Genomic DNA, 227,599 nt, shown 5'->3' with positions numbered 1-227,599 from the left:
TCGCCGCCCGACCAGGGCCAGACGACCCGGCCGGATCCGGCCGTGGGCGGGAACGGCTCCTGAGCCCGCGCGCCTACTGATCGTGTGAGGTGTCCCGGGCAGGGAGCCGGCGCGTCTCACCGGTGAGGTGGAGCCGGTGCCCGCCCCGCAGTTCGAACCGCCCGCCGGCGGCGGCGTACGTCGCGGAACCCGGGAGCAGGACCGGAGTCCTGAACTCGGCGCGCACCTGCACCGCGGCGTGGGCCGGCTGTTCGGCGAGGCACCGGGCGACCGTCCACATGCCGTGTGCGATGGCACGCGGAAAGCCGAAGAGGCGGGCGGTGAGGGCGTGCAGATGAATGGGGTTCCGGTCTCCCGAGGCGGCCGCGTACCGCCGGCCGAGGTCTGCGGCGAGCCGCCACTCGGCCAGCGCGGGAAGGGGTTCGCTCTCGGGCGCCGGAGCCGCGGCCGGGGCCGGGGTGCCGTGCCGGGCGAGATAGGCGCTGGTCGATTCCCACAGGAACCGGTCACCGGCGCGGACCTCCGTGACGACCACTGCCTGGGTGCCGCGCCGATGGGGCGCCAACTCCCTGATACGCACGCTGACGTCGTACTCCCCGTCCGGGACGAGCGGCTCCCGCTGGGTGATCTCGATGCCCGTGTGCACCAGCCCGAGGAGGGGGAGGGGGAACTCCCGGCTCGCCATGATCCGCATGGCCAGGGGAAAGCCGAGGAGGTGGGGGTAGGTCACGGGCACCGTGACGACGCCCGTGGGAAACCCGCAGACGCGTTCGTAGGCGGCGAGATGTGCCGGATCGATCCGGACGCCGGGCAGAGCGAGCGGCGCCCGGGGGAAGCCGGCTCCGGGGTGCGGGCGCTTGAGCGGGGAGAGGAGAGCGCCGCGGGCGAGAACGGGAAGCAGCGAAGACATGAGGGAGGCTCCAGGACGGGGACGCAGCGAGGGGGAGCAGCCCTTGAAGGGCGCAAGGGGGAAAACCTGTTGAGGGCCGCGAGGGGCTGCGAGCGGCCACGGACGGTCCGCGGTCGGGGCACGGGGATCCGCGCGGAGCGCTACGCACCGAGCAGGCTCTGTCCGCACACGCGCACCACCTGCCCGTTCACCGCCCCCGATCCCGGACCGGCCAGCCAGGCGATCGTCTCCGCCACATCCACCGGAAGCCCGCCCTGCCCCAGCGAGTTCATCCGCCGTCCCGCCTCCCGGACGACCAGGGGAATCGCCGCCGTCATCCGGGTCTCGACGAACCCCGGCGCGACCGCGTTCACCGTCACCCCGTGCTCCGCCAGGGCCCGGGGCGCCAGCGCCCGCACGAGGCCGATCACGCCCGCCTTGCTCGCGGCGTAGTTCGTCTGTCCCACGTTCCCGGCGATCCCGGCGATCGACGCGGTCGCCACGATCCGCCCCCCGTCCCGCAGCAGACCGCGCGACAGCAGAACGTCCGTCGTGCGCAGCACACTCGCCAGGTTCACCTCGAGCACCGGGCTCCACCGCTCGGCCGCCATGTTCGCGAGCCGCCGGTCCCGGGTGATCCCCGCGTTGTGGACGAGGACGTCCAGGCCGCCCGGCAGCGCCTCGGCGATCCGCGTACCCGCGTCGCCGGCGGTGATGTCGAGCGTCAGCGCGGTCCCGCCGATCCGCTCGGCGACCCGCCGTACGTCCGCCTCCGCGGCCGGCACGTCGAGGCACAGCACGTGCGCCCCGTCCCGGGCCAGCGTCCCGGCGACCGCCTCGCCGATGCCGCGGGCGGCCCCGGTCACCAGCGCGGTCCGCCCGGCGAGCGGCCGCGACCAGTCCTCCGGAGCGGCCGTCTTCCCGTCCCCGACCTCGATGACCTGCCCGCTGACGTACGCGGACCTCGGCGAGAGCAGGAACCGCAGCGTCGACTCGGCGGCCTCGGCGTCCGTCAGCCGCACGAGCGTGACGGTCCGGCCCCGCCCGATCTCCTTGCCGAGCGATCGCACGAACCCCTCCAGGCCCTGCTGCGCCGCCGCCTGGTGGTGGTCGTCCGGGTCGAGCGGGGAGCCCAGCACCACCACGCGTCCGCTCTCGGCGACCGACCGCACGACGGGGTGCAGCGCGGCGTGGACCTCGGCGAGCGCGGCGACGTCCCGTACACCGGTGGCGTCCAGGACGACGGCGGCGGGCCGCTCGGTGCCGGGCACAAGACCGGTACGGCTCAGCACCGGGGCGAGGTCCAGCTCCGACCTGCCCGCCGTCAGGTGCAGCAACGGCCCGTCCAGCACGGGTCGTTCGGCCGACCAGCGGTGCAGTGCCACGGGCTGCGGCAGCCCGAGCCGCCTGGTGAGGAAGCGGCCCGGTGCGGTCCCCGTGAAGCGCAGATAACGGTCGGCCATGGTCCGGCTCCCAGCTCGCTCGACTGTCCACATCTCTTTACTCTGGAGTAAGGTTACCCGGGGTAAGGCTAGCCGGGCGCGCGAGGAGCGGGTCGAGATGAGCAGTTCCCTCCACATCGGTGAGGTGCGGCGGATCGCCGTGGTCGGCGGCAGGCGCATCCCCTTCGCCCGCTCCGACGGTCCGTACGCCACCGCTTCCAACCAGGAGATGCTGACCGCGGTGGTGGACGCGCTGGTCGAGCGGTACGGGCTCGACGGCCCGGGCGCCGTGGGCGAGTTGGTCGCCGGAGCAGTGCTCAAGCACAGCCGCGACTTCAACCTCGCCCGCGAGACCGTGCTGGGCTCGCGTCTGGACGCCCGCACGCCCGCGTACGACATTCAGCAGGCCTGCGGCACCGGCCTCCAGGCAGTGATCGCCGCCGCCAACAAGATCGCCCTGGGGCAGACCGAGTCCGCGATCGCCGGCGGGGCGGACACGACCAGCGACGCGCCCCTCGGGGTGAACGACGCGCTGCGCCGCATCCTGCTGGAGGTCCGCCGGGCCCCGTCGCCCGGTGCCCGGCTGAAGGCGCTGGCCAGGATCCGCCCCGGTCATCTGGTTCCGGACATCCCCCGCAACGCCGAGCCGCGCACCGGCCTGTCTATGGGGGAGCACGCGGCCGTCACCGCCCGCGCGTGGGGCATCACCCGCGAGACCCAGGACGCGTTGGCGGCCACGAGCCACCGGCGGCTTGCGGCGGCGTACGAGCGGGGCTTCCTGGCCGACCTGGTGGTTCCCTTCCGCGGCCTGGAGCGGGACCAGAACCTCCGCCCCGACTCAACACCGGAGAAACTCGCCCGTCTGGCACCGGTGTTCGGCACCGGCGGCCCGAACCCGACGATGACGGCGGGCAATTCGACACCGCTCACGGACGGCGCCGCCGTCGTACTGCTCGCGAGCGAGGAGTGGGCGCGGGAGCGGGGCCTTGAGCCGCGGGCGTATCTGACCGCGTACGAGACCGCTGCCGTCGACTTCGTCGGCGGGGACGTGGCGGGCGGCCCGGACGGGCTGCTGATGGCACCGGCCCACGCCGTGCCCCGCATGCTCGACAAGGCCGGCTACGGCATCGAGGACTTCGACTTCGTCGAGATCCACGAGGCGTTCGCCTCCCAGGTGCTGGCGACGCTGGCCGCCTGGGAGAAGCGGGGTCTCGCCCCGGTGGACCGCGCCCGGCTGAACGTCACAGGGTCATCCCTGGCCACCGGGCACCCCTTCGCCGCGACCGGCGCCCGGATCGTGGCGACGCTCGCCGAACTCCTCGCCGAGCGCGACGCCCCGGGCCGCGGTCTGATCTCGATCTGCGCGGCCGGCGGACAGGGGGTCACGGCGATCCTCGAACGCCCCTGACGGCCAAGGGGGAGGAGGCTGCACAGCCCCGGCCCCAGACCATCCCGGAACCCGCACAAAGTCCCCACGTGCGGGCCGTACGATCGCGGTTCTGACCGGCGGTAACAGCGACTCGCTCCGCCGATGAACGGATCGGTGCGCGCTGTGCGTACCCGATACGGCAGAGCAGTGCACAGCCGCAGTCCCCAGGAGCTGCCCCATGCCCATCTCGTACTCGTCCGCACCCGTCGCCGTCGCTCCCCTCGATCTCGACCACGACGGCGGCCCGGTGCTCGTCGAGCCGCAGACACGGCGGCTGAACGGCGAGGTGCGGGAGGTGTACGTACCTCCGCTGGTGCCGCCGGTGAGCCATGGCTCGCTCGCCGACCTGCCGTTCGAGAACGCGACCGAGATGCCCGGCCACCATGTCCTCAGCCGCCGGGACCCGGACGGCGGCTGGACGGAGGTGACGGCGGTTCAGTTCGCCGACCAGGTACTGGCCGTGGCGAAGGGGCTGATCGCCGAGGGCCTGATGCCGGGCGACCGGATCGCGATCATGGCCCGCACCACCTACGAGTGGACGCTGCTCGACTTCGCGGCCTGGGCGGCGGGCCTGGTCACGGTTCCCGTCTACCCCACCTCGTCGGTCTTCCAGACCCGCTGGATCCTCCAGGACTCCGGCGCGGTGGCCCTGGTGACGGAGACGGTCGGCCAGGCGGCGGCCCTCGGCCCGGAACTCAGCCGGCTGCCCGATCTGCACCATGTGTGGGTGATGGAGAAGGGGCACGTCGAGCGCCTCGCGGAGCAGGGCGCGCCGGTGCCGGACCAGGAGGTGGTCGTACGCCGGGGCGTCCTCGGCCCGGACACCCTGGCCACGATCATCTACACCTCGGGCACGACGGGCCGCCCGAAGGGCTGTGCGCTGTCGCACGGCAACTTCCTGGCGGAGGTGGACAACGCGATCGAACTGCTCCACCCGGTCTTCAAGGCGACGACGACCGGTGACGAGCCCTCCACCCTGCTGTTCCTGCCGCTGTCGCATGTCTTCGGCCGGATGGTGGCGGTCGCCTGCATCCGCGCACGGGTGCGCCTCGGGCACGCGCCGAGCCTGCAGGCGGAAGACCTGCTGGCGGACCTGGCGAGCTTCCGCCCGACCTTCCTGCTGGTCATCCCGTACATGCTGGAGAAGGTCTTCAACAATGCGCGGGCCACGGCCGAACGCAGCGGCCGCCCGGCCCTGTTCGACCGGGCGGCGAGCGTGGCCCGCCGCTACGGCGAGGCGCTGGAGGCCCGTCAGCACGGCACGGGCTCCGGACCCAGCCGCTCCCTGAAGGCGGCCCGCGTTCTGTACGACCCCCTGGTCTACCGCCGTATCCGGAACGCCCTGGGCGGCCGCGTACGCCATGTCATCTGCGGTGGCTCCCCTCTGGGACAGCGGCTGGCGGCGTTCTACACGGGCACGGGCATCGAGATCTTCGAGGGCTACGGCCTGACCGAGACGACCGGCGCGGCGACGGTGACGCCCCCGCTCAGGCCCCGCCTCGGAACGGTGGGCTGGCCGCTGCCCGGCACCAGGGTCCGGATCGCCGCGGACGGCGAGATCCTGCTCGCCGGCGGACAGGTGTTCCGGGGCTACTGGGACCCCCATGGCGGCGGGGTGGTCCCTGCCAGCCCGGACGGCTGGCTCCCCACGGGAGACATCGGCCGTCTGGACGACGAGGGCTATCTGACGATCACCGGCCGGAAGAAGGAGATCCTGATCACCGCCGGGGGCAAGAACGTGGCCCCCGCCCCGCTGGAGAACTGGCTGCGCTCCCACCCCCTGATCTCCCAGTGCATGGTCCTCGGCGACGGCCGCCCGTATGTGAGCGCGCTGATCACGCTGGACCCGGAGGGCATCGTGCACTGGCGCCAGATGCGCGGCAAGCATCCGGTGCCGCCGGAACTCCTCCTGGACGACGAGGAGTTGCACGCGGTCCTGCAGCGCGCTGTGGACGAGACCAACAAGCTGGTCTCGCGCCCCGAGTCGATCCGCCGCTTTGCCGTCCTGCCGGTGGACTTCACGCAGGAGGCCGGCCATCTGACTCCGTCGATGAAGCTGCGCCGGATGGCGGTCATGCGGGACTTCGCCGCAGAGGTGGAGCAGTTGTACGCGCGGTAGGTCCGTCGCTGCCCGCTGACCGGGTGCCGGAGGTGTCACCCGATCGCCGACGAGCGGTTCACCCGCCCGGCCGCAGGGATGGCGGCGCTGGCGGCCGTCCGCAGCCCCCCGTGGTTCCATCCGGTCAGGGAGGATCACATGATGGCTGAGGACCGACGGCAGGACACCCGAACGTCGCGGCGGCGGATGCTCGCCGCGGCTGCCCTGGCGCCCTTGCTGGGCGGGGCGACCCCCGCGTGCGCCCTGTCCGCCGGAACGACTGAGGGCAGACACGAGGGGCCGGTCGCACCGGCGCGCACCGCCCTGTCGGACTGGCGGGACGTGGCCCACGTGCTGGGCCGGCAGGGCGACATGAAGCGCGACCTGATGTACCACACGGGCCTGCCGCGCCGGGACCTCTCGGTGGTCTCGCACGGCGTCGTCGTCAAGCCGGCACTCGCCCTCGGGTCGCACGTGTCCTTCGTCCGGTACACCGACGGGGGAACGCTGCTGATGGGCGACGTGGTGGTCACCGAGGACGAGCTGCGGCCCTACAGCGACGTCCTGTACGAGCACGGGATCGAACAGACCGCCATCCACAAGCACCTGCTCTCCCAGTCCCCGGACATCTGGTGGATCCACGTCCATGCGCACGGCCGGGACCCGGTGTCCATCGCCCGGGGCCTGCGCGCGGCGTTCGACCGCACCGGCACTCCGCCCCCGGCGCGGCCGCAGGCCGTCCCGCCGCGGCCCGTCGACCTGGACACCGCGGGCATCGATGCCGCACTGGGCGTCAAGGGCGCACACGACGACGGGATCTACAAGAACACGTTCATCCGCCGAGAGGTCATCACCGACGGCCATATGATCCTGCCGCCGGGTCTCGGGTCGACCACGGCGCTCAACTTCCAGCCGCTGGGTGGCGGCCGGGCGGCGATTAGCGGCGACTGCGCCATGATCGCCGGGGAGGTGCAGGACGTTCTCGTGGCCCTAAGGCGGGCCGGCGCCGAGCTCGTCGAACTGCACAACCACGGCCTGACCGACGAGCCCCGGCTGTTCTTCGTCCACTTCTGGGCGGTGGGCGACGCGGTCCGCCTCGCCCGGGGGCTGCGCACCGCCGTGAACGCCACCAACGTCCTGCCGGTGCCCGTCTCGGTCGACTGACGACCCGAACGGGGGAACGGTCCGCCATCCGCTTCCGGCCTTCGTCGTCCTTGGCATCCCTGCGCTCCGACTGGCACATCCGGAGGAATCCGGACAGCCGTACGGGGTGAAAAGGGCTTATGCATGAAGAAGCGACGAAGGCGGAGGGAAACGGAGAACAGCGCGATGACCGCAAGCGGCGAAGCAATCACCTGTCCGTTCGACTTCAGCGAGGGTCTGGAATTCGACCCCGCGCTCGCGGCTCTCATGGCCCGCGACTCCATCACCCGCATCAGGCTTCCGTACGGTGACGCCGAGGCCTGGCTGGTCACCGGGTTCGAGGGCGTACGGCAGGTGACCACGGACCACCGGTTCAGCCGGGCGGGGATCATGGGATCCGACTATCCGAGGCTGACACCGGAGCCCATCGTCTCCCCCGAGTCGATCAACGTGATCGATCCGCCGCACAGCACCCGGCTGCGCCGGCTGGCATCGCAGGGCTTCGCCAAGCGGCATGTGGAGCTGATGCGGCAGAGGATCGTCCGGCTCGCGGACACCCTGCTCGACGAGATGGCCGAGCAGGGGCCGCCGGCGGACCTGGTCCACCATCTGTCGAACCAGCTTCCTCAGCAGACCATCTACGACGTCCTCGGGATCGCCCGCGAGGACTGGCCCCGGATGCAGAAGTACGCGCACCAGCTGCTCGCCACCGGCCCGGACGGCCGTGAGACCGCGGCGAGAGCCAAGGCCGCGCTGCGGGAGTACTTCGGCGAACTGGTCGAACAGCGGCGGCGCACCCCGGGCCCCGACCTGATCAGCGCGCTCGCCGCCGCCAAGGACGGCGACGACGTGCTCGACGACCAGGAACTGGCGGTCATGGCGCTGACCCTTGTGCTCAGCGGTCAGGACACGGCCACCTGCCAGATCAGCAACATCTCCTATCTCCTGCTGACCCGCCCCGAACTGTTGCAGCACCTCAGCGACCGGCCGGAGACCCTGACGGATGTCCTGAACGAGCTGCTGCGGGTCATCCCCTTCCGCAAGGGGGTCGGCATTCCCCGGGTGGCACTGGAGGACGTGGAGATCGAGGGGGTGCGGATCCGGGCGGGTGAGTTCGTGCATGTGTCGTACCTGACGGCGAACCGCGACCCCAAGCGCTACACGGACCCGGACGTCATCGACCCGGAGCGTCCCCTGGCGCCGCACATGACCTTCGGCTGGGGCGGGCACCGGTGCATCGCCGTCCCGCTGGCTATGGCGGAGCTGGAGGTGGCCATCGGGCGGCTGGTGGAGCGGTTCCCGGGTCTGCGGCTCGCGGTGGCCCCGGAGGACGTGCGCTGGGACACGGAGACGATCCGGCGCTTCCCGCTCGAGCTGCCCGTGGCCTGGTAGGGCGGCGGCCGGGCTCACGGTCCGGCGCTCGTCCTGTGTCCGCCGCCGCGCTCGGCGGCTCCGGAAGGGCACCGGTTCCGTATGGGTGTCCGCGCAACGCCGCAGTGTGGCCGGCCGGGCAGCGTCACCGCTCCTGGCGGAAGTGACCCACCGGCGGTGGTCTGTCCGGGTGAACCACGCCGTCCGGCGTACCAAGAAAGTGGACCGGCGCAAAAAAGCAGGAGCCCCCTGCGCCGGATGGCGCGCGGGGCTCCTTGGGTACTGCTGTCCGTTCCGGATCAAAGCACTCGGGCTCAGTGAGCCGAAGGCCTGGAACCGAAGACCGAAACTCCGAGACCGGAGACTCAGATGGCCGTGACGTTCTCCGCCTGCGGGCCCTTCGGGCCCTGGGTCACGTCAAAGCTGACCTGCTGGTTCTCCTCGAGCGAACGGAAGCCGTTCGCGTTGATCGCGGAGTAGTGGACGAAGACGTCGGGGCCGCCGCCTTCCTGGGCGATGAAGCCAAAGCCCTTTTCGGCGTTGAACCACTTCACGGTTCCGGTAGCCATAAGCCCTCCTTGGGCCCAAAGGGTTGCCCTGCTCCAGAACCTGCAAGTGTGAAAACTGAAGCGCCGCACAACTGCATATGTCTGAAAACGACGAGAGCCCGCGGTTACATGCTCCGCAGGCTCTGTACTGCAAGGAAACCAAACTGCAACTTGCGGCGAGCCTAGCACGCAGGCAGCCGAGAGCAATAGAGGTCAAGATCACTTCACCCGAAGGTTTCAGCGGGTGGTGAGCGGGGTTGACGTCGCCGTGGCTCATCGTAGTCGCTGAGGTGGACACCAGGAGACCGGGGCGTTTCCGAAGCCACTCGCGGACCCTGGGCCCAGCACGCTACCGCACGGGGTCTAGTCTCGCGATGTGGACAATTCTCGCACCCGGCCGCGCGTCGGCCACATCCAGTTCCTGAACTGCCTGCCCCTGTACTGGGGGCTCGCGAGAACCGGCACCCTGCTGGACTTCGAGCTGACCAAGGACACCCCGGAGAAGCTCAGCGAGCGGCTGGTGCGGGGCGACCTCGACATCGGCCCCATCACCCTCGTCGAGTTCCTCAAGAACGCCGACGACCTGATCGCCTTCCCGGATATCGCGGTCGGCTGCGACGGCCCCGTGATGTCCTGCGTGATCGTCTCCCAGGTCCCGCTGGACCAGCTCGACGGCGCCCGCGTCGCCCTCGGCTCCACCTCGCGCACCTCCGTACGCCTCGCCCAGCTGCTGCTCGCCGAGCGGTACGGGGTGACGCCGGACTACTACACCTGCCCGCCCGACCTCAGCCTGATGATGCAGGAGGCCGACGCCGCGGTGCTGATCGGCGACGCCGCCCTGCGCGCCAACCTCCACGACGGGCCGCGCTTCGGCCTCGCCGTGCACGACCTCGGCACCCTGTGGAAGGAGTGGACGGGCCTGCCGTTCGTCTTCGCGGTGTGGGCGGCGCGGCGCGACTACCTGGAGCGTGAGCCGGTCATCACCCGTCAGGTGCACGAGGCCTTCCTGTCCTCGCGCAACCTGTCGCTCGAGGAGGTCGGCAAGGTCGCGGAGCAGGCGGCCCGTTGGGAGGCCTTCGACGAGAAGGTGCTGGAGAAGTACTTCACGACGCTGGACTTCCGCTTCGGCGACCCTCAGCTGGCGGCGGTCGCCGAGTTCGCGCGCCGGGTCGGGCCGACGACGGGCTTCCCGGCCGATGTTCAGGTCAAGCTCCTCCAGTCGTAGGGAAGTTGTCACCGGGCCCGGTGCCGCCGGACCCGGTCTGCGGACCCGGCGAGAGCTACCCTGCTGGGAGTCATAGGGGGAGGGGGGCCGCCATGCAGTCGCTGGAGGCCGGTGAACCCGCCGTCGTGGGGCCGTACCGGCTGCTCGGCAGGCTGGGCTCCGGCGGGATGGGTCGCGTCTACCTGGGACGCAGTACGGGCGGGCGCACCGTCGCGGTCAAGGTGGTGCATCCGCACTTCGCCCTGGACGAGGAGTTCCGCGCCCGTTTCCGCCGGGAGGTGGACGCCGCGCGACGGGTCGGGGGCGCCTGGACCGCACCGGTTCTGGACGCGGACCCGGAGGCCCCGGTGCCCTGGGTCGCGACCGGGTACGCGGCGGGTCCGTCCCTGACCGCGACGGTGACGGACGGCGGACCGCTTCCCCTCGCCTCGGTACGGGCCCTGGGCGCGGGGCTCGCGGAGGCCCTGACGGCGGTCCACGGCCTGGGCCTGGTCCACCGGGACGTGAAACCGTCGAACGTCCTGCTGACCCTGGACGGCCCGGTCCTCATCGACTTCGGTATCGCGCGCGCCATCGACGGCACGGCATCGCTCACCTCCACGGGGGTCTCCATCGGCTCGCCCGGCTACATGTCGCCCGAGCAGATCCTCGGCAAGGGCGTCACGGGCGCGGCGGACGTCTTCTCGTTGGGCGCGGTCCTGGCATACGCGGCCACCGGGCAGTCCCCCTTCTCCGGCGACTCCTCCGCGGCGCTGCTGTACAAGGTCGTGCACGAGGAGCCGGAACTGGACGGCCTCGAAGGCGCATTGCGGGAACTGGTGGCCGCGTGCCTCGCCAAGGACCCGGCGGCGCGCCCCGCACCGGAACAGGTGGCCGGGCGGCTCGCCCCCGAGGGCGCGGCACGTCTGGTGGCGGCCGGCTGGCTGCCGGGCCCGCTGGTGGAGCAGGTCAGCCGCAAGGCCGTACAGCTGCTGAACCTGGAGGCGGGGGAGGCGGCACCCTCGGGGCCGGTGGGGTTCAGCAAGGCCGCGGTGGCCGAGTCGTCGGTGGCCGCGGCGGTGGCGGACAGTGCTCCGGCCGGGCCCCGGGCGCCTCTGACGGACGGGTCGTCCGGGCCGCGGCCCGCCGGGATCTTCGGCCCGCCGCCCGAGATGACCGCTCCTCCGATACCTCACCCCCGCGAGGCACAGCCGCAGCCGCAGGACGCCGTGCCCCCCACGGACGCTGGCGGGAAGGTCTCCATGAGCGTCGCCGCGACCTCGGTGCCGGGAACCGCCGGCCGCGGCCGGCGCGTGAGCTGCACGGTCGCGCTGGCGGTGGCGGGAGCACTGGCCGTGGTCACGGTCGGATCGGTCCTGCTGCCCGGGCTGCTCCACAAGGCCGATTCGGGCAAGGACGGGGCGGTCGGCAAGGGCGCCCCCACGGCCGGTCAGGGGACGGGACCCGGGGCCGTGCCCGCCGCGTATCTGGGCACCTGGGAGGGCGATGCCCTCGCGCTCGGCGGCGCGCTGCCGGCGGGCACCTTCCGCGTCACCCTCCGGCAGGCGGGTGTCGGCGAGGAGATCGGCACGTTCCGCTCCACCGACCAGCTCGGCGGCATCTGCGACGACGTACTGCTGCTGAAGCGGGCCTCGGCCCGGCAGCTCGTCGCCACGAGCGTGGCCCAGAAGTCCAACCCGTCGACGTGCACGACCGGACGGCACGAGGTGCGGCTCACCCTGGTCGGCACCGGCCTCGACTTCGAGACGGACAACTCGGACGCCGGCAACCCGACATCGCGCATGGCGAAGGTCAAGTAGTCCGCCGCTTCCCCGAGTCGGGCCCGGGCGGCGGCGCTTACCCTGTCGGCGTGGATCTGGACCTCTGGCTGGCCCCCGGTGCCGCGCTGTGGGGCGCGGCGGCCGGCGCGCTGCTGCCCCGGGCCGCCTACCGGCTCTCCGTCGAGCCGGAGCAGCCGTGGCGGGACCGGTGCCCGGACGGGCATCCCATCGGCGGATGGGTCGGCCGGGCGCGCTGTGCGGACGGGCGGTCCTACGGCCCCGCGACCGTACTCGTCTGTGCGGTCACCGCGCTGGTCTGCGCCGGGCTCGCGCTCGCCACGGGCACCCGCCCCGAACTGTTCGTCTGGCTGCTGCTCGCTCCCCTCGGCGTGCTGCTGACGATCGTGGACTTCCGGGTGCAGCGGCTGCCGGATGTGCTCACCCTGCCGCTGGCGGTCCTCGCCCTGTGCCTGCTCGCCGCCGCGGCGGCCCTGCCCGAGCACGCGGGGCGCTGGCTCACCGCGCTCCTCGGCGCGTTGGTGCTCGGCGGCGCCTACTTCCTGCTGTTCCTCGTCAACCCGAACGGCATGGGTTTCGGCGACGTCAAGCTCGCGCTCGGGCTCGGTGCGGTGCTCGGCTGGTACGGCTGGCCCACCGTGGTGCTCGGGACCTTCGCCGGGTTCTTCTTCGGAGGGCTGTACGGACTCGGGCTGGTCGTGGTGCGGGGCGCGGGGCGGCGCACGGCGATCCCGTTCGGGCCGTTCCTCATCGCGGGCGCCCTGGTCGGGCTGCTGACCGGCGCGTACTCGGCCTGACGCAGGTCCCGGAAAACCTCTGGCGTAGGCTGGTTCGGTCCGTCCACGACCCTTGGGTCCGTCCACAACCCTTACGAAAGGGACGCCCGGTGACCGAGAAGGCCGACCTCACGCCCATTGATGTCACAGCCGTCCTCGACCGCGCCGCCGCCGGTGGTCGGATCACTCCCGAAGAAGCGCTCGTCCTCTACCGGGACGCCCCGTTGCACGCGCTGGGCGCCGCGGCCGACGCCGTACGCCGCCGCAACTACGCCGGTGTCGAGCACATCGCGACGTACATCATCGAGCGCAACATCAACTACACGAACGTCTGCGTGACGGCGTGCAAGTTCTGCGCCTTCTACGCGGCTCCGAAGGACACCGCCAAGGGCTGGACCCGCGACCTCGACGACATCCTGCGCCGGTGCGCGGAGACGGTCGAACTCGGCGGCACACAGATCATGTTCCAGGGCGGCCACCACCCGGACTACGGCGTCGAGTACTACGAGAAGCACTTCCGGGCCATCAAGGACGCCTTCCCGCAGCTGGTCATCCACAGCCTGGGGGCCTCCGAGGTCGAGCACATGGCGCGGATCTCCGGCGTGACGGTGGAAGAGGCCATCACCCGCATCCACACCGCGGGCCTGGACTCCTTCGCCGGCGCCGGTGCCGAACTCCTCCCGGCGCGGCCGCGCAAGGCCATCGCCCCGCTGAAGGAGAGCGGCGAGCGCTGGCTGGAGATCATGGAGACCGCGCACAACCTGGGCGTCGAGTCGACCTCCACCATGCTCATGGGCACGGGCGAGACCAACGCCGAACGCATCGAGCACCTGCGGATGATCCGCGACGTGCAGGACCGCACGGGCGGCTTCCGGGCCTTCATCCCGTACACCTACCAGCCCGAGAACAACCACCTGAAGGGCCGCACCCAGGCGACCCTCTTCGAGTACCTGCGGATGATCGCGATCGCCCGCCTCTTCCTCGACAACGTCCGGCACATCCAGGGCTCGTGGCTGACCACCGGCAAGGAGGTCGGCCAGCTGTCCCTGCACTACGGCGCGGACGACCTCGGCTCGATCATGCTCGAGGAGAACGTGGTCTCGTCCGCCGGTGCCAAGCACCGCTCCAACCGGCTGGAGATCATCGATCTGATCCGCAAGGCGGGCCGGGTCCCGGCACAGCGCTCCACGACCTATGAGCACCTTGTCGTGCACGACGACCCGGCGCACGACCCGGTCGACGAGCGAGTCATGTCCCACATCTCGTCGACGGCGATCGAGGGCGGTACGGCCCACCCGGAGCTGAAGCTGCTCGCGTCCAACTAGGGTGCGCGTGCTGACGATCCACACCGCCGGCCTTCTGGTCACGAGGGACCGGCGGCCCGCCCTGGCGGGCGGCGCGATCCTCGTCGACGGCAGGACGTGCGCGGCCGTCGGCCCGTACGAGGAACTGGCGGCGGCGCATCCGGCGGCCCGGGTGCGGCGCTGGCCGGGGCTCATCGCCCCGGGCCTGGTGAATCCGTACGGCCCCGAACTGCTGGAGCACGCCTACCATCCCGATCCCCGCGAGGCCGGCGAACTGGGCACCGAACCGATCGCCGGCGAGGCCCTCGTGGCACTGGCGTTGAGCGACGCCCGGTGGGGTGCGAGCGCGCGGCGCGGTGTGCAGCGGATGCTCGCCCACGGGACGGTCGCCGTGGCCGGGCAGCTGTCCTGGCCCGCAGTGGTGGACGCCGTGCAGCGAGCGGGGCTGGCGCAGGAGGGGCGCTTCGAGCGTCCCGCCGGGCCGCCGTCCCTCGACCCGCTGGCCGGGCGGAGCCTGGCACAGGCGATGGTGCGTCCGCTTCCGTCCGACGCCCCGCACGGCCAGGACGCCACGTTCGCCGTCTTCGACGTCCCGGACGAGGCCGCGCTCACCGCACGGGGAGCCGGCACCTGCGTGGCGACGGTCGTCGCCGGGCGGCTCGTGCACCGGCGCCGCTGACGTCGAGCCCGGCCGCCGGCGTCGGAAAACCCCTCATCGCGCATGGCACGCTGATCGACCGGCTCTGGAACGTGCCCGCCTTCGAGAAGTGGCCGCCACTGGACAGCCGATGGCTCCTGTACGGCGTCGGCTGGGTGCTGATCCGGAGGGCGATCCCGCTCGTGGGCCGGGCCGAGGACGTGGCCGCGAGGGGGAGACCGGGGCTGCTCCCGTAGGTCCCTCCGAGGGCCGCGAGACCCGCTTACGGGCCGGGCGCCTGAGTCGCGCCCGGCCCCTACTGCCACAATGGGCCCGTGACCCGCGCATCCCTGGACAAGCAGCCGCACGAAGTCGCCTCGATGTTCGACGACGTGGCGGAACGGTACGACCTGACCAACGACCTGCTGTCGCTCGGCCAGGACCGGGTGTGGCGCAAGGAGGTCGCGAAGGCCGTCGACGCCCGCCCCGCGCAGCGGGTCCTCGACCTCGCGGCGGGTACGGCGACCTCGTCGCTCCCCTTCACGCGCACCGGCGCATACGTGGTCCCCTGCGACTTCTCGCTGGGGATGCTCCAGGTCGGCAAGAAGCGGCACCCCTGGCTGCCGTTCACGGCGGGTGACGCGACCCGGCTGCCGTTCCAGGACGACGTGTTCGACGCGGTGACGATCTCCTTCGGGCTGCGCAACGTGCAGGACACCGACGGCGCGCTGCGCGAGCTGTACCGGGTGACCAAGCCCGGCGGGCGGGTCGTCATCTGCGAGTTCTCGCACCCGACCTGGGCGCCCTTCCGCACGGTCTACACCGAGTACCTGATGCGCGCGCTGCCGCCGGTGGCCCGCGCGGTGTCGTCCAACCCCGACGCGTACGTCTACCTCGCCGAGTCCATCCGCGCCTGGCCCGACCAGCCGGCCCTCGCGGAGCGACTGCGCACGGCGGGCTGGTCGAAGGTGGCCTGGCGGAACCTCTCGGGCGGGATCGTCGCCCTGCACCGCGGCTTCAAGGCGGACTGACGGGACCAGGCGGCGCGGACCCGGCGGGCACCGCGCCACCGGGTCCATCAGTTCACCGGAGCACCTCGAACGCGTCGCCCGGTTCACTGAGTTCGCGGCGCACCCCGCCCGGTGGCGGGATGGGCAGCCGTGGCTCGCGGACCCCGGCGCCTCCCCCGCCCTCGCCCTCACTGAGGTCGAACCACACGGTGACCACCGCACCGCGCGGCACCTCGACGCCGGGCAGGGGATATTGGCGTACGACGTAGTCGAGGACGGTTCGGTGGAAGTCCGGCCGGTCGGGCGCGGCAAGCATGACGCCCTGCTTGGCGGCGGCCTCGCGCGCGTCCATCGCCATCAGGCCGACCAGCCGCGGTACGCGCACTTCGGGTGTTTTGGGTGTTATAGGCACAGATGTCACCCCCAGCGGTACTGGAAGGGTAACCGGCCGAGGGTGCTACCCGGAAGCGCCACGTGTCTTTCTGTAACAGTCGGCTACCGGGCGTCACAGGGTAAGTCGGTAGCAGTGCGCGGGATCGCCGAGCCGCGGGTGCGGGAAGACCTCGGCCAGTTCCATGCCGAGGCGCTGGGTGACGGCGATCGACCGCTGGTTGGCGGCCATGACCATCGCCACGACCCCGGGAACGCCCGCCGCGCGCACCCGCTCCAGCGTGGCGAGCGCGGCCGCGGTGACGTACCCCTTGCCCCAGTGCTCCCGCCCGAGCCGCCAGCCGATCTCGATCTCGCCCTTCGGCCCCCACTCGCCCGGCCAGGGCTGTGCGCCCGTGAAGCCGACGACGTCGCCCGTGCCGTCGAGCACGGTCCACAGGCAGAAGCCGTGCTCGGCGTCGTGTCTGCGCTGCCGGGCGGTGAGCTCCTCGTAGACGGACAGCTCGGCGGCCCGGCCGCCGTGGAACTCCATGACCTCGGGGTGGGCGAAGACCCGGTGCCAGGCGAAGGCGTCCTCGTCGGTGGGAACGCGCAGCCGTACGTCGGGGAGAGCTCGGTTCACGGGGGGCAGCCCTTCAGCCGGGGGATCGGTACCGCTGAATAGACTGCCCATGTCCAGTGCCCGTCAGCACGCCGTTTTCACCATGGATTTCGGCGCTGTCGGTGCCGGCGTCGTCCGTGCCGTCGTCAAGTCTTGGGGAGAACCCGCCGTGACCGAGCCCCAGCCCCTTACCGAACACACTGCCGATGTGATCGTCGTCGGGGCCGGGCCAGCCGGTTCCACCACCGCGTACTACCTGGCGAAGGCCGGGCTCGATGTCCTGCTGCTGGAGAAGACCGCCTTCCCGCGCGAGAAGGTGTGCGGCGACGGCCTCACGCCCCGCGCCACCAAGCAGCTCGTCGCGATGGGCATCGACATCTCCGAGGAGGCCGGCTGGCTGCGCAACAAGGGTCTGCGCATCGTCGGCGGCGGAGTGCGGCTCGAGCTGGACTGGCCGGATCTCGCCTCGTACCCGGACTACGGCCTCGTCCGCAAGCGCGACGACTTCGACGAGCAGCTGGCCCGCCAGGCGCAGAAGGCCGGCGCGCGCCTGTACGAGCTGTGCAACGTGGGCGCGCCGATCGTCGACAAGCGCACCGGACGCATCACCGGCGTGCACGCCAAGCTGGGCGACGAGAAGCGCGAGGTCACCTTCCACGCGCCGCTCGTGGTGGCCGCGGACGGCAACTCCTCGCGCCTGTCGCTGGCCATGGGCCTGCACCGCCGCGAGGACCGCCCGATGGGCGTCGCGGTCCGTACGTACTTCACCTCCCCGCGCCACGACGACGACTACCTGGAGTCCTGGCTGGAGCTCTGGGACCGGCGCGGCGGCCAGGAGCGGCTGCTGCCGGGCTACGGCTGGATCTTCGGCATGGGGGACGGCACCTCCAACGTCGGCCTCGGCGTCCTGAACACCTCGGCCTCCTTCAAGGAGCTGGACTGGCGCGAGGTGCTCAAGACCTGGTGCGCCTCGATGCCCGAGGACTGGGGCTACACCCCCGAGAACATGACCGGACCGATCCGCGGCGCCGCCCTCCCCATGGCCTTCAACCGCCAGCCGCACTACACGAAGGGCCTGCTCCTCGTCGGCGACGCGGGCGGGCTGGTGAACCCCTTCAACGGCGAAGGCATCGCCTACGCCATGGAGTCGGGACAGATCGTGGCGGACGTCATCGTCCAGGCGCTGGCCCGGACGACCCCCGGCCAGCGCGAACTGGTCCTGCACAACTACCCGAAGGTCCTCAAGGAGACCTACGGCGGCTACTACACTCTCGGCCGCGGCTTCGTGAAGCTGATCGGCAACCCGAAGGTGATGAAGGTCGCGGCGCAGCGGGGCCTGACCCATCCGCTGCTGATGAAGTTCACGCTGAAGCTCCTCGCCAACCTGACGGATCCGACGGGTGGCGACGCGATGGACCGGATCATCAACGGTCTGAGCAAGGTGGCGCCGAAGGCGTGAAGGTTCGGCGAGTGTCGGGCCGCTTAAAGGACCGGCTCCCTACGGTGACGTGCACATGATGCATTCGTGGCCGAAGGGGGCCGAGCCATGCGTACGGGACACAGTCGAAGAACCCTTCTGAAAGGTGCGGCGGCCGGTGCGGCAGGGGGCGCGGTCGGGGTCACGCTGCCCGCGGGCCCGGCGGCGGCCGCCCCCAGCGGCCAGGGCCACGTCGCCGTCCTGGGCGGCGGCGTGTCGGGTCTGACCGCCGCCCACGAGCTCGCCGAACGCGGCTACCGCGTCACCGTCTACGAGTACTACGACGTCCTCGGCGGCAAGGCCCGCTCCATCCCCGTCCCGGGATCGGCGGCCGCCGGCCGCAAACCGCTGCCCGGTGAACACGGCTTCCGCTTCATCCCCGGCTTCTACCGCAACCTCCCCGACACCCTGCGCCGCATTCCGTACCCGGGCAACGCGGACGGCGTCCACGACAACCTGCGCTCCGGCACCGAGACCCTGTTCGCCCGCGCCGGCGGCCGGGCCGATCTGCACTTCCCGCTGCGCCGGGTCACCACACCCCCGCACCTGGGCGACCTAACTCCGGCCTGGATCCGCGATCAGCTGCTGTCCGTACTCGGTCTCGCGACCCGGATGCCCGCGTACGAACTGAGCTATTTCGTCAACCGGCTGCTCGTCTTCCTCACCAGCTGCGAGGTCCGCCGCGACCAGCAGTGGGAGCGGGTGCCCTGGTGGGACTTCATCAGGGCCGAGGACTTCAGCGAGGAGTACCGCCGGTTGTTCGCCATCGGCCAGAGCCGCAACCTCACGGCCACCAAGGCCGAGGAGTCCTCCACTCGCACGGTCGCCGGCGTCTACATGGAGAACTTCCTCGTCTTCGGCCTGCTCGGGCTCGGCCAGGACGGCGACATCGACCGCGTCCTCAACGGCCCCACGACCGAGGCGTGGCTCGACCCGTGGGTCGACCATCTGCGCTCGCTCGGCGTGGAGTTCGTGCTCTCCACGTCCATACGGGACGTTGTGTATAAAAACGGGCGGATCGCCGGAGTCCGCGTCACCGCCCCGGACGGCACCGGCGCACGCACGGTCACCGCCGACCACTACGTCTCCGCCCTCCCCGTCGAACACGCTCGTCCGACGTGGGGCCCCGCGCTGCGTGCCGCCGATCCGCAGCTCGGCCGGTGCGACGCGCTGCGCACCGACTGGATGGTGGGCGTCCAGTACTACATGCGCACGCAGACCCCGATGGTGAACGGGCACGTCAACTGCCTCGACTCGCCCTGGTCGGTGACGGCGGTCGGGCAGGCGCAGTTCTGGGACGCGCACGACTTCCCCGCCGAGTACGGGGACGGGCGCGCCGTGGACTGCGTCTCCGCCATCGCCTCCGAGTGGGACAAGCCCGGCATTCTGTACGGGAAGACGGCACGCCAGTGCACCCGTGAGGAGTTCGTGGCCGAGGTCTGGGCCCAGCTCCAGGACGCGGTCGGCGTCGCGGGGGATCCCGTGCTGAAGGACGAGGACCGGCTGGCGTGGTTCCTGGACCCCGCCGTGACGGGCATGGGTGGGCCGGATCCGGCCAACCGGGAGCAACTGCTCATCCATCCCGTCGGCTCGCTCTACAACCGCCCCTCGGCGAAGACCGCCGTGCCGAACTTCTTCCTCGCCGGCGACTACGTCCGCACGGGTATGAACCTGGCCTCCATGGAGGGCGCCAACGAGGCCGCCCGGCACGCCGTCAACGCCCTGCTCGACGCCGACGGGTCGGCCGCGGCGCGCTGCGTCACCTGGGGCCACTACCAGCCGCCGGAGCTGGAGCCCCTCAAGCGGGTCGACGAACTGCGCTATCGGCTCGGCCTGCCGAACACCTTCGACCTCGGGTGAGCACGGGCGGGTGAAGGCGCGGCGTCGGGCGGCGCGTCCTCACTTCGGGGGAGTCCGTGGGACGGCATGCGGGTGTGCCGGAAGGGCCGCTGCCCCCGAGCGGCTGCGGCCCTTCACCCGTGCGGCTGCTGGATGCGGTCAGAGCACCCGGACCGCACCGCTCGGCGGGTCGTACGACAGCGGCTTCTCGACGACGCCGGTCGAGGGGTTCTGCGCACCGACGAACATGCCGTCGCCGACGTACACCGCCACGTGGTACGCGCTGCCCGCGCCGCCCCAGTAGAGGATGTCGCCCGGCTGCAGATTGCTCAGCGAGACCTGCGTGCCGGCGGTCGACTGGCCCTGCGAGACGCGCGGCAGGCTCACGCCGACCTGCTTGAACGCGGCCTGCACAAGACCGGAGCAGTCCCACGAGTTGGGGCCGGTACCGCCCATGACGTACGAGTCACCGATCTGCGCCTTGACGAAGGCGACGATCGCCGCGGCCGAACCGGTGGCCGTGGACGTCGAGGCGGTGCTCGTCGCCGCGGAGAGGACGGTCCGCGCGGTGCTGCGCGAGGCGGCCTCGGCCTGGCGGGCGGCCTCGGCCTTGCGCTTGGCCTCCGCCGCCTTCTTCTTGGCCGCTGCGAGGTCCGCATTGGCCTGCTTTGCGGCATGTGCGGCGGCCGCGTCACGCTCGGCCTGCAACTGGTAGTTGGCCGCGGCCAGCTGGGTGGCCTCGGCGGACTGCGCGACCTGAGTGGCCAGGTCGGCCGTCAGGGTGGGCAGTTCGAGGGTCTGTGTCACCGGCTCGGCCGCGTTGGCCGAGGCCGAGGCGCCGGCGGCGGCCAGGCTGAGGACGCCACCCGCGACTCCGGCCCGCATCGCGATCGTCGACGCGTTGCGGTTCCGGGGTTTCCGGTGGCTGCGTATGTGAGCGGTGTGGGACATGGGTACAAGCGGTACCAGGGGCTCCTCCATACCTTCAAGAAACGTGTGGTGCGCCACAGTTGTTCAATCGAGACCCTGAATTGCCGGGGCGTCACTCTTTATTGACGCCGTAACGGGCATTACGGACAGCGGTGATCAAGGCTGTGAACACGGCCTTTCGCCGTTACGCCCGGATTGCTCCGCACCTACCACTGGATATGCCGGGTGGCCAAGCCTGGTTCATCGGAACCTCACGTGGATGTGGCACAGGTCACGGAACGGTCACCACCGCGGTGGCGTCTCGCGCGCGGTGGCGTCCTCTGGCTCGTGAACGCGTGCACTCCCGTCCTCGGGGTGCGGGCCACTCGTGAACGGGTGCGCGTTTGATCGTGAAGGCCCGTGGAGGCGCGGCCCTGCTCGTGAACGCGCGCACACGTCCACATCTGTCACCGCTCCTACCCCTGAAGTGTGAACGGACTCCTCTATCAAGCGATCCGGTCCAGGGCGAATTTGCTTTCAACGCCATCACTTTGATATTGCAAGGCCGCTCCGACCTGCGAGGACGAGCGAAAATGTCACCTCTTGGTGATCACTCGACTGCTTCGCGTATGAAGATCACCGCTCATCCGACTTCATGATCATTCGCCGGGTGGTGGAGATCACAAAGTAGGTCCTGACCCCCGTGTCGCAGATCACATAGCGGCGGGCATAAGATGCGGGGCAGTTGGGCTTGTGACCTGCTTCACATGTACGCGATCTTCGCCGGGACGAGCGGGGGTCGTGGGACAGGTGGGGCAGCTGTGAGCCCGGCAACCGCCAGCAGTCAGTGCCGACTGAGAGGAGCGAGGAGCGGTGAACGCGTATGCGCCCATCCTCGTACTGGGAGCCCTCGGGGCAGGCTTTGCGATCTTCTCCGTGGTCATGGCCACGCTGATCGGTCCGAAGCGGTACAACCGCGCCAAGCTCGAAGCGTATGAGTGCGGTATCGAGCCGACCCCCACGCCGGCCGGTGGCGGGCGTTTCCCGATCAAGTACTACCTGACGGCGATGCTCTTCATCGTCTTCGACATCGAGATCGTCTTCCTCTACCCCTGGGCCGTCACCTTCGACTCCCTGGGGATCTTCGGGCTCGTGGAGATGCTGCTCTTCGTGCTCACCGTCTTCGTCGCCTACGCGTATGTATGGCGACGCGGCGGCTTGGAATGGGACTGAGGGGCCTTTGGACATGGGACTCGAAGAAAAGCTGCCGAGCGGTTTCCTTCTGACCACCGTCGAGCAGGCCGCGGGCTGGGTGCGCAAGGCGTCGGTCTTCCCCGCCACCTTCGGCCTCGCCTGCTGTGCCATCGAGATGATGACCACCGGCGCCGGCCGTTACGACCTGGCGCGCTTCGGCATGGAGGTCTTCCGCGGTTCGCCCCGCCAGGCGGACCTGATGATCGTCGCGGGCCGGGTCAGTCAGAAGATGGCGCCGGTGCTCAGGCAGGTCTACGACCAGATGCCGAACCCCAAGTGGGTGATCTCCATGGGGGTCTGCGCCTCCTCGGGCGGCATGTTCAACAACTACGCGATCGTCCAGGGCGTCGACCACATCGTCCCCGTCGACATCTATCTGCCCGGCTGCCCGCCGCGGCCCGAGATGCTGATGGACGCGATCCTCAAGCTGCACCACAAGATCCAGACCTCCAAGCTCGGCGTCAACGCCGAGGAGGCGGCCCGCGAGGCGGAGGAAGCGGCCCTCAAGGCCCTTCCGACGATCGAGATGAAGGGGCTGCTGCGATGAGCGACGCGAAGAGCAACGGCGCGAACACTCCGGGCAACGGCGCGAACGGAGCCGCGGAGAACGGCAACGGCGTCAACCCGGAGAAGGACCTCGGCGCAGCGAACCTCCCGGGCATGCGCGGCGACCACGGCGAGGAGATCCGGGTCCAGCGCGGCATGTTCGGCGCCAACAACGGCGGCGACACCTCCGGTTACGGCGGCCTCGTCCGCTCCATCCGGCTCCCCGGTGCCTCGACTCGCCCCTACGGCGGCTGGTTCGACGAGGTCGCCGACGAGTTGGAGGGCGCCCTGGAGGAACAGGGACTCGTCCCTGAGAACGCCATCGAGAAGACGGTCGTCGACCGCGGCGAGCTGACCTTCCACATCGAACGCGAGTACCTCCTGGCCGTCGCCCAGACCCTCCGCGACGACCCGGCGCTCCGCTTCGAGCTGTGCACGGGTGTGAGCGGAGTGCACTACCCCGGCGACAAGGGCCGCGAGCTGCACGCCGTCTACCACCTGCGCTCGATCACCCACAACAGGCTGCTTCGCGTGGAGGTCAGCGCCCCCGACGCCGACCCGCACATCCCGTCGCTCGTCTCCGTCTATCCCACGAACGACTGGCACGAGCGCGAGACGTACGACTTCTTCGGCCTGATCTTCGACGGCCACCCGGCGCTGACCCGGATCATGATGCCCGACGACTGGCAGGGCTTCCCGCAGCGCAAGGACTATCCCCTCGGCGGTATCCCCGTCGAGTACAAGGGCGCCCAGATCCCGGCTCCGGACCAGCGGAGGTCGTACTCATGAGCACGCATACTCCCTCCTCCGCCTCCGCGCGCGAGACGACCGAAGGCACCGTCTACACGGTCACCGGCGGCGACTGGGACGAGGTCGTCCAGTCCACGGCCCGCGCCGACGACGAGCGCCTCATCGTCAACATGGGTCCGCAGCACCCGTCCACGCACGGCGTGCTCCGGCTCATCCTGGAGATCGAGGGCGAGACCGTCACCGAGGCCCGCTGCGGAATCGGCTACCTCCACACCGGCATCGAGAAGAACCTCGAGTACCGCACGTGGACGCAGGGCACCACGTTCGTGACGCGCATGGACTACCTGACACCGTTCTTCAACGAGACGGCGTACTGCCTCGCGGTCGAGAAGCTCCTCGGCATCGAGGACGAGATCCCGGACCGCGCCACGCTCATCCGCGTGCTCCTGATGGAGCTGAACCGGTTGTCCTCCCACCTGGTGTGCATCGCCACCGGAGGCATGGAGCTCGGCGCCACCACCATCATGATCTACGGCTTCCGCGACCGGGAGCTGATCCTCGACATCTACGAGCTGATCACCGGTCTGCGGATGAACCACGCCTACATCCGCCCCGGCGGACTCGCCCAGGACCTGCCGCCGGGTGCGGTGGACCAGATCCGCGAGTTCGTCAAGAAGATGAGGAAGAACCTCCCGGAGTACGACAAGCTCGCCACCGGGAACCCCATCTTCAAGGCCCGTATGCAGGACATCGGCTACCTCGATCTGGCCGGCTGCATGGCCCTCGGTGCCACCGGCCCGATCCTGCGCTCCGCGGGCCTGCCGCACGACCTGCGCAAGGCACAGCCCTACTGCGGCTACGAGACCTACGACTTCGACGTCCCGACCGCCGACAGCTGCGACGCCTACGGCCGCTTCCTCATCCGCCTGGAGGAGATGCGCCAGTCGCTGAGGATCATCGAGCAGTGCCTGGACCGGCTGCAGCCCGGCCCGGTCATGGTCGCCGACAAGAAGATCGCCTGGCCCGCCCAACTCGCCCTGGGACCGGACGGGCTCGGCAACTCCCTCGACCACATCAAGAAGATCATGGGCACCTCCATGGAGGCCCTGATCCACCACTTCAAGCTGGTGACCGAGGGCTTCCGCGTCCCGCCGGGACAGGCGTACGCGGCGGTCGAGTCGCCCAAGGGCGAACTGGGCGTGCACGTCGTGTCCGACGGCGGCACCCGCCCCTACCGGGTTCACTTCCGCGACCCGTCCTTCACCAATCTGCAAGCCATGGCGGCGATGTGCGAGGGCGGCCAGGTCGCCGACGTGATCGTCGCCGTCGCGTCCATCGACCCCGTGATGGGAGGCGTCGACCGGTGACCACCAGTTCCTCGGAGCGGGGCGTCAGCCTGGGCATGCCCGAGCTGCCCGCGCCCGACTACCCGGACGACGTTCGAGCCCGGCTCGAGCGGGACGCGCACGAGATCATCGACCGCTACCCGGACTCGCGGTCCGCCCTGCTTCCGCTGCTGCACCTGGTCCAGTCGGAGGAGGGGCACGTCACGCGGACCGGAATGCAGTTCTGCGCGGACATGCTGGACCTGACCACGGCCGAGGTCACCGCGGTCGCCACCTTCTACACCATGTACCGGCGCAAGCCCTCCGGTGACTACCAGGTGGGCGTCTGCACCAACACCCTGTGTGCCGTGATGGGCGGCGACGCGATCTTCTCCGCCCTCCAGGAGCACCTGGGCGTCGGCAACGGCGAGACCACCGCGGACGGCAAGGTCACCCTGGAGCACATCGAGTGCAACGCGGCCTGTGACTACGCGCCGGTCGTGATGGTGAACTGGGAGTTCTTCGACAACCAGACCCCGCAGAGCGCCAAGAGCCTGGTGGACGACCTGCGCGCGGGACGGCAGGTCGAACCCACCCGCGGCGCCCCCCTGTGCACCTTCAAGGAGACCGCCCGGATGCTGGCGGGCTTCCCCGACGAACGGGACGGTGCCGTCGAGGCGACGGGCAGCGCGGGCCCCGCCTCGCTGATCGGGCTCCGGCTCTCCAAGGGCGAGACCCCTACGGCGCGCGTGGTGCATCCGCGGGACGGCGGACCGCACGACGAGCCGCGACCGGGATCGGTGCACGATCCGTCACCGGCCGAGCACCTCGGGTCGCACGACGCGCCACAGGACACATCGGCCTCTGACCCGGCCCACCCGGCGGGTCCCGTCACGGAGGAGGGGGAGTGATGACAGTGACCACCGAGGACGGGGGGACCTCCCGCCCGGGCAAGTTCGAGGGTGGGGGAGAGAGCAGCCCCGAGAAGCTGCTGGCACCCGTCCTGTCCGCCTTCTGGGACGAGGAGAAGGCCTGGACGCTGGACGTCTACCGACGGCACGAGGGGTACGAGGGGCTCCGCAAGGCGCTCGCCATGTCGCCGGACGACGTGATCGCGTACGTCAAGGACTCCGGACTGCGCGGGCGCGGCGGCGCGGGATTCCCGACCGGAATGAAGTGGCAGTTCATTCCGCAGGGCGACGGCAAGCCTCACTATCTTGTTGTCAACGCCGACGAGTCGGAGCCCGGGACCTGCAAGGACATCCCGCTCCTCTTCGCGAACCCGCACAGCCTCATCGAGGGCATCGTCATCGCGTGCTACGCCATCAGGTCGTCGCATGCCTTCATCTATCTGCGGGGTGAGGTCGTCCCCGTACTTCGCCGGCTGCACTCGGCCGTGGACGAGGCCTACGCGGCGGGCTACCTCGGCGAGAACATCCTGGGCAGCGGACTCGACCTCCAACTCACCGTGCACGCGGGCGCGGGCGCGTACATCTGCGGTGAGGAGACCGCACTGCTCGACTCGCTCGAAGGCCGCCGTGGCCAGCCGCGGCTGCGTCCCCCCTTCCCTGCGGTCGCGGGCCTCTACGCGTGCCCGACTGTGGTGAACAACGTCGAGTCCATCGCGTCCGTTCCCGCGATCCTGACCCGGGGCAAGGAATGGTTCCGGTCGATGGGCAGCGAGAAGTCACCCGGCTTCACGCTCTACTCGCTCAGCGGCCATGTCGCGAGCCCCGGTCAGTACGAGGCCCCGCTCGGCATCACGCTCCGCCAGCTGCTCGAGATGAGCGGCGGCATGCGGCCCGGCCACCGCCTCAAGTTCTGGACGCCGGGCGGCTCCTCGACGCCGATGTTCACCGACGAGCACCTCGACGTCCCGCTCGACTACGAGGGCGTGGGCGCCGCCGGTTCCATGCTCGGCACCAAGGCCCTGCAGTGCTTCGACGAGACGACCTGTGTGGTCCGTGCCGTCACCCGCTGGACCGAGTTCTACGCCCACGAGTCCTGCGGCAAGTGCACACCCTGCCGCGAAGGGACGTACTGGCTCGTCCAGTTGCTGCGGGACATCGAGGCGGGCAAGGGCGTGATGTCCGACCTCGACAAGCTCGCCGACATCGCCGACAACATCAACGGCAAGTCGTTCTGCGCCCTCGGTGACGGCGCCGCCTCGCCGATCTTCTCCTCCCTCAAGTACTTCCGCGAGGAGTACGAGGAGCACATCACGGGCCGGGGTTGCCCCTTCGACCCGGCCAAGTCCACGGCCTGGGCGGACAAGCCCGCGGAGGTGACCGCATGACTGTGACCACCAGCGCTCCCTCGGGAGGGGGAGGGGCGGCGGTCCCGCCGGAGGACCTCGTCACGCTGACGATCGACGGCATCGAGATCAGCGTGCCCAAGGGCACCCTGGTCATCCGTGCCGCCGAACAGCTCGGCATCGAGATCCCCCGCTTCTGCGACCACCCTCTGCTCGACCCGGCCGGCGCCTGCCGCCAGTGCATCGTCGAGGTCGAGGGCCAGCGCAAGCCCATGGCCTCCTGCACGATCACGTGCACGGACGGGATGGTGGTGAAGACGCACCTCACCTCGCCCGTCGCCGAAAAGGCCCAGAAGGGTGTGATGGAGCTGCTGCTCATCAACCACCCGCTGGACTGCCCGGTCTGCGACAAGGGCGGCGAGTGCCCGCTGCAGAACCAGGCCATGTCGCACGGCCACGCCGAGTCCCGCTTCGAGGGCGGCAAGCGCACCTACGAGAAGCCCGTCCCGATCTCCACCCAGGTGCTGCTGGACCGGGAACGGTGCGTGCTGTGCGCCCGCTGCACCCGGTTCTCCAACCAGATCGCGGGCGATCCGATGATCGAGCTGCTGGAGCGCGGCGCACTCCAGCAGGTCGGCACCGGCGAGGGCGACCCCTTCGAGTCGTACTTCTCCGGCAACACCATCCAGATCTGCCCGGTGGGTGCGCTCACCTCGGCGGCGTACCGCTTCCGCTCGCGGCCCTTCGACCTCGTCTCGTCGCCGTCGGTGTGCGAGCACTGCTCCGGCGGCTGCGCGACCCGCACGGACCACCGGCGCGGCAAGGTCATGCGCCGCCTCGCGGCGAACGACCCCGAGGTCAACGAGGAGTGGATCTGCGACAAGGGGCGCTTCGCGTTCCGGTACGCGCAGATGAGGGACCGCCTCGACACCCCGCTGGTACGCGGCGAATCCGGTGAACTGGAGCCCGCGTCCTGGCCCGAGGCGCTGGAGATCGCCGCACGGGGCCTGCTCGCCGCGCGGGGCCGGGCCGGTGTGCTGACCGGTGGCCGGCTCACCGTCGAGGACGCCTACGCGTACAGCAAGTTCGCACGCGTGGCCCTCGAAACGAACGACATCGACTTCCGCGCGCGCGTGCACAGCGGTGAGGAGGCCGACTTCCTGGCCGCCAGGATCGTGGGTCGCGGACGCGACCTCGACGGTACGGGTGTCACGTACACCTCCCTGGAGAAGGCACCCGCCGTCCTGCTCGTCGGGTTCGAGTCCGAGGAGGAGGCGCCCGGCGTCTTCCTGCGGCTGCGCAAGGCCTGGCGCGGACACGGACAGCAGGTGTTCTCGCTCGCCACACACGCCACCCGGGGCCTTGCGAAGGCCGGCGGCACCCTGCTGCCCGCCGCGCCCGACACCGAGACCGAGTGGCTGGACGCGCTGGCCGGCAAGGTCGGCCTGCAGGAGGACGGCGTACGGGCCGCCGAGGCCCTGCGCACCGAGGGCGCGGTGATCGTCGTCGGCGAACGCCTCGCCGCCGTGGCGGGCGGACTCACCGCCGCCGTCCGGACCGCGGCCGCGACCGGCGCCCACCTGGTGTGGATCCCGCGCCGGGCCGGGGAGCGCGGGGCGGTCGAGGTGGGCGCCCTGCCCTCGCTGCTGCCGGGCGGCCGTCCGGCGAGCGACCCGCGCGCGCGGGAGGAGGTCGCCGCCGCGTGGGGCGTCGCCGAACTCCCGCACCGCTACGGCCGGGACACGGGTCAGATCGTGGAGGCCGCGGCCACGGGCGAACTGCGGGCCCTGATGGTCGCCGGCGTCGACGTCGCCGACCTGCCCGATCCGGCACGCGCGCGTGAAGCACTCTCCGCGGTGGACTTCGTGGTCTCGCTCGAGCTGCGCCCCGGCGAGGTCACCGACCGCGCGGACGTGGTGCTGCCGGTCGCGGCGGTCGCCGAGAAGGCCGGCACCTTCCTCAACTGGGAGGGCCGGGCCCGCTTCTTCGAGGCCGCGCTCAAGCCCGACCAGATGACCCGCTCCGTGGCACCCACCGACGCGCGTGTGCTCCAGATGCTCGCCGACGCCATGGACGTCCATCTGGGCCTGCCCGATCTGCGCACCGTGCGCTTGGAGCTGGACCGGCTCGGCGCATGGGGCGGACCACGGGCGAACAACCCTCTGGAGATCGGCGGGCAGCTGCCGCGCCCGGCAGCCGGGGAGGCCGTGCTCGCGGGCCACCGGCTGCTGCTCGACCTGGGCCGTCTCCAGGAGGGCGACGACGCGCTCGCCGGCACCCGGCACGCGGCACGCGCGCGCGTGTCCGCCGCCACCGCTGCCGAGGCGGGCGTCAAGGACGGCGACACCTTCGCCGTGACCGGCCCCGCCGGAACCGTCGAACTCCCGCTGCAGATCACCGAGATGCCCGACCGCGTCGTCTGGCTCCCGCTGAACTCCACGGGTGGCGGCGTCGCCTCCGACACCGGCGCGCTGCCCGGCACCCTCGTCCGCATCGGCCCGGCGACGTCCACCGTCGACGCCCCCAAGGAGGTGGAGGCATGAGCCCGTACCTCGCCGCTGAAGACCTCTCCATGTTCGGCCACGACCCGTGGTGGCTGGTCGTCATCAAGGCGGTCTTCTGCTTCGCCTTCCTGATGGTGACCGTGCTGTTCTCCATCGTGTGGGAGCGCAAGGTCGTCGCCTGGATGCAGCTGCGCATCGGCCCCAACCGGCACGGCCCCTGGGGCATGCTCCAGTCGCTCGCCGACGGCGTGAAGCTGATGCTGAAGGAAGACGTCATCGTCAAGCGCGCGGACAAGGTGGTCTACGTCCTCGCGCCGATCGTCGCGGCCATCCCGGCCTTCATGGCGATCGCGGTGATCCCCTTCGGGCCCTCCGGCAACGAGATCTCGATCTTCGGCCACCGCACCGCGATGCAGCTGACCGACCTGCCGATCGCGATGCTCTACATCCTCGCGATCGCCTCGGTCGGCATCTACGGCATCGTGCTGGCGGGCTGGAGCTCCGGATCCACCTATCCGCTGCTGGGCGGTCTGCGCTCCTGCGCGCAGATGATCTCGTACGAGATCGCCATGGGCGCCGCCTTCGCCTCCGTGTTCCTCTACTCGGGGTCGATGTCGACATCGCGGATCGTCGAGCAGCAGCACGACCGCTGGTTCATCCTGCTGCTCCCGGTCTCGTTCATCATCTACATCGTCACGATGGTCGGCGAGACCAACCGTGCCCCCTTCGACATGCCCGAGTCGGAGGGCGACCTGGTCGGCGGGTTCAACACCGAGTACTCGTCGATCAAGTTCGCGATGTTCATGCTCGCCGAGTACGTGAACATGGTGACCGTCTCGGCCGTGTCGACCACGCTCTTCCTGGGCGGCTGGCGGGCCCCGTGGCCGATCAGCACCTTCTGGGCGGGAGCCAACCACGGCTGGTGGCCACTGCTCTGGTTCGTCGTCAAGGTCCAGTTGCTGCTGTTCTTCTTCATCTGGCTGCGCGGAACGCTGCCGCGCGTCCGCTACGACCAGCTGATGAAGCTCGGCTGGAAGGTGCTCATCCCGGTCTCCGTGGTCTGGCTGATGCTCGTGGCGACCGTGCGGGTGCTGCGCAACGAGAACTACGGCTTCGCCGACATCGCCTTGTATGTCGCGGGCGGCATCCTTGCGCTGCTGCTGGTGTCGTTCGTCATCGACATGTTCCGCGCGAAGGCCACGGAGGGCGAACGGCCCGCCGAGGGGCCGGCCGCATTCGACGCGATGGCGGGCGGATTCCCCGTCCCGCCGCTGCCCGGTCAGACGCTGCCGCCGGTACCGCGGCGCCGTTCGCGCGGCCAGGGGGAGCTGATTGTCAGTGGTGGACCGGACACTGCCAGTGACGGATCTTCGGATGGAAAGGAGGCGTCCGATGGCTGAGGAGCCCAAGGAGACCAAGCCCGGTTTCCAGAACCCCGTGGCCGGCTTCGGCGTGACCTTCAAGGCCATGTTCAAGAAGCGGCTGACCGAGCAGTACCCGGAGCAGAAGAAGACCACGGCCCCGCGGTTCCACGGACGGCACCAGCTCAACCGCCATCCGGACGGCCTGGAGAAGTGCGTCGGCTGCGAGCTCTGCGCCTGGGCCTGCCCCGCCGACGCGATCTACGTCGAGGGCGCGGACAACACGGACGAGGAGCGCTACTCGCCGGGCGAGCGGTACGGGCGGGTGTACCAGATCAACTACGCCCGCTGCATCCTGTGCGGGCTGTGCATCGAGGCGTGCCCCACCCGCGCGCTCACGATGACGAACGAGTTCGAGCTCGCCGACTCCAGCCGCGCCAACCTCATCTACACCAAGGAGCAGCTGCTCGCAGGCCTCGAAGAGGGCATGGTCGACACGCCCCACGCCATCTACCCGGGGACGGACGAGCAGGACTACTACCGGGGTCTGGTGACGGAGGCCGCGCCCGGCACGGTGCGTCAGGTGGCCGTCTCCAAGGGAGAGAAGCCCGAGGAACAGGGGGCCGACGCATGAGCCCGCAACTTGCCGCCTACACCACCTCCACGGGAGAGGCCTTCCAGTTCTGGGTCCTCGGCACCGTCGCGGTGATCGGCGCCCTGTGCACCGTCTTCATGAAGAAGGCCGTGCACAGCGCGCTCTGCCTGGCCGGCACCATGATCGTGCTGGCGGTGTTCTACCTCGCCAACGGCGCCTACTTCCTCGGGGTCGTGCAGATCGTCGTCTACACCGGCGCGATCATGATGCTGTTCCTGTTCGTGGTGATGCTCGTCGGTGTCACCGCGGCGGACTCCCTGAAGGAAACCATCAAGGGCCAGCGCTGGCTGGCCCTTGTGTGCGGGGTCGGCTTCGGCGTCCTGCTCCTCGCGGGCATCGCCCACGCGTCCCTGAAGGACTTCGACGGCCTGGGCAAGGCCAACGCGAACGGGAATGTGGAGGGCCTGGCGGCCCTCATCTTCACCAAGTACGTGTACGCCTTCGAAATCACCGGTGCCCTGCTCATCACGGCCGCGGTCGGCGCCATGGTGCTCACCCACCGCGAGCGCACCGAGCGCGCCCGGACCCAGCGCGAGCTGTCCGAGCAGCGGGTGCGCGAGGGCAAGCACCTTCCGCCGCTTCCGGCCCCCGGCGTCTACGCCCGGCACAACGCGGTGGACATCGCCGGTCTTCTCCCGGACGGCACCCCGTCCGAGCTGACCGTCAACAAGACCCTGCGCGAGCGCGGTCAGATCCGTGATGTGTCCGAGGAGGCGATCGGCGATCTGAAGGCCCTCGAACAGCGGGCCGCGGAGCGCCTGGAGCGGTCCGAGGAGGAGCGTCCGGCGCTCAAGAGGACCGAGGAGGCGTCGAAGTGAACCCGGTCAACTACCTCTACCTAGCCGCCCTGTTGTTCACGATCGGCGCGACCGGTGTGCTCATCCGGCGGAACGCGATCGTGGTGTTCATGTGCATCGAGCTGATGCTCAATGCCTGCAACCTCGCGTTCGTCACCTTCTCCCGGATGCACGGCAATCTCGACGGCCAGATCATCGCGTTCTTCACGATGGTCGTCGCCGCCGCGGAGGTCGTGGTCGGGCTCGCGATCATCGTGTCGCTGTTCCGTACCCGCCACTCGGCCTCGGTCGACGACGCCAGCCTGATGAAGCTGTAAGGGGTCGGAAGAATCGTGGAGAACCTGATTGCGCTGCTCATCGCGGCGCCTCTGCTCGGAGCGGCCGTCCTGCTGTGCGGCGGCAGAAGGCTCGATGCGGTCGGCCACTGGATCGGCACGGTGCTCGCCACCGCCTCCTTCGTGGTCGGCGCCGTCCTCTTCACCGACATGCTGGGCAAGGCCACCGCCCACCGGACCCTGACGCAGCACCTGTTCAGCTGGGTCCCGGTGGGCGGCTTCCAGGCCGACGTGGCCTTCCGGCTCGACCAGCTGTCGATGACGTTCGTCCTGCTGATCACCGGTGTCGGCTCGCTCATCCATCTGTACTCGGTCGGGTACATGGAGCACGACGAGCGCAGGCGCCGCTTCTTCGGCTATCTGAATCTGTTCCTCGCGGCGATGCTGCTGCTCGTCCTCGCCGACAACTACCTCCTGCTGTATGTCGGCTGGGAGGGCGTCGGTCTCGCCTCGTACCTGCTGATCGGCTTCTGGCAGCACAAGCCGAGCGCGGCGACGGCGGCGAAGAAGGCGTTCCTCGTCAACCGCGTCGGCGACATGGGCCTGTCGATCGCCATCATGCTGATGTTCACGACCTTCGGGACCTTCGCCTTCGGGCCGGTCTTCGCGGACGTGGGCAAGGCCGGGGAGGGCAAGCTCACCGCCATCGGCCTGATGCTGCTGCTCGCCGCGTGCGGCAAGTCCGCACAGGTGCCGCTGCAGTCCTGGCTCGGGGACGCGATGGAGGGCCCGACCCCGGTCTCGGCCCTCATCCACGCCGCGACCATGGTGACCGCGGGCGTCTATCTGATCGTCCGCTCCGGTGTGATCTTCAACGCGGCACCGGACGCCCAGCTGGTGGTCACCGTGGTGGGTGCCGTCACGCTCCTGTTCGGTGCGATCGTCGGTTGCGCCAAGGACGACATCAAGAAGGCGCTGGCCGGCTCCACCATGTCGCAGATCGGGTACATGGTGCTCGCCGCGGGTCTCGGCCCCATCGGCTATGTCTTCGCGATCATGCACCTGGTGACGCACGGCTTCTTCAAGGCGGGGCTCTTCCTCGGTGCCGGCTCGGTGATGCACGGCATGAACGACGAGGTCGACATGCGCAAGTACGGCGGCCTGCGGAAGTACATGCCGGTCACGTTCGTCACCTTCGGCCTCGGCTACCTCGCCATCATCGGCTTCCCGGGCCTGTCCGGCTTCTTCTCCAAAGACAAGATCATCGAGGCGGCCTTCGCCAAGGGCGGCACCGAGGGCTGGATCCTGGGCGGCGCGGCCCTTCTGGGCGCGGCCATCACCGCGTACTACATGACGCGCGTGATGATCATGACCTTCTTCGGCGAGAAGCGCTGGCAGCCGGACGAGCACGGCCATGAACCGCACCCGCACGAGTCGCCGGGGGTCATGACGATCCCGATGATCGTGCTGGCCTTCGGTTCGGTGTTCGCGGGCGGGTTCTTCTCGGTCGGCGACCGCTTCCTGCACTGGCTGGAGCCGGTCACCGGGCACTCGGAGGGCAACTCCCCGGTCAGTGCCCTGACGGTCACGATCGCCACCATGGTGCTGCTCGTCGTGGGCGCCGGCATCGCCTACGCCCAGTACGGCCGCCGCCCGGTGCCGGTCGTCGCCCCGCGCGGATCGCTGCTCACCCGGGCGGCCCGGCGCGACCTGCTCCAGGACGACTTCAACCACGTCGTCCTCGTCCGCGGCGGAGAACACCTCACACGCTCCCTGGTGTACGTGGACCACACCCTGGTCGACGGTGTCGTCAACGGCACCGCGGCCTCGATCGGTGGCCTCTCCGGTCGGCTCCGCCGGCTGCAGAACGGCTACGCACGGTCGTACGCGGTCTCGATGTTCGGCGGTGCGGCGCTGCTCGTCGCCCTGACCCTGCTGATGAGGGCGGTCTGATACCGATGTCCTTTCCTCTGCTGACTTCGGCGGCGGCACTCCCGGCCCTGGGAGCGATCGCCACGGCCGCGGTCCCGGCCGCACAGCGGACCGCCGCCAAATGGCTGGCACTGGTCGTCTCGCTCGCCACGCTCGCGCTCGCCGCGCTGGTCGTGGTCCGCTTCGATCCGGGCGGCTCCCGCTACCAGCTCACCGAGTCCCACGCCTGGATCAGGGACTTCGGGGTGCGGTACGAACTCGGGGTGGACGGCATCGCCGTGGCGCTCATCGCGCTGACCGCCCTGCTGATGCCGTTCGTGATCCTGGCGGGCTGGCACGACGCCGACCCGCTGGAGACCGGAAGCCGCCGCTGGCGGCCGACGCAGGGCTTCTTCGCCCTGATCCTGGCCGTCGAGGCGATGGTGATCCTCTCCTTCGAGGCCACCGACGTCTTCCTCTTCTACATCTTCTTCGAAGCCATGCTCATCCCGATGTACTTCCTCATCGGCGGCTTCGGGGACCGTGCCCACGAGCACGGCGAGAAGGTGGCGTCCACGCAGCGGTCGTACGCCGCCGTCAAGTTCCTCCTCTACAACCTGGTCGGCGGCCTGATCATGCTGGCCGCGGTGATCGGCCTCTACGTGCAGGCGGGGAACTTCTCGCTCCCGGAGATCGTGCAGGCGCGGGCGAACGGCTCGCTCCACATGGCGACCAGCACCGAACGCTGGCTGTTCCTCGGCTTCTTCTTCGCCTTCGCGGTGAAGGCGCCGCTGTGGCCGGTGCACACCTGGCTGCCCAACGCCATGGGAGAGGCCACCGCCCCGGTCGCCGTCCTGATCACGGCGGTCGTCGACAAGGTCGGCACGTTCGCCATGCTCCGCTTCTGCCTCCAGCTGTTCCCGGAGGCCAGCAAGTGGGCGACGCCCGCCATCCTCATCCTGGCACTGATTAGCATCATCTACGGTGCACTGCTCGCCGTGGGCCAGCGGGACATCAAGCGCCTGGTGGCCTACGCGTCGATCTCGCACTTCGGCTTCATCATCATGGGCATCTTCGCGATGACCAGCCAGGGTCAGTCCGGTGCGACCCTCTACATGGTCAACCACGGCATCTCGACCGCTGCCCTGATGCTGGTGGCCGGCTTCCTGATCTCGCGCCGCGGCTCGCGTCTGATCGCGGACTACGGAGGCGTGCAGAAGGTGGCGCCGGTACTCGCTGGCACCTTCCTGATCGGCGGCCTGGCGACGCTCTCGCTGCCGGGGCTCGCGCCGTTCGTCAGTGAGTTCCTGGTCCTGGTCGGCACGTTCGCACGCCATCCGGCCATCGGCATCATCGCCACCTTCGGCATCGTCCTCGCCGCGCTCTACACCCTCGTCCTCTACCAGCGGACGATGACGGGCCCGGTGAAACCGGAGGTCGCCCAGATGCCGGACCTGCGCGTGCGTGAACTTCTGGTGGTCGCCCCGCTGATCGCGTTGCTGATCTTCCTGGGCGTCTACCCGAAGCCGGTCACCGACATCGTGAACCCGGCGGTCCAGCAGACCATGTCCGACGTACATCAGACCGACCCCAAGCCCGAGGTGGAGGCGGCCAAGTGAGCACAGCAGTCGTCCACAGCCTGTGGACAACCGCGGCCGATCCGATCTCGAAGATCGGCGCGCCGAAGATCGAATACGGTCAGTTGTCACCCACCTTGATCGTCCTGGGTGGGGCACTGATCGGAGTGCTGATCGAGGCCTTTGTGCCGCGCAAGTCCCGTTACTACGCCCAGGCGTTCGTATCGACGGTCGCGCTCGCCGCCGCGTTCGCCGCGGTCGTGGCGCTCGCGGCCGGCGGGTACGGCACCACCAAGGCGCACATCGCGGCCATGGGCGCCATCGCGGTCGACGGGCCGTCCCTGTTCCTTCAGGGGACGATCCTGCTGGCCGGTCTGCTCGGCGTGTTCACCTTCGCCGAGCGGCGCCTGGACCCGGCGGCGCACGGCAACCGGGTCGACTCCTTCGCCGCGCAGGCGGCGGCCGTACCGGGCAGCGAGAGCGAGAAGGCCGCCGTGAAGGCGGGCTTCACGACGACCGAGGCGTTCCCGCTGCTGCTGTTCGCGGTGGGCGGCATGCTCGTCTTCCCCTCGGCGAACGACCTGCTGACCCTGTTCGTCGCCCTGGAAGTCTTCTCGCTGCCGCTGTACCTGCTGTGCGCCCTGGCCCGCCGCAAGCGGCTCATGTCGCAGGAGGCCGCGGTCAAGTACTTCCTGCTCGGCGCCTTCGCCTCCGCGTTCACGCTGTTCGGCATCGCGCTGCTGTACGGCTACGCGGGCTCGGTGTCCTACGGCACGATCGCCCGGGTCGTGGACGGCACGGTCACGAACGTCGACCCGGCGCTCGCGGGCACCATGGGCAATGACGCGCTGCTGCTGATCGGCGCCGCGATGGTCGTGATGGGCCTGCTGTTCAAGGTGGCCGCGGTGCCCTTCCACATGTGGACACCGGACGTGTACCAGGGAGCACCGACCCCGGTGACCGGTTTCATGGCGGCGGCGACCAAGGTGGCGGCGTTCGGCGCCCTGCTGCGGCTGCTGTACGTCGTGCTGCCGGGCATGCGCTGGGACTGGCGTCCGGTGATGTGGGCGGTCGCGATCGTCACCATGCTGGGCGGCGCGATCGTCGCGATCACCCAGACCGACATCAAGCGCCTGCTCGCCTACTCGTCGATCGCGCACGCGGGCTTCATCCTCGCGGGTGTCATCGCGACGACACGGGACGGCGTGTCCTCGGTCCTCTTCTATCTGGCCGCGTACTCGTTCGTGACGATCGGCGCCTTCGCCGTTGTGACGCTCGTCCGGGACGCGGGCGGCGAGGCCACGCACCTGTCCAAGTGGGCCGGGCTCGGACGCAGGTCACCCCTGGTGGCGGCCGTGTTCGCGGTGTTTCTGCTGGCCTTCGCGGGCATCCCGCTGACCTCCGGGTTCGCCGGGAAGTTCGCCGTGTTCAAGGCGGCGGCGGAGGGCGGGGCGGTCCCGCTGGTGGTGATCGGTGTGATCTCGTCGGCGATCGCCGCGTTCTTCTACATCCGGGTGATCGTGCTGATGTTCTTCAGCGAGCCGCACCCCGAGGGCCCGACGGTGGCGGTGCCCTCACCGCTGACGATGACGGCGATCGGGGCAGGCGTGGCGGTCACGCTGGTACTGGGTGTGGCGCCGCAGTACTTCCTGGATCTGGCGAGCCAAGCGGGTGTGTTCGTGCGCTGACGCACAGCGCCCGCAGGGCGACGGCCCGGTGCCCGCTCGGGGGGGTGCCGGGCCGTCGTGCGTGCGGCTCACCGGTTCGGCGCGCGACGCGTCACGACCGCCGGTCCTTGACCTGGGGTGGGCAGGGGAGCCTGTGGAAAACTCCGGACCTGTCGGCGCGGCCCCCTATCGTGGACGTCGTGGTCGAAGGACGACGCACGGGGGACGGGCGATGGACGGGACGGGTGTGATGACCGAGGCAGGCGTGCGGCCGGCGCCGGGCGGCGACAGCGAGGCGCTGGCCGCGTTGAACCGGGTCTTCGGCTACGAGACCTTCCGCGGCGAGCAGGAAGCGATCATCGAGCATGTGGTGGCCGGCGACGACGCCGTGGTGCTCATGCCCACCGGCGCCGGCAAGTCGCTCTGCTACCAGATCCCGGCCCTGGTCAGACCCGGCACGGGCGTGGTCGTCTCGCCCCTGATCGCGCTGATGCAGGACCAGGTGGACGCGCTGCGGGCGCTCGGCGTGCGCGCAGGGTTCGTCAACTCCACGCAGGACTTCGAAGAGCGGCGCATGGTGGAGGCGGAGTTCCTGGCCGGCGAGCTGGACCTGCTCTATCTGGCCCCCGAGCGGCTGCGCCTGGACGCCACCCTCGACCTGCTCTCACGCGGCAAGATCTCGGTGTTCGCCATCGACGAGGCGCACTGCGTGTCCCAGTGGGGCCATGACTTCCGGCCCGACTATCTGGCCCTGTCCCTGCTCGGCGAGCGCTGGCCGGAGGTCCCCCGAATCGCGCTGACGGCGACGGCGACGCAGGCCACGCACCAGGAGATCACCCAGCGGCTCGGCATGCCGAGCGCCCGTCACTTCGTGTCGAGCTTCGACCGTCCCAACATCCAGTACCGGATCGTCCCGAAGGCCGACCCCAAGAAGCAGCTGCTCACATTCCTGCGCGAGGAGCACGCAGGCGACGCGGGCATCGTCTACTGCCTCTCGCGGAACTCGGTGGAGAAGACGGCCGAGTTCCTGACCCGCAACGGCATCGAGGCGGTGCCGTACCACGCGGGCCTGGACGCGGGCACACGCGCTGCGCACCAGTCCCGGTTCCTGCGCGAGGACGGACTGGTCGTCGTCGCCACCATCGCGTTCGGGATGGGTATCGACAAGCCGGACGTACGGTTCGTCGCGCATCTGGACCTGCCGAAGTCGGTCGAGGGCTACTACCAGGAGACCGGCCGCGCGGGCCGCGACGGGTCGCCCTCCACGGCCTGGATGGCGTACGGGCTGAACGACGTCATACAGCAGCGCAAGCTCATCCAGTCCGGGGAGTCCGACGAGGAGTTCCGCCGCCGGGCCCAGGCGCACCTGGACGCGATGCTGGCTCTGTGCGAGACCGCCCGGTGCCGTCGCGGTCAGCTGCTGGCCTACTTCGGCCAGGACCCCGGGACCGGCGGCTGCGGCAACTGCGACACTTGCCTGGTGCCGCCGGACACCTGGGACGGCACCATCGCGGCCCAGAAGGTGCTGTCCACGGTGTGGAGGCTGGACCGGGAGCGGCGGCAGAAGTTCGGCGCGGTGCAGATCGTCGACATTCTGCTGGGGCGGCGCACGGCCAAGGTGATCCAGTTCGACCACGACCAGCTGTCCGTGTTCGGCATCGGCGAGGAGCTGTCCGAGGGCGAATGGCGCGGCGTCATACGGCAGTTGCTGGCGCAGAGCCTGCTGGCGGTCGAGGGCGAGTACGGGACGCTGGTGCTGACCGAGGCCAGCGGTGCGGTGCTGCGGCGGGAGCGCGAGGTGCCCCTGCGCAAGGAGCCGCCCAAACCCACGGTCACCCGGTCCGCGGCCCCGAAGGGTGAGCGTGCGCCGAAGGTGGCGGCGGAGCTTCCGGCCGAGCTGCTGCCGGTCTTCGAGGCCCTGCGCTCCTGGCGTGCGTCCCGAGCGAGGGAACAGGGCGTCCCGGCCTATGTGATCTTCCACGACGCGACGCTCCGCGAGATCGCGACGGCCCGCCCGAAGACGGTGGCGGAGCTCGGCGCGATCGGCGGAGTGGGCGAGAAGAAACTCGCGACGTACGGGGAGGGGGTGCTCGGGGTCCTGGCCGCCCTCGACGGGCCGACGGAGGAGGATTCCGCGGACGGTGGGCCGGTGTCCGGTCAGGGCCCCGACCCGGCGTGGCCGGAGCCCGAGGACGAGCCCGAACCGGAGGACTGGGCGTAGGTGCTGCCGGGGGGCGTCCTTCGGCGACGGGCGGCCACAGCGCCCGCACCGCGGCCTCCCCCCAGCAGCGTCTCCTGCCCGCTCTCCGGGATGCCGCCGGCTCAGCTGTTCGGTACCACCCGGCCTGACACCTCTCCGAGGCCCACCCGCGTCCCGTCCGGCCCCGGTGCCCACGCCGTCATCGTCACCACGTCCCCGTCCTCCAGGAACGTCCGCTTGCCGTCCGGGAGTTCGAGCGGGTCCCGCCCGTTCCAGGTCAGTTCCAGGAGTGAGCCGCGCTCGCCCTCGGCCGTGCCGCTCACGGTGCCCGACCCGTACAGGTCGCCCGTCCGCAGCGACGCGCCGTTCACCGTCATGTGCGCCAACTGCTGCGCCGCCGTCCAGTACATGGTCGAGAACGGCGGTTCGGAGATCACATGGCCGTTGACCGCCACGGAGATGTGCAGGTCGTAGCCCGCCGGTTCGTCCTGCGAGTCGTCGAGGTACGGCAACAGGGTGTGCGTGCGCTCCGGCGGCGCCACCTGTGCCTGCTCCAGCGCGTCCAGCGGGGTGATCCACGCCGAGACGGAGGTGGCGAACGACTTGCCGAGGAACGGTCCGAGCGGCACGTACTCCCAGGACTGGATGTCCCGTGCCGACCAGTCGTTGAGGAGGCAGAGACCGAACACATGGTCGCGGAAGCCGGACAGCGGGACCGGCCGGCCCATCTGCGACGGCACGCCCACCACGAATCCCACCTCGGCCTCGATGTCCAGGCGGACGGAGGGCCCGAAGACCGGCACCGGGTCCGTGGGCGCCTTGCGCTGGCCCTGCGGACGGACGACATCGGTGCCCGACACCACCACCGTGCCCGACCGGCCGTGGTAACCGATGGGCAGGTGCTTCCAGTTGGGAGGCAGCGAGTCGGGCGCGTCGGGGCGGAAGATCCGGCCGACATTGCGGGCGTGGTTCTCGGAGGCGTAGAAGTCGACGTAGTCCGCCACCTCGAAGGGCAGGTGCAGCGTGACCTGGGAGAGCGGGCGCAGAAGGGGTTCGACGGTCTCCCGGTGCGCGGGCACCGTCACCCACGCCGTCAGCGCCCGGCGCACGTCCGACCAGGCGGTGCGCCCCGCCGCCAGCAGCGGGCCGAGCGACGGCCGTGCTAGCAGGGCGGCGTAAGGGGAGCCGAGCGCCAGCGCCGCGGCGCCCGCGTCCAGTACGTGGTCGCCCAGGCGGACGCCGACGCTCCGATCGTCCGAGCCGATGGGCGAGAACACGCCGTAGGGCAGATTGTGCGGGCCGAAGGGGTCGCCCTCGGGGAGGTCGAAGGGGGGCATCTGATGCTGCCTCGCTTTCGTGCACTTCTGGTGTGCCGGGCATGGGAAATGTGTTCCATGTGGTCGCCGCACACGTTACGGGGGAGTCGCCTGTCTGGGCAGTGTCGAAGTGTTCGCTATGTCCGAATAGGTCTTGTCGGAGCAATCAATTCCGGCTTGGCGTCTTTCAGGGATACGGGCGGGGTGGGGCCGGTCCATAGGGGGACACGTGGGGGCCCCGTGGCCGACAGCGCCGGCAGTGTGCCGTTCGACGCGGACCGCGACGTACCGGGGCTCATACGGAAAGGCTCAACGGCGCGTGGGGCAGGGGGAGTCGAGCCGCCGGCCGCCGTTCCCGGGGGCCGTGACGCGAAGGAGGATACCCGTGCGTGCCGGGCTGCGCGGGATATCGGATGCCGTCCGGTAACCGCCCGAACGCTGAGGTGTTTCCATCCGTATTCTCTGATCATGGCCGCACCCCTCGCTTACTCACTCATCGCCACTGACCTGGACGGAACGCTGCTGCGTGGTGACGACACGCTCTCCGACTGGTCACGGGCCGCGCTGGAACGAGCCACCGCGGCCGGTGCACAGCACCTGGTGGTGACGGGGCGCCCGGCGCCGAGGGTGCGACCGCTGCTCGACGACCTCGGCGGCAGGGGGCTTGCGGTGTGCGGACAGGGCGCGCAGGTGTACGACGCCGGCGCTCAGCGGCTGCTTTTCTCCGTCACCCTGGACCGGGAGTTGGCCGAAACCGCGCTCGGCAAGATCGAGGCCGAGGTGGGGCAGGTGTACGCGGCCGTGGACCAGGACGGAGTGCACGGGCTCACGCTCATCGAGCCCGGCTACCAAATGCCGCATCCCACGCTGCCCGCGGTGCGGGTGGAGCGGCGCGACGACCTGTGGTGCGAGCCCATCAGCAAGGTGCTGCTGCGCCACCACACCCTGTCCGACGACGAGTTGGCGACGGTGGCCCGTGACGTGGTCGGTTCCCTGGCGACGGTCACCATGTCGGGACCCGGCACCGTCGAGCTGCAGCCGTGCGGTGTCACCAAGGCGACAGGGCTCGCGCTGGCCGCCGGTTTCCTGGGCCTGAGCCCGTCAGGGGCCATCGCTTTCGGGGACATGCCCAACGACATCCCCATGTTCGACTGGGCGGCGCACGGCGTCGCCATGGCCAACGCCCACCCGGAACTCAAGGCGGTCGCCGACGAGATCACCACGTCGAACGAGGACGACGGCATCGCCGTCGTCCTCGAGCGACTGTTCCCGGCCGCCATCCCCCGGCCGGCGGCTGCCGGTCAGGGGCTGGCGGCCCGCGGACCTCAGTAGGCGCTGTTGACGTTGTCGATCGAGCCGTACCGGTGGGCGGCGTAGTTGCACGCGGCCGTGATGTTCGCGACCGGGTCGTAGGGGTCGAAGGGCGTGCCCGACACGTGGTACGTCCGGAAGGTCGGGTCGATGATCTGGAGGAGCCCCTTGGACGGGATGCCCTTGCGGGCGTTGGAGTCCCAGAGGTTGATGGCCTTCGGGTTGCCCGAGGACTCGCGCATCACGTTGCGGTAGATGCCGTAGTACGAGCCGGGGATTCCCTTTTGGGTCATGATCGCGAGCGACTGGCGGATCCAGCCGTCGAGGCTACCGGCGCGGGACGTCACGCTGGCGGCCTTCGTCGGAGCGGCCGGCGTGGCGGCCGAAGCGCAGGTCGCACCCATGATCGGCAGGGCGAGAACCACGGCTCCGGTCCCCGCGGCGGTGAGTGCGCGGCGGATGCGGGTGGCCTTGGAGTTGCGGTCCTGGCGACGTGCGGGCAGGGCGAAAGCGGACATGTGGCATTCCTCTCCGGCGCCTGCGAGGTGAGCTGTCGGGTTCGGGCGGGGAGGTGCCCGGCCGTGTCCTCGGTGTCGAGGCACGGCTTCACCCCAAGCCGTGCCGGCACGCTGTCCGGCTCGGCGACTTACCTGGGTCCCCCGCTCCTGCCGTGGTGGGTCGATGGCTTCTCGAGCGGCGGCAGGATTCGGCGGCCCGCTCGGGTCGAAGGGAAGGTATGCGAGAGCACATGTCGGGAACAAGCCTGGAAGTCATGCTCCGACCCGATTGACCCTGACATTGGGGAATAAGGGGTGTGATCCTCTTTGTCGAGAGATGCTCAACTTGGCATATGCAAAGGGTGATTGGGTGGCCCGCCCGAAAGCTCGCCTCCGGCGGGTGCGTGACCCAATTCACTTCGCCCTTGCGTGAGACCTGATCGGCAACTAAGGGGCTAATACGGCAATTCGGACAGGCGGATGCGCACACCTCTCCCGTCCGGCATTCCGATCAATCGGGCATATTGCCCTATAAGGGCTTGGGGTGGCGATCGGATGCCTCGCCTCTATCCCGTTCCGCGGGGGATCCGTTTCTCCCATGTGCGGTGGAACACCACCTCATAGCCGTCCTTGCAGACGACCTCGTGAGAGGTGACGAAGTCCGTCTCGGTGCAGGTGAGCTCCGCGTGCGTCTCCACCCTCGCGTCCCAGCCCGACTCCGGGCGGTGCAGCCGGACCGACCAGTCGCAGCGGATGCGGGCGGTCAACGGACCCGAGTCCTCGATGGTGTAGGCCTCCAGCGCGTCCTCGCTCACTTCGAGGCCGTCGGGATACACGCGGGTGCCGTCCCGGCGCGGGTCGACGACCAGGAGCCACTCGCCCTTCGCCACGTCCCGCACCACCAGGCGCTCCGGGCGGGGTTCGTCGAGCGTGGCCGGATCGCTGACGCCGAGCGGCTCGGACTGCTCCGGTTCCTCGAAGGCGATGCGCGGCCCCTGCTCCCGGGTCCGCACCGGGAGTTCCAGCGAGCTTCCGGCCGGGTCCAGCGTGAAGCCCGCCTCCGAACCGGGCCGGGGCCACGCCCACGGCCAGTACGCGGAGGAGACGGCCAGGCGGATGCGATGGCCGGGCGGGAAGGCATGGCCCACACCGCTCAGTTCGAAGACCACGTCCTCCGTCGTGCCCGGAATCCAGGGGGCGGGCCGATCGGGACCGCGGCGCGCCCACAGGTTCAGGACTCCACGGGTGACCAGCGTCGAAGACCCGTCGGGCGCCACGTCGCAGAGACGGGCGACCACTTGGCCGCCCGGCACCGGACAGGTCAGCCGCAGCCGCACCCGGGGACGCCCCAGCACCCAGGTCTCCTCAGCGGGTTCGAACTCGAAGCACACCGACCTCGCGTCCTCCTCGCGCTGGTCCGGCGGCAGATCGGCGTGGTCGCCACGGGGGGCGAAGCCGCCCGAGTCGAGGCCGGTGTGCATCGGGGACCGGACAGGCACGGGCGCGCCCTGGAGCGCGTACGGGACCCGGGTGACGTTCGGCGAAGGCCAGGACGGCTCGCCGACCCAGCGGCCCGGGAGGGCGTCGTAGTGCGTCGCCGGAGGGTGCGGGTCGCTGATGTACACCCGCAGCGGCGGCTCGGCCATGACCCCCGTGTCCTCGCCCTTGAGCCAGTGGTCCCACCAGCGCAGCGTCTCCTGGAGGAAACCGATCGCCGGACCCGGCAGCCCGTGGTCCGGGTACTGGTGCGACCAGGGCCCGATCAGACCGCGTACGCGATCGGCCGGAAGGTGCTCCACGAGCCCGAGGACGGCGTCCCGGTACGGGTCGTGCCCGCCGCCCACCGCGAGCACGGCCGCCCGGAGCGCACCGAGGTCCTCCCGGATGCCGCCGTGGCCCCAGGGGCCGTCCCACACCGGGTGGGCCGGCCAGGTGTCGACGAGCGGGTCGAGCGCCTCCAGGCGGTCGGCCCAGACGTCCCGCCACACCGTGCCCACATGTGCCGGGTCCGGCGGACGGGCCGCGAGGGCGACCAGGGCCGACGCACGGGCGGGCAGGTCCCCGGCGAGGACGGAACCCCCCAGGTGGTGCAGGTCGTTGTCCAGGCGCTCGTCCCCGGCGCACACCGCGACGACCGCCCCCAGCGGCTCGGGCGCGAGGGCCGCGACCCTGAGCGAGGCGGTGCCGCCCAGGCCGATGCCGAACATGCCCACACGGCCGTCGCACCAGGGTTGAGCACCCAGCCACTCGACGACCTCGGCACCGTCGGACAGCCCGGTGGCCGTGTACGCGTCGGCGGGCCGGCCGTCCGAGTTGCCGTGCCCGCGCGCGTCCACCCGTACGGAGACATAGCCGTGCCCCGCGTACCAGGGGTGCCGCTGCCAGTCGCGGGGCGTGGTGGAGTCGGTCAGGCGGCCGGGGAGGTACTCGAGGAGGGCCGGGACCGGCTCGGCGGTCAGCGGGCGCCACGCGCGCGCATACAGACGAGTGCCGTCCTGGAGCGGGATCCAGAAATCACCGTGAGCCGTCGCGTGGGGGAAGGACGTACGGATGTGCATGTGCGTACCTCGGCTCCTCGGCGATGTCCGCAGCCGACCGGGGCGGCGGCGCGGCCGCGGGGCGGTGACCTCCCGTTCACGCGCGGCCGGGTGACGGCGACCGGTGTGTGCGGTTCGGCGCCCGCGACCCGGTGGGGTGCGTCCGGCGGGGTACACGGGGGACGTGAGGGGGCCGGCACCGGCTGCGAGAGGTTATTTCCAGGTATGTCGATGAAGATGTGTTCATATCACCTGATCAAGAACATACCGTTCGTGATTCGATACCGCCCGGCCTAGAACAGTGGGCGCTCGCGGCGATCGAAACGTGACCGGATACGCTGACTTGAGTGATGGCAACGACAGATCGACAAACTCGGTGAGCCACGTCGACAGACAGCGTCATCGACCGAGTGACCGTGCTTGAGACCGACCGTGTGATCGTCAGCAGACGTCAGCAGACAGGAGACCCCACGTGACCGTCGTCGGGCCGTTCGGGCTGAGCGTGCGGGACCAGGCTCTGGAGGCCGATGTCCAGGCCGGACTGGCCGCTGTCGAGGAGGGGTTGCTGGACGCCACCAAGAGCGAGGTGCCCTTCATCACGGAGGCCGCGCAGCACCTCGTGCACGCGGGCGGCAAGCGTTTCCGGCCGCTGCTCGTGATGCTCGCCGCGCAGTTCGGCGATCCGTACGCGCCCGGCATCGTGCCCTCGGCCGTGGTCGTGGAGCTGACCCATCTCGCCACGCTGTACCACGACGACGTGATGGACGAGGCCGAGGTGCGGCGCGGGGTCGACAGCGCGAACACCCGCTGGGGCAACGCGGTCGCGGTCCTCACCGGTGACTTCCTGTTCGCGAGGGCGTCGCACATCCTGGCCGACCTCGGCCCCGAGGCGGTGCGCATCCAGGCCGAGGCGTTCGAACGGCTGGTCACCGGCCAGATCCTGGAGACGGCCGGCCCCCGGGACGGCCGCGACCCGGTGGACCACTACCTCGACGTGCTCGGCGGCAAGACGAGCTCCCTGGTGGCGGTGGCCTGCCGCTTCGGGGCGATGATGTCGGGTGCCGACGAGACGGTCGTGGACGTGCTGACGCAGTACGGCGAGCGGCTGGGCGTGGCGTTCCAGCTGGCCGACGACGTGCTGGACATCGCCTCGGACTCGCACGAGTCCGGGAAGACGCCCGGGACGGACCTGCGCGAGGGCATCGCCACGCTGCCGGTCCTGCGTCTGCGTGAGCGCGCGGAGCGTCTGGGGCTGGCCGAGGACATCGCCCTGTGCGAGCTCCTGGACTCGGACCTCACCGACGACGCCCGCCATGCGGAGGCGCTCGCCCGCCTCAGGGTGCATCCCGCGCTGGAGCAGGCCCGCCGCGACACGATCCGCTATGCGGAGGACGCCCGCTCGGCTCTGGTCCCGCTGCCGGAGTGCGGTGCGAAGGCGGCTCTGATGGAGATGTGCGACGCGGTGGTGCACCGAGCGGGCTGACCCGTCGGCGCCGCGCGGCGGTACCGGCCGGTCGGTACCGCCCGCCACATCGGGTTCTTGTGACACGCCCGGCACATCCGTGACCGTTCCGCCATACCTGCCCGCAGAATGTGAGACAGGTCACATCATTGGATTGAGTCCAGTCTCGGATCGGGTCCGTATCCATGCCCAGAAGCTGACGCAGGGGGCGTCAGCTCGGATACGGGGAGATTTCCAAACATGCGTACAGACGCTCCGTTCACCGAGCGCCGCAAGAGCCTGATCATCACCGGCATCGCCGTGGGCGCCGCGGCCTCGGTCGCCGCCGCGGTCATCCCGGCCTTCGCCGCCGGGCACGCCAACGCGCAGCACGGCACCGACCATGCCGGGCACGCCGACCAGGCCGTCGTCACCCAGAGCGGCACCCTCACCGGCACCAGCTCCGGCGGAACGATCCTTGTCGCGAGCCTGCGCGGCGCCGACGAGGTGCCCGTCGCCGGCGGCCCCGCGGTGGGTGACAAGGACGGCGCCGCCCTGGAGTTCGTCAGGGTCAAGGGCGACAAGGTCTCCGTCGCCGTCACCTGGCGCGGCACGGGCAGGCCCACCCTGCTCCACATCCACCAGGGCCCCAAGGGCGCCAACGGAGGGGTCAAGATCGACTTCAGCAAGCTGCTGGAGAAGGGCGTCAAGGGCCACACCGTCGTCGGAACCGTGAAGGTCGCGGACGCCGCCCTGCTGTCGCGGCTCAAGAGCGACCCCGGCGCCTTCTACGCCAATCTGCACACCGCCGAATTCCCGGGTGGAGCCGTCCGAGGCCAGCTCCACAACGTCACCACCGCCTTCGACTTCCGCCATGCCCTGGACAACTTCCAGGCCTCGGTGGTCAAGGGCAAGCAGATCTACGAGTGCAAGCCGGCCGCCGGCGGCGGCTACGCCTTCGCCCAGCGCGATGTCGCCGCCCTGCTCGGCGGCGGGATCCTGCATTCCTTCGTGAAACCCGACTCCGGTACGCCCCAGTGGGTCGCCCCCGACCGCAGCGCCGTCACCGGCACGGTTCTGACCAAGACCCCCAACGGGGACAGGAACATCCCCGAGCTCGACCTGAAGGCCAACCGGTCAGGCAGGCACCACGGTCTGCTCGCGGACACCGCGGAGATCCTGCGCCTGAACACGGTGGGCGGCGTGGCGCCGACCGGCTCCTGCACCCCCGGAACCGTCGTGGGCGTCCCCTACCGGGCCGACTACGTCTTCGTGCAGCGCTGACCGCGAACCCGGCGGCTCACGCGTTCCTGAGGGCGGCGCCGGCCCACGACCCCTACGGGTCGCGGCCGGCGCCGCTCCGCCGTGTCATACCCGAGGATTACGCGGACTTGAGTCCGCGGGCTGACGCTTCTTCCCGGCCGATTTGGTCAGATGGAAGACACCACCTCACAGGAGTTCGGGTGAGAATGGGCGGCACAGGGGTGGGCGCACCCTCCGGCGCGAGCGAGACCAGAGCCGGGGAGAGTGCACGGACGGCACGCCGCCGCCGACGACGGAGGTAAGGCACACATGGCACCGTACGAATCCGACGACAGCACACCCGCCGAGGAGGTCGAGGACGTACGCGACGGGCGGCGCACGGCCGCGCGGTACGTCGTCCCGGTGACGGTGGTGGGACTGGCCGCGGCGACCATCGGGCTCGTCCCGGCGTTCGCAGGATCCGGCGACCCCGACCTGCCGAAGATCAGCGCGCAGCAACTCATCGAGAAGATCGCCAAGTCGGACGTCCAGCAGATGTCCGGCACGGTGAAGATCAGCACGGACCTGGGCCTGCCGAACCTCGGCGGTCTGGAGAGCGGCCTGACCTCGGGTGCGCTCTCCGGCGATGCGGCGGGCAAGGACGGATCGGCCGCCGACCCGTCCGCCAAGCTGCTGGAACTGGCTTCCGGCACGCACACCGTGCGGGTCGCCGCCGACGGCCAGGACAAGCAGAAGCTCTCCCTGATCGAGAAGGCCGCCGAGTACAGCGTCATCCGCAACGGCGACAACGTCTGGGCCTACGACAGCGCCTCGAACGAGGCGTACCACTCGACCGGTGCGGGCGGCCACGAGAGCGGCAAGGCGACGCCCGAGGACGTGCCGGCCACGCCGAAGGACCTCACAGAGGAGGCCCTGAAGGCTGCCGACAAGACGACCTCGGTGACGGTCGACGGCACCGCGCAGGTCGCGGGCCGGGACGCGTACAAGCTGCTCGTCAAGCCGAAGCAGTCGGGCACCACGGTCGGCGCGATCAGCATCGCGGTGGACGCGAAGACCGGGCTGCCGCTGAAGTTCACACTGACCCCGGCGTCGGGCGGCGCGGCCGTGGTGGACGTGGGCTTCGCCCAGATCTCGTTCGCCAGGCCGGCCGCGTCGACGTTCGACTTCACGCCGCCCAAGGGCACGAAGGTCACTCAGGGTGACGACCTGAAGGCGGAGCAGGGGAACGAGCACAAGGCGGAGCCGCAGGGCACCGACGAGCGGCTCGGGCGCGGTGCGGAGCCGAAGACCATCGGCGAGGGCTGGAACGCGATCGTCGTGCTGGACACCGGAAGCAAGGGCGGGGTGCCCTCGGGCCCGTCGTCCGACTCCGGCGCGGTCTCCGGCTTCATGAACTCGCTCGGCGACCACGTCAAGGGCAAGTTCGGCTCGGGCACGGTCTTCTCGACCCGCCTGGTCAACGCCCTGATCACGGACGACGGCAAGGTCTACGCGGGCGCGGTCACCAAGGACGCGCTGGTGAAGGCCGCCGACGCGGGCAAGTAGCACCTACGCACGGCACGAGCTGGAGAGCCCATGGAGGAACTGTCCGCCGCGGATGCGGGGCCGGGCACGGCGAGCGACCCGGACACCCCGGTCATCGCCACCCGCGCCCTGAGCAAGCGCTTCCGCGGCGGGCAGCTCGCCGTGGACGGACTCGACCTGACCGTCCCGGCGGGCAGCGTCTTCGGCTTCCTCGGGCCGAACGGCTCAGGCAAGACCACCACCATCCGCATGCTGATGGGCCTGATCGAGCCCACCTCGGGCACGGCGCGCGTACTGGGGCGGCCCATGCCCCGCGCCTCGCGCGCCGTGCTCCCGCACATCGGCGCCCTCATCGAGGGCCCGGCTCTCTACGGCTTCCTCTCCGGCCGTGACAACCTCCTGCGGTACGACGCCGCCGACCCCACCGCCGACCCGCGCACCCGGCGCACACGCGTCGCGGCCGCGCTGGACCGGGTCGGGCTCACCGCCGCGGCGGGCAAGAAGGCGAAGGCGTACTCCCTGGGCATGAAACAGCGCCTCGGGCTCGCGGCCGCGCTGCTGCAGCCCCGCAGGCTCCTGGTCCTGGACGAGCCGACCAACGGCCTCGACCCGCAGGGCATGCGCGAGATCCGTCTGCTGATACGGGAGCTGGCCTCGGACGGCACGACCGTCTTCCTCTCCTCCCATCTGCTCGACGAGATCGAGCAGGTCTGCACGCACGCCGCCGTCATGGCACAAGGCCGGCTGATCACGCAGGGTCCGGTGGCGGAGCTGGCCTCCGGGTCGCGCGGGCGCCTCGTCGTGACCACCCCGGACGTGGCCGACGCGGCCCGCGTCCTGAAGGAACAGGGCGTGACCGGCATGGTGGTGGGGGAGGACCGGATCACGGGCGAACCGCCGGACCGCGAACTGGCCGACCTCAACGCCGCGTTGGTCACCGCCGGGATACGCGTCCGCGGCTTCGGCGTGGAACGTGCCTCCCTGGAGGACGCGTTCGTGGCACTGACCGGGGAGGGCTTCGATGTCGCAGGCTGAGACGACCGGGGTCGACCCGCTTGCGCTCGCCCGGAGAACCAGCCGGCTGTGGACGTTCGGTCTGCTGCGCAGCGAGCTGGTGACCACCTTCCGGCGCTGGCGCACGCTCGCCCTGCTCGCCGTGCTGGCCGGTGTGCCGATCCTGGTCGGGATCGCCGTCAAGCTCGAGACCGGCGACGGTTCGGGCGCCGGCGGACGCGGCGGTGGGGGCGGCCCGGCGTTCATCTCGCAGATCACCAACAACGGCCTGTTCCTGGTGTTCACCGCGCTCGCCGCCACGCTCCCCTTCTTTCTGCCGATGGCGATCGGCGTGATCGCGGGCGACGCGATCGCGGGTGAGGCGGGCTCCGGAACACTGCGCTACCTCTTGGTCGCGCCCGCCGGCCGTACCCGGCTGCTGCTGGTCAAGTACGCGACCACGATCGCCTTCTGCCTGGTCGCCACACTCGTTGTCGCGGTCTTCGCGTTCGCGGTGGGCGCCCTGCTCTTCCCGCTCGGCGATCTGACGACCATCTCGGGGACCCGTATCAGCTTCGCCGAGGGGCTGGGCCGCGCCCTGCTGATCGCCCTGGTCGTCGCCGCCTCCCTGATCGGGGTCGCGGCCCTGGGCCTGTTCATCTCGACCTTGACCAACAGCGGCATCGCGGCGATGGCGACCACCGTCGGACTGTTGATCACGGTCCAGATCCTCGACCAGATACCGCAGTTGCACGCGCTGCAGCCGTACTTCTTCTCGCACTACTGGCTGTCCTTCGCGGACCTCATGCGGGATCCGGTCTACTGGGACGACCTCATCCGCAACCTCGGCGTCCAGGCTCTGTACGCGGCCGTGTTCGGCTCGGCGGCATGGGCGCGCTTCACGACGAAGGACATCACCGCGTAGGGCTCATACGGCCGCGGTCTCGTGCGGGAAGCGGGCGAGCGGCGCCGCCTGGGCGAAGAACGTCCCGGCCTGTTCCAGGGCCTGCGTGTCCCGCAGCACGTCACCGGGCCTGCTGCCGTTGCCGAGCAGGACCCCGCCGAAGTGCATCTTCATGTACGCGGCGGTGTTGTTGAGCGTGCCGACGAGTGGATCGGCGACTTCCCGCTCCTCGTCGGCGAGCGCGGTGATGCCCCACAGCGTGCGGCCCGCCATCTGCTTCCTGAACTCGAGGCCGGGGATGCGCAGCCAGGCCGACCAGTGGTCCAGGTAGCGCTTGGTCTGGCCGGACACCGAGTACCAGTACAGCGGTGACGCGATCACGATGTCGGTCGCCGCCAGGGTGGCGTCGAGCATCCGTGCGACGTTCCGGCCGGCCGGGCGCAGGGGGTCGCTGTCGTGCCGTACGTCCTCGAAGTCGGGCAGCGGGTGCTCGGCGAGGCTGATCCACTGCTGGCCGACATCGGCGGGCAGCTGGGCGGCGGCCCTGCGTGCGAGCTGTTCGGTGTTTCCACCGGGGCGGCTGCTGCCGAGGACGAACAGGAAGTGGCCGGTCATGCGGGGCTCCCGAGCTCGGCGGCAGATGCGGGCGGCAATATGCATGCGCAGTATATGCATGTGAATATACACCTGAGGTGGCCTCTGGTCCACCAGGCGGTCGCCATACGGCCCGGGTGGGTGTCCGGTGTCGTCGTACGGCGCTCGCCGTGCTCACCGAGGGCCTCTGTTCGTGCCGGTGAACGCCCCGGTCAGCCGGGCCGGTTGCCCGCACTCGCGCGGCGCTGGGCCGCTCAGGCCGCCGGTGCGCCAGGCGGGCACCCACGACAGCCGGTAGACGTCGATCAGCGTCTCCTCGGGCGGTGGTCGGCCCCCGATCTTCACGGGTGGCGAACTTCTCTGCAGCGGGGGCCCGATTTCCGGGACGAGTCTGTGACGCGGTGGTGACGGGGGACAGGGGGTGGGGACTGGACACTGAACTGCAAAAGACATCGCTGGAGTTCGGCCGGCGCGTGCGGGCTGCCGTGATGATCACGGGGTTGTGACGACGGTACGGCGCGGCGATGGACGGCGACCGCGTCCGGACGGACTACAACCACATGTGCGCATTCGGCGTCGCTGGAGGAGGAGGGGAGCGATGACAACTACGGTGCTCGCGGCGGATGCTGCGCGTTCGACAGGTGCCACGCGCCCCGTCTCCGCGACGCGCGCGGCGCGAGCGGGCGGCGCCGAGGGGGATTCCGCCGCCCACCCGCGTACGCTGGCCTACCGTGCGCTCCTCGTCGAGGGCACGACCCACGGCCGTGACGGCTGGACGAGGACGGGGCCGCGGGCCGGCGCCCTGCCGAGGCCGGTGCGTTCGCGGGCGGGCAAGCTCTGGCGTTTCCCGGAAGTGCCGGCGGCGGACACGGCGGCACTTCCTTCCCCCACCGACGCCCTCTCCTCCACCGACCGATCCGAGTGAGGGAACGATGTCTCGACTCAGCCGCGAGCCCGAGCGCGGGCGTACCGCCGAGGGCGCCGCTTCCGCCGGGGGCGCGGAGGCCGGGGTGACGCCGATCGAGGTCCATGTGAGGGGCGACGGTGCACCGGGTGCGGGCACGACCGTAGACGGAGTGCCGGTGGTCGCCGCGCCGGGGCAGTCGCCGCAGGAGGCGGTCCTGGACCACCTCCACCGGCTCGCGCTGGCCGTGGGCCATCCGGTCCTCGCGGCGGTCCGGGACGAACGGATCGGGTTCGTGGTGCCGATCAGGGTGTCGGCGGACGGGGCGAGCGAGTACGCGGGGGAGCCGGTACCGGTGGCCGCGACCGAGACACCGCCCCCGGGGCCCGAACGGGCGCCTGACCAGCCGAGGGTGCAGGCGGCACCCTCCGCGACGGCACCTGAACCTGTCCGGCCACGGCTGGACAAGCCGACGCACCTGCTGCGCGCCATCGAGGAGCAGCAGCCGACGGGCGGAGCGGCGACGTTCCCTCTGCATGCGGTACCGGAGCCGACGGCGGGACAGCCCGCGCCGGAACCGCAGTCCGTCACGCCCGGACAGCCGACGGCCCGGGAGCACCTTGTCGCCGGGTCGTTCGCGGTCGCAGCGGGTCCTGTGCCGGCACCGCACTCCGCTGCCCACGGTGAAGCTGCGGCGTATCAGCAGGCCACGCCAGGTCAGGAGGTCCCGGCGGCCGTGCGGCCCCCGGTGCCGCATCGTCCGGCTCCGGTGCAGCACCAGGCCGCTGCCTCCCGGGGTTCCGCCCCTGCTCAGTCCGCCGAGGAACCTCCTGCCGCCGGGGCGTTCGCGGCCGCCGGGCATCCCGTGCCGACAGCGCACTCCGCCGACCGCCGTGAAGCCGCGGCGTATCAGCAGGCGACGCCAGGTCAGGAGGTCCCGGCGGCCGTGCGGCCTCCGGTGCCGCATCGTCCCGCGTCGGTGCAGTACCAAGCCGCTGCCTCGCAGGGCGCCGCCCCTGCTCGGCCCGTCGAGGAACCCCCTGCCGAGGAACCCCCCGTCGGTGATCGCCCCTCCCACCTCGGTGCCGCCGTCGCCACCTTCATGCTGCGGGCCCTGCCCGAGGCTCCGTTGATCAGCGCCACCTCGGGGCCCGCCCAGGTGCTGCCGGGGGGCGGCGCCGTCGCCCCGGGGACGGTCTCCGCCCCGACCGGGACCTTCGGTCCGCCGCCGGTGATGCCCCTCCCGCCCGTGCCGCCGGCACCGGCACCCACCTGGAGGGCGCCGGAGACCGGGCCGGACGAGCCGGAGACGCTCAGGCCCGACTTCGGGCCCGACCCCGACTCGTACTCCACCCCCGCGTGGAAACCCACCCCGGCCCCCCGCACCACTCGGGTCGCCGAGGTGGAGGAGGTCAAGGAACCGCCTGTCCGGGAGTTCGACTCCGTGGCCGAAGCCGTGCTCGCGCCCGAGTCCGGGGCCGTGCCGCCCGGTGGCGCGGGCGGGCCGGTCGCGGAACCCATGGCCCGGATCAACGCGGCCGTGAAGCAGGGCCGTATCGAGGAAGCCGCCGACCTGGCCGAGCGGACGGTCGCCGAGGCCTCGGCCGCCCTCGGCGCCGAGCACCCCGATGTGCTGCGCCTGCGCGAACTCACCGCGTACATCGCCTACCTGGCCGCGGACGCGCTGCGCTCCTTCCACCTCTCCCTCGACCTGGCCCGGCTCCGCCACCGCCTCGGCGACCCGCGGGGCGCCTACGGGAACGTGCAGAGCGCGGCCGCCGCCTGGCGTGCGGTCCGCGACCCGATCCAGGGGCTGCACCTCGGCCGCGACCTCATCGCCGTGTGGACCGAACTCGCGGCCGGTGAGGGCCCCGCAGTCGACGACCTCGACCAGCTCGAACGCGCCCGCAGCCGGATGGTCCGGCTCGCCGAACGCGCCCGCAACGCCGTCGGCGGTGAGCACTCCCGGGGACACTGACCGGAAAGGGGCCAGAGCCGCGCACGGCCCTGGCCCCTCGTATGTTGTTCCGGTCGCCCCATGGGCGGCCGCGACTCAAGACGTGGCGTCCACCGGCTGATCGGCTCCCGCCACCACACCGTCCACGGGCCGCTGCGCGCTCACCGTCCCGGTGGCGACGATCCCGCCTGGCGCCGCTGTCCTGGCCCTGAGCGTGCGCGCCGCCCGGTGGGCCGTGCGCAGCGCGTCCCCGGTCAGCAGCACCAGTGCGATCCACACCAGGGCGAAGCCCGCCCAGCGCTCCGGCGGCATCGCCTCGTGGAAGTAGAGGATGCCCAGCAGGAACTGGAAGACCGGTGCCAGGTACTGGAGCAGACCCAGTGTCGACAGCGGGACCCGGATCGCGGCGGCGCCGAAGCAGACCAGGGGGAGCGCGGTGACGACACCGGTCGCGGCGAGCAGCGCCGCGTGCCCCGGCCCACGGGTGGTGAAGGTCGAGTCGCCGTGCGCCGTCAGCCACAGCAGATACGCCAGCGCGGGCACGAACTGCACGGCGGTCTCCGCCGCCAGCGACTCGATGCCGCCGAGGCTGACCTTCTTCTTCACCAGTCCGTAGGTGGCGAAGGAGAAGGCGAGGCACAGCGAGATCCACGGCGGCTGGCCGTAGCCGATCGTCAGGACGAGTACCGCGGCGAAGCCGACCCCGACCGCCGCCCACTGGACGGGCCGCAGCCGCTCCTTAAGGATCAGGACACCCATCGCTATGGTGACCAGCGGGTTGATGAAGTAGCCGAGCGAGGCCTCGACCACGTGACCGCTGTTGACGGACCAGATGTAGACGCCCCAGTTGACGGTGATGACCGCCGCGGCGATGGTCACCAGAACCAGCTTGCGGGGCTGCCGCAGCAGCTCCCCGATCCAGGCCCAGCGCCGCATCACCAGCAGTGCGACGCCGACCAGGACCAGGGACCAGACCATCCGGTGGGCCAGGATCTCGATCGCTCCGGCCGGTTTCAGCAGGGGCCAGAAGAGGGGGACGAGCCCCCACATCCCATAGGCCGCGAAGCCGTTCAGCAGACCTGTCCGCCGCTCACTCTTCGACTTCTCAGCCACGGGCCCCTCCTTCTCGCGCGACTGCTCCCGTGCAGCATCCATGAAGGTAGCGCGAGCGCCCCCGCCTGTCATACCCGTATCGCCATACGGTCATGACAGGCGGAGGTCGGCCGGGACGTCCAGGGGCCCGCCGAAGGTAATCAGGCCTTCAGCGCGGCCGTGATCGACTCGCTGATCGGCGTGGTCGGGCGGCCGGTGAGACGGGAGAGGTCTCCCGTGGTGACGGCCAGCTCGCCCTTCTCGATGGAGGCGTCCACGCCGGCCAGGATCGCGGCGAGGGGCTCGGGCAGTCCCGCGCCGGTCAGGATCCCCTTCAGTGCTTCGACGGAGACGCTGTTGTACGCGATCTCCTTGCCGGACTGCTCGCTCAGCTCGGCGGTGTACTCGGCGAAGCCCCAGGCGGTGTCGCCGCTCAGTTCGTACGTCTTGTCCTCGTGGCCCTCGCCGGTCAGCACCGCGACGGCGGCAGCCGCGTAGTCGGCGCGCGAGGCCGAGGCGACCCGGCCCTCCCCGGCGGCCTGGACGACGGCGCCGTGCTCCAGGACGGGGGCGAGGTGCTCGGTGTAGTTCTCGTGGTACCAGCCGTTGCGCAGCAGCACATACGGCACGCCCGAGGCCAGGATGGCCTCCTCGGTGGTCCGGTGGTCGTCGGCGAGGGCGGCCGTCAGGCTGCCGGGGGCGCTGGTGTAGGCGAAGAGGGCGACTCCGGCCGTCCTGGCGGCGTCGAGGACGACCTTGTGCTGGCCGGCCCGGCCCTTGTCGAACTCGTTGCCGGAGATGAGCAGCACCTTGTCGCCCGTGGCGAAGAGGCCGTCGAAGGTCGCGGGGTCGTTGTAGTCGGCGACCGCGATCCGTACGCCGCGCTCCGCGAGGTCGGCGGCCTTCTCCGGGGTGCGGACCACCGCGGTGATCTCCTCGGCCGGAACCTTCTCCAGTAGCTGCTCCACCACGTGGCGGCCGAGGTGTCCGGTGGCTCCGGTGACGACGATGCTCATGACTTGGATCTCCTTGTGGGGTGCGTCTGACACTCACCCTAGGAGGGGCACTAACCTGTGGAAAGTACCCACTTTGAAGTAAGGTACTGGCATGACAGTAAGTAGCGCGGTCCCCCGCGGAGGCGACACCGACGCGGCGATGTGCCCCTACCGTCTGGTACTCGAGCACGTCACAAGCCGCTGGGGCGTCCTCGTCCTGATCGAGCTCCTCGACCGGCCCCACCGCTTCAGCGAACTGCGCCGCGCGGTCGGGAAGATCGCCCGGGTCAGCGAGAAGATGCTCACCCAGACCCTGCAGACGCTGGAGCGCGACGGCATGGTCCACCGCGACGCCAAGCCGGTGATCCCGCCGAGGGTCGACTACTCCCTGACCGACCTGGGGCGCGAGGCCGCCGAGCAGGTGCGCGCGCTGTCACTGTGGACCGAGCAGCGCATGGACGATGTCGAAAGGGCCCGCCAGGCATACGACGAGGCCCGGGCATCGAAGGCCCGGGCCTCGTGAGTAGCGTCGTGTCCTAGCCGACGACGGTCCAGGTGTCCCCGCCGGCGAGCAGGGCCGCGAGGTCGCCCTTGCCGTTGTGCTCGATGGCGGCGTCGAGCTGGTCGGCCATCTGCGTGTCGTAGACGGGCCGGTCGACCGAGCGGAACACGCCGATCGGCGTGTTGTGGAGCGTGTCCGGATCGGCAAGCCGGGACAACGCGAACGCCGTGGTGGGGGAGGCCGCGTGGGCGTCGTGGACGAGGATCTCCGCCTCGTTCTCCGGTGTCACGGGCACGACCTTCAGGTCACCGGTGCTGAGGTCGCGCACGACGCCGCGGTTGCCTTCGGGGCCGAAGCGGATCGGCTGTCCGTGCTCCAGGCGGATCACGGCTTCCTCGGCGCTCTGCTTGTCCTTGAGGGCGTCGAACGCCCCGTCGTTGAAGATGTTGCAGTTCTGGTAGATCTCCACCAGGGCGGTGCCGGGGTGGGCCGCGGCCTGGCGCAGCACTCCGGTCAAGTGCTTGCGGTCGGAGTCGACGGTACGGGCCACGAAGGACGCCTCGGCCCCGATGGCGAGCGAGACCGGGTTGAAGGGCGCGTCGAGCGACCCCATCGGCGTCGACTTGGTGATCTTGCCGACTTCGGAGGTGGGTGAGTACTGGCCCTTGGTGAGCCCGTAGATCCGGTTGTTGAACAGCAGGATCTTCAGGTTGACGTTGCGGCGCAGCGCGTGGATGAGGTGGTTGCCTCCGATGGACAGCGCGTCGCCGTCACCGGTGACCACCCACACCGACAGATCGCGCCGGGAGGAGGCGAGGCCGGTCGCGATCGCCGGGGCACGTCCGTGGATGGAGTGCATGCCGTACGTGTTCATGTAGTACGGGAAACGGGACGAGCAGCCGATGCCCGAGACGAAGACGATGTTCTCCCTGGCCAGACCCAGTTCCGGCATGAAGCCCTGGACGGCGGCGAGGATCGCATAGTCACCGCAGCCGGGGCACCAGCGCACTTCCTGGTCCGACTTGAAGTCCTTCATGGACTGCCGGGCCACGGCCTTGGGAACGAGGGAAAGCGCCTCGATCGTGTCCCTGCCTTCCGTGGACGTCTCAGCCATCGATGGCCTCCTTGAGAGCCGCGGCGAGCTGTTCGGCCTTGAACGGCATACCGTTCACCTGGTTGTACGAGTGGGCGTCGACCAGGTACTTCGCCCGGATGAGCGTGGCGAGCTGACCGAGGTTCATCTCGGGGATCACCACCTTGTCATAACGTCTGAGGACCGCTCCCAGATTCCGCGGGAAGGGGTTGAGATGGCGCAGATGGGCCTGCGCGATCGACTCCCCGGCCGTGCGCAGCCGCCGCACCGCCGCGGTGATCGGGCCGTAGGTCGACCCCCACCCCAGCACCAGCGTCTTCGCCTCCTGCGGATCGTCCACCTCGACATCGGGGACCTCGATGCCGTCGATCTTCGCCTGGCGGGTACGCACCATGAAGTCGTGGTTGGCCGGGTCGTAGGAGATGTTGCCCGTGCCGTTCTGCTTCTCGATGCCGCCGATCCGGTGCTCCAGGCCCGGCGTGCCCGGAAGCGCCCACGGCCGCGCCAGAGTGTGCGGATCCCGCTTGTAGGGCCAGAACACCTCGGTGCCGTCGTCCAGGGTGTGGTTGGGTCCCTCGGCGAACCGCACCCGCAGGTCGGGCAGCTCGTCCAGGTCCGGGATCCGCCAGGGCTCGGAGCCGTTGGCCAGATAGCCGTCGGAGAGCAGGAAGACGGGCGTGCGGTAGGTGAGCGCGATCCGCGCCGCCTCGAGGGCCGCGTCGAAGCAGTCCGCGGGCGTCTTCGGGGCGATGACCGGGACCGGTGCCTCGCCGTTGCGACCGAACATCGCCTGCAGCAGGTCCGCCTGCTCCGTCTTGGTCGGCAGACCGGTGGACGGCCCGCCGCGCTGGATGTCGACGACCAGCAGCGGCAGCTCCAGCGAGACGGCGAGGCCGATGGTCTCGCTCTTGAGGGCCACGCCGGGGCCGGAGGTCGTCGTCACCGCGAGCGAGCCGCCGAACGCCGCGCCCAGCGCGGCTCCGATACCGGCGATCTCGTCCTCGGCCTGGAAGGTGCGCACACCGAAGTTCTTATGCTTGGACAGTTCGTGCAGGATGTCCGAGGCCGGAGTGATCGGGTAGGAGCCCAGGAACAGCGGCAGGTCCGCCTGGTGGGACGCGGCGACCAGCCCGTAGGACAGGGCGAGGTTCCCTGAGATGTTCCGGTAGGTGCCCACCGGGAACGCCTTGACGGCCGGTGCGACCTCGTAGGAGACCGCGAAGTCCTCGGTCGTCTCGCCGAAGTTCCAGCCGGCGCGGAAGGCGGCGATATTGGCGGCCGCGATGTCCGGCTTCTTCGCGAACTTCGACTTCAGGAACTTCTCGGTGCCCTCGGTCGGCCGGTGGTACATCCACGACAGCAGGCCCAGCGCGAACATGTTCTTGCTGCGCTCGGCCTCCTTGCGGGAGAGGTCGAACTCCTTGAGCGCCTCGACGGTGAGCGTGGTCAGCGGCACCGGGTGGACGCTGTAGCCGTCCAGCGAGCCGTCCTCCAGAGGACTGGCCTCGTAGCCGACCTTCTGCATGGCCCGCTTGGTGAACTCGTCCGTGTTGACGATGATCTCCGCGCCGCGCGGCAGGTCGCCGACGTTCGCCTTCAAGGCGGCCGGGTTCATCGCCACCAGCACGTTCGGCGCGTCCCCGGGGGTCAGGATGTCGTGGTCGGCGAAGTGCAGCTGGAAGGAGGAGACGCCCGGCAGCGTGCCTGCGGGGGCGCGGATCTCGGCGGGGAAGTTCGGCAGCGTCGACAAGTCGTTGCCGAAGGACGCCGTCTCCGAGGTGAAACGGTCACCGGTGAGCTGCATGCCGTCACCGGAGTCTCCCGCGAACCGGATGATCACCCGGTCGAGCTTGCGTACGTCCTTCCCGCCCGCCGGTTTGCGCTGTTCTCCTACGACGGCTTCGTCTGCCTGCTCCGCTGGACTGCTGACCTGGCTGGTCACTGAACTGGACCTCCCTCGAGGCGGCTGACCGGGATGGGCCGTCCCGCCGGCCTTCCCACGATCAACCCTACGTCCGTAAGGGTCGCCTTCCCCCGGCCGTTCGCATGATGGACATCATGGCGAGACGATCCGGCGCCCTGAATTGTCATGATTTACCCACCCCCCGACCGTGCTTTTGAAGACGTTCCGTGCTCATCCTTTGATTTCCGGTGCTTCTGGCGTACTCGGCGCGCCGACTCGCGGGGCGGCCGGCGCGGACCGGCGGGACGCCGGACCCGAGCGTGCCGCCGGAGCCCCGCTGTCTGAAACAGTGTCAGTCGATCAGGAATTGAGGTAGGTGAGGACGGCCAGAACACGCCGGTGATCCCCGTCACTCTGCGACAGGCCGAGCTTCAGGAAGATGTTGCTCACGTGCTTCTCGACCGCTCCGTCGCTCACGACGAGCTGCCGGGCTATCGCGGAGTTCGTCCGCCCCTCGGCCATCAACCCCAGTACCTCGCGCTCGCGAGGGGTGAGCGCGGCGAGCACGTCCTGCTTCCGGCTGCGTCCGAGCAGCTGTGCGACGACCTCCGGATCCAGTGCGGTGCCCCCCTCGGCCACCCGCACCACGGCGTCCACGAACTCGCGCACCTCGGCGACCCGGTCCTTGAGCAGGTAGCCGACTCCACGGCTGGAACCGGCCAGCAGCTCGGTCGCATACCGCTCCTCGACGTACTGGGACAGAACCAGTACGCCCAGCCCGGGATGCACCTTGCGCAGCTGGACCGCCGCCCGGACCCCCTCGTCCGTATGGGTGGGCGGCATCCGCACGTCGGCGACGACGACATCGGGCAGCTCGCCGCGGTCCGCCAACTCGGTGATGGTCTTGATCAGTGCGTCCCCGTCCCCGACACCGGCGACGACCTCATGCCCGCGGTCGGTCAGCAGCCGGGTCAGGCCCTCTCTGAGCAGCACTGAATCCTCGGCGATGACCACCCGCACCCTGTCCTCCACGATCTTCGGCCCCCGCGCCTTCAGTCTTCGGCCGCGCGTGCTGTGCGTCCGGTGGTGTCCCGGGCGACCCCTGGTCCCGCCGCCCCTCGGCACCCTCAGTATCTCGCCGTCCGCGCTTTCTCACCGGGCCTGTGGACAGACTGGACGGGCGTGTTCTTTCCGCCGGCCGGGGGCGTGGCGGCAAGCAGGCGGAAGGAGGGCGTGCGCGAGGGCGGCGCGGCGCCCTCGCACGTCCTGTCCTCCCACGGCCGAAGCCCCCCGTTCGGACGAACGAACAGGGGGCGGTGTGCCGCGGCGGTGCCTGGACGGTCAGGCCGACCGCCAGGGCAGTTCGGCGGTGATCCGGGTCGGCCCCCCGGGTGGGGAATCCACCACGAGAATCCCGTCCACCGCGTCGAGGCGACCGGCCAGCCCGGCCAGCCCCGAACCGGCGGAGGCGTCCGCACCCCCCAGCCCGTCGTCCGTCACCTGCAGCAGCAGCCGGTCCTCCACCCGCCAGACGTCCACCGTGGCCCGTGACGCCTGGGCGTGCTTGCTGATGTTCTGCAACAGCTCCGACACCGTGAAGTACGCGATCCCCTCGATCGCCGGCGCCGGCCGCGACGGCAGGTCGACCTCCACCCGCACCGGAACCGTGCACCGCGAGGCCACGGCCGACAGTGCCGCGTCCAGACCCCGGTCCGTCAGCACCGCCGGGTGGATCCCACGGGCGAGGTCCCGCAGTTCCTGGAGCGCCGTCTTCACCTCTCCGTGCGCCTCGTCCACCATCCGCGCCGCCGCATGCGGATCCTCCGTCAGCTTCTCCTTCGCCAGCCCCAGATCCATGGCCAGCGCCACCAGCCGCGCCTGCGCCCCGTCGTGCAGATCCCGCTCGATGCGCCGCAGATCAGCCGCCGCCGTGTCGACCACCACCCCGCGGTCCGACTCCAGCTCCACCACGCGCGTCGCCAGTCGCGACGGCCCGAGCAGACCGTGCACCAGCAGCCGGTCCACGGTCGTCAGACCCCGCACGATCCACGGCGTGGCCAGCGTGAACAGCAGCCCGACCAGTGCGGTCACCGTGATCTCGAACGGGTTGTCGAGGTAGACGTGGTGCGCCTCGTCGCCGTACAGCTGAATCCCGCCCTGGCCGACGTACGCCGGGAACACCCAGAACCACAGCGGATAGGTCAGCATGCCCCAGCCGTTCACCCACAGGGTCACCCCCACGGTGAACGAGAACACCGCCCACGGGAACTGCAGCACCGTGTACAGCATGTGCCGCCACGACGTCCCGCTCTTGAGCATCGCCCCCATCCAGGCCATCGCCCCGCGCCCCTTGGGCGACAGCGGCTCCGGTTCGGCCACCTCCAGCCCCAGCAGGCCCCGTGCCCGCGCCCGCTCGAGCATCCCGAAGCCCCGGCACCCCGCGAGAGCCGCCGCGAGTACCGGGATCCCGAGGAAGGTCACCAGCAGTCCCGCCCCGAGCGAGAACATCGTGACGCTGTACGTGAACATCGCGATCCCGAGCGGCAGGCTCAGCAGCAGGTAGCACAGCTCACCCCACGCGCGCCGCTCGATCGGCGCCCGCAGCGCGACCGGAAGCCGGTGCCGCCGCCCCCCGGCACCCTGGGACCCAGGGCCGTCCCAGTCTGCGTACCCCTGCCCGTACTGCGTGGCCATCGGCTCGTCCGTTCTCCTCGTCGTGCACCCCGACGCGGCCGCACTTTCGGCCCGCGCTGTTTCGTACATCCACCCTGCTGTTTCCGCGCCGGCCAGGCCATGGAGCGGGTCGGCGTCTTCAAGCGGGGGTTTTCCCCACCCAGCACTTCACGCGGGTACGGGTGGTCGGAAGACCTCGTAGAAGGAGCAAGCAGAGATGGAAGGAAGAAGGCCGGACGCGCGCCCATGCCCCCGACCGCTCCCTAGTACGGGAGCGGTCTTCTTGCGGGAGCGGTCGTCATGCGGGAGCGGGTAGTACGCCCCCGCGTACTACCCGCTCCCGAAACCCCTCCGCGTGCCCGCTACCGCTGACGTGTCTCGTCGCCCCGGTCCCGCCACGGAAGCTCCGCCGTGACGACCGTAGGACCACCCAGCGGCGAGTCGACGACGAACAGGCCGTCGACCGCGCCCAGCCGCTCCGCGAGCCCCGCCATTCCACTGCCGCCGTCGAGGCGGGCGCCGCCGCGGCCGTCGTCCCTCACCTGCATCATCAGCCGCTGGTCAGCCCGCCAGACCTCGACGGAGGCGGTTCTCGCCCCACTGTGCTTGCTGATGTTCTGCAGCAGTTCGGAGACCGTGAAGTAGGCGATGCCCTCGATCGCCGCGGCCGGCCTCGTCTCCAGGTCGACGGTCACCTTCACGGGGACGGTGCACCGTGTGGCGACCGCCGAGAGCGCCGCGTCCAGACCCCGGTCGGTGAGCACTGCGGGATGGATGCCGCGGGCGAGGTCCCGCAGTTCCTGCAGCGCGAGCTTCACCTCGCCGTGCGCCTCCGCGACCATCGCCGCCGCCGCGTCCGGGTCCTCGAGCAACTTCTCCTTGGCCAGACCGAGTCCCATCGCCAGGTTCACCAGCCGGGCCTGCGCCCCGTCGTGCAGGTCGCGTTCGATACGGCGCAGATCCGCCGCCGCGGTGTCCACGACCACCCCGCGGTCGGACTCCAGTTCCGCGATGCGCCGCTCCAGTTCGTCCGAGGGCGACAGAAGCCCCCGCACCATCGCCCGGTCCACGTTCGTCAGCCCCCGCGCGATGAACGGCAGGACCGGCCAGAGGAGGAACAGCGACACGAGCGTCACCGTGAAGGTCGCGATCCCCCAGGGCAGCCGGATGAAGTCGTACAGCATCGTCCGCCAGCCCACTGGGTCCTTCAGGGCCATCCACAGCCGCTGCATCACCCCGCCGCCCCGGCGCAACGGCAGCGGACTCGGCTCTTCCACCCGCACCCCGAGCAGCGCCCTGGCCCGGGCCCGCTCCGCCTTGCCCAGCTGCCGCGCGCCCATGAGCCCGGCCGCCAGCAGCGGCAGGCCGATCACGGTCGCCGTCAGCCCCGCCCCTGTGGACAGCACCGTCACCACGTAGATGAAGCCGACGAGCGCCATCGGCAGGTTCGCGAGCAGATGCGCGATCTCCCGCCAGGTGTATCCGTCGAGGGCGAAGCGCGGTGGTGGGCGCTCGTCGTCCCCGGCGCCGCGGCTCGTGAGGGGTTCGGTCATATCTCCCGGCATTTCCGGCGCATCTTCCGGCCTTTTTCGGTCATGAACACCAGCCTGCCAACCCGGAGCGCCATGGCGCCATGAGGCGGACCGCCGCCGTGGGGTGGGGCAAACCCCACCCCGGCGGGACCGCCGCAGAGTGAGCGCAGGCCGCACCAGGGGTACGTGAGCGAAGCCGCACGAGGAGTACCGGCGTATCCAGAGCACGACGGGCTGCTTACCCTCTCTTTAGCAGGGCCTAGACTCCCGTGCGTACAGAACGTCGAACACAAGGTTCATCAGGGTCACGAGGTCAGGGAGTGAGGGGCTGACGTGTCGGATCCGACCGCCGTCGCCGTCATGGCGGAGACCGTGAGCACCGGAATCGCGGGGAACGTTTCCACGGCGGGAACCGGAAGCGCCGGAAACGTCGTCGCGGCGGGCTACTTCCAGTCCTATTCCGTCGTCGGGCTGCTCGCCGTCGTGGGCGTGCTCTTCGTGGCCGTCGCCTTCGGCGCGGGCCGTCTGCTGCGCCCGGTCGTGCCCACGCCCGAGAAGCTGCTGACCTACGAGTGCGGCGTCGACCCCGTCGGCGAGGGCTGGGCCCACACACAGGTCCGCTACTACGTCTACGCGTTTCTGTACGTGATCTTCGCCGTCGACTCGATCTTCCTGTTCCCCTGGGCAACGGTCTTCGCCGCCCCCGGCTACGGCGCGACGACGCTCGTGGAGATGTTCATCTTCCTCGGCTTCCTGACCGTGGGCCTGCTGTACGCATACAAGAAGGGGGTCCTGGCATGGACGTGAACCCCTCCACCCCGTCGGCTCCCGAGCCGGTGCTGCTGCCGGAGCCCGGGGCCCTCCCCGCCGACGGCAACGCGAGGCTCGGCGTGCTGTCCCGTCTCGCCCCCGAGCCCATGAAGGTGGTCCTGAACTGGGGCCGCCGGTACTCCCTGTGGGTCTTCAACTTCGGCCTCGCCTGCTGCGCGATCGAGTTCATCGCCGCATCGATGGCCCGCCACGACTTCATCCGGCTCGGTGTGATCCCGTTCGCCCCCGGTCCTCGCCAGGCCGACCTGATGGTGGTGTCCGGAACGGTCACGGACAAGATGGCCCCGGCCGTCAAACGCCTGTACGAGCAGATGCCCGAGCCGAAGTACGTGATCTCCTTCGGCGCGTGCTCGAACTGCGGAGGCCCCTACTGGGACTCGTACTCCGTCACGAAGGGCGTCGACCAGATCATCCCGGTCGACGTGTACGTCCCTGGCTGCCCGCCGCGCCCCGAGGCGCTTCTCCAGGGCATCCTCAAACTCCAGGAGAAGATCGCGCGCGAGTCGCTGGGGGAGCGGTACGGCGCCGCGGCTCCGCGGGCGTCCGTGGCCGCGCTGCAGAGCGGGCTCGTACGTCCGCCGCTCAGCGGTGCCACCGATGCCACCAGTGAGGGGGGCGCGTGATGACCGCGGCCGGCTGGCTGCCAGCGCCCGCCGAGGAACTGTTCGGCACCGAGGCCACGGCGGAGCAGTCGTACGAGGTCCTGACGGTGGACGTACCCCCGTCGGCCTGGATCTCCGCGCTGCGCACCGCCCGTGACGAGCTTGGCTGTACCTACTTCGACTGGCTGAGCGCGGTCGACGAACCGGGCACGGGCTTCCGCGTCTCGGCGCACGTCGTCGCCCTGTCCCCGGTACGGCGGCTGCTGCTGCGGACGACCGTCCCGCACGAGGCACCGGTCCTGCCCTCCGCCGTGGACGTGTACGCGGGCGCGGCCTGGCACGAGCGCGAGACGCACGAGATGTTCGGCGTCCTCTTCGAGGGCCACCCGGCCCTGGATCACCTGCTTCTGCCGGAGACCTTCGAGGGCCACCCCTTGCGCAAGGACTTCGTCCTGGCCGCCCGGGTCGCGAAGGCCTGGCCGGGAGCCAAGGAACCGGGCGAGTCGGAGCACGGCGGCCCGAAGCGGCGCCAGATGCTGCCCCCGGGCGTCCCCGATCCGAACGAGTGGGGCCCGCTCAAGGGCCAGCTTCCTCCGGCTCCCGCCCGCCCGGCCCGGGCCGCGGGGCGCGTGGCCGGCGAACGCCCGGTCCGCCGCGCCCGCACGGCAGCGGAGGGCTCGGCGAGCCAGGCTCCGGCCGCCACTCCGGCCACGAGCGAGCCCGCGGAGACGCCCGGCGCGCCCCGCCGCGCGCGGAGTGCGTCGCAGGGCTCGGCCTCGCAACGCGGCGCGGAGCCGGCCACCGGGTCTGCGGCTCCGCCGGCGGGTGTCCGGCGTGCGCGGAGTGCGTCGGAGGGTTCGGCTTCGCAGCGTGCGGACGGTGCGGGGGGCGGGGAGGCTGCTGCGGCTCCGACTGCCGGTGCCCGGCGTGCGCGCAGTGCGTCCGAGGGTTCCGCCTCGCAACGTGCCGTTGCCCCGGAATCGGAGGACACGGCCGCGGGGCGCCCCGCGGCGTCGCGCAGCTCCGACGCCCCTTGGCACCACGCCCGCCCGGCTTTCGACGCGCCCGAGTCCGAGTCCGCCGCCGAACCTCCGGCCAAGCCCGAGCCCGCCCCCGAACCTCCGGCCAAGGCGGAGGCCGGACCGCCGGCCGAAACGGAGGGCGAACCGCAAGCCGAACCGGAAGCAGCCGAGGCGGCCGGGAGCGAGGAACGTCCCGAGGACGCCCGACGTCCTGAGCCCCCGACCCGCGACGAACCCCCCACCCCCGACGATCCCTCAGGAGGCACGCAGTGAACGTCGCTCTGCGACTCCTCGTCGTGTTCGTCGTCTTCCTCACCTTCCCGCTGATCATCGGTCAGACGGAACACAAGGTCATGGCCCATATGCAGGGACGCCTCGGCCCGATGTACGCGGGCGGCTTCCACGGCTGGGCCCAGCTCGTCGCCGACGGTGTGAAGTTCGCGCAGAAGGAGGACGTCGTCCCGGCTGGCGCGGACCGACGCATCTTTCAGCTCGCCCCCGCAGTCGCCCTGCTCCCGTACCTCCTGATCCTCCTCGTGATTCCGATAGGCCCCGGCCAGGGCGCCGTCGGACAGGTCGTCGACGCGGGCATCTTCTTCGTGCTGGCCGTCATGGGCGTCGGCGTCCTCGGCTCGCTCATGGCCGGCTGGGCCTCCGCCAACAAGTACTCCCTTCTCGGCGGCCTCCGCACCGCAGCCCAGCTCCTCGCCTATGAACTCCCGATGCTGCTCGCCGCCGCCTCGGTGGCGATGGCGGCGGGCACCGTCTCGCTCTCCGGCATCGTCGACGCCTTCGAGTGGTGGTGGGTGCCCTGGCAGATCGTCGGCGCGCTCGTCTTCTTCGTGGCCGGCCTCGCCGAACTGCAACGCCCGCCCTTCGACATGCCCGTCGCCGACTCCGAGATCATCTTCGGCGCCTACACCGAGTACACCGGCCTGCGATTCGCCCTGTTCCTCCTCGCCGAGTACGCCGGAATCATCGTCCTGTGCGGTCTGACCACCGTCCTCTTCCTGGGCGGATGGCACGGTCCCTGGGGCGCGGGCGGCCTCGGCTGGCTGTGGACGCTCCTGAAGACCGCGATCCTCGCCTTCGTCGTCATCTGGCTGCGCGTCACCTATCCCCGTCTGCGCGAGGACCAGCTCCAGAAGTTCTCCTGGACGCTCCTCGTCCCCCTCTCCCTCGCCCAGATCGCCCTCACCGGCATCGTCAAGGTGGTGATCTCCTGATGTCCCGTCCGTCGCCCGGCCAGGGTTCCTCGACGACGCCGTCCGGGCGGTCCCGGCTGTCGATTCCCGGCTCCGGTCTCGCCAAGGGCCTGGCCGTCACCCTGCGCACGATGACGAAGAAGACGGTCACCCAGCAGTACCCGGACGCCCGACCTGCCCTCCCGCCCCGCAGCCGCGGTGTCATCGGGCTGTTCGAGGAGAACTGCACGGTCTGCATGCTCTGCGCCCGGGAATGCCCGGACTGGTGCATCTACATCGACTCCCACAAGGAGACGATCCCGGCCGCGGCCCCCGGCGGCCGTGAGCGCAGCCGCAACGTGCTCGACCGCTTCGCCATCGACTTCTCCCTCTGCATGTACTGCGGTATCTGCATCGAGGTCTGCCCCTTCGACGCCCTGTTCTGGTCCCCGGAGTTCGAATACGCCGAGACCGACATCCGCGACCTCACCCACGAGCGCGACAAGCTCCGCGAGTGGATGTGGACCGTGCCCGCCCCGCCCGCCCTCGATCCCGGCGCCGAGGAACCCAAGGAGATCGCCGCCGCCCGCAAGACCGCCGAGAAGCTCGCCGCCGCACAGGCCGAGCAGGCCGAGCCGACTGAGCCTGCCGGTCCGCAGGGAGGAGAGTCGTGAGCCTTGCCATCGCGGCGGTGACCACGGCCGCCACCCAGACGCACGGCTTCCTCTCCCCGACCGGCGTCGAGATCGCTTTCCTGCTCGTCGGCCTGGTCACCTTCGGCGCCGCGCTCGTCACGGTCACCACCAGGCAACTGGTGCACGCCGCCCTGTGGCTGGTGGTGACCCTCGGCGGTCTCGCCGTCGAATACCTCCTGCTCACCGCCGAGTTCATCGCGTGGATGCAGGTGCTCATCTACGTCGGCTCCGTCGTCGTCCTCCTTCTGTTCGGTCTGATGCTCACCAAGGCCCCCATCGGCCGCTCCCCGGACGCCGACTCCGGCAACCGCTGGGCCGCCCTCACCGTGGCGGTCGCCGCCGCGGCAGCCCTGGTGTGGGTGGTCGTCGACGCCTTCCGTACGACCTGGATCGACCTCGGCGGCGCCGCCTCCGGCTCCACCAAGGTCACGGGCGCCAGCCTGTTCCAGAACTGGGTCCTCCCCTTCGAGGCCCTCTCCGTCCTCCTCCTCGCCGCCCTGGTGGGCGCGATCGTCCTGTCCCGCAAGTCGAAGGCGGACAAGGCAGCGGCGGCCACCGGGAGCACCGCGACCGTCCCCGGCAGCCGGAGCGAGAAGGAGGGCGTCCGCTGATGCACCTCGTCTATCCCGCCGTTCTCTCCGCCCTCCTCTTCTCGACGGGCCTGTACGGCGTCCTCGCCCGACGCAACGCGATCCTGGTCCTGATGTCGGTCGAGCTGATGCTCAACGCCGTCAACCTCAACCTGGTCGCCTTCGACGTCTGGCTGAGCAGGACCGCCCGCGAAACGCTGCACTCCGGCCAAGCCCTGACCCTGTTCACCATCGCCATCGCCGCCGCCGAGATCGGCATCGGCCTGGCGATCGTTCTCGCCGTCTACCGCAACCGCGGCACCTCGGACATCGACAGACTCCGCGACACCGCCGAGGGCCCCGAAGGCGAACCGCCCGCGGCTGAGAAGGCTGAGGCCACCGCGTGACCACGACCACCTTCGCCGTCCTCGTCCCCCTTCTTCCGTTCCTGGGCGCCGCGGCAGGCCTGCTGCTCGGCCGCACGGCCCCGGGCTTCGTCCGCCCGATCGCCGTCCTGCCCAGCCTCGCGTCCCTGGCGCTGGCTGCGCTGGTCGCCGTGCACCAGGGCGGCGGCGCGACCATCGAGTCCGCCACCGAGCTCACGCCCACCGGCTCGCTCCCGATCGAGCTGGCCCTGAACATCGACGGATTCGCCGCCCTCGTCGCCGTCCTGGTCGGCGTCGTCGCCTCGTGCGTGCAGATCTACTCGACGGGCTACCTGCGGGACGACCCGCGCTACCCCTCCTACGCCGCTCTCGTCTCCCTGTTCACCTCCGCGATGCTCCTGGTCGTCTACTCGGGCGATCTGATCGTGCTGCTGGTGGGCTGGGAAATCATGGGCATCTGCTCCTACTTCCTGGTCGGCCACTACTGGGAGACCCCGGAGGCCCGAGCCGCCTCCATCAAGGCCTTTCTAGTCACCAAGCTCGGCGACATCCCCTTCCTGATCGGTCTGTTCGCGCTGGGCACCGACGCCGGCTCCTTCCGCATCACACGCGTACTCGGCACCGTCGCGGGCGGTGGACTGCATCACCCGACCCTGGTCGCGCTGCTGCTGCTGGCCGGCGTGGCCGGCAAGTCGGCGCAGTTCCCGCTGCACACCTGGCTCCCCGACGCGATGGCGGGCCCGACCCCCGTCTCCGCGCTGATCCACGCCGCGACCATGGTCGCCGCCGGTGTCTACTTCATCGCCCGTCTCCTCCCGGTCTTCGAGGCCTCCTCGGCCGCGATGCTGGTCCTCGCCGTCATGGCCGCGGTCACCATGGCCGGCTCGGCGCTCGCCGCCCTCGCCCAGGACGACATCAAACGCGTCCTCGCGTACTCCACGATCGGCCAGCTGGGCTACATGACCGGCGCCCTAGCCGTCGGCGACCGCGGTGCCGCCGTCTTCCACCTCCTCGCCCACGGCGCCTTCAAGGCGCTGCTGTTCCTCGCCGCCGGCGTGATCATCCACGCAGCCGGCACCAACTCGCTCGCGGCCATGTCCCGTATGAAGGACCTGCGCCTGCGCGTCCCCGACGCCTACTGGACGATGACCGTGGCGCTCCTCGCGCTCGCCGCGATCCCGCCGTTCGCCGGCTTCTTCTCCAAGGAGTCCGTCCTCGGCGCGGCCGAGCACGTCGCCACCGGCCACACCGAGCACGCACCCATCGCGGCCGGCTGGATCGTCCTCGTCACCGGCCTAGTCACCGCCCTGCTGACCGCCGCGTACGCGACCCGCCTGTGGCTGCTCGCCTTCCGCGGCCACGGCGCCGAGGCTCCTGACCACGGCAGGCAGCCCCTCGTCATGAACGCCGTGCTGTGGGTGCTCGCGGTGCCCTCGCTGGCGTTCGGGCTCGTGTACAGGCTGTTGCCCGACTGGTTCGACGGCCGCTCCCTGACGCCGACACTCACCACCTCCGTCCTCGGCACGGGACTCGCTCTGGTGGGCGGACTCATGACGTACAGCGCCTGGCGGCACACCACCGCGCTCGCAGGGCGGGTCCCGCTTGGCGCCGTGGCGGCCCACCCCGAGGCGGACGCCGGTCTGGTGGAGGCCGAAGCCATCGCCAGCCATGCCCCCGCCTACGGAGATGTGGCCTACGCACCGGACCCGGCCGACCCCGGCCGTCTACTGCTCGGCCCGCTGCACCGCCACGCGGCCGTCGGCTTCCACCTGGACGCCGTGTACGACCTGCTCTTCGTCCGTCCGGTCCAGGCCGGAGCGGCCCTCGTCCGGTTCCTCGACCGCGAGGTCGTCGAGACCTACGTACGCGGCGCCGGCGCACTGCCCCGGCTGCTCGGGGCCGCCGTACGACGCGCCCAGACGGGCAATGTGCAGACCTATGTGAGCGCGCTGCTCGCCGGCACCGTCGTCCTGGTGGTGGCCGCCCTCCTAGTCGCCACGGGAGCGTGAGCCGGCGTGATCGATATCAGCGAGTCCGTGATGCAGTTCCTTCTGGCATTCATCGTCGTCGTGCCGCTCATCGGCGCGCTCGCCGCCCTTCTGCCGGCCCCGCCCGGGCTGAAGGGCAAGTCGCCCGAACAGGCTGTGCTGAGGCACGGCGTGACGGTCACCGGCGCCATCCTCATCGCGGTGATCGTCCTGGCGCTCGGCTTCGACCGCGACCACCCGTCGAAGATGCAGGCCACGACCGACATCAGCTGGATCCCCGCACTCGACGTACGGATCCACCTCGGCATCGACGGCATCTCGCTCCCCCTTCTGGTCCTGACCGCGCTGCTGACCTTCCTCTGCGCGCTGTACTCCTACTTCAAGAGGCCTTCGGGCCCGTCCCCGAAGGCCTTCGTCGCCCTGCTGCTCGTCCTCGAGTCCGGCACCCTCGCGACCTTCGCCGTCCTCGACCTGCTGCTGTTCTTCCTCGCGTTCGAGATGGTCCTCATCCCGATGTACTTCCTCATCGCCCGCTGGGGCGGCGAGGGACGGACCCGGGCCGCCTGGAGGTTCATCCTCTTCACGCTGCTCGGCTCCGTCGTGATGCTGCTCGGCCTGCTCCTGATCGGACTCAAGGCGGGCACGTTCGACATGGTGGCACTCGCCACTGACAACGGGCGGTCACTCACCGCATCCGTGCAGGTCATCGCCGTTTTGGCGATCGGGATCGGACTCGCCGTGAAGGCGCCGATGTGGCCGCTGCACAGCTGGCTGCCCGACGCCCACACCTCCGCCCCGACCGTCGGCTCGGTCCTGCTGGCCGGTGTCCTGCTGAAGATGGGCACGTACGGGTTCGTGCGCATCCTGCTGCCGATCGCACCCCAGGGGTTCCACACCTTCGCGCCCTACCTCGCCGCCTTCGCCGTCGTCGGGATCATCTACGGATCCCTGGCCTGCCTCGCTCTCGCCAAGCGGGGCGCGAAGGGCGACCTCAAGCGGCTCATCGCCTACTCCTCCGTCGGGCACATGGGGTTCGTGCTGCTCGGCATCGCCACGACCACCCCGACCGGGGTGAACGGCGCGCTGTTCGCCAACATCGCCCACGGCCTCATCACCGGCCTCCTCTTCTTCCTGGTCGGCGCGCTGAAAGACCGCACCGGCAGCATCGACCTCGACACCCTCGCCCAGGAGACCGGCGCCGCCCTCTACGGCAAGGCACCCCGCCTCGGCGGGCTGCTGGCCTTCGGCGCCGTCGCCTCGCTCGGCCTGCCCGGCCTGGCCGGGTTCTGGGGCGAGATGCTGGCGATGTTCGGTGCTTTCAAGCCCGCCGCCGACCTCAGCCGCCCTGCCTTCCTCACCTTCATGGCGATCGCCGCGTTCGGCACGCTGCTCACTGCCGCGTACATGCTCATCGTGGTACGCCGTGTGTGCATGGGCGCGGCACCGGAGGGGGCCCCCAGGCTCGCCGACGTCCACGCCTACGAATTCGCGGCGTGGACACCGCTCGTCGCCCTCACCGTCGTGGCGGGCCTGTGGCCCAGGGCCCTTCTCGGCCTGACGGACCCGGCCGTGCAGCAGCTCCTCGCAGGAGGCACCCGATGAGCTCCCTCGTCCAGTCCGTCGACTGGCTGGCGATCGCCCCGCCGACCATCGCGGCCGTCGTCGCGCTCGTCGTCCTCGTCGCCGACCTGTTCCTGGGCGAGCAGCGGAAGGCACTCCTCGGCTGGGTCTCCGTCGCCGGACTCGCCGCCGCCGCGCTCATGCTGCTGCCTCTGCTGGACGGTGACCGCGCCACCTTCTGCCTGACGGGCGACCCTCATGTGTGCAGCTACACGGCGGACCGTTTCACCCTCGTCATCCAGTTCCTTGTGCTCGGCGGCGCCCTGCTCGCGGCTCTCCTGACCGTCACCGCCCTGAAGGACGCCAAGAGGCAGCTGCCCGAAGGGGAATTCTGGTTCCTGCTGCTGTCCTCGGCGGCCGGCGCCGCCCTGCTGCCCGCCTCACGGGACCTCGCGACCCTCATCGTCGCCCTGGAGGTCGCCTCACTGCCGGCGTTCGCCCTGGTCGGCATCCGGTACGGCGACAAGAGGTCCTCAGAAGCGGCCCTGAAGTTCTTCCTGTCCTCCGTCACCGCGACCGCGGTGAGCCTCATGGGCATCAGCTTCGTGTACGCAGCAACGGGCACCCTCTACCTCACCCAGGTGGCCGAGCGCATCCAGCACGTCGACGGTCAACTGCACACGCTCGCCCAGACGGGCGTGGTCCTGACCCTGGTCGGCTTCGCCTTCAAGACGGCCGCCGTGCCGTTCCACTTCTGGGTGCCCGACACCTACGTGGGTGCGCCCCTGCCGGTCGCCGCCTACCTGTCGGTCGTCGGCAAGGCGGTCGGCTTCTCCGGCATCATCCTCATCACTGTCGTGGCCCTCCCCTCGTACTCCGACGTCTGGGGCCCGGTACTCGCCGTCCTGGCGGCCCTCACCATGACCGTCGGCAACGTCGGCGCCCTCCGGCAGCAGGCCACGCGCGCGTACAGCGCCGTACGCCTGCTCGCCTGGTCCTCCGTCGGCCAGGCTGGCTACATCCTGGTGCCGATCGCAGCGGCCGCCTACGCCAAGGACGCCCAGAAGCCGATCGGCTCCACCGTGGCCTACGCCCTGATGTACGCGGTGGTGAACCTGGGTGCGTTCGCCGTCGCCGCCCTCGTGGGCCGTACAAGGACGCTCAATCGCCTCACCGACTACCGCGGCCTGTACGCGTCGAACCCCCTGACCGCGCTGCTTCTGGCCTTCTTCCTGCTCTGCCTGGCCGGGCTCCCACCAGGCATCATCGGCCTGTTCGCGAAGGTCACCGTCTTCTCCGCGGCTGTCGACGCGGGGCTGGGCTGGCTCGCCGTGGTCATGGCCGTGAACGTGGTGATCGCGCTCTTCTACTACCTCCAGTGGACGGCCCTGCTCTTCCGCGCCCCCGAGGGGGAGCCCGAGAAGCACCGGGTCCCGGCCCCGCTCTCGGCCGCCATCGGCCTGACCGCCGTCGCGGGCGTCGTCCTTTCGGGAGCCCCTGAGCTGGTGCTGCGTTTCTCGGCCACGGTCCTCTTCTGACGAGGGACGCAAACCACGCATGTGCCGCACGTCGTCACGTACGCGCGCGTGCAGGAGCCGTAATCGTCACCCGGACGGCCTACCTGTGCCGCTGCACGCACAAGGGAACTTGAGCTGTCCGCCTGGCGTTGACCAGTGCAGGAGGGTCCACTGAGAAGTGGAGTCAACAGCATCCGCAGACAAAAGGGTTCCCCTGCCGCACCACTTGGAGGGCGTACCGTGCACCGCCGGCACAACGGGCTCAGGACGGCAGTACTCCTCGGGGGACTGTCCGCAATCATCATCGTCATCGGCAGCTTCTTCGGCCGTACGGGCCTGATCGTCGCGCTCCTCATCGCCATCGGCACGAACGCCTACGCGTACTGGAACAGCGACAAGCTGGCTCTACGCGCGATGCGCGCGCGCCCGGTGAGCGAGTTCGAGGCCCCCGCGCTGTACCGCATGGTCCGCGAGCTCTCCAACCAGGCCCGCCAGCCCATGCCCCGCCTCTACATCTCGCCGACGGAAGCCCCCAACGCCTTCGCGACCGGCCGTAACCCGCGCAACGCAGCCGTGTGCTGCACCGACGGCATCCTCCGTCTCCTCGACGAGCGCGAACTGCGCGGCGTCATCGGGCACGAGCTGAGCCATGTCTACAACCGCGACATCCTGATCTCGTCGGTCGCCGGCGCCCTCGCCTCGGTGATCATGTTTTTGGTGAACTTCGCCTGGCTGATCCCGGTCGGCCGTTCGGACGACGACGACGGCCCGGGCATTCTCGGACTGCTGCTGATCATGATTCTGGGTCCACTCGCCGCGACCCTCATCCAGTTGGCCATCAGCCGCTCCAGGGAGTACGAGGCGGACGCCTCCGGCGCCCAGCTGACTGGCGACCCCCTCGCCCTGGCCAGCGCCCTGCGCAAGCTGGAGGTGGGCACCAAGCAGCTTCCGCTGCCGCCCGAGCCGCGCATCGAGACAGCGAGCCACATGATGATCGCGAATCCCTTCCGTCCGGGCCAGGGACTCGCAAAGATGTTCTCCACACACCCGCCGATGGCGGAGCGCATCGCCCGGCTCGAGCAGATGGCAGGGCGTCGCCGATGAGGACAATCCTGAACGTCATCTGGCTCGTACTGAGCGGCTTCTGGCTGTTCCTCGGATACCTGCTGGCGGGCGTGCTGCTCTGCATCACCATCATCGGCATCCCGTTCGGCATCGCGGCCTTCCGTATCGGCGTGTACGCGCTGTGGCCCTTCGGCTATACGACGGTTGAGCGCCGCGACGCGGGAGCCCCCTCCTGCATCGGCAACGTGCTGTGGTTGATCCTGGCGGGCTGGTGGCTTGCCCTCGCCCACATCGCCACAGGCATCGCTCTGTGCCTCACGATCATCGGCATCCCGTTCGGCATCGCCAACTTCAAGCTCATCCCGGTCTCGCTGCTGCCCCTGGGCCGGGAGATCGTGCGCACGGACGAGCCCTTCGCGCCGCGCTGACCGGCGGGCCGATGGCCCGCCCGGTCCAGGGCGGAACTGCCTCGGCAGGGGCACTGAGGCATCGTTGGGCGGGTGGCCGAGGGCTGTCCGGTCGGCGAGGCAAGGCCACTTCCCCCGGACGGCTGAGACCGGGGTTATCCACAGGCCGCCCCACCGTCACGCCGCGCCCTGCATCATGAACCCATGACCGAGACCGAGCAGTTGCCGGACAGGGGGGCGAAACGGGCCCGCGACTCCCGCACGCAGGACTGGCTTTTGCTCCCCGCGCCCATCGAGAAGTCCACAGACGGCACGGACCAGCCGCGGAGGCCCGACTTGACGATACGTACGGCCATAGCGTCGCGGGCTTCACAGCCGACCGTCGGCGCGACAGCGGCAGTGCACTGAAACCCCGGCTGGTGGCTAGCGCGCGGCCACCCAGCGTCGTACGCCGTACACCAGCGCCCCCAGGCACACCACGCCCGCGCCCACGACCACCGATACGCCGGGCAGTGCGAACGCCAGTGTGAGGCACCCCAGCAGCCCGACGGCGGGTGCGATACGCGAAGCCGGCGACGAATCGATCGTCCAGGCAGAGGCGTTGGCGATGGCGTAGTACACCAGCACCCCGAAGGAGGAGAAACCGATCGCGCCCCGCACGTCCACCGTCGCGGCGAGCGCGGCCACCACGGCACCGATGGCCAACTCCGCCCAGTGCGGCACTTGGAAGCGTGGATGCACGGCCGCCAGCGCGCCAGGCAGGTGCCGGTCGCGCGCCATGGCCAGTGTCGTCCGCGAGACACCCAGGATGAGCGCCAGCAGCGAGCCCAGCGCGGCCACCGCGGCGCCCACCTGCACCACGGGCGCGAGAGCGGGTACACCAGCTGCCCGCACAGCGTCCGCCAGCGGTGCCGCCGCATGCCCGAGTCGATCCGCGCCGAGCACGGAAAGGACGGAGACAGCCACCGCCGCGTACACCACGAGGGTGATGCCCAGGGCGAGCGGGATCGCTCGCGGGATGGTGCGCGCAGGGTCCCGCACCTCCTCGCCGAGGGTGGCGATTCGCGCGTATCCGGCGAACGCGAAGAACAGCAGCCCGGCGGCCTGCAGCAAGCCACCGGCGCCACCGGAGCGGCCGACATCCAGCCGTGCGGCATCGGCAGCCCCGGAACCGAGACACACGACGACCACGCAGGCGAGGACCGGCAGGACCACCGCAACGATCACACGCGTCAGCAGGGCCGACTTCTGCATGCCGCCGTAGTTCACGGCGGTCAGCGCGACGACGGCCGCCACGGCCACAGCGTGCGCCTGTCCAGGCCAGACGTACGCACCCACGGTGAGTGCCATCGCCGCGCAGGAAGCGGTTTTCCCGACGACGAACGACCAGCCGGCCAGATACCCCCAGAACGCACCGAGCCGCTCGCGCCCGTATACGTAGGTGCCGCCCGAGGCGGGATAGAGGGCGGCCAGCCGGGCGGAGGAGGTCGCGTTGCAATAGGCGACCACAGCGGCCACGGCCAGCCCGATCAGTAGTGCGGACCCGGCCGCGTCCGCTGCCGGAGCCAGGGCTGCGAAGATCCCGGCGCCGATCATCGAACCGAGCCCGATGACCACGGCGTCCCCGACCCCGAGGGTCCGGCGCAACCCCACGCCACCGGGCTGCTGTGCCCTGGACTGTGTCATGGGGCGAACCATACTGATGCCTGCAACCGGCGGACTCGGCGAGGCGTCCTCCCCGACGACGGGCCCGCGCGAACGCAAGATCGAGCGAGACCGGCAACAGGACGAGCAGCGCAACGCATGAACACAGCCTGGCCGGAGCAGGAGCACAGCACAGGCGCAGCGCGGGAAGGCAGGGTTCAGGGCATGGGCATTGTCAGCTGGATCATTCTGGGGCTGTTGGCAGGGGCCATCGCCAAGTTCCTGCTGCCGGGCAAGGACCCCGGCGGCTTCATCGGCACCACTCTCATCGGCGTCGCGGGTGCCTTCATCGGCGGCTGGATCTCCGCGCGCTGGCTGCACCACCCGATCACCAAGCAGTTCTACGACGGCGCCACCTGGGCGGCCGCGATCGGCGGCTCGCTGGTGCTGCTGATCATCTACCGTCTTCTGTTCGGTGACTCACGCCGCTGAGCACCGCCCCACGCCGCAGTCGGCAGCAGAGAAGGGTGGGCGCCCGTCCGGGCGCCCACCCTTCTCATATCTCGTACCGTCCGTACTGGCCGACGGACGACCTACCTGTAGTTCACGAACTGCAGAGCGAAGTCGAAGTCCTTGCCCTTCAGGAGGGCGATCACAGCCTGGAGGTCATCGCGGCTCTTCGAGCTGACGCGCAGCTCCTCGCCCTGCACCTGCGCCTTGATGCCCTTCGGGCCCTCGTCGCGGATGATCTTCGCCACCTTCTTCGCGTTGTCCTGGGAGATGCCCTCCTCGATCGACGCGAAGATCTTGTATTCCTTGCCCGAAAGCTGCGGTTCGCCGGCGTCCAGGGACTTCAGGGAGACCCCGCGCTTGACCAGCTTCGACTGGAAGACGTCGAGGATGGCGTTCACCCGGTCCTCGGAGTTGGCCTGCATCAGGATCTTGTCGCCGGACCAGGAGATAGAGGCGCCGACGTTCTTGAAGTCGTAGCGCTGCGAGATCTCCTTGGCGGCCTGGTTGAGGGCGTTGTCGACCTCCTGCCGCTCGACCTTCGAGACGATGTCGAAACTGGAGTCGGCCATGTCCTGTGGCTCCTTGTATCGGGATGGATCGGGTACGTGCAGGCGTGCGGGAGCGCGGCCGCCTGGCCCGGCATCGATCCGGGCCGCATCCGGCTAAGCCTAGCCACCCACCCGCCTCAGAGCGCCGATCTATCGGGTGGCGAAGCACCCCTGTGCATCAGGTATCGTTTACGTCGTTGCCAGGGGCCACCGCGAAAAACGGCTCTGAAGCAGCAATCCTTGGCGGTGTGCCCGAGCGGCCAAAGGGAGCAGACTGTAAATCTGCCGGCTCAGCCTTCCCAGGTTCGAATCCTGGCGCCGCCACGCTAATGAGAATCGGCCCCTGACCAGCAAGTTTGGTCAGGGGCCGATCTCTTGTGCGATCGCTTCCTCTCCCCGTTGTTCCCCGCTGGTTCCCCCTCGTTCTGGCACGCGTGTGGCGCGGCCCAGCGTGGCTGTGAGTCCGGTGCTACGTTCCGGCACTCTTGCGGCCCGCCTCGGCGACCTTGATCACATCGTCCGGGCGCGATCAGTAGCCGAAGAAGTGAAGGGCCAGGTCTCTGACCTGCGGGCCAACCACTACTCACTCCCCTGAGCTGCGGGGGAGCGGTCAGCTGTTGTCATCGTTGTGCACCCCTGGCCACCCTCGCACGGCCCAGGAACGGCCCCACCGGTGACTGACGCTTGGTGCTGGCAAGATCTGCAGGGGAGGGGTGGGCATGGACATCGTGGAACTCATGGAATGGCTGATCGAGCAGGGGTGCTGCGCAGTCTTCAAAGCTGACGGCGAGCGCACCCCGGGCACACGATGGATGGTGATCGTCTCTGGCGGAGCCTTGGGCGAGGATTCGTTCTTTCGTACTGACCAGCCCTCGCCGGACGCATGTCTTCAAGACCTGCTTGACCACCTTGAGACTGCTGGACTCTCTCCCTTCGCCTGAGGGCCGACGGCTGCACTGATCTTGAAAACCGTCGTGGCGCGAGTCACCGTGGGTTCAAATCCCACACCCACCGCAGGTGAAAGGCCCCTGACCAGCAAGATCGGTCGGGGGCCTTCGCCATGCCTGATGCCCGCTCCGCACCGCTGTTGCCCGTGGTTCCCCGTCCGATCGGGCACGCGAGGGACACGACTTACTCCGGGGGCGACAACTCGTGCGGGAGATCGCAAGCGTCCCGCTCCAGGTGCAGGCGACGGAGCTCTCGTAGCTCGGCGACGGGAAAGGGATGCTGCACCCACTTCTTCAGGTACCCGTCCTCGCCGTGCAGCCGAAGGACGTCTTGCGCGGCTTCCATGACCACGTGACCGATAGTGCTGCGCGACTGGACTGAGCTCCACAAGAGCTCGCCTTCGTCGTCCGGCAGATTGAAGCTCTTGAACATGTCAGGGAACAGGTAGATACCCATCTCGACGGCTGTCCCGCGGCTGTTGAGGACCCACCTCACTTCTGGGGGCTCCAAGTCGAACGAGAACCGCCGAGTAGCGTCAGGTCCGTACAGTCCTGCAACGCCAACGAGTAGATCAGCAAGAGCATTCGTGCAGTAGCTCGGACTGCACTTCTGCTCCGACTCACCATCCGCGATTCGATACGTTGCCCAACCAGATCCGGTCAGACTCCAACTGAACTGGAGATCACTCGACACTTGATCCCTCCCCTGTGATCGTCTGCGGAGACGGTACATACCTCCCTGACCCACCACTCACCCCAGCTCCCATCCCGTCTGCCGTCGACCCACACACCGTGGAGCGGGCGTGGTTCAGGGCGTCAAGGTGGAGCGCGCCACTGTACGAACGACCTTGACGCCCTGGGCCGCGACTGCTCGGCTCTGCCTGGGTCGACGGCAGACGGGATGGGAGCACCCCGCGCACGCCACACCCGGCTGGCACTCGCGAACGGCGCCCCCGCCATCTCGGAGCCTGAGCGCCCCCGCCGGAGGCATGCTCTGGCCGGGCCACTCCGTGTCCAGGTCTCTACTCATGGGCCGTAGCTCGCTGCGGCCCCAGGGGCCGACCCCGGCGCCGAAGGCGCAGAGGGGTCGGGCCCCAGGGGCCAGCCCGCGCTCGCGCGGGCACTTGATGAGGTAGAGAAACCTGTAACTGAACAGGGCTCGGGTTCGGGCCCCGCGGGACTCGTGCAGGTCAGTCGGCTTCAAGGGCCTTCAGAACGGGTTCAGGGTCGCCGTTGTAGATCATGTGCGGCTCACCGGACTCAGGAGGCGCGAACCGGGCGCGGTAGCGCAGCAAGTCGCTTTCGGCGAAGTAGATCGAGTTCGGGTCGGCTTCATGTCGGGCATTCCGCTTGCTCACGCGCGACCACAGCTCATCGTGGCTGGCCTCCAGGTACACCAGTACTACGCTGGCGCCTGCCTCGGTCGCGAGTGATCGCCATCGAGCGCGGTCGTTCGGCGTCCAGAAGCCATGATCGACCACCACGTCTTGCCCGGCCCTGAGCTGCTGCTGAAGTTCCACCGAGATCTCTTCGAGTACAGGTCGTTCGAGGGTCGGGAACGTTCCTCGTGGGAAGTCGACCCCGTAGACACCGTGTCGTCGGTACATCTCCTCGTCCGGGCAAAGCCGTATGAAGCCTCGGGCGGTGAGCGCACGCGAAAGCGTGGTCTTGCCCGAGCCGGGGAGCCCTGCCATCAAGACACAGAACGGTCGGCGGCTGTTGTCGGTGGCCGTCACTGGGCGACTTCCGATTCCGTCCGCCACGTGCGGCCTGGGCTTCCAAGGTCGACCCCGTACTCAACGGCTTCGCCCTCGCTGTCGACGAACTTCGCAGTCATCACGACCACGGGGTCGGTCAGCGGTCTCGCCGGGTCAAGCTCCAGGAGCTTGGCGTCCTCCGGCGTCAGCAGGCGAGCCGATGCGGTGTCGACTCGGCGAGCGATCGGTCGGCCGGTGGCCTGAGCGATGAGCTGAAGCGACGTTCCCCCAGTCAGGCGCTCGCTCTTGGCGAGTTGCGGAATCAGCTGCCCGTATCGCGCGGGAATCCACGAGGTGGAGTGCGCGACGATGCCGTGCCGGTCGCGGTACACACGACGTCGCCGGATCACCTTGGAAGCTGGCGCGATGTCCAAGGCTTCTGCCACGTCCGCGGGCGCCGGCACTACTGCGGCGTGGTGTGAGTCAGACCTCTCACCTGATCCCCAGCTCGACCCTGTCCGGCGTCCTCGGTCCAAGCGCTGAGACCCGGAGGACATAGGGGATGGCCGGTCGAGAACCTCCGTGCCGATGCCGTGGATACCCCTGACAAGCCCCTCGCCGCGCAGCTTCCGAATCGCCTTCTCAGCGGTCGCGGCGCTGACCTTCCAGTCCTTCGCCAGGCTCTTGATGCTCGGCAAGAGCGTGCCCGGTCCCAGCTCGCCGGAAGCGATCAGGTCCGCGTAGTGGGCGGCAATCTGCTCGTACGGTGCTCGATTGTCGGCCTGATCCGACATTACGTCAGCTCCCTTGTCTCCGTTGGTACTTGCCTACTGTACCCCTTGACACCCTAAGGTGCCCTAGGGCACCTTAGGCATATACCCGCCGATCGCATACGTCGACTGGTGAACGGCGCCTCAGACAGGGCGCTGATCGGCGAAAGTCCTGGTCAAACACAGCAAGGAGCGGCTTCCACCGCCAAGCAGACAGCCGCTCCCTGACCCTCGAAGGGCACACCCATCATGCCTGCTTCTCCTCTCGTCGTGACGGTTACCCGCTTACGGGCTTGCCCGGCCTGCATGGACGCTCGGTGCGCCGACCCGGCCGAGTGCTTGTACCTCCTCACCTCGCGCCCCTGGGCCGACTGCGTCAAGTGCGACGGCTCCGGCTGGGCGGGCGAAGACGTTGACCCGATGCAGATCTTCTGCGGCTACTGCGAGGGCTCGGGTCTGAACGAATACGGGGTCGGTCAGATCACTCCCAACCAGATCAGCGACCGCGCCAAGGAACGGCTTGCCGCGTACGTCGCCGCGCTGCGCGCCCGCGTCGTCTCCGCCCCGAAGCGGGGCCTGGCTCGTCCGGCCTGCCCCGGCTGTGGCTCGGACCGCTTCCCGTTGTGGACCCGTGTCCTGGTCGACGGGCTGATGGTCCTCACCCACGACGGTGACCTGATCTGCCCCGGCGACCCCACGTTCGGCGGCCTGACCGGTCCCGAGTCGCGGCCTAGGGTCGAGTCCGCGGGGGTGGCTGCGTGACGGTGTTCCCCGTCGCCCCTGAGGCCGTGGCCGGTGCTGCGGCCTCTTTGGGCACCGACCCTCTGACCCTTGCGGACCTGCTTCGGGTGGCGAATGCGCCGGGCTTCGACCGCTGGCAGGACCAGGTTCGCCGTACCGGTGGGTGCTCCCACCCGATCCGCCTCGCGGGCCAGACCGTGACCCGCGACCGTGCGACCGGTGACGTCCTCTACTCCTACAGCACCGAGACCGAGCCGGGCGGCATGCTGCGGGTGGCGTGCGGCAACCGGCGGGCCTCCCGCTGCCCGTCCTGCGCCTGGACCTACGCGGGGGACACGTACCACCTGATCCGGGCCGGGATCACGGGTGACCTGAACAAGGGCGTCTCGACCGTGGTCGGGGATCACCCGCGGGTCTTCGCCACCCTGACGGCCCCGTCGTTCGGGCCCGTGCACAACCGGCCGGACTCCGGGCGCTGCCGCTGCGGCACCTCCCACACCGACGACGACCCCGCCTTGGGGACGGCGCTCTATCCGGGCCGGTACGACTACGCGGGCGCGGTGCTGTTCAACAACTTTGCCGGGGACCTGTGGCGCCGGTTCACCATCTACCTGCGCCGGGAGATCGCCGCTCGTGCGGGCCTGACCCAGTCGGCGCTGAAGGAGGTGTGCCGGGTCTCCTTCGGCAAGGTCGCCGAGTTCCAGAAGCGGGGCGCCGTGCACTTCCACGCGGTGGTGCGCCTGGACGGCCCGGACGGGCCCGACTCGGCTTCGCCGGCGTGGGCCACCGTTGCTCTCCTGGACGACGCGATCCGGGCGGCTGCTGGGCGGGTCTCCGTGCAGGTACCGGCTGCCGGGGAGTTCCCCGCCCGCGTGCTGCGCTGGGGTGACCAGGTCGACGTGCAGCCGATCGGCGCCCTGGGCGAGGAGGAGCTGACCGAACAGGCGGTCGCCTCCTACGTCGCCAAGTACGCGACGAAAGCGGCCGAGACGACCGGGACCGTGGACCACCGGATCGGGGAGCTGTCCGAGCTGGACAGGTTGGCGTTGCCCGCCCACACGCGGCGGCTGATCGAAGCGTGCTGGGACCTGGACGACGCCTACCCGGAGCGAATGCTCGCGCGCTGGGCCCACATGCTCGGCTTCCGCGGGCACTTCTCCACCAAGTCCCGCCGTTACTCGACCACCCTGAGCGCGCTGCGCCAGGTGCGGGCCGACTACCGGGCCCGGCAGGAACGCCGCGAGCGCGGGCTCTCCGAGGACCTCGACGACTCGGAGGGCTCCACGCTCGTGCTCGCCCACTGGACCTACGCCGGACAGGGCCACACCCCCGGCGAGTCCTGGCTCGCCGCAACCATCGCGAAGGAGATCCGACTGAACCGAGAGACCGCACGCGAAGCGCTCGCAGACCTGGCCGACCGTGAGACCGAGGGGGAGTGGTGACCATGGATCGACTGCTCACCGTGCAAGAGGTCGCCGAAGCCCTTGGCACGGGCGTCCGCTTCCCCAGGCGCCTGATCGAGGAACGCCGGATCACCTTCGTGAAGGTCGGTCGACACGTCCGCATCCCAGAGAGCGCGGTAGCCGAGTACATCACCGCCAACACGGTGCATCGCGTGGTCCGTCGGCTCAGGGCGGTGATCTGATGCCCAGCAACCGGGGGCGGCGCCGGCGCTTTGGCGCAGTCCGGCAACTCACGTCCGGGCGTTGGCAGGCTCGGTACCGTGATCCGGCGACTGGCCTACTGCGGCCCGCGCCATACACCTTCACGACCAAGACTGACGCTGACCTGTGGCTCACCACCACTGAGGCGGAGATCATCAAGGGCACGTTCCTCGACCCGAGCGCGGGGAAGATCACCGTTGCCGAGTGGGGCAAGCGGTGGTTCGACTCGGCTTCTCCGCACCTGAAGCGACGGACGGCGACGCTCTACGCCGGACTGATCCGGCTGTGGATCAATCCGCGGGTCGGTGGCTACGAACTGTCGGCGGTGCGCCCGATCCACGTCAAAGAGTGGCTGGCCGGACTCCAGAAGGTGGGCCTGAGCGCCTCGCGCACTCGTACCGCCTACCGGGTGCTGTCTCAGATCTTCGCGTCCGCGGTCGACAACGACCTGATCGCGGTCACGCCATGCCGGGGGATCAAGCTTCCGCGGCTGCCCGAGACCGAACCGCACATCCTGAGCACACGTGAGGTCGAACGCCTGATCTCGAACTTGAACCGGCCGCATGACCTCCTGGTCAAGCTCCTCGCGTACGCCGGGCTGCGGATCGGTGAGGCGTTCGCCCTGCGGCGGAAGGATGTGGACCTGGTGAACGGCCTGATCTGGGTGGATGAGGCATTGGCAGAGGACGCCGGGCAACTGTTCTTCGACACCCCCAAGTCGCACCAGAAGCGGCCGTTGACGCTGCCCGCGTACCTGGTTCGGGAACTTCAGGACCACCTGACGGCACGGGTGCCCGATGCCCCGGAGTCGCTGCTGTTCCTCGGTCGCACGGGGCGACCGCTCCGGTACAACTCATGGCGTCGGACGCACTTCGACAAGGCCGTGAACCGCGCCGGCCTGAAGGACGTCACCCCGCAGGATCTCCGAGCGACGCACGCCTCCCAGGTAGCGGATCGGCACGGCGTGATGGCGGCGGCCAAGCGGCTCGGCCACTCGAACGCGAGCGTCACGACTCGGCACTACGCGCGGTCTCGGGATGGCCAGGATGCGGAGATCGCGAAGGAACTCAACGCCGATCACGAGAGGGCCAAGCGGGCTCGTGCCAGGAAGGCCAAGGAGGCGGGCGACGTGGCACGAACGTTGCACGAAGAGAAGGGCGATGCTCCCGAGTTCGGTGACCAGGGCGGTTGACCTGCGCAGACGCTCCGGTGTGCCTGATCGTTCACCGGAGTCTGTAAATCTGCCGGCTCAGCCTTCCCAGGTTCGAATCCTGGCGCCGCCACTCTAGAGAAAACCCCCTCTGATCTGCGGAGACGCAGGCCGGAGGGGGTCTTTTCATTCCCCGTCGATGACGTTCGAGTAGATCCGAAAAACACCGACTTGTCTCACCTGGTCACGCTGGAATCTCGGCGCTGATCAGCGTGTGTCCCCCAGCCGTCCCCCGGGGGACGGGCCGATCTCGCCCCACTCCTCCAGCGCAGCCTCGATCCGCTCGTTCGCGCGGTGCTGGGTCTGGGCCAGCACCTTGGCGTAGACACGGAAGAGCACCGCGATGCTGTGGCCAGCTCGCCGCGCGCACTCCAGGGGATCCACTCCAGAACTGAGCCAGAGAGACACTCCTGCGTGACGAAGATCATAAGGGCGACGGGCCAGGAGGGAGACCGCTTCGACTGGGCTGAGCACTTCCTGCCGGGCCCTTGCCCACACTTCGCCGTAGCCGGTCTCCTGAAGCACGCCGTTGCGGTTGGTGCGGAAGAGTCGGCCGCCCGGGGCGGTTCCGTACCGTTCGACGTGCGCCCGCAAGATGTGCACGAAGTGCGGAGGGATAGGCACAGGGCGTGAGTCCTTCTTCGCGCGGGCCTTCAGGTGACGGTCCTCGTGGGCCCGGCCGTCGTCAGTCCAGCCCGTACCGGCGCGCACCACTCCCTGCCGCAAAGTCAGCGTTCCCCAACCAGTCTCAGGCAAGTGACACTGAGGCAGAGTCAGCGCTGCTGCCTCGGCCGGCCGCATTGCGGCGTAGTACAGGCACCCGAAGAAGGCTTCCAAATGCGCACCGCGCGCTCCCTGCCCGCGTACTCCTTTGAGCAGAGCGCGGACTTGACGCGGATTGGCGACGCTCTCGGGGTCGACTTCCTCCACCGACTTCGGGGCCGTCCACTTAACCGTTGTGAGTGGATTGACCGGGACGGCGAAGTACTGGGCTTCTACCGCCATGCCGAGCACGTCGCTTAAACAGGCCCGCTTGCGTCGAGCAGTGCGCGGAGCCGCAGGAGTGCCGTCCAGCTTGAGTGAGAGGGCGTCCAGAGCCTTACGAACGGTGGCCGGATTTTCCAGGGCGGAGATCGGCAACGAATTCTTCGCGATCCATCGCAGGGCCGCCGCAACCTCGTTGGGCTGCTCCTCACCCCAACGGTTCTTGTTGTAGGCCCAGCCGTACAGCGCGGTGCGCAAGACTCGCGCGTCCGGACAACCCACGGCCGACTTCACCAGGGCGGGAGTAATGGAGGCCAGGGCGTCCGCGTAGTTTTTACGAGACTTCGCGGGCGCCGCAGCCCACTTGCGGTCGATGTAGGCGCGGCTGTGCTCATACCAGGAGACCGCGCCTTGTGCGGAGCGCACCTCCGAGACTGGAAGGCCCGTGTCCTCGTCGAACTGCTCACCGCGTCGGACTGCTGCCATCAGCTCGGATCGTCGTCCGTCGGCTTGGGCCTTGAGTTGGTAGCTCTTGGAGTGCTTCCGCTGGCCGACCAGCCACCGCACCCGATAGGGCTTGGGGCGCTCGCGGCGTACTTCGATCGCGTACAGGCGAACGTCGTAGGTGAGGGACATGTTCCTCCACGAACAGGGGCCCGCCGGATTCCCGGCGGGCCCAGAGGCAATGACAAGTTAGGCAGCGCCCAGCTCGCAGTTCTCCCACCAGGCGTCGAGGTCGCTGCGGCGGCAGCGGATCTGACCATTGGGGAGCTTGATGAGCTTGGGAGCCTTACCGCGAGCGCGCATGCGGTAGAAAGCGGCGCGGCTCATGCCGATCTCTGCGAGGACTTCGGGGAGCTTGAGCATCTGGGGGCGTGCCACAGCGGACTCCTTCGAGGCTTCGGTCATGACGGGCTGTTGACCCGATGGGGCTTGTAGCTGTCCGAGGTTCGGATTTCTGCGTCATTGCGTCATCGGCGTCACTTGCGCTTCTGACCTGCGGTTTTCCGTGACGCGGTGATTAGGGGGGTGCGTCATCGGCCCGTCACTGGGTGCGTCATCAGGTGACGCAGGTGACGCAGGTGACGCAGGTGACGCAGGATGACGCAGAGACTGGAGTCTGCGTCATGACTGTCGTCGCAGGTCAGGGGCTGCTTTTCGGCCTGCGTGACGCAGATGACGCAGCGTCTTCCCTCTTAGGACAAAAGAGGGGTGGGTGTCTGTTGTGGTGCGCGCCTTACAGCGTGAAGAAGGAGCCGCTGCGCGGCGCGTCCTTGGGGCGGCGCGTTGCGCCGAACAGCAAGAGGAGCACGCCGGGCCGGTGGTGCTCTTCTTGCTTGTCCGGGCGGGTGTGGTCGCGGGTCAGAACACCCGCTTCTGCTCGTGTGGGGGCGGGGTGGTCAGGCGGGTCATTTCGAGGTAGCGGCCCGCGCTGGTGCGCCCCGAGTCGATGAGGACGCCACGGGCGGCCAGGGTCGGTTGGAGGCGCTTGAGTCGGTCGGAGAGGACTTTGCCCGTGGTCGGCCACCCCTTCGGCAGGGGCCGCACCTCATCACTGCTGTAGAGGCCGCTGAGGAGGTGCAGCCACTCGGTGGACGTCATCCGCTGGTCCGCGCCCGGGGCGATCGTGTCGGCGTGCGTGAGGACCGTCTGCGCGAGCAGATCGCCCTCGATCACGTCGTCGTTCAGGTCGTCCAGACTGGCCCGGTACGCGGTGAGCGCCCCGAGCCCGGTCGCGACATCGAGCTGTGCGCAGAGGTGGGCGAAGTCCGCCATCCGCAGATCAGTAGGCGTCTCGGCCTCCGCCCCGCGGACCTTCACCGTGAGGTCCAGGAGCGAGCCGAGAACGACGGGCAGAACTTCCGCGTACTCCGCCCACAGTTCCGCCTCGGTGCGGCGGACTTTCGGGCGTTCCAGACGCAGCGGTAGGAGCCGTTCTGCCAGGTCAGGCCGGATGACGCCAACGTCGATCCCAGTCAGAAGCAGGGGGCGGCGGTAACCGACGCGGAACACGTCCCCATCGGTCCACAGGGCGCGCTTGACGTTCTCGGCGCCGGTCACGATGCAGCACATCGCGTCGGACAGGTCCGGGGTCATATGGGACAGGTTGTCCAGCGCCGTGACCCACCCGGCCGCGACCGCCGCAATCAGGTTCTCCTCATCTTTCGGAGCTCGGCGCAGATCACCGCTCATGCCCTCCACGATCCGCACCAGCATGCGCCCGCCGGTGGACTTGCCCGCCCCCTGTGGGCCGGTAAGGAACGGGGCAGGCACGGGCACGGACGGACCGAGGCAGCCGATCAGCCAGGCGATGGCCAGGCACTCGGTCTCCGCGTTGGCGAAGTTGCAGAGCCTCAGCAACAGGTCGATGCCCTTGCCGTTGGTGTCCTTGGCCGGCAGGGGCAGTTCCCCGGTGAGCTGCGTACGTCGCCAGCACACCTCGCGCGGGTCGGGAACGGCGATCTCCCAGCCGGAGGGGTGGATGCGGACGGACTGCCCGTCGTCGCGGCCCAGGTCCAGCCACGTCGCGCCGTCAAAGCCCGGGGCAACGCGGATGTGAACGGACTGCACGTCCTCGCTCAGCGCCAGCGCTTCGATCAAGTCCAACGCCTCCTTGAGGGCGGTTCCGTTGAAGACGCCGTGCCCGTCCTTGAACAGGCCGACCATGAGTTCCTGGCGGTGGCTTCCCGTCGTGCCCTGGGAGCGCATCGGGCGGGCCACGGGGTGGCCGTTCCTCTGCGCGTACACGGTGCCGTCGGCGGTGCGGAAGTACCGGAAGTGGGCCCGGGCGTAGTCGGTGATGACTTCGCGGGCCGGGTTCTTCTCGTCGTCAGCCATGGTCACAGTCCCAACCAAGTCCGGGCGTTGGCCCACGCATCCGTGCAGTGCCGCGCGGTCTCGCCCTTGGTCTGTGCGGCGGTGAACAGGCGCGCAACGTGGGCGTCGGTGAGGCAGCCGCACCGGCCGTGCGTGGACAGCACCGCGAGGAACGTTCGATAGACCGTGGCATGCACCGCACTGGCAGCCTCGGTGATCTGCTGTTCTGCCATGGCGATGCCACCCTCCAGGTAGGCGGGTGTCCGATGGCGGCACTCTCCGCGCCCGGCCGGTGCGGTCGCGGTGACGGCCGCTGGCCGGACTGCGGTGGGCTCCTTCACGGCCAGTAACCGGACGACGTCCGGTAGCGCCGTCATCGTGCCGGTGCCGGTGCCGGGGCCAAGCCACCGTGCGTAGGCCATCGTGGACTTGATGTCCACGCCGGGCCGGACCGCGTTCGCGGACTGCATGGCCCCGAGGTAGAGCCAGTGCTCACCCCGCGTGGTGGGCACAGTCTGCGTGGCGGGCAGAGTCTCCCGAGCCCACGCGATGGCGTCGGCGTTGTCGAGGTCGACGACCGTGAGCCCGGCCCCGCCCGGGTGGTAGGCGACCGCGCTCGCGAGCAGCCAGGCGCGGCGCCACGGGCCGGAGCTGATGACGTCCGGGTCGGTGGTCGCAGCAGCCCAGGCATGGCAGGGTCCGGGGCAGGCGCACGGCCCCGGTGTCTTCATGTTCGGCCGCCCACCACAGGCATTGTCGGCGCAGATCGAACAGTTGCCGAAGGGGACCTTCCCCGCTCGTAACGGCAACGTGGGCATGCCGGAGGCTGCCAGGGCCAATGCGGTACGCAGGTGCTCTCCCCGAGAGGGGGGCTGTTGGGTCATGCTGGAGTCCTCCACAGCTCTGTTGTGGGCAGGTGGACAAGGGCGGCCCCGCGGCTTTGGCGAGACGGTGGGGGCCGCCCTTGGCGTAGCTAAGCGGCTTGCCTGAAGTTCTGCGCGTAACTCTTCGGCAGCCAGGGCGAGGCCCAGGGTGCGGCGGTGGTCAGCATCTGGGTGGGTGAGCGCTGCCGGAAGAAGGCGTGGACCTGGCGCAGGCGGCCCGGCCAGGTGACGGCGGTGTTGGCAATGTGGGCCTTCAGCGCGGCCCAGATGCGCTCGACCGGGTTGTCGTGCGGGCTGTAGCGGGCGCCGAACAGCAGGCGCAGGCGGGGCTGGTCGGCCAGGTAGGCGGTCACCGCCTTCGCGTGATGAATGCTGTCGTTGTCGCAGACCACCGCGACGACCGGGGCGGCGGGGTAGGCGGCCAGCAGTAGCTGGAGGAAGGCGACGAAGGCGGCGGCATTGCGGCGGCCCAGGGTGTAGACCCAGGCGCCGGTGGCCACTTCCAGGGCCCCGAAGACGGTGGCCTGCCGGTTCTTGCCTGGGGTGGCCACCTGCTGCCGCGTCCCGCGCAGGATCCAGCTCGCCCGCACGTGCGGCAGTAGGTGCAGGTGGGTCTCGTCCTCGGCCCAGACCACCGACCCGTGGGGCAGGGCGGCGAGTTGGCGGCGCAGGGCGGCGAGGGTGCGCCTGCGCTCGGGGTCACCCCTGGCCACCAGGCGGGGCCGCCGCCAGGCCGCCTGTTCGCGAGTGTGCCGGTACACGGTGCGCAGGCTCATCTTCGGCCGGCCCAGGCGGCGCCAGATCCGGCGGATGGTCCACGGCCCGGGGCGGGTCAGCAGGCGGCGGATGCGCTCGCCCAGCCTCGGCCCGCCGAGCCGGGGCCGCCCCGCGCGGGGGCGATCGGCCAGGCCCGCCAGGCCGGCGGTGTTGTAGCGATGGATCCAGCGGCGCACCGTGGCCGGGTGGTAGCCGAGCAGCTCGCCGATCTCTCCTGCGGTCATGCCAGCCGCGGACAGCAGCACGATCACCGCGCGGGAGGCCTCTCGCCACCGGTGATGCAGCAGGTGATACAGGTGCTGGTACGCCGGACCGGGGCGGTTGGCGAACCCGGATGCCGGACGCATACTGGCCTTGACCTCGCCGGTTTTGTCGTAGTTTGGTCAACCTCGATACAACACCCGGCGAGGTCTTCTCGTCATCGAGGCCATCGCGCCAGGCCGCCGCTGCCGCTCCAGATTCCGCGCAGAACTTCAGGTCATCCGCTTAGGCGTGGACAGGTGATGGCTCACAAAGCATGTGGGGCGGGTTGACCTGCGTAAATGCACAATGCGGAAGCGCCCTCCGGAGCCGTGTGTTGCGACGCCAATGGGGCAGTCCTGATGACAACGAAGGCGCCTGCTCGTGGAGGACGCCACGTTCCAACGCCTTCCACCGCATCCGTGGCAGCTCACCGCGGATCTATAGGCCCGTCTGCCTCTCGTCTCTGTGGGGCCTGGGGCACGCACTGCCCCCAGGTGTCCCCCAATGAGAGTGGGTGAGTGGGAAGTTCCTGGTCAGAACATATGGAGCTAGCCCGCTGGAAGTCTGTCGGCTATGCCTACTCAGGTTCGAATCCTGGCGCCGCCACACGACCGAAAGGGTCCGTGACCAGCGAGAATGCTGGAGAACGGACCCTTTCGGCCCGGGGCGTCCGCTGAGTACAACCGCGGCTATGTCGCCGGCATCATCGCGGCCTACCGCTACGTCCACCGAACCTACTGCGGATTCGGGCCCCGCTGATCGGCAGGCGCCCCTGCTGCCGGGCCTCCAGAGAGGGTCCCGGTAGTTCTCGCCGAGAAACCAACGGAGTAGCCCCTGAGCGGCGGCGATGCTGGGTTACGCGGGTCCTGTGGTCTGGCTGGGGACTTTGCTGAGGTGCGGTAGATGGTGGGGCGGGTGACGCCGAACTCGTCGGCGATCTGGTGGACGGTGTAGTCGCCGGAGTCGTACATCTCCCGGGCGAGCTTGACCTGGCGGGGGCCGAGCTTGGGTTTCTGGCCGCCGGTGCGGCCTCGGGCGCGGGCGGCTTCCAAGCCGTCCCTTGTTCTCTCCGACATCAAAGCGTGCTTGAACTCTGCGATCGCGCCGAGGATCTGGAAGAACATCCTGCCGACGGCGGTGGAGGTGTCGATGCCCTGGTCGAGCACGACCAGGTCGACGCCGCGGGCTGGAGGTCCTTGGACAGCTCGATGAGGTTCTCCAGGGAGCGGCCGAGCCGGTCGAGTTTGGTGCCGACGAGCTGGTCGCCCTCGCGGAGGATGAGGAGGGCCTTGTCGAGTTCGGGGCGGCGGGCGAGCTTGCCGGGCGCCTTGTCGGTGAAGACCTTCTTGCAGCCGGCCGCGCGGAGAGTGTCGATCTGGGCTTCGGGATGCTGATCGCGGGTGGAGACCCGCGCGACGCCGATTTTCACGCCCGGACTGTATCGCGAACAGGGTAGTTCGTGACGTAGCCGCGTACACGGGAAGCGTTACGGTCGGCGGCCTGCGGGAACGTCAGGTTGATCTTCGTGTATCACGAATGATCGTTACCGACCCAGTGGGCCAGGGATACTCCGAGGGGAAGGCCGCGTGGGATGACCGCGTTCCGCGCGGCCGACAAGGAGATGCCGGGGGCGTTGTCACTGGTGTGTGGGAGGCTTCCTGCATGCGAAATGAGCTTCCGCTGACGGTGATCGGGAACCTTGTAGACGATCCGGAGTTGCGGTTCACGCCTGCAGGGGTCCCTGTCGCTCGCTTCACGGTGGCCTCGACCCCGCGTACGTTCGACCGTGATACGAACACCTGGCGCGATGGGGAGTCGACGTTCCTGGACTGCAGCGCCTGGCGGCAGCTGGCGGAGAACCTAGCCGGGTCGCTGTCGAAGGGGGCCAGGGTGGTGGTGGCGGGCCGTCTGCGGACCGACCGGTGGGAGACCCCGGAGGGGGAGAAGCGCTCCCGCATGGTGCTGGATGTCGACGATGTGGGCGCCTCGATGACGTTCGCGACCGTCACGATCACCCGTACCACTCGCCCGGTCCCGCCGCGCGAGACCGCGCCCGACGACCCGTGGGCTACAGCCAGCCCTGTGCGGCCGGCAGCGCCCGTCGACGGTGCAGGCGACCCCGCTGCGGAGCCCCCGTTTTGATGCCGTCTCCTTCCGCTCGAAGCTCTCGACCGGAACCTCTGCGGCACCTCTTTGACATATTCCGGTTGGCCTTCTGGCTTGGGATGCTACGGATAGACGTTGCCGACCTCGACCAGCCACCACCGGTTTCGGGCGAAGGCCAGCACCACCGTGATCCGCCAGCCGGTCTGAGCCAGTTCGCTGGCCTTGCGGGGAACGGCGAGTGGTCCGATGTCGCCCTGGAACCACAGCTTCCCGGGTTCGACCTTGGTGATCTGCATCGGGATGCCGTCGTCGATCCACCGTTGCGCGGTTTCCGGGCTGCGGACTGGACAGTCCAGGGTGAGCTGGTAGAGAGCGTCGGCGAGACGTTCGGCCTTGGGTAGATCGCGGGCGGCGTCGGAGGCGCGCTCGGTACCCATTGCTGTGGCCGCTTGGTCGATCACGCCGTGTTCGGCGAGCCAGCCGACCAGCTTCTTGGTCACCGTGCCCGACGCTCGCAGCAGTTCCTGCCCGGCCATGACCTTGCGGATCATGAAGTAGCCGAGGAACTCCTCCAGCATGCTGTCGATGTAGGAGGCGTCCATCTGCGTGCAGAATGCGTCCTGGTCACCGTCGTCATAGGCGCGCCTCCAGCGGTCGCGGTCTGCTCCCGATAGCAGGTTGGGGCCGTATCCGTTCATACAGTCCCGCAGCAGGCCAATCACATCGCCATAGTTACGGAAGGTGCGTGGGGCCAGCCGCTCCCGCTGTTCGTCCAGGAACCGGCTCAGCGCCTCATCGATCGTGATCGTGGCCATGCCCGGCAGTGTGCCACCAGCGACGCCGCAAGACGACCTGAGTCGGCGGCACCGGGCTTGGCAGGGAGCCGGTCGGAATACGGCCAGAACAGGCAAAGCCGCAGTAGATGCGGGCGTCCTGGAGCCGCGTTCCCGTAGTCGCCGGTTTTGACCCCTCCTGCGGCAGCCATGCTCCGCGGTCAGGTGTTACACAGTGTGTTCAAGTAGCCACTTTCGCGTGCATCTCCTCCGACGCCTCGTGGACCGCCAGCTGTGCCGCCATGGGTGTGTCCGGTGAAGCCGATGGGGCTGCCCTGCGGATGCACCAGAATGATGGGGTGAGTCCAGTGAGCAAGCCGCGTAAGAAGTCCGGCAGTAGCGCCCGGCGGCCGTCCCGACGCTCTGGTAGCACCGCTCGGTTGCGGCTGCCGGGGCTGAAGCCGGTGTACCGCGCGTTCTGTGAGGCGGGCCCGGGCTTCGCCGCCCTGTCCGATGCTCTCGAAGCGGAACTGTGGATCAGCAGCCATCTCGGGCTGCTGCAGGAATCAAGCCCCGACGGGACAGGCCTGGAACTGGCGCTGCTGGATCTGGTCGATGAGCTGGAGCGGACCGGGCAGCCCGAGGCGTGCGCGATGCTCCACGGCTTGGCGGCTATCGGGCCGGCAGCGCTTCACGAGAGCGCTGCCTCGGCCGCCGACCGGATGTCCGCTGCTGCCGCGCGTCAGGGCCGGTCCTGGTCGCAGCCACGCTGGCTCGACCTGCTCGGGAAGGCCATGCCCGGCGACTGCTGGCACACCATGGACCGCTACGGCGAACGTGAGCAGATCCTGTGCACCTTCGTTCACCGCGACGGCGACCGCCCGCACGGCATCCTCATCGAGCGGGATCACTCCTGGCACGGGGCCGCCACCGACATCACCGCCATCGACGACACCGAGGGATGCCGCACACACCTGGCCAAGGCCGCCCGCAAGGACGGAACCGAGCTGCTGGCGCTGACGCACACGGCGGCCCACCACGCCCTCAAGGACGCTTTCACCGCCTTCCTGGCCCACGGGCTGGCAAGCCCCGCCCGGCCCGATATCCGACCAGACGCAAAGTTCTTCGAGCCCCTTGCTTTCGCCGTCGCCCGCAGCCGGCAACTCGATCCCGGCACCTGCGAACCTGACCAGCCGCCACTGGCCGAAATCTGGGACGAGGCAGCCCGCGATGCGCTGGCCAGCGAGTACCTCGCCTCGCCGGCCGGGGCGGCCCAGACCACCGCGGCCGCACGGGTGGCACCCCGGCTGCTCATCCGGCTGTCCGTGGATGTTCTGGGCCGGGACCCACGCCGGATCGGACCGGGCACCCTCACCCGGATCTTCACCGATGCCCTGCCCGGCTCTCTCCTCCTCCCTGATGCCCTGCTGGACGAACTGCCCGCCGCGATCATCGGCTACTACACCTGGGTAGCCGAGCAGTACCTGCCCAAGCAGGACCGCAAGGAGGTGCTGCGGATACTGCGCCGACGCACAGCCGCCCTATCGCAGACCCTTAAAGTGTTCCCGGCGCAGCCGCTGAGGGCGTACATCGCCGACATCGACCAGAACGGGCACGACGGCGATGTCCTGCAGGCCGTCATCGACCGGCGCGGCTTCGCCGTCCCCGAACCCGGGCACCGCTGGGTCCCGGGCGACATCGACTCCGACGAGGTGGACGACCTCGACGCCGCCGACGAGGAGGAACGCGCGCTGATCGTCCAGGAGGAGATGCGGGCCCGGAAGGTACCCCGACGTTTTCACGCGGTGCACGAGGTGCTCGCCAACCAGCTCTGGCTGAACAACCCGGTCCAACTGTGGCCGGCCGCCCAGCGACTGCGCGACGCCGGCCTGTCCCGCGAACAAGTCCTGGACCGATTGGCGGATGTCCTGTCCGGACATCTGAACCAAGTCCTGCGGGCCGCTCCAGGCCAGGCGCCTGGCCTGGAGCAGTACGCCCAGGCGCTGGAAACCCTGGGGCGCCGCACCTGACGTCCCGGTCAAACACCTCATATCCAACCACCGGCGAGTGCCGACCCCGCTGACCGACGTCGATGGGTGGGGGAAGACACCGGCGAGGCCCGACCGGCCTGTGCGGCGGGGTGCCAGTGGCCGGGCTGTCAGATGTCAGCCATCATCGGGTCGTCGGTGCCGCGGTTCCGCAGTGGCCGGTGCCCTCACTCGTCGAGCTGGGCGAGCTCGCGTTCGTAGTCGACGGTGATCTCCCCGTAGTAGTTGACCGCCGAGCTGCGGGCCGGGGAGATGTGCGCAAGCACCTCGGCATCGACTTCGCGGCCGGCTTTGCACAGCTCGTCGACGGCCAGGCCCATGTACTCGGTGTGCCACACCACGGCGCAGACCGAGCTGAACGAGCACCTGCATCAGGCGGCCACTCTGGCCGGCGTGGTCGGCGCGAACGCGGCCAACCTGCGCCAGGCCATCAACGGCGAGACGTACGAGCACCAGGTCATGTACCGCGGCTTCGCCGACCAGGCCTGCAAGGACGGAGACCTCGAGGCCGCCAAACTGTTCACCGAGATCGCCGCGGACGAGGGCCGCCACCGCGACGCCTACCGCACCGCGCTCACAGTCGTGACCACCGGCCGTGGCACGATTCCGGCGCCTCCCAAGGCCGACATGGTGTCGGTGCCCGCCGGCTTGCCGAAGGTGAAGGCCGCTCGCACAAAGGCCAACCTCGACACAGCCATGCACGGCGAGGCGCTCGCCCACGCCAAGTACATGCTCTTCGCCGCCCGTGCGCAGCAGAGCGGCGACCCCGCGCTGACCCGCCTGTTCGAGGGCACTGCCGGGGTCGAGTTGCACGAGCACTTCGCCGGCGAAGCGGTCCTGGCCGGCCTGGTCCGCACGACCAAGGAGAACCTGCGCAGAGCCATCACCGGGGAGCACACCGAGGCGACCACCCTGTACCCGGGGTTCGCCAAGCGGGCCTCCGCCGTTGGTGACACCGCCGCCAACCGCTACTTCCGCGACACGGCCGCCGATGAGGCCAAGCACGCAGCCGCCTTCCAGCAGGCACTCGACCAGTTGGGCTGACGCCCTGGCCAAGCCGTGAGACCGGCCCAGCACAAAGGGAAGAGCGTTCGGCCGGTCGACGCACATCCCGGCCTACTGAGCCGACATCAGCACCAGCGAAAGCCAGCCGAACCCGCTCCGGCGGGCCTTTCCCGCGTCCCCTAGTGCGTCCGACTCCTGGAGAGCCACGGGTCTCAGTAGTCGCTCTGAGAGTGAGGAGTAGAGGTTGATTCCCCCAGACGTCCCCCGACAGTGCCCGGCTTTTGGAAAACCGCAAGTCACAACGGGCAAACGGAGCCCGCTGTAAATCTGCCGGCTCAGCCTTCCCAGGTTCGAATCCTGGCGCCGCCACACGTAGAAAAAGGGCCCGTGACCTGCGGAAAACGCAGGTCACGGGCCCTTTGTCGTGCGTCCACGCGATCAGCTCACTGTCTCACTCTGTCTCGCGTTCGAACGCTGTCTCTCGGACTGTGTGGACGGACCGTGGACGGCGTCCACAGTGCTCAGCCGTGCTGCCCCAGACGCGCGGAGATCTTGGCGTTCGCGGCGTCGTCTCCGTCGCTCAGGAACTTCGCGTAGACCCGGAACAGGACGGCGACGCTGTGTCCGGCGCGCTTGGCCACGAGCTGAGGCTCCACACCAGAGCTGAGCCAGGTCGAGACGGCTGCATGACGAAGATCATAAGGACGCTTCGCGAGCAAGGATTCCTGCTGCGCGGGGGTCAGGGCCCGCGCACGCGCTTCGGCCCAGACCTCGCCATAACCCGTGTCCTGGATCAGCCCACCGCGCGCCGTCCGGAACAGGCGACCGTCGGGGGCCGTGCCGTACGCGGTGACGTGCCACCGGAGCAGGGCGACCAGTTCCGGCGGGATGGGGACTGGTCGGATCGCTTTCCGGGGGCGGTGCTTCAGTCCTCGTCGGTCGTGGGCTTCGCCGCTGTCCGTCCACGCCGTGCCCGACCGTGGCCGGGTCTCCCGGAAGCGCAGCATGCCCCACCCGCGGCGGGGCAGGTCGCAGTCCTGGAGCCGTAGGCCGATGACTTCCGCCGGCCGTGCCGCGGCGTAGTACATGCAGCCGAAGAACGCGACCAGACGACGGCCGCGCGGGCTCTGGTCCCGCACGGCCGTCAGCAGCTTCGCAGCCTGCGCGGGGTCCGGCACGCAGGCCGGGTCCACCTCCTCTTCCACCTGTTCGGGCGCCTTCCACTGGACGTGTGGAAGGGGGTTGTCCGTCAGGAGTCCGGCGTCAACCGCGTAGGCGAGAGAGTTGTGGAAGATTGCTCGCTTCCTGCGGATGGTTCCTGCTGCTGCGGTCTTGCCGTCTAGTTTCTTGGTCAGCGCATCGAGAGCGGCCCGAACCCGCATGCGGTCGGCCAGTGCGGACGTGGGGACCGACTTCCGCTCGAACCAGGCAAGAATCTTGGCCACGTCGGCCGGGGGCTCTTCCTCCCAGCGGTTCTTGTTGAAGGCCCAGCTATAGAGGGCGGTGCGTACGACCCTCGGGTCCGCCATGCCCTTGGTGTCCTTCACCAGTACGGGCATCACCGTCGCCATGGCTTCGGCCAGGGTCCGGCGCGTGCCGGCGGGGGAGTGGTCCCATTTCATCTCGATGTACCGGCGGGCGTGCTCGTACCACGAGATGTCCTGTTCCTTGGTGACCAGAGATTTCGGCAGTCCACTGTCCACGTCGAACGGCTCACCCTCGCGGGCGGCCGTAATGAGTTGGGCCCGGCGGCTCTCCGCCAGGCCCAGAGTCAGGAAGGATTCCGAGTGGGGGCGGGTGCCCACCTTCCACCGGAGTTGGTAGGGCTTCCGGTACTCGCGCTTTCGGATGGCCCAGATTCGTACGGTGTAGCTCCACTCAGTCACGCGGCTTCCAATTCGTCTTTGAAGGCGTCCAGGACACTTCGGCGCACACAGACCCTTCAGTTGTAGATCATGGTCCTTGTGGTACTTCTGACGTCGCGTGAGATGCGGACCGGTCCATGTGTCGTCGTGCGCGGGTGCGGCGGTGGCAGGCGCGGGCGATGGTCTGGTGCAGGCGGCGGTAGGCGGACCAGGCCAGGCCGTGCCGGATACGCTCGGCCCGGTCGGGTTGCGGGGCGAGCAGGATGATCAGGCGTTGGATCTCGAAGGCGGTGAAGCGGACGGGGGCCGGGGTGTGGGTGGGGTCATCGTGGTCCCCCTCTCTGGTCGCCGGTCAGTGTGGGCTGGTCTTGGCCGAAGCGGGTGGAGGCCAGTGGGCCCTGTTCCCGGGCGGCTTGGGCGTCGCAGCCGGCCAGGAAGGCGGCGGCGAGCTGGGCGAGGGTGATGTGCCGGTACCAGCCGTGGTAGGAGCGGACCTCGTAGTCGGCCAGTCCGCAGGCGGATTTCGCCAGCTTGATCGCTTCTTCCACCCGCCAGCGTGCTCCCGGGACCAGCACCAGGTCTTCCATCGCTGTCCCGGGTGGTCCCCAGCCCAGGTAGTAGTCGCGCTTGGCTGGTTCCTCGGGGCGGCGGCGCGCGATGATCCATCGTGCCCAGGCCTCGTCCCCGACCGGTTCGCCCAGGTCGATGATCCGGCGTGCCCACCACTGCCAGACGCGGGTGTCCAGCTGGGAGGGCCCGGCTGGTAGCTGAACCCAGTCCTCCTCCTGGGCGACGCGCTCCACCAGCCGTCCCGCATGCCTCCATCCCGGGCGTGCCAGTACCGGCGTGTTCGCCTGGACCGCTACCACGTAGGGCAAGTGATGTTCCTCGAGGAAGGAGCGGAAGGCCTTTTCTCGCCCGTAGACCTCGTCCGCCGCTACCCACACTGCTCCTTCGCCCTGGGGCAGGTCGGGCAGCGCCCGCTCGATCATCGCCTCGGCCAGCCGCGGCTTGGTCATGAAAGCGCGGTCCTCGGGCACGTGCGCGGCCCGGCAGCGCGCCGGGTCGCCTGTCCACTCCTTCGGCAGGTACAACTCTCGGTCGATCAACGCCTGACCGGCTCCGGTCGCCCACGCGGCCATCACCCCGACCTGGCAGGGGAAGACACCCCCGAGCGCCCCGGAATACTGCCTGGCCACCCCGGCCGAGGCCGTGCCGCGCTTGGCGAACCCGGTCTCGTCCACCACCAGCACTCCCGCCCCGCCCGGCCCCGCGCCCTCCCCATCATCCGCCAGCGCCGCGACCACGTGACGCCGCGTGAAGTCCCGCATCCCCTCCACGTCCCAACGCGCACGGTCCAGCAGATGCTGCTGGTTCCACGGCGCACCGTCGCCGGCGTACTCCGCCAACTGCCAGCCGTTCTTCCGCGAGACCGGCCCCAACAAGCCCCGCACACACGCCGCAACCCGACGCCGCACGTCCACCCGGGGGAAGAACCGGCCGACCTCCAGCAGCAGGTCGTCCAACTGCCCGGCCCACTCCTCCGCCCACTCCCGGTCCGACACCGCGCCCACAACGTCCAGCAACTCGACCTGCATACACGCCAGTTACCCGCCCTACGAGATCGACGAACTACGACCCCGACCATGATCTACAGCTGAAGGGACAGACACGGCCGGACGGCGTGCGCTTTGCCTCCGGCCCGTAGCCGCGGTCCCGCCACCGGTACCAGGTGGCGCGGCTGATGCCGATCTCTTCCAGGGCGTCGCTCAGCGGCAGCAACTCGTCTTTGGGCACGCGGCGCCGACGGGAAGCGGTGGTCATGCCGGTCTCCTTGGGAAGGCAAGTACTCCAGCTGTAGATCGTGATCTTGCTGGTGGGGCCGGTGCGGAGACGGGTGCGGCCACCGTTGATCATCGTGAGTTGTGTGGACTTACGAAGAGACGGTGGCCGCAGGTCACAGCATAGATCCCGCGCGTTGGCGGGAGGCGTTCGAGGGTCTGTTGGGGCGGATCGCGGGCCGGTTCAAGCGGGTTGAGCCCCGGCGCCGGGCCGAGCGGCTCGTGCTCGGGCTGCTGTCGGACCTGCCGAGAAAGAACTGCTGGACGATCGCGGAGTGGGCCGGGGAGGCCGGCCCGCACGGCATGCAGCATCTGCTGTGCCGGGCCGTTTGGGATGCCGATGCCGTCCGTGACGACGTGCGCGAATACGTGGTCGAGCACCTCGGCGACGAGGCCGCGGTGCTGGTCGTGGACGAGACCGGGGACGTGAAGAAGGGCACCCACACCGTCGGTGTCCAGCGCCAGTACACCGGAACGGCCGGGCGGATCGAGAACTCCCAGGTCGCGGTCTACCTCATCTACGCGGGCGAACGGGGGCATGCGGCGGTGGACCGGGAGCTGTACATCCCGCGCTCTTGGACGTGCGACCCGGATCGTTGCCGGGCAGCGGGGCTCGACGAGGACACCGTTTTCGCGACCAAGCCGGAACTGGCCCGCACGATGATCGAACGGTTCCTGGACGCCGGACACCGCGTCGGCTGGATCACGGGGGACGAGGTCTACGGCGGCAATCCGAAGCTGCGGGCGGCTTTGGAGGAGCGCGGTATCGGCTATGTCCTCGCGGTGGCCTGCTCGGCCGAAGTGACCACCGGCGCGGGCACGTTCCGCGCTGACGCCCTGGCGCGGAAGGTGCCGAAGCGGGCCTGGCAGAAGCTGTCGGCCGGGCCCGGTGCGAAGGGGCAGCGGTTCTACGACTGGGCCGTCATCGACCTCGTCGAGGCGGCACCAGGCAGCCGCCAGCTGTTGATCCGCCGCAACCGCACCACCGGTGAACTCGCCTACTACCGCTGCTATTGCACCGAGCCGGCGCCACTGGCCGCCCTGGTCAGGGTCGCCGGCTCCAGGTGGCGTGTGGAAGAGACCTTCCAGACCGAGAAGGGGCTGGCGGGACTCGATGAGCACCAGGTCCGCCGCTACCCCTCCTGGGCCCGCTGGGTCACCCTGGCCATGCTCGCCCATGCCTTCCTTGCTGTCGTCCGCGCCGACGAACACGCCCGCCGTTCCGGGCCCGCCGACCTGGTCCCGCTGTCCTGCAACGAGATCCAGCGCCTATTCATCGTCGCCGTCCAGCCCCTGCACGACATGGCCCACCGACTCGGCTGGTCCGACTGGCGACGCCGCCATCAGCAGCGATCACGCACCAGCGATTACCGGCGACAAGCCGCGTCCCAGACATGAAGATCACGATGTACAGCTGGAGTACTAGCAGGAGCAGTCCAGGATGCATTCCGTTCATTGCACCGCTCGTTTGTACGAGACTGAGCAAGTAGGACCAGCGCATCTTGAGGCCGTCACTAGCGGAGCCTTGGAAGCCTAGTACTCCAGCTGTAGATCGTGATCTTGCTGGTGGGGCCGGTGCGGAGACGGGTGCGGCCACCGTTGATCATCGTGAGTTGTGTGGACTTACGAAGAGACGGTGGCCGCAGGTCACAGCATAGATCCCGCGCGTTGGCGGGAGGCGTTCGAGGGTCTGTTGGGGCGGATCGCGGGCCGGTTCAAGCGGGTTGAGCCCCGGCGCCGGGCCGAGCGGCTCGTGCTCGGGCTGCTGTCGGACCTGCCGAGAAAGAACTGCTGGACGATCGCGGAGTGGGCCGGGGAGGCCGGCCCGCACGGCATGCAGCATCTGCTGTGCCGGGCCGTTTGGGATGCCGATGCCGTCCGTGACGACGTGCGCGAATACGTGGTCGAGCACCTCGGCGACGAGGCCGCGGTGCTGGTCGTGGACGAGACCGGGGACGTGAAGAAGGGCACCCACACCGTCGGTGTCCAGCGCCAGTACACCGGAACGGCCGGGCGGATCGAGAACTCCCAGGTCGCGGTCTACCTCATCTACGCGGGCGAACGGGGGCATGCGGCGGTGGACCGGGAGCTGTACATCCCGCGCTCTTGGACGTGCGACCCGGATCGTTGCCGGGCAGCGGGGCTCGGCGAGGACACCGTTTTCGCGACCAAGCCGGAACTGGCCCGGGTGATGATCGAACGGTTCCTGGACGCCGGACACCGCGTCGGCTGGATCACGGGGGACGAGGTCTACGGCGGCAATCCGAAGCTGCGAGCGGCTTTGGAGGAGCGCGGTATCGGCTATGTCCTCGCGGTGGCCTGCTCGGCCGAAGTGACCACCGGCGCGGGCACGTTCCGCGCTGACGCCCTGGCGCGGAAGGTGCCGAAGCGGGCCTGGCAGAAGCTGTCGGCCGGGCCCGGTGCGAAGGGGCAGCGGTTCTACGACTGGGCCGTCATCGACCTCGTCGAGGCGGCACCAGGCAGCCGCCAGCTGTTGATCCGCCGCAACCGCACCACCGGTGAACTCGCCTACTACCGCTGCTATTGCGGGTCTTCGATCTTGAGCGGTGCGCCTTGCCTGACACCCTGACTTTTCGTCACAGTCGGTGACCTACATGGGGTGTTGGTGCCCACTGATGCAAGGAGCCCGTGGTCCTGAGTGATCATTTCTGTTCTCTAGGCAGAACGATCATGTGGGAGCCACGGGCGTGGTCAACGATACGACGTTGCTGCTCGACCTCGACGGGGTGTCCGTCATACGGGTCGAGCGGCTTGAGGACGGCACCCGCCGGGTGCATCTGGCCACGGCGGAGGAAGCGGCTCGCGCCTGCCCGGAGTGCGGGGCCTTCGCCTGGAAGGTGAAGGGCACAGCCCGGACCCGTCCTCGGGATCTTCCCTACGGGGAGCGCGGGCTGGTGCTGTTGTGGCACAAGCGCCGCTGGTGGTGCCGCGAGCCGAAGTGTCCGCGGAAGTCGTTTACCGAGAGCGTCGCCCAGATACCGCCCGGGGCGCGGATCACTGCCCGGCTGCGCCAGGCGGCCGGGCGCCGGGTACGCGATGCTGGCTCCACGGTCATCCAGGCCGCCCGCGACCTGCATCTGTCCTGGCCGACGGTGATGGGCGCCTTCCGTATATCGGCGCGCGAGGTCGTCCACGCCCCGCTGCCCGAGGTGAAGGTGCTGGGAGTCGACGAGACCCGGCGGGGCAAGACGAAGTGGGAGCAGGACCCCGAGTCCGGCAAGTGGCGCCTGATGCGGGATCGGTGGCACACCGGGTTCGTCGACGCGCTGGGCCACGGTGGGCTGCTTGGCCAGGTCGAGGGCCGCGCCGTCGCCGACGTCCTGGCCTGGCTGTCCACCACCCCGCTGACCTGGCGCAAGAACATCACTCACGTCGCCATCGACATGTCGGCCACTTACCGCGCCGCGATCCGCACCGGCCTGCCCGACGCCATCGTCGTGGTCGACCACTTCCACGTCGTCCAGCTCGCCAACAAGATGCTCTCCACACTCCGGCGCCGCACCACCGCCGAGGCCCGCGGACGGCGCGGACGCGCCAGTGACCCGGAGTGGAAGGCCAGACGACGTCTCCTGCGCAATCGCGAGGACCTCACCGACGAGCAGTTCGCGAAGATGTGGAACCCGCTGCTGGAGGAGGGGCAGATCGGGCGGACGCTGCTGACCGCGTGGATCGCGAAGGAGAGCCTGCGCAATCTCCTCGCCCTGGCCAGCACCGGCGCCGACCGGCACCATGTCGGCCAAGCCCGATGGAAGTTCCTAACCTGGTGCGCGGACTCGGACATCCCCGAGGTCGTCCGGCTGGCCGTGACCGTGGACCGGTGGTGGGCGGAGATCGCCGCGTTCCTCGACACCGGTCACAGCAACGCCAAGAGCGAGGGCATCAACCGTGTGATCAAGCTCGTCGCACGCAACGCCTTCGGCTTCCGCAACGCAGAGGACCAACGCCTACGCACACGCTGCGTCACCACCCGCCGAGCCCGCGGACACCTCCGCACCGCTCAACTTTGAAGACCCGCTATTGCACCGAGCCGGCGCCACTGGCCGCCCTGGTCAGGGTCGCCGGCTCCAGGTGGCGTGTGGAAGAGACCTTCCAGACCGAGAAGGGGCTGGCGGGACTCGATGAGCACCAGGTCCGCCGCTACCCCTCCTGGGCCCGCTGGGTCACCCTGGCCATGCTCGCCCATGCCTTCCTTGCTGTCGTCCGCGCCGACGAACACGCCCGCCGTTCCGGGCCCGCCGACCTGGTCCCGCTGTCCTGCAACGAGATCCAGCGCCTATTCATCGTCGCCGTCCAGCCCCTGCACGACATGGCCCACCGACTCGGCTGGTCCGACTGGCGACGCCGCCATCAGCAGCGATCACGCACCAGCCATTACCGGCGACAAGCCGCGTCCCAGACATGAAGATCACGATGTACAGCTGGAGTACTAGATCGCTCTGCCCGTGCACAGGACGCATAGTTTGGGAATCAATGCCTACCTCTGTGGGTGCGAACACAGTGAACTGATACGAAGCTAGAAGTCGCCTCAGGTGTTGCTGCCACGTATTGAATTTACGCGTGTCTTTCGCTGTGAATTCGCCGTCACCCAGATCATCCAGCTGGGCCTTGACCTGAATGGCTCGCTTGTGAGTGTCGATTAGTTCGTTAATCGTGCCTTGGGCATTGTCACGAAGGCGCAGGAGTTCTTGAAGCCGGGCCTCTTCGAGAATCCGTTTCTGCAATTGAGCGACCGAGACGCCGGGAGCTTCTCCTTCCAGGTCTGCTTGGATTGCACGGATGCGAGAGCGGATTTCCCCCGCCTCCCTTTCGAGAGATCCACAGGCCGCCTCATTGGTGCGAGTGCTGCGTTCGGCATCATCAATGACTGTTGTGATGGTTTGGACCTGTTGGTCTACGAGTGCTGAACTCTCTGTTGTAGACAGGATAGGAGCGCCCGACATAATCTCGGTTCCATCGAGGGACTGCTGGCAGGTAGGGCAATCGTGATGCGCAATCGCATGCTGCGAAAACTCGGCCCCAAGACTTTCTAGTGAGCGGATGTCTTTATACCTGCGCTGTTCCTGCTTCAGTAGGCGGAGGCGTCTTTCAAGAGTTCCACGTTGCATGTCCAGCATGTTGGCCGCATCGTCAAGTGCCTGTAGTTCGGTGGTGATTTCGCGAAGCCTGCCGCGATCTTGACGAAGCTCACCATTAAGAACCTCACCATCTGGCCCGATGATTGGAGCACGTTGTGCTTCCGCGAGCGATCGGATACTTAGCTGGAGGCGCTGGACCCCTTCATTCAGCGTCTCCCAGTCGGTCTGCTGGTAGAGAGTGAGGACTTCGCCAGCGTCAATTGAATCTGGATCGATTCCGAACAGTGGATTTCGGTAGAACGCGGACGTACCAAACTCGTTGGTCGCTGTGACGCGAGCATTAGCTAGGTGCGCAGCTGAATCGAGGGCACCTCGCAGCTCTGCATACTCGGTGCGAAGCACAGACAGTCCTTGCTGCAATTCCGCCCGCTTGCGTGCCCGTTCCATCACGTCGAGCTTCAGGTAGAACTCTATAGCTCGACGTAGGGGTTCGCGGATCTGGTATTGCGTAGGCATCCTGGGGACAATGCCTGACCAACCTTGCTTTTGCTCTACAAAGAACAGGGCTGCGAGAACTTGAAGATAGAGGGGGACTTCCTTTCCGCCGTAGGTTGGCACGAGAGGCAATGAACCCTTCTCGGTAACGTCTTGTGACGGTTGGTGATCTTCGTTCAGGTGGTGCGGCCGTGTTCGAGCTGGAGCAGGACGAGGGCGGCCCGGGCGATGCGGGTGGTGGCCGCGGGGTCGAGGCTGACCCGGCGCAGGACCTTGAAGGTGACCTTCAGCAGGGCGTTGGCGCGTTCGGCGACGGCGTGGACCCTTCGGATCATGGCGTTGAATGTCTGGGCTCGTTCGGTGAGTTCGCCGCCCGGGCTTCTTGACCGGGTGGCGGAAGCCGTCACCCGCGTTCTCGTAGCCGAGGTCGATCAGGGTGGGGATGCCCAGGGCGGCAGCGAGCCGGTTGAGGGCGTCGATGAGGCCGTGGACGCGGGCGCAGGTGACATCGTGCTCGCGGCCGGGCGGACCGGGGAGATCCACAGCGGCCAGCCGTCCGGGGCGGAGATGACCTGTACGTTCCCGCCGTGGTGGCGGTGCTTTCCGGACCACCACAGGTCGGCTCCGTTGGGGGCGGGGGGCGGCGACGCGGTCGGTACGTACGGCGGTGCCGTCCAGGTTGAGGTGCGTGTAGCCGGCCGCCACGGCGCGTTCCAGTACAGTGGACAGGTCCGGGGCGTCGTTGGCGAGCACGGTCAGGCCCTCATGCAGCTAACGGTAGGCGGTCGGGACCGAGATGCCGTTGTCGCGGGCGAGTTGGGCGATGCGTGTGCCGTCGACGAACCGGCGCAGGACCAGTACCGCCTGCTTGATCCGACAGAAACTCGACTGCCACCAGGTCCTCCGAAGATCGACAACATCGATCTGCGAAGGCTGCGCCGTACGATCAGCCCTGGTCAAAGCGCCAATCAAGGCTGCGAGAGCTTAGCGCACGATCCGACATGGATGTTCCTCAACCCCCGAAGGGGCCCAAAGTTCCCCTTATGATTCGGGAGTGTTCGACTCAAGACACATCAAGACGTTCCACACCGTGGTCCAGGCCGGCTCCTACTCAGCCGCGGCCTCGGTGCTCGGCTACACGCAACCGGCCGTCACCCAGCAGATGAAGGCGCTGGAGCGCTCGGTCGGCACCGCGCTGTTCGTCCGCATCGGCCGGCGCATGCGACTGACGGAGGCGGGAGAGGCGCTGGCCCGGCACGCCGACACGATTCTCGACAGCATGTCCGTGGCCTGGGAGCAGATAGCGGCGGTGACCCGGCTGGAGACCGGGCGGGTTCGGCTGTGCGCCTTCCCCAGCGCCAACGCCACCTTGATCCCCGAGGCACTGGCGCTGCTCGCGGCCGATCACCCCGGAATACGGGTGGAGTTGCTGGGGGACGAGCCGCCCGAGTCGCTGGAGCGGGTCACCCGCGGCGAGTGCGACATCACCCTCGCCTTCACGTATCCGGGGCTGGAGGAAGCGGTGCCGGACGAGCTGGTCGAGATCCCGCTGCTGGAGGACCAGCTCATGGTGCTCATGCCGGCCGGGCACCGGCTGGCCCGGTCCCGCTCGGTCAGGCTCGGCGATCTGGCGGGCGAACGCTGGATCGCCGGCTGCCTGCGCTGCCGGGTCAACTTCCTCCACGAGTGCGCCGAACTGGGATTCGCTCCCGACATCGCCTTCGCCACCGACGACAACCTGGTGGTGCAGTCGCTGGTCGCCGAGGGTCTGGGCGTTGCGACGATGCCCGGCCTGGTGCTCTCCTTCATGCGGCTGGAGCGGATCACCGGTCGCCCGCTGGACCCCGTCTCCCGCCGCCGGGTCGCGGCGTACGTGCCGCGCGAGCATCTGCGTATCCCGGCCGCGGCCCTGGTGCTCGACGCGCTCAAGACGGTCGCCGCACGGCGCAGCGGCCGCTGACCGGGCCACTCCACGCATAAGCGTTTGCAGGGGTCGGGTGAAGGAACTGTCAGTGGACGTCCGGGCCGGTGCGACCGGACGCTGGCGATATGACCTCCGTGACCGCTCCGGCGTACTCCGCGCCCACCGTCCGCCTGGCCCGCCTCGTACACGAAGTGCGGGAGACGGTCGGCCGCGGTCTGCCCCCCGGTCCCACCGCCCGACTCGTCGGTGAGCGGCTGGCGCCGCACCTCGGGGCCCCCGACCTGCTGCTCGACCGGCACACCGAGGGCGCCCCGGACCACTACCGCCAGCACGTCCTGCACGCCGAGGACGACGGCAGCTTCTCGATCGTCGCCCTGGTCTGGTTGCCGGGCCAGCGTACGTCCATCCACGACCACGTGTCGTGGTGCGTCACGGGCGTGCACCAGGGCGAGGAGCACGAACGCCGGTTCCGGCTGGTCCCCGACGGCGCCGCCTCCCGCCTCGTCCCGACCCAGGAGGTCGTCAACGCCCAGGGCGAGGTCTGCGGCTTCGCGCCGCCCGGCGACATCCACGAGGTGTGGAACGGCGGTGCTGGCATGGCCGTATCGCTGCACATCTACGGGGCCGACATCTCCCGCCTGGGCACCAGTGTGAGGCGGATCTACCGGCTGCCGGTCGGCGAACGGTGAACGGCCGTACTGCGACCGGGACCCCCGTCGGCGTCTCCCATCCGGCGACGCTCCTTGCCCCTGCCGATGCCGCCCCCGCCCCCCGGAACCGGCGGCGGGCGCCGCCGCCGGTCCGCCGCGGCCGTTCTCTGCGGTCTGCTGGTGGCCGCCCTCGGCGCCGGCCTGGCATGGACCATGCACCTGCTGCTACCCGCTGTGCCGGTGCCCACCGCCGCCGTCGTGCTCGGCATGGCTGCCGCCCACCTGCCGGGTCTGCGCGCGACCGTGCGCGGCCGGGCCCGGCCCGGACTGACTCTCGCCGGGAAACGGCTGATGCGCATCGGCATCGTGATCCTGGGGCTGCAGCTGAGCCTCAAGGACGTGCTCGGCCTCGGCTGGGCCACGGCGGGGATGGTGCTCTGCGTCGTGGCCGCCACGTTCTGGGGCACCACCTGGCTCGGCCGCCGCATGGGCCTGCGCGGCGACCAGCCCCTGCTCATCGCGACCGGCTACTCCATCTGCGGCGCCTCCGCCATCGGTGCGGTGAGCCAGGTCACCGGCAGCGACGAGGAGGACATCGCCGCGTCCGTCGCCCTGGTCACGCTCTGCGGCACCCTCGCCATCGGGGTGCTGCCCCTCCTGCACCACCCCCTCGGACTGGATGACGTCCAGTTCGGCCGCTGGACGGGGGCCAGCGTGCACGACGTCGGTCAGGTCGTCGCGACAGCCCAGACCGCGGGTCCCGCGGCACTCGGCGAGGCCGTGCTCGTCAAGCTGATGCGTGTCGCGCTCCTCGCGCCCCTGGTGGCCACGGTGGCGTACACCCTCCGCAGACAGCGGACGGCGGCGGGGACCGCGGGGTCGCGCGCCGCGGCGTCCGGCCGGCGGACCCCGCTGCTGCCCCTGTTCGTTCTCGGTTTCCTCGCCATGATCGCGGTACGCAGCACCGGAGTTCTTCCGGCTCCCGTACTCGACGCCGCGCAACAGGCCCAGCAACTGCTCCTGGCCATGGCCATGGTGGGGCTGGGCAGCATGGTCAACCTGCCCACCCTGGCGCGGACCGGACCACGGGTGGCGGCAGTCGGCCTGATCTCCTGGATCCTCATTGCCGCCGCTTCCTACGCTGGCGTGCTTTTGACCGTGTAGTGCTGATCCCGGTTCGTGGTGCCGTTCGTGTTCCGGTCCGGTGACCCTCCGGACCACCGGCACGACCACTGGGGCTCGGTCACCGCGTGTTGCGGTGACCGAGCCCCGGTCGGCAGTCAGGCACCCGGACGCAGACCTACTCCCGTGAGAATCGAGCTGCCCGGTGGGCCGGCCCTCGCACATCGCTCAGAGTGCGGTGGCCGGCATGCCTGGTGACGGCGTTACAGGCGGTGCTACCCGCGGATGGCCACGGCCTGCTCCACTGCGGTGGCCATGGCCTGCTCGCCCTCGGCGTTGGGGTGCATCGGAGCGGCCGGGGTGGCCGGGGCCAGGGTCTCGATCCAGCGCTCACCGGTGGGCCGGCACACGTCGTGTCCGATGGTCGGCGTGTAGGTGTCGACGTACTGGGCGTCGGCAAGAGCTGCCTGCCCTGCCAGCATCGCGTTGAGCTCCTTCTCGGTGTCCCGCAGGTAGGCAAAGTCACCTGCCGCGAACGGGACCGAGGCGCTGGTGCAGCCGACACCGTCCTCCGGGAACAGGTCGGGATACCCGACCACCATGACCCGTGCGTGCGGGGACCGCTGGTGGATGCCCGCGATCACGTCCGAGATCTTCGGCGCGATCTGGCCGATCTTCTCCTTCAGCTGGTCCGTGCCGCTGCTGGTGAAGAAGGACTGGCACGGGGCGCCGGCGGGGTCGGAGGCGGTCAGATTCGCGCAGGTACCGATGATCGTGCTGAACCCGAGGTCATTGAGGTCTTCTCGGCAACGCCAGGGCGGCCATCGTCTGGAAGGTCATTCTGGTCCCCAATTCGAAGTCGACCTTTAGCCTCAATACCAGTAACTTAGGGGCAATCTGGTCGTTGTTGTTGATGTGCCAAGAGCGGGTCAACTGAAGTCATCTGGTGAGCGACTGTCGGATCGCGTCGCGGTCGGGGTGCTGACACAGGCGTTTCCTCAGTCGCTGGTGGACGAGGTGCTGGCGGAGACGGGCCGGGTGCAGCAGCGGAACCGGCTGCTGCCGGCCCGGCTGGTGGTCTACTTCGTGTTGGCGTGCGCCACGAGGCGCGGTGTTTTCGAGTAGTGGTGAAGGACCGCTACCGTCGGGTCGTCGCAGCGGCCCGATTGAAGCTGGGGACAGCCTGGTCCGGGGAACGTCGGGGAGGGTGGGAGCAGTCTCGACAACGACGGGACGGGCCGGTACTGCCAGACGGCCCGGGTCCGGCTAGCAAGGCCAGTGGGCGTAACGAGAGTGAATCGGTGGTTGAAGCCCCGTAATCGAAGTGCCGGCTCCAACCTGGTGGATTCGGGCCGGTCTGCAGTGCGTGACCTGACTCTATGAGGGCCGGGCCCCCTTCCCTGCACAGCCCGGTGGATTCTGGATCCGGGTCCCATACGTGCTCGGAAAGGAGGCCCTCAATGTCGGTCTACGTCGGCATCGACGTGCACCGCAAGCGCTCACAGATCGCGGTCGTTGATCACGATGGCGCGGTGCAGGTGAATCGGAACGTGCCCAACGGGGTCGAGACGGTGCTCTCGGTGATCGGGGATCTTCCGATCGGAGCCCCGGTGGCCTTCGAGGCCGCTTACGGCTGGGGCTGGCTGGTGGAACTGCTGGAGGACTACGGCTTCGAGCCGCACCTGGTGCACCCGCTGCGGTGCAAGGCCATCGCCTCCGCGCGGCTGAAGAACGACAAGGTCGACGCGGCGACCCTTGCCCAACTGCTCCGTGCGGATCTGCTGCCGGAGGCGTGGATCGCCCCGCTGGATGTGCGCCAGCAACGGGCTCTGCTGCGTCACCGCTGCCAGCTGGTGCGTCTGCGCACGCTGCTACGCAACCGTGTCCATGCCGTCCTGGCGGACTACGGCTGCGACCGCTCTGGCAGCTACTTCACCGCTCCGGGACGGGTCTGGCTCGACGGCTTGGACCTGCCGGACGCCTCGCACCGCGTGGTCGACGATCTTCTGGTCCTGATGGACGCGCTCAAAGAGCCGATCGACGCCCTGGACCAGCAGCTGGTCGCGCACGCCCGTGGTGATCCGCGGGTCAAATCCCTCACCCAGCTGCCGGGGGTGGGTACGCTCACCGCCCTGATCATCGTTGCCGAGATCGGTGACATCAGCCGTTTCCCCTCCGCCCGCAAGCTCACCGCGTGGGCGGGGCTCACCCCCACGGTCCGCGGCTCGGACATGACTGTCCGGCACGGCCACATCTCCAAACAGGGTTCGGACTGGCTGCGGTGGATCTTGTGTGAAGCCGCCCAGACCGCCAAGCGGTCGCCGGAGTTCGCCGCCTCCTACCAGCGCCTCGCCCGGCGCCGGGGCAAGAAGATCGCCACTACCGCGATCGCCCGCCGCCTGTTGGCCCGCGCCTACCATCTGCTGCGCGCAGTCCAGGCCCCACCCGACCGGCAGAGGACTCGATGACACCAGCCGACGACAACCGCCAGGGGCGGTCGCAGACCCCGGGTGAGCTCGCATTTGCCCATGAGACGGGCTGTCGCCCGTGCTCGATGACCTGACTGAGCAGCCCGGATCCCCCGAACCACGGTCATGGCGCCGGCCCGCCCGGCCAGACGCCGAATGGGTGGATGTGAGCTCACTCCGCCAGACCATCAGCACATCGGGGACGTCAACGACCAAACCCCTGAACATTGGTGACGCTTCCTCGCTCCCGGTCCAGGGCCCTGCACGGCAGCCCTGCCAGACGAGCACGAGGAAGACCCGCAAAGGAAAGCACCTCGGCGAACAACAAAAAGCCGCAGGTCGGGGGCACTTCTACGCTTGACAAGCCCGGCCCTCATGGGTGGGCATATCAGTGCCCTGGGTCAACTCCGAAGCCGTGTGCCAGAGACGGTGGGGAGGCCAGGCTGAATGCCTGCGGCGTAGGCGTGGCGATGCTGCCGGGGTATAGCCGAGCGCCGACCTGGCCGATCGAAACATCGTGAACTTGGGGACCATCCTCGTCTGTCCTGCGCCTGGTACTCCAGTCGCATTTCGTGATGTGACGGGTGGTCGCGTCGGACGGTTCAGGTGAGGGCGGTAAGGCGTCGCTTGTAGTGGTGCCAGCGGGAGCGGGCCTGGTGGCGGCGTCGCCAGGTGGACCAGTGCAGGTGGAAGGCCATGCGGCGGGCCGCGAGGTGTGCGGGCATGTCCTGCGGTAGCGCGGTGAACAGCTGGAACAGGCGGCGGGCCTCGGTGACGGTCAGCGCGATCTGGCCGAAGTCCTCGGGAGGCTCGGCGGCTGCGTCGGCGGGCAGGACCGGTGCCGGATGGTCGCGCCGGTCCACGGCGGCGATCACCGCGAGTAGGGCGAGCGCGGCCATGGCCAGCACGATGTGCCGATGCCAGGAGCGGTAGCGGCGGGCCTGGGTGTGGTCCAAGCTGGTCGTGGTCCATGCGGACCTTGGCCGCGTCGAGTGGGGCGGCACCAAGGAACTCGCGGCCGAGCAGGCCCGCCTCCTGGGCGTGCGGTTCGAGGTCGTGCGGGCGAAGGGCGCGGATCTCCTTGAGCGGGTCGTCCTTCGCTACGCGCAGCTCAAAGCGAAGGCCGAAGAGGAAGCAATCAAGGCGGGCAAAGACCCGACCACGGTGAAGGTGCCGCCGGCGTGGCCATCATCCAGTGCACGCTGGTGCACTTCAGACGTCAAGCGGACCCCAATTCGGACCCTCTACACCAGGCTCACCGGGGAGCTGTCGCACCTGGGCCGGCCAGTGCGGATCCTGGCGTGCATCGGTCAGCGCGCCGCGGAGAGCGACAGCCGTGCGAAGCTGGCGCCCGTCGAGATCGACCGGGCGGCGAGCAACGGAAAGCGACACATCACCACCTGGAGGCCGATTCACGGGCGGAGTGACACCGCTGTTTGGCGGGAGATCGCCAGGTCGGGTCTGCCGTACCACGAGGCGTACGACTGGGGGAACTTGCGGCTGAGCTGTATGTTCTGTGTCCTTGGGTGTGTCGGCGATCTCGTCAACGCTGCACGGCGCGTGCCAGAGATGGCCGCCGACTACGCGCGGACCGAAGTGATCGCCAAGGCCGACTTTAAACTGGGCTTGTCGATGGGGGAGATCATCCGGCGCGCCGCCGAGCTGGAGAAGGAGCATGGTCCTGCGGCGGGACCCCCGGCCGGTTCGGCCCTGTCCGGGTACGTCGGCATGGCCGCGACAGCTGAGTATCTGGCCCTGCGAGAGCGTCTACGCTCCAGCTTCGGCCTCACAGCCTGACCTCGAGCCGGGGCGCGCACACCGCGCCCCGGCTCCCTGCCCATCGGCACACGGGCGTTGATGCCTGCCTCCGTGCATCCGTTGCCACCTACCGTGCCCAGGCGCTGGTCATGCTGATCCCACGAGACGGGAGAGCCCTGCAGAAGGCCGACCCGGCGTTTGGGATGAGCACGATCGCCAGGCGATGGTGCCCGGACTCCGCTGCTTGTGTCGAGGCATGAAGCCCACCCGCCCTGGTGGCGCCCCCACACTCCTGGCAGAACCTCACCTGCCGGCCGTACCGCGGCCCCATCGCATGCTCGTGCGTCCGCAGCGTCCCCGCCACCTGCCCGGCTGCCAGCCGTCACACGCCACCAGGGCAAGAGCCACCGCGCCACTCGGCCGCTTTCGCATCGTGCGCCTCGCATTGGAGCCTTCGTGTCCCCACTTCTGACCGCAACGGATCACACCACTACCGTCCTGGACGACGGGTCGGTCACCCACAGCCGGCCCGCCACCGTCGGCGACTACCCCCTCGTCGAAGCCCTCCATGCCATGTGCAGCCTCGCCAGCCGAGCCCGGCGGTACGGCGCAGGCAAGCCGGGCCTGTCCCTGGCCGAGTGGACGGCCATGGTGGAACGGCCGAAGGCCCTCGCGCTCCTGACCACCACAGAAGTGGAGCCCAGGCGCGCGGTAGCGATGACCTACCTCGCTGAAGTGACCGACGAGTCAGGAGTGGCCGATATTGCGATCCTGATCGCAGATCAGGCGCCGCGGAGCTACCAGTCCCTGGGATTGGGCACGGCACTGGCCGATCACGCCGCAGACCTGGCCCGAGAGTCCGGGTTCCACAGCCTCTCGGTGACCGTCGCCGAGACCAATATGCGCGCCCTGGCCATCGTCGAGCACCTCGGTGGTCCGGCGCTGCCCCAGACGGCTTACCTGCGGGGTATGGCCCTCCTCGGCGCGAATCCCGACGCACTCTACGCAGGTGAAGACCTCGAGCTTCGGATCCAGCTGTGAGGCGCGCCGCGATGCACGTACCGGACCGCTCCACCGTCGTCACCGACGACGGCGCCCAGCTGGCCGTCTACACCAATGGGAACGACGTCGCCTCCACCACAGCGATCCTCGCCCACGGGTACATGATGTCCGCCGACGTCTGGCGCATGCAGGTCCGCGACCTCACCGCCCGCGGCTTCAGGGTCATCCGCTACGACCAGCGGTTCCACGGCAACTCCACCGGCGGGACGGAGCGAGCTCGCGTTGGAGTGGTGCCAGACGGCCCTGGACCGCGTCGGTGGACTTCCCGAGGGGCCGGAGCTGACCGAGTTCCGGCGCCGGGCGCTCATCGACCGCGGCATCCTGCGCCGTGAACTCGGCATCGACCTGGATGAGGAGGACCTGGCGGCCGAGGCCGCGGCCGACGCCTCGATCAGAGAGGTCAGCGAACTTGTCCGGGGGCGGCTCGACGCGCTCTCCGGCAGGTCGGGGCTGGGTCTGCCGGATGCCGGGGAGGCATTCGACTCCGTGGTGCTGCGCTGGGCAAGGGAGGACTTCGGGCAGGTGCGGGAGCGCTGGCCGGAGTCGACCGCGCACTACGGTGACGACTACGACGCATATGCTGCCCGGATCCAGCGGGAGGCTCGCAGCTACGGCGAGGCCGGCGCCGCCCGTGTGCATTTGGTCACCGGCACCCTGGCCGATTTCGAGGCGTACGCCCTCCGTGAGGGGCGCGACCCGGCCGGGCAGGAGACGCGCCAGGAGTACGGCGAGTGGCGTTTCGTGGCCCACCCGGAGCAGACACTTTTCTGGCCGCCGGCCCGCAACGGATCGTGCTGGTGCGACTCCGGCCGAAAATACAAGAAATGCTGCGGCAGCCCGGCGAAGAACTGATCGGCTCGACCGGGAGGGACGGCGATCCGCCTGCACTCCGCCACATCGCGGGGTGCCCGGAGCAGCGGTTTCACCAACGATGGTCGGCACCGTTCCCGGCCTGGGCCAGCCCGGCTGAAACAGCGAGGCGTGGCCAAGGTGTGGTCAAGTGCGGCCGGACGCCTCATCGACGGTGGAACTTCACATCGGCTCAACTCTGGGGCTCCGACATCGCCCCATCTCCTTGACTACACGGGATGCCAGTCGGTGTTGGCACCACACAGGACGAGGCAGGGGTGACGACCCGGAACCCGGCCGGCGAGCCACGCGGCGAACGGCACCGCCGCGGCCGGCTCGACAGCCAGCCGGAGCTCCTCCCACAGCAGGTTCCGGGCGTGGGCGATCTCCTGCTCGGTGACCATCGCCAGCCGGACCCTCCCGGACGACAGCAGCGCGAAGGTGTTCCTGCCCACGCGGGACACGCCGAGCGCCGACGCCGCGACCGAGTCCACCGGAGCGTCGACCGGGAAGCCCGCCGAGAACGCCGCGTGCAGGCCGTTGCAGTGCTCAGGTTCCACGGCCACCACCGTGCGATCCGGTCCCAGGCCGACGCTGAGCCCCGCCGTCAGGCCACCGCCGCCGACGGCGGCGGCAACCGAGTCGCACCAGGGAGCATGCTCGGCGATCTCCAGCCCGACGGTGCCCTGACCCGCGATGACAGCCGGATCGTCGTAGGGGTGCAGGAAACTGCCGCCCGACTGGTCCGCCCACGCGAGGGCGGCGGCCTCGGCATCGGCGTAGCGCTCGCCGTGCCGCACCACGCGCGCACCTTGGGCGGTGATCCGCCGCACCTTGGCCTCCGGTGTCGGCCACGGCACGTACACCGTGGCGGCAAGGCCCATGATCTTGGCCGCCGTGGCGACGCCGAGTCCGTGGTTGCCGCCCGACGCCGCGACGACCTCGCCTTCGGTGTTGCCGGCGATGACCGCGTTGAGCGCACCACGGAACTTGAACGAACCGGTCGCCTGCAGGTTCTCAAGTTTCAGCGTGACCTGGCGACTGTCTATTTCCGCGGTGAGCACGGGCGTCGTGCGGATGTAGGGGCCGATCCGGTCTGCCGCCTCCCGCACTTCGTCGATGGTCATGGAGAGAAGAGTTTCTTGTTTCATAGTCCCGGGAAATCAGTCGAGAGTCGCGACGGCGTCGATGCAGAACAGAAGTCCCTCGGGCAGGGCAGAGCACGGAACGACGGACCGTGCCGGTGGGTCGGCCGGCATGTGGCGCGCGTACACCTCGTTTATCGCCGCGAAATCCTCTGTGCTGACGAAGTAGATCGTGACCTTCACCAGTCGCTGCATCGAGGATCCCGATTCCGACAGGAGGTCGGTCAGATTGATGAGCGCCTGTTCGGCCTGGGCCGCAACGGAATCGGGTGCTATTCCGGTCGCCGGATCGATACCCAGCACCCCCGAGGAGAAAACTTGTCCGGCGGAGACGACAGCCCGGCAGTACGGTTCGTCCGATGCCGGGGAATCAGCGCTGGACGCCTTCCTCTTCATAGCTTCTGGACCTCGTCTCGGATGGAGGATGAAGGAAGGTCAGCGCTTGACGACAACGTTCCGCGGCCGGCCGCTCGCAAATGCCTCGACGTTTTCCACCACCATGTCGAGACTCTGCTTTCCCGCTTGCGTCGTGGCGAACGCCACGTGCGGCGTCGCCAGTACCTTCTCGTGCCCGGCGAGCATCTTGTAGTACGCGTTCGTGGTGTCGTACGGCGCCTGCGGGTCACAGTCGATCGCCGCGCCGGCTAGAATCCCGTCGTCCAGCGCCTCCAACAGGGCCTTGACGTCGAAGGTGTGCGGCCGGACGTAGGTGAGGAAGTACGATCCCGGCTCCAGAGCGCGGAAGAAATCGCGATCCAGCAGGTTCGCCGTGCTCGGGACGGAGCTCAGGGAGTTGACGATCACCTGGCAGCCCTTGACCGACTTCATCAGGTCGTCGCCGCGCGTGACGTACCGCACGTTCGCGTGCAGGGCCTCCAGCACTTTGCCGAGGTGCGATCCGATGTCACCGGCGCCGATGATGCAGACGTTCTTCCCTGACAGGCTCTCGTGCCGCACGAACCGGAGTTCGCGGTCGGCGTTCACGTAATCCTGAAAACGGCGCAGCAGACCCAGTGCCATGAACACGGCCCATTCCACGACCGAATCACGATTGCTTCCGCGCGCGTTGGACAGGATGACGTTTCTGCGTGCCAGCGCCTCGGTATCGAACGAGCCGATCTCGACGAAGGGGAACGTGATGAAGACGTCGCGAAGCCGTTCGAGGTTGTCGAGGACGAACGCGCCGTCACTGCACACCACGTCCGCGCCCTCGATCTGCTTCAGCCATTCGGCACCCGAGCTCGCACCACCTGCCGAGGTCACGTCCCCGGCCTTTCGCAGCCTGCGGGTCTGCTCCTCACTGAACGGCATCGATCCGGTCACGACGATTTTCATGCTTGCGCAGCCTCTCTGGCATATCTCTGGCATATCCGAGCAATGGTTTTCGGGCTGCTCATGAGGCCGGGGCGTCAAGCGCCGTCGCCACAGCCGACAGGCCCACCATGCTGGAGGCCTTGACCAGGACAACATCGGCCGGGCGCAGCGATTCCCGCAGAAGACCGATCGCGGCAGCGCCGTCCGGCACGGCGTGCACGGACACGCCGGCCCCGCGCGCGGCGGCGACCATGGCGTCCGGTCCCTCGCCCTCGCCCACCGCCACGAGGACGTCGATGCCGAGCGCGCCTGCCAGTTCGCCGATGGCCTCGTGATGGTGGACCGTCCCTTCGGCCTGGTGCATCATCTCGCCGAGAACGGCGACCGTGCGGCGGTCACCAGCCATCGTGGCGAGCGTGCGGATCGCCGCCCGTGTCGAGGCCGGGTTGGCGTTGTAGGCGTCGTCGATGACGGTGACGCCGTCGGGACGTTCCTTGATCTCGAACCGCCCCGGCGAGCGGGGCACTGCGCTGCTCAGAGCTGCCGCGATCCGGTCGGCCGGGACACCGACGGCACTCGCGGCACATGCGGCGGCCAGCGCGTTCGCGACCTGGTGCGCGCCGGGCAGCCGCAGCCGCACCGGGACCTGCTCCGTCTGGACGTGCAGCGTGAAGGACGCGCGGCCCGTCGCGTCGAGCGTCACGTCCCGCGCCCGCACGGCTACGTCCTGGCCGACGCCGTAGAACATCACCGCTGCGGGCGTCAGGTGCGCCATGGCGGCGACGCGCTCGTCGTCGGCGTTGAGGAGCGCGAGCCCGCCCTCCGCCGCCGCGGGCAGGTCCAGCACCATCTCGCTCTTCGCCTTCACGACACCGTCGATCCCGCCCATCGTGAGTACGTGGGCCGGTTCGACGTTGAGCACCATGCCGATCTGCGGCCGCCCCACCCGCACCAGATGGGTGATGTCACCCGGCTGTGCGGCGCCCATCTCCAGGACGAGGTAACGGGTCTGCGGGTCGGCGCGCAGTATGGTGAGCGGGAGGCCTATCTCGTTGTTGTAGGAACGCGCGGTGGCGACCGTCGGCGCTTCGTGCTCCAGGATCTGGGCGAGCAGGTCCTTGGTCGTGGTCTTGCCCACCGACCCGGTGAGCCCGATGACGACGGGGCTCAGCCGGTCGCGGACGAACGCGGCCAGTCTGGTCAGCGCGGTGACCACGTCATCCACCACCACGCACGGTCCGTCGACCGGGCGGGAACCCAGCACCGCGACGGCGCCGGCGGAGTACACCACGGGCGCGAAGTCGTGGCCGTCGCTGCGCTCGCCCACGATGGCCCCGAACAGAGCTCCGGCCGTCACCTCGCGGGTGTCGGTGACCACCGGCCCGGTGACGGTGAGCCCGGGATCGGCACTCCCGTGCACCGTCCCGTCCACGATCCGGGCGATCTCCTCCAGCATCAGGGGGATCATCGTGACTCTCCCGCGGCAAACTCGGGGTGTCGGGCACGGTCACGTCCGAGCGCGTGCCGGGCGAAGGCGAGGTCGAGGAGGCGTTCGAGGAGCTGTGTGTACGGCAGCCCGCTCTCGGCCCAGCCCCGGGCGAACACCGAACGCGCGGTGAATCCGGGCATCGTGTTGATCTCCCCGATGTACAGCCTGCCGGCCGCCTCGTCGTACAGGAAGTCGACCCGTGCCAGGCCGTAGCCGCCGATGGCGTGGAACGCCCGTAGTGACAACGTGCGCACTTCCGCGGCGACGTCGGCCGGCACGTCCGCCGGCGAGTTTACCGTGGCCCCCGTGAGGTACTTCTGCGCATAGTCGGAGAACCCTCCGGCGACCTTGAGTTCGGAGGGCACCGAGGCCTCAGCCTCGTCGGCGTCGCCGATGACCCCGCAGAGCAGTTCCCTGGCAGTGATCCCCTCCTCCACCAGGACCACGTCGTCGTACCGGAACGCCTCGGCGACGGCGCGTGCCAACTCGGCCGGCCCGGTGACCCGCGAGACGCCGATGGACGACCCCATCCTGGCCGGCTTGGTGAACCGGGGCCAGGACAGTCCGCCGGCCGCCGTCAGCGGGTCCTCGCGCAGCCACTGTCTCCGGGTGTACCAGGTACCCGGGACTACCGGCAGACCTTCGGCGGCGAACGCACGCCTCATGGCCACCTTGTCCATGCCGACCGCGGAGGCGCCCACGCCGGAGCCCACGTACGGCATGTCAAGGGCCTCCAGGTAACCCTGGATCACCCCGTCCTCACCGTACGGTCCGTGCATCACGGGAAACACGACGTCGAGCCGTTCGATGACCTCTGCCGGGGACTCGGAGGAGACGAGGCATCCGTTGTGCCGGAGCTCGACCTGGATCCCCTCCACGGTCAGCCCGTCTCGGACGGCCGGCCCGTCCGGCCTCGCCGCCACGGCCTTCTCGACCGCGTGGGCCGGGAGCAGTCTCCAGCGTCCGTCCCTGTCTATGCCGATGGCGACGGGACGGAACCGGGTGGTACGGAGCGCGCGGATGACGGCCAGCGCCGAGGCGGCCGACACCGCGTGTTCAGCGGACGGCCCGCCGAACACCACGCCGACGCACGTCCCCTCCTCCGGCGTTATCGGTATATCAGCCCGACTCTCCACACGGTTCCCTTCGTCGTGCAACACGCCCGCCACTGCCCGCGGCCATGCGAATTACTCCTCATTGAGCGGCGACACTTCTTGCCTGTTATGCACTCGACCCTGCCACGGCAGGCTCTACAGCAGCTCTACAAGGCCTCTACGGCGCCAATCGGGGTCTTCGAAGTTAGGCGGGGTAGTCCCTTCAGTTGGAGATCAGCGGCCCCGCTGTAGTTTGAGGACCGGTGGGTGGCGGCCGTGCCGTGGGGTGTTCGGCTTCGCGGGCACGGTTGCGCCGCCTGTGACAGGCGCGGGCGACGGCCTGGTGGCAGCGTCGCCACCAGGACCAGTGCAGGCCGTGGCGGATCCGCTCGGCCGGGGTGGGCTGGGGTGCCATCACCCACAGCAGTCGGGCGATTTCATACGCCGTGAACGCGATAGCGGCGGTGCCGGTAGGGCTGGTGGGATCGGCGAGGTCCCCCTGTGTGGCCGGGAGGCGTGTCCAAGCTGGCGTGCAGGATCTCCGCGACGCGGTCGGGGCCGGGGGCGGGCTCCTCGTCGCGGGTGGCGGCCGCGGCCTGGACAGCCAGGAAGGCCGCGGCCAGCTGGGCCAGGGTGATGTGCCGGTACCAGCCGTGGAAGGAACGCACCTCGTAATCGGCCATCCCGGCGGCCGACTTCGCGAGCTTGATCGCTTCCTCCACTCGCCAGCGGGCCCCGGGTACACAGACCAGCTCTTCCACGGTGGTCTCGGGCGGGCCCCAGGCCAGGTAGTAGTCGCGCCCGGTGGGGGTCTGCGGCCGTCGCCGGGCGATGAACCACCGCGCCCACGCCCCGTCGCCGGTCTCCGCCTCAGGGTCGGGGATAGGGCGTACCCACCACTGCCAGACGCGGGAGTCGAGCTGGCAGGGGCCGGCCGGCAGGGTGACCCAGTCGTCCTCGGCGGCGTGCCGCTCCACCAGCCTCGCGGCGTGCCGCCAGCCGGGACGGGGCAGCACCGTGTGGTTGGCCTGCACGTTCACCGCGTAGGGCAGATGGTGCTCCTCCAGGAAGACGCGGAAGGCGCCGTCGCGTCCATAGACCTCATCGGCGGCCACCCACACCCGGTCCTCGGGAAGGTTGGGCAGCGTACGGGCGATCATCTGCTCGGCCAGGCGGGGCTTGGTGGCGAAACCGACGGTGTCGGGGACGTGTGCGGCGCGGCAGCGGGCCCGGTCCTCGGTCCATTCCCGGGGCTGGTAGATCTCCCGGTCGATCAGTGCCTGCCCGCGTCCGGTGGCCCAGGCGGCCATCACCCCGATCTGGCACGGGAAGACCCCGCCGAGCGTGCCGGAGTACTGCCTGGCCACCCCGACCGAGGCCCGGCCCTTCTTGGCGAAGCCGGTCTCGTCGACCACCAAAACCCCCGCTCCGCCGGGCCCAGCTCCCCTCCCGCCGTCGTCCAGGCCATCGATGACGTAGCGTCGGGTGAAGTCCCGCAGCGCATCGACGTCCCAGACCGAGCGGTCCAGCAGATGCTGCTGCCCCACGGCTCGGCGTCGCCGCCGTACTCGGCAAGCTGCCAGCCATTCTTGCGTGACACCGGGGAGAGCAGGCCGCGGATGCACCGCGCGGCCCGCATCCGCAGATCCGCCCGCGGGAAGATCCCGTCAACCTCCACCAGCAGGTTCTCCAACTGATCGGAGAACTCCTCGGCCCGCTCCCGATCGGTGATCTCCGGCATAATGTCCAGTAACTCCGCCTTCATACAAGGCAGTTACCCCCACACGATGACCGAGGAACTACAGCGGGGCCGCTGATCTCCAACTGAAGGGTCACCCACGGCAGCTGTAGATAGCTGCTGCTGAGCTTTCTGATCATGGTGTGGTGTCGGCGTACGCGTGCCAACGGCGGTGGCAGAGGCGGGCGCGGTGTTGATGGCGGCGGCGCCAGGTGGACCACCACGGCAGGTGTTCGGGGTCTCGTCGGGATGGCGGAAGGATCAAGGCCCGTAGCAGGCGGAGAAGTTCGTGGCTGCTGAGGGGGACGAGGTCGGCCTCGGCAGGATCGTTCCGGCCGGTCTGGGCGGCACGTTCGAGGGCAGCGGCGACGGCCAGGAAGGCGTAGGCGACCAGGGCGATCACGCTCCAGCGGTGCCAGGAGTTCCAGCAGGTGACCTGGCCTTTGTCGAGGTGGCAGACCTCCTTCGCATCCTGGAAGTCGTCCTCTACCCGCCACCTGCGGCACACCAGTGACACCAGTCTTGCCAGCGTCACCGGCCCGGGGGCGAAGCAGCGGTAGTAGGACACGGTGCGGGTATAGCGGTGTCGGCGGACCAGCAATACGGACGTCCCCGCGTCGCGGTCGTGTCCGTCGGGGGTGTCGTCGGCAGTGACCTCGATCATCGCCCAGTCGTAGTCGCGTATGCCCTTCTGCCCCGCGCCGGTCCGCATCCGCTGCCAGGCCCGCTTCGGCAGCCGGCTAGCGGCCTGGGTCACGCTCAGCTTCGCGGCCGGGGTGGTGACCTGGTGGTTGGAGCGCACTGCCACGACGTAGCCCAGGCCCAGCTCGCGGCAGGTGGTACGCAGCTCCCGCCCTCCGTAGACCTCGTCACCCAGGAAGAAGGATGCAGATATGCCCTGCTGACCGGCGGCGCGGAGCATGTGGGCCGCGAGTTGCGGCTTGCTTGCAAAGCACAGCTCGTCGGGAACACCGGTCTGAAGTTCCCCCCTGATCTTGGACAGCGGATGCTTACGCTGCGGGGGTGAAGTCGTGCTGCAGCCTGGCTCGGGTTTCGAGTGGGGTGAGGTACCCGAACTCGGGGTGTTTGCGGAGCCTGGTGCGGTTGTATTCGACTTCGATGAAGCGGAAGACGTCGGCGCGAGCCGCCTCGCGGCTCTCCCAGACGGTCGTGCCGATCTCCGCTTTGAGCAAACCGAAAAAGCTCTCGGCTGCGGCGTTATCGTAGCATATGCCGGTTCTCCCCATACTCTGCCTCAGGTTCAACTTCCTTATTTTCCGGCAGAATTCGCTACTCGTGTACTCGCTGCCGCGGTCGGTGTGCATGATGCAGCCGGGCTGCAACTGGCCGCGCCCGGCGGCCATCTCCAGCGCGTCGGTAACCAGTTCGGCGCGGTGGTGATCGGCCATCGCGTACCCGATCACCTCGCGTGTCGCCAGGTCGATGACCGTCGCCAGGTACCACCAGCCCTCGATCGTCGCCAGATACGTAATGTCCCCGACGAGCTTCGTGCCGGGTTCGGCGGCGGTGACGTCGCGGCCGACCAGGTCCGGGGCCGGGGCGGCCTTGGTGTCCTGCTTCGTCAGGTACCGGCGCTTGCGGCGGGTCACGCCTCGGATATCGCGCTCCCGCATGATCCGTTCAACCTTCTTCCGGTTGATCGCATGGCCCTTGCGCCGCAGCGCGGCGTGCACGCGCGGGGCGCCATAGGCACCACGCGACTTCCCGTGGATCTCCCGTATCTCCTCAGCGAGTTCGTCCTCGGCGCGCTGCCGCTCGGCGACGGCCGGCCGACTTGCCAGCCAGAAGTAGTACGTGGCGCGCGAGACCTTCAGTACACGGCACAGCAGCGCAACGCTGTAGCCATCGGGGTTGCCCTCGGTGGCCTTCTCCGCATCGATGAAGAGGCACACCTCGCCTACTTCACGATCTCCTTCGCGAAGAAGGCCGCTGCTGAGATATGAATCCACGTCACGCCGACGTGCCCGGAACCACGGTCACCCTCATGCCCAGGTCCTCCAGCTGGGAGATCAGCCGTTGGGCTCGGCGCTCGGGCGAGTACCGGCGGGCGATCCAGTCCGATCCCAGCTCCCGGTAGGGCACCCGGTCGTGGACGATGTGCCAGTAGGCGACGATGATGTCGTGCCGGGTCGCGCCGATGGCCTTGAACCGTCCCGCACGGCCCTTGATCTGGGCATGGTGGGCGGCCAGGTAGGTACCGCGGGTGCGGGCGGCTCCCCAGGCGGCCTCGGTCAGTGCCTGTTTGAGCCAGCGCGAGCCGGGACGGGTATGCCCTGGGCGGCGCTTGCCGCCGGAGGCGTTGTTGCCGGGGCAGATACCTGCCCAGGAGGCGAGGTGGGCCGACGTGGGGAAGACCTCCATGTCCAGTCCGATCTCGGCGATCAGGACCTGGACGTTCTTCGGCCCAACGCCGGGGATGGAGCGGATCAGTTCCACCAGATCGGCGTGCGGAGCAAGGCGCCGTCCGATCTCGGCATCCAGCGTCGCCGATGCTTCCTCCAGCGAGTCGATGTGGTCCAGCAGCCGCGCTGCCAGCACACCGTGGTGCTCGGGGCGGAAACGGTTGCCCAGGGCCTCGACCAGACGGTCTTGCTTGGAGCGCAGTCGCCCCTTGGCCAGCGCCGCCAGCGCCTTCGGGTCACCCTCACCACGGATCAGCGCGTCCACGATGGCCCGGACAGACTTCGAATACGCCTGCGAGGCCACCGAGGTCAGCTTGATCCCAGCGTCCTGCATCACCTTCTCCAGGCGCTGGATCATCCGGGTCCGCTCCTGGGTGACCGCGCTGCGCGAGCGGGTCAGATCCCGCAGATCCCGCATCTCCGGCGGCGGCACGAACGAAGGCCGTACCAGTCCGTGCTCCAACAATTGGGCGATCCACGCGGAGTCGGCCACGTCGGTCTTACGGCCCGGCACGTTGTGCATGTGATGGGCATTCAACAACCAGCACGCAAGCCGATCCTCCAGCGCGGCGAACACAGGCTTCCAATAGATCCCGGTGGCCTCCATGCCCGCCAGCTCGATATGTTCGGCGACCAGCCAGTTGCCGAGCTCACCCAGACCGCGCACGGTGGTCTGGTAAGTCCGCGTCTCATGATGCCGACTGCCCCGGCGCCTGCCGGGAACCCGGATCGTGGCGACCGCGGTATCGCGGTGCACGTCCAAGCCGGCGACCCGGTCCACGATAACGTCCATCCTCGCCTCCCCGATGATCGGCCGCGGACGGTGCCGCCCGAAGGGGCCTACCAGTCGAAGAGTCTGAGATTCGCGCTCGTGGCAGCAGTCAACGATCCCTCAGGCCCCAGCGTCATACTTTTTACGCGGACTCGAAGTACCACACGGCACCGACGTCAACCGGGCGTCACCATCCGCAGGATGACCCTGGCGAGCCGATGGCGAACAGTAGCGTTGGGCTGGCGTCCTGCAGGCGCGGTCCAGCCGGATTCTCATCCCGCCACGGTGGCGCCGCACAGCGGCGGCATGACTACTTTTACCAGGATCTCGTTCGCCTTCTTCAGCTCGGCGGCCTCACGACGCAACCGCCGCAGCTCGTCCCGCTCATCACTGGTCAGCGCGCCAGCGGGCCCCTCGCCGCGGTCGACCTTCGCCTGCTTGACCCAGCCGCGCAGCCCCTCGGCACTCACGCCGAGCTCCCGGGCAACCTCGGTCACGTTCCGACCGGAGGAGCGAACCAGCTCCACCGCGTCCTGCTTGAACTCGGGCGTGTACCGCTTGCTCATGTTGCTCTTGCCACTCAACCTGGACTGCTTCCTCTGGGACCCAACCGTCCCAGTATCAGGCTGTCCAGCTCAGCGGGGGAACTTCAGGTCAGCGTCCTGTGTGGGGTGGCGAAACCTAGCGAATGTGCCGGTCGCCAGCACGCGGGTCGGGCACGGCCCCGGCGTAGTTGATCTTTGATGGGTTTTGGGTCGTTTGTCCGTGGGGTGAGGTGGCAAGTTGCAAGGCGAGCACGGCCTCTGATGATCTTTCAGGTTCCTACGCCAGAAGATCGTCTCAGGAGCCGCGCTCGTGTCCGCATCCTCTCTGATCAGCCCTGTCCTTGGCCAGCTCACCGACCTCGCGCTGTGGGAGGCCGAGCTCGCCGCCGACCCTGCGGCAGCGGAGTCTGCGCTGGTCGTGTGTCACGAACGTTGAAGGAGGCGTCGGTGTAGGAGCTTCTGGAAGCGGTGCTGTGCAGGAGATGGAGGTAGGTCCTCCGGGGTCGCCCTGCAGGGGGAGGCTCCAAACCACGTGTGTCACGAACGCAGAGGGGAGTTCAGGTAGGAGAGCTTCGCGATGCGGTGCTGTGCGAGAGATGAGGGACTTGGCCCCTCGGTTCCGTCCTGCGGGGGATGGTGCCAAACCGCCACATGCTGCGTTGGTTGACGACCGTCGTGGTGAGCGATGTGGAAAAGGCGGCGGTAGAGCCGTCAGGTGGGGATCAGGAAGACGAACGCAAGTGAATCGCTGCTGAAGTGTCGTTAGAAAACAGGTGACATCAGAACCGGAGATTTGTGGTTGCTCCGGGATAAGTCTGGCGGGAGTCCCGTCTACTGGCCAGGCGGTGTCCGGCACGGAGGCGACGTGAGCCTGATCTGCGGCTCTCGCATGGAACGTGAGAAGGCATGCCCTGATAGTGCCGCTTGAGTCATGCGGGTGGCGAGAGGGAGCGGCCCAAGCGGAAGAACCGTGAGGGTTTGAGTACCGACGCGGGGTGTGCTGGCGGACCGGCTCGTAGTAGTGAGGAACCCTTTGTAATGAAGGGGGAGCGAAGGGGCCGGGTCATCCGTGACTGATTGTTCGTTCGGTCAACCGGAAGTTCTCCGGGAGGAGCTGGGTGGACCAGTTGAAATCATCGGACAAGCCGTTTGAGATCTCGAAGTGGGAGGTTCAGGAGGCGTACGAGAAGGTCAAGGCGAACAAGGGTGCGGCAGGGGTGGACGGGCGCTCCATCGAGGACTTCGAGAAGGATCTGAAGGGTAATCTCTATCGAATCTGGAATCGTCTGTCTTCGGGGAGTTACTTTCCGCCTCCGGTGAAGGGTGTGGAGATCCCGAAGTCGCATGGTGGTGGGGTTCGTTTGCTCGGTGTGCCCACCGTGGCTGACCGAATCGCTCAAACGGTAGTAGCCCGGCGTCTTGAAGAGAAGGTCGAACCGATCTTCCATCAGGACTCCTACGGCTACCGTCCTGGGCGGTCCGCGTTGGATGCGGTCGCGGCGTGCCGGAAACGCTGTTGGAAGTATGACTGGGTGATCGATCTGGACATCCAGAAATTCTTTGACAGCGTGCCCTGGGACCTTGTCGTCAAAGCGGTTCGGGCCCACACGGATCTCCCCTGGGTAGTTCTGTATGTGCGGCGGTGGCTTGAGGCGCCGTTGCAACTGCCTGACGGGACCTTGCAGCAGCGCGATCGCGGAACCCCGCAGGGTTCTGCGATTTCGCCTGTTTTGGCTAACCTGTTCATGCATTATGCGTTCGACATGTGGATGGCCCGGGAGTATCCGGGCGTACCGTTCGAACGGTACGCAGACGACGGTGTTGTGTACTGTGTCAGCGAGGGTCAGGCCCGGAAACTACGGGAGGCAATCGCGAACAGGATGAGGGAAGTTGGGTTGCGGCTGCATCCCGACAAGACCAAGATCGTGTACTGCCGGGATGGTAATAAGCGCCGACGTCCGTACGGGCAGACGGAGTTCACCTTCCTGGGGTTCACTTTCCGGGCTCGCAAGGCCATCGACAGGAATGGGGAGAGGTTCACCTCGTTCCTGCCGGCGATCAGCAAGGAATCCTCGAAGAAGATCAGTGGTGAAGTGCGGCAATGGCGGCTTCACCGACAGATCGGCCGGACCTTCGCCGAGCTCGCACGGGCGATCAATCCGATCGTTCGGGGCTGGATGCAGTACTTCGGTGCGTTCTACCGGACGGCGCTGCTTCCCCTCCTGGAGCGCATCAACGCCTACTTGATGCGCTGGATCCGCAAGAAGTTCAAGCGGCTGCGGACCTTCAAGAAGGCCCATGCGTGCTGGCGGCGTATCACCCGTCAGTACCCCAGGCTCTTCGCCCATTGGGCATGGGTTCCCACGTTCTGGTGATCAGGATGACAAGAGCCCGGTGACGGGAGACTGTCACGCCGGGATCTGTGAGGGCCGGGGGGTGAAATTCCCCCCGGCTACTCGACCTCATGCTGCGTTGGGTTGAAGACCGTCGTGGTGAGCGATGAGGAAAAGGCGTCGTCAGAGGCGTCAGGTAGGGGTCAGGAAGACGAGCGCAAGCGAATCGTTGCTGACGTGTCGTAACACGAACAACTGACATCAAAACCGGGATGTTGCAGTTATCCCGGGACGAGTCTGGCGGGTACCCGCTCATTGGCCAGGCGATGTCCGGCATGTAGACGACGTGATCCTGATCTGCCGCTTCCGTACGGAACGGGAGAAGGCGTGCCCCGATGCCGTCAAGCCTCGGGTGGACGAAAGGGAGCGCCCCAAGTGGCAGAAACCACAAGGGGTTGAGTACCGAGTCGGGGTCCGCTGGCGGACCGGTTCGTAGTAGTGACGAAGCTCCTGTAATGGGAGTGGAGCGAAGGGGCCGGGCTGTCCGTGACTGGTGTTCGTTCGATCAACCGGGCTGAGTTCCCGGGAGGAGTCGCGTGGACGAGTTGAAATCGCCGGGCAAGCCGTTCGAAATATCAAAGCGGGCTGTCTGGGAGGCATACAAGAAGGTCAAGGCAAACAAGGGGGCATCGGGGGTCGACGGGGTATCGATCGAGGAGTTCGAGAAGGATCTCAAGGGAAACCTTTACAAGATCTGGAACAGGATGTCCTCCGGCTCGTATTTCCCGCCTCCGGTGCAGGCGGTGGAGATCGCCAAGACGCATGGCGGAGGCACCAGGATTCTCGGAGTGCCGACTGTAGGCGACCGGATCGCACAAACGGTGGTGGCTCAGGAGTTGGAGCGGAAGGTCGAGCCGATCTTCCATCCCGACTCCTACGGTTACCGCCCGGGGCGTTCCGCGTTGGATGCCGTCGAGGTCTGCCGGCGACGCTGTTGGAAAGCGGACTGGGTGATCGATCTCGACATCCGGAAGTTCTTTGACAGCGTTCCGTGGGACCTGATCGTCAAAGCGGTGGAGGCGAACACCGACCTCCCGTGGGTGGTGCTGTACGTGCGGCGGTGGCTCAATGCCCCGCTGCAACTACCCGACGGGACCTTGCAGCAGCGCGACTGCGGGACTCCTCAGGGGTCAGCGGTTTCACCCGTACTCGCCAACCTGTTCCTCCACTATGCACTCGATACATGGATGGCCAGGAAGTTCCCCGCCATCAGGTTCGAACGCTATGTGGATGATGCGGTGTTGCACTGCTTCAGTGAACGTCAGGCACGTTTCGTGCTGAAGGCGCTCACGGAGCGGATGGACGAGGTCGGGCTGGCGCTGCATCCGGAGAAGACCAGGATCGTCTATTGCCGGGACGGAAATCGACGCGGCTCACATGAGCACACGTCGTTCACCTTCCTGGGGTATACGTTCCGGGCTCGCGGAGCGCGGCAAAAGGACGGGAAGATGTTCACCGCTTTCCTGCCCGCGATCAGCAAGGACGCCTTGAACAAGATCAGCGCAGAGGTGCGGTCCTGGAGACTGCACGTGCGTACTGGTCATACCTTCATGGACCTCGCACGGATGATCAATCCAGTAGTGCGGGGTTGGACCAACTATTACGGCGCCTTCTACAGATCGGCGCTATATCCCCTCCTGGCACGCATCAATGCCTACTTGGTGCGGTGGATTCGCCAGAAATACAAACGGCTGCGGTCGAGGAAGAAGGCCCAGGAGAGCTGGCAGGGGATTGTCAAGCGTTACCCTCGCCTGCTCGCGCACTGGCAATGGGTTCCCTCGGTTCCGCGTGTTTGGTGACCAGGACAGTAAGAGCCCGGTGAACTGAGAAGTTCACGCCGGGATCTGTGGGAGCCCGGGGGTGAGATTCCCCCGGGCCACCCGACAGGACGGCAAGAGGCGTGGTTCGTACGAGCACGTCTTGTTCACCTTCCTCGGATACACGTTCCGCTCGCGGAAAGTCCGGGCGAAGACGGGGAGCTACTTCTTCGGCTTCAACCCGGCGATCAGCGACGAGGCGGCCAAGCGCATCCGGGCGCAGATCCGCCGATGGCGGCTGCACCAGCGCAGTGGATCGTCCCTGGCAGACCTCGCACGGGAGATCAATCCCATCGTGCGGGGGTGGATCAACTACTACGGTCGGTTCTATCCGTCCGCGTTGGTCCCGAGCCTGAAGGGCATCGATCAGTACCTGATGCGATGGGCCACGCAGAAGTACAAGCGGCTCCGACGTCGCCGGAGCCGGGCGTGGCAGGGCTTGGAGAGGACCGCCAAGCTCTACCCGGGGCTCTTCGCCCACTGGAGAATCCTCCGGCCTCGAACGACTGGGTGATGGGAGCCGTGTGAATCGAGAGGTTCACGCACGGTTCTGAGAGAGCCGGGAGGTGAGATCCCTCCCGGCTACTCGCTAGCAGGCTGCGCCAGGTCCCTGACCGGCGAGCGGAGCGAGGGCGGCGGCATCCTCTGGTGGTGATCCTGGTGCTGGCTGCGTGCGCGACGCTGGTGGTCGGCGGCGACTCCGTGACCGCGATCTGGCAGTGGGCCACCCGCGCCCCGCAGATCAAACTGGCACGCATCGGCGCCCGGTACGACCCGCTGGCCGGCCAGTACCTCGTACCCAGCGAACGCACCTTCCGCCGCGTGCTCGCCGACCTGGACGCCGACGCCCTGGACGCGGCGACCTGTGCTTACGTCACCGAAGTCGCGGCCGGAACCGCAACGGCGCCCGAGATCCCGTGCACCCCGGGGCCCATCGAGCGCGAACAGCGCCGCGCCGCCCAGCGGGCCGTGGAACACCCGGCGCCGGCCGGGCTCCTGCCCGCCGCGGCTTTCGACGGCAAGGCCCTGACCGGCGCCCGCACCGAATCGGGGCGGGTCTTCCTGGTCGGGGCGGTCGCCCACGCCAGCGGCGCGGTCCTCGGCCAGACCCAGGTTCCGGACAAGCGCGGCGAGGGCGAGGCGGCCCGCACCCTGCTGGCCCAACTCGCCTTGCCTGGATGGGTGTTCACCCTGGATGCCCTGCACACCACAAAGAAGACCGCCCGCCTGATCACGGACCGGCTCGACGCCCACTACGTCCTGATCCTGAAGGGGAACCAGCCGCTGGCCCGCGCCGCCGCCCAGGCGCTGCTGGCCGGCACCGACGCCGAGTGGACCGAGACCACCGAGGCCGAGGACGACCGTGGGCACGGGCGCACCGAGCGCCGCACGATCCGCACCGCCCAAGCCGACGACGCCCTCTTCCCCGGCGCGGGACAGGTCTTCCGCCTGCGCCGTGACACCGGCGGCCTCGACGGCACCTGGACCGGGAAGGAGATCGTCTTCGGCGTCACCAGTATGCCCGCCCACCTCGCCGGCCCCGCTCACCTCAACCACTACGAGAGGGCCCACTGGTCCATCGAAAACAAGATCCACTGGGTGCGGGACGTCACTTTCCACGAGGACAACTCCCAGGTCCGGACCGGCACCCCCCGAACCCTGGCCAGCTTCCGCAACCTGGGCAGCACGTTCCGCCTCGCCGGACGAGCCAACATCGCCCACGCCCGCCGCGATCTCCTCAACCACAACGACGCCTTCGCCGTCTACGGCATCTGATCAACTACTACGAAGTCGGGCGTAACGGAACAACGCCGGGGCCGTGGCCGTGTGCGGGTTCACTGAGCCTCGATCCACCGACCGATGCCTGTGGATGACGCTTGGGAAAATGAAGAAGTGCCTTGTGACCTGCGATGATGGGAGTTCTTCACGCTTCCAGCACGCACAATCAGCAAGGCACTTCCGAGATGCAAGTTTCCCATACGCCAGCGGCGGTCTCCGCTGCGTTCGATGACCCGAATCTGATCGCGTATGCCGGGCTGGTCCCGGTGATGCGGCTGGCCGAGCGGTGTGGTCTGCCGCGACTGGTGACGGAGAAGGTCAAGTTGACCGGGGTGACGAACGGCGCGGGTGCGGCGGCGGACGCGAAGGTCACCAGCATTGTGGCCGGCATGGTCGTGGGTGCGGACAGCATCGACGACCTCGACGTCCTGCGGCACGGTGCGATGCCGGCCATGTTCGGCGGTATCCGTGCCCCCTCCACGCTCGGCACTTTCCTGCGCGCGTTCACCCACGGCCATGCACTCCAACTCCACGCCGTGCACAGGAGGTTCCTGGGTGCGCTGGCCGCGCATACCCCACTGCTGCCCGGGGCCGACCAGATGGCGTTCATCGATGTCGACTCCACCCACAAACGCGTATACGGCCGCACCAAGCAGGGCGCCGAGTACGGCCGGTTCAAGGGCATCCGCACCCTGCACCCACTGCTGGCCACGATCTGCACTCCACAGTCCCGGCCGGTGATCGCCGGGGTGCGGATGCGCCGCGGCAAGGCAGCCGACTCCCGCGGCGCCCCGAAGTTCGTCAGTGAGGCCCTGGCTACCGCCGCGGAGGCCGGCTGCACCGGCACCCGCATCCTGCGGGCGGACTCCCAGTTCTACAACGCCGGGGTGATCGCCGCCTGCCGCCGGGCCGGCGCCCACTTCTCGATCACCGCCGGCATGAACCCCTCCATCAAGCGGGCCATCCTCGCCATCCCCGACCAGGCATGGCGGCAGATCACCTACCCGACCGCGGTGCCCGACCCCGAGACGGGGAACTCATCTCGGACGCCGAAGTCGCCGAGATACCCGCCTACACCGCGTTCGCCAGCCGCAAGAAGGCGGAGCGGGTCACCGCCCGGCTGATCGTGCGCCGGGTCCGCGACCTGGCCAAACCCGCGGTCGTGGGAGAGCAGGGGGAGCTCTTCCCCGCCTGGCGCTACCACCCGTTCTTCACCGACAACCCCGCTCCGACGCTCCAGGCGGAACGGGAACACCGCCACCACGCCGTCATCGAGCAGGTCATCGCCGACAGCAAAGCCTCTGCCATGGCCCACCTGCCGTCCGCGCACTTCCACGCCAACGCCGCCTGGCTGACCCTGTGGGCCATGGCCTACAACCTCCTGCGGGCCACCGGCGCACTGACCTCCGCCTTCCACGCCAAGGCCACCACCGCCACCCTCCGCGCCCACCTGATCCACGTCCCGGCCCGCCTCGCCCGCTCCGCCCGGCGCATCACCCTGCACCTCCCGCACAACTGGCGCTGGCAGCACGCCTGGACACACCTCTTCGACACCGTCCACGCCCCGCCCGAACCCGGCTGACAGTCCCTGCCCACCCCGCCCGCCAGGGCCCGACCGGAACCGAACCGTGGAAAAGCTGAGCAGACCAGCGGATACCACCTGCCCAGACACAGACACCGACCCGAAACCCGCTCAAAAACCGGTCAGAAGATCCATTCCAGGCCACGTCGGTGGATCAAGGCTGAGGCTGGCCCCTGCGATTCCGGCGCGGGGGCCGCTCCTTTTGTCTGCCCACATAGGAAAGGACGTCGCATGCAGACCCGCGAGGACACCTGGATCAGGAGCCCCAAGTCGCCGGAAGACCTGGTGACGTACCTCGGCAAGCACATGGTGGCCTACCCGTTCGGACGGGCGGAGGACAAGTCCGGCGGTCAGTTCATCGGCATGGACACCGGCACCCAGACCGCGTCGCTGCGCCGCTACGACACCGGCCAGGTGACCGAGTTCCCGCTGTTCACCACGGACTTCCGCTACACCCGGTTCGTCGAGACCCCGTTCACCGGCCTGACCGTGGGGGAGATGCGCCGCTTCGACTGGTTCTACGACGACGCCGGCCGCCCCACCGACACGCCCATCACCCTCATCGGCACGGTCGACTTCATGGAGCCCGACCGCATCGTGCTGTGGGTGCGTGACCTGTCCTACGGGGCCGGGGGCTGGTGGGCCACGATCCGCGCCGCCGACGCCCCGCGCCACTCGCTACGGCGTCTGTGTGTACTCAACGAAGACGCCGAATAGACACCTCGGGCACTCAAATGGGTGACCTGACCATTTAAGGCTGGGCTCGCTAGGCCAGGAGCCGGAGCCTCACCCACCGAAACGAAAGAGGAAACCCATGCAGTGCACCAACTGGGATCACTCCGGCGACCACAGCGGCGAGTGCGGCAACGAGGACTTCGACCTCAGCGTCAGCGCGATGCTCACCCTCGACCTGTCCGGCGGAGCCGAAGAGCCCACCATCGACCTGGACGGCTTCGGCCAGGAAAGCGTCACGCTGACCTGCAAGGCGTGCGGCAACGACGTGGAGCTGACCACCGAGCACCTCAAGGCGATCTGCTGGGCGCTCCTGGGCCTGGAGAAGCGGTTCGACGCCCACAGTCCCGCGTTCTCCTCCTACTCCTTCGACGACGGCGCGGTCATCACTGCGGCCAACATCAAGGTGGAGCCGCACATGGGCGGCGCGACCGTGACCGAGGACGCTCGATGACCCAGCACGTCATCCAGCTCAGCGGCGGCCTCGGCTCCTTCGGTGCCGCCCTGCGTGTTGCCGAGAAGCACGGCACCAGCGGCATGACGCTGCTGATAGCGGACACCAAGGCCGAGGACCCGGACCTATGGCGGTTCGTCGACGACGTCAGCAACCTGCTCGGGGTGCCGCTGACGAAGGTGGCCGACGGCCGTAACCCGTGGGAGCTGTTCCGCGACAAGCGGTTCCTCGGCAACGACCGCATCACCCCCTGCACGAAGTACCTCAAGACGAAGTACCTCAAGCAGATCCCGTGCCGGAAGTGGATGAAGGAGCACGCCCCCGTTGGTGACTCCGTCGTCTACATCGGCATCGAGAAGACCAAGCTCGACCGGCGGCGTATCCCGGCCATCGCTCGGAACTGGAAGCCGTGGCGGGTGCAGTTCCCGCTGTGCAATCGGTGGGAGCCGGAGCTGAGCAAGGAGGCGTCCAAGTCCCAGCTCATGGACCTGTCGCGGTGGTACGGCATCGAGCCACCGCGGCTGTACGGGCTCGGCTATGAGCACAACAACTGTGCCGGCCTGTGCGTCCGAGCCGGACAGAGGCAGTGGAGGCTCACGCTGGAAAAGCAGCCCGAGCTGTTCGCATACGCCGAGGCCCAGGAGCAGGGCATGCGGGACCTGCTAGGCAAGCCGGTCTCGATGCTGCGCCAGCGCCGCGACGGCGTCACCTACCCGCTGCCGCTTTCCGAACTCCGGCGCCAGCACGAGGGGGCTGCCGCCGGCACCGCACCTGTTGCCGCGTAAGGACACCTGATGCCTGTAAAGGACACCCACAGCTACTCCAGGTCCGCGGGTGGCCAGATAGACCACTCCTGGACCGAGGAAACCGAGCACGTCTACACCCAGCTCCGCATCGACGACGAGGCGGACTCTGTCACCTTCGTCACAAATTCGAGGTCGAAGGGCATCTGGGCGCCTTCCGTCGAGGTTGAGATCGGTGTGCGGATGACCTACTCCGACCTGGCCAAGCTAATCGCCCTCGCGCAGGAGATCTTGAACGAAAGGACACCTGATGACCATGACCGATGACCGGCCCCGCCTGAAGACCCCGACCGGCGGTGCGGAATCCCAGCCGGAAAGGCCGCAGGACTGGCACGGCCACCCCTTCGTATGGGCGTGGAACGCGTGCCTGGGTGCGACAAGCCGCACGTTCATCGAGGGCGAGTGCCTGGCCGCCGACCTGGGCCAGGCCCCGCAGGACGCGGTCTACAAGGACGGCGACGAGTGGATCAGCGTCGGCATGATCGCCCGAGCCGAGTGGCGGCAGCGGGTGCGCGAGTACGGCCAAGCTCTGATCAAGTGGGAGAAGACCCTGACGGCGCACCGGCAGCGGCCGATGGTCGTGCCGCACCAGCAGGTGCAGCCGGCGCCGGTCGTCCCTGCCGAGGGACGGGGCGCGACCCTCCTCAAACGCCAGCCTCCCAAGTAGTCGCACAGCCCCCTGTACGGCCCGCCCCTCAGGACAGGGGGACGGGCCTTTTCCATGTCCTCTGTGCTGCGCACCACGAGATGGCGCACGGGCTGGGCCCGGCGTTGTTCTAGGCGTCTGATCAGGTACATGTCACAGCTGTGGCACTCTGGCGTGTGCGGCCCCGGCGCCTGTCTTCATGTGTGGCATCGGGGTGCGAGCGGTTCCCTGCGCTGATCGGGACAGCGTAGGTTCGTCGGTGCAGGGACGCCGCAGCAACGCAATTAGCGGGTAACTTTAGGCGCGCGGTCGAAATACCGGACGGTACCCGTCCCGGCTGCCGGCTTCGCGAGCCCACCCGAATGGGCCGCCGGCCGGGTTGGTGCCGACGCACGGCCCCGGCGTTGTTCCGTTACGCCCGACTTCGTAGTAGTTGATCAGATGCCGTAGACGGCGAAGGCGTCGTTGTGGTTGAGGAGATCGCGGCGGGCGTGGGCGATGTTGGCTCGTCCGGCGAGGCGGAACGTGCTGCCCAGGTTGCGGAAGCTGGCCAGGGTTCGGGGGGCGGTGCCGGTCCGGACCTGACGATCTCGGTTCCCGAAGCAGGCGCAGAGCGAGACCCTGCGCCTGCTTCGGGAGGAGCGTTGCCATGTCAAAGCCTGTTCGAGCGCGTCGGCTCACCGATGAGGAAGGCCGGATCCTGCTAAGAATCGTGCGGCGGGGCCGGCACCAGACGGTCAAGGTCCGCCGGGCGATGATGGTCCTGGCGTCGGTCTCGGGGAACACCAACGAGGTCATCGCGCGGCTGGTGGCCGCGGATCCGGACACGGTCCGTGATGTTATCCACGCCTTCAACGACCGCGGGCTGGAGTGCCTGGACTGCGCTGGGCGGGCGGGGCACCGCGGCGGATCACCGAGCAGGACGAGGCGTACATCGTCCAGGTGGCCACCGCCCGGCCCAGGTCGCTGGGCCGGCCGTTCACCCACTGGAGCCTGCGCAAGCTGGCCGACTACCTCTCCCACCCACCCGCCGGGGCCAGCCGGGTGGTCATCGGCCGCACCAGGCTGGGCGAGACCCTACGCCGGCACCAGATCTCCTTCCAGCGCACCCGCACCTGGAAGGAGACCACCGACCCGGACGCCGACGCCAAACTCGACCGCATCGAGGAGGTCACCCGCCGCTTTCCCGACCGGTGCTTTCGCCTTCGACCAGTTCGGGCCGCTGCCCATCCGCCCCTGCCCCGGCACCTGCTGGGCCAGACGCAAGCACCCCGACCGGCTGCGCGCGACCTACCACCGCCACCACGGCATCGGCTACTTCCACGGCTGCTACAGCCTGGGCGACGACACCCTGTGGGGCACCACCCGCCGGCGCAAGGGCGCCGACCACACGCTGACCGCGCTGAAGAGCATCCGAGCCGCCCGGCCGGACGGCGCCCCGATCTACGTGATCGCCGACAACTGGTCCGGGAACAAGACCCCCGCCATCCGGGCCTGGACCACAGCCCACAAGGTGCACCTGTGCTTCACCCCGACCGACGCCTCCTGGGCCAACCCCATCGAGCCGCACTTTGGACCACTGCGCAGCTTCGTGATCGGCAACAACGACCCGCCCAACCACCCAGCACTCGCCCGGCAGATGCAGGACTACCTGACGCTATGAGGGCCGGGCCCCCTTCCGCGCCAGCCCGGTGGATGCTGTTTCCGGGTGTCCATACGAGCTCGGGAAGGAGGCCCGGGATGTCTGTCTACGTCGGAATCGACGTGCATCGCAAGAGGTCGCAGATCGCCATCGCCGACCAAGGCGGTGGGATCAACGTGAACAGGAACGTGCCCAACGGGCGGGTGCCGGTGCTGGGGGTGATCGGGGATCTCCCCACGGGCACACCGGTGGCGTTCGAGGCCGCCTTCGGCTGGGGCTGGCTGGTCGAGCTGCTCCAGGAGCACGGCTTCGAGCCGCACCTGGTGCATCCGCTGCAGTGCAAAGCCATCGCCTCGGCCCGGTTGAAGAACGACAAGGTCGATGCGGCCACCCTGGCCCAGCTGCTGCGCGCCGATCTGTTGCCAGAGGCCTGGATCGGCCCGCCGTCGGTCCGGCAGCAGCGGGCCGTGCTCCGACATCGGGCCCAACTGGTCCGGTTGCGGACCCTGTTGCGTAACCGGATCCATGCCGTGTTGGCCGATCACGGCTGTGACCGGGGAACCAGCCGCAGCTGCTGGAGCGGTCCCGGCCGCCGCTGGCTGGAGCAGCTCCCGCTGCCCGCGTCCTCCCGCACAGTGATCACCGACCTGCTGGAGCTGATCGATGCCGTCCAGGTTCCCATCGACCGGCTTGACGCTCGGCTGACGGCCGAAGCCAAGAATGACCCGCGGGTGAAGGTCCTGACCACTCTGCCGGGAGTAGGACCACTCACCGCTCTGGTCCTGCTGGCTGAGATCGGCGACATCCGCCGCTTCCCCTCGGCCCGCAAGCTCGCTTCCTGGGCTGGGCTCACTCCCACCGTCCGCGGCTCGGACCGCACCGTCCGCTACGGCCACATCTCCAAACAGGGCGACCCCTGGGTGCGCTGGATCCTGAGCGAAGCGGCCCAGACCGCCAAACGATCCCCGCAGTTCGCCGCCTGCTACGAGCAGATCGCCCATCGCCGCGGCAAGAAGATCGCCACGATCGCGATCGCCCGCAAACTCCTCACCCGCACCTGGCACTTGCTTGTCGAGTACGAAGCCGACCAGCACGCCACCCGTCCCGTCGGGGAGGCAGCGCTGAGCCAATGACAGTCACACTTCCCCTTCCGAGAGGTTGCCGACCCCGGGTGCGCTCGCGTCAGCGCATGAGCCGGCCCCGCCGTGCTCGACTACCTGAATGAGCAGCCCGGCCCCCGGACTAGGGTCATGGCGCCGGCCCGGCGACGGTGCACGGAGCCGAATGGGTGCGTGTGAGACTCCTCCGCCCGACCTACCCCCGGGGATCATCGACAGCCCTCGACCGAGGAGACACGGGCTCCTCCACCCACCTCCGGCACCAGCCCCGAGCATGCCGGGCCAGGTTCCAGTCTGCTCTTGACAAGCCCGGCCCTCATGGGTGCGCTGGCGCAACGACCATCGCCGCCACCCGACCGTCCTGCAAGCCCAGCGCCGCGAACGCGCCCGCATCCGCAGCGAGAAAGGCATCCGCTGGGGCCGCCCCCATCCGAAAGCCGCATGAACAACCAAACTGGCGCCCCATCACGGACAACGCACAAGCTGCAAGGGGCTGCCCGCTCCCATCGCGATACGGTGCTGCCATGTCACGATCAGTCGAAACCGGCTCAGTGTTGTCTCCCGTCACCGCGGACGACGTCGACCTTGCTGTGCGACTCGCCGTGGGCGTCCTTCGTGAGGCACCCGCGGCGGGGTGGGACGGCAAGGCCGGTTCGCTGGAGTGGGACTGCTGGGAGACCGTCGAGCACCTCGCCCACGACCTGTTCCACTACGCCGTCCAACTGGGGCCGCAGAGCCCGCCGCTGGACACCCATGTCCCCTTCGCCTTGAGACAGAAGAGGCCGGGCGGACCTGCGACCTTCGTTTTCGCGGACCATGATGCCGGTCCGGCCGGCCTGCTACAGGTGCTGGAGGCGAGCGGTGCCCTGCTGGTCGCTATGGTGCGAACGACGCCGCAGCGGGTCCGCGCCTACCACGTTTACGGGGTGTCGGACCCCGAGGGCTTCGCGGCAATGGGGGTGGTGGAGACGCTGGTGCACACGCACGATGTGGCGGAAGGCTTCGGGCTTGCCTGGACCCCGCCGCCCGCTCTCTGCTCGCGAGTGCTCACCCGTCTGTTCCCAGAAGCCCCGGCCAGCGCGGATCCCTGGCTCACCCTGTTGTGGGCCACCGGGCGCGCCGAACTGCCCGGGCACCCTCGTCTCACCACATGGCACTGGGACAGCACGCTGCGGTCATAGGCGCGGATCGACTTGAGCCGAGGTCAGTCTGAATACCGTGCCCGTACCGCGGTGAGAGCGCACCGAGCCAACCGTCCCGCCGGCAACCCGGCGAACCTATGCGGTCACAGCACTAGTAGGGCTTGGTTATCTTGGGGGAAGGAGGGCGTGTTGGCCTCGCGGAGGTGAGGGCCATGACTCCGCAGGAGCTCGTGGAGGCCCAGGACCGGTTGGCGGCGTTCGCGGCCGAGGTGTTCGCCCCGTTGGGACGGTCCGACCAGCGGCGGTGGGGCGAGCGGTATGTGCGCGGGCTGCTCGGTGCGGGCCGCCGCAAGTCGATGGAGCCGATGGCGGCCCGGCTGGGGGTGGACCGGCAGGGCCTGCAGCAGTTCCTGGCCGACGCCCCGTGGTCCCATCAGATGGTGCTGGCCGAGCTGGCCTGGCGCATGGAGCCGGTCATCCGCCCGGCCGCCTGGGTGATCGACGATGTGTCCTTTCCCAAGGACGGCCACGCCTCGCCCGGCGTGGCCGCGCAGTACTGCGGGGCGCTGGGCAAGACCGCCAACTGCCAGGTCGCCCCGAGCGTGCACCTGGTCACCGACGCGGCCTCCTGTCCGGTGAACTGGCGGCTGTTCCTGCCCGAGCAGTGGGACGTGACCGCCGCGCCCGCCGAGGACGCCGACCAGGTGGCCAAGCGCCGCCGCCGGGCCCACATCCCCGACGAGGTCTGGCATGTCGCCAAGTGGCAGCTGGCCGTCGACATGGTCGACGAGCTGCGGTGCTGGGGGCTGGACCCGCCGCTGATCGTGGCCGACGAGGGCTACGGTCAAGACGGTGCCTTCCGGCTGGCGTTGGAAGAGCGCGGCATCGACTACGTGGTCGGGGTGCGTTCGGACACCGCGGTGCTGCCCGAGACCGCCACGCGTACCGCTCCGGCCTGGTCGGGCACCGGCCGGCCCCCGGTGCCCCGCTACCGGCAGGCACCCACCTCGGTGCGCACGCTGGTGCAGGACGCCGGGCACGGCGCCCTGCACCGGGTGACCTGGCGGCAGGGCTCCAAGGGCCCGTTGCGCTCGCGGTTCGCCGCACTGCGGGTGCGCCCCGCCGGAGTGCGGCTGCGCCGGGCGCACCCCGGCGAGGACCTGCCGGTGTGCTGGCTGCTGGCCGAGTGGCCCGCCGGCGAGAAGGAGCCGACCAAGTACTGGCTCTCCACGCTGCCCGCGGACACCCCCCTGCGGCACCTGGTGCGCTCGGCGAAGCTCCGCTGGCGGGTCGAGCACGACTACCGCGAGCTGAAGACCGCCTTGGGGCTGGGTCACTTCGAGGGCCGCACCTGGAACGGCTTCCACCGGCACCTCACCCTGGCCTCGGTCGCCCAGGCGTTTTGCACCCTGGAGCGGCTGTCCCCGAAAGCGGCGGCCACGGCCTGACGACCTACCAGGTCGTGGCCGGACTGCAGGTCCTGCTGGCCTGCTGGGCCGGGCGCTGCCCGCTGTGCCGGACGCCGCTGCCCCCACCCAGACACGCCAAGCCCATCCCAACCTAACCAAGCCCTACTAGCTGCCGTTCTTCAGCGCCCGCTCGATTCGGGCGTTCGCTGTGGCGGCGCCGCCGTCCAAGCACTTTGCGTACACCCGGAACAGCACGGCCACGCTGTGGCCGGCGCGCGCAGCCACCTCCTGCGGTTCCACCCCAGAGCTGAGCCACGTGGACACGGCGGCGTGGCGAAGATCATATGGACGCTTCGCCAGCAGCGACGCGCACTGAGCAGGCGTGAGAGCACGCGTGCGGGCTTCTGCCCACACCTCGCCGTATCCGGTGTCCTGGATGAGCCCGCCGCGCTGCGTCCGGAACAGCCGTCCGCGAGGCACGTTCCCCACCCTTGAGCGGCCGGTGCTCGAAGACGTGGCTGTTGAACTCAGGGAACAGCTCAAGGCCGGACATGACGCGGTCGTTGACCACGGCTTTTGGACCCCCGAAGATCGGGCTAGATGGCGAGCCATCGCCACTGACGCCGGCGCCACCCCCGTACTGGTCTATCTTGCAGCCAGCCATGACGAACTCTGGGCGCGAATCAGCAAGCGCAACGAGTTCCACGCAGACGATCCGAACTCGATCTACTTCTCAGAGAGCGACCTTCAGCGTTACCGAAGCCGGTTCATCCCCCCTCAGGCAGACGAACCGCACCTCCTCTACGAGGGCGACACTGCGGACGTGATCGCGGCCATGGAAGCCTCTCGCCCTTGACGTACTACGGACTTGAGCGCAGGTCAGCCTCGCGGTGCTCCGTCTCAGTTTCCGTCTCATTCACCCCCGTCCGGAGCCGTTCACAGCGGTTCACGCCAGGGCGGGGGCACGCAAGTGAACGGGGTTGAGCAGCGCCGAATACCCATCTGACCAGCACGAACAGACCTCGAAAGCGAGTGTGGCGTAACCCGTCACCGAGGGTGCAAATACCTCCGCTACCGCTTGAGAAGGGATCCGCCGAGAGGCGGGTGCCCCTTTAAGCATCAAGCCAGCCGCTGTGTCCACGATCTTCCCTCGGGTTCGTTCACCCTTCACCGTCAGCGAGCGGGCAGGAACAGGCGGCGTCGGGAGACGTCGCGAAGGTCTGCACGTGATCGATGGCTGCCTGCAACGCGTCCTTTAGCGGGGTGATGTCCCGAGCGACCTGGGCGAGGAGCATGCCGCCCTGGAATGCGGAGAGAAGCAGATTGGCCAGCTGCGTGGGATCCGCGTCAGTGCTGATGCTGCCGAGTCGCTGCATGTGCTGGAGCCCGTCGCGGAAGATGTCCCTCCACTGGTCGAACGCGCTCGCGAGCTCGTCGTGAACGTCGAGGTCGGTCTTGATGATCTCGCTCGCGAGGGAGCCGAGGGTGCAGCCTTCCTGGTAGGCGCGCTCGTAGCCGACGTAGAAATCCGCCCACTTCCGAAACGTGTCGAGGTCGTCGAAGGAGGCGAATCGCTCACTGCGATGGAATGTGAGGACGCGATCGGCCTGCCAGGCGATGACTGCCAGGACGAGACGCTCTTTGGTCGGGAAATAGTGTTTGAGCTGGGACCCGCTGACGCCGGCCGCGTGACGGAGCTGCTCGTTGTTCGTCGCGTGGACACTCTTGGTGTAGATGAGTTCCGCGGCATGTTCGAGGATCCGGGCACGCGTCGCGTGGCCTTTGGCCGTGAGCTTGTGCGGCACCTGGGCTCGTGTCGTGGCTTCCATACGTCACACGATACCGCGGAGTGGGCCTGGCGGCCCAGTCTCGGTCGGTATTAACTCCGAAAAATGGGCCGCCAAGCCCAAAAAATGCTCGGCCTGACCTGGGCTCGGCGACTACTCGCACACCTACCGGAGGTTGATTCGCCATGTCACGACTGAACGCTCCCTCTCCTGACGACGTCCGCGACAGGGCGAAGGGCATCCTCGACAACGTCGGTGCACAGTTCGGCTTCGTCCCGAACATGTTCGCGACTCTCGCGTCGACCTGCACGTCTCCTGGCCAACGGTGATGCCCGCATTCCGCACGGCCTCCCGTGAGGTGACCGAGGCCGAGCTGCCCGGAGTGGAGGCGCTGGGCGTGGACGAGACGAGGCGCGGGCGACCCCGCTGGGAGCAGGACCCCGACACCGGGAAGTGGCAGCTGACCCGGGACCGATGGCACACCGGCTTCATGGCTTCGCCGCGTGTTGAACGGTGCGTCAGGCCGCGGGCACCGCTTCGATGACGGCGAAGGCGCCGGCGGTGCTCACCTTGACGCGGCGCAGACCGGCTGCGGCAAACAGCGCGTCGAACTCGCTCATTTCTCGCTCCCTGCCACCGGTCATGTCGAGCATGTTCATATCCATCAGGGGAGCGAGGCCGGGCTCCCCGATCCCGCCGACGAGGTGATCCACCACAACAACGCGGCCGCCCTCCACCAGCGAGGACCGGCAGTTCCTCAGGATGCGCACGCAACTGTCGTCATCCCAGTCGTGCAGGATGTACTTCAGCACAAAGAGGTCCGCCGCCGGAATCTCCTCGAAGAAGTCCCCGCCGACGACCGTGAAACGCTCCGCCAGCCCGTCGGCCTGGGCGGCGTCCGCAGCGGCGGGCACGATGTGCGGCAGGTCGAAAACTCCGCCGTGGAGCTCCGGGTTGACCTTCATCATCGCCCGGACGACATGGCCGGAGGCACCGCCGACGTCCATGGCGAGCTTGACGCCCTCGGTGTCGAGAACGGCGGCGACATCCACCGCCGCGGCAACCGACAGGTTGGTCATGGACTCCGTGAAGAAGGACGCCTCCTCACGGTGGCCGGCGAAGTAGTCGAAGACGGTTGCATCCCCGTGCGCGGCCTTCACCTGGTGCTCACCGGTGCGAACGGCCTCCGGGAACCGGCCCCACGGCAGCCAGTGCCCCGGCGCCGACTGCGAAACGGCGAAGTAGTGCAGCGAGTTGGGTGCATCCTTGTGCAGGGTGTTCAGCAAGGACGTGCCGGTGTAGTGCACACCGTCATTTGAGGTCATAAGGCCAAGCGAGGCGCATGTCCGCATGAGGCGACGAGTGGCGTCGAGGTCGGTGGACTCCGCCTTGGCGATCTCCTCGGGGGTGTTCGTCCCCGACACCAGGTGACCCGCGAGGTTGAACACGGCTGCGGCGCGAACGATCTGAGTCACCCAGTACCCGGTGACCATGCCCATCATTCGCTCGTAGTCCCGCGCCTCTGTAGGAATCTCGGGCGTTGTCACGGTATTTCTCCTCGTATGTGCGGGAAAGGCATTGGGCCTGCCCCTTCTCGGAGGTGAGCGCCCGGGAGAGGCGACTTCTTACGGGTTGCCCCGCGATTGATCTTGGTCACGTACGGGGACATGGAGAAGGCCGCGCGAGTTGTCTGGTGTGTGAAGATCAAACTGGCCCGCGCGGCCATGTCCCATCATGCCTTCTGCGGCCTCTCGCGTGAGCACCTGGGTGCGCTGGTGGCCGAGCTCGCGCCGCGCTGGGAAGCGCGCTGTGAGTCCGGGCGCCGTCAGCGGCGCGAGGGTGCGCGCAAGCGGGAGGCGGGGGCCGGGCCGAAGTACGAACTCGTCTTCACCGACCGACTGATGGCCACGCTCGCCCATCTGCGGACCGGGCTGACTCACGAGGCCCTCGGGGTGATCTACGAGGTGGGCTCGTCCACCATCGGCCGGGCAGTCGGTGAGATCCGCCCGCTGCTGGCCGAGCGTGGCTTCGCCGTCCCCGACCGTCCCGGCATACGTCTGCGCACACTGGCCGATGTGTTCGCCTACGCCGAAGCCGAGAACGTGACCTTGCGGATCGACGGGATGGAGACCCAGGTCCGCCGCCCACGGGCGGGCCGTCCGGGACGGCGGGCCTTCGTGTCAGGCAAGCGCAAGCAGAACACCATCAAGACCACCACGATCAGCGACCACCAGGGCCGTACCCTGTGGTCCGGGGCCGAGCGGCCCGGACGGATGCACGACCAGACCGCGATGCGCACCGAGGGCATCGCCGAGCAGTTCCGCCAGCATCCGGAGGTGAAGGCCGAGGCCGACGACGGCTACCGCGGCCTGGCCAACGAGTTCCCCGACCAGGTCTCGGCCCCGCCCAGGAAACCGAAGGACATGGGCGACGGGCCCGTGACCGAGTACTACGGCTGGCGCGAGCACAAGCGCCGCCAGTCCGCCCGCCGGATCTGCGTCGAGCACGCCAATGCCGAAGTACGCCAGTGGCGCCCGATCCAGCGATACACCGGCCGCCGCGAAACCTACGGCGAAACCCACCAGGCCATCGCGTCCCTCGTCTCCGACCGCGCCGCCCAGCGGCCCACCCGCCGCCGCACGAGCACCGAACTGGTGCCCGTCCGCACGGCCGCCTGTTGAATCACCCACCAGCCAACTCCCCAGGCCAACACGCCCCGTGATCAATCGCGGGGCAGCCCGTTACCTGGGACGCCCCGAGAGGTGAACTCCTGGCGACGCAGCCTCTCTTGTCCGTAGGTCGTTCACGAAAAGCGCTGGCCAGGGACGATGCGGTGATGTCGAGGAGGACTCCCCGTGATGTCCATGATCACTCCCCGGATCCTTCATGGGTTGAAATGTATAGGCAGCCCAGGTCCCGGGCTTCTTGGACTGTCCCGTGCGCTGCTTACCGATGGTGTGTGAGCCGGGCGGGAACCTTGCGCCTCGACTTCAGCACCCGTTCGCCTCGCTGGGGCCGGAACCGGCGACGTGCTGATGCACGTGCTCGCTCTGGACGTGGACGCCTACCTTCCGACCGCCGCGCAGGCAATCTCTCTCGGACCGGCGGCCCCGACTATGGGCACACCCTTCGACTTCGTCACACCAACCCCGATCGGGAGCCGCATCGCCGACAGCGAGACCGAGACGATCAAGAAGTAGCTGCTGGCCCATCCTCGCTTCCAGCTGCACTTCATACTGACCGGCTCGTCCTGGCTGAACCTGGTCGAGCGGTGGTTCGCCGAGCTGACCAACAAGAAGCTCCAACGCGGCGTCCACCGCTCCGTCCAGGCCCTCGGACATCCGCGCCTGGGTCCCCGACTAGTTAGCTCCTCAAGGCTGATCCCGCGACTCTCACTCATGGCGGTGGCGAGTTGCTCGAGTGGACCGAAGAGTACGAACGCGATGTGCTCGCAAGCCGTGTGGGAGGCTGCTCCTCTTCGTGAGCGAGGGTCCGGGGCACCAGCGCCGGGCCCTCTCTGGGCCCTCCGAGGACGACCAACGACGACAGACAACTACCATCAACGACTGCCCGACCGCCGGTCAGTTGGGGTGTGCACCGCGCTGACCAGGGGCGAATATCGGGCCCGCCAGACCCAGGGCGAGAAGACATCTCCTCCGCCCGCTATGGATGTCTGCGCCTGACTCTGCTCCCCCAGGCGTCCCCCGAGCAGGCGGCACACGGAAAGGTGCAGGCTGTAGTAGGTGAACTGAGCCCGCTGTAAATGGGCCGGGCCGGTCTCCGGGCTGCCCAGGGTGGCCAGCGGCAGAGTGGAGCCGTGGGTTTCAGCGAGGCAGGCTTGGTGCATGAAGTCGCTCTTGCGCTCACCCCCGCAGCCAGGGGCCGGCGGTCGTAGCCGGGCCCTCTTCACGCTGATGCAGTGTGTGCCCTTCTTGATCGCGCTGGCCGTGCTGGTCATCGAGCTCACGCCAGCGCACTTCATCTACACCGGCCCCCTTCTCACCGCGGTCCCGGCGCTGGCGGCAGTGACGATGGGGCCCAAGGGCACCACCGCAGCGGCGGCTCTCGCGCTGGCAATCAGCGTGACCACCGCGACCTATAACGAGGCTTGGGGCACCCCGCAGGTCTACACCAATTTTCTGGCTCTGGCCCTAGTCTCTGTGGCTGGGTTCAGCACTAGCAGCGCTGTTCAGGCGCGCAGGCGGAGAGAGCTTGACCGGGTCCGCCGGATCGCCGTGGCGGCTCAGGAGGTCGTGCTGCGGCCCGTGCCCGCGCGGCTGGGCCCTGTGTTGGCGGGCAGCCTGTGCCTTGCGGCAGGGACGGGGGCACGGGTGGGCGGCGATCTGTACGAGGCCGTGCAGACGCGGTACGGCGTCCGCATGATCGTGGGGGACGTCCGGGCAAGGGGCTGTCCGCGGTGCGAGCCGTTGCGGTGGCGTTGGGCGCGTTCCGAGAGGCCGTGCACTATGAGCATGAGCTGGTGGAGGTCATGAACCGCTGCGCGGCTGCGCTGCGACGGGAAGTCGCTGTCCCGGGTGCGTATGATCAGGAAGTTCTGTTGGAAGGGTTCACCACGGCGCTCATCGCGCAAGTGCCGGACGAGCCCGTGGTGCAGCTCGTCAACCGTGGGCATCCGCCGCCGCTGCTGCTGCACAAGGGCCGGGCTACGACACTGATGCCAGCCTCGCCGTTGCCGCCTCTTGGCCTCGAAGACCTCGCCACCGACCTCCCCGCCAAGCCTGAGAGCTATCCGTTCGTCCCCGGTGACCGTCTGTTGCTGTATACGGACGGCGTGATCGAGGCCCGCAACCGTGACAGCGAATTCTTCGCTCTGCCGGAGACCATGGAGGGGATACGCGCCGGCACCACTCCACCAGAATTCCTGGAGCAACTGCACCAGGCGTTGATCCGCCATACCGAGGGCGACCTGGCGGACGATGTGGCGATGCTCCTCGCTGACCGGCTCAACAGCCAACCAGAGCCACCTTCCGGTGGGGCGGACGTGGGGTAGCGGTCGTTGTGGGCTGCCGAACCGCAGTTCAAGGGTTGCCCTCCGTGCGGTCTGTAAATCTGCCGGCTCAGCCTTCCCAGGTTCGAATCCTGGCGCCGCCACACGACCGAAAGGGTCTGTGTCCAGCACCAATGCTGGACACGGACCCTTTCGTCGTTCCCGGGCACGACCTGGTCGCTATGGGCGCTTTTTCCCAGTGTGTCTCACCCTGATACGGGTACTGACCAGTCCGTGTGGGGCAGGTGTGGGGCAGCTTTCGGCTCCCCTAGCTGCCGTTCTTCAGTGCCCTCTCGATCCGGGCGTTCGCCGTGGCGGCGCCGCCGTCCAGACACTTCGCGTACACCCGGAACAGCACGGCCACACTGTGGCCAGCGCGCGCGGCCACCTCCTGTGGTTCCACGCCGGAGCTGAGTCACGTGGACACAGCGGCGTGGCGAAGATCGTATGGACGCTTTGCCAGCAGAGACGCGCGCTGAGCGGGCGTGAGAGCACGCGCACGGGCTTCCGCCCACACCTCGCCGTATCCGGTGTCCTGGATGAGCCCGCCCCGTTGCGTCCGGAACAGCAGCCCGTCGGGGGCGACGCCATACGCCATGACGTGCCACCGCAGCAGGTTTACGAGATCGGGCGGGATCGGCACGGTGCGGACCGCTTTCCGGGGCCGATGCTTGAGCCCGCGCCGGTCGTGCGCTTGGCCGCTGTCCGTCCAGGCCGACCCCGAGCGCGGATGGGTCTCTCGCAGTCGCAGAGTGCCCCACCCCCGACGGGGCAGGTCGCAGTCCTGAAGACGAAGACCGATGACTTCCGCCGGCCGCGCCGCCGCGTAGTACATGCACCCGAAGAACGCGACCAAGCGCCGCCCGCGGGGGCTCTGCGTGCGCACGGCATCGAGCAGCGCGAGAGCTTGTCGAGGGTCTGGCACTGAGGCGGGGTCCAGTTCATCCGCTACCTGCTCGGGAGCTTTCCACTGCACCTGCGGCAGAGGGTTGTCCGTCAGACGGCCGGCGTCGACGGCGTAGCCGAGTGCGTTGTGGAAGATGGCCCGCTTGCGGCGGATGGTCGATGCGGACGCTGTGGTGCCGTCCAGTTTCTTGGTCAACGCGTCCAGGGCGGCGCGTACTTGCATGCGATCGGCCAGCGCGGACGTGGGCAGGGACTTCCGCTCGAACCACGCCAGCACCGCGGCCACGTCGTCAGGCGGTACCAGGTCGCGGCGGCTCATGTTGAAAGCCCAGCTATAGAGGGCCGTCCGCACCGTCTTGGTGTCTGCCATTCCCTTGGCGTCTCTGATAAGCGCTGGCGTCACGGTCGCCATGGCTTCCGCGAGCGTCCGGCGTGTCGAGCCGGGGGAATGCTGCCACTTCGGCTCCTGACCTGCGCGGCCGTCGTGACCCCAGAGACTCGCTTACGCGATCCCGTAAGGCCTGTGACGTGTGGCCGCGCCCGGTGTAGCGTCGATACCAGTAGTCGTGGTTCCGAAGTCCCGCTCGCCCGTGACACACGTCTCGGGCGTTCTTGCTGTTCAGCGCCTCTCCGGACCAAGGCGATCACCTCCGGATCCCGCACGGTGCGGGGCCCGAATTTCCTTGAGGGAGACAGGCATGGCCAGCGGTACCGTCAAGTGGTTCAACGGCGAAAAGGGCTTCGGCTTCATCGAGCAGGACGGCGGCGGCCCCGACGTCTTCGCCCACTACTCGAACATCGACGCCTCCGGCTTCCGCTCCCTGGAAGAGGGCCAGCGGGTCACGTTCGATGTCACGCAGGGGCAGAAGGGCCCGCAGGCGGAGCACATCCGCCCCGAGTAACAACGCATAGGGAGAGCCCGGCCGGATGGTTACCAGCCGGGCTCGTTGTTGCCCGGACGCGCCCCGCGGTGGGGAGCACCACGGTTATGGGCGTCTGCCCACAACTACACGGCGCTTTGCCCCCAGGTATGTCCGTCTCGGTCACACCTGTGGTCCTCTGCACCACGCCACCAGGCAAGATGTATCGAACGCCCCCTCGGAGTGATCTCCGAGGGGGCCGTTTCGTGCCCCGGGATACAAACCGGGGGGACGGCGCGTCGGGCGGCGTTCTCGGCCGCGCCCGGGGGCCAGAGGGTAAGACAGGGATGAGATGGCGGCCGCCTTCGCCATCTTGATCAGGCTCGAGGGGCTTGGGTCTCTGCATCTCCGCAGGTGGGCCCTCGAGGAGCCGGGTGCGGCCGGCCGGTGCTCATCGCCGGCACCCCTGCCTTCCTGGCTGCCCCGCGACCCGGCGCAGCGCTCAGTACTGCTCGGTCTCCATGAAACCCGTGCTCCCGTTATCGTCCGCGCCGAAGGCGGCGGCGGTCGGGTCGAATCCGGGCGGGCTGTCCTTCAGGGCCAGGCCCAGGCCGGCCAGCTTCGCCTTGACCTCGTCGATCGACTTCGCACCGAAGTTGCGGATGTCCATCAGGTCGGCCTCGGAGCGCGCCAGGAGCTCACCCACGGAGTGGATGCCCTCGCGCTTGAGGCAGTTGTAGGAGCGGACCGTGAGGTCCAACTCCTCGATCGGCAGCGCCAGGTCGGCGGCCAGGGCGGCGTCCGTGGGGGACGGGCCCATGTCAATGCCCTCGGCGTCGATGTTCAGCTCGCGGGCGAGACCGAACAGCTCGACCAAGGTCTTACCGGCGGAGGCCATGACATCCCGCGGACGCATCGCCTGCTTGGTCTCGACATCGACGATCAGCTTGTCGAAGTCGGTGCGCTGCTCGACACGCGTCGCCTCGACCTTGTAGGTGACCTTGAGAACCGGCGAGTAGATGGAGTCGACTGGGACGCGCCCGATCTCCTGGCCCACCTGCTTGTTCTGCACGGCGGAGACGTAGCCGCGACCGCGCTCCACGGTCAGCTCCATCTCCAGCTTGCCCTTGCCGTTGAGCGTGGCCAGGACGAGGTCGGGGTTGTGCACCTCGACACCGGCCGGGGGCGCGATGTCGGCGGCGGCGACCAGACCCGGGCCCTGCTTGCGCAGGTACATCACGACCGGCTCGTCGTGCTCCGAGGAGACGACCAGCTGCTTGATGTTGAGGATCAGGTCGGTGACGTCCTCCTTGACGCCCGGCACGGTGGTGAACTCGTGCAGGACGCCGTCGATGCGGATGCTGGTGACAGCAGCGCCGGGGATCGACGACAGGAGGGTGCGGCGCAGGGAGTTGCCGAGGGTGTAGCCGAAGCCCGGCTCCAGCGGCTCGATCACGAACCGGGAGCGGAACTCGTCGACGACCTCCTCGGTCAACGAGGGACGCTGAGCGATCAGCATGTGTGGATCAGATCCTTCAGTCGTGGGCGCCCGCCATTTGACGCCCGACCAAGCCGCACCCGGCAGGGTGCGGGTACTGCAAGGGTACGGGCGATACGACCCCTGATGGGGAGGTACCGCCCGAATCCTCAGGCGGCCCGTGCCTCAGACGCGGTGGTGCTTCGGCGGACGGCAGGCTCAGCTCTTGCAGGAGTGGAGTCCAACGATCAACTACTCCTGCCCCTGAGAGTCAGCCACCAGCGCAGTTCGTGTGTGCATACTGGGGGCGATGACAAAGCCTGCTGCACCGAAGCGCCATTTGCCTACCAGCCCCTTCAAGGCCCCGGTCACGCCGGCTCCTAAGCACTTCGCCGTGGGCGATCAAGTCACGCACGACACGTATGGCCTCGGCCGGGTGATCGGCATCGAGGACGGAATCGCGGCACTCATAGATTTCGGCTCGGCGCAAATGCGGATCTTGAGCCCGTACGCCAAGATGACCAAGCTGTAGGACCGCTGTGCCCGGTCACGGAACGCCAGGCCCCCACAGGGACCTGTAACGAAAGAGAGACATCTCATCGACCTGACGTCGCTGTTCTCCGCCCTGGAAGGGCAACCCCGCTGTGCCACTGCGGCATCGCCGCCTCCGACGACAAACCCCTTCCAGGCCCCGGACTTCGGGGAAGACGAGACTTTCCCCCTCGAGGATGCCCAGGACCCCGCCTCGGGCACGCATACGGCGCGACCCAAGGCGGCCTAGCTCCCACGAGTGCGGTGGTCCAGACAGCTGGCCGCGGGCCGTGTCCGGTGGTGCGGTGAGGAGTGCGGCCGGCTCAGTTCCCGTCTGATTCAGCTCCGTTCATCCTCGTTCAGCCGAGACCCTGTGCCGGGCCCTTCCCGTAGGCAAGCCGTCCACGAACGCAAGTGAACGCCCCTGCACACAGCCCAGCACCCCACCAACACAGTTGGAAAGCGTGTTGGCCGTTCCCGAGCGAAGCGAATTAGAGCCCCTGTGGGCCACGTGTGGGCCAGCCGAGGCACTCTCACCTCATTGCATGCCGTTTCAGCAGGTCACAGGCCCAGGAGCAGTGCAACGGCAGCGGTCTTGAAAACCGTACTCCGAGAAACCAGCCCCCGGCCAACAGCCGGTGAGGCCAAGCCCGCAGCGAAGAACCAGGCACAGCGAGTTACGGGTTCACCGCTCGGCGGCAGCATGGTCCTTGCACAGCATGTAGCAGCCTAGGGCTGGAGGAGCCCTTAAGCGACCCGGGGCTTGGAGCCACTTCCCTGCCAAGGGTTGAGGGCCACCGCTGGGAGCCACCTTGGGAGCCGGACCGCTCCCCGAGACCCCGCGACACCCCGTCATGCCAGCCCACTCCAACGGCCTGACCTGCACGATCGTCGATCGCCGGTACCGATCCCGCCCGAACCTCATTCGGGACGAAGAGGTCGTGGGTTCGAATCCTGCCGAGTGCACACAGACGAGAGGCCCTGGAGAGGTCCGGGGCCTCTCGCGTTTCCCTGCGGGCGAAGGGAAAAGGCCGTGCTCGCAAGCCGGGTGGGAGGCTGCTCCTCTTCGTGACGGAGGGTCCGCGGCGACACCGCCGGGCCCTCTCCGGGCCCTACGAGGGTGACAAACAACGGTCAACAACGACCAACCACGACCGCCCGATCGCAGGTCAGTGGGAGTCTGTGTCCCGTTTACCTGGGCAAAAAACCAGGCCCGCCAGACCCAGGGCAAGAAGACATCTCCTCCGCCCGCTATGGATGTCTGCGCCTGACTCTGCTTCCCCCAGGCCTCCCCCGACAGCAGGCGGCACACGGAAAGGTGCAGGCTGTAGTAGGGGTACTGAGCCCGCTGTAAATCTCCCGTGGTGCCTTAGCCGGGCCGTCTCCGGGCCGTTCGAGGGTGCAGCGGCTGCTTGCGCCCCTTCACATGTGGTCGGCTGGGCGCTTCCATGACGGATCACGGCCAGCCAGTCCCAGAGCGCGGTCAAACAGCGGCGCGGTCGGCGGCACGCTGACCTCAGGGCCGAACACCCCGTACTGCCTGGCCATCTCGGCCTTGCCGACGATGTCCTCGTACAGCGCTGCCGCGAGTTCGTCGTCCACGCTCAGCTTCTGCCCGGTGGCCACCGCCAGGTCCCAGCCGTGCAGCAGCCACTCGCCCAGCACGATCCCACCGATGAAGCGGGCCGGCATCCGCCCGCTCCCGGTCAGCGCCGTCTCGCCAGCCCATGCCTCCGGAGCACTCCAGACGGCGGCGGTCGCCGCCGACCGGGCGGCATACGCCTCGGCCCAATCCGGCTCCGCGGTGAAGTCATGCTCCTCCGCCACTTCGTTCGGAGCTTGCGGGGGCTGCTTCAGTCCCGCGGCGTGCCCCCGCACACCGGTGAAGAAGATCAGGTGATTCAGGAGCGCACCGACCTTCAGCTCCGGACAGGGTGTTCGCCCGTCGAACGCGTCCGGCCCGATCCCTCGGACGATGTCCACCGCCGATTCGGCGGCTCGGGCCATCACAGATCTCGTCTCCACGTCATCCCTTCCCCGCTTGCCGTCAGGCACGGTAGACAGGACGACGATGACGGGTATTGAACAAACGCGACAGCGGGCCATCCTCGACCCGCGCACCGCGGCTGAGCGGTTCCGACTCGACCACGAGCCGGCCCCAGCGGATCTGACCCCATTCGTGGACGGGTACTGGATCCTCCACTGGGACCTGACCGAACCACACCGGCAGCAAGTCCTCACTCACCCGGTGGTCCACCTCACCTTCACCACCGGCGGGCAGGCCCACATCACAGGCATCGTCAGCGACACGTTCACCCGAGAGATCTCTGGCACCGGCCGGGCACTCGGCCTGCGATTCCGACCCGGCGGCTTCCGCCCCTTCCTCACTGCCCCGGTGTCCACCCTCACCGACCGAGTCCTGGACATCGAAGAGATCTTCGGCCCGGCAGCGCGGGCAGCAGCAGACGCCATCATCACCGAACCCTGCGTGCCCACCGCGCTCCACCGCGCAGCCACGCTCCTGCGCGACTTCCGGCCCACGCCCGACCCTGCCATCGACAAGGCGGCCAGGCTGGTCGAAACGATCAGCACCGACCCTGCTGTTCTACGAGTGTCCCAGCTGGCCGCGATCGCCGACATGAGCGTGCGCCAGCTGCAGAGGCTGTTCGCCGAATACGTCGGCATCGGACCCAAGTGGGTGATCCGGCGAGCCCGCATGCAGGAAGCCGCCGCACGTGCGGCCACCGACCCGCAGGACTGGTCCGCTCTCGCCGCCGAACTGGGCTACGCCGATCAAGCACACTTCACCCGCGACTTCACCGCATCCATAGGCGCCTCCCCGGCGAAGTACGCGTCTTCAGCGGGACGCCGGAACGACTCCTGAAGTACCCGACCCTGCCCCGTTCACATAGAGTTACGGAGTAGAAGTTGTCCGTGCCCCAGCCGTGCCCGATCTCCCTCAGCTGGTGGACAGCGCCCGCTGACTTAATGAAGGTCATGGACTCCGCCGACCTCAGTTACTGTCTGGGGCCCGAGAGTCGGGCGCAGTGACGGGGGCCGCCGCTGTGTCGATACGCGAGAACTTCGCCAAGCTCTTCAAGACCACGACCAAGACTCCTGACGGCGACCCGTTCGTGGTAGAGCGCCCGTGCCAATGCTCGCCGGAGTGGCCCGGCTTGGAGACGACGGCGAACGGGCACATGCTTCCGGCTCAGCCCTCCAGCCGCTACAGCGTTCTCACGAACCCCGAGGTCGGTCCGTTCGTCGCACGCTGCACCGGTTGTCACGCTCGCTATCCCAACCCTTGGGTGATCCCGCAGGGCGCGCCGATGCCTTTCGACTGGGCTCGTGAGGCTCCGCCGACCGCGTAAGCGCCGAGCAGGCTCAGTATGGGGAGAGACGCACTCGCAGCCGGGAAGGCCGGGAGAAGGCCACGTGTGCCCCCTGCGTGCCCGATCGGACGGCCATAGGCGGGGAACAGCGGGGAACGTCGGCGAGTCGCTCGGAGACTCGCAGGTCAGCGTCTTGCCAGGTCAGCCCGATTCCAGTTACGCGATCTTCCAAACTAGGGTCCCCCCGCGCGTCATTCCACTGACAGGATCGGCTCATGACCGAATACGCCTGGCCCAACGATCCCTCCCCTGAACAAGTCCGCCGAGAGTGGTCAGCAACCGTGGCCGCGCTCCCCGTAGGCACCCGAATCACTGGTCAGGTCATCGGTCGCCAGCCCTTCGGAGTTTTCATTCGCATCGACGATGCGCCGAACGCGCTCGGGCTGGCAGATATTGGCTCCATGTCGTCCGGTGCAAGCCTTCCAGCGCTGGGAGCTCAGGTCAGTGGCGAGGTCGTTTGGCACACCGACCACAACCACCAGGTGAGGATCAGACTCAGCGAGTGGATCGATCACAACTGAGTCGGTCGTCGGTGCGCCTAGCCCCGGTGGGGGTGTTACAGCAGCGCGAGCCACGCGAATGTGCGCGTGGCGAGCAGTCGCTTTGAGGCGCAGCGATCATCGTGCAGGCGCCGCAGCGGGTCTTGCCATGTGGGGCAGGTGTGGGGCGACTGGTCGGTTCCAGCGTGGGAGTGCTAATCAGGCCGCGCCGCTGGCGCGGTCTGTAAAGCTGCTCGCTCATCCTCAACGTCCGGCGATGCGAAGCGAGTGAACCGCCACGGGACGGAGACGCCGCTGATTGGGCGGACACCGACGCCGTGGGATCCGGGGCGGCCTGTTGCCGCCGACGCTCCCTCGCCCGTCTGGGTAACTACGGTAGATTCCGGCAGTGCACCACCTACCACTGCGAAGCCTGATCTGGACGAGGGTGGGTGGCCAGCGGCTGCCTAACATTCGAGGACGATCCCTTTATTGGTCACCCTGAGTAGTCGATTCTGACTCTTCTTCCTCCTCCATGATGCGGATGCCGTCGTGAGTTAGCGAGACGGTGGCGGGGGTGTTGTGCGATGTCCAGTCGACGGTGATCAGTCCTTCGCCGACGAGGAAGGCGCAGGCCGCGGTGAGATCTTCGTCGGGTACGTGGAGCTCGTCGCGGAGTGTCGCTCCACCGACCTCGGGGCGATTGCATTCGACGGCTCCGTACAGAGATCGGAGAACCGCTTTGCGGTAGGCCTTGCGTTCACGGAGTGTCGTCATGGCTGTCGCTCCAGGGCTTGTGGCCGACGGTGCGGGCGACGTTGGGTTGGCGGCTTCGCGTTCTCACCGTCCGGTCACACCTCGTCACTGGGATCGTGTTCCGCGAAGGATGATGCGCTCGAGGTCAGCCAGGATCCTGCGGACTGCGCGGTATGAGCGGTGTCAATGATGAGGTGGAGACGGGTCGCCCCTTCGCGGCCGGCTGGGTAGCTGCGTTGTTCGGTCGAAGAGAAGCAGCAACGCAGTACTTGGGCGACGCGACGGGCGACCTCTGGCGTTGCTGCGATGATGCGGACCTCAGCATGGTCTGGGGAGGGCAAGGGTTCATGATCCATGGCGTACCTCCGGCAGGCGTGTTGAGGGCGCACAAGCAGTCACCGGAATTCTGGGGCCCGCGTGCCACTACGCCTCCACGCACGCCTCTTCCTGCACGTACGTCCCTTCTTGAAGCGTATGCCCACGCCTGTCGTCGCTGCTTTTTGGACCCGGGACCCCGCGCTGCGGCGTCCCGGTGGAGGACCGCCGTCACTCGGGCCGAAGCGGCATGCGGTGACGGTGGTGCACCGCTCTGAGCTGGTCGCTTGCCGACAGCAGGTCTTTCACGCGATTCCCGGTTGCCCTTCTGGCTTCCCGGCGGCTTCGCCGCTGAACCCGGCCTCGGCGAGAGCCAACATTTGCGGGGCTGTCAGGCGGATCTCGGGGTCGGTGGCGGCATCCAGCAGCCAGGGTGGCCGTTCCAAGAGGCTGAACGGGTGGGATGACCAGCAGTTGCCACCGATGCACGGTGCCGAGGTCCAGGACGATGGCATGCGCCTCGAAATCGACGTCTGTAAGGGCCACCTCGATCGCGTGGCCAGGCGTCATGACGGTACGAGGTGCGGCGGGCCAAGCGGCGGTGTCGATGGTGACGCGCGTGACGGTGCCGAATCCCGGGTCGAGCGAGCCGACCAGCGCGGGCAGCTCCAGTTCTAGCTGGTCGGGCCGTCGTACGTCGCCAGCAGTGGCCGTCGAACGATCTCGTGCCTCTGCCGACCTCGCCGAGGGCGGCGCTCACCAAGTCGGCCTGAGCTGCAAAAGTCTCATGGCGCGCACGTTCTTGGCCTGGGAACGAGGCTGATTGGACGGGATCTCCGACTGACGGTGCCCGGAGAGCCCGGCGGCGCACGCTTCCGGACTCCGCCGCGGCCGCGTAACACGTGAGCTGCTCCCTAAACTGGCCGCCGACCAGCTAGAACTCCGTCCATGGCCCGACACTCATGGCATCGCGCGGATCGCGATCCTGCACTTGTCCGGCCTGGGTAACAGAGCTCTAGGTGGTCTACCTGGGGCATCCATGGGGCGCCTTGGCAGTGAGCCACGAAACGTGCAGGCCAGCACCACGTAGCCGCGCGGCCTGTAAAGCTGCTGGACGGCCAGAGCGGGGGCGTATCCGGGCCGTCCGAGGGTGGTCAGCAGCAACTACAGCCCGTGGCGATGGCCCGCGCAGCCAGGCTCAAAGCTTCTCGGCCTGCTGACGGCCGGGCTCACCGTCTCTGCCACGGTCGGCGAGTCCAGCATCGCCTGAGCTCTGCACCCGATCATCGTTCGTGTATAGCCGCCCTTGGGCCTACAACATCATGGAGCGAGCTGTGACTCCCCGCTCGTATCGTGAAAAGAGGCAGAGCTGCGGGGCAAGGCAGGGAAGTCATGAAGGTACCGGCGGTCGACTACGCGGCGGTGTTCCGGGCACTTCCCGGGGCGGTGGCGCTGGTGACTCCAGAGCTGATTTACGCGGACGCCAACGCGGAGTTCTTGCGCTTCCGGGGCGTCACCCGCGAGCAAGTGGTCGGTTGCTTCGTGCCCGAGGACCACCCCGAAAAGGACCCCGCCGAGCCTCTCCTACTCAAAGTTCTGGCGTCACTGCGCCGCACGGCGGACACAGGCGAGCGCAGCATTGTGGCGCTGCAGCGCTACGACACGGAGGACCCCGACCAGCCCGGACTGTGGCAAGAGCGGTACTTCAACATGACCAACGTTCCCGTGCTCGGACCTGACGGGCGGGTGACGCTACTGCTGCACCGGGTGGAGGACGTCACCGAACTCATCCGCGCCCGTGAAGTCGCGCTGACCTTGCAAGAAGCCATGCTGCCCGCTCCCCGCCCGGTCGGCCGGCATCCGGCAGCCGTGCGCTACCGACCCGCGGCCGAAGCGCTGAATGTGGCCGGCGACTGGTACGACCTGATCGACCTGCCCGGCGATCGCATCGCCGTCGCCGTCGGCGACGTCGTCGGCCACGGCCTACCCGCGGCCGGCGTCATGGGACAACTGCGCAGCGCCCTTAGCGCCGCCTGCCTCGTCGCCGAGGGCCCCGCCCGCGCCCTGGAAGTCCTCGGGCTGTACGCCCGCACCGTCGACGGCGCCGAGAACACCACCGTGGCCACGGCATTCATCGACTGGGAGACCCGCACGATCACCTACAGCTGCGCCGGCCACCCGCCACCCGTGCTTATGCAGAGGGACGGAACCGTCGAGTTCCTGGACCAGGCCACCGACCCGCCACTGGCTGCCCGCCCTCAACACGGCCCCCGGATCCAGGCGGCCGCAGCGTTCCGCGAGAGCGCCGTCCTCGTGCTTTACACCGACGGTCTGATCGAACGCCGCGGCGAAGCCATCGACACGGGCCTCGCCCGGCTCGCCGACGCCCTGGCCCGCCACCAGGCCGACGATCCCGAAGCCCTCGCCGACGCCGTACTCACCGACCTGCTCCCATCCGGTGACGCCACCGACGACACCGCCCTGGTCATCGTGCGCCTGTGAACCCGGCCCGTTTGTACCTCGCCAACGGCATTGAATCGCTTGGACACGAGCGGCGGCACGCCACGGCGCCCGGGGCAGACCTGGGGCAGCGATGTTCTGCGACGGTGTTTCCACTGGTGGTAGGCAGGTAGCCGCGCGGTCTGTAAATGGGCTGGGTCGGTCTCCGCGCTGTCCAGGGCGGCGGGCTGGGGTGGAGCCGTGGGTTTCAGCGAGGCAGGCTTGTTGCATGAGGTCGCCCTTGCGATCACCCTCGGTGCCAGGAGCAGGCGGTCATAACCGGGTCCTCTTCACGCTGATGCAGTGCGTGCCCTTCTTGATCGCGCTGACCGTGCTGGTCATCGAGCTCACGCCTGCGCATTTCATCTACACCGGTCCCTTTCTCACTGCGATGCCGGCCCTGGCGGCAGTGACGTTGGGGCCCAAGGGGACCACCGCGGCGTCGGCCCTCGCGTTGGCGATCAGTGTGACCACCGCGACGTACAACGGGGCGTGGGGCACTCTGCAGGTCTACAGCAACTTCCTGGCTCTGATCCTGGTTTCCGTGGCTGGGTTCATCACCAGCCGCGCCATGCAGGAGCGCAGGCAGAGAGAGCTAGACCAGGTCCGAAGCATCGCCGTGGCAGCCCAGGAAGTCGTGCTGCGGCCCGTGCCCGCGCACCTGGGCCCACTGCGGGCCGGCAGCCTGTGCCTCGCGGCTGGGACGGGGGCACGTGTGGGCGGTGATCTGTACGAGGCCGTGCAGACGCGGTACGGCGTCCGGATGATCGTCGGAGACGTCCGGGGCAAAGGACTGTCCGCAGTGCGAGCCGTCGCAGTGGCACTGGGCGCGTTCCGGGAAACCGTGCACTATGAGGACGACCTGGTAGAGGTCATGAACCGCTGCGCGGCTGCGCTGCGACGGGAAGGCGCCGTCCCGGGTGCATATGGTCAGGAGGTTCTGCTGGAAGGGTTCACCACGGCCCTCATCGCGCAGGTACCGGACGAACCCGTGGTGCAGCTGGTCAACCGTGGACATCCACCACCGCTGCTGCTGCACCAGGGCAGAGCTTCACCACTCATGCCGAGTTTGCCGTCGCCGCCTCTCGGCCTCGAGGACCTCATCACCGACCTCCCCGAGAAGCCTGAAAGCTATGCGTTCCTCCCCGGTGACCGTCTGCTGCTGTACACCGACGGTGTGATCGAGGCCCGCAACCGCGAAGGCGAATTCTTCGCTCTGCCGGAGGCCGTGGAGGGGATGGGTGTCGGCTCGAGCCCACTAGAACGCCTGGAGCAACTGCACCAGGCGTTGATCCGTCACACAGGCGGCGACCTGGCGGACGATGTGGCGATGATCCTGGCCGACCGGTGCGACGGCCTACCAGAATCACGTTCCGGTGGGGCAGGCGTGGGGTGACCGTCGCGGGCGGCTGGGAATCCGCAGCTTGGCGGTCGTCCTCCGTGCGGTCTGTAAATCTGCCGGCTCAGCCTTCCCAGGTTCGAATCCTGGCGCCGCCACGCTAGTGGGAATCGGCCCCCGACCAGCAAGTCTGGTCGGGGGCCGCTCTCGTTCTCGGCTCACGTGAGTTCTCACCGTTCCCCCCGTCCGTTCCGGCACGGTCGTGGCACGTCCGGTAACCTTGATCACTGGCCGGCTGGCTGCCTGGGCCGCGCCAGGGAAGTGCGTGTTTGTGCGACTCATCGCCGTTGACAGCAGTGGTCGTGCCCGCCAGGGGGACTCGATCACCCTCCGTACCCGTACTCGGCGACCCCGACGACAACCGGTGGTGCCAGTTCTTTCGCCACTCCCGCGCCTGACCGGTGAGGTCGGGTATCCGGACCCCGTCGTATGTGCCATCGGCAGACAGTCGCACTGACGGCTTTCGATCAAGTGCTTGCTGGCGGTGAGGCGGCGAGTAAGGACCGTGCCCGGCTCACCGTGTCCTGGTGGAAGTGGTGAGCCAAGGCTCTCCCGTGCGGCGGCCTGGCGTAGCTGGCCCTGTCATCTGCGTGGATGTCCGGGCCAGTTGTCGTCGACTGTCGACGTCGGTTCGCTTCGCGGCCCGGTGTCGGTCCTGGCTTCGGGACAGGGCCTAGCCGTGGCCTAGCCGTCGAAGCCGTCTCGGACAATGCGGCGGGCCACCGCGACGCGGGCCCCGGCGAGTTCGGCGGTGATCCGCCGTTGCCGTTCGTCGTCCGTCGCCACGGCAGCGGGTGCGGGCGGGCCGGCGAGCAGACACGTGCGTCTGAGGTGTGTCGGCGGGTGGGTCGCGTCGACGCTGTGCCCGCGCCGAACGCCGACACGTCGCTGCCGCTCGTACTCGTACTCGGGGATCGATGCCGTGTGTGCTCTGAGTCGCTCCCAGATCTCCTCCGGCTTGGCCTCGACCGCGCGGGCGCCGCGCGGTCCGGCGAGGGCGGTCTGGCCGGCCTCCCGCCGGAGGGCGACGGCGGCGGAATCCGTGACCAGCAGCCGGTCCATCAGGCCCACCGCCGCCTCGGTGGACGCCGCGCAGGCGGCCTCGCGGTCGGCAAGGTACTCGGCTCGCTGGGCGGCCCGCAGCGTCAGGTGATCCAACAGCGTCAGCACGCCCTGGAGGAACAGCCGGGGCACGATGTAGAGCAGGTTGACGAGCATTTCGACGGCGGACGGCTTGGCTATCGGGGTGAAGTAGTAGTGCCAGGTGGTCAGCGAGCGGTACGCCGTCGACAGCACCAGACCTTGGCGTGTGTCGCCGTTGCTGTAGTGGGCGAGTTCGTGGCCGAGCAGTGCGATCCTCTGCTGCGGCGTGAGGATCTCCCACGGGGGCAGCCCCAGCGTCAGCAGTCGCCGCCCGCGTACGCCATGGGTCATGACGCTCGCGTTGACCTTCGCGTCGACCCTGATCTCGTCGACACCGTGGGTGCCGACCACCCGGGCGACTCGTCGACCAGCGCGTAGAGCTCGGGCGCATCGCCACGGTGCAGTTCCGAGTCTGTCTTGGGCAACCGCGCGACCCGCGGTCTGAAGGGCCATGCGACCCCGAGGAGGAGCAGTCCCAGCACCATGCCCATGCCGCCCCATCCGCGCACCAGCCACCAGAGCCCGCCGAAGACGAGGGCCACGGTGACGCCGTGTACGGCGAGTGCGATGGCGAAGGCGAGCAGCGAGGAGGCGTCGCGCCGGGCGCGCAGGCTCCCGCCGGCCGTCACCTCCGCCAGGAGCTTCTCGCCGTGCCGTCGCGACAGGGCACGCCGCGCCCTGTCCAGCCGGTTCTGCTCCTGGTGCGGCGTTTCCGGGTCCACGTTCCAGTCACAGACCGCGCACCAAGCGACGTATCTGCTGTCCGCGCGGATCTCCGCCCCACACTCCGGGCACGACCGAGAAATCTCCTTGGCGGTGCGCACGGCTGCGCCCTCCCCCATCCCCGTGACCCCTCCCCGGAAGCCTGTCCATGAGACTCCGAGTCGATCATCGGAGGCCGCCTACGTAAAGGCCGATCGTGGCCGTCAGGTCCGTCCGTGATTCAAACGAAACCGTCCAGCTCAAGTGGGTGATCGGGGCCGTCTCGCCCGTTGCTCGGCCGCGTTGCCGAGCCGTCTCCGCAACGCTCGCGTCAGCTGCCTGCGGCGGTGCCGCCCCCGCGGCGTAGACGTGCCAGGTGCCGACAAGTTCCCCGCCAGGCCCGGCTACGGCTGGTGGTGGTGCTTACGCACGACCGGCGGCAGCACGCTCGGCTTCGTAGCACAGTCCGCATGTCATTCGTCTGGCTTCGGGCATGGGGGTGGAGGAGCCGGGCGGGCCGGGAAGCGGGTCGCTGGTGACATGCAGGTGCCCGCCACAGATCCCGGCCCCGCACCGAGCGCAAGCGGCTACAGCAATAGGCGCGTCTGGTGGGACGGTCGAAGCACGGCTCTCGGCAACGCAGTCAAAGCAATGCATGACGGCTTGCCTTTCTGGGTCATGAAGCCTTGCCGATCCCAATATCCTAGGCTCGACTCCTCTAGGGCGCGCTTTAGGTCTGTCTTTGAGAAGTCACGGACCGTTGTCCGAATTGGGGAAGGTCCGATCTCCAACCACTGGAAGCCACTGGAAGTAAGACCCCGAGAGGTTTCAGAACGCTCTGCAAGTCCTGACCCCTCTTGTTCAAGCCCTGCTGCAGCACAACCAGGTCACCGACCTGGTGAATGCGTCCCCGCCCCCACGTGCTCGAGGCGAGGTCGGAAAGGGCTCACTGGGCACTGCCCTGCTCGGCCTGGTCGAAGAACTTCATGGCCATGAAGCCGTGCGCATAGCTGCCACCCGCGCGCAGTGCCGCGGCGATCATGACGGTCTCCGCCAGTTCCTGCTGGGTCGCGCCCGCGGAATGCGCGGCCTTGGTGTGTGCCTCGATGCAGTACGCGCACTGGGTGGTCAGTGCCACGGCCACGGCCATGAGTTCGGTGTACTTGGGGGCGATGGCCTTGTTGGTGCCGCGCAGGACCTGTGTGTCCCAGGCCATGAACGTCTTGAAGGCATCGGGGGCGCCGGCGCGTATGTGCTTGGCGTACTGGTGGTCGGTGTGCTCGTGGTAGGACACGATGCGCTCCTGTGATGTCGGCCGACGGGGTGCGGGACGTGGTGGCGTCCCACAGTCGGGTGGGTGTGTGGGGGAGTGGGCGGGTGACGGCCGGTCAGTAGATGTTGCGTCCGGCCCTGACGCCGCCGTCGACGTCCCAGGTGGCGCCGGTGACCCAGGCGGCCTGGTCCGACAGGAGGAAGGCCACGGCGGGAGCGACGTCGTCAGGGGTTCCGACGCGGCCGAGAGGGTGGAAGCTGTTGAACCCGTCGAGCGTGGAGTCGATTTCGTCCTTGGGGATGAACGCCTCGTAGATGGGGGTCCGGACCACGGCAGGGGCCACGGTGTTGACCCGGATGCCGTACGGGGCGAGTTCCATGGCCAGGTGCTGGGTCAGGGAGTGCAGGCCGGCCTTGGCCACGGAGTACGCCGAGGACGGTGTCGCGGCCATGGCCTGGTGCGCCAGCATGCCGCCGATGTTGACGATGACTCCCTTGTTGCCGCGGGCGATCATGTTGCCGGCGACGGTCTGGGTCACGAAGTAGAAGGCTCGGGTGATGGCCTGGTAGCGGTCGTAGTCGTCCTGGGTGTGCTCCAGGAAGGACTTGGGTTCGAAGACACCGGCGGCGTTGACGAGCAGGGTGGCGTCGGCGTGCTGCTCGGTCAGTTCGTCGCGCAGGCGTTCCACCGCGGCGCGGTCGAACAGGTCGGCGGCCAGGCCGACGGCGTTTCCGAATTCGGCCAGCTGGGCCGTGGCCTTGGCGGCGCTGGTCTGGCTCCGGCCGGTGACGACGGCGCTGCCGCCGCCCTGAAGGACACGGCGGGCGGAAGCCAGCCCGATACCGCTGGTACCGCCGATGACGATGACCTTCTGCCCGGTGAAGTCGGGAGTGTTGCTGGGCATGCGTGTGCTCCTCGATGCGTGTTCTGCACGGATCGCAGCGAGCCGTACGGGCTCGCGCTTGGGTGTTTTTGGATAACCGGATAAAAGGGGGATGTGGAAATGACGTACGCCCAGAGGTAGTGGGCGAGTGCTCATCCTGAGCGCCGTAGATTCGCTTTGTGCTTGTGATGCGCAAGCGCCATGTCGAAGGTGGCCGAGTCACTTATGAAGAGCGTGAAGCTCTGCATACCGGACACCGGGTCGCCGGATGAGTGTCGGATGAATTGAAGAGGGTTTGGCTCGGGTGACGGACCGGGTCTTCGGTATTAACTGATCCCCGAATGTCCGGGAACGTCTCAGACTGTAGGGCGCTCCATGCGGCTCCGGTAGAGGATCGGGGTGAATGCGGGTATAACGGGTCGCTATACCGCAGAGACGAGAATCGTCATCGTGAACATCGAAGTGTTGCGCTACGCCCAGGCCGTCTCCCGCACGAAGTCCTTCAGCGCCGCCGCGCGGGCTTACGGGGTGACGCAGCCGGCCCTGTCGAACGGCGTGGCACGGCTGGAGGAGGAGCTCGGCGTCAAGCTCTTCGATCGCTCACCGCGCGGAGTCAAGCCCACCGCACATGGCGCGCGGATCCTGCCGCTCATCGACGACGTCCTCGACGACCTCGACACTCTTCTCGCCGAGACCCAGCGGCTGGCCCGTCCGGTCACCGAAGCGATCCGCATGGGCGTGTCACCCCTGATCGGGGCCGACCTGGTCGCCCGGGCGTTCCAGGCCGCCCGTGGCCTGACGCGTCCACGCGACCTGGTCCTGCGGGAGGCGGATCTCGAGCCCCTGACCAGCGACCTCCAGGCAGGCCGCCTGGACATCGTCCTCGTCCCGGCTGTGGCGGGGATGCCCACGTTCCGGCACCGCGTCATCGCCCGCGAACCGGTGGTCGTGATCGACTCGGCCGCCTCCGGGGACGGCAGCCCGGTCGAACTCAAGGCCGTGGCCGACGCCGCCTACATCCTCGGGCCCAGTACCTGCGGACTGACCACCTTCACCACCGAGCTCTTCCAAAGCGACGACCTGGCGCTGCGTACGTACCCCGGCGAAGCCGCCAGTCTCCGGGCGGTGGACGAGTGGGCGGCGATAGGCCTGGGGGCGGCACTCCTGCCCCGCTCCAAGGTCACACACGAGCACACGAGCTGCCGCCCCCTCCTCCAGGCGGGGAAACCCGTCGAGATCGCCTACGAGGCCGTCTGGGACTGCGACACCCCACTCGGAGCTGACCTGGAGGAATTGGTCAGGGCGCTCACCGCGGCCGGAGAGATCCCAGCCCCGCAGGTCGGGTCCGCTCCCGCGACGCCGTGATGAGTGAGGCCTCCACCGGACGCACGCGCCTCGGCACAGCGGCCCGAGCGACGCGGTGCCGAGCACGGAAGGATGGGGCTGTTCCTTCCGCATGCGCACCAGCCTCGCTCGGGGCAGACTGGCATGGCGCTTATCGGCCGCCTCCCTGAGCTCCTGAGCTCCCCTTACGAGTGCCCGTGCCCGATTCCGGGCGTCCTGCAGCTCTTCGGCTGCGGCAGTTGACGGAGACGTCGACGCCGTCGATTTCACAGGTGACGCATCGAGTCCCAGGTCTCCACCTGCTCCACCGATATCGCGTTCTCTCGGAATTCGATTCCATGAAGGTGAAAAGAGATGGATCTGAAGCTCGAAGCCATCGTGCTGCCCGTCTCCGACGTCGATCGGGCCAAGAACTTCTACGAGGCGGCGGGATTCCGCTTGGACGTCGACAACACGTTCAGTGACGACTACCGGTTGGTGCACTTCACGCCGCCCGGCTCCGCGTGCTCGATCCTCTTCGGCAAGGGCATGATCTCCGCCGACCCCGGCTCCGCCCAGGGCCTGTACCTCATCGTCTCGGATGTCGAACAGGCGCGCGCGGAGCTCGTCGGCCGCGGCATCGACGTGAGCGAGGTGTTCCACGACGCCGGAGGACTTCTCCACCATGGCCACGAGTCCGGAGACGCCGTCCACCGCGGCGCAGGCCAGGAGCGGATCGCCGGCCCGCACCCCGACCGCACCTCCTATGCCTCCTACGCCACCTTCAGCGACCCGGACGGCAACGGTTGGGTGCTTCAGGAGATCACGGAACGCCAGCCCGGCCGCTGACATTTCGCCAGGTGGCACGGCACGGGCTGCGCCGATGCCCCCGCTCAAGCGTCCATCTAGTCAGCGCAGCCCGGGACGGCGCCGGGGGGGCCGGCAGTTGTCGGGTGTGTTGCCGACGATGGAGCTACCCGCCAGGTCGACGGTGCTGCCGGGATTCTCGAAGATGCCGCCGCCTTCAAGCACCGCGCTGTTGTCCAGCACGGAGCTGCTGGTGAGGGTCGCGGTGCCCGCGCCGTTGTAGAGCCCGCCACCCCGGGAGTCGGCAGCGGTGACCTTGTTGGCCGCGAGGCTGGAGGAGTTGACGTCAAGTGTGGCGAAGTTGCGGATCCCACCGCCTTCGTCGGCTGCGCTGTTCCCGGTGATGGTGCTGGAGTTGACGGTCAGCGAGCCGGCGAGGTTGAAGACATCGCCGCCGACGTCGGCGGTGTTGTTCTGCACGCTGCTGCTGATCGTCCCGGTGCCGAGGTCATAGAGACCGCCTCCCTCGGCATGGGCGGAGTTGTTCCGCACGTAGCTGGACTGCAGGAGCAGGGTGCCGAGATTGTGGATGCCGCCGCCGTGGTGGGCCTCGTTGCCCGACACGATCGTGGAGCGGACGGTGACGCTGCCGCCGAGGGTGTACAGGCCTCCGCCGCCCCAGTTGACGGCGTTGTTCCTGACGATGCTGCTGGAGATCATGGTGCTGCTGCCGCCGAAGGACGCGACGGCGCCGCCCTCGTGAGCGGTGTTGCCGGTCAGGATGCTGTTGTTGACGGAGAGGACGCGGCTGGCGTTGACGAGGACGGCGCCGCCGTACTCGTCACCGAGGTGTCCGTTGCGCAGGGTGACGCGGTTGAGGGTGAGCTCGCCCTCCGTGCCGCCGACTTCGAAGATGCGGAAGTTCGGGGTGAGGGGTGCGGCGGCGCGTTCGATGACGGAGTTGGAGCCGTTGATGGTGATGGGCTCGGTGATCACCGGTAGCCCGTTCGGTCCGCTGCCGCCGGTGGGAGGCTCGATCTTGTCGAGGGAGTAGACGCAGTTCGGCGCCAGGCCGATGGTGCCGCCGCCCGCCAGATCGGCGGTGTCGATGGCGGCTACGAGGGCGGCTTCGTCGCAGGTGATCGGTGCGGCGTAGGCGGGGGCGGGGAGGACGGCCAGCCCGAGGGCCAGCGTCATGGCGGCGAGTGTGCCGCCGGCTTTGGGCGCGAAGTGCATGGAAGAGTCCATACGGCCGTGGGGGAGCCCGGTTGGATCCCACCGATGAATCGGGGGATCTCCTCGCGTCCGAACGCTATGGGAGGTGTTCTACGGGGAGCCGGTTGCCCCGACGACGGCCGGACGCTGACCCTCTGACGGCGTATCAGATCTCACCCGCCTGGTGATCTTGGCGCCTGATGGCCACCTCGTTGATCAAGGTTGGGAGTAGAGAGGTGACTCACGTCAAGCACTGGGCGCCGCCCGTGATCTGTACGTGAGTCGTACGTCAGCTCGGGTCTGGATCCCTGGAGCAGGCGTAGACCGGTGGCCGGGGGGCCGGTGACGTGTGCCTGCGTCTGGGTGTCGGGCTCCTCGGCCTCTATGAGCGTCCGGCCGACATGGCCGGACGACCGGGGGCCGAGGGCGTTGTAAAAGCAGGTCAAGGCCCATCTCAAGGTGGCGCCTGGCGCGCATGCGCGGCTGCCGTGAAGGGTGTGACCCGGATGTGACGTACGCAAGTGGTCGGCTTCACGGGAGCGTTGGTCCTGCAACCATCTGCCGTCACCCGTGACACCCCAGCCGCACAGACCGCTGAAGAGAGTGACCCCGGGCGGGGTCTGGCGCCTGGACTCCGGGGGGAGGCCGGCGCCGTCGTGCGGGGTCAGGCTCGTCCCCCTCGTGGTGGGCCTGCCCCCGCACGCGAGCCGAAGGCCGGCCTGGGCGCCCCACACGTGGCAGGGCGCCCAGGCCTATGTCGCGGTGTCGCCGACCTCAGCTTCGGTCCGCCGCCGCTCCGGTCGAACCGGCCACATCCCTCTCGTCCCAGGCCACCAGAGCGGCGTGCTCCCGGCACACGCTCAGATCGTGCAGGCTGTGCGCGGTGCCGAGGGCGGATCCCCCGACCCGTGTGCCGGGTTCGCGCCGGAGCCAGGCAGGGAACGCAGGGAGTCACCGGGCAAGGGGTGCGATCGGCTCTCGCTCAGGAGCAGAGATTCACGTGCCGGACGGCCAGGACGTGCCCCGCCGCCTCGATGAGGCGGCTGCGGGCGAGGTGTCCGCCGGCCACCGCATTGGTGATCGCCGTGGCGATCGAGGACGCTTGGGAGCTGACATTGGTCCCCAGGTCGAACATGACCATGTCGGCACCGGAGCGCAGTGCCTGGACGGCGGCGGAGGAGACGCTGAAGCCGGCGGCGGAGATCGCCTTGGCGCTGAGCGAGTCGGTGACCACCAGCCCCTTGAAGCCCAGCTTGCCGCGCAGCTCGTAGCTGATGGCGGTGGGGGACAGGCTGGCCGGATTGGTGCCGAGGCCCGGCACGATGTTGTTGGAGACCATGATCGCCGGGGCGCCGGCCTTGATGGCCGCTGTGAACGGCGGGAGGCCCACCTTCTGCAGGGTGGACCAGGGCAGGGTGCGGGCGGGGCCGAAGTCGGAGTTGTAGGTGGAGCCACCGAGGCCCGGGAAGTGCTTGACGACGGGTATCACGTGTCCGTCGCGCAACCCGTTCATGTACGCGACACCGTCCTTGGAGACCACCGAGGTGTTGCCGCTGAAGGACCGCCATCCGTCGGGGTTGGTCCGGCCGGGGGCCACGTTCCTGCCGTCGACGTCGACCACCGGCGCGAGGTCCATGTTCACCTGGGCGGCGGCCATCTTGGCGGCGACCTTGGCGACGTTCTGCTGGATCTGGGCCGGGGTCCAGTGCGCGCCCATGTATGAGGGCCAGGGCAGGTTTCCGACGAGGTTCGACATGCGCTGGATGCCGCCGCCCTCCTCGTCGGTCATCACCAGCAGGCCCAGGCGGCCGGGTACATGGGACTTCAGGGTGGTCAGCCGGGAGCCGAGATCGGACGGCGCCTTGCTGCCGAACAGCAGCACACCACCCGCACCGGCGCTCACCTCGGAGGTGACGTCGGACACCGAGGTCTCCGACACCGGGACGGCGATGGTCAGCATGGCCAGCCGGCGGTTCGACCACGCGGTCAGCTTCGTGGTGTTGGTGCACGCGGTGGCGGTGGCGGCGAGGTCCGGAGCGAGGGACGAGGGGGAGAGGGAAGAAGCGCCGGACGGGGCGAGGGAGGAGGGCACGCCGGACGGGGCGAGAGCCGAAGAAGAGTGGGAAGGTGCGGCGGGCGGGGCGAGGGACACGTCGGGGCCACTGGGGTGCGGGGCCGCCTTGGGGGTGCCCGTGCCACAGCCCGCCAGGAGCACTGCCGCCACGGCGGCAGCGGCGCTCAGTCTGCGTGTGGTCGTGGCCCGGCCGGGGAGCCGCGGCGGCACTGTCGCGCTTCTGCGGTCACGGTACGACGGGGGATTCATCGCCTGGCCTCCTTTCGGGAGGCGCGACGGTTCCCGTCGCGCCCAGGGCCGTATGAGCATGAGGTGGGCTTCACGAAGCGTGAGATGCGCACCGGCCCGCATTTGTTCGCTGATCAGCGCTCGGCCTACCAGGATCGCGCCTCGCGGAGTCGGCCGGAAGCCCAGCCGATGTGAGGGGGGCCACTCAGGGCTTGCCTCGACCGTGTAGGTTTGCAAGGCGCCTCTGCCGTTCTTCGCCAATGCGTCGGCGGTGCGCCGCGCCCGCGAGGGGCTGCGGCGCACCGCCGGATGGAGTGTGCGCGGCGCCGGCCCCCGGGTGGGGCCGGTCACCTACGCGCAGACGGATGGTCAGCGGTGTCGGCGGCCCCAGGAGGCGATGTCGATGGTGCGGCCGTGGTCGTTGCGCAGGATGGCGGTGTCGGAGTGGTTGTCCCACGCGTAGTGGCGGCGGTCCTGGGAGAGGTCGGTGCGGGTGTCGTGGCCGATGCCGGTGTGGACGCGGACCGTGGCGCGGGCGCCCAGGCGGTAGTGGTGGAAGGTGTAGGTGTGGTGGTCGCGGCCCGACAGCGTCCATCCGCCGAGGTTGACCGCGTGGCGGGTGGTGTTGGTGATCTCCACCCATTCGCGGTTCAGGGAGCGGTTGGAGCCGGCCTCATGGCCGGGGGAGTCGTACTGCACCCAGCTGATCCGCACGTCGGGCCGGTGCTGCGGGGCCGGGTGGCCGGCGGCAGACGCGGGCAGTGCCGCCACCCCGCCCAGAGCGGCGGTGGTGAGGACAACGGCGGCCAGACAGCGGGCAGTCGTGGAAGTGGACACAGGTTCCCCCTGCATGGTGCGGGCACGCCGTGCGCGGCAAGGCCGCGCACGGACTGTGCGATGTACGGGTGCGTGGCCGGGATGGCCGCGCCCTCACACCGTGCCGCCCGGGTGCGCGAGATGTGCGTGAAACGTGAACCGTGTTACGTAATGCCCATATCCTTATGATGTTTGCCTGTATCGACCATTTATTCGGCGAGCGCGCCAGGTTGACGCCACGTCGAGTCAACCGCCCTTGCCGCCTCTGGCCTGCGGCACTCGTGCGCCACGGTCCGCCACCCCGGCCTCGTTCCAGGCGTCACCCGAAAGTGAGTAACGGCCAGTCGGACCGTGCTGACCTGGGCGAAGGAGCCTTCCTGGCGTCCGAGGCCGACCTGCCGGCCCGGGGCGTGGGCGGTCAGTGAATGACGCGCAAGGTCCGGTGGTCGGTACGTCCGCGGCCTTGCAGCCGTGCGGCCGACGGCAGTGGCGAGCGTCCGGCCGGTACGTCTCCGGCCATGCGGCCATGCGGTCCTCGGTAGCCGGCGAGCGTCGCTCGAACCGGCCGTCGATTCACTGGCCGCAGGCGCATCCCGTCGCTGCCGTGTCCTCGGTGGCCTGGCTGGTGCAGCAGTCGTCGCCCGTGGACGCGGGATCGGCGCTCTTGCCGAGGGTGTCGGCGTCGCCCTTGACGACGTAGACCTCCCAGGGCTCCTGGCCGGGTCCGTGGACCCACACCTTGTCCTGCAGGGCGTAGCAGCAGGAGGTGTCGTTCTCCTCGAAGGTCGCGAGGCCTGCGTCCTTCAGGCGACCGGTGGCCGCGTTGACCTGCTCGGTGGACTCGACCTCGACGCCGAGGTGGTCCAGGCGGGTCTCCTGGCCGGGCTCGCCCTCGATCAGGACGAGCTTGAGCGGGGGTTCGGCGATGGCGAAGTTGGCGTAGCCCTCGCGCCGCTTGGTGGGCTCGGTGCCGAAGAGCTTCGAGTAGAAGGTGATCGACGCTTCGAGGTCGCTGACACGCAGCGCGAGCTGAGCACGGGACATGGCAGGGCTCCCATCGGCTTGCATTGATGTATGTCGATGCAAGCTTGCAGCTTGGATCGAAGGATGTCAACATAGACGTATGTCGAAGCAAGAGCTTGTGATGCTCGGGCAGAGCGATGAGACCGGCGCGTGCTGCCCGGGGCTGACGGCCGCGCCCCTGGACGAGGACCAGGCCGCCGAACTGGCGAAGCTGTTCAAGGCACTGGGCGACCCCGTACGGCTTCGTCTGCTGTCGTTGATCGCTTCACGGGCGGGCGGCGAGGTCTGCGTGTGTGACCTGACCCCGGCCTTCGACCTGTCCCAGCCGACGATCTCGCATCACCTGAAGCTGCTGCGTCAGGCGGGTCTGATCGACTGCGAGCGCCGGGGCACCTGGGTCTACTACTGGGCGCTGCCCGCCACGCTCGACCGGCTCGCCGTGTTCCTCAAGACGTCGCAGACGGCCGAGGTGCCCGCGTGAGCATCTCGCTCGGGCGTAGGGCCCTCGCCGAGGCCGTGGGGTCGGCCGCCCTGGTCGCGGTGGTCGTCGGCTCCGGGATCCAGGCCACCGGACTGACCCGCGACGTCGGTCTGCAACTGCTGGTCAACTCACTGGCCACGGTTTTCGGGTTGGGCGTGCTCATCGTGCTGCTCGCGCCCGTCTCCGGCGCCCATTTCAACCCGGTCGTCACGCTCGCGGCCTGGTTCACCGACCGCCGCGGCGAGGGCGGGCTGACCGTACGGGACGTGGTCGCGTACGTTCCGGCGCAGATCGCGGGAGCGGTCGCCGGTGCCGTCGTGGCTGACGCGATGTTCGGCAAGCCGCTCGTGCGGTGGTCCAGCCATGATCGCTTCGCCGGTCACCTGTGGCTGGGCGAGGTCGTCGCGACCGCCGGACTCGTCCTGCTGATCTTCGGGCTGGCCCGTGCCGGTCGCGCCCACTTCGGCCCCGTCGCGGTGGCCTCCTACATCGGCGCGGCGTACTGGTTCACGTCCTCCACCTCGTTCGCCAACCCGGCGGTCACCATCGGCCGGACCTTCACCGACACCTTTGCCGGCATCGCCCCCGGCTCGCTCGGGCCCTTCATCGCCGCGCAACTGCTCGGCGCCGCGCTGGGCCTGGGGCTGGTGATCGCGCTGTTCGGACGCCCGGCACCCGCGCAGACCAGCACCGCCCCACTCCAGGGCGAACCCGGACTCGCCGCCCCCACACTCCCCTGACCGGCCTCCGCCCAGAAGGACACCCCGCCATGAACACTCCCGCCGCCGAGCGCCCCTCCGTGCTGTTCGTCTGCGTCCACAACGCCGGGCGCTCCCAGATGGCCGCCGCGTTCCTCGCTCACCTCGCGAGCGACCGCGTTCAGGTGCGCTCCGCCGGGTCCGCGCCTGCCGACACGGTCAACCCGGCCGTCGTCCGAGCGATGTCGGAGGTGGGCGTCGACATCTCGGCCGAGGTGCCCAAGGTGCTGACCGCTGAGGCCGTCCAGGCGTCCGACGTGGTCATCACGATGGGCTGCGGCGACACCTGCCCGGTCTTCCCCGGCAAGCGCTACCTCGACTGGGAGCTCCCCGACCCGGCCGGACAGGGCGTCGAAGCCGTCCGCCCCATTCGCGACGAGATCGAGAAGCGTGTCCGCGGCCTCCTCGACGAGATCGCTCCAGCGGAGTGAGCGTGAGGACGGCAAGCGGGGTTCGCATCGTGGCCATGGGCCTCGAACACGCCGATGAGGTCCTGACGATCTACCAACTCGGCATCGACGAGGGCAACGCCACCTTCGAGACCACCGCGCCCACCTGGGAGCACTTCGACGCCGCCAAGCTGCCACAGCACCGGCACGTCGCCGTCGACGAGGCGGGCAAGGTACTGGGCTGGGTCGCTGCCGTGCCGGTGTCCGACCGATGCGCGTATGCCGGCGTCGTCGAACACTCGGTGTACGTGCACCCCGAGGCCCGCGGCCGGGGAGTCGGTTCGGCACTCCTGCGGGCGCTGATCGGCTCGACCGAGGCTGCGGGCGTCTGGACGATCCAGTCCGGCATCTTCCCCGAGAACACCAGCAGCCTCGCCCTGCACCAGAAGGCGGGATTCCGCGTCATCGGGACACGCGAACGCATCGGACAGCACCACGGCACATGGCGAGACGTCACCCTCGTCGAACGCCGCAGCTCTGTCATCGCATGACCCGTGACACGAATCTGCGCCGACCGGGGCCGCTGCTCGCGACCGGGCTGCCGAGTTCCTGAGCGAGCGATCGCAGACCTGGGTGGTAACAACGGTTACATTTTATGGTGTGTCGAACAATGGATCCGTCAGTCGCTGGCTTGTCCTCCTGATCAAAGTGGCCGCTGAGCCGTCCCGGCACCGGGTCGCGGTCTGGCGCGAGCTGCGGAAGGTCGGCGCGCTCTCCCTGGGCCAGGGCGTGTGGGCCGTACCGGACGTGCCTGTCTTCGCGGACGGCGTCTCCCGGGTGATCGCCCTGACCGAACAGTCCGACGGACAGGCGGTGACCCTCTCCGCCTCCGGGCGCGGTCCTGAGGACGCCGCGCGCCTCCAGGCGCAGTTCACCGCCGCCCGGTCCGCGGACTGGGCGGAGTTCCTGGCCGACTGCGGGAAGTACGAGGCGGAGCTGGCGAAGGAGATCCGCATCGCCAAGTTCACCCTCGCCGAACTGGAAGAGGAGGAGCAGTCCCTCGGGCGGCTGCGGCGCTGGCACCGCGATCTGACGGCCCGGGACGTGTTCGGCGCCCCGGAGGCAGCGGAGGCCGGCAGGCGGCTCAAGGAGTGCGCCGCAGCCTGCGAGGACTATGCGGAACGCGTGTTCGCGGCCCTGCACCAAGCGCCGGAGGAGAACCTGTGAGCCGGGCGGCGCCGGTGCGCCCGGCACCGGCCCGGCAGACATGGCCGCTGTACGGGGCCGGGTTCACGACCGCCTTTGGTGCACACGGCATCGCCGCGAGTCTGGGCGGCTTCTCGGAGGACGCGGTCACCTCGCTGATGGTGCTGGGCGGGCTCCTCGCCCTGTACGACGGTGCGGAAGTCCTCCTCAAGCCGCTGTTCGGCACACTCGCAGACCGCATCGGCGCCCGCCCCGTGCTGATCGGCGGGCTCATAGCCTTCTCGGCCGCCTCCGGACTGTACGTCGTCGCCGACAGCCCCGGCTGGCTCTGGGCGGCCCGCCTCGGCCAGGGCGCAGCGGCCTCCGCGTTCTCCCCGTCCGCCTCCGCCCTGGTGGCCCGGCTCAACCCGGCGGCCAAGCATGGCCGGGCCTTCGGCAGTTACGGCTTCTACAAGTCCATCGGCTACACCCTCGGCCCGCTGCTCGGCGGTGTGCTCGTCTGGGCGGGCGGTCTGCGGCTGCTGTTCGCCGTACTGGCCGTGCTCGGCGCGGCGGTCGCCGCCTGGGCCGCACTCGCCGTACCCGTCGTCCCCCCGTTGCCGAAGGTCCGGCAGACCGTGCTGGACCTGGCCCGGCGCCTGGCCGACCCCGCCTTCCTCGCCCCGACCTCCGCGCTGGCCGCCGCGACCGCGGCTCTGTCGGTCGGCGTCGGCTTCCTGCCCGTCTCCGGCAGGGCGGCCGGGCTGGGCACCGTCGCCACGGGTGCCGCCGTGTCCGTGCTCGCCGCCTGCGCGGCCGTCGTACAGCCAAGGGCCGGGCGCGCCCTCGACGAGGGACGTCTCACCGCCCGCTCCGGCATGGTCGCCGGGCTGCTGGTCACCGCTGCCGGACTGGCCTGTGCCACACTGCCCGGTGTGGCCGGCGTCCTGCTGGGCGCGGCTCTGACCGGCGCCGGAACCGGCCTGATCACCCCGCTGGGCTTCGCCGCGCTGGCCGCGAGCACCCCCACGGAACGTCTCGGCCAGACCACGGGCGCCGCCGAGCTCGGTCGCGAACTCGGGGATGCGGGCGGTCCCCTCCTTGTCGCGGCCGTCGCTTCGGCCGCCACCCTCGCCTACGGCTACGCGGCGCTCGTGGTTCTCCTGTCGGCGGGGGCCGTCGTCCTGTCGGCAAGGGCACCCAGGAGCGCGAGCACGTAGAGCCGGCGGGTTGGCCCGTCAGCGCACGGCGGGCCGGGCCTGCGAGGAGGGGGCGGGGCCCTGGCCTGGCGTGCGCGTCCTGGCGAGTCCCTTCACCTCAGCAGCCCCGCAGCTACGCCAGCTGTGCCCGCTCCGTCGGCTGCGCCCTCAGGCCCGAATCCGATGCCCGAATCCGATGCCCGAATCCAAGGGCCGAATCCGAGGGTCGAATCCCGTGGCCGACATCCCCGACTGACGGCGTGTAGGCCGTCCCCCGAAGCCCGCGCTGGTGTCCACGCCGTATGGCTTCCCCTGATCGGGTGTGGGGCGCGCGGTGGTACGGGTACATGTTGGGCGTGGCCGGAAGCGTGGCGTCCGTTCTCGCTCTGCCGGGCCGGATCCCGGCTCGGACAGTGCCCCCGGACCAGGTGCGCACAGCCGTGTCAGCCGTGGCTCGCGCCGGGGGCCGGGGGGCGTGGTTCCTGGTCAGGGCCGTCGGCGGGGCGACGGTCGGAGTGACCAAGGCGGGTCTGCACACCGCCGAGGGCACGGGGCGCATCGTCACGTCGGCAGCCCGGCACGGGGTCTTCAGGGCCATGGGGGCGCCCGCGAGCGCCGCGCGGGTCGGGCATGCGCTGGTCGACCTTCATCCGCGGCGGCACACCCGTAGCGTCTGGACCGGTCACGGGCGTGCGCACATCGAGGTGCGGGGGCTTGCGCACGGCGGTCACCTGCAGGAGCGGTTGGCCAAGGCGGTGACCCGGTCGCTGCGGAGCCTGGAGGGGGTGCGATGGGCCGAGATCAACGCCGTGACCGGTGAGGTACTGCTGGCGTTCGACGAGAGACGCGTGGGCACCGACCGGGTCCTGGACACGATCAGGGCGGCCGAGCAGGCCCATGGCGTGCAGGACGCGGACTTCCCCTGGGCGCAGCCGGTCACCCCGGGCGATGACGTGCCGGTCGCGGCCGTGGCGACCGAGTTGCTGGTCGACTGCGCCGCGGTGTGCGCCGGAGCCGCCCAGCGGATCCTGCGTCTGCCACCGCTGCCCCGGGCCGTGCCCACGCTGGTCGCCGCGCTGGAGCTCGAGCGGGCACTGCGCAGGCCGTTGATGCGGCGGATCGGGCCGCCCCAGACCGATCTGCTGCTGTCGCTGGTCAGCGCCGTCGTCAACGGGCTGTGCGACGGCGTCGCCATGCCGGCCGTCGACGCGGTGAGCCGGATGCTGCTCCTCGGCGAGGTCCGCGCACGGCGCGAGGTGTGGGAGCGACGCGAGAAGGATCTGTGCCCCGGCCCGGACTGTGTACCGCACACCCGGCCGGCCCGGCACCTGCGCGCCAGGTCCCGGCCGTCCGGACCCGTCGGGACATGGGAGGCGCGGCTGGAGGCATTCGCCCCGCTCACCGCCGCCGCCGTGCTGGTCCTGACGCGCAGTCCGGCGCGGGCGGCGAACGCGCTGCTCGCCGCTGTGCCGCGAGCCGCCCGCTACGGGCGGGAGGGCTTCGCGTCGGCGGTCGGACGCGGACTGGCGAAACGCGGTGTCGTACCGCTGGACCCGACCGCACTGCGCCTGCTCGACCGGGTCTCAGCCGTCGTGATCGACTCGGCCGTCCTGGTGAACCACCGGCAGGAACAGCAGGGCGTCCGGATCGATCCGCTGGCCGTGCCGGTGCTGGCCGCGGCACGGGCCACCGGAGCACACGTGGTGCTCACCGACGGCGACCGCATCCGCGCACTGCTCTCCCTCGCCGACCAGGTCGTCGGCAGGGGCGAACGTCTCGCCGACCGAGTGTGCGAGCTCCGGGATCTTGGCGAGGGCGTCCTTGTGGTCTCGGGGACGGACGCCGAGGCGCTGGCCGCCGCGGACATCGCGGTAGGGGTGCCCGGCGCACCGGGCGTCGAGGCGTCCTGGTCGGCGGACCTGGTCTGCGTGGACGGTCTCGCCGACGCCTGGTGCGTCCTGCGCGCGGTGACCGCTGCCCGCACGGTGTCCCGGGGCGCCGTCCAGTTGGCGCTGGCGGGATCCGTGGTGGGGATTCTCTTCGCGGTCGTCGGACGCAGGCGCGGCATGGTCCACGCCCTCACCCCCGTCCACATGGCGAGCCTGCTCGCTCTGATCTGGGCCGTCGTGGCCGCCCGTCGTGTCACCCGCGGCGGGCCCGCGCTCGGTCCTTGGTCATCCGCGATGCACGCGGGCCTGGAAGCGGCGGGCGGCGACGTCGAACAGCCCAGGCCGCCACGCGCCACGTCCTCGAGCCGGCAGCGGTCGCCCTGAGTGCCGTACCGAGTCCGGCACCACGTCCGTACTCCGACGCCGGTACCACTGGCGCGCACCGGGGCGGGACGGCACTGAGCCGCGCAAGAAGGCGGCGGAGGAGCACACTTGTGAGCGGCGGCCCAGTCATGGCCCGTCTTCGCTCGTCTTCGCGTCGTACCATCGGGAGCCCGATCCATGGGTCGTATCGACTATCTGCACGATCCCGAAGCCCCGGCCGCCAACTCCGTCGTCCCCTCGGTCGTGGCCTTCGTGCGGGACCGCGCCGGTCGCGTGCTGATGGTTCAGCGGTCGGACAACGGCCGTTGGGCGCTGCCCGGTGGCGGGCACGACATCGGCGAGTCCATCGGCGACACCGTCGTCCGCGAAGTGCGTGAGGAGACCGGCATCGAGGTGGAGGTCCTCGGACTCTCCGGCATCTACACGGACCCCGGGCACGTGATGCGGTACGACGACGGGGAGGTCCGCCAGCAGTTCAGCATCTGCTTCAGGGCGCGCCCGGTCGGCGGACGGCTCCGCACCAGTTCCGAGACGACCCAGGTCCGCTGGGTCGAACCCACGGACCTCGGCGGATTGGACGTGCACCCCACCATGCGGCTGCGGATCGAACACGCCATGGACGACACCCGGGTGGACCCCTACATCGGCTGACACCTCATCGCCGCAGTCCGCACACTGGCTCCTGCTCGGGCCGGACCGTCGGTTCCGCCGAGTCGTCGCGGCTCTCGTGGAGTCGTCGCGCCTCTGCACCGCATTGCCGCGTTCTCGTACGCTGAGGCCATGTCGTCCCGCCGCAGGAACTGCCCCGAGTGCCGTCGGGAAATCGCCGTCGTCGCGGGGCGGTTCGCGCGGCACGACCCGCCGGGGGCGCGGGAAAGCGGGGGGCTCGTCTCCTGTCCCGGGTCGCGTCGGCTCGCGCAGACCGACGCCGCGCAGCCCGCGCTCGACGGGTACGCCGTACCCGAATTCCCCGGTCATCTCCCTCTCTTCTGAAGGACGCTTCTCAACTCCGCGGTGCCCCGGAGGCTTTGGTCCGGGATCGGACTCCGGTCAGTTGCCCGCCACCGACTTCACCGCCACGGACACCGGGGTCGAACCGCCGATGAGTTCCAGGGTCAGACCCGCCGTCGCCGGTGTGTCGACGAGTTCCGCGAGGACCGTCGCCACGTCGTCGCGCGAGACCGGGCCACGGCCGGTGTGCGCCTCCAGGCGGACGAGACCGGTGCCGGGGTCGTCCGTCAGCGCGCCGGGGCGCAGGATCGTCCAGTCAAGGGACTTGTGGGCGCGTACGTAGGCGTCGGCCTCGCCCTTCGTGCGCAGATACACGTCGAAGACCTCGTCGCCCGGGTGCTCCGGATCCGCGCCCATCGACGAGACCACGACGAGGCGGCGTACTCCGGTGCGTTCCGCGGCGTCCGCGAACTTGATCGCCGCATCCCGGTCCACGGTGTACTTGCGGTCCACTCCGCTGCCGGGGCCCGCGCCCGCCGCGAAGACCGCCGCGTCGGCTCCCCCCAGGTGCGCGGCGATCTCCTCGACCGACGCCGACTCCAGGTCGCACACGATCGGTTCGGCACCCGCCGCCCTCAGATCGTCGGCCTGCTCCGCGCGGCGGATGATCCCCGCGGCCTCTTCTCCGCGCGCGGCGAGCAACCGCTCCAGCCGCAGCGCGATCTGACCATGCCCACCAGCGATGACAATGCGCATGTTTCCGACCGTACGCCGGGAGGGACGCCTTTGCCGCGCGACTTCACCCACGGCTCCGATTCCACCGGCGAACACCGGCCATTCGCGTGCGCCCTCTCGCACGCCCTCCGGTCACGGCTGAGCCCGTCCCTGCCGGGGCAGGTCCAGCGCCACCGCCGCGGAGGTGGAGTACTCGCGTACCGCGCTCGTCCGAGCCACCACGCGCCCCTGGTGCACGACGATGCGGCTGTACGCGAGCGACAGCGCACTCGCCAGCCGGTCACCGCGTACCGCGAGCAGTTCCGCCGGGAAGCCCGCCTCCACGCGCACCTCGGGCAGCCCGAGAGCGGCCCGTGCCGAGGCGCTCACCGTGTCGTAGGCGTCTTCGGGGGACAGCCCGTACCGGGACGCCAGCAGGTACGCGGCCTCCAGCGGGTCCCCGCGCCCCACCGGGTTCGACACGTCCCTGAGCGCTCCGCTGCCGGCCGCGACCCGCACCCCGGCCGACCGCAGCAGCCGTACTGGGGCCGTCCCGCGCCCTTCGACCGCGCCGCAGCCGCCCTGCGGCAGGCAGACCACCGTCACCCCGGCGGCGGCGAGGCGCTCCGCGACACGGGCCGCCGCTGCCGCCGGCAGACGCCCGAGACCGCCGCACGGGCTCAGCGTCACTCCGGACCGCAGGCCTCCCGCGATCGCCGCGAGCCGGGCCAGACGCGCCGGATCACCGGCGTCCGTGTGCACGTCGACCGGGCAGCCGAACTCGGCGGCCAGTTCCAGGACCAGCTCCGCGTACCCCGCCGGATCGGGGTCCGTGTCCGGGCAGCCGCCCACCACCGAGGCGCCCATCTTCATGGCATCGCGCAGCATCGCGAGCCCGTTCGCACCGGCGACCCCGGTCAGCACCCGCGGCATCGCCACCGCCGTGAGCTCGGCGAGTCCGCACAGTGAACGCCGCGTCCTCAGGACCGCCGTGAGTGCGCCGAGACCCTGTGCGTCCCCGATGCACACATGCGAGCGCAGAGCCGTCGCACCGTGCCCGAGCTGGAGCAACGCGGCCTCGGTGGTACGACGCTGGACGTCGTCGGGCTGGAAGGACACCGGTCCGTCGACGTCCGCGGACAGGGCCGTGTCGCCGTGGGCGTGCGGCTCGGCGGGGGCCGGCAGCAGCAGATAGCCGCGCAGGTCGACACGGGTGCCGACCGATGCCGTGGCCAGGCTCCCGGCGGTGCCCACGGCCTCGATGTGCCCGTTCTTCAGCCGCACGTCCACGGTCCGGCCGTCGGTGAGCCGGGCCCCGCACAACAGCAGGGCCGCCGGGCCCGCCGGGGCCGACGGCGAGGACGAGAGGCGGGGCGGCTGCGGTCGGCTGTCGGGCATCGCGTTCCTGTGGTTCGCCGGCGGCTGCGCACCAGGGACAAGATCACGCAGCCGAGGTCGAGCCTAGGGTGGCCACCCGGCCGCAGCGGGGAGGAGCGCAATAGTCGTATCGGTGTGGCCTTCCAGGCCGACGGCCGCGCTACGGCCCTGTATGCGTGCGGAGTCCCGCCGCTGCTGGACTACGGGAAGGCCGACGCTGTCACCCCTGTGGCCGCAGTGGCGGACGGGTTCGCTGCCGCAGCGCGGACGGAAGCGGCCCTCCGGCGGCCGGCCGGGCCGCCGGGCTTGAGGCGGGTGAGGGGCGTGGGGACACCTGCGGTGAAGCCTGGGAACAGGCCGGGCGGGTGCCGCGAAACGGATTTGGGCGAACGGTAGGCGACCGTGTAATGTCTTCATCGCTCGCCCCAATAGCTCAGTCGGCAGAGCGTCTCCATGGTAAGGAGAAGGTCAACGGTTCGATTCCGTTTTGGGGCTCTGATGTGAGAGGTTCCCGCCGCGAGGCGGGGTCCGATCGCATCGAAGCGGTGTAGCTCAGTCGGTAGAGCAAGCGGCTCATAATCGCTGTGTCACCGGTTCAAGTCCGGTCACCGCTACTGACAGTAGCCGATTGTGGGGTCGGTCCTTCGATCGGCTACTCTTTCCTGCGTTTACATATCATCCATCCGTTCGTCAAGGAGCACTCACGTGGCTGCCACCGACGTCCGCCCGAAGATCACGCTGGCCTGCGTGGAGTGCAAGGAGCGGAACTACATCACCAAGAAGAACCGGCGTAACAACCCGGATCGTCTTGAACTGAAGAAGCACTGCCCGCGTTGCAACTCGCACACCGCGCACCGCGAGACGCGATAACGAAGGCTCGTACGCGAGGCCGTCCCCAGCGACCAGGGGGGCGGCCTCGCGGCGTTGAGGGGTGCGCTCGAGGGCCCGGGGGGTCTCGGCGTCGCGGACGGTGAGACACGATCAAGCCTGCCGGTCCACTGCGCGGATCGGTCGGGTTCAGGTCTACTTGTCGGTCGGTCGGTCGGTCGGGCACGCCTGGGCCCACTGCGCCGGATGTCGAGGCGGCGGCCCTCGGTACGTGCGACCCCATCCCCGAGTGGCCGAGTGCGCGACGCCCGCTCCCGGACGGGGCGCGACCGGCCAACTAGTCGATCCGGAAACGGCCGGACGCGACGACCGGATGGGATGACCAGACCGGACGGCCGGGCGGGACGGGCGGCAGGAAGGTGACGGTCCCACCGGTGTGCGGCTCGACCGAGCAAGATGGGTCCGGCCGGCCAGAGGCCGGTCATGTCACACCACACAGACGGATTCGGCCATACCGGCCGATTCAAGACGAAGAATCGGTCACGTCGACCGGAACCGCACTCATCGGCCGCCCCGGCCGACAGCAGAATCGGTCGATGGATCCAGAATCGGTCCCACCGGCCGAACACGGAGCCGACCGTGCAATGGGGCAGCGGCTTCCGGCGAGACCGGATCCGAGGAACTACCAGGAGGTGTCCGAGTCCATGGCGCTCGACCAGTCCTTCGTAGGGCGGTCCTACCCGCCCACCGACCCGTACGAGGTCGGCCGGGAGAAGATCCGCGAGTTCGCGCAGGCGATCGGGGACGCCAACCCGGCCTACACCGACCGGGAGGCCGCCAAGGCGCTCGGCCACCCCGACGTGATCGCCCCGCCGACCTTCGTCTTCGCGATCACCTTCAAGGCCGCGAGCCAGGTCACCGAGGACCCCAAGCTCGGCTTGGACTACAGCCGCGTCGTGCACGGCGACCAGCGGTTCAACTACATCCGCCCGGTCCGGGCCGGCGACCAGCTGAGCGTCACCTCGACCATCGAGTCGATCAAGTCCCTGGCCGGCAACGACGTCCTGGACATCCGCGGTGACGTCCACGACGAGGCAGGCGAGCACGTGGTGACCGCATGGACGAAGCTCGTGGCCCGGGCGCCGGAAGAGGAGGCGTGACGCCGATGACCGCGAAGATCGCTTACGACGCCGTCGAGGTCGGCACCGAACTGCCGGCCCAGTCCTTCCCCGTCACGCGCGCCACCCTCGTGCGGTACGCGGGCGCCTCCGGGGACTTCAACCCGATCCACTGGAACGAGAAGTTCGCCAAGGAGGTGGGCCTGCCGGACGTCATCGCGCACGGCATGTTCACCATGGCCGAGGCGATCCGCGTGGTGACCGACTGGGTCGGCGACCCGGGGGCCGTGGTCGAGTACGGCGTCCGCTTCACCAAGCCCGTCGTGGTCCCCAACGACGACGAGGGCGCCCTGATCGAGGTCAGCGGCAAGGTGGCGGCCAAACTCGACGACCACACCGTCCGCGTCGACCTGACGGCGACCAGCGCCGGCCAGAAGGTGCTGGGCATGTCACGGGCAGTCGTACGGCTGGCCTGACCGAAGAGTTCTGCGGAGTGGCAGTCCCGCCCCCGGGCCGGGGCTGCCACTCCGCCGATCGGGGCGCGTGCGGTACGGGATCGCCACTCCGCCGATCCGGGTCCGATCCCGTACGGGATCGGCGGCCCGCCGCTCCTGGCCCGAAACGCTGGATCACCGTCGCCGGCTCGCTCCGGGTGACGACGTACGGCCCCACCGGTCCCGGCGGGGCCGTACTCGTGGGGTGCGGGGCTGCGGGCGCCGTCTCGTAGTCTTGGCGCGTGCAGGAACTCCATGACGCCCCGCTCGCCCCTCTGACCACCTTCCGGCTGGGCGGTCCCGCGACCCGTCTGCTCACCGCCACCACCGACGCCGAGGTGATCGCTGCCGTCCAGGAGGCCGACGACTCCGGTACGCCGCTTCTGCTGATCGGCGGCGGATCCAACCTGGTCGTCGGTGACAAGGGCTTCGACGGCACCGCGCTGCGCATCGCGACGAAGGGCTTCCGGCTCGACGGTACGGCGCTGGAGCTGGCGGCAGGCGAGGTGTGGAGCGACGCGGTGGCCCGCACCGTGGAGGCCGGGCTCGCCGGTGTGGAGTGCCTCGCCGGAATCCCCGGCTCCGCGGGCGCCACCCCGATCCAGAACGTGGGCGCGTACGGCCAGGAGGTCTCCTCGACGATCACCGAGGTGATCGCGTACGACCGCAGGACGCGCGAGACGGTGACGATCCCGAACGCCGAGTGCGCGTTCTCGTACCGCCACAGCCGCTTCAAGTCGGACCCGGAGCGTTTCGTCGTGCTCCGCGTCCGCTTCGAACTGGAGGACGCGGAGGGACTCTCCGCCCCGATGCGGTACGCCGAGACGGCCCGCGCCCTCGGTGTCGAGCCGGGCGACCGGGTGCCGCTGGCCGCCGCCCGCGAGACCGTCCTGAAGCTGCGCGCAGGAAAAGGCATGGTGCTGGACCCGGAGGACCACGACACCTGGTCGGCGGGCTCCTTCTTCACCAACCCGATCCTCACGGACGAGGAGTTCGCCGCGTTCCTGTCGCGTGTGCAAGAGCGGCTGGGCGCGGAGGTGGCGCCGCCCGCGTACGCGGCGGGGGAGGGCCACACCAAGACCTCGGCCGCCTGGCTGATCGACAAGGCGGGCTTCACCAAGGGATACGGCAGCGGACGCGCCCGAATCTCCACCAAGCACACCCTGGCCCTCACCAACCGCGGGGGCGCCACCACCGAGGACCTCCTCGCCCTGGCCCGCGAGGTCGTCGCCGGTGTTCGCGATGCCTTCGGGATCACGCTGGTCAACGAGCCGGTCACGGTGGGCGTGAGTCTCTGAGCCGCCCGGGGTGGGCGCTAGTAGGCCACGCCCACCCCCTGCTTCACCGTTCCCGGGTCACCGACCATGGTCAGCATCGCGTGAGCGACATCGGCCCGGCCGATGAAGCGGCCCCTGCGCGGGAAGCCGCCGACGACCGTGCGGTACGTGCCGGTGAGCGGCTTGTCCTGCAGGCGCGGCGGGCGGACGACCGTCCAGTCCGTGGCGCTGCGGGCCAGCTCCGCCTCCATCTCCCTCAGGTCGTCGTAGACGTCCTTGAGCAGCGCCGAGATCAGGCGGCGAGCGGCGCGGTCCAGCATTCCGTCGCCCTCGGACTCGGGACCGACCGGGCCGGCGGTGACCACGAGCAGCCGTCGTACCCCCTCCGTCTTCATGGCCCTCAGGACCGTACGGGTGAGCCGGGTGGCGACTCCTGCGTCCTTGCGGCTGCGGGCGCCGAGGCCGGACAGAACGGCGTCCCGGCCGGCGACGGCGGGGCGGACCGCCTCCGGGGCGGTCAGGTCGGCGCGGAACACCTCCAGGTTCGTCCCGGTCACGGTCAGCCGGGCCGGGTCCCGGACCACCGCCGTGACCTCGTGTCCTGCGACCAGCGCCTGCCGGACGATCTCCTGACCGATACCTCCGGTGGCACCGAAAACGGTGAGCTTCATGGGTACTCCAGTACGCCGGGTGAGAAAGGGGCGAGAAAGGGACGGCTAGTGGGTGAGTGTTCACTAACCCACTCCTGCTCTAGGGTGGGTAAGCACTCACCCACCCGTCAAGACCCGGGGAACGTCCATGGAATCCTTGGTGCCCATGCAGCAGATGCAGCCGAAGCCGACCCGTGCCCGCATCCTCGACGCGGCCCACGAACTGATGCACACCGTCGGACTGGCACGGGCCACCACCAAGGAGATCGCCAAGGCGGCCGGCTGCTCCGAGGCGGCGCTGTACAAGTACTTCGCCGGCAAGGAGGAACTGTTCATCGAGGTCCTGCACGAGCGCCTGCCGCGACTCACCCCGCTGCTGCGCAGCCTCGTCGCCGAGCCAGGGCAGCGCACCGTGGAGGAGAACCTCACCGAGATCGTCCGCCAGGCGGCCCTGTTCTACGAGCAGAGCTTTCCGATCGCCGCTTCGCTGTACGCGGAGACACAGCTCAAACGGCGGCACGACGAGGCGATGCGGGAGCTGGGGGCGGGTCCGCACGTGCCCATCGAGGGACTCGACGCCTACCTCAGGGCCGAGCAGGCCGCCGGGCGGGTCCGCGCCGACGCCGACACCTTCGCCGCCGCGTCCCTGCTCCTCGGCGCCTGTGCGCAGCGGGCGTTCGCCTACGACGCGACAGAGACCGGCGCCAGGCCGCCCGTAGACGACTTCGCGCGCCGGCTCGCGCGGACCGTGCTGGGCGGGATCTCCATTGCCGGGGGCCCGGCCTGACGGTGACGCCGTACATGAGACCGCCTCGCTGATCACCCGCACCTGGGGGACCGGCACCGCCGCGCGTCGCACACGATTCCGCCTTGCTGACCACCCCCACGGAGAAGCCCGGCACCGTCCGCGACGTCGCGCACGAAGCCGCCCTGCTGACCGCCGGCGCTGAGGGGACGGCGCACCGTCCGCGACGCCGCGCACGAGGTCACCTGCTGGCCACCTGCAACGGCGGGGGCTGGCCCGTCCTCTTGCCGGGAGCGCGACACGCGCGGACGTCCGGGACGACCCGGAGCGTCATCACGTCCACTCCGCCTGCCCGACGGACGTCGCCGGCCCGCGAGCTGACCCGGTCCGGCACCCGGCACCCGCGCGCGCCGCCCCGGCCTCCCGAGCTGCCTCAGGCCGTACCGGCAGGCCCAGGCCCGATGCGAGTGACCGGGCCGCTCAACCAAGCGTCCACGCCTTCCAGGAGCTTCGCCTTCGTGTCCTGGGGGGCCGCCGAGGCCCGTACCGACTGCCGGGCCAGCTCGGCCAGCTCCTCGTCCGTGAAACCGTGGTGGCGGCGGGCGATCTCGTACTGGGCGGCGAGCCGGGAGCCGAACAGCAGCGGGTCGTCGGCGCCCAGTGCCATCGAGACGCCCGCGTCGAACAGAGTGCGCAGGGGGACGTCCTCGGGCTTCGGGTAGACGCCTAGCGCGACGTTCGACGCCGGACACACCTCGCACGTCACGCCCCTGTCCGCCAGACGCTTCAGCAGACGCGGGTCCTCCGCCGCGCGCACGCCGTGGCCCACCCGGTCCGCATGCAGGTCGTCCAGGCAGTGGCGGACCGACGAGGGGCCGGTCAGTTCGCCGCCGTGCGGAGCGGACAGCAGGCCGCCGTGCCGGGCGATCGCGAACGCCCGGTCGAAGTCCCGGGCCATGCCCCGGCGCTCGTCGTTCGAGAGGCCGAAGCCCACCACACCGCGGTCCTGGAACCGCACCGCGAGCCGCGCCAGCGTGCGCGCGTCCAACGGGTGCTTCATCCGGTTGGCGGCGACCAGGACGCGCATCCCGAGGCCCGTCTCCCGCATCGCGGCGGAGACGGCGTCCAGGATGATCTCCAGCGCGGGGATCAGACCGCCGAGGCGCGGCGCGTACGACGTCGGGTCGACCTGGATCTCCAGCCAGCCCGAGCCGTCCCTGAGGTCCTCCTCCGCCGCTTCCCGTACCAGCCGCTGGATGTCCTCCGGCTGCCTCAGGCAGGAGCGCGCCGCGTCGTACAGCCGCTGGAAACGGAACCAGCCCCGCTCGTCCGTCGCCCGCAGCTTGGGCGGCTCCCCGCTGACCAGCGCCTCGGTCAGGACCTCGGGCAGCCGGACGCCGTATTTGTCGGCGAGCTCCAGCAGGGTGGAGGGCCGCATCGACCCGGTGAAGTGCAGGTGGAGGTGGGCTTTCGGCAGCTCAGAGACATCCCGTACGTGCTCCATCCAAAGATCCTGCCGTACGCCCTCGCCGGACCGGTAGCGCTTTCCTCTTTAGTGCTCTTGCTCGTACGGAAGAACGAGGCGGCCGCCTCCCGGATCCGGGGAGACGGCCGCCTGGGTGACCGGGGGAGCGGGGGAGCGGGACGTCAGTCCCGCGCCTCGCCGAGCAGCTTCTGGAGCCGGCTGACGCCCTCGACCAGGTCCTCGTCACCGAGGGCGTAGGACAGCCGCAGATAGCCGGGGGTGCCGAAGGCTTCGCCCGGAACGACGGCGACCTCGGCCTCGTCCAGGATCAGCGCGGCCAGCTCGACGCTGTTCTGCGGGCGCTTGCCGCGGATCTGCTTGCCGAGCAGCGCCTTCACCGATGGGTACGCGTAGAAGGCGCCCTCGGGCTCGGGGCAGACCACGCCGTCGATCTCGTTGAGCATCCGCACGATGGTCCTGCGGCGCCGGTCGAAGGCCTCGCGCATCTTCGCGACCGCCTCGAGGCCGCCCGAGACGGCGGCCAGCGCCGCCACCTGTGCGACGTTCGACACATTGGACGTCGCGTGCGACTGCAGGTTCGTCGCCGCCTTGATCACGTCCTTCGGGCCGATCATCCAGCCCACGCGCCAGCCCGTCATGGCGTACGTCTTGGCGACGCCGTTGACCACGATGCACTTGTCGCGCAGCTCGGGCAGGAGGGCCGGCAGGGACACGGAGACCGCGTCGCCGTAGACGAGGTGCTCGTAGATCTCGTCCGTCAGCACCCACAGGCCGTGCTCCACGGCCCAGCGGCCGATGGCCTCGGTCTCGGCCTCGGTGTACACCGCGCCGGTCGGGTTGGACGGGGACACGAACAGGAGGACCTTCGTCTTCTCCGTGCGGGCCGCCTCCAGCTGCTCGACGGAGACGCGGTAGCCGGTCGTCTCGTCGGCGACGACGTCCACCGGAACGCCGCCGGCCAGCCGGATCGACTCCGGGTACGTGGTCCAGTAGGGCGCGGGGACGATCACCTCGTCGCCCGGGTCGAGGATCGCGGCGAAGGCCTCGTAGACGGCCTGCTTGCCGCCGTTGGTGACGAGGACCTGGGAGGCGTCCACCTCGTAGCCGGAGTCGCGCAGCGTCTTCGCGGCGATCGCGGCCTTCAGTTCGGGCAGACCGCCCGCCGGGGTGTACCGGTGGTACTTGGGGTTCTTGCAGGCCTCGATGGCCGCCTCGACGATGTTGTCCGGCGTCGGGAAGTCGGGCTCACCTGCGCCGAAGCCGATCACCGGGCGCCCGGCGGCCTTGAGGGCCTTGGCCTTGGCGTCCACGGCGAGGGTGGCGGACTCGGTGATCGCGCCGATTCGGGCGGAGACCCGGCGCTCGGTGGGAGGGGTTGCAGCGCTCATGCGATCCATGGTTTCAGACAGGGAACGCGCCCGGCACGCGGGTTTCACAGACTGAGCCGGACCGGACCGGCAACTGAACATCCGTGCGGATCCGGGGGAGGCTCCGGGTCGATCTTTCACCGGCAAAGCCCGTACGGGCGCTTTCTGTTCGACGCCCGGCCGCGGACCACGTACACTCTCACCTCGTTGGCCTCCAGCGGCAGCGATCTCGCGGGTGCACACCGAGCACCCGGTCGGATGCGGTACGTTGGGGTACACAACAAAGGGTCGTAGCTCAATTGGTAGAGCACTGGTCTCCAAAACCAGCGGTTGGGGGTTCAAGTCCCTCCGGCCCTGCTACACACTCCTACCAGGCAGTGTGCGCACAGTACATTTGTATTGCACTCGCCGTGCGGCTCCACCGGGCGCGGCACGGTCACGACCCGGGAATTCAGGTGAGGACGAGTGACGGACGCCGTGGGCTCCATCGACATGCCTGACGCCCAGGACGAGGTGCAGGAGTCGACGAAGAAGATCCGCAAGGGCGGCAAGCGAGGCAAGAAGGGCCCGCTGAAGCGCCTTGCCATCTTCTATCGCCAGATCGTCGCTGAGCTGCGCAAGGTCGTCTGGCCGTCGCGGAACCAGTTGACGTCGTACACCACCGTGGTGATCTTCTTCGTCGTGATCATGATTGCCCTGGTGACTTTGATTGACTATGGGCTCAGCCACGCCGCCAAGTACGTCTTCGGCTGAGCCGGGAGCGAAGGACGCCGTCGTGCCCGGCGTCCCTTTCGCGTGTTCCACCCCTATGTATCCAGGAAGAAGCAGCCACCGTGTCTGACCCGAACCTGAACGACGCCATCGAGCCGGACGAGTCCGTGGATGACGAGCTCGACATCGTCGAGGGCGCGGACGAGCACGACGAGTTCGAGGCTGCGGACGCCGAGGCGGGCGAGCCGGCCGAGCAGGCCGCCGTGCACGTGGTGGACGAGGACGAGGCCGGTGCGGGCGAGGAGGAGCCGGAGCTCGACCCGGTCGAGAAGCTCCGCGAGGAACTGCGCTCCCTGCCCGGCGAGTGGTACGTGATCCACACGTACGCCGGCTACGAGAACCGCGTGAAGACCAACCTCGAGCAGCGCGCCGTGTCGCTGAACGTCGAGGACTACATCTTCCAGGCCGAGGTGCCGCAGGAAGAGGTTGTCCAGATCAAGAACGGCGACCGCAAGACCATCCGTCAGAACAAGCTCCCGGGCTACGTCCTGGTGCGCATGGACCTGACGAACGAGTCCTGGGGTGTCGTCCGCAACACTCCGGGTGTCACGGGCTTCGTGGGCAACGCCTACGACCCCTACCCGCTGACCCTGGACGAGATCGTCAAGATGCTCGCCCCGGAGGCCGAGGAGAAGGCCGCCCGCGAGGCCGCCGAGGCCGAGGGCAAGCCGGTTCCGCAGCGCAAGGTCGAGGTCCAGGTGCTGGACTTCGAGGTCGGCGACTCGGTCACCGTCACCGACGGCCCGTTCGCCACGCTGCAGGCGACCATCAATGAGATCAACGCCGACTCCAAGAAGGTCAAGGGCCTGGTGGAGATCTTCGGCCGCGAGACCCCGGTCGAGCTGAGCTTCGACCAGATCCAGAAGAACTAGTTAAACGATCATACGAGAGAGCCCCTGACCAGCGGTTTCCCGTTGGGCAGGGGCTCTCTCGTGTGCAGGGGGCCGTCACTGGGCCGTGGGCCGCCTCCGGGCCTTTCGGTAGACCGCATCCACGGCCTTGCGGGTACGGGTCTCGCTGGTAGGCATCAGATGCGTGTACGTCCGGAGGGTGAACCCAGCGTCGCCGTGCCCCAGGTAGGTGCTCACGGCCTTGATGCTCTCCCCGGCGTCCAGGAGGACCGAGGCGTAGAAATGCCTCAGGGCGTGCATGCCATCCTCGCGGGCTTCCTTGTACCGCTCACCAGGGCCAGGAACCGGAATCACGCCAGCTGCGGCCAGAGCACGCTTCCAGACGTGAGCGTTGAAGTCGTTCCGGCGAAGCGCCGAGCCGTCCTGAGTGGTGAAGTACAGGAGCTTGGTCACCAGCGGACCGTCCGAGCGCAGCCAGGGCAAAGTGACCTCAACCGGCGGGAAGGCGGTCATGTGAGTCGCGAGCACGGCCGCCACCGAGTCGGGGATAGGTACGTCACGCAGCTTGTTGTTCTTGGGTAGCGCGAAGATCAAGTGGCCGTTCACGAGTTTCACCTGTTGGGTGACGTGCAGCACACCGGCCAGTGGATCCACGTCATCCAAGGCGAGCCCGAAGATCTCGCCTTGGCGGAGACCGCAGCCTGCCCCGACATCGACCATGGCCCGGAGCCGATCAGGCATCCCGGCTCGAACCGCGAAGACTCGATCAGGTGACCAGGGTGTGATCCGTCCAGGGGATGGCTTGGGCGGCCGGACGGAGCCAGCGCGACACGGATTGCGGGCGAGGTAGCCGTCATCCACGGCGGCCGACAGCACCGCCGAGACATTCGCGAAGATCGCACGCCGGTACGAGCTGGCGGCCCCGGTGTCGTCCAGGAGCCGAGCCCAAGCGCGGATGTTCGAGGGCTGAAAGGCGGCCAGCGGCCGACTGCCCAGGTGCGGAAAGGCGTGGAGCCGTAACCGACTTTCGACCGCGACGCGGGTAGCCGCATCGGTCGTCTGGGAGGCCAACCAGTCTTCGGCGTACTTCCTGAAAGTGATCTTTCCGGCAGTCGGGTCGATGTAGTGGCCACGCGACATGTCGGCTTCGATGTTGGTCAGCCACCGCTCAGCCTCGCGCTTCTTGCGGTCCGGGAAGCTCTTGGACTTCTCGGTGCCGTCCGGCGCGACGTACCGGGCCCGGTAGCGGAGGCCGACACCGTAACGGTCGGTCTTGACCTTGCGGGTCGCGCCATCCGGACCAGTCTCGATCTTGTACCAGCGGTCTTGGACGTGTCCGGCCATCAGGCGGCCCCTTCCATCAGGGACTCGACCCAGGCGCGCACGTCCTCGGGGTCGAAGCGGAGGTGACGGCCGACGCGGAAGCCACGCGGCCCGGTGCCCTTGCGACGCCATTGGTAGACCGTGTCCACGCTGGGCAGGCGGAGCATGACCACCAGGTCTTCCGGGGTCAGGTACTGGTCTGGCAGGCGCCTCATGCGCACACCTCCCAGTCGTCCGGCTCAGGCCAGTCGGACAGGGCTTCGCGGGCGGTCTCCCGATTGAGCCGGAGCTCCCGGGCGATCGACTGAGCGAGCCAGGATTCGCCGGGGGTGTGGCCATGTCCGGCGTAGGTCCAGTGGGCGAGGATCAGCGTGGAGCCCTCCGTTTCGTCGAGGTCTTCGGGTAGGCCGCGTTCCCGGCGTTCTTGCCGGGCGCGGTAGTCGGCGCGCACCTGGCGGAGGGCGCCGAGTGTGGTGGAGTAGCGGCGGCTCTTGGTGGAGAAGTGGCCGCGGAAGCCGAGCATGTGAGCCCAGCGCGCCAATAGTCGATCCGGGTACGCCTCGGCCAGCACCCAGCAGGCCTCGATCAGGCGCCGGGTGTGGTCGGGCAAGGACAGCTTGTCGAGCTCCGAGAGCTCCCCGATCCGGCGGTCGACGGTGCCAGTCGTCTCGGCCGCCTTGGTGGCGTACTTCGCCACGTAGGAGGCCACGGCCTGTTCCGTCAGCTCCTCATGGCCAAGAGCCCCGATGGGCTGTACGTCGACCTGGGTGCCCCAGCGCAAGACGCGCGCGGCGAAAGCGCCGGCGGGAGGCACGGTCACCGCGACCCGAGCAGCGGCGGCGCGGATCGAGCTGTCCAGGACCGCGACCGTGGCCCAGGCCGGCGGGGACGTGCCGGGCCCGTCCGGTCCGTCCAGGCGCACCACGGCGTGGAAGTGCACAGCCCCGCGCTTTTGGAACTCGGCGACCTTGCCGAAGGAGACCCGGCACACCTCTTTCAGCGCGGTCTGGGTGAGGCCCGCGCGAGCGGCGATCTCCCTGCGGAGGTAGATGGTGAAGCGCCGCCACAGGTCCCCGGCGTGGTTGTTCCACAGCACCGCCCCGGCGTAGTCGTACGTCTCCGGGTCGAGTGCTGTGCCCAGCGCGGGGTCATCGTCGGTGTGCTGGGCACCGCACCGGCAGCGGCCGGAGTCGGGGCGGTTGTGGACGGGTCCGAACGAGGGCGCGGTGAGGGTAGCGAAGACCCGGGGGTGATCCCGGACCGTGGCAGGCACGTCCTTGCGTTCGTCGCCGGTGATCCCGGCGCGGATCAGGTGGTAGGTGTCGCCCGCGTAGGTCCAGGCGCACGAGGGACAGCGGGAGGCGCGCCGGTTGCCGCAGGCGACGCGGAGCCGTCCGCCCGGCTCGTGCTCGGTGCTGTAGGAGTACAGGACGTCGCCGGTCTTGGCGTCACGGGTGACCGTCTGGCCCACCAGGTGGATCGGGTGGGAGCAGCCGCCCGTGCGGCGCACCTGCTCCTGCCAGCGGTCGAAGCCGGGCGCGTTCGCCACCCGGAGGAGATCGGCCAGGGTGAGGGGGTCGGTGCCCAGGGAGGCCGCAGCATCGGCCACGGCCTCCGGGGCGACGGGGAAGACCGTCACGCAGCCACCTCCACCAGGACCACGGGCGAGGCAGCCGACGCGCCGAAGGTGGGATCGGCCGGGCAGATCAGGTCACCGCCATGGGTCAGGACGCTCAGGCCGTCCACGAAGACCCGGACCCAGCCGGGTGCGTGGGCGCGGCAACCGGGGCACGCGGTCGGGCGGTCCAGAAGATCCAGGCAGGAGGGGAAGAGGCTCATGCCGCCACCCCCAGCGGAGCGGGGGACTGGGGCACGAGCGCGGTGAGGTGGGCGACGAAGGCAGCGTGCCGCCTCTTGGCGCCCTCGCTGATCTGGTCCGGAGTGATCGTGCCGGGCATGTACTCATCGAGACCGGAGCCAAGGCAGTAGCCGCAGAAGATCTCCAACGGGGAGTCTTCACCGGCGAAGCCAGCGCCGCCGCACTTGACGCAGTCGCCCCACGGGCGCGAGGTCAGGAAGTACAGGCACTGAGCCGGGTCGGCGCACCGCGTGCTGCCGCAGGCCGGGCAGGCTCGTTGACGCGAGATGCGCACGACTAAGGAAGAAGCGGGCATGATGGGGCTTCCCTTCATGGGAGCCAGGGGCGGCGGATCTTCTTGGCGGTTGAACGCCGCCCCTGGGCAGATGTCGTTGACGCCGGAGCACCCCTGTCGGAGCGAGCGGCACAGCTCTATAGTGTTTTAAAGCACCTGCAGCGTCAAGATGGTGTTCTAAAGTGCTCTAGAAGGGAGCCGTGCGCATGGCCGGGAACTCGCCCGCGCTGCCGCCTTACCGGCGCATTGCGGCGCAGATCAAAGACCAGATCGAGCGTGGCGAGCTGCAGCCCGGAGATCGCATCCCGTCGGTCCGCGAGATCGTGCGCGATGAAGGCGTCTCAGTGGCTACCGCTACACGAGTCGCGTCCGTTCTACGGGCAGAGGGATACGCAGAGACCATCCCAGGGATTGGAACGGTGGCGCGTATGCCGAGCAAGCTCACAACCGGACCTGACCGGCTCCAGTTGCAGCGAACGACAGGCACCGGCTTCAGGCCCGGCGAGCGGGTAGAGATCATCAGTGCCGAGCTGGTGCCCGCAAGCCCCGAGGTGGCCGACGCCCTCGAGGTAGAGGTAGGGACCCGCGTGGTCCAGCGCCGACGCCGGTACCTGGACGAAGACGGGGTAGTTGCCCTGTCCACGTCCTGGCTTCCCGGTGAGTTGGCTGAAGCGGCCCCCGAGCTGGTCTCGACGGGCCCCCTGCCGAAGATGACGTTCGGTCTGATCGAGGACCGGACCGGCCGCCGGGCGGTGAAGCGCCGAGACGCGGTGTCGATCCAGGAGCTCCCGGAGGACGTTGCGCCGCTCCTGGACCTCGATCCCGGCACCCCCGTGCTGAGCATGGCCAACCACTACTGGGACCAACACGGACAGATCACCGAATACGCCCGCGACTTCATGGGGCCAGGGCGTGTCCTTGCAGCGGAGTACGACCTCCAGTAGGCCACCCATCAGCCGGGGTGCTTGATCGCCCAGAGAGCCCGTTACGGGTTTCTCTACCTCATCAAGCACCCGTCGTCGCTTCGCTCCTCCGGGCGGGCGCGGGCGGCCGGCGGCGCCCGCGCTCATGTCTCCGCCCCGCTCGGCACCGCCGGCCGCCCGCTCCCGCCCAAGAGGCAGGCACACAGTGCATGAGGTCAGAACACGTCGTGGCTGGGGCGGTCGGCTCCGCGACTTTAGCCAGCCACTTTGGCGCGAGCCTCGAAGATCATGGCCCCAACGTCGTGCTTTACCGGGCAGGTCCACAGACTGCCCGACGCGCCGGAAGCTTACGGGGCCATGATCACTCGCGCCAAAGCAGCTCCCGGCCAAAGTCGCTGCACCGACCGCGTGGGCATGCCAGGGTTGGGGTCCGCGCTTCTGGCTAGGCTGCGGGCATGATGAAGCATCCTGGCTTCGGCGCGATGCTGGCGTGGTTGCTGGACGATAGAGACCTTGGCGTGCAGGAGTTGGCCGACCGGGCTGAGTTGACCGCAGACGAGATCCGCGCGGTGCTCTCAGGTGAGAGCCCAGGCGAGACGCTGCTCCGAGGGCTTGCGTGCGCATTGGGTTTCCACGCCGTCGATCTGTTCATCCTCGCGGGGTTGGCGGTCCCTGAAGATATGGCGCCGTTGGACGCCACGGCCGCGAATTGGGTGGCGCGCACAGTGACGGATGCAGTGCGTCTCCCCGCGGCGGGACGCTGTGAACTTCTGCGGCTGATCCGCTCACTGCCGCAGGATGAACGGCGATCCAGCTTCGCCCCGAAGCCGCTCATACCCCTCGACGGCGGTCCGGGCGCCTGGATGATCCGCATGCTTCAGTACCGCAACCTGAACTGGATGGGCATGGCGAAGACGCTTGCGTTCGTGACGCCTACATACCTCTCGGCGGCCACGTACGGCGTGATCGGCTCCGGTCGTAAGGAGCTGACCCCGCGCTTGGTGACGGCCTTCGCTGCCGTGCTAGGGATCGACGCCAGCGAACTGGCCGCCCTGACGGGCGTCATTCTGCGTGTGAAGCCGCCCTCTCCGTCCCCGGAGGCCGTGGACACCGCGGCGCTACTGTGGGAGGCGCGACGGCTGTCCGCCGACCAGGCGCGACACGTTTCCGAGCTGGCAGGCTCTCTGCGCGGCATTTCCCGCCCATAGTTCGCATCGAGAGGCACCCCGCGACACCCTCGCTCGGGCCGTCTCTGGGCCGTTCGGTGATGACCAACGTTGACAGACAACACCGACCAGCACCGGCGTCAGTGCAGGTGGAAAAGGGTGGGATGATGCAGGAGGCCAGGTGGCAAACCGGCCGCATCACTTCCAGAAGAACTAGTCGGACTGTCCGACAGGGCCCCTGGCCGGCGATTTCCCGTCGGGCAGGGGCTCTTTCGCGTGCTGGTACCGAGTCCGGGCCGTGCCGCGGTGCTTTCCCGTACGCACACGTCCGACCAAGTCGGAGAGGCTGTCCAGGGCTGCTTCCAGCGGTGGCCGGACGTTGGCCTGACCTGCTCGTTTTTGGGCGTGCAAAGGTACCCGCTATCGTTGTGCGGTATGCCTCGATCCGGATGATCCGGATCGATGGCGGAAAACTCTCACTAAGGACCCGGAGAGAGCAATGCCTCCCAAGAAGAAGAAGGTCACGGGGCTCATCAAGCTCCAGATCAAGGCCGGCGCGGCCAACCCGGCTCCGCCGGTCGGCCCGGCGCTGGGTCAGCACGGCGTGAACATCATGGAGTTCTGCAAGGCCTACAACGCCGCGACCGAGTCGCAGCGTGGCTGGGTGATCCCGGTGGAGATCACGGTCTACGAGGACCGTTCCTTCACCTTCGTCACCAAGACGCCGCCGGCCGCCAAGATGATTCTCAAGGCCGCGGGTATCGAGAAGGGCTCCGGCGAGCCGCACAAGACCAAGGTCGCCAAGATCACCGAGGCGCAGGTCCGCGAGATCGCCCAGACCAAGATGCCCGACCTCAACGCCAACGACCTGGACGCCGCATCGAAGATCATCGCCGGCACCGCCCGTTCCATGGGCGTCACGGTCGAGGGCTGAACCCCACCTTCGTAGAATCATGCGGTTCCGGCCGCACGTGGCAGGGCCTGCTCGGCCCGTACCACGCCTCCTTCAGAACCCACAGGAGCAGTTGTGAGCAAGCGCAGCAAGGCTCTCCGCGCTGCGGACGCCAAGGTCGACCGGGAGAAGCTGTACGCCCCGCTCGAGGCCGTCCGTCTGGCCAAGGAGACCTCCACGACCAAGTTCGACGGCACGGTCGAGGTCGCCTTCCGCCTGGGTGTCGACCCGCGCAAGGCCGACCAGATGGTCCGTGGCACCGTGAACCTCCCGCACGGCACCGGTAAGACCGCCCGGGTCCTGGTCTTCGCGACCGGTGACCGTGCCGAGGCCGCTCGTGCCGCGGGCGCCGACATCGTCGGCGCCGACGAGCTGATCGACGAGGTGTCGAAGGGCCGTCTGGACTTCGACGCCGTCGTCGCCACCCCGGACCTCATGGGCAAGGTCGGCCGCCTCGGCCGCGTGCTCGGTCCCCGTGGTCTGATGCCGAACCCCAAGACCGGCACCGTGACTCCGGACGTGACGAAGGCCGTCACGGACATCAAGGGCGGCAAGATCGAGTTCCGCGTCGACAAGCACTCGAACCTGCACTTCATCATCGGCAAGGCGTCCTTCGACGACGCCAAGCTGGTGGAGAACTACGGCGCGGCGCTGGAGGAGATCCTCCGTCTGAAGCCGTCCGCCGCCAAGGGTCGCTACATCAAGAAGGCTGCCATCACCACCACGATGGGCCCCGGCATTCCGCTCGACCCGAACCGCACCCGCAACCTCCTCGTCGAGGAGGATCCGGCCGCCGTCTGACACTGACGGCAGCCGTGGTCACGCGCAGCTGACGCCGGGGCCCGCACCTTCCGAGGTGCGGGCCCCGGCGCTTTTCGTCCGGCGAGAGGTGCGGCACATGCCGTTTCGAGCCAGGCGCGTGCCGGGTCCGCCGCCGCGGAGTTAGCGTGAAGATCACGCAGTGCACAAGGGGGAACGGATGAGGGACAGGATCGTGCGGCGCGGGATCCTCCCGATCGCGGCGGTGGCCGCCCTCTCCGCCGTGGCGGGGTGCGGCCTCTTCGGTGACGGCGACTCCGACATTGGCGCGGCGGCGCCCTCCGGCGGCCGCGCCGGGCGGGCGGACTCCCGGTCGGTGACCGCCCTGTGCGCCGTCGAGAAGGCCACCACCAGGGCCGGCTCCGCGCGGATCGAGTCCACGACCGCCATGGGCGCCATGCTCGCCCTGAAGACGGACGGGGCGCTCGGCTGGTCCCACGGGTCCGTGGGCACCCTGCGCATCACCTATACCGGCGGCTGGCTCGCCGAGACCATGCGCAACATGAACAGCACCTCCATGGAGGCCCGGCTGCTGCCCGACGCCTACTACGCGAAGGTCGGCGCCCCGTTCGCCCGCTGCCTCGCCGGCCGGCACTGGATCAGGTACGGCTACGGCGACCTGGCGGCGTTGCCGGGCGGCTCCGGGGCGTATCTCACGGACCAGTTGCGCGACACCGCCCCGATCCGCCCGGTCCGGCTCCTGCTCGCCTGCGGGGCCGTGCGCAGGGTCGGCGAGGAGACGGTGCGCGGCCGGCACACCACGCACTACTCGGGCACGGTCACCCCGGCAAACCTCAGCGGAGAGGACGCGGCCGCGCTGCGGGAGCGGCTGGAGCAGGCCGGGGTGACCAGGGAGACCGTCGACATCTGGGTCGACGACCACGCCCTGCTGGTCAAGAAGGTCGAGAAGGGCGAGCTGGCCGGCGGCCGCATGTCCGCCACGGCCTACTACCGCGACTACGGCGTGAAGGTCTCGGCCGGCCGGCCCTCGGCGGCGGACACCGCGGACTTCAAGGAGCTGATGAGCACCCGGGGTTCGTAGCGCATCAGCGTTCACTGCTTGACGCCGGAATTGACGCGCCTCTGTCAGTCCTTGGGTATAGGCTCGCGGTCTTGTTATGGATCAACCATGTGTTCGCTGGGGGGAATCATGACGTTTGCTGTGCGCCACCGGGTGGAGCGCGGTGCGGCCGGCGCGGTGCTCGCGGCCCTGGTTCTGGGCGGCGGAGCGGTCGGCTGCTCGAAGGGCAACGGTGCGGAGGAGTCGCCGCGGATGTCGCCCGCCGCGGCCGTCGCCGCGGCCGCGAAGAACTCCGAGGGCATCACGTCCCTGCACTACCGGATGACCGGGACGATGCCGGGTGCGGGCCAGGTCAGGGCCGAGGCCCAGATGGCCGTGAAGCCGCTCGCCATGAGCATGAAGATGACGTCGTCGGAGCAGAAGACCGGGGGCCCGGTCGAGATGCGCCTCGTCGACAAGGTGATGTACATCGGCGCGGGTGGCGAGGCTGCCAAGGAGTTGGGCGGCAAGCACTGGATGAAGCTCGACCTGGGCGCGCTGGGCGGGGACATGCAGAAGAACCTGGACCAGATGGGGGCGGCCGGTCAGGCGAACCAGAACCCGGCCCAGGACTCCACGTTCCTGACCAGCTCCAAGCGTGTGACGAAGGTCGGCACCGAGACCGTCGACGGCGTGCAGACGACCCACTACAAGGGCGACATCACCGTCGCGGAGATGCGTGCCTCCCTCAAGGCCCAGAAGCTGGACAAGGCCACCCTCGAGCAGCGCGAGAAGGGCCTCGACCAGTACGCCAAGATGGGCGCGGACAAGCTGTCCATGGACATGTGGATCGACGGCAGCAACCACACCAAGCAGTTCCGGATGCGCGGTGACGCCGACAAGGGTCCGCTGGACATGACCATCACCTTCGTCGACTACAACAAGCCGGTGACGGTGACGGCTCCGTCCGCCAAGGACACGGCCGACCTCGCCGAGATGATGAAGGGCGCCCAGCAGGGCTGACCCCCGCGGGCCGAGCCCCGTGGGACGAGTCCCCGGGGCCGAGCCCGGCCGAGCGTGGGAACGGATTTGCCCGACGGCGATCCGTTCCCGTACTCTCCTACAGAAGCCAAAGACCGCTGGTCGTTGCCGCGTGCTCGGAAGAGGGCGCGGCGGCCGAAGGATCCGCTGAACTGCGGACGACCCGCGCAGGTGACTGTGGAAGAGCTCCCGGAGCATGTGCGTTCCCCCCGCGTGCAGCCGGTCGAGTCCGCCCCGTGCGCCTGCGCCGGGGCGTTTCGTTTTCCCCAGCCCCTTCTGAGCGGTCCCATCACCCGGAAGGAGGCCGACGCTCTATGGCAAGGCCCGACAAGGCTGCCGCGGTGGCCGAGCTCACGGAGCAGTTCCGTAGCTCGAGCGCCGCCGTGCTGACCGAGTACCGGGGTCTCACCGTGGCGCAGCTGAAGACGCTGCGCCGTTCGCTCGGTGAGAACGCCCAGTACGCCGTGGTGAAGAACACGCTGACCAAGATTGCGGCCAACGAGGCCGGGATCTCCTCGCTCGACGACCTGTTCAACGGTCCGACGGCGGTCGCCTTCGTCACCGGTGACCCGGTGGAGTCGGCGAAGGGTCTTCGTGACTTCGCCAAGGACAACCCGAACCTCGTCATCAAGGGCGGTGTCCTTGATGGCAAGGCGCTGTCCGCCGACGAGATCAAGAAGCTTGCGGACCTCGAGTCCCGCGAGGTTCTGCTCGCCAAGCTGGCGGGTGCTCTGAAGGGCAAGCAGACGCAGGCTGCTCAGGTCTTCCAGGCGCTCCCGTCGAAGCTCGTCCGCACCGTGGACGCGCTTCGCGCCAAGCAGGACGAGCAGGGCGGTGCCGAGTAATTCGGCCCCCGAAATGACCACCGCCGCCTGAGGCGGAGGTCGTAGCGGGCCGAACGTACGCCCGCCAGACATGTACATCCGGCACCAGCCGAATTAGTGGAAGGAAGCCATCGTGGCTCTCACCCAGGAAGAACTGCTCGCCGAGTTCGAGTCGATGACCCTCATCCAGCTCTCCGAGTTCGTGAAGGCGTTCGAGGAGAAGTTCGACGTCACCGCCGCCGCCGCGGTCGCCGTCGCGGGCCCGGCCGGCCCGGCCGCCGCCGCCGAGGTCGAGGAGGAGAAGGACGAGTTCGACGTCATCCTCACCGGTGCCGGCGACAAGAAGATCCAGGTCATCAAGGTCGTGCGCGAGCTGACCTCCCTGGGCCTCAAGGAGGCCAAGGACCTCGTGGACGGCGCCCCGAAGCCCGTCCTGGAGAAGGTCGCCAAGGACGCCGCCGAGAAGGCCGCCGAGTCCCTCAAGGGCGCCGGCGCCTCCGTCGAGGTCAAGTAACACCTCTTCGGGTCCGCACCGGACTCACGGGCCCGCACAGGGTCTCACAGGGCCGTACGGGGCAGCCGCCTCGTACGGCCCTTTCGTGTAGGCCGCACGCGGTCTTCTCGCGACCGCCGGCCGCGGCTCACTCGAACGCCGTAGCGGCCCCCTGTGGGTCCTCGGCGCGGCTCACTCGCAGGGCTGTAACGCGAGCGCGCCGAAGGGCGATCATCCATCCGGGTGGTCGCCCTTCGCCGTTCCGAGGGGTGTGGCGGCGGCTGCCTTGCGCCCGTCGCCGCGGGGAGTATGGTGATCTTCGTCCTGCCTCCCGAGGGTTCCGGTGGCAGGTGGCAAGTGACGAGGGCAGCACCCGGTTTGGGCAGGGGGGGCCTTGACGAACCGCACGCAGCGCGCAATTCTCAGGACGCGTCGTCACAACGATCCGGATCCGAGGCATGGATCGACGACGAAGAGGGCAGTATCGATGTGCATCGAGGGCGTGGCTTGCCGCAGGTATTGAGGGACAGAGAGGGTCTCCGGCGTGGGCCTGCAAACCCGCACTGGACATCAGTGTGCCAAGTGGCTACACTGACCCTTTGCGCTGCCTGTTAGCTGTCTCCTGTCCGTCACCAGGAGTACGCCCTCTGCTTGAGTACACAGACTGGAAGTCTCCGACCTGGGACTTTCCTTCTCTGTGCTCGGTGGGGACCGGGACGCGCGTAGTGAGTCCGAGCCCTCGGAAGGACCCCCTCTTGGCCGCCTCGCGCACTGCCTCGACCGCGAATACGAACAACGGCGCCAGCACCGCCCCGCTGCGCATCTCCTTTGCAAAGATCAAGGAGCCCCTCGAGGTTCCGAACCTTCTCGCGCTGCAAACCGAGAGCTTCGACTGGCTGCTCGGCAACGACGCATGGAAGGCTCGCGTCGAGGAGGCTCTGGAGTCCGGTCAGGACGTCCCCACCAAGTCCGGTCTCGAGGAGATCTTCGAGGAGATCTCCCCGATCGAGGACTTCTCCGGGTCGATGTCGCTGACGTTCCGCGACCACCGCTTCGAGCCGCCGAAGAACTCGATCGACGAGTGCAAGGAGCGCGACTTCACCTACGCCGCGCCTCTCTTCGTCACGGCCGAGTTCACCAACAACGAGACCGGCGAGATCAAGTCCCAGACCGTCTTCATGGGCGACTTCCCGCTCATGACGAACAAGGGCACGTTCGTCATCAACGGCACCGAGCGTGTCGTGGTGTCGCAGCTGGTCCGTTCGCCCGGTGTCTACTTCGACTCCTCCATCGACAAGACGTCCGACAAGGACATCTTCTCGGCCAAGATCATTCCGTCCCGGGGTGCCTGGCTGGAGATGGAGATCGACAAGCGCGACATGGTCGGTGTCCGTATCGACCGCAAGCGCAAGCAGTCCGTGACCGTCCTCCTGAAGGCGCTCGGCTGGACGACCGAGCAGATCCTCGAGGAGTTCGGCGAGTACGAGTCCATGCGCGCCACCCTGGAGAAGGACCACACCCAGGGCCAGGACGACGCGCTGCTCGACATCTACCGCAAGCTGCGCCCGGGCGAGCCCCCGACGCGTGAGGCCGCGCAGACGCTGCTGGAGAACCTGTACTTCAACCCGAAGCGCTACGACCTCGCCAAGGTCGGCCGCTACAAGGTCAACAAGAAGCTGGGTGCGGACGCCCCGCTCGACGCGGGCATCCTGACCGTCGAGGACATCATCTCGACGATCAAGTACCTGGTGAAGCTGCACGCGGGTGAGACCGAGACGGTCGGCGACAGCGGCCAGTCGATCGTCGTCGAGACCGACGACATCGACCACTTCGGCAACCGCCGCCTGCGCAGCGTCGGCGAGCTCATCCAGAACCAGGTCCGTACGGGTCTGGCGCGTATGGAGCGCGTCGTGCGCGAGCGCATGACGACCCAGGACGTCGAAGCGATCACGCCGCAGACCCTGATCAACATCCGGCCGGTCGTCGCCTCCATCAAGGAGTTCTTCGGCACCAGCCAGCTGTCCCAGTTCATGGACCAGAACAACCCGCTGTCCGGGCTGACGCACAAGCGTCGTCTGTCCGCGCTCGGCCCGGGTGGTCTCTCCCGTGAGCGGGCCGGCTTCGAGGTCCGTGACGTGCATCCGTCCCACTACGGACGCATGTGCCCGATCGAGACCCCGGAAGGCCCGAACATCGGTCTGATCGGTTCGCTCGCCTCCTACGGCCGGGTCAACGCGTTCGGCTTCGTCGAGACCCCGTACCGCAAGGTGAACGACGGCCAGGTCACCGACGACGTCGACTACCTGACCGCCGACGAAGAGGACCGGTTCGTCATCGCGCAGGCCAACGCCACGCTGACGGACGAGCTCCGCTTCGCCGAGGGCCGCGTGCTGGTCCGCCGCCGTGGCGGCGAGGTCGACTACGTCAGCCCCGAGGACGTGGACTACATGGACGTCTCGCCGCGCCAGATGGTGTCGGTCGCGACCGCCATGATCCCCTTCCTCGAGCACGACGACGCCAACCGTGCCCTCATGGGCGCGAACATGATGCGTCAGGCCGTGCCGCTGATCAGGTCCGAGTCCCCGCTCGTCGGCACCGGCATGGAGTACCGCTCCGCCGTCGACGCCGGCGACGTGGTCAAGGCCGAGAAGGCGGGTGTGGTCCAGGAGGTCTCCGCGGACTACGTCACCACGGCCAACGACGACGGCACGTACATCACGTACCGCCTGGCCAAGTTCGCCCGCTCCAACCAGGGCACCTCGGTCAACCAGAAGGTCATCGTCAACGAGGGCGACCGGATCATCGAGGGCCAGGTCCTCGCCGACGGTCCGGCCACCCAGAACGGTGAGATGGCGCTCGGCAAGAACCTGCTCGTGGCGTTCATGCCGTGGGAGGGTCACAACTACGAGGACGCGATCATCCTGTCGCAGCGCCTCGTGCAGGACGACGTCCTCTCCTCGATCCACATCGAGGAGCACGAGGTCGACGCCCGTGACACCAAGCTCGGCCCCGAGGAGATCACCCGGGACATCCCGAACGTCTCCGAGGAGGTCCTCGCGGACCTGGACGAGCGCGGCATCATCCGTATCGGTGCCGAGGTCATCGCCGGTGACATCCTCGTCGGCAAGGTGACCCCGAAGGGTGAGACCGAGCTGACCCCCGAGGAGCGCCTGCTGCGCGCGATCTTCGGTGAGAAGGCCCGTGAGGTCCGTGACACCTCGCTGAAGGTGCCGCACGGCGAGACCGGCAAGGTCATCGGTGTGCGCGTCTTCGACCGCGAGGAGGGCGACGAGCTGCCGCCGGGCGTGAACCAGCTGGTCCGCGTCTACGTGGCCCAGAAGCGCAAGATCACCGACGGTGACAAGCTCGCCGGCCGTCACGGCAACAAGGGTGTCATCTCCAAGATCCTGCCGATCGAGGACATGCCGTTCCTGGAGGACGGCTCCCCGGTCGACATCATCCTCAACCCGCTGGGTGTGCCGTCCCGAATGAACCCGGGACAGGTGCTGGAGATCCACCTCGGCTGGCTCGCCAGCCAGGGCTGGGACGTCTCCGGCCTCGGTGATGAGTGGGCACAGCGCCTGCAGGCGATCGGTGCCGACCAGGTCGACCCCCGGACCAACGTCGCGACCCCGGTCTTCGACGGTGCCCGCGAGGACGAACTGGCGGGTCTGCTGGAGCACACCATCCCGAACCGCGACGGTGACCGGATGGTCCTCCCGTCCGGCAAGGCGCGGCTGTTCGACGGCCGCTCCGGTGAGCCGTTCCCGGAGCCGATCTCGATCGGCTACATGTACATCCTGAAGCTGCACCACCTGGTCGACGACAAGCTGCACGCCCGGTCGACCGGTCCGTACTCGATGATCACCCAGCAGCCGCTGGGTGGTAAGGCCCAGTTCGGTGGCCAGCGCTTCGGCGAGATGGAGGTGTGGGCCCTCGAGGCCTACGGCGCCGCCTACGCACTGCAGGAGCTGCTGACCATCAAGTCCGACGACGTCACCGGCCGCGTGAAGGTCTACGAGGCCATCGTCAAGGGCGAGAACATCCCCGAGCCTGGCATCCCCGAGTCCTTCAAGGTGCTCATCAAGGAGATGCAGTCCCTGTGCCTGAACGTGGAGGTGCTGTCCAGCGACGGTATGTCCATCGAGATGCGCGACACCGACGAGGACGTCTTCCGCGCTGCGGAGGAGCTCGGCATCGACCTGTCCCGGCGCGAGCCGAGCAGCGTCGAAGAGGTCTGACGGGAGTCGGGCGGGCCTGACTCCAAGGCCCGCCGACCCCGGGACCCCCGTACAGACCGAAAGACTTACGACCCTGAGAGGGATTGACGCATAGTGCTCGACGTCAACTTCTTCGACGAGCTCCGGATCGGCCTGGCCACCGCTGACGACATCCGTCAGTGGAGCCACGGCGAGGTCAAGAAGCCCGAGACCATCAACTACCGCACCCTCAAGCCCGAGAAGGACGGCCTCTTCTGCGAGAAGATCTTCGGCCCCACCCGGGACTGGGAGTGCTACTGCGGCAAGTACAAGCGTGTCCGCTTCAAGGGCATCATCTGTGAGCGCTGTGGCGTGGAGGTCACGCGCGCCAAGGTGCGCCGTGAGCGGATGGGCCACATTGAGCTGGCCGCTCCCGTCACGCACATCTGGTACTTCAAGGGCGTTCCGTCGCGGCTGGGCTACCTGCTCGACCTCGCCCCGAAGGACCTGGAGAAGGTCATCTACTTCGCGGCGTACATGATCACGTACGTCGACGAGGAGCGCCGTACGCGTGACCTGCCCTCCCTGGAGGCGCACGTCTCCGTCGAGCGGCAGCAGATCGAGAACCGTCGCGACGCCGACCTGGAGGCCCGCGCCAAGAAGCTCGAGGCCGACCTGGCCGAGCTCGAGGCCGAGGGTGCCAAGGCCGATGTGCGCCGCAAGGTGCGCGAGGGCGCGGAGCGCGAGATGAAGCAGCTGCGCGACCGTGCGCAGCGCGAGATCGACCGCCTCGACGAGGTGTGGGCCCGGTTCAAGAACCTCAAGGTCCAGGACCTCGAGGGCGACGAGCTGCTCTACCGCGAGCTGCGTGACCGCTTCGGCACGTACTTCGACGGTTCGATGGGTGCCGCGGCGCTGCAGAAGCGCCTGGAGTCCTTCGACCTCGAGGAGGAGGCCGAGCGTCTCCGCGAGATCATCCGCACCGGCAAGGGCCAGAAGAAGACCCGTGCGCTCAAGCGGCTGAAGGTCGTGTCTGCCTTCCTGCAGACCTCCAACAGCCCCAAGGGCATGGTCCTCGACTGCGTGCCGGTCATCCCGCCGGACCTGCGTCCGATGGTGCAGCTGGACGGTGGCCGCTTCGCGACCTCCGACCTGAACGACCTGTACCGCCGCGTCATCAACCGCAACAACCGTCTGAAGAGGCTCCTGGACCTCGGTGCCCCGGAGATCATCGTCAACAACGAGAAGCGCATGCTTCAGGAGGCTGTTGACGCCCTCTTCGACAACGGTCGTCGCGGCCGCCCGGTCACGGGCCCCGGCAACCGCCCGCTGAAGTCCCTCAGCGACATGCTGAAGGGTAAGCAGGGTCGATTCCGTCAGAACCTGCTCGGCAAGCGTGTCGACTACTCGGCGCGTTCCGTGATCGTCGTCGGTCCGCAGCTGAAGCTGCACCAGTGCGGTTTGCCGAAGGCGATGGCGCTGGAGCTCTTCAAGCCGTTCGTGATGAAGCGCCTGGTCGACCTGAACCACGCGCAGAACATCAAGAGCGCCAAGCGCATGGTCGAGCGCGGCCGCACGGTCGTGTACGACGTGCTGGAAGAGGTCATTGCGGAGCACCCGGTTCTGCTGAACCGTGCGCCCACGCTGCACCGCCTCGGCATCCAGGCCTTCGAGCCGCAGCTGGTCGAGGGCAAGGCCATCCAGATCCACCCGCTCGTCTGCACCGCGTTCAACGCGGACTTCGACGGTGACCAGATGGCCGTGCACCTGCCGCTGTCCGCGGAGGCGCAGGCCGAGGCCCGCATCCTGATGCTGTCCTCGAACAACATCCTCAAGCCGGCCGACGGCCGCCCGGTGACGATGCCGACCCAGGACATGGTGCTGGGCCTGTTCTTCCTCACCACGGACGCCGAGGGCCGCAACGTCAAGGGCGAGGACCGCTCCTTCGCGTCCGTCGCCGAGGCGATCATGTCCTTCGACGCCGGCGAGCTGTCGCTCCAGGCGCCGGTCGACATCCGGTTCCCGGTGGGCACCATCCCGCCTCGTGGTTGGACCCCGCCGGTCCGCGAGGAGGGCGAGCCGGAGTGGCAGCAGGGTGACTCCTTCCGCCTTCGGACGACCCTGGGCCGTGCGCTCTTCAACGAGCTGCTGCCCGAGGACTACCCGTTCGTCGACTACGAGGTCGGCAAGAAGCAGCTCTCCCAGATCGTCAACGACCTGGCCGAGCGCTACCCGAAGGTCATCGTGGCGGCCACGCTCGACAACCTGAAGGCGGCGGGCTTCTTCTGGGCCACCCGTTCCGGTGTCACCGTCGCGATCTCCGACGTCGTCGTCCCCGACGCGAAGCGGGAGATCGTCGCCAAGTGGGAGGCCGCGGACGAGAAGGTCCAGCGCCAGTACGAGCGCGGTCTGATCACGAAGGACGAGCGCACCCAGGAGCTGATCGGCATCTGGACCAACGCGACCAACGAGGTCGCCGAGGCCATGACCGAGAACTTCCCGAAGACGAACCCGATCTTCATGATGGTGAACTCGGGTGCGCGAGGAAACATGATGCAGATGCGCCAGATCGCCGGTATGCGCGGTCTGGTGTCGAACGCGAAGAACGAGACGATTCCGCGGCCCATCAAGGCCTCGTTCCGTGAGGGTCTGTCCGTGCTGGAGTACTTCATCTCCACGCACGGTGCTCGTAAGGGTCTGGCGGACACCGCTCTGCGTACCGCCGACTCGGGTTACCTCACCCGTCGTCTGGTCGACGTGTCGCAGGACGTCATCATCCGCGAGGAGGACTGCGGCACCGACCGCGGCCTCAAGCTCCACATCGCGGAGCGCGGCGCCGACGGCGTGCTGCGCAAGGCGGAGAACGTCGAGACGTCCGTGTACGCGCGCTGCCTCGCCGAGGACATCGTCGTCGACGGCAGGGTGCTGGCCCCGGCCGGCACGGACCTGGGCGACGTCCTCATCGACGAGCTCGTGGCCCAGGGCGTCGACGAGGTCAAGACCCGTTCGGTCCTGACCTGTGAGTCCGCGGTCGGCACCTGCGCCATGTGCTACGGCCGTTCGCTCGCCACCGGCAAGCTGGTCGATATCGGTGAGGCGGTCGGCATCATCGCCGCCCAGTCCATCGGTGAGCCCGGCACCCAGCTGACGATGCGTACCTTCCACACCGGTGGTGTGGCCGGTGACGACATCACCCAGGGTCTGCCGCGTGTCGTCGAGCTCTTCGAGGCCCGTACGCCGAAGGGTGTCGCCCCGATCTCGGAGGCGTCCGGACGCGTCCGCATCGAGGAGACGGAGAAGACCAAGAAGATCGTCATCACCCCGGACGACGGCAGCGACGAGACGGCGTACCCGATCTCGAAGCGCGCCCGTCTTCTGGTCAGCGAAGGCGAGCACGTCGAGGTGGGCCAGAAGCTCACCGTGGGTGCCACCAACCCGCACGACGTGCTGCGCATCCTGGGTCAGCGTGCCGTCCAGGTCCACCTGGTCGGCGAGGTCCAGAAGGTGTACAACTCGCAGGGTGTGTCGATCCACGACAAGCACATCGAGATCATCATCCGGCAGATGCTGCGCCGTGTGACGATCATCGAGTCCGGCGACGCCGAGCTGCTGCCCGGCGAGCTGGTCGAGCGCAGGAAGTTCGAGCACGAGAACCGTCGTGTGGTCCAGGAGGGCGGTCACCCGGCCTCCGGTCGTCCGCAGCTCATGGGTATCACCAAGGCCTCGCTGGCGACCGAGTCCTGGCTGTCGGCGGCGTCCTTCCAGGAGACGACCAGGGTCCTCACGGACGCGGCGATCAACGCCAAGTCCGACTCCCTGATCGGCCTCAAGGAGAACGTCATCATCGGTAAGCTCATCCCGGCCGGTACGGGTCTGTCCCGCTACCGCAACATCCGGGTCGAGCCGACCGAGGAGGCCAAGGCCGCGATGTACTCGGCCGTGGGCTACGACGACATCGACTACTCGCCGTTCGGCACGGGCTCCGGCCAGGCCGTTCCGCTGGAGGACTACGACTACGGTCCGTACAACCAGTAAGCGAGCAGCTTGAGTCGAGGGGCGGTCACTCCGGTGCGGAGTGGCCGCCCTTCGGCCTTCCGGGGCACATGTCCCGTCAACGTCTGTGCCGGAATTGCCGGTTCGGCGCATGATGGGGGGACTCGGAGTCCACGGGGAGGTGTTCGGTGTCCTATCCGTCGTGGCAACCCTGGCAGCAGGGGACGGCCGGCGTTCCGCGGCCATGGCCCGGTCAGCCGGCTCCGCCGGCGCAGTCGCCCATGCTCGCCTCGCACGCCGACCGCGAGCGTGCCGTGGACGTGCTCCGGGCGGGGTACGCCGAAGGGCGACTGGAGCAGCCGGAGTTCGAGCGGCGGGTGGCGCGGGCGTACGCGGCCCGTACGCTCGGCGAACTGGCCCTGATCGTGGCCGATCTGCCGCAGGGGCCTATGCCGCAGCCGGCACTCGTGCCGCAGATGGTCCTGCCCCGGCCGAAGACCAACGACAAGGCCGTCGGCGCCGCGGTCTGCGGCCTGCTCTGCGTGCCGACCGCGGGCCTCACGGGCATTCCCGCGATCGTCCTGGGGCACGTGGCTCGGGACGAGATCCGCCGCAAGGGTGAGTCCGGCGACGGTCTCGCGCTGACCGGTCTGATCCTCGGCTGGCTGTCCACGGCGGGCTGGGCACTCCTTCTGGTGCTGACGGTGGCGCTCACCTGGTGACACGGGTGTCGCCGAGGTGTCCGCCGGGTGGCGCAAACGTGCGGCCGACACCTGCCCGAGGTGCGCGGATCGTTGATTCGAAGATCACATAGGCCGTATGGGCTTGACATGCTCCGCACGGGGATGCGGGCGCGGCCCATTTGTTTTGACCACAGCGAATGAGGTAGGTACGCTCAGACCTTGTGCCTGGGGTGTGCCCTGGCTCTCGTGCGTGCCTTCAACCGCATAGCGAGCCGTCATCGGCCACCGTAATCTGCGCCCTTTCCGCCTTGCGGCGGGAGTCTGCGGGATTCGACACACCCGACCGCGTGGGTCGGCGATGTTCCAGGTTAGCTGTACCTATCGGCACACAGAAACCGGAGAAGTAGTGCCTACGATCCAGCAGCTGGTCCGCAAGGGCCGGCAGGACAAGGTCGAGAAGAACAAGACGCCCGCACTCGAGGGTTCCCCTCAGCGTCGTGGCGTCTGCACGCGTGTGTTCACGACCACCCCGAAGAAGCCGAACTCGGCCCTGCGTAAGGTCGCGCGTGTGCGTCTGACCAGCGGGATCGAGGTCACCGCTTACATTCCGGGTGAGGGACACAACCTGCAGGAGCACTCCATCGTGCTCGTGCGCGGCGGCCGTGTGAAGGACCTGCCGGGTGTTCGCTACAAGATCATCCGTGGCTCCCTCGACACCCAGGGTGTCAAGAACCGCAAGCAGGCCCGCAGCCGCTACGGCGCCAAGAAGGAGAAGTAAGAATGCCTCGTAAGGGCCCCGCCCCGAAGCGCCCGGTCATCATCGACCCGGTCTACAGCTCTCCTCTGGTGACCTCCCTGATCAACAAGGTGCTGCTGAACGGCAAGCGCTCCACCGCCGAGCGCATCGTCTACGGCGCCATGGAGGGCCTGCGTGAGAAGACGGGCAACGACCCGATCATCACGCTGAAGCGCGCCCTCGAGAACATCAAGCCGACCCTCGAGGTCAAGTCCCGCCGTGTCGGTGGTGCGACGTACCAGGTTCCGATCGAGGTCAAGCCCGGTCGTGCCAACACGCTCGCGATGCGCTGGCTCGTCGGTTACTCCCGCGCCCGTCGCGAGAAGACGATGACCGAGCGTCTGCTGAACGAGCTCCTCGACGCGTCCAACGGCCTCGGTGCCGCTGTGAAGAAGCGCGAGGACACGCACAAGATGGCCGAGTCCAACAAGGCCTTCGCGCACTACCGCTGGTAGTCGCTACCCACATCGAGACCGAGAGAAGACTGAAGCCTCATGGCTACCACTTCACTTGACCTGGCCAAGGTCCGCAACATCGGGATCATGGCCCACATCGACGCGGGCAAGACGACCACCACCGAGCGGATCCTGTTCTACACCGGCGTTTCGTACAAGATCGGTGAGGTCCACGACGGCGCTGCCACCATGGACTGGATGGAGCAGGAGCAGGAGCGTGGCATCACGATCACCTCTGCTGCCACCACCTGCCACTGGCCGCTGGAAGACGTCGACCACACCATCAACATCATCGACACCCCGGGCCACGTCGACTTCACGGTCGAGGTGGAGCGCTCCCTGCGCGTGCTCGACGGTGCCGTGACGGTGTTCGACGGCGTCGCCGGCGTGGAGCCGCAGTCCGAGACGGTGTGGCGTCAGGCGGACCGCTACGGCGTTCCGCGTATCTGCTTCGTCAACAAGCTCGACCGCACCGGTGCCGAGTTCCACCGCTGCGTCGACATGATCTCCGACCGCCTGGGTGCGCAGCCGCTGGTCATGCAGCTGCCGATCGGTGCCGAGGCCGACTTCAAGGGCGTTGTGGACCTGGTCCGCATGAAGGCGCTCGTGTGGTCCGCCGAGGCGACCAAGGGCGAGATGTACGACGTCGTCGACATCCCGGCCACGCACACCGAGGCTGCCGACGAGTGGCGCGGCAAGCTGCTCGAGGCCGTCGCCGAGAACGACGAAGAGATCATGGAGCTGTACCTGGAGGGCGAGGAGCCCTCCGAGGAGCAGCTGTACGCCGCGATTCGTCGTATCACCATCGCCTCCGGCAAGTCCAAGGACACCACGGTCACCCCGGTGTTCTGCGGTACCGCGTTCAAGAACAAGGGCGTCCAGCCCCTGCTCGACGCGGTCGTGCGCTACCTCCCCTCCCCGCTTGACGTCGAGGCCATCGAGGGCCACGCCGTCAACGACCCGGAGGAGGTCGTCAAGCGCAAGCCGTCCGACGCGGAGCCGCTGTCCGCGCTGGCGTTCAAGATCATGAGCGACCCGCACCTCGGCAAGCTCACCTTCGTCCGGGTCTACTCGGGCCGCCTGGAGTCCGGCACCGCGGTGCTGAACTCCGTCAAGGGCAAGAAGGAGCGCATCGGCAAGATCTACCGCATGCACGCCAACAAGCGTGAGGAGATCGAGTCGGTGGGCGCCGGCGACATCGTCGCCGTCATGGGCCTGAAGCAGACCACCACCGGTGAGACGCTGGCCGACGACAAGAACCCGGTCATCCTGGAGTCCATGGACTTCCCGGCTCCGGTCATCCAGGTCGCCATCGAGCCCAAGTCGAAGGGCGACCAGGAGAAGCTGGGCGTCGCGATCCAGCGCCTGGCCGAGGAGGACCCGTCCTTCCAGGTTCACTCGGACGAGGAGACCGGCCAGACCATCATCGGTGGTATGGGCGAGCTGCACCTCGAGGTGCTGGTCGACCGTATGCGCCGTGAGTTCAAGGTCGAGGCCAACGTCGGCAAGCCGCAGGTCGCGTACCGCGAGACGATCCGCAAGGCCGTCGAGCGTGTGGACTACACCCACAAGAAGCAGACCGGTGGTACCGGCCAGTTCGCCAAGGTCCAGATCGCGATCGAGCCCATCGAGGGCGGCGACGCCTCGTACGAGTTCGTGAACAAGGTGACCGGTGGTCGTATCCCGAAGGAGTACATCCCTTCGGTCGACGCCGGTGCGCAGGAGGCCATGCAGTTCGGCATCCTCGCCGGCTACGAGATGACCGGCGTGCGCGTCACGCTGATCGACGGTGGCTACCACGAGGTCGACTCCTCCGAGCTCGCCTTCAAGATCGCCGGCTCGCAGGCCTTCAAGGAGGCCGCGCGCAAGGCCAGCCCCGTGCTGCTCGAGCCGATGATGGCCGTCGAGGTCACCACGCCCGAGGACTACATGGGTGAGGTCATCGGTGACATCAACTCCCGCCGTGGTCAGATCCAGGCCATGGAGGAGCGTGCCGGCGCCCGTGTCGTGAAGGGCCTGGTTCCGCTGTCGGAGATGTTCGGCTACGTCGGCGACCTCCGCAGCAAGACGTCGGGTCGCGCGAGCTACTCGATGCAGTTCGACTCCTACGCCGAGGTTCCCCGGAACGTCGCCGAGGAGATCATCGCGAAGGCCAAGGGCGAGTAACGCACCCCGTTGCACGCTTTAGGCTTGACACCGACCGCCTGGGGTTCTTCCCCGTGAAGGACCCCGGCGGGCGGCACCCCAGCAAAGATCACCTGGCGCCGATGAGTAAGGCGTACAGAACCACTCCACAGGAGGACCCCAGTGGCGAAGGCGAAGTTCGAGCGGACTAAGCCGCACGTCAACATCGGCACCATCGGTCACATCGACCACGGTAAGACGACCCTCACGGCCGCCATTACCAAGGTGCTGCACGACGCGTACCCGGACCTGAACGAGGCCACCCCGTTCGACAACATCGACAAGGCGCCCGAAGAGCGTCAGCGCGGTATCACCATCTCCATCGCGCACGTCGAGTACCAGACCGAGTCGCGTCACTACGCCCACGTCGACTGCCCGGGTCACGCGGACTACATCAAGAACATGATCACCGGTGCCGCCCAGATGGACGGCGCAATCCTGGTGGTCGCCGCCACCGACGGCCCGATGCCGCAGACCAAGGAGCACGTGCTCCTGGCCCGCCAGGTCGGCGTTCCGTACATCGTCGTCGCCCTGAACAAGGCCGACATGGTGGACGACGAGGAGATCCTGGAGCTCGTCGAGCTCGAGGTCCGTGAGCTCCTCTCCGAGTACGAGTTCCCGGGCGACGACGTTCCGGTCGTCCAGGTCTCCGCTCTGAAGGCGCTCGAGGGCGACACCAAGTGGACCGAGTCGGTCCTCAACCTGATGAAGGCCGTCGACGAGTCGATCCCGCAGCCGGAGCGCGACGTCGACAAGCCGTTCCTGATGCCGATCGAGGACGTCTTCACGATCACCGGTCGTGGCACCGTCGTGACCGGTCGTATCGAGCGCGGCATCCTCAAGGTCAACGAGACCGTCGACATCATCGGCATCAAGACCGAGAAGACCACCACCACGGTCACCGGTATCGAGATGTTCCGCAAGCTGCTCGACGAGGGCCAGGCCGGTGAGAACGTCGGTCTGCTGCTCCGCGGCATCAAGCGAGAGGACGTCGAGCGCGGCCAGGTCATCATCAAGCCGGGCTCGGTCACCCCGCACACCGATTTCGAGGCGCAGGCCTACATCCTGTCCAAGGACGAGGGTGGCCGCCACACGCCGTTCTTCAACAACTACCGCCCGCAGTTCTACTTCCGTACGACGGACGTGACCGGCGTCGTGACCCTCCCCGAGGGCACCGAGATGGTCATGCCGGGTGACAACACCGAGATGAAGGTGGAGCTCATCCAGCCCATCGCCATGGAAGAGGGCCTGAAGTTCGCCATCCGTGAGGGTGGCCGCACCGTGGGCGCCGGCCAGGTCACCAAGATCACCAAGTAAGTTCCGCTTGCTTGAGGGTCATCAGCTGACCTGAAGAGGCCCGTACGACTCCGGTCGTACGGGCCTCTTCGCGTTGTGCGCTGTCACGCTTGCGGCGCCGGGGGTGCGCGCATCCGGGTGATCGGGGGAGCAGCGCTGCACTGCTCGCCGAGGGCGCCGCAGCAGCACTGCGAGGTGGTCTTCGACCGGTTGCGGGCGAAGCTGGCGGGCGGCTGACTCGCCATGTGCGTTCCGGAGCCCCGGCGCTCAGTGCAGAGTCGGAACCTCGCCGCCCTCGGCCCTCGTGAGGGTGACCCCGGTCAGTCCGCGCAGTCGCCGTTCCGCGACGGCCGCGAGCTGGTCGGCGGTCGGTGGGGTGGGGCCCAGGCCGATGGCGTAGCGGGCGGGGGCCGTGGCGAAGGGGCGGGGCCAGGCGTGGCAGGCCGGGGCCGCCTCCGCGAGGTCGGTGACGAGGGCCCGCATTCTGCCCCGTACCCGCCCCTCGTCCGCCCCCGCGCCCACCGTCACGACCGCCCAGGCCGCGTGGCGGCGGTGGAGCGGGGGAGGGACGAGGAGCTCGGCCCAGGGGTACGGGTCCGTGGTCGTGTCCAGCAACTCCCAGGCACGGAACAGCTCCCCGGTGACGAGGTCGCGCATGCCGGCCGTGACCTGGTCCGTGCAGGGGCGCACCGGGGCGGACGGCGTCGTGATGGTGAGGGGGAGGGGCTGGGCCCGATCGTCCTCGCGTCCCGCCGGTGCCACCTCCTCGTGCCAGTCCCAGGCCGCCCAGGTCGCGAAGAAGTGCCGTAGCAGATCGGGCGCCGGCAGGTCGCCGGCCTCGCTCGCGGTGCGGGCCGCCAGGACGGACCAGGCCAGGCCCGGCAGGCCCCCGAACGGTGCCGAGTCCAGGCCCCGGGCCTTCGCCCAGGCCTTGACCTGCGTGGCCAGCCGGGTGAAGGCCGGCCTGTGTGCGCCCGCCGCGGTGAGCACGGCGTCGCCGTCGCTCACCGCGCTGAGCGCGACCGCTGCCGCCTCGCCCAGCTCGGCCCGGCGCTCCACCGCCTCGGCGGGGTTCATCGAGCCGGTGGCCACGACGACCAGGTCCACGTCCAGCCCGTCGAGCCGCAACCGCAGACCGGGTACGCGTGCCCCGACCACCTCGCGCACGTCGGCCGCCTCGGGGAGGGAGGCGGTCAACTTCGCCTGTACGGCGGCGAGTTCGACTGTGCCGGGCACCGCCGCCACCAGGTCCAGGTCCGCTCCGGGCAGTGCGCAGCCCATGCGCCGGGAGCCCGCGACGTGCACGACGCCGTCGTGGATCGCGTCCTCGATGCGGCGCGTGATCCGGTCGGCCACGGCGGAGTCGGCGGTCGTGGCGGCTTCGTGTCCGTACTCAGGGGTCTCCGCCGTCCAGCGGACCTCGCCCGTGCCCAGCGCCACCGTCCCGCGCACCCGCATCGGCTCGTCCCCGCGCCGCGAGAGCAGCGCCAGCTCGCCGACCCTGGCCGGCATCGGGGCGAGCCGGGCCTCGCACACGGCGGCCAGGGCGTGCGGGTCGGTGGTGCGACCCAGACTCAGGTGAGGGGTGAATCCCGCGTGGCGGCCCCGGCAGCGCGGGAAGTGGCGCAGGAGGGTGCGGTGCAGCTCGGCCCATGGCTCCTCGCCGCCGGCCGCTGGGTCGAGCCAGACGGTGGCGTGGTCGCGGTGGCCGAACGAGTGCACGCCCTCCAGCCGGGCGTCGAAGGGAACCGTGGCGGCCGTCGCGAGCACCGATGCCGCCTGCTCGAAGGCGTGTTCAGGCACGAATCCGAAGAGCAGGTTCACATGCGGAGGCCAGCGGTGGATCTGCGGGTCATGGTCCCGGCGGATGTCCTGCAGCGGCGGCCACAGTGCGCGGGGAGGGATCCACGCCAGTGCCGTACGGGGCGTCGGCCGGGCGTCGAGACGGTCGAGGGCGTCCCCCTCCGTTGCGTCCGATGTCACCTCCGCCAGCACCCCGTAGTGATCGGAGAGGTACAGCCCTTCCGCCGCGGGCTTGTCGCCGCACAGCTCGGCCCGTCGTACCCGCAGACCCTCCCCGCGCAGCAGCACCCTGTCCAGCCGGGATGCCCGGCCGGACAGGGAGGAGATCGCGGCCAGCGGGTTGGTGCCCGGGTCGAAGGTCGGGGTCGTGTCGTCGGCGCCGTGTGCCTCGCTCCACGCGTCGCGCATCCCCAGCGTCAGCTGCGGTGCGTCACCACCGTCGTTGAAGTCGCCCATCAGGACCAGTTCGGCATCCAGGCCCGCCAACCCCTCGGCGATCCGGGCCAGTTCGGCAGCGCGCCGGTCCGCACCGTTCTCGGAGTGGTCGCTGCTCAGATGCGTCGCCGCGACGACGAGGGGCCGCATGCCCGTCTCCACGACGAGGGCGGTCACCGCCTTGTGCGGGCCCAGCGCATGAGACGCGGCCTCGCGGACGGGCAACCTGCTCAGGAGCAGCAGCCCGCATGTGTCCACGTCCGGTCCCCGCGGATCCGTCCCCAGCGTCCAGCCCGCCCGCACCCATGGCTCGCGCAGCAGCAAGGCCAGGAGATCCGCTTCGACCTCCTGCAACGCGATCAGGTCCACATCGGCGTCACGCAGGGCCCGCAGCAGCTCGGGCCTGCGCCGGGCGCTGTCGATGCGGTCGGCGTCGTAGCGGTCCCAGAGGGTGTTCCAGGTCAGCACCCGCACACCGCCGGAGTCCGCGAGGGGGCCCGAGGCGGCCGCGTACGGGCGTGCGGGCACCCAGTTCTCACCATCCCAGACATGCGGCGTGCGGGCCGTGAAGAACGGTGCCCGCAGCAGCCGGGCCTCCCGCACCCGACCGGCCCCTGTCGCGTCGATCCGGTCCACACCTGTGGCCCGGTCCCACACCACCTCGCCGTCCGCCTCGAAGAACAGCACCCGGTGCCACGGGATCTCGCCGCCGGGCACGAACACGGGCAGCGGAACACGCTTCGGACCGGCGCCGCGCTGAAGGATGCCCAGTACGAAGCGGGCCGGGTCGAAGCGTGCGTCCCAGCGCACCCGGTGATAGATCTCCTCGCTCGTGCGCACCGGTCAGACCTCTTCCTCGACGGTTCCGCTCGCGCCGATGTACCAGGTGCGATGCGCGTCGCCCGGATACGGCGGGCCGAAGCGCCGGAGCTGCTCGGTGAGCACCGCCGGCGGCACCGGGTGCTCACGGTGGGCGTTGCGCCGGACCAGCTCGTCCTCGTCGACCAGGACCACGGCGTGGGTGATCAGGGCGTCGTGGCGGCGGGCGGTCGCGTGCACGACCGAGCGCTGCTGCTTGTTCAGGGACGTGGCGTCCCACACCGCGGTCCCTCCGGCGGCCAGCGTCCTGTCCAGCAGGCCGAGCCCCTCACGCAGGACCTCCTTGTTCGCCCGCTGGTCGGCGCGTGCACCGCGCGCCTCGCGCAGATCGTCCAGGGAGACGTACGCGTCCACGCCCGGGAGCCCCTGGGCGAAGGTGCTCTTGCCGCTGCCGGCCGGGCCGACCATCTGGATCAGCTGCGGGAAGGCGCCGGAGCGCCAGCGCCAGGTCGCGGCCACCGCCTCGTCGACACCACTGATCCGCCCCGCGGCGTACGCCTCGCGCGCCTCGGCCCGACACCGGACGGCGGCATCGGCCGGCAACTCGGCGAACGCCTCCCGCAACGCGTCCTCGTCCATCGCCCGGACGCCCTCGGCGTGCAGCGCCGACCACTCCACCTGCTCGCGTGCCTCGTCCGTCGCCGCGGTGGCCCGGGCGACCGCGTGCAGCAGACCGAGGTCGGCGGCGTAGGACAGTCGCACCAGGCCGGACCGCCGGTCCGCGTCCGGATACGGCCGGTGCAGTGCCGGGTGCAGTCCCACGAGATCGGCGACCCGGCGTGCGAGCGGCATGCCCACCACCCCGGCGAGCCGTGCCGCGAGCCGCCCCCGTCTGCCCCCGTGCAGCAGCGCGGCCAGTACGCCGGCGAGCCGGTCGTCACCCGACCGCTCCGCCGGATCGAACCGGATGGCGGCCGGTCGGTCCCCTTCGCCGGGCAACCCGACCGCCTCCTCCAGCGCCGCCGCATCGACAGCCGCCCCGGAGCGCACCCCCCACAACGCGGCGCTCGGCCCGAGCCCGTTCTCGACGACGGCCGCGTGCATCCAGTGCGTGTCCGTCCGCACATGCCCGGCGCGCACCCACTTGGCCACGCGCTCCCCGAACTCCTCCGCGCCGAACCCGTCCGTGACCCGGACGACGTACCCCTCCTGGCGCCCGGGATCCACCGGCAGAGCGCGCAGGGCCCGCTCGTCGAACACGCCTCGCCACAGCACCCGCGGCGTGGGAATGCCGAGTCCGCGCAGAAAGGCCACCGTCCGGTCCCAGTCCAGGCAGCGGCTGTCGCCGTCCCACACCGAGAAGCCGTAGAACCAGCTCTCCAGGTCGTCGTACGCGATCGAGTGGCGGGCGTACATGTTCTCCCCGCACACCCGCCAGCCCTCGGGTATGGCGGGCCCGATGCGTGCCTGGAGCGCCTTGACCCAGGTGCGGGAGGGATGGTGGGCCGAGTCGAGCGAGCGGGCGTGCAGGCCGTCGGCGTAGAGGGTGGTGTTCTCACCGTCGAGCTTCTCGGTGACGACGACCTCGCGGCCGCGCAGGCCGGACAGGCCGGTGACCCGCAGATCATCGGCGGTCGCCCCGGGGGACCAGGGCAGATGCGGGGTCCGCGGATAGTGCGTGCGCATGGTGAACGTCCCCCGTGACGGCCGATGTACCCGGTCAGGGTAGGATCGCGGCGCGGCGGCGGGCGAGGGATTATCTGCGGCCCCCGGGTACGGACCTGCGGGCCGGCTGTGATGGGGCGAGCCGGGTTTGACCCGCGGAACCGTCCGGGTATCCTCTCCGGCTCGATTGGCCAGCGCCCCGCCCTCTATGGCAGACTAGCGGGGTTGCTCGGTCGAGTGTTGATGCTGCGCGCCTCCCGCCGGGAGGACCGGAAGCGAGTCCCACAGTACTCGTCGCCCTAACTGCCTCACGGCAGCGCTGGGGCGGACGTACGGGAATCTTCCGGGAAGCGTGGGTGCAGCACCGGCCAGGTACCCGGCGGGTCCGCCCCCGGTCTCGCGGTTCCGGAAGGGCCGTGTTCCCCAGCAGGGATGTTCGAACAAGGGGCATCTGTGTCAGCGGGAGTGCGACACGCCCGACCGCGTGGGGCGGAGGGGGAAAGACTGGAACGCCGGGTTCCAGAGCGTAAAAGAGACAGGACTACGAAGTAGCCATGGCGGGACAGAAGATCCGCATCCGGCTCAAGGCCTACGACCACGAGGTCATCGACTCCTCGGCGAAGAAGATCGTCGAGACGGTGACCCGTACTGGTGCGTCGGTCGCGGGCCCGGTGCCGCTGCCCACTGAGAAGAACGTGTACTGCGTCATCAAGTCGCCGCACAAGTACAAGGACGCGCGCGAGCACTTCGAGATGCGCACCCACAAGCGCCTGATCGACATCCTCGACCCGACCCCCAAGACCGTTGACTCTCTGATGCGACTCGACCTCCCGGCCGGTGTCGACATCGAGATCAAGCTCTGAGGCCGGTGATCTGAGAGATGACCAAGCAGATCAAGGGCATCCTGGGCGAGAAGCTCGGTATGACGCAGGTCTGGGACGAGAACAACCGTGTCGTCCCGGTGACCGTCGTCAAGGCCGGGCCGAACGTCGTCACCCAGGTCCGTACGAACGACGCCGACGGCTACGAGTCCGTCCAGATCGCCTTCGGTGAGATCGACCCGCGCAAGGTGAACAAGCCCCTCAAGGGCCACTTCGCCAAGGCGGACGTCACCCCGCGTCGTCACCTTGTCGAGATCCGCACGTCGGATGCCTCCGAGTACACCCTCGGCCAGGAGATCACCGCTGAGGTGTTCGAGGCCGGTGTGAGGGTCGACGTCACCGGCAAGAGCAAGGGCAAGGGCTTCGCCGGTGTCATGAAGCGTCACAACTTCAAGGGCCTCGGCGCCGGGCACGGCGTTCAGCGCAAGCACCGCTCTCCCGGTTCGATCGGTGGCTGCGCCACCCCGGGCCGTGTGTTCAAGGGCGTCCGCATGGCGGGTCGCATGGGCAACGAGCGCGTCACCACCCAGAACCTGACCGTCCACGCCGTTGACGCGGAGAAGGGTCTGCTGCTCATCAAGGGCGCGGTTCCCGGTCCGAACGGCGGCCTCGTCCTGGTCCGCACCGCGGCCAAGGGGGCCTGAGGTAACCGATGAGCACTGTTGACATCCTTTCGCCTGCCGGCGAGAAGGCCGGTAGCGTCGAACTCCCCGCGGAGATCTTCGGCGTGGAGAAGGTCAGCATTCCGCTGATCCACCAGGTCGTCGTCGCGCAGAACGCGGCTGCCCGCCAGGGCACGCACAAGACCAAGACCCGTGCCGAGGTCCGTGGTGGCGGCAGGAAGCCGTACCGCCAGAAGGGCACCGGCCGCGCCCGTCAGGGTTCGACCCGCGCGCCGCAGTTCGCCGGTGGTGGCGTCGTGCACGGTCCCGTGCCGCGTGACTACTCGCAGCGGACCCCGAAGAAGATGAAGGCTGCCGCTCTGCGTCACGCCCTCACCGACCGGGCCCGCCACAACCGCATTCACGTCGTCACCGGCGTGATCGAGGGCGAGACCCCCTCCACCAAGGCCGCCAGGACGCTGTTCGGCAAGATCTCGGAGCGCAAGAACCTGCTCCTGGTCATCGAGCGCGCCGACGAGGCCGCGTGGCTGTCCGCCCGCAACCTGCCCCAGGTCCACATCCTGGAGCCGGGCCAGCTGAACACGTACGACGTGATCGTCTCCGACGACGTGGTCTTCACCCAGGCCGCTTTCGAGTCCTTCGTGTCCGGCCCGAAGGCCACTGACACCGAAGGGAGCGAGGTCTGATGGCCATCCGTCACCCCGCCATTGCCTCGAAGGCCGCCAAGGCCGCCAAGGCCGCGCGCGTCGCCAAGGCGCGTCGCCACGCCGCCGAGGGCAAGAACACCGTCGTCACCCCGGCGAGCAAGTCGTACACGGACCCCCGTGACGTCCTGCTGAAGCCGGTCGTGTCGGAGAAGAGCTACGCGCTCCTCGACGAGAACAAGTACACGTTCGTCGTTGCCCCGAGCGCCAACAAGACCCAGATCAAGGAGGCCGTCCAGGCGGTCTTCTCGGTCAAGGTCACCGGGGTCAACACGATCAACCGCCAGGGCAAGCGCAAGCGGACCCGCACGGGCTTCGGCCAGCGTGCCGCCACCAAGCGCGCGATCGTGACCCTCGCTGAGGGCGACCGTATCGACATCTTCGGCGGTCCGACCGCCTAAGGGCGGTCTGGATCGTCCGATATCGGACGAGGACTGAGAAATGGGAATCCGCAAGTACAAGCCGACTACGCCGGGCCGTCGTGGCGCCAGCGTCGCCGACTTCGTCGAGGTCACGCGGTCCACGCCGGAGAAGTCGCTGGTCCGTCCCCTGCACAGCAAGGGCGGCCGTAACAACACCGGTCGTGTGACCGTTCGCCACCAGGGTGGCGGACACAAGCGCGCCTACCGAGTGATCGACTTCCGTCGTCACGACAAGGACGGCGTGCCGGCGAAGGTCGCGCACATCGAGTACGACCCCAACCGCACCGCGCGCATCGCGCTGCTGCACTACGCCGACGGCGAGAAGCGCTACATCCTCGCCCCGCGCAACCTGCAGCAGGGTGACCGCGTCGAGAACGGTCCCGGGGCCGACATCAAGCCGGGCAACAACCTGGCCCTGCGCAACATCCCGGTCGGTACGACCCTGCACGCCATCGAGCTGCGTCCGGGCGGTGGCGCCAAGTTCGCCCGCTCGGCCGGTGCCTCCGTGCAGCTGCTCGCGAAGGAGGGCGCCTACGCCCACCTGCGCATGCCGTCCGGCGAGATCCGCCTGGTCGACGTCCGCTGCCGCGCCACTGTCGGCGAGGTCGGCAACGCCGAGCAGTCGAACATCAACTGGGGCAAGGCCGGCCGCAAGCGCTGGCTGGGCGTTCGCCCGACCGTGCGTGGTGTGGTCATGAACCCCGTGGACCACCCGCACGGTGGTGGTGAGGGCCGTACCTCCGGTGGCCGCCACCCGGTGTCCCCGTGGGGCCAGAAGGAAGGCCGTACGCGTTCCGCCAAGAAGGCGAGCGACAAGTACATCGTCCGCCGCCGCAAGACGAACAAGAAGCGCTAGGAGCGGGTTTAGATGCCGCGCAGTCTCAAGAAGGGGCCCTTCGTCGACGACCACCTGATCAAGAAGGTGGATGTCCAGAACGAAGCCGGCACCAAGAACGTCATCAAGACCTGGTCCCGCCGCTCGATGATCGTCCCGGCCATGCTCGGCCACACGATCGCGGTGCACAACGGCAAGACCCACATTCCGGTGTTTGTCACCGAGTCGATGGTCGGCCACAAGCTCGGCGAGTTCTCGCCGACGCGCACCTTCCGGGGTCACGTCAAGGACGACCGGAAGTCGAAGCGCCGCTAGCAGCGGGGTGGAATGACCATGACAGACACTGGAAGGACAACCATGGAAGCCAGGGCCCAGGCGCGGTACATCCGCGTCACGCCCATGAAGGCCCGCCGCGTGGTGGACCTCATCCGTGGCATGAACGCCACGGAGGCTCAGGCGGTCCTGCGTTTCGCCCCGCAGGCCGCGAGCGTGCCGGTCGGCAAGGTGCTGGACAGCGCCATTGCCAACGCCGCGCACAACTACGACCACACCGATGTCGACAGCCTCTTCATCTCCGAGGCCTACGTCGATGAGGGCCCGACCCTGAAGCGGTTCCGTCCGCGTGCCCAGGGCCGTGCCTACCGGATCCGCAAGCGGACCAGCCACATCACCGTGGTCGTCAGCAGCAAGGAAGGAACCCGGTAATGGGCCAGAAGGTAAACCCGCATGGGTTCCGGCTCGGTATCACGACCGACTTCAAGTCGCGTTGGTACGCCGACAAGCTGTACAAGGACTACGTCAAGGAAGACGTCTCCATCCGTCGGATGATGACGTCCGGCATGGAGCGCGCCGGCATCTCCAAGGTCGAGATCGAGCGCACCCGTGACCGCGTCCGCGTGGACATCCACACCGCGCGTCCGGGCATCGTCATCGGCCGCCGTGGCGCCGAGGCCGACCGCATCCGCGGCGACCTCGAGAAGCTCACGGGCAAGCAGGTCCAGCTGAACATCCTCGAGGTCAAGAACCCCGAGACCGACGCTCAGCTGGTTGCCCAGGCCGTCGCCGAGCAGCTCTCCTCCCGCGTCTCCTTCCGCCGCGCCATGCGTAAGAGCATGCAGTCGGCGATGAAGGCGGGCGCCAAGGGCATCAAGATCCAGTGCGGTGGCCGCCTCGGCGGCGCCGAGATGTCCCGCTCGGAGTTCTACCGCGAGGGCCGTGTGCCCCTGCACACGCTCCGCGCGAACGTGGACTACGGCTTCTTCGAGGCCAAGACGACCTTCGGCCGTATCGGTGTGAAGGTCTGGATCTACAAGGGCGACGTCAAGAACATCGCCGAGGTCCGTGCCGAGAACGCTGCCGCCCGTGCGGGTAACCGCCCGGCCCGCGGTGGTGCCGACCGCCCGGCCCGTGGTGGCCGCGGTGGCGAGCGCGGCGGGCGCGGCCGCAAGCCGCAGCAGGCTCCGGCTGCCGAGGCCCCCAAGGCCGACGCTCCCGCTGCCGCTCCGGCTGAGAGCACCGGAACGGAGGCCTGACCGACATGCTGATCCCCCGTAGGGTCAAGCACCGCAAGCAGCACCACCCGAAGCGCGACGGCGCTGCCAAGGGCGGCACGCAGATTGCGTTCGGCGAGTACGGCATCCAGGCGGTGACCCCGGCGTACGTGACGAACCGCCAGATCGAGGCGGCTCGTATCGCGATGACCCGTCACATCAAGCGTGGCGGCAAGGTCTGGATCAACATCTACCCGGACCGTCCGCTCACCAAGAAGCCCGCTGAGACCCGCATGGGTTCCGGTAAGGGTTCTCCGGAGTGGTGGATCGCCAACGTCAAGCCCGGACGCGTGATGTTCGAGCTGTCGTACCCCAACGAGAAGATCGCCCGTGAGGCGCTGACCCGTGCGGCCCACAAGCTGCCGATGAAGTGCCGGATCGTCAAGCGCGAGGCAGGTGAAGCGTGATGTCGGCC

212 protein-coding genes, 5 tRNA genes, 11 pseudogenes and 1 riboswitch (2 of these 229 cut by a window edge) are annotated in these 227,599 nt (G+C 69.0%); of the genes and pseudogenes, 149 read left to right on the top strand and 79 right to left on the bottom strand.

The window, feature by feature from the left end:
* Window positions 1-63, top strand: partial view of a TetR/AcrR family transcriptional regulator gene (locus ACQEXA_RS25105; protein WP_433131090.1) — the 3' end only. The gene continues 666 nt to the left of window position 1, outside the view; 63 of the gene's 729 nt are visible here — the last part of the coding sequence; its start codon lies beyond the left edge, outside the window; the stop codon is at window positions 61-63.
* 10 nt (window positions 64-73) lie between these two features.
* Here ACQEXA_RS25105 and ACQEXA_RS25100 read toward each other — a convergent pair whose 3' ends face one another.
* A complete protein-coding gene (locus ACQEXA_RS25100; protein ID WP_433131088.1) occupies window positions 74-910 on the bottom strand; it encodes a MaoC family dehydratase in 837 nt (278 codons plus the stop codon).
* 140 nt (window positions 911-1,050) lie between these two features.
* Window positions 1,051-2,352, bottom strand: a complete 1,302-nt coding sequence (locus ACQEXA_RS25095) for a 3-oxoacyl-ACP reductase (RefSeq protein ID WP_432931149.1) — start codon at window positions 2,350-2,352, stop codon at window positions 1,051-1,053.
* Window positions 2,353-2,449: 97 nt separating this feature from the next.
* Between ACQEXA_RS25095 and ACQEXA_RS25090 the strand changes: the two genes are divergently transcribed.
* The 4 genes from ACQEXA_RS25090 to ACQEXA_RS25075 all read left to right on the top strand — a co-directional run bounded on the left by ACQEXA_RS25090 (window position 2,450) and on the right by ACQEXA_RS25075 (window position 8,393).
* A complete protein-coding gene (locus ACQEXA_RS25090) occupies window positions 2,450-3,739 on the top strand; it encodes an acetyl-CoA C-acetyltransferase (protein WP_433131086.1) in 1,290 nt (429 codons plus the stop codon).
* A 199-nt stretch (window positions 3,740-3,938) separates the two neighbouring features.
* Window positions 3,939-5,879, top strand: coding sequence for an AMP-dependent synthetase/ligase (locus tag ACQEXA_RS25085; protein ID WP_433131084.1), 1,941 nt, complete (start codon window positions 3,939-3,941; stop codon window positions 5,877-5,879).
* 138 nt (window positions 5,880-6,017) lie between these two features.
* On the top strand, window positions 6,018-7,022 hold the full coding sequence (locus tag ACQEXA_RS25080; RefSeq protein WP_433131082.1) for a DUF1259 domain-containing protein: 1,005 nt from the start codon (window positions 6,018-6,020) through the stop codon (window positions 7,020-7,022).
* A gap of 165 nt (window positions 7,023-7,187) precedes the next feature.
* A complete protein-coding gene (locus ACQEXA_RS25075; protein WP_432931157.1) occupies window positions 7,188-8,393 on the top strand; it encodes a cytochrome P450 in 1,206 nt (401 codons plus the stop codon).
* Window positions 8,394-8,737: 344 nt separating this feature from the next.
* Here ACQEXA_RS25075 and ACQEXA_RS25070 read toward each other — a convergent pair whose 3' ends face one another.
* Window positions 8,738-8,941, bottom strand: a complete 204-nt coding sequence (locus tag ACQEXA_RS25070) for a cold-shock protein (protein WP_043442843.1) — start codon at window positions 8,939-8,941, stop codon at window positions 8,738-8,740.
* A gap of 355 nt (window positions 8,942-9,296) precedes the next feature.
* Between ACQEXA_RS25070 and ACQEXA_RS25065 the strand changes: the two genes are divergently transcribed.
* From ACQEXA_RS25065 to ACQEXA_RS25035, 7 genes are all read left to right on the top strand, one after another.
* On the top strand, window positions 9,297-10,145 hold the full coding sequence (locus ACQEXA_RS25065; RefSeq protein ID WP_359395199.1) for a menaquinone biosynthetic enzyme MqnA/MqnD family protein: 849 nt from the start codon (window positions 9,297-9,299) through the stop codon (window positions 10,143-10,145).
* Between the two features lie 92 nt (window positions 10,146-10,237).
* Window positions 10,238-11,944, top strand: coding sequence for a serine/threonine-protein kinase (locus ACQEXA_RS25060; RefSeq protein WP_433131080.1), 1,707 nt, complete (start codon window positions 10,238-10,240; stop codon window positions 11,942-11,944).
* A gap of 50 nt (window positions 11,945-11,994) precedes the next feature.
* Window positions 11,995-12,720, top strand: a complete 726-nt coding sequence (locus tag ACQEXA_RS25055) for a prepilin peptidase (RefSeq protein WP_433131078.1) — start codon at window positions 11,995-11,997, stop codon at window positions 12,718-12,720.
* A gap of 89 nt (window positions 12,721-12,809) precedes the next feature.
* Complete coding sequence (mqnC, locus tag ACQEXA_RS25050) at window positions 12,810-14,024, top strand: cyclic dehypoxanthinyl futalosine synthase (protein ID WP_359395205.1); 1,215 nt, start codon at window positions 12,810-12,812, stop codon at window positions 14,022-14,024.
* A 7-nt stretch (window positions 14,025-14,031) separates the two neighbouring features.
* Window positions 14,032-14,682 carry an imidazolonepropionase-like domain-containing protein gene (locus ACQEXA_RS25045; protein WP_433131076.1) on the top strand — a complete coding sequence of 217 codons (651 nt, stop codon included), beginning with the start codon at window positions 14,032-14,034 and terminating at the stop codon, window positions 14,680-14,682.
* 71 nt (window positions 14,683-14,753) lie between these two features.
* Window positions 14,754-14,897 carry a hypothetical protein gene (locus ACQEXA_RS25040; protein WP_432931166.1) on the top strand — a complete coding sequence of 48 codons (144 nt, stop codon included), beginning with the start codon at window positions 14,754-14,756 and terminating at the stop codon, window positions 14,895-14,897.
* A 78-nt stretch (window positions 14,898-14,975) separates the two neighbouring features.
* Window positions 14,976-15,671 (top strand): demethylmenaquinone methyltransferase, encoded by a 696-nt coding sequence (locus ACQEXA_RS25035; RefSeq protein ID WP_360990299.1) that lies wholly within the window; start codon window positions 14,976-14,978, stop codon window positions 15,669-15,671.
* A 52-nt stretch (window positions 15,672-15,723) separates the two neighbouring features.
* Here the strand turns inward: ACQEXA_RS25035 and ACQEXA_RS25030 are convergent, their stop codons facing one another.
* Entirely contained in the window at window positions 15,724-16,035 is a 312-nt protein-coding gene (locus tag ACQEXA_RS25030; protein ID WP_361823869.1) for a PASTA domain-containing protein, read from the bottom strand.
* 120 nt (window positions 16,036-16,155) lie between these two features.
* Window positions 16,156-16,662 carry a GNAT family N-acetyltransferase gene (locus tag ACQEXA_RS25025; protein ID WP_432931169.1) on the bottom strand — a complete coding sequence of 169 codons (507 nt, stop codon included), beginning with the start codon at window positions 16,660-16,662 and terminating at the stop codon, window positions 16,156-16,158.
* A 148-nt stretch (window positions 16,663-16,810) separates the two neighbouring features.
* Between ACQEXA_RS25025 and ACQEXA_RS25020 the strand changes: the two genes are divergently transcribed.
* Complete coding sequence (locus tag ACQEXA_RS25020; RefSeq protein WP_432931171.1) at window positions 16,811-18,100, top strand: geranylgeranyl reductase family protein; 1,290 nt, start codon at window positions 16,811-16,813, stop codon at window positions 18,098-18,100.
* 87 nt (window positions 18,101-18,187) lie between these two features.
* Window positions 18,188-19,978: a hydroxysqualene dehydroxylase gene (locus ACQEXA_RS25015; RefSeq protein ID WP_433131074.1), complete on the top strand. Its 1,791-nt coding sequence runs from the start codon at window positions 18,188-18,190 to the stop codon at window positions 19,976-19,978.
* Window positions 19,979-20,116: 138 nt separating this feature from the next.
* Here the strand turns inward: ACQEXA_RS25015 and ACQEXA_RS25010 are convergent, their stop codons facing one another.
* Window positions 20,117-20,908, bottom strand: a complete 792-nt coding sequence (locus ACQEXA_RS25010; RefSeq protein ID WP_360990307.1) for a C40 family peptidase — start codon at window positions 20,906-20,908, stop codon at window positions 20,117-20,119.
* A gap of 831 nt (window positions 20,909-21,739) precedes the next feature.
* Here ACQEXA_RS25010 and ACQEXA_RS25005 point away from each other — a divergent pair.
* The 15 genes from ACQEXA_RS25005 to recQ all read left to right on the top strand — a co-directional run bounded on the left by ACQEXA_RS25005 (window position 21,740) and on the right by recQ (window position 39,963).
* Entirely contained in the window at window positions 21,740-22,099 is a 360-nt protein-coding gene (locus ACQEXA_RS25005; protein ID WP_030379754.1) for an NADH-quinone oxidoreductase subunit A, read from the top strand.
* A gap of 13 nt (window positions 22,100-22,112) precedes the next feature.
* Window positions 22,113-22,667 carry a NuoB/complex I 20 kDa subunit family protein gene (locus ACQEXA_RS25000; protein ID WP_023547484.1) on the top strand — a complete coding sequence of 185 codons (555 nt, stop codon included), beginning with the start codon at window positions 22,113-22,115 and terminating at the stop codon, window positions 22,665-22,667.
* On the top strand, window positions 22,664-23,455 hold the full coding sequence (locus ACQEXA_RS24995) for an NADH-quinone oxidoreductase subunit C (RefSeq protein WP_432931176.1): 792 nt from the start codon (window positions 22,664-22,666) through the stop codon (window positions 23,453-23,455). The genes ACQEXA_RS25000 and ACQEXA_RS24995 overlap by 4 nt, the downstream gene beginning before the upstream one ends.
* On the top strand, window positions 23,452-24,783 hold the full coding sequence (locus ACQEXA_RS24990) for an NADH-quinone oxidoreductase subunit D (RefSeq protein ID WP_432931178.1): 1,332 nt from the start codon (window positions 23,452-23,454) through the stop codon (window positions 24,781-24,783). The genes ACQEXA_RS24995 and ACQEXA_RS24990 overlap by 4 nt, the downstream gene beginning before the upstream one ends.
* Window positions 24,780-25,652, top strand: a complete 873-nt coding sequence (gene nuoE, locus ACQEXA_RS24985; protein ID WP_432931180.1) for an NADH-quinone oxidoreductase subunit NuoE — start codon at window positions 24,780-24,782, stop codon at window positions 25,650-25,652. The genes ACQEXA_RS24990 and nuoE overlap by 4 nt, the downstream gene beginning before the upstream one ends.
* Window positions 25,652-27,037 carry an NADH-quinone oxidoreductase subunit NuoF gene (gene nuoF / locus ACQEXA_RS24980; RefSeq protein ID WP_432931182.1) on the top strand — a complete coding sequence of 462 codons (1,386 nt, stop codon included), beginning with the start codon at window positions 25,652-25,654 and terminating at the stop codon, window positions 27,035-27,037. Before nuoE ends, nuoF begins: the two co-directional genes overlap by 1 nt.
* A complete protein-coding gene (locus ACQEXA_RS24975; protein WP_433131072.1) occupies window positions 27,034-29,538 on the top strand; it encodes an NADH-quinone oxidoreductase subunit G in 2,505 nt (834 codons plus the stop codon). The genes nuoF and ACQEXA_RS24975 overlap by 4 nt, the downstream gene beginning before the upstream one ends.
* Window positions 29,535-30,899, top strand: a complete 1,365-nt coding sequence (nuoH, locus tag ACQEXA_RS24970) for an NADH-quinone oxidoreductase subunit NuoH (protein WP_433131070.1) — start codon at window positions 29,535-29,537, stop codon at window positions 30,897-30,899. Before ACQEXA_RS24975 ends, nuoH begins: the two co-directional genes overlap by 4 nt.
* Window positions 30,892-31,494 carry an NADH-quinone oxidoreductase subunit NuoI gene (nuoI, locus tag ACQEXA_RS24965; RefSeq protein ID WP_359395237.1) on the top strand — a complete coding sequence of 201 codons (603 nt, stop codon included), beginning with the start codon at window positions 30,892-30,894 and terminating at the stop codon, window positions 31,492-31,494. The genes nuoH and nuoI overlap by 8 nt, the downstream gene beginning before the upstream one ends.
* Window positions 31,491-32,333, top strand: coding sequence for an NADH-quinone oxidoreductase subunit J (locus ACQEXA_RS24960; RefSeq protein WP_432931188.1), 843 nt, complete (start codon window positions 31,491-31,493; stop codon window positions 32,331-32,333). The genes nuoI and ACQEXA_RS24960 overlap by 4 nt, the downstream gene beginning before the upstream one ends.
* The gene (nuoK, locus tag ACQEXA_RS24955) at window positions 32,330-32,629 is read left to right on the top strand and encodes an NADH-quinone oxidoreductase subunit NuoK (protein WP_023547474.1); all 300 of its coding nucleotides are present in this window, start codon (window positions 32,330-32,332) and stop codon (window positions 32,627-32,629) included. Before ACQEXA_RS24960 ends, nuoK (ACQEXA_RS24955) begins: the two co-directional genes overlap by 4 nt.
* Before the next feature lie 15 nt (window positions 32,630-32,644).
* On the top strand, window positions 32,645-34,540 hold the full coding sequence (gene nuoL / locus ACQEXA_RS24950) for an NADH-quinone oxidoreductase subunit L (protein ID WP_433131068.1): 1,896 nt from the start codon (window positions 32,645-32,647) through the stop codon (window positions 34,538-34,540).
* A 5-nt stretch (window positions 34,541-34,545) separates the two neighbouring features.
* Window positions 34,546-36,117, top strand: coding sequence for an NADH-quinone oxidoreductase subunit M (locus tag ACQEXA_RS24945; protein ID WP_432931192.1), 1,572 nt, complete (start codon window positions 34,546-34,548; stop codon window positions 36,115-36,117).
* Window positions 36,114-37,763 (top strand): NADH-quinone oxidoreductase subunit NuoN, encoded by a 1,650-nt coding sequence (gene nuoN / locus ACQEXA_RS24940; RefSeq protein ID WP_359395246.1) that lies wholly within the window; start codon window positions 36,114-36,116, stop codon window positions 37,761-37,763. Before ACQEXA_RS24945 ends, nuoN begins: the two co-directional genes overlap by 4 nt.
* A gap of 211 nt (window positions 37,764-37,974) precedes the next feature.
* The gene (gene recQ / locus ACQEXA_RS24935) at window positions 37,975-39,963 is read left to right on the top strand and encodes a DNA helicase RecQ (protein WP_433131066.1); all 1,989 of its coding nucleotides are present in this window, start codon (window positions 37,975-37,977) and stop codon (window positions 39,961-39,963) included.
* A gap of 101 nt (window positions 39,964-40,064) precedes the next feature.
* Here the strand turns inward: recQ and fahA are convergent, their stop codons facing one another.
* Entirely contained in the window at window positions 40,065-41,279 is a 1,215-nt protein-coding gene (gene fahA / locus ACQEXA_RS24930; RefSeq protein WP_433131064.1) for a fumarylacetoacetase, read from the bottom strand.
* Window positions 41,280-41,726: 447 nt separating this feature from the next.
* Between fahA and ACQEXA_RS24925 the strand changes: the two genes are divergently transcribed.
* On the top strand, window positions 41,727-42,590 hold the full coding sequence (locus tag ACQEXA_RS24925; protein ID WP_433131062.1) for an HAD family hydrolase: 864 nt from the start codon (window positions 41,727-41,729) through the stop codon (window positions 42,588-42,590).
* Here ACQEXA_RS24925 and ACQEXA_RS24920 read toward each other — a convergent pair.
* Together ACQEXA_RS24920 and ACQEXA_RS24915 are read right to left on the bottom strand one after the other, a co-directional pair.
* Complete coding sequence (locus tag ACQEXA_RS24920; protein WP_432939411.1) at window positions 42,584-43,072, bottom strand: transglycosylase SLT domain-containing protein; 489 nt, start codon at window positions 43,070-43,072, stop codon at window positions 42,584-42,586. The genes ACQEXA_RS24925 and ACQEXA_RS24920 overlap by 7 nt on opposite strands.
* Window positions 43,073-43,091: 19 nt before the next feature.
* A riboswitch (cyclic di-AMP (ydaO/yuaA leader) is annotated at window positions 43,092-43,260 on the bottom strand.
* 372 nt (window positions 43,261-43,632) lie between these two features.
* On the bottom strand, window positions 43,633-45,624 hold the full coding sequence (locus tag ACQEXA_RS24915; protein WP_432931200.1) for a CocE/NonD family hydrolase: 1,992 nt from the start codon (window positions 45,622-45,624) through the stop codon (window positions 43,633-43,635).
* A gap of 451 nt (window positions 45,625-46,075) precedes the next feature.
* On the opposite strand from ACQEXA_RS24915, the gene ACQEXA_RS24910 reads away from it, so the two are divergent.
* The 5 genes from ACQEXA_RS24910 to ACQEXA_RS24890 all read left to right on the top strand — a co-directional run bounded on the left by ACQEXA_RS24910 (window position 46,076) and on the right by ACQEXA_RS24890 (window position 51,749).
* Window positions 46,076-47,086 carry a polyprenyl synthetase family protein gene (locus ACQEXA_RS24910; RefSeq protein WP_359395258.1) on the top strand — a complete coding sequence of 337 codons (1,011 nt, stop codon included), beginning with the start codon at window positions 46,076-46,078 and terminating at the stop codon, window positions 47,084-47,086.
* Window positions 47,087-47,305: 219 nt separating this feature from the next.
* Window positions 47,306-48,328, top strand: a complete 1,023-nt coding sequence (locus tag ACQEXA_RS24905; RefSeq protein WP_432931204.1) for a CHRD domain-containing protein — start codon at window positions 47,306-47,308, stop codon at window positions 48,326-48,328.
* Between the two features lie 288 nt (window positions 48,329-48,616).
* On the top strand, window positions 48,617-49,852 hold the full coding sequence (locus tag ACQEXA_RS24900; protein WP_432931206.1) for a LolA family protein: 1,236 nt from the start codon (window positions 48,617-48,619) through the stop codon (window positions 49,850-49,852).
* 30 nt (window positions 49,853-49,882) lie between these two features.
* The gene (locus ACQEXA_RS24895) at window positions 49,883-50,866 is read left to right on the top strand and encodes an ABC transporter ATP-binding protein (RefSeq protein WP_432931208.1); all 984 of its coding nucleotides are present in this window, start codon (window positions 49,883-49,885) and stop codon (window positions 50,864-50,866) included.
* On the top strand, window positions 50,853-51,749 hold the full coding sequence (locus ACQEXA_RS24890; RefSeq protein WP_432931210.1) for an ABC transporter permease: 897 nt from the start codon (window positions 50,853-50,855) through the stop codon (window positions 51,747-51,749). Before ACQEXA_RS24895 ends, ACQEXA_RS24890 begins: the two co-directional genes overlap by 14 nt.
* Before the next feature lie 3 nt (window positions 51,750-51,752).
* Here the strand turns inward: ACQEXA_RS24890 and ACQEXA_RS24885 are convergent, their stop codons facing one another.
* Window positions 51,753-52,343: a flavodoxin family protein gene (locus ACQEXA_RS24885; protein WP_432931212.1), complete on the bottom strand. Its 591-nt coding sequence runs from the start codon at window positions 52,341-52,343 to the stop codon at window positions 51,753-51,755.
* Between the two features lie 153 nt (window positions 52,344-52,496).
* Window positions 52,497-52,667, bottom strand: a complete 171-nt coding sequence (locus ACQEXA_RS24880; protein WP_432931214.1) for a hypothetical protein — start codon at window positions 52,665-52,667, stop codon at window positions 52,497-52,499.
* Between the two features lie 253 nt (window positions 52,668-52,920).
* On the opposite strand from ACQEXA_RS24880, the gene ACQEXA_RS24875 reads away from it, so the two are divergent.
* Both ACQEXA_RS24875 and ACQEXA_RS24870 read left to right on the top strand, forming a co-directional pair.
* A complete protein-coding gene (locus tag ACQEXA_RS24875) occupies window positions 52,921-53,247 on the top strand; it encodes a hypothetical protein (RefSeq protein WP_432931216.1) in 327 nt (108 codons plus the stop codon).
* Between the two features lie 7 nt (window positions 53,248-53,254).
* On the top strand, window positions 53,255-55,204 hold the full coding sequence (locus ACQEXA_RS24870) for a hypothetical protein (protein ID WP_432931218.1): 1,950 nt from the start codon (window positions 53,255-53,257) through the stop codon (window positions 55,202-55,204).
* Window positions 55,205-55,279: 75 nt separating this feature from the next.
* Here the strand turns inward: ACQEXA_RS24870 and rarD are convergent, their stop codons facing one another.
* Both rarD and ACQEXA_RS24860 read right to left on the bottom strand, forming a co-directional pair.
* Window positions 55,280-56,338 carry an EamA family transporter RarD gene (gene rarD / locus ACQEXA_RS24865; protein ID WP_432931220.1) on the bottom strand — a complete coding sequence of 353 codons (1,059 nt, stop codon included), beginning with the start codon at window positions 56,336-56,338 and terminating at the stop codon, window positions 55,280-55,282.
* 98 nt (window positions 56,339-56,436) lie between these two features.
* Window positions 56,437-57,291, bottom strand: coding sequence for an SDR family oxidoreductase (locus ACQEXA_RS24860; RefSeq protein ID WP_432931222.1), 855 nt, complete (start codon window positions 57,289-57,291; stop codon window positions 56,437-56,439).
* A 91-nt stretch (window positions 57,292-57,382) separates the two neighbouring features.
* On the opposite strand from ACQEXA_RS24860, the gene ACQEXA_RS24855 reads away from it, so the two are divergent.
* Window positions 57,383-57,793: a winged helix-turn-helix transcriptional regulator gene (locus ACQEXA_RS24855; protein WP_432931224.1), complete on the top strand. Its 411-nt coding sequence runs from the start codon at window positions 57,383-57,385 to the stop codon at window positions 57,791-57,793.
* Window positions 57,794-57,806: 13 nt separating this feature from the next.
* On the opposite strand, the gene ACQEXA_RS24850 is transcribed toward ACQEXA_RS24855, so the two are convergent.
* From ACQEXA_RS24850 to ACQEXA_RS24830, 5 genes are all read right to left on the bottom strand, one after another.
* Window positions 57,807-58,886, bottom strand: coding sequence for a 2-oxoacid:ferredoxin oxidoreductase subunit beta (locus ACQEXA_RS24850; RefSeq protein WP_432931226.1), 1,080 nt, complete (start codon window positions 58,884-58,886; stop codon window positions 57,807-57,809).
* Window positions 58,879-60,807 (bottom strand): 2-oxoacid:acceptor oxidoreductase subunit alpha, encoded by a 1,929-nt coding sequence (locus ACQEXA_RS24845; protein ID WP_432931227.1) that lies wholly within the window; start codon window positions 60,805-60,807, stop codon window positions 58,879-58,881. Before ACQEXA_RS24845 ends, ACQEXA_RS24850 begins: the two co-directional genes overlap by 8 nt.
* Window positions 60,808-61,128: 321 nt before the next feature.
* Entirely contained in the window at window positions 61,129-61,788 is a 660-nt protein-coding gene (locus ACQEXA_RS24840; RefSeq protein ID WP_433134616.1) for a LuxR C-terminal-related transcriptional regulator, read from the bottom strand.
* 321 nt (window positions 61,789-62,109) lie between these two features.
* Complete coding sequence (locus ACQEXA_RS24835; protein WP_433131059.1) at window positions 62,110-63,462, bottom strand: sensor histidine kinase; 1,353 nt, start codon at window positions 63,460-63,462, stop codon at window positions 62,110-62,112.
* A 341-nt stretch (window positions 63,463-63,803) separates the two neighbouring features.
* Complete coding sequence (locus tag ACQEXA_RS24830) at window positions 63,804-64,994, bottom strand: sensor histidine kinase (protein WP_432931231.1); 1,191 nt, start codon at window positions 64,992-64,994, stop codon at window positions 63,804-63,806.
* Window positions 64,995-65,333: 339 nt separating this feature from the next.
* Between ACQEXA_RS24830 and ACQEXA_RS24825 the strand changes: the two genes are divergently transcribed.
* From ACQEXA_RS24825 to ACQEXA_RS24770, 12 genes are all read left to right on the top strand, one after another.
* Complete coding sequence (locus ACQEXA_RS24825; protein WP_359395327.1) at window positions 65,334-65,780, top strand: NADH-quinone oxidoreductase subunit A; 447 nt, start codon at window positions 65,334-65,336, stop codon at window positions 65,778-65,780.
* Complete coding sequence (locus ACQEXA_RS24820; RefSeq protein ID WP_432931233.1) at window positions 65,771-66,427, top strand: NADH-quinone oxidoreductase subunit B; 657 nt, start codon at window positions 65,771-65,773, stop codon at window positions 66,425-66,427. Before ACQEXA_RS24825 ends, ACQEXA_RS24820 begins: the two co-directional genes overlap by 10 nt.
* On the top strand, window positions 66,427-67,701 hold the full coding sequence (locus ACQEXA_RS24815; RefSeq protein WP_432931235.1) for an NADH-quinone oxidoreductase subunit C: 1,275 nt from the start codon (window positions 66,427-66,429) through the stop codon (window positions 67,699-67,701). Before ACQEXA_RS24820 ends, ACQEXA_RS24815 begins: the two co-directional genes overlap by 1 nt.
* Window positions 67,698-68,654, top strand: a complete 957-nt coding sequence (locus ACQEXA_RS24810) for a complex I subunit 1/NuoH family protein (RefSeq protein ID WP_432931237.1) — start codon at window positions 67,698-67,700, stop codon at window positions 68,652-68,654. The genes ACQEXA_RS24815 and ACQEXA_RS24810 overlap by 4 nt, the downstream gene beginning before the upstream one ends.
* Before the next feature lie 110 nt (window positions 68,655-68,764).
* Window positions 68,765-69,286, top strand: a complete 522-nt coding sequence (locus ACQEXA_RS24805; RefSeq protein ID WP_433134614.1) for a 4Fe-4S binding protein — start codon at window positions 68,765-68,767, stop codon at window positions 69,284-69,286.
* Window positions 69,283-69,918: an NADH-quinone oxidoreductase subunit J family protein gene (locus tag ACQEXA_RS24800; RefSeq protein WP_432931239.1), complete on the top strand. Its 636-nt coding sequence runs from the start codon at window positions 69,283-69,285 to the stop codon at window positions 69,916-69,918. The genes ACQEXA_RS24805 and ACQEXA_RS24800 overlap by 4 nt, the downstream gene beginning before the upstream one ends.
* On the top strand, window positions 69,918-70,283 hold the full coding sequence (gene nuoK, locus ACQEXA_RS24795) for an NADH-quinone oxidoreductase subunit NuoK (RefSeq protein ID WP_359395294.1): 366 nt from the start codon (window positions 69,918-69,920) through the stop codon (window positions 70,281-70,283). Before ACQEXA_RS24800 ends, nuoK (ACQEXA_RS24795) begins: the two co-directional genes overlap by 1 nt.
* Entirely contained in the window at window positions 70,280-72,271 is a 1,992-nt protein-coding gene (locus ACQEXA_RS24790) for an NADH-quinone oxidoreductase subunit 5 family protein (RefSeq protein WP_432931241.1), read from the top strand. The genes nuoK (ACQEXA_RS24795) and ACQEXA_RS24790 overlap by 4 nt, the downstream gene beginning before the upstream one ends.
* Window positions 72,272-72,277: 6 nt before the next feature.
* Window positions 72,278-73,852 carry an NADH-quinone oxidoreductase subunit M gene (locus ACQEXA_RS24785; protein WP_433131056.1) on the top strand — a complete coding sequence of 525 codons (1,575 nt, stop codon included), beginning with the start codon at window positions 72,278-72,280 and terminating at the stop codon, window positions 73,850-73,852.
* Window positions 73,849-75,348: an NADH-quinone oxidoreductase subunit N gene (locus tag ACQEXA_RS24780; RefSeq protein WP_432931244.1), complete on the top strand. Its 1,500-nt coding sequence runs from the start codon at window positions 73,849-73,851 to the stop codon at window positions 75,346-75,348. Before ACQEXA_RS24785 ends, ACQEXA_RS24780 begins: the two co-directional genes overlap by 4 nt.
* 219 nt (window positions 75,349-75,567) lie before the next feature.
* Entirely contained in the window at window positions 75,568-76,431 is an 864-nt protein-coding gene (gene htpX / locus ACQEXA_RS24775; protein ID WP_359395303.1) for a zinc metalloprotease HtpX, read from the top strand.
* On the top strand, window positions 76,428-76,820 hold the full coding sequence (locus ACQEXA_RS24770; protein WP_433131054.1) for a YccF domain-containing protein: 393 nt from the start codon (window positions 76,428-76,430) through the stop codon (window positions 76,818-76,820). The genes htpX and ACQEXA_RS24770 overlap by 4 nt, the downstream gene beginning before the upstream one ends.
* A 402-nt stretch (window positions 76,821-77,222) precedes the next feature.
* Here ACQEXA_RS24770 and ACQEXA_RS24765 read toward each other — a convergent pair whose 3' ends face one another.
* Entirely contained in the window at window positions 77,223-78,485 is a 1,263-nt protein-coding gene (locus ACQEXA_RS24765) for an APC family permease (protein WP_433131052.1), read from the bottom strand.
* Between the two features lie 183 nt (window positions 78,486-78,668).
* On the opposite strand from ACQEXA_RS24765, the gene ACQEXA_RS24760 reads away from it, so the two are divergent.
* A complete protein-coding gene (locus tag ACQEXA_RS24760) occupies window positions 78,669-78,935 on the top strand; it encodes a GlsB/YeaQ/YmgE family stress response membrane protein (protein WP_359411111.1) in 267 nt (88 codons plus the stop codon).
* A gap of 101 nt (window positions 78,936-79,036) precedes the next feature.
* Here ACQEXA_RS24760 and ACQEXA_RS24755 read toward each other — a convergent pair whose 3' ends face one another.
* Window positions 79,037-79,525, bottom strand: a complete 489-nt coding sequence (locus ACQEXA_RS24755; RefSeq protein ID WP_359411109.1) for a YajQ family cyclic di-GMP-binding protein — start codon at window positions 79,523-79,525, stop codon at window positions 79,037-79,039.
* A gap of 221 nt (window positions 79,526-79,746) precedes the next feature.
* Here ACQEXA_RS24755 and ACQEXA_RS24750 point away from each other — a divergent pair.
* A tRNA-Tyr gene (locus ACQEXA_RS24750) sits at window positions 79,747-79,828 on the top strand.
* Window positions 79,829-80,223: 395 nt separating this feature from the next.
* Window positions 80,224-80,445, top strand: a complete 222-nt coding sequence (locus ACQEXA_RS24745; RefSeq protein WP_433131050.1) for a hypothetical protein — start codon at window positions 80,224-80,226, stop codon at window positions 80,443-80,445.
* A gap of 190 nt (window positions 80,446-80,635) precedes the next feature.
* Here the strand turns inward: ACQEXA_RS24745 and ACQEXA_RS24740 are convergent, their stop codons facing one another.
* The 3 genes from ACQEXA_RS24740 to ACQEXA_RS24730 all read right to left on the bottom strand — a co-directional run bounded on the left by ACQEXA_RS24740 (window position 80,636) and on the right by ACQEXA_RS24730 (window position 82,942).
* Window positions 80,636-80,908: a hypothetical protein gene (locus tag ACQEXA_RS24740; RefSeq protein WP_433131048.1), complete on the bottom strand. Its 273-nt coding sequence runs from the start codon at window positions 80,906-80,908 to the stop codon at window positions 80,636-80,638.
* Window positions 80,909-81,641: 733 nt separating this feature from the next.
* A complete protein-coding gene (locus tag ACQEXA_RS24735) occupies window positions 81,642-82,187 on the bottom strand; it encodes an AAA family ATPase (protein ID WP_433131046.1) in 546 nt (181 codons plus the stop codon).
* Window positions 82,184-82,942 (bottom strand): GntR family transcriptional regulator, encoded by a 759-nt coding sequence (locus ACQEXA_RS24730; protein ID WP_433131044.1) that lies wholly within the window; start codon window positions 82,940-82,942, stop codon window positions 82,184-82,186. Before ACQEXA_RS24730 ends, ACQEXA_RS24735 begins: the two co-directional genes overlap by 4 nt.
* A gap of 282 nt (window positions 82,943-83,224) precedes the next feature.
* Between ACQEXA_RS24730 and ACQEXA_RS24725 the strand changes: the two genes are divergently transcribed.
* The 4 genes from ACQEXA_RS24725 to ACQEXA_RS24710 are packed head-to-tail and all read left to right on the top strand — an operon-like array spanning window position 83,225 to window position 86,515.
* Window positions 83,225-83,680, top strand: coding sequence for a hypothetical protein (locus ACQEXA_RS24725; protein ID WP_433131042.1), 456 nt, complete (start codon window positions 83,225-83,227; stop codon window positions 83,678-83,680).
* Window positions 83,677-85,101 (top strand): replication initiator protein RepSA, encoded by a 1,425-nt coding sequence (gene repSA, locus ACQEXA_RS24720; protein WP_433131040.1) that lies wholly within the window; start codon window positions 83,677-83,679, stop codon window positions 85,099-85,101. The genes ACQEXA_RS24725 and repSA (ACQEXA_RS24720) overlap by 4 nt, the downstream gene beginning before the upstream one ends.
* 2 nt (window positions 85,102-85,103) lie before the next feature.
* A complete protein-coding gene (locus ACQEXA_RS24715; protein WP_433131038.1) occupies window positions 85,104-85,304 on the top strand; it encodes an excisionase family DNA-binding protein in 201 nt (66 codons plus the stop codon).
* Window positions 85,304-86,515 carry a tyrosine-type recombinase/integrase gene (locus tag ACQEXA_RS24710; RefSeq protein ID WP_433131036.1) on the top strand — a complete coding sequence of 404 codons (1,212 nt, stop codon included), beginning with the start codon at window positions 85,304-85,306 and terminating at the stop codon, window positions 86,513-86,515. Before ACQEXA_RS24715 ends, ACQEXA_RS24710 begins: the two co-directional genes overlap by 1 nt.
* Before the next feature lie 225 nt (window positions 86,516-86,740).
* Here the strand turns inward: ACQEXA_RS24710 and ACQEXA_RS24705 are convergent, their stop codons facing one another.
* The 7 genes and pseudogenes from ACQEXA_RS24705 to ACQEXA_RS24675 all read right to left on the bottom strand — a co-directional run.
* Complete coding sequence (locus tag ACQEXA_RS24705; protein WP_432931270.1) at window positions 86,741-88,153, bottom strand: site-specific integrase; 1,413 nt, start codon at window positions 88,151-88,153, stop codon at window positions 86,741-86,743.
* 57 nt (window positions 88,154-88,210) lie between these two features.
* Window positions 88,211-88,399, bottom strand: coding sequence for a helix-turn-helix transcriptional regulator (locus ACQEXA_RS24700; RefSeq protein ID WP_432931272.1), 189 nt, complete (start codon window positions 88,397-88,399; stop codon window positions 88,211-88,213).
* A 480-nt stretch (window positions 88,400-88,879) separates the two neighbouring features.
* Window positions 88,880-90,355 (bottom strand): ATP-binding protein, encoded by a 1,476-nt coding sequence (locus tag ACQEXA_RS24695; RefSeq protein WP_432931274.1) that lies wholly within the window; start codon window positions 90,353-90,355, stop codon window positions 88,880-88,882.
* A gap of 2 nt (window positions 90,356-90,357) precedes the next feature.
* Window positions 90,358-91,218, bottom strand: a complete 861-nt coding sequence (locus tag ACQEXA_RS24690) for a bifunctional DNA primase/polymerase (RefSeq protein ID WP_433131034.1) — start codon at window positions 91,216-91,218, stop codon at window positions 90,358-90,360.
* 89 nt (window positions 91,219-91,307) lie between these two features.
* The gene (locus tag ACQEXA_RS24685) at window positions 91,308-92,342 is read right to left on the bottom strand and encodes an IS630 family transposase (protein ID WP_433131032.1); all 1,035 of its coding nucleotides are present in this window, start codon (window positions 92,340-92,342) and stop codon (window positions 91,308-91,310) included.
* 630 nt (window positions 92,343-92,972) lie between these two features.
* Window positions 92,973-93,314 (bottom strand): helix-turn-helix domain-containing protein, encoded by a 342-nt coding sequence (locus ACQEXA_RS24680; RefSeq protein WP_432939428.1) that lies wholly within the window; start codon window positions 93,312-93,314, stop codon window positions 92,973-92,975.
* A gap of 9 nt (window positions 93,315-93,323) precedes the next feature.
* Window positions 93,324-93,667, bottom strand: a pseudogene (locus tag ACQEXA_RS24675) (recombinase family protein); the annotation flags it as partial.
* Window positions 93,668-93,900: 233 nt separating this feature from the next.
* Between ACQEXA_RS24675 and ssb the strand changes: the two are divergent.
* Window positions 93,901-94,380 carry a single-stranded DNA-binding protein gene (gene ssb / locus ACQEXA_RS24670; RefSeq protein ID WP_432931277.1) on the top strand — a complete coding sequence of 160 codons (480 nt, stop codon included), beginning with the start codon at window positions 93,901-93,903 and terminating at the stop codon, window positions 94,378-94,380.
* Window positions 94,381-94,466: 86 nt separating this feature from the next.
* On the opposite strand, the gene ACQEXA_RS24665 is transcribed toward ssb, so the two are convergent.
* Complete coding sequence (locus ACQEXA_RS24665) at window positions 94,467-95,159, bottom strand: hypothetical protein (protein ID WP_432931278.1); 693 nt, start codon at window positions 95,157-95,159, stop codon at window positions 94,467-94,469.
* Window positions 95,160-95,485: 326 nt separating this feature from the next.
* Between ACQEXA_RS24665 and ACQEXA_RS24660 the strand changes: the two genes are divergently transcribed.
* Window positions 95,486-97,147: a hypothetical protein gene (locus tag ACQEXA_RS24660; protein WP_433131030.1), complete on the top strand. Its 1,662-nt coding sequence runs from the start codon at window positions 95,486-95,488 to the stop codon at window positions 97,145-97,147.
* A 185-nt stretch (window positions 97,148-97,332) separates the two neighbouring features.
* On the opposite strand, the gene ACQEXA_RS24655 is transcribed toward ACQEXA_RS24660, so the two are convergent.
* Complete coding sequence (locus ACQEXA_RS24655; RefSeq protein WP_433131028.1) at window positions 97,333-97,506, bottom strand: Tn3 family transposase; 174 nt, start codon at window positions 97,504-97,506, stop codon at window positions 97,333-97,335.
* Here ACQEXA_RS24655 and ACQEXA_RS24650 point away from each other — a divergent pair.
* Window positions 97,493-98,209, top strand: coding sequence for a ferritin family protein (locus tag ACQEXA_RS24650; RefSeq protein ID WP_433131026.1), 717 nt, complete (start codon window positions 97,493-97,495; stop codon window positions 98,207-98,209). The two genes, ACQEXA_RS24655 and ACQEXA_RS24650, sit on opposite strands and share 14 nt — an antisense overlap.
* Before the next feature lie 482 nt (window positions 98,210-98,691).
* Here ACQEXA_RS24650 and ACQEXA_RS24645 read toward each other — a convergent pair whose 3' ends face one another.
* From ACQEXA_RS24645 to ACQEXA_RS24635, 3 genes are all read right to left on the bottom strand, one after another.
* On the bottom strand, window positions 98,692-100,056 hold the full coding sequence (locus tag ACQEXA_RS24645) for a tyrosine-type recombinase/integrase (RefSeq protein ID WP_432931286.1): 1,365 nt from the start codon (window positions 100,054-100,056) through the stop codon (window positions 98,692-98,694).
* 302 nt (window positions 100,057-100,358) lie between these two features.
* Window positions 100,359-101,633 carry an IS701 family transposase gene (locus ACQEXA_RS24640; protein ID WP_433131024.1) on the bottom strand — a complete coding sequence of 425 codons (1,275 nt, stop codon included), beginning with the start codon at window positions 101,631-101,633 and terminating at the stop codon, window positions 100,359-100,361.
* 34 nt (window positions 101,634-101,667) lie between these two features.
* Entirely contained in the window at window positions 101,668-101,952 is a 285-nt protein-coding gene (locus tag ACQEXA_RS24635; RefSeq protein WP_433131022.1) for a helix-turn-helix transcriptional regulator, read from the bottom strand.
* A 29-nt stretch (window positions 101,953-101,981) separates the two neighbouring features.
* Between ACQEXA_RS24635 and ACQEXA_RS24630 the strand changes: the two genes are divergently transcribed.
* The 4 genes and pseudogenes from ACQEXA_RS24630 to ACQEXA_RS24615 form a co-directional block, all read left to right on the top strand.
* A complete protein-coding gene (locus ACQEXA_RS24630) occupies window positions 101,982-103,274 on the top strand; it encodes an IS701 family transposase (protein ID WP_433134612.1) in 1,293 nt (430 codons plus the stop codon).
* 238 nt (window positions 103,275-103,512) lie between these two features.
* Window positions 103,513-104,436 (top strand): annotated as a pseudogene (locus tag ACQEXA_RS24625) (IS701 family transposase); the annotation flags it as partial.
* A 148-nt stretch (window positions 104,437-104,584) separates the two neighbouring features.
* Entirely contained in the window at window positions 104,585-105,904 is a 1,320-nt protein-coding gene (locus ACQEXA_RS24620) for an ISL3 family transposase (RefSeq protein ID WP_432938456.1), read from the top strand.
* Between the two features lie 20 nt (window positions 105,905-105,924).
* Window positions 105,925-106,110, top strand: a pseudogene (locus ACQEXA_RS24615) (IS701 family transposase); the annotation flags it as partial.
* Window positions 106,111-106,174: 64 nt separating this feature from the next.
* On the opposite strand, the gene ACQEXA_RS24610 reads toward ACQEXA_RS24615, so the two are convergent.
* Both ACQEXA_RS24610 and ACQEXA_RS24605 read right to left on the bottom strand, forming a co-directional pair.
* On the bottom strand, window positions 106,175-107,590 hold the full coding sequence (locus ACQEXA_RS24610) for a hypothetical protein (protein WP_433131020.1): 1,416 nt from the start codon (window positions 107,588-107,590) through the stop codon (window positions 106,175-106,177).
* A 53-nt stretch (window positions 107,591-107,643) separates the two neighbouring features.
* A pseudogene (locus ACQEXA_RS24605) lies at window positions 107,644-108,337 on the bottom strand (HARBI1 family protein); the annotation flags it as partial.
* Between the two features lie 184 nt (window positions 108,338-108,521).
* Here ACQEXA_RS24605 and ACQEXA_RS24600 point away from each other — a divergent pair.
* From ACQEXA_RS24600 to ACQEXA_RS24590, 3 genes are all read left to right on the top strand, one after another.
* Complete coding sequence (locus ACQEXA_RS24600; RefSeq protein ID WP_432931292.1) at window positions 108,522-109,427, top strand: LysR family transcriptional regulator; 906 nt, start codon at window positions 108,522-108,524, stop codon at window positions 109,425-109,427.
* Window positions 109,428-109,516: 89 nt separating this feature from the next.
* Complete coding sequence (locus ACQEXA_RS24595; protein WP_359397227.1) at window positions 109,517-110,080, top strand: cysteine dioxygenase family protein; 564 nt, start codon at window positions 109,517-109,519, stop codon at window positions 110,078-110,080.
* Between the two features lie 66 nt (window positions 110,081-110,146).
* The gene (locus ACQEXA_RS24590; protein WP_433131018.1) at window positions 110,147-111,205 is read left to right on the top strand and encodes a YeiH family protein; all 1,059 of its coding nucleotides are present in this window, start codon (window positions 110,147-110,149) and stop codon (window positions 111,203-111,205) included.
* A gap of 233 nt (window positions 111,206-111,438) precedes the next feature.
* Here ACQEXA_RS24590 and ACQEXA_RS24585 read toward each other — a convergent pair.
* Window positions 111,439-111,957, bottom strand: a pseudogene (locus ACQEXA_RS24585) (SGNH/GDSL hydrolase family protein); the annotation flags it as partial.
* A 121-nt stretch (window positions 111,958-112,078) separates the two neighbouring features.
* Between ACQEXA_RS24585 and ACQEXA_RS24580 the strand changes: the two are divergent.
* Window positions 112,079-112,288: a transposase domain-containing protein gene (locus tag ACQEXA_RS24580; RefSeq protein ID WP_433131016.1), complete on the top strand. Its 210-nt coding sequence runs from the start codon at window positions 112,079-112,081 to the stop codon at window positions 112,286-112,288.
* A 335-nt stretch (window positions 112,289-112,623) separates the two neighbouring features.
* Window positions 112,624-113,631, top strand: coding sequence for an IS110 family transposase (locus tag ACQEXA_RS24575; RefSeq protein WP_433131014.1), 1,008 nt, complete (start codon window positions 112,624-112,626; stop codon window positions 113,629-113,631).
* A 602-nt stretch (window positions 113,632-114,233) separates the two neighbouring features.
* On the opposite strand, the gene ACQEXA_RS24570 is transcribed toward ACQEXA_RS24575, so the two are convergent.
* The gene (locus tag ACQEXA_RS24570) at window positions 114,234-114,587 is read right to left on the bottom strand and encodes a hypothetical protein (RefSeq protein WP_432931303.1); all 354 of its coding nucleotides are present in this window, start codon (window positions 114,585-114,587) and stop codon (window positions 114,234-114,236) included.
* Between ACQEXA_RS24570 and ACQEXA_RS24565 the strand changes: the two genes are divergently transcribed.
* The 4 genes from ACQEXA_RS24565 (at window position 114,577) to ACQEXA_RS24550 (ending at window position 117,303) form a co-directional block, all read left to right on the top strand.
* The gene (locus ACQEXA_RS24565) at window positions 114,577-115,428 is read left to right on the top strand and encodes a phosphoadenosine phosphosulfate reductase family protein (RefSeq protein WP_432931305.1); all 852 of its coding nucleotides are present in this window, start codon (window positions 114,577-114,579) and stop codon (window positions 115,426-115,428) included. The genes ACQEXA_RS24570 and ACQEXA_RS24565 overlap by 11 nt on opposite strands.
* 417 nt (window positions 115,429-115,845) lie before the next feature.
* Window positions 115,846-116,430 (top strand): GNAT family N-acetyltransferase, encoded by a 585-nt coding sequence (locus tag ACQEXA_RS24560; RefSeq protein WP_432931307.1) that lies wholly within the window; start codon window positions 115,846-115,848, stop codon window positions 116,428-116,430.
* An 11-nt stretch (window positions 116,431-116,441) separates the two neighbouring features.
* Window positions 116,442-116,783 (top strand): alpha/beta fold hydrolase, encoded by a 342-nt coding sequence (locus ACQEXA_RS24555; RefSeq protein WP_432931308.1) that lies wholly within the window; start codon window positions 116,442-116,444, stop codon window positions 116,781-116,783.
* Window positions 116,674-117,303 carry an SEC-C domain-containing protein gene (locus tag ACQEXA_RS24550; RefSeq protein WP_432931310.1) on the top strand — a complete coding sequence of 210 codons (630 nt, stop codon included), beginning with the start codon at window positions 116,674-116,676 and terminating at the stop codon, window positions 117,301-117,303. The genes ACQEXA_RS24555 and ACQEXA_RS24550 overlap by 110 nt, the downstream gene beginning before the upstream one ends.
* A 227-nt stretch (window positions 117,304-117,530) precedes the next feature.
* On the opposite strand, the gene ACQEXA_RS24545 is transcribed toward ACQEXA_RS24550, so the two are convergent.
* The 10 genes from ACQEXA_RS24545 to ACQEXA_RS24500 form a co-directional block, all read right to left on the bottom strand.
* On the bottom strand, window positions 117,531-118,427 hold the full coding sequence (locus ACQEXA_RS24545; RefSeq protein ID WP_432931312.1) for a serine/threonine dehydratase: 897 nt from the start codon (window positions 118,425-118,427) through the stop codon (window positions 117,531-117,533).
* A 36-nt stretch (window positions 118,428-118,463) separates the two neighbouring features.
* Window positions 118,464-118,841: a RidA family protein gene (locus ACQEXA_RS24540; protein ID WP_432931314.1), complete on the bottom strand. Its 378-nt coding sequence runs from the start codon at window positions 118,839-118,841 to the stop codon at window positions 118,464-118,466.
* 39 nt (window positions 118,842-118,880) lie between these two features.
* Entirely contained in the window at window positions 118,881-119,780 is a 900-nt protein-coding gene (locus ACQEXA_RS24535) for an NAD(P)-dependent oxidoreductase (protein WP_432931316.1), read from the bottom strand.
* A gap of 58 nt (window positions 119,781-119,838) precedes the next feature.
* Window positions 119,839-121,227 (bottom strand): UDP-N-acetylmuramoyl-tripeptide--D-alanyl-D-alanine ligase, encoded by a 1,389-nt coding sequence (locus tag ACQEXA_RS24530; protein ID WP_432931318.1) that lies wholly within the window; start codon window positions 121,225-121,227, stop codon window positions 119,839-119,841.
* A complete protein-coding gene (locus tag ACQEXA_RS24525; RefSeq protein WP_432931320.1) occupies window positions 121,224-122,330 on the bottom strand; it encodes a D-alanine--D-alanine ligase family protein in 1,107 nt (368 codons plus the stop codon). The genes ACQEXA_RS24530 and ACQEXA_RS24525 overlap by 4 nt, the downstream gene beginning before the upstream one ends.
* Window positions 122,331-122,779: 449 nt before the next feature.
* Window positions 122,780-123,889 carry an IS701 family transposase gene (locus tag ACQEXA_RS24520; protein ID WP_433131012.1) on the bottom strand — a complete coding sequence of 370 codons (1,110 nt, stop codon included), beginning with the start codon at window positions 123,887-123,889 and terminating at the stop codon, window positions 122,780-122,782.
* Between the two features lie 327 nt (window positions 123,890-124,216).
* Window positions 124,217-125,038 carry an IS701 family transposase gene (locus tag ACQEXA_RS24515; protein ID WP_433134610.1) on the bottom strand — a complete coding sequence of 274 codons (822 nt, stop codon included), beginning with the start codon at window positions 125,036-125,038 and terminating at the stop codon, window positions 124,217-124,219.
* A 52-nt stretch (window positions 125,039-125,090) separates the two neighbouring features.
* A complete protein-coding gene (locus tag ACQEXA_RS24510) occupies window positions 125,091-125,993 on the bottom strand; it encodes an IS3 family transposase (RefSeq protein ID WP_432929105.1) in 903 nt (300 codons plus the stop codon).
* Between the two features lie 58 nt (window positions 125,994-126,051).
* Entirely contained in the window at window positions 126,052-127,296 is a 1,245-nt protein-coding gene (locus tag ACQEXA_RS24505) for an IS110 family transposase (RefSeq protein WP_433131010.1), read from the bottom strand.
* Window positions 127,297-127,547: 251 nt separating this feature from the next.
* On the bottom strand, window positions 127,548-127,859 hold the full coding sequence (locus ACQEXA_RS24500; RefSeq protein WP_432929109.1) for a transposase: 312 nt from the start codon (window positions 127,857-127,859) through the stop codon (window positions 127,548-127,550).
* Between the two features lie 271 nt (window positions 127,860-128,130).
* Here ACQEXA_RS24500 and ACQEXA_RS24495 point away from each other — a divergent pair, with 271 nt between their 5' ends.
* The 11 genes and pseudogenes from ACQEXA_RS24495 (at window position 128,131) to ACQEXA_RS24445 (ending at window position 138,047) form a co-directional block, all read left to right on the top strand.
* A complete protein-coding gene (locus tag ACQEXA_RS24495) occupies window positions 128,131-128,256 on the top strand; it encodes a hypothetical protein (RefSeq protein ID WP_432931326.1) in 126 nt (41 codons plus the stop codon).
* 682 nt (window positions 128,257-128,938) lie between these two features.
* Window positions 128,939-130,195, top strand: a complete 1,257-nt coding sequence (ltrA, locus tag ACQEXA_RS24490) for a group II intron reverse transcriptase/maturase (protein WP_433131008.1) — start codon at window positions 128,939-128,941, stop codon at window positions 130,193-130,195.
* Between the two features lie 554 nt (window positions 130,196-130,749).
* Window positions 130,750-132,012, top strand: a complete 1,263-nt coding sequence (gene ltrA, locus ACQEXA_RS24485) for a group II intron reverse transcriptase/maturase (RefSeq protein WP_433131006.1) — start codon at window positions 130,750-130,752, stop codon at window positions 132,010-132,012.
* Window positions 132,013-132,073: 61 nt separating this feature from the next.
* A complete protein-coding gene (locus ACQEXA_RS24480; protein ID WP_433131004.1) occupies window positions 132,074-132,544 on the top strand; it encodes a group II intron maturase-specific domain-containing protein in 471 nt (156 codons plus the stop codon).
* Between the two features lie 83 nt (window positions 132,545-132,627).
* A complete protein-coding gene (locus ACQEXA_RS24475; RefSeq protein ID WP_433134608.1) occupies window positions 132,628-133,806 on the top strand; it encodes an ISAs1 family transposase in 1,179 nt (392 codons plus the stop codon).
* Between the two features lie 188 nt (window positions 133,807-133,994).
* A pseudogene (locus ACQEXA_RS24470) lies at window positions 133,995-135,391 on the top strand (IS1380 family transposase).
* Window positions 135,392-135,622: 231 nt separating this feature from the next.
* Window positions 135,623-136,108, top strand: a complete 486-nt coding sequence (locus ACQEXA_RS24465) for a hypothetical protein (RefSeq protein ID WP_433131002.1) — start codon at window positions 135,623-135,625, stop codon at window positions 136,106-136,108.
* A gap of 97 nt (window positions 136,109-136,205) precedes the next feature.
* Complete coding sequence (locus tag ACQEXA_RS24460) at window positions 136,206-136,577, top strand: hypothetical protein (protein WP_432931350.1); 372 nt, start codon at window positions 136,206-136,208, stop codon at window positions 136,575-136,577.
* Window positions 136,574-137,362 (top strand): hypothetical protein, encoded by a 789-nt coding sequence (locus ACQEXA_RS24455; protein ID WP_432931352.1) that lies wholly within the window; start codon window positions 136,574-136,576, stop codon window positions 137,360-137,362. The genes ACQEXA_RS24460 and ACQEXA_RS24455 overlap by 4 nt, the downstream gene beginning before the upstream one ends.
* A gap of 9 nt (window positions 137,363-137,371) precedes the next feature.
* On the top strand, window positions 137,372-137,647 hold the full coding sequence (locus tag ACQEXA_RS24450) for a hypothetical protein (RefSeq protein ID WP_432931354.1): 276 nt from the start codon (window positions 137,372-137,374) through the stop codon (window positions 137,645-137,647).
* Window positions 137,631-138,047: a hypothetical protein gene (locus ACQEXA_RS24445; RefSeq protein WP_432931356.1), complete on the top strand. Its 417-nt coding sequence runs from the start codon at window positions 137,631-137,633 to the stop codon at window positions 138,045-138,047. Before ACQEXA_RS24450 ends, ACQEXA_RS24445 begins: the two co-directional genes overlap by 17 nt.
* Window positions 138,048-138,463: 416 nt before the next feature.
* Here ACQEXA_RS24445 and ACQEXA_RS24440 read toward each other — a convergent pair whose 3' ends face one another.
* Window positions 138,464-138,682: a hypothetical protein gene (locus tag ACQEXA_RS24440; protein ID WP_432931358.1), complete on the bottom strand. Its 219-nt coding sequence runs from the start codon at window positions 138,680-138,682 to the stop codon at window positions 138,464-138,466.
* On the opposite strand from ACQEXA_RS24440, the gene ACQEXA_RS24435 reads away from it, so the two are divergent.
* The 5 genes and pseudogenes from ACQEXA_RS24435 to ACQEXA_RS24415 all read left to right on the top strand — a co-directional run bounded on the left by ACQEXA_RS24435 (window position 138,676) and on the right by ACQEXA_RS24415 (window position 143,376).
* Window positions 138,676-139,689 (top strand): helix-turn-helix domain-containing protein, encoded by a 1,014-nt coding sequence (locus tag ACQEXA_RS24435; RefSeq protein ID WP_433131000.1) that lies wholly within the window; start codon window positions 138,676-138,678, stop codon window positions 139,687-139,689. The genes ACQEXA_RS24440 and ACQEXA_RS24435 overlap by 7 nt on opposite strands.
* Window positions 139,690-139,766: 77 nt before the next feature.
* Entirely contained in the window at window positions 139,767-140,801 is a 1,035-nt protein-coding gene (locus ACQEXA_RS24430; RefSeq protein ID WP_432920626.1) for an IS110 family transposase, read from the top strand.
* Between the two features lie 307 nt (window positions 140,802-141,108).
* Window positions 141,109-141,231, top strand: a pseudogene (locus tag ACQEXA_RS24425) (IS630 family transposase); the annotation flags it as partial.
* Between the two features lie 79 nt (window positions 141,232-141,310).
* Entirely contained in the window at window positions 141,311-141,967 is a 657-nt protein-coding gene (locus tag ACQEXA_RS24420) for a hypothetical protein (RefSeq protein ID WP_432930703.1), read from the top strand.
* Window positions 141,968-142,140: 173 nt separating this feature from the next.
* Window positions 142,141-143,376, top strand: coding sequence for an IS701 family transposase (locus tag ACQEXA_RS24415; protein WP_432937488.1), 1,236 nt, complete (start codon window positions 142,141-142,143; stop codon window positions 143,374-143,376).
* A gap of 126 nt (window positions 143,377-143,502) precedes the next feature.
* Here ACQEXA_RS24415 and ACQEXA_RS24410 read toward each other — a convergent pair.
* A pseudogene (locus tag ACQEXA_RS24410) lies at window positions 143,503-143,823 on the bottom strand (site-specific integrase); the annotation flags it as partial.
* 16 nt (window positions 143,824-143,839) lie between these two features.
* Between ACQEXA_RS24410 and ACQEXA_RS24405 the strand changes: the two are divergent.
* The gene (locus ACQEXA_RS24405; protein ID WP_432931362.1) at window positions 143,840-144,193 is read left to right on the top strand and encodes an AAA family ATPase; all 354 of its coding nucleotides are present in this window, start codon (window positions 143,840-143,842) and stop codon (window positions 144,191-144,193) included.
* A gap of 304 nt (window positions 144,194-144,497) precedes the next feature.
* On the opposite strand, the gene ACQEXA_RS24400 is transcribed toward ACQEXA_RS24405, so the two are convergent.
* The gene (locus tag ACQEXA_RS24400; RefSeq protein WP_432931364.1) at window positions 144,498-145,166 is read right to left on the bottom strand and encodes a TetR/AcrR family transcriptional regulator; all 669 of its coding nucleotides are present in this window, start codon (window positions 145,164-145,166) and stop codon (window positions 144,498-144,500) included.
* A 143-nt stretch (window positions 145,167-145,309) separates the two neighbouring features.
* Here ACQEXA_RS24400 and ACQEXA_RS24395 point away from each other — a divergent pair, with 143 nt between their 5' ends.
* Window positions 145,310-145,453, top strand: coding sequence for a hypothetical protein (locus tag ACQEXA_RS24395; protein ID WP_432931366.1), 144 nt, complete (start codon window positions 145,310-145,312; stop codon window positions 145,451-145,453).
* A 189-nt stretch (window positions 145,454-145,642) separates the two neighbouring features.
* Here ACQEXA_RS24395 and ACQEXA_RS24390 read toward each other — a convergent pair whose 3' ends face one another.
* Window positions 145,643-146,671, bottom strand: coding sequence for a methyltransferase (locus ACQEXA_RS24390; protein WP_432931368.1), 1,029 nt, complete (start codon window positions 146,669-146,671; stop codon window positions 145,643-145,645).
* 120 nt (window positions 146,672-146,791) lie between these two features.
* Here ACQEXA_RS24390 and ACQEXA_RS24385 point away from each other — a divergent pair, with 120 nt between their 5' ends.
* The 3 genes and pseudogenes from ACQEXA_RS24385 to ACQEXA_RS24375 form a co-directional block, all read left to right on the top strand.
* A complete protein-coding gene (locus tag ACQEXA_RS24385) occupies window positions 146,792-147,805 on the top strand; it encodes a transposase family protein (protein ID WP_432931370.1) in 1,014 nt (337 codons plus the stop codon).
* A 348-nt stretch (window positions 147,806-148,153) separates the two neighbouring features.
* A complete protein-coding gene (locus tag ACQEXA_RS24380; protein WP_432931372.1) occupies window positions 148,154-148,324 on the top strand; it encodes a hypothetical protein in 171 nt (56 codons plus the stop codon).
* Window positions 148,325-148,333: 9 nt separating this feature from the next.
* Window positions 148,334-148,459: pseudogene (locus ACQEXA_RS24375) on the top strand (IS630 family transposase); the annotation flags it as partial.
* 224 nt (window positions 148,460-148,683) lie between these two features.
* On the opposite strand, the gene ACQEXA_RS24370 reads toward ACQEXA_RS24375, so the two are convergent.
* The gene (locus ACQEXA_RS24370; RefSeq protein WP_433130998.1) at window positions 148,684-149,082 is read right to left on the bottom strand and encodes a hypothetical protein; all 399 of its coding nucleotides are present in this window, start codon (window positions 149,080-149,082) and stop codon (window positions 148,684-148,686) included.
* A gap of 501 nt (window positions 149,083-149,583) precedes the next feature.
* On the opposite strand from ACQEXA_RS24370, the gene ACQEXA_RS24365 reads away from it, so the two are divergent.
* Window positions 149,584-150,135, top strand: a complete 552-nt coding sequence (locus ACQEXA_RS24365; RefSeq protein ID WP_432931378.1) for a PP2C family protein-serine/threonine phosphatase — start codon at window positions 149,584-149,586, stop codon at window positions 150,133-150,135.
* A 265-nt stretch (window positions 150,136-150,400) separates the two neighbouring features.
* Here ACQEXA_RS24365 and ACQEXA_RS24360 read toward each other — a convergent pair.
* Window positions 150,401-151,507: pseudogene (locus ACQEXA_RS24360) on the bottom strand (tyrosine-type recombinase/integrase); the annotation flags it as partial.
* Between the two features lie 229 nt (window positions 151,508-151,736).
* Here ACQEXA_RS24360 and ACQEXA_RS24355 point away from each other — a divergent pair.
* Window positions 151,737-151,940: a cold-shock protein gene (locus tag ACQEXA_RS24355; RefSeq protein ID WP_055489114.1), complete on the top strand. Its 204-nt coding sequence runs from the start codon at window positions 151,737-151,739 to the stop codon at window positions 151,938-151,940.
* Window positions 151,941-152,400: 460 nt separating this feature from the next.
* Here the strand turns inward: ACQEXA_RS24355 and ACQEXA_RS24350 are convergent, their stop codons facing one another.
* Window positions 152,401-153,417 carry a DNA-directed RNA polymerase subunit alpha gene (locus ACQEXA_RS24350; RefSeq protein WP_432931380.1) on the bottom strand — a complete coding sequence of 339 codons (1,017 nt, stop codon included), beginning with the start codon at window positions 153,415-153,417 and terminating at the stop codon, window positions 152,401-152,403.
* A 268-nt stretch (window positions 153,418-153,685) separates the two neighbouring features.
* Between ACQEXA_RS24350 and ACQEXA_RS24345 the strand changes: the two genes are divergently transcribed.
* Window positions 153,686-153,907: a hypothetical protein gene (locus ACQEXA_RS24345; RefSeq protein ID WP_432931382.1), complete on the top strand. Its 222-nt coding sequence runs from the start codon at window positions 153,686-153,688 to the stop codon at window positions 153,905-153,907.
* Between the two features lie 1,421 nt (window positions 153,908-155,328).
* Here ACQEXA_RS24345 and ACQEXA_RS24340 read toward each other — a convergent pair.
* A complete protein-coding gene (locus ACQEXA_RS24340; protein WP_432931384.1) occupies window positions 155,329-155,931 on the bottom strand; it encodes a TIGR03086 family metal-binding protein in 603 nt (200 codons plus the stop codon).
* A gap of 46 nt (window positions 155,932-155,977) precedes the next feature.
* Here ACQEXA_RS24340 and ACQEXA_RS24335 point away from each other — a divergent pair, with 46 nt between their 5' ends.
* Window positions 155,978-156,790: a DUF6597 domain-containing transcriptional factor gene (locus ACQEXA_RS24335; protein ID WP_432931386.1), complete on the top strand. Its 813-nt coding sequence runs from the start codon at window positions 155,978-155,980 to the stop codon at window positions 156,788-156,790.
* A gap of 723 nt (window positions 156,791-157,513) precedes the next feature.
* Window positions 157,514-157,819, top strand: coding sequence for a hypothetical protein (locus ACQEXA_RS24330; RefSeq protein WP_432931388.1), 306 nt, complete (start codon window positions 157,514-157,516; stop codon window positions 157,817-157,819).
* A gap of 447 nt (window positions 157,820-158,266) precedes the next feature.
* On the opposite strand, the gene ACQEXA_RS24325 is transcribed toward ACQEXA_RS24330, so the two are convergent.
* The gene (locus ACQEXA_RS24325; protein WP_359409313.1) at window positions 158,267-158,554 is read right to left on the bottom strand and encodes a hypothetical protein; all 288 of its coding nucleotides are present in this window, start codon (window positions 158,552-158,554) and stop codon (window positions 158,267-158,269) included.
* Between the two features lie 525 nt (window positions 158,555-159,079).
* Window positions 159,080-159,505 carry a DUF5994 family protein gene (locus ACQEXA_RS24320; RefSeq protein ID WP_433134606.1) on the bottom strand — a complete coding sequence of 142 codons (426 nt, stop codon included), beginning with the start codon at window positions 159,503-159,505 and terminating at the stop codon, window positions 159,080-159,082.
* A 735-nt stretch (window positions 159,506-160,240) separates the two neighbouring features.
* On the opposite strand from ACQEXA_RS24320, the gene ACQEXA_RS24315 reads away from it, so the two are divergent.
* The 3 genes from ACQEXA_RS24315 (at window position 160,241) to ACQEXA_RS24305 (ending at window position 162,844) form a co-directional block, all read left to right on the top strand.
* Window positions 160,241-161,350, top strand: a complete 1,110-nt coding sequence (locus ACQEXA_RS24315) for a PP2C family protein-serine/threonine phosphatase (RefSeq protein ID WP_433130996.1) — start codon at window positions 160,241-160,243, stop codon at window positions 161,348-161,350.
* Between the two features lie 226 nt (window positions 161,351-161,576).
* Window positions 161,577-162,743, top strand: a complete 1,167-nt coding sequence (locus ACQEXA_RS24310) for a PP2C family protein-serine/threonine phosphatase (RefSeq protein WP_432931392.1) — start codon at window positions 161,577-161,579, stop codon at window positions 162,741-162,743.
* 8 nt (window positions 162,744-162,751) lie between these two features.
* Window positions 162,752-162,844 (top strand) — tRNA-OTHER (locus tag ACQEXA_RS24305).
* A 586-nt stretch (window positions 162,845-163,430) separates the two neighbouring features.
* Here ACQEXA_RS24305 and ACQEXA_RS24300 read toward each other — a convergent pair.
* The 4 genes from ACQEXA_RS24300 to ACQEXA_RS24285 form a co-directional block, all read right to left on the bottom strand.
* Window positions 163,431-164,240: a M48 family metallopeptidase gene (locus ACQEXA_RS24300; protein WP_432931394.1), complete on the bottom strand. Its 810-nt coding sequence runs from the start codon at window positions 164,238-164,240 to the stop codon at window positions 163,431-163,433.
* On the bottom strand, window positions 164,177-164,731 hold the full coding sequence (locus ACQEXA_RS24295) for a hypothetical protein (protein WP_432931396.1): 555 nt from the start codon (window positions 164,729-164,731) through the stop codon (window positions 164,177-164,179). Before ACQEXA_RS24295 ends, ACQEXA_RS24300 begins: the two co-directional genes overlap by 64 nt.
* Before the next feature lie 806 nt (window positions 164,732-165,537).
* Complete coding sequence (locus ACQEXA_RS24290) at window positions 165,538-165,885, bottom strand: carboxymuconolactone decarboxylase family protein (RefSeq protein WP_432931398.1); 348 nt, start codon at window positions 165,883-165,885, stop codon at window positions 165,538-165,540.
* 94 nt (window positions 165,886-165,979) lie between these two features.
* Window positions 165,980-166,768, bottom strand: coding sequence for an SDR family NAD(P)-dependent oxidoreductase (locus ACQEXA_RS24285; RefSeq protein WP_433130994.1), 789 nt, complete (start codon window positions 166,766-166,768; stop codon window positions 165,980-165,982).
* Window positions 166,769-167,197: 429 nt separating this feature from the next.
* Between ACQEXA_RS24285 and ACQEXA_RS24280 the strand changes: the two genes are divergently transcribed.
* Window positions 167,198-168,112, top strand: coding sequence for a LysR family transcriptional regulator (locus tag ACQEXA_RS24280; protein ID WP_433130993.1), 915 nt, complete (start codon window positions 167,198-167,200; stop codon window positions 168,110-168,112).
* A 333-nt stretch (window positions 168,113-168,445) separates the two neighbouring features.
* Window positions 168,446-168,919 carry a VOC family protein gene (locus ACQEXA_RS24275; RefSeq protein ID WP_432931404.1) on the top strand — a complete coding sequence of 158 codons (474 nt, stop codon included), beginning with the start codon at window positions 168,446-168,448 and terminating at the stop codon, window positions 168,917-168,919.
* Window positions 168,920-168,979: 60 nt separating this feature from the next.
* On the opposite strand, the gene ACQEXA_RS24270 is transcribed toward ACQEXA_RS24275, so the two are convergent.
* The 4 genes from ACQEXA_RS24270 to ACQEXA_RS24255 all read right to left on the bottom strand — a co-directional run bounded on the left by ACQEXA_RS24270 (window position 168,980) and on the right by ACQEXA_RS24255 (window position 174,254).
* The gene (locus ACQEXA_RS24270; protein ID WP_433130991.1) at window positions 168,980-170,113 is read right to left on the bottom strand and encodes a hypothetical protein; all 1,134 of its coding nucleotides are present in this window, start codon (window positions 170,111-170,113) and stop codon (window positions 168,980-168,982) included.
* 961 nt (window positions 170,114-171,074) lie between these two features.
* The gene (locus ACQEXA_RS24265) at window positions 171,075-172,415 is read right to left on the bottom strand and encodes a glycoside hydrolase family 3 N-terminal domain-containing protein (RefSeq protein ID WP_433130989.1); all 1,341 of its coding nucleotides are present in this window, start codon (window positions 172,413-172,415) and stop codon (window positions 171,075-171,077) included.
* A 348-nt stretch (window positions 172,416-172,763) separates the two neighbouring features.
* Entirely contained in the window at window positions 172,764-173,231 is a 468-nt protein-coding gene (locus ACQEXA_RS24260; RefSeq protein WP_433130986.1) for a lamin tail domain-containing protein, read from the bottom strand.
* A gap of 552 nt (window positions 173,232-173,783) precedes the next feature.
* Window positions 173,784-174,254: an ArsI/CadI family heavy metal resistance metalloenzyme gene (locus ACQEXA_RS24255; protein ID WP_432931411.1), complete on the bottom strand. Its 471-nt coding sequence runs from the start codon at window positions 174,252-174,254 to the stop codon at window positions 173,784-173,786.
* Window positions 174,255-174,333: 79 nt separating this feature from the next.
* Here ACQEXA_RS24255 and ACQEXA_RS24250 point away from each other — a divergent pair, with 79 nt between their 5' ends.
* From ACQEXA_RS24250 to ACQEXA_RS24210, 9 genes are all read left to right on the top strand, one after another.
* A complete protein-coding gene (locus tag ACQEXA_RS24250; protein ID WP_432931413.1) occupies window positions 174,334-174,714 on the top strand; it encodes an ArsR/SmtB family transcription factor in 381 nt (126 codons plus the stop codon).
* The gene (locus ACQEXA_RS24245) at window positions 174,711-175,454 is read left to right on the top strand and encodes an aquaporin (RefSeq protein WP_433130984.1); all 744 of its coding nucleotides are present in this window, start codon (window positions 174,711-174,713) and stop codon (window positions 175,452-175,454) included. The genes ACQEXA_RS24250 and ACQEXA_RS24245 overlap by 4 nt, the downstream gene beginning before the upstream one ends.
* A 29-nt stretch (window positions 175,455-175,483) precedes the next feature.
* Entirely contained in the window at window positions 175,484-175,903 is a 420-nt protein-coding gene (locus ACQEXA_RS24240) for an arsenate reductase ArsC (RefSeq protein ID WP_432931417.1), read from the top strand.
* Between the two features lie 35 nt (window positions 175,904-175,938).
* Window positions 175,939-176,412 (top strand): N-acetyltransferase family protein, encoded by a 474-nt coding sequence (locus ACQEXA_RS24235; protein WP_432939439.1) that lies wholly within the window; start codon window positions 175,939-175,941, stop codon window positions 176,410-176,412.
* A 109-nt stretch (window positions 176,413-176,521) separates the two neighbouring features.
* Window positions 176,522-177,088: a Chromate resistance protein ChrB gene (locus ACQEXA_RS24230; protein ID WP_432931419.1), complete on the top strand. Its 567-nt coding sequence runs from the start codon at window positions 176,522-176,524 to the stop codon at window positions 177,086-177,088.
* The gene (locus ACQEXA_RS24225; RefSeq protein WP_432931421.1) at window positions 177,085-178,266 is read left to right on the top strand and encodes an MFS transporter; all 1,182 of its coding nucleotides are present in this window, start codon (window positions 177,085-177,087) and stop codon (window positions 178,264-178,266) included. The genes ACQEXA_RS24230 and ACQEXA_RS24225 overlap by 4 nt, the downstream gene beginning before the upstream one ends.
* Before the next feature lie 419 nt (window positions 178,267-178,685).
* Window positions 178,686-180,518 carry a heavy-metal-associated domain-containing protein gene (locus ACQEXA_RS24220; protein WP_433130982.1) on the top strand — a complete coding sequence of 611 codons (1,833 nt, stop codon included), beginning with the start codon at window positions 178,686-178,688 and terminating at the stop codon, window positions 180,516-180,518.
* A 177-nt stretch (window positions 180,519-180,695) separates the two neighbouring features.
* On the top strand, window positions 180,696-181,169 hold the full coding sequence (locus ACQEXA_RS24215) for an NUDIX domain-containing protein (protein ID WP_432931425.1): 474 nt from the start codon (window positions 180,696-180,698) through the stop codon (window positions 181,167-181,169).
* Between the two features lie 129 nt (window positions 181,170-181,298).
* Window positions 181,299-181,511, top strand: a complete 213-nt coding sequence (locus ACQEXA_RS24210) for a hypothetical protein (protein ID WP_432931427.1) — start codon at window positions 181,299-181,301, stop codon at window positions 181,509-181,511.
* Between the two features lie 57 nt (window positions 181,512-181,568).
* On the opposite strand, the gene ACQEXA_RS24205 is transcribed toward ACQEXA_RS24210, so the two are convergent.
* Window positions 181,569-182,225, bottom strand: coding sequence for an SDR family oxidoreductase (locus tag ACQEXA_RS24205; protein ID WP_432931429.1), 657 nt, complete (start codon window positions 182,223-182,225; stop codon window positions 181,569-181,571).
* Between the two features lie 111 nt (window positions 182,226-182,336).
* Entirely contained in the window at window positions 182,337-183,581 is a 1,245-nt protein-coding gene (locus ACQEXA_RS24200; RefSeq protein ID WP_433130980.1) for an amidohydrolase family protein, read from the bottom strand.
* A 401-nt stretch (window positions 183,582-183,982) separates the two neighbouring features.
* Here ACQEXA_RS24200 and ACQEXA_RS24195 point away from each other — a divergent pair.
* From ACQEXA_RS24195 to ACQEXA_RS24170, 6 genes are all read left to right on the top strand, one after another.
* A tRNA-Thr gene (locus ACQEXA_RS24195) sits at window positions 183,983-184,055 on the top strand.
* A gap of 46 nt (window positions 184,056-184,101) precedes the next feature.
* Window positions 184,102-184,174: transfer RNA gene (locus ACQEXA_RS24190), tRNA-Met, on the top strand.
* Window positions 184,175-184,265: 91 nt separating this feature from the next.
* Entirely contained in the window at window positions 184,266-184,430 is a 165-nt protein-coding gene (gene rpmG, locus ACQEXA_RS24185; protein ID WP_030798911.1) for a 50S ribosomal protein L33, read from the top strand.
* A 662-nt stretch (window positions 184,431-185,092) separates the two neighbouring features.
* A complete protein-coding gene (locus ACQEXA_RS24180; protein ID WP_432939441.1) occupies window positions 185,093-185,548 on the top strand; it encodes an FAS1-like dehydratase domain-containing protein in 456 nt (151 codons plus the stop codon).
* A gap of 5 nt (window positions 185,549-185,553) precedes the next feature.
* Window positions 185,554-185,982, top strand: a complete 429-nt coding sequence (locus ACQEXA_RS24175) for a MaoC family dehydratase (RefSeq protein WP_432931433.1) — start codon at window positions 185,554-185,556, stop codon at window positions 185,980-185,982.
* 260 nt (window positions 185,983-186,242) lie between these two features.
* On the top strand, window positions 186,243-187,298 hold the full coding sequence (locus ACQEXA_RS24170; RefSeq protein ID WP_432931435.1) for a UDP-N-acetylmuramate dehydrogenase: 1,056 nt from the start codon (window positions 186,243-186,245) through the stop codon (window positions 187,296-187,298).
* A gap of 17 nt (window positions 187,299-187,315) precedes the next feature.
* On the opposite strand, the gene ACQEXA_RS24165 is transcribed toward ACQEXA_RS24170, so the two are convergent.
* Window positions 187,316-187,948, bottom strand: a complete 633-nt coding sequence (locus tag ACQEXA_RS24165; RefSeq protein WP_432931438.1) for an NAD(P)-dependent oxidoreductase — start codon at window positions 187,946-187,948, stop codon at window positions 187,316-187,318.
* A 154-nt stretch (window positions 187,949-188,102) separates the two neighbouring features.
* Here ACQEXA_RS24165 and ACQEXA_RS24160 point away from each other — a divergent pair, with 154 nt between their 5' ends.
* Window positions 188,103-188,714: a TetR/AcrR family transcriptional regulator gene (locus ACQEXA_RS24160; protein ID WP_432939443.1), complete on the top strand. Its 612-nt coding sequence runs from the start codon at window positions 188,103-188,105 to the stop codon at window positions 188,712-188,714.
* A gap of 391 nt (window positions 188,715-189,105) precedes the next feature.
* Here ACQEXA_RS24160 and ACQEXA_RS24155 read toward each other — a convergent pair whose 3' ends face one another.
* Complete coding sequence (locus ACQEXA_RS24155) at window positions 189,106-190,176, bottom strand: adenosine deaminase (protein ID WP_432931440.1); 1,071 nt, start codon at window positions 190,174-190,176, stop codon at window positions 189,106-189,108.
* Window positions 190,177-190,319: 143 nt separating this feature from the next.
* Window positions 190,320-191,546 (bottom strand): pyridoxal phosphate-dependent aminotransferase, encoded by a 1,227-nt coding sequence (locus tag ACQEXA_RS24150; protein ID WP_360990496.1) that lies wholly within the window; start codon window positions 191,544-191,546, stop codon window positions 190,320-190,322.
* 263 nt (window positions 191,547-191,809) lie between these two features.
* Between ACQEXA_RS24150 and ACQEXA_RS24145 the strand changes: the two genes are divergently transcribed.
* The 3 genes from ACQEXA_RS24145 (at window position 191,810) to nusG (ending at window position 193,168) form a co-directional block, all read left to right on the top strand.
* Window positions 191,810-191,882, top strand: a tRNA-Trp gene (locus ACQEXA_RS24145).
* 108 nt (window positions 191,883-191,990) lie between these two features.
* Window positions 191,991-192,278, top strand: a complete 288-nt coding sequence (gene secE, locus ACQEXA_RS24140; protein WP_432931442.1) for a preprotein translocase subunit SecE — start codon at window positions 191,991-191,993, stop codon at window positions 192,276-192,278.
* A gap of 80 nt (window positions 192,279-192,358) precedes the next feature.
* On the top strand, window positions 192,359-193,168 hold the full coding sequence (gene nusG / locus ACQEXA_RS24135; RefSeq protein ID WP_359396224.1) for a transcription termination/antitermination protein NusG: 810 nt from the start codon (window positions 192,359-192,361) through the stop codon (window positions 193,166-193,168).
* A 75-nt stretch (window positions 193,169-193,243) separates the two neighbouring features.
* Here nusG and ACQEXA_RS24130 read toward each other — a convergent pair whose 3' ends face one another.
* The 5 genes from ACQEXA_RS24130 to ACQEXA_RS24110 are packed head-to-tail and all read right to left on the bottom strand — an operon-like array spanning window position 193,244 to window position 196,644.
* Window positions 193,244-194,491: a tyrosine-type recombinase/integrase gene (locus ACQEXA_RS24130; protein ID WP_432931444.1), complete on the bottom strand. Its 1,248-nt coding sequence runs from the start codon at window positions 194,489-194,491 to the stop codon at window positions 193,244-193,246.
* On the bottom strand, window positions 194,491-194,685 hold the full coding sequence (locus tag ACQEXA_RS24125; protein WP_263211546.1) for a helix-turn-helix transcriptional regulator: 195 nt from the start codon (window positions 194,683-194,685) through the stop codon (window positions 194,491-194,493). The genes ACQEXA_RS24130 and ACQEXA_RS24125 overlap by 1 nt, the downstream gene beginning before the upstream one ends.
* Window positions 194,682-196,079, bottom strand: a complete 1,398-nt coding sequence (gene repSA, locus ACQEXA_RS24120; protein WP_432939445.1) for a replication initiator protein RepSA — start codon at window positions 196,077-196,079, stop codon at window positions 194,682-194,684. Before repSA (ACQEXA_RS24120) ends, ACQEXA_RS24125 begins: the two co-directional genes overlap by 4 nt.
* Before the next feature lie 26 nt (window positions 196,080-196,105).
* Window positions 196,106-196,309 (bottom strand): hypothetical protein, encoded by a 204-nt coding sequence (locus ACQEXA_RS24115; protein WP_432931446.1) that lies wholly within the window; start codon window positions 196,307-196,309, stop codon window positions 196,106-196,108.
* Window positions 196,306-196,644, bottom strand: a complete 339-nt coding sequence (locus tag ACQEXA_RS24110; protein ID WP_432931448.1) for a hypothetical protein — start codon at window positions 196,642-196,644, stop codon at window positions 196,306-196,308. The genes ACQEXA_RS24115 and ACQEXA_RS24110 overlap by 4 nt, the downstream gene beginning before the upstream one ends.
* 185 nt (window positions 196,645-196,829) lie before the next feature.
* On the opposite strand from ACQEXA_RS24110, the pseudogene ACQEXA_RS24105 reads away from it, so the two are divergent.
* From ACQEXA_RS24105 to tuf, 16 genes and pseudogenes are all read left to right on the top strand, one after another.
* A pseudogene (locus ACQEXA_RS24105) lies at window positions 196,830-197,033 on the top strand (GntR family transcriptional regulator); the annotation flags it as partial.
* An 18-nt stretch (window positions 197,034-197,051) separates the two neighbouring features.
* On the top strand, window positions 197,052-197,567 hold the full coding sequence (locus tag ACQEXA_RS24100; RefSeq protein ID WP_432939447.1) for a GntR family transcriptional regulator: 516 nt from the start codon (window positions 197,052-197,054) through the stop codon (window positions 197,565-197,567).
* 434 nt (window positions 197,568-198,001) lie between these two features.
* Window positions 198,002-198,754 (top strand): hypothetical protein, encoded by a 753-nt coding sequence (locus tag ACQEXA_RS24095; RefSeq protein ID WP_432931450.1) that lies wholly within the window; start codon window positions 198,002-198,004, stop codon window positions 198,752-198,754.
* A 457-nt stretch (window positions 198,755-199,211) separates the two neighbouring features.
* The gene (gene rplK / locus ACQEXA_RS24090) at window positions 199,212-199,646 is read left to right on the top strand and encodes a 50S ribosomal protein L11 (RefSeq protein ID WP_432931451.1); all 435 of its coding nucleotides are present in this window, start codon (window positions 199,212-199,214) and stop codon (window positions 199,644-199,646) included.
* Between the two features lie 93 nt (window positions 199,647-199,739).
* The gene (rplA, locus tag ACQEXA_RS24085) at window positions 199,740-200,465 is read left to right on the top strand and encodes a 50S ribosomal protein L1 (protein WP_432931453.1); all 726 of its coding nucleotides are present in this window, start codon (window positions 199,740-199,742) and stop codon (window positions 200,463-200,465) included.
* A gap of 178 nt (window positions 200,466-200,643) precedes the next feature.
* On the top strand, window positions 200,644-201,525 hold the full coding sequence (locus ACQEXA_RS24080; protein WP_433130978.1) for a hypothetical protein: 882 nt from the start codon (window positions 200,644-200,646) through the stop codon (window positions 201,523-201,525).
* A gap of 108 nt (window positions 201,526-201,633) precedes the next feature.
* Entirely contained in the window at window positions 201,634-202,506 is an 873-nt protein-coding gene (locus tag ACQEXA_RS24075; RefSeq protein ID WP_432931457.1) for a DUF1396 domain-containing protein, read from the top strand.
* A gap of 332 nt (window positions 202,507-202,838) precedes the next feature.
* On the top strand, window positions 202,839-203,369 hold the full coding sequence (rplJ, locus tag ACQEXA_RS24070) for a 50S ribosomal protein L10 (protein WP_432931459.1): 531 nt from the start codon (window positions 202,839-202,841) through the stop codon (window positions 203,367-203,369).
* Between the two features lie 109 nt (window positions 203,370-203,478).
* Entirely contained in the window at window positions 203,479-203,862 is a 384-nt protein-coding gene (rplL, locus tag ACQEXA_RS24065) for a 50S ribosomal protein L7/L12 (protein WP_359396382.1), read from the top strand.
* Window positions 203,863-204,596: 734 nt separating this feature from the next.
* Window positions 204,597-208,082, top strand: a complete 3,486-nt coding sequence (rpoB, locus tag ACQEXA_RS24060; RefSeq protein ID WP_359396236.1) for a DNA-directed RNA polymerase subunit beta — start codon at window positions 204,597-204,599, stop codon at window positions 208,080-208,082.
* A gap of 93 nt (window positions 208,083-208,175) precedes the next feature.
* Window positions 208,176-212,075, top strand: a complete 3,900-nt coding sequence (locus ACQEXA_RS24055) for a DNA-directed RNA polymerase subunit beta' (RefSeq protein ID WP_359396238.1) — start codon at window positions 208,176-208,178, stop codon at window positions 212,073-212,075.
* 146 nt (window positions 212,076-212,221) lie between these two features.
* Entirely contained in the window at window positions 212,222-212,755 is a 534-nt protein-coding gene (locus tag ACQEXA_RS24050) for a DUF1707 and DUF4190 domain-containing protein (RefSeq protein WP_432931461.1), read from the top strand.
* A 367-nt stretch (window positions 212,756-213,122) separates the two neighbouring features.
* Window positions 213,123-213,494: a 30S ribosomal protein S12 gene (rpsL, locus tag ACQEXA_RS24045; RefSeq protein WP_003948652.1), complete on the top strand. Its 372-nt coding sequence runs from the start codon at window positions 213,123-213,125 to the stop codon at window positions 213,492-213,494.
* 2 nt (window positions 213,495-213,496) lie between these two features.
* A complete protein-coding gene (rpsG, locus tag ACQEXA_RS24040; RefSeq protein WP_359396241.1) occupies window positions 213,497-213,967 on the top strand; it encodes a 30S ribosomal protein S7 in 471 nt (156 codons plus the stop codon).
* A gap of 39 nt (window positions 213,968-214,006) precedes the next feature.
* A complete protein-coding gene (fusA, locus tag ACQEXA_RS24035) occupies window positions 214,007-216,133 on the top strand; it encodes an elongation factor G (protein WP_359396244.1) in 2,127 nt (708 codons plus the stop codon).
* A gap of 141 nt (window positions 216,134-216,274) precedes the next feature.
* Window positions 216,275-217,468 carry an elongation factor Tu gene (tuf, locus tag ACQEXA_RS24030; RefSeq protein WP_432931464.1) on the top strand — a complete coding sequence of 398 codons (1,194 nt, stop codon included), beginning with the start codon at window positions 216,275-216,277 and terminating at the stop codon, window positions 217,466-217,468.
* Between the two features lie 246 nt (window positions 217,469-217,714).
* Here tuf and ACQEXA_RS24025 read toward each other — a convergent pair whose 3' ends face one another.
* Together ACQEXA_RS24025 and ACQEXA_RS24020 are read right to left on the bottom strand one after the other, a co-directional pair.
* Complete coding sequence (locus tag ACQEXA_RS24025; RefSeq protein WP_433130976.1) at window positions 217,715-220,525, bottom strand: poly(A) polymerase; 2,811 nt, start codon at window positions 220,523-220,525, stop codon at window positions 217,715-217,717.
* A gap of 3 nt (window positions 220,526-220,528) precedes the next feature.
* On the bottom strand, window positions 220,529-222,190 hold the full coding sequence (locus tag ACQEXA_RS24020; RefSeq protein ID WP_432931467.1) for an RNA ligase family protein: 1,662 nt from the start codon (window positions 222,188-222,190) through the stop codon (window positions 220,529-220,531).
* A gap of 533 nt (window positions 222,191-222,723) precedes the next feature.
* Between ACQEXA_RS24020 and rpsJ the strand changes: the two genes are divergently transcribed.
* The 10 genes in view from rpsJ to rpmC are tightly spaced (at most 42 nt apart) and all read left to right on the top strand, a layout consistent with a single transcriptional unit that may run on beyond the window.
* Complete coding sequence (rpsJ, locus tag ACQEXA_RS24015) at window positions 222,724-223,032, top strand: 30S ribosomal protein S10 (RefSeq protein WP_014054162.1); 309 nt, start codon at window positions 222,724-222,726, stop codon at window positions 223,030-223,032.
* Window positions 223,033-223,049: 17 nt separating this feature from the next.
* Window positions 223,050-223,694 (top strand): 50S ribosomal protein L3, encoded by a 645-nt coding sequence (gene rplC, locus ACQEXA_RS24010; protein ID WP_359396257.1) that lies wholly within the window; start codon window positions 223,050-223,052, stop codon window positions 223,692-223,694.
* Between the two features lie 8 nt (window positions 223,695-223,702).
* Entirely contained in the window at window positions 223,703-224,359 is a 657-nt protein-coding gene (rplD, locus tag ACQEXA_RS24005) for a 50S ribosomal protein L4 (protein WP_359396260.1), read from the top strand.
* Window positions 224,359-224,778 (top strand): 50S ribosomal protein L23, encoded by a 420-nt coding sequence (gene rplW, locus ACQEXA_RS24000; protein WP_432931470.1) that lies wholly within the window; start codon window positions 224,359-224,361, stop codon window positions 224,776-224,778. Before rplD ends, rplW begins: the two co-directional genes overlap by 1 nt.
* Window positions 224,779-224,818: 40 nt before the next feature.
* On the top strand, window positions 224,819-225,655 hold the full coding sequence (gene rplB, locus ACQEXA_RS23995; RefSeq protein WP_359396266.1) for a 50S ribosomal protein L2: 837 nt from the start codon (window positions 224,819-224,821) through the stop codon (window positions 225,653-225,655).
* Window positions 225,656-225,667: 12 nt separating this feature from the next.
* Window positions 225,668-225,949, top strand: coding sequence for a 30S ribosomal protein S19 (gene rpsS / locus ACQEXA_RS23990; RefSeq protein WP_003948639.1), 282 nt, complete (start codon window positions 225,668-225,670; stop codon window positions 225,947-225,949).
* 42 nt (window positions 225,950-225,991) lie between these two features.
* Window positions 225,992-226,339 (top strand): 50S ribosomal protein L22, encoded by a 348-nt coding sequence (gene rplV / locus ACQEXA_RS23985; RefSeq protein WP_346173381.1) that lies wholly within the window; start codon window positions 225,992-225,994, stop codon window positions 226,337-226,339.
* Window positions 226,339-227,166 (top strand): 30S ribosomal protein S3, encoded by an 828-nt coding sequence (rpsC, locus tag ACQEXA_RS23980; RefSeq protein ID WP_359396269.1) that lies wholly within the window; start codon window positions 226,339-226,341, stop codon window positions 227,164-227,166. Before rplV ends, rpsC begins: the two co-directional genes overlap by 1 nt.
* A gap of 5 nt (window positions 227,167-227,171) precedes the next feature.
* Window positions 227,172-227,591: a 50S ribosomal protein L16 gene (gene rplP, locus ACQEXA_RS23975; RefSeq protein ID WP_359396272.1), complete on the top strand. Its 420-nt coding sequence runs from the start codon at window positions 227,172-227,174 to the stop codon at window positions 227,589-227,591.
* On the top strand, window positions 227,591-227,599 hold the 5' end (the start) of the coding sequence (gene rpmC, locus ACQEXA_RS23970; protein ID WP_054217228.1) for a 50S ribosomal protein L29. It continues 216 nt past the right edge of the window; 9 of the gene's 225 nt are visible here — the first part of the coding sequence; its start codon is at window positions 227,591-227,593; its stop codon lies beyond the right edge, outside the window. The genes rplP and rpmC overlap by 1 nt, the downstream gene beginning before the upstream one ends.

Source organism: Streptomyces sp. CA-106110, assembly GCF_050936285.1.
GTDB lineage: Bacteria > Actinomycetota > Actinomycetes > Streptomycetales > Streptomycetaceae > Streptomyces.
Note: the sequence above shows the minus strand (reverse complement) of the source record. Positions and strands in the feature narration are given on the sequence as shown.

Coding starts and splice junctions, on each gene's coding strand:
- ACQEXA_RS25100 (WP_433131088.1), bottom strand. CDS start 910: ATGTCTTCGCTGCTTCCCGTTCTCGCCCGCGGCGCTCTCCTCTCCCCG.
- ACQEXA_RS24685 (WP_433131032.1), bottom strand. CDS start 92,342: ATGCGTCCGGCATCCGGGTTCGCCAACCGCCCCGGTCCGGCGTACCAG.
- ACQEXA_RS24740 (WP_433131048.1), bottom strand. CDS start 80,908: ATGGGTATCTACCTGTTCCCTGACATGTTCAAGAGCTTCAATCTGCCG.
- ACQEXA_RS24130 (WP_432931444.1), bottom strand. CDS start 194,491: ATGGCCGGACACGTCCAAGACCGCTGGTACAAGATCGAGACTGGTCCG.
- ACQEXA_RS24870 (WP_432931218.1), top strand. CDS start 53,255: ATGTCTCGACTCAGCCGCGAGCCCGAGCGCGGGCGTACCGCCGAGGGC.
- rplJ (WP_432931459.1), top strand. CDS start 202,839: ATGGCAAGGCCCGACAAGGCTGCCGCGGTGGCCGAGCTCACGGAGCAG.
- ACQEXA_RS24830 (WP_432931231.1), bottom strand. CDS start 64,994: ATGACCGAACCCCTCACGAGCCGCGGCGCCGGGGACGACGAGCGCCCA.
- ACQEXA_RS24990 (WP_432931178.1), top strand. CDS start 23,452: ATGAGCACGCATACTCCCTCCTCCGCCTCCGCGCGCGAGACGACCGAA.
- fahA (WP_433131064.1), bottom strand. CDS start 41,279: ATGCCCCCCTTCGACCTCCCCGAGGGCGACCCCTTCGGCCCGCACAAT.
- rarD (WP_432931220.1), bottom strand. CDS start 56,338: ATGGATGCTGCACGGGAGCAGTCGCGCGAGAAGGAGGGGCCCGTGGCT.
- ACQEXA_RS24555 (WP_432931308.1), top strand. CDS start 116,442: ATGCACGTACCGGACCGCTCCACCGTCGTCACCGACGACGGCGCCCAG.
- ACQEXA_RS24345 (WP_432931382.1), top strand. CDS start 153,686: ATGACAAAGCCTGCTGCACCGAAGCGCCATTTGCCTACCAGCCCCTTC.
- ACQEXA_RS24765 (WP_433131052.1), bottom strand. CDS start 78,485: ATGACACAGTCCAGGGCACAGCAGCCCGGTGGCGTGGGGTTGCGCCGG.
- ACQEXA_RS24150 (WP_360990496.1), bottom strand. CDS start 191,546: ATGAGCGCTGCAACCCCTCCCACCGAGCGCCGGGTCTCCGCCCGAATC.
- ACQEXA_RS24710 (WP_433131036.1), top strand. CDS start 85,304: ATGCCCAGCAACCGGGGGCGGCGCCGGCGCTTTGGCGCAGTCCGGCAA.
- ACQEXA_RS24255 (WP_432931411.1), bottom strand. CDS start 174,254: ATGTCCCGTGCTCAGCTCGCGCTGCGTGTCAGCGACCTCGAAGCGTCG.
- ACQEXA_RS24895 (WP_432931208.1), top strand. CDS start 49,883: ATGGAGGAACTGTCCGCCGCGGATGCGGGGCCGGGCACGGCGAGCGAC.
- ACQEXA_RS24175 (WP_432931433.1), top strand. CDS start 185,554: ATGACCGCGAAGATCGCTTACGACGCCGTCGAGGTCGGCACCGAACTG.
- ACQEXA_RS24355 (WP_055489114.1), top strand. CDS start 151,737: ATGGCCAGCGGTACCGTCAAGTGGTTCAACGGCGAAAAGGGCTTCGGC.
- ACQEXA_RS24835 (WP_433131059.1), bottom strand. CDS start 63,462: ATGGCCACGCAGTACGGGCAGGGGTACGCAGACTGGGACGGCCCTGGG.
- ACQEXA_RS24545 (WP_432931312.1), bottom strand. CDS start 118,427: ATGACCATCGACGAAGTGCGGGAGGCGGCAGACCGGATCGGCCCCTAC.
- ACQEXA_RS24160 (WP_432939443.1), top strand. CDS start 188,103: ATGCAGCCGAAGCCGACCCGTGCCCGCATCCTCGACGCGGCCCACGAA.
- ACQEXA_RS25060 (WP_433131080.1), top strand. CDS start 10,238: ATGCAGTCGCTGGAGGCCGGTGAACCCGCCGTCGTGGGGCCGTACCGG.
- nuoK (WP_359395294.1), top strand. CDS start 69,918: ATGCACCTCGTCTATCCCGCCGTTCTCTCCGCCCTCCTCTTCTCGACG.
- nuoI (WP_359395237.1), top strand. CDS start 30,892: ATGGCTGAGGAGCCCAAGGAGACCAAGCCCGGTTTCCAGAACCCCGTG.
- nuoH (WP_433131070.1), top strand. CDS start 29,535: ATGAGCCCGTACCTCGCCGCTGAAGACCTCTCCATGTTCGGCCACGAC.
- ACQEXA_RS24295 (WP_432931396.1), bottom strand. CDS start 164,731: ATGGGGGAGGGCGCAGCCGTGCGCACCGCCAAGGAGATTTCTCGGTCG.
- rpsC (WP_359396269.1), top strand. CDS start 226,339: ATGGGCCAGAAGGTAAACCCGCATGGGTTCCGGCTCGGTATCACGACC.
- rpsJ (WP_014054162.1), top strand. CDS start 222,724: ATGGCGGGACAGAAGATCCGCATCCGGCTCAAGGCCTACGACCACGAG.
- ACQEXA_RS24535 (WP_432931316.1), bottom strand. CDS start 119,780: ATGAAAATCGTCGTGACCGGATCGATGCCGTTCAGTGAGGAGCAGACC.
- ACQEXA_RS24100 (WP_432939447.1), top strand. CDS start 197,052: ATGCCGAGCAAGCTCACAACCGGACCTGACCGGCTCCAGTTGCAGCGA.
- ACQEXA_RS24505 (WP_433131010.1), bottom strand. CDS start 127,296: ATGGACGTTATCGTGGACCGGGTCGCCGGCTTGGACGTGCACCGCGAT.
- ACQEXA_RS24755 (WP_359411109.1), bottom strand. CDS start 79,525: ATGGCCGACTCCAGTTTCGACATCGTCTCGAAGGTCGAGCGGCAGGAG.
- ACQEXA_RS24080 (WP_433130978.1), top strand. CDS start 200,644: ATGAGGGACAGGATCGTGCGGCGCGGGATCCTCCCGATCGCGGCGGTG.
- ACQEXA_RS25080 (WP_433131082.1), top strand. CDS start 6,018: ATGATGGCTGAGGACCGACGGCAGGACACCCGAACGTCGCGGCGGCGG.
- ACQEXA_RS24125 (WP_263211546.1), bottom strand. CDS start 194,685: ATGAGGCGCCTGCCAGACCAGTACCTGACCCCGGAAGACCTGGTGGTC.
- ACQEXA_RS24285 (WP_433130994.1), bottom strand. CDS start 166,768: ATGCCCAGCAACACTCCCGACTTCACCGGGCAGAAGGTCATCGTCATC.
- rpsG (WP_359396241.1), top strand. CDS start 213,497: ATGCCTCGTAAGGGCCCCGCCCCGAAGCGCCCGGTCATCATCGACCCG.
- ACQEXA_RS24715 (WP_433131038.1), top strand. CDS start 85,104: ATGGATCGACTGCTCACCGTGCAAGAGGTCGCCGAAGCCCTTGGCACG.
- ACQEXA_RS24915 (WP_432931200.1), bottom strand. CDS start 45,624: ATGCACATCCGTACGTCCTTCCCCCACGCGACGGCTCACGGTGATTTC.
- ACQEXA_RS25000 (WP_023547484.1), top strand. CDS start 22,113: ATGGGACTCGAAGAAAAGCTGCCGAGCGGTTTCCTTCTGACCACCGTC.
- ACQEXA_RS24455 (WP_432931352.1), top strand. CDS start 136,574: ATGACCCAGCACGTCATCCAGCTCAGCGGCGGCCTCGGCTCCTTCGGT.
- ACQEXA_RS24020 (WP_432931467.1), bottom strand. CDS start 222,190: ATGCGCACGCACTATCCGCGGACCCCGCATCTGCCCTGGTCCCCCGGG.
- ACQEXA_RS24420 (WP_432930703.1), top strand. CDS start 141,311: ATGTCACGATCAGTCGAAACCGGCTCAGTGTTGTCTCCCGTCACCGCG.
- ACQEXA_RS25085 (WP_433131084.1), top strand. CDS start 3,939: ATGCCCATCTCGTACTCGTCCGCACCCGTCGCCGTCGCTCCCCTCGAT.
- ACQEXA_RS24095 (WP_432931450.1), top strand. CDS start 198,002: ATGATGAAGCATCCTGGCTTCGGCGCGATGCTGGCGTGGTTGCTGGAC.
- rplV (WP_346173381.1), top strand. CDS start 225,992: ATGGAAGCCAGGGCCCAGGCGCGGTACATCCGCGTCACGCCCATGAAG.
- rplD (WP_359396260.1), top strand. CDS start 223,703: ATGAGCACTGTTGACATCCTTTCGCCTGCCGGCGAGAAGGCCGGTAGC.
- ACQEXA_RS24395 (WP_432931366.1), top strand. CDS start 145,310: ATGTCACGACTGAACGCTCCCTCTCCTGACGACGTCCGCGACAGGGCG.
- ACQEXA_RS24530 (WP_432931318.1), bottom strand. CDS start 121,227: ATGATCCCCCTGATGCTGGAGGAGATCGCCCGGATCGTGGACGGGACG.
- ACQEXA_RS24450 (WP_432931354.1), top strand. CDS start 137,372: ATGCCTGTAAAGGACACCCACAGCTACTCCAGGTCCGCGGGTGGCCAG.
- ACQEXA_RS25070 (WP_043442843.1), bottom strand. CDS start 8,941: ATGGCTACCGGAACCGTGAAGTGGTTCAACGCCGAAAAGGGCTTTGGC.
- ACQEXA_RS24805 (WP_433134614.1), top strand. CDS start 68,765: ATGACGAAGAAGACGGTCACCCAGCAGTACCCGGACGCCCGACCTGCC.
- ACQEXA_RS24770 (WP_433131054.1), top strand. CDS start 76,428: ATGAGGACAATCCTGAACGTCATCTGGCTCGTACTGAGCGGCTTCTGG.
- ACQEXA_RS24820 (WP_432931233.1), top strand. CDS start 65,771: ATGGACGTGAACCCCTCCACCCCGTCGGCTCCCGAGCCGGTGCTGCTG.
- ACQEXA_RS24705 (WP_432931270.1), bottom strand. CDS start 88,153: ATGTCCCTCACCTACGACGTTCGCCTGTACGCGATCGAAGTACGCCGC.
- ACQEXA_RS24815 (WP_432931235.1), top strand. CDS start 66,427: ATGACCGCGGCCGGCTGGCTGCCAGCGCCCGCCGAGGAACTGTTCGGC.
- ACQEXA_RS24325 (WP_359409313.1), bottom strand. CDS start 158,554: ATGACGACACTCCGTGAACGCAAGGCCTACCGCAAAGCGGTTCTCCGA.
- ACQEXA_RS24690 (WP_433131034.1), bottom strand. CDS start 91,218: ATGACCCAACAGCCCCCCTCTCGGGGAGAGCACCTGCGTACCGCATTG.
- ACQEXA_RS24875 (WP_432931216.1), top strand. CDS start 52,921: ATGACAACTACGGTGCTCGCGGCGGATGCTGCGCGTTCGACAGGTGCC.
- ACQEXA_RS24275 (WP_432931404.1), top strand. CDS start 168,446: ATGGATCTGAAGCTCGAAGCCATCGTGCTGCCCGTCTCCGACGTCGAT.
- ACQEXA_RS24385 (WP_432931370.1), top strand. CDS start 146,792: ATGGAGAAGGCCGCGCGAGTTGTCTGGTGTGTGAAGATCAAACTGGCC.
- ACQEXA_RS24270 (WP_433130991.1), bottom strand. CDS start 170,113: ATGCACTTCGCGCCCAAAGCCGGCGGCACACTCGCCGCCATGACGCTG.
- ACQEXA_RS24435 (WP_433131000.1), top strand. CDS start 138,676: ATGTCAAAGCCTGTTCGAGCGCGTCGGCTCACCGATGAGGAAGGCCGG.
- ACQEXA_RS24400 (WP_432931364.1), bottom strand. CDS start 145,166: ATGGAAGCCACGACACGAGCCCAGGTGCCGCACAAGCTCACGGCCAAA.
- ACQEXA_RS24890 (WP_432931210.1), top strand. CDS start 50,853: ATGTCGCAGGCTGAGACGACCGGGGTCGACCCGCTTGCGCTCGCCCGG.
- ACQEXA_RS24640 (WP_433131024.1), bottom strand. CDS start 101,633: ATGCAGGTCGAGTTGCTGGACGTTGTGGGCGCGGTGTCGGACCGGGAG.
- ACQEXA_RS24315 (WP_433130996.1), top strand. CDS start 160,241: ATGAAGGTACCGGCGGTCGACTACGCGGCGGTGTTCCGGGCACTTCCC.
- ACQEXA_RS24925 (WP_433131062.1), top strand. CDS start 41,727: ATGGCCGCACCCCTCGCTTACTCACTCATCGCCACTGACCTGGACGGA.
- ACQEXA_RS24665 (WP_432931278.1), bottom strand. CDS start 95,159: ATGGCCACGATCACGATCGATGAGGCGCTGAGCCGGTTCCTGGACGAA.
- ACQEXA_RS24465 (WP_433131002.1), top strand. CDS start 135,623: ATGCAGACCCGCGAGGACACCTGGATCAGGAGCCCCAAGTCGCCGGAA.
- ACQEXA_RS24900 (WP_432931206.1), top strand. CDS start 48,617: ATGGCACCGTACGAATCCGACGACAGCACACCCGCCGAGGAGGTCGAG.
- ACQEXA_RS24210 (WP_432931427.1), top strand. CDS start 181,299: ATGTCGTCCCGCCGCAGGAACTGCCCCGAGTGCCGTCGGGAAATCGCC.
- ACQEXA_RS24110 (WP_432931448.1), bottom strand. CDS start 196,644: ATGCCCGCTTCTTCCTTAGTCGTGCGCATCTCGCGTCAACGAGCCTGC.
- ACQEXA_RS24445 (WP_432931356.1), top strand. CDS start 137,631: ATGACCATGACCGATGACCGGCCCCGCCTGAAGACCCCGACCGGCGGT.
- ACQEXA_RS24995 (WP_432931176.1), top strand. CDS start 22,664: ATGAGCGACGCGAAGAGCAACGGCGCGAACACTCCGGGCAACGGCGCG.
- ACQEXA_RS24235 (WP_432939439.1), top strand. CDS start 175,939: ATGGGCCTCGAACACGCCGATGAGGTCCTGACGATCTACCAACTCGGC.
- ACQEXA_RS24330 (WP_432931388.1), top strand. CDS start 157,514: ATGACCGAATACGCCTGGCCCAACGATCCCTCCCCTGAACAAGTCCGC.
- nuoF (WP_432931182.1), top strand. CDS start 25,652: ATGACAGTGACCACCGAGGACGGGGGGACCTCCCGCCCGGGCAAGTTC.
- ACQEXA_RS24595 (WP_359397227.1), top strand. CDS start 109,517: ATGACCTCCGTGACCGCTCCGGCGTACTCCGCGCCCACCGTCCGCCTG.
- ACQEXA_RS24180 (WP_432939441.1), top strand. CDS start 185,093: ATGGCGCTCGACCAGTCCTTCGTAGGGCGGTCCTACCCGCCCACCGAC.
- ACQEXA_RS25010 (WP_360990307.1), bottom strand. CDS start 20,908: ATGTCCCACACCGCTCACATACGCAGCCACCGGAAACCCCGGAACCGC.
- ACQEXA_RS24860 (WP_432931222.1), bottom strand. CDS start 57,291: ATGAGCATCGTCGTCACCGGAGCCACCGGACACCTCGGCCGCCACGTG.
- ACQEXA_RS24760 (WP_359411111.1), top strand. CDS start 78,669: ATGGGCATTGTCAGCTGGATCATTCTGGGGCTGTTGGCAGGGGCCATC.
- ACQEXA_RS24370 (WP_433130998.1), bottom strand. CDS start 149,082: ATGACCAGCACGGCCAGCGCGATCAAGAAGGGCACACACTGCATCAGC.
- ACQEXA_RS24115 (WP_432931446.1), bottom strand. CDS start 196,309: ATGAGCCTCTTCCCCTCCTGCCTGGATCTTCTGGACCGCCCGACCGCG.
- ACQEXA_RS24725 (WP_433131042.1), top strand. CDS start 83,225: ATGGACGCTCGGTGCGCCGACCCGGCCGAGTGCTTGTACCTCCTCACC.
- ACQEXA_RS24540 (WP_432931314.1), bottom strand. CDS start 118,841: ATGAAGAGGAAGGCGTCCAGCGCTGATTCCCCGGCATCGGACGAACCG.
- ACQEXA_RS24415 (WP_432937488.1), top strand. CDS start 142,141: ATGACTCCGCAGGAGCTCGTGGAGGCCCAGGACCGGTTGGCGGCGTTC.
- ACQEXA_RS24215 (WP_432931425.1), top strand. CDS start 180,696: ATGGGTCGTATCGACTATCTGCACGATCCCGAAGCCCCGGCCGCCAAC.
- rpsS (WP_003948639.1), top strand. CDS start 225,668: ATGCCGCGCAGTCTCAAGAAGGGGCCCTTCGTCGACGACCACCTGATC.
- recQ (WP_433131066.1), top strand. CDS start 37,975: ATGGACGGGACGGGTGTGATGACCGAGGCAGGCGTGCGGCCGGCGCCG.
- ACQEXA_RS25075 (WP_432931157.1), top strand. CDS start 7,188: ATGACCGCAAGCGGCGAAGCAATCACCTGTCCGTTCGACTTCAGCGAG.
- ACQEXA_RS24430 (WP_432920626.1), top strand. CDS start 139,767: ATGTCTGTCTACGTCGGAATCGACGTGCATCGCAAGAGGTCGCAGATC.
- ACQEXA_RS24905 (WP_432931204.1), top strand. CDS start 47,306: ATGCGTACAGACGCTCCGTTCACCGAGCGCCGCAAGAGCCTGATCATC.
- ACQEXA_RS24265 (WP_433130989.1), bottom strand. CDS start 172,415: ATGAATCCCCCGTCGTACCGTGACCGCAGAAGCGCGACAGTGCCGCCG.
- ACQEXA_RS24310 (WP_432931392.1), top strand. CDS start 161,577: ATGAGGTCGCCCTTGCGATCACCCTCGGTGCCAGGAGCAGGCGGTCAT.
- rplC (WP_359396257.1), top strand. CDS start 223,050: ATGACCAAGCAGATCAAGGGCATCCTGGGCGAGAAGCTCGGTATGACG.
- ACQEXA_RS24350 (WP_432931380.1), bottom strand. CDS start 153,417: ATGCTGATCGCTCAGCGTCCCTCGTTGACCGAGGAGGTCGTCGACGAG.
- ACQEXA_RS24975 (WP_433131072.1), top strand. CDS start 27,034: ATGACTGTGACCACCAGCGCTCCCTCGGGAGGGGGAGGGGCGGCGGTC.
- ACQEXA_RS24680 (WP_432939428.1), bottom strand. CDS start 93,314: ATGTCGGAGAGAACAAGGGACGGCTTGGAAGCCGCCCGCGCCCGAGGC.
- ACQEXA_RS25090 (WP_433131086.1), top strand. CDS start 2,450: ATGAGCAGTTCCCTCCACATCGGTGAGGTGCGGCGGATCGCCGTGGTC.
- ACQEXA_RS24335 (WP_432931386.1), top strand. CDS start 155,978: ATGACGGGTATTGAACAAACGCGACAGCGGGCCATCCTCGACCCGCGC.
- rplP (WP_359396272.1), top strand. CDS start 227,172: ATGCTGATCCCCCGTAGGGTCAAGCACCGCAAGCAGCACCACCCGAAG.
- rplW (WP_432931470.1), top strand. CDS start 224,359: ATGGCCATCCGTCACCCCGCCATTGCCTCGAAGGCCGCCAAGGCCGCC.
- ACQEXA_RS24850 (WP_432931226.1), bottom strand. CDS start 58,886: ATGGCTGAGACGTCCACGGAAGGCAGGGACACGATCGAGGCGCTTTCC.
- ACQEXA_RS24855 (WP_432931224.1), top strand. CDS start 57,383: ATGACAGTAAGTAGCGCGGTCCCCCGCGGAGGCGACACCGACGCGGCG.
- ACQEXA_RS24885 (WP_432931212.1), bottom strand. CDS start 52,343: ATGACCGGCCACTTCCTGTTCGTCCTCGGCAGCAGCCGCCCCGGTGGA.
- ACQEXA_RS24250 (WP_432931413.1), top strand. CDS start 174,334: ATGTCGAAGCAAGAGCTTGTGATGCTCGGGCAGAGCGATGAGACCGGC.
- ACQEXA_RS24695 (WP_432931274.1), bottom strand. CDS start 90,355: ATGGCTGACGACGAGAAGAACCCGGCCCGCGAAGTCATCACCGACTAC.
- ACQEXA_RS24165 (WP_432931438.1), bottom strand. CDS start 187,948: ATGAAGCTCACCGTTTTCGGTGCCACCGGAGGTATCGGTCAGGAGATC.
- ACQEXA_RS24205 (WP_432931429.1), bottom strand. CDS start 182,225: ATGCGCATTGTCATCGCTGGTGGGCATGGTCAGATCGCGCTGCGGCTG.
- ACQEXA_RS24155 (WP_432931440.1), bottom strand. CDS start 190,176: ATGGAGCACGTACGGGATGTCTCTGAGCTGCCGAAAGCCCACCTCCAC.
- ACQEXA_RS24240 (WP_432931417.1), top strand. CDS start 175,484: ATGAACACTCCCGCCGCCGAGCGCCCCTCCGTGCTGTTCGTCTGCGTC.
- ACQEXA_RS25095 (WP_432931149.1), bottom strand. CDS start 2,352: ATGGCCGACCGTTATCTGCGCTTCACGGGGACCGCACCGGGCCGCTTC.
- ACQEXA_RS24575 (WP_433131014.1), top strand. CDS start 112,624: ATGTCGGTCTACGTCGGCATCGACGTGCACCGCAAGCGCTCACAGATC.
- fusA (WP_359396244.1), top strand. CDS start 214,007: ATGGCTACCACTTCACTTGACCTGGCCAAGGTCCGCAACATCGGGATC.
- ACQEXA_RS24745 (WP_433131050.1), top strand. CDS start 80,224: ATGGACATCGTGGAACTCATGGAATGGCTGATCGAGCAGGGGTGCTGC.
- rplB (WP_359396266.1), top strand. CDS start 224,819: ATGGGAATCCGCAAGTACAAGCCGACTACGCCGGGCCGTCGTGGCGCC.
- ACQEXA_RS24460 (WP_432931350.1), top strand. CDS start 136,206: ATGCAGTGCACCAACTGGGATCACTCCGGCGACCACAGCGGCGAGTGC.
- ACQEXA_RS24590 (WP_433131018.1), top strand. CDS start 110,147: ATGCCGCCCCCGCCCCCCGGAACCGGCGGCGGGCGCCGCCGCCGGTCC.
- ACQEXA_RS25015 (WP_433131074.1), top strand. CDS start 18,188: ATGCGTACGGGACACAGTCGAAGAACCCTTCTGAAAGGTGCGGCGGCC.
- ACQEXA_RS24075 (WP_432931457.1), top strand. CDS start 201,634: ATGACGTTTGCTGTGCGCCACCGGGTGGAGCGCGGTGCGGCCGGCGCG.
- ACQEXA_RS24200 (WP_433130980.1), bottom strand. CDS start 183,581: ATGCCCGACAGCCGACCGCAGCCGCCCCGCCTCTCGTCCTCGCCGTCG.
- ACQEXA_RS24730 (WP_433131044.1), bottom strand. CDS start 82,942: ATGTCGGATCAGGCCGACAATCGAGCACCGTACGAGCAGATTGCCGCC.
- ACQEXA_RS24945 (WP_432931192.1), top strand. CDS start 34,546: ATGTCCTTTCCTCTGCTGACTTCGGCGGCGGCACTCCCGGCCCTGGGA.
- ACQEXA_RS24780 (WP_432931244.1), top strand. CDS start 73,849: ATGAGCTCCCTCGTCCAGTCCGTCGACTGGCTGGCGATCGCCCCGCCG.
- ACQEXA_RS24960 (WP_432931188.1), top strand. CDS start 31,491: ATGAGCCCGCAACTTGCCGCCTACACCACCTCCACGGGAGAGGCCTTC.
- ACQEXA_RS24825 (WP_359395327.1), top strand. CDS start 65,334: ATGGCGGAGACCGTGAGCACCGGAATCGCGGGGAACGTTTCCACGGCG.
- rplK (WP_432931451.1), top strand. CDS start 199,212: ATGCCTCCCAAGAAGAAGAAGGTCACGGGGCTCATCAAGCTCCAGATC.
- ssb (WP_432931277.1), top strand. CDS start 93,901: ATGCGAAATGAGCTTCCGCTGACGGTGATCGGGAACCTTGTAGACGAT.
- ACQEXA_RS24635 (WP_433131022.1), bottom strand. CDS start 101,952: ATGATCAACGGTGGCCGCACCCGTCTCCGCACCGGCCCCACCAGCAAG.